The organism is Alteribacter aurantiacus DSM 18675 (assembly GCF_000429705.1).
Classification (GTDB): Bacteria; Bacillota; Bacilli; order Bacillales; family Salisediminibacteriaceae; genus Alteribacter; species Alteribacter aurantiacus.
On the sequence record NZ_KE386941.1, the window covers coordinates 1895020 to 2125705 of the forward strand.

Annotated in this window: 203 protein-coding genes, 2 tRNA genes, 2 riboswitches and 3 other annotated features (2 of these 210 running past the window's edge); of the genes, 31 read left to right on the forward strand and 174 right to left on the reverse strand. The window is 43.5% G+C overall.

What is annotated here, in order from left to right; all coding sequences use genetic code 11:
• From G476_RS0113060 to G476_RS0113090, 6 genes are all read left to right on the forward strand, one after another.
• A protein-coding gene (locus G476_RS0113060; protein ID WP_035186479.1) for an alpha/beta fold hydrolase crosses the window boundary here: on the forward strand, nt 1–706 show its 3' portion. The gene continues 245 nt to the left of window position 1, outside the view; 706 of the gene's 951 nt are visible here — the last part of the coding sequence; the start codon falls outside the window, past its left edge; the stop codon is at nt 704–706.
• Nucleotides 707–728: 22 nt separating this feature from the next.
• Entirely contained in the window at nt 729–857 is a 129-nt protein-coding gene (locus tag G476_RS24080; RefSeq protein WP_281170454.1) for a hypothetical protein, read from the forward strand.
• A gap of 51 nt (nt 858–908) precedes the next feature.
• On the forward strand, nt 909–1241 hold the full coding sequence (locus G476_RS0113070) for a hypothetical protein (protein ID WP_026690492.1): 333 nt from the start codon (nt 909–911) through the stop codon (nt 1239–1241).
• Between the two features lie 139 nt (nt 1242–1380).
• Nucleotides 1381–1692, forward strand: coding sequence for a hypothetical protein (locus G476_RS21995; protein ID WP_156906570.1), 312 nt, complete (start codon nt 1381–1383; stop codon nt 1690–1692).
• A 489-nt stretch (nt 1693–2181) separates the two neighbouring features.
• On the forward strand, nt 2182–2397 hold the full coding sequence (locus tag G476_RS0113085) for a hypothetical protein (protein ID WP_026690494.1): 216 nt from the start codon (nt 2182–2184) through the stop codon (nt 2395–2397).
• A gap of 185 nt (nt 2398–2582) precedes the next feature.
• Complete coding sequence (locus G476_RS0113090; protein ID WP_026690495.1) at nt 2583–3455, forward strand: AraC family transcriptional regulator; 873 nt, start codon at nt 2583–2585, stop codon at nt 3453–3455.
• Between the two features lie 66 nt (nt 3456–3521).
• Here G476_RS0113090 and G476_RS0113095 read toward each other — a convergent pair whose 3' ends face one another.
• The 4 genes from G476_RS0113095 to G476_RS0113110 form a co-directional block, all read right to left on the reverse strand.
• Nucleotides 3522–4343 (reverse strand): carbohydrate ABC transporter permease, encoded by an 822-nt coding sequence (locus G476_RS0113095; RefSeq protein ID WP_026690496.1) that lies wholly within the window; start codon nt 4341–4343, stop codon nt 3522–3524.
• 15 nt (nt 4344–4358) lie between these two features.
• Entirely contained in the window at nt 4359–5693 is a 1335-nt protein-coding gene (locus tag G476_RS0113100; RefSeq protein WP_026690497.1) for a carbohydrate ABC transporter permease, read from the reverse strand.
• A gap of 100 nt (nt 5694–5793) precedes the next feature.
• Nucleotides 5794–6783 carry a LacI family DNA-binding transcriptional regulator gene (locus G476_RS0113105; RefSeq protein ID WP_026690498.1) on the reverse strand — a complete coding sequence of 330 codons (990 nt, stop codon included), beginning with the start codon at nt 6781–6783 and terminating at the stop codon, nt 5794–5796.
• A gap of 282 nt (nt 6784–7065) precedes the next feature.
• Nucleotides 7066–8448 carry an ABC transporter substrate-binding protein gene (locus G476_RS0113110; RefSeq protein WP_026690499.1) on the reverse strand — a complete coding sequence of 461 codons (1383 nt, stop codon included), beginning with the start codon at nt 8446–8448 and terminating at the stop codon, nt 7066–7068.
• 325 nt (nt 8449–8773) lie between these two features.
• Here G476_RS0113110 and G476_RS0113115 point away from each other — a divergent pair, with 325 nt between their 5' ends.
• The gene (locus G476_RS0113115) at nt 8774–10330 is read left to right on the forward strand and encodes a serine hydrolase domain-containing protein (protein ID WP_026690500.1); all 1557 of its coding nucleotides are present in this window, start codon (nt 8774–8776) and stop codon (nt 10328–10330) included.
• 349 nt (nt 10331–10679) lie between these two features.
• On the opposite strand, the gene minD is transcribed toward G476_RS0113115, so the two are convergent.
• The 23 genes from minD to G476_RS0113235 all read right to left on the reverse strand — a co-directional run bounded on the left by minD (nt 10680) and on the right by G476_RS0113235 (nt 36740).
• On the reverse strand, nt 10680–11477 hold the full coding sequence (gene minD / locus G476_RS0113120; protein ID WP_026690501.1) for a septum site-determining protein MinD: 798 nt from the start codon (nt 11475–11477) through the stop codon (nt 10680–10682).
• Between the two features lie 81 nt (nt 11478–11558).
• The gene (minC, locus tag G476_RS0113125; protein ID WP_026690502.1) at nt 11559–12245 is read right to left on the reverse strand and encodes a septum site-determining protein MinC; all 687 of its coding nucleotides are present in this window, start codon (nt 12243–12245) and stop codon (nt 11559–11561) included.
• Between the two features lie 536 nt (nt 12246–12781).
• Nucleotides 12782–13303 (reverse strand): rod shape-determining protein MreD, encoded by a 522-nt coding sequence (mreD, locus tag G476_RS0113130; protein ID WP_026690503.1) that lies wholly within the window; start codon nt 13301–13303, stop codon nt 12782–12784.
• Nucleotides 13303–14187, reverse strand: coding sequence for a rod shape-determining protein MreC (gene mreC / locus G476_RS22000; RefSeq protein WP_035186482.1), 885 nt, complete (start codon nt 14185–14187; stop codon nt 13303–13305). Before mreC ends, mreD begins: the two co-directional genes overlap by 1 nt.
• A 13-nt stretch (nt 14188–14200) precedes the next feature.
• Complete coding sequence (locus tag G476_RS0113140; protein WP_026690504.1) at nt 14201–15241, reverse strand: rod shape-determining protein; 1041 nt, start codon at nt 15239–15241, stop codon at nt 14201–14203.
• An 837-nt stretch (nt 15242–16078) separates the two neighbouring features.
• Nucleotides 16079–17230: a glycerate kinase gene (locus tag G476_RS0113145; RefSeq protein ID WP_084405739.1), complete on the reverse strand. Its 1152-nt coding sequence runs from the start codon at nt 17228–17230 to the stop codon at nt 16079–16081.
• 163 nt (nt 17231–17393) lie between these two features.
• Nucleotides 17394–18068 (reverse strand): RadC family protein, encoded by a 675-nt coding sequence (radC, locus tag G476_RS0113150; RefSeq protein WP_035186996.1) that lies wholly within the window; start codon nt 18066–18068, stop codon nt 17394–17396.
• Between the two features lie 75 nt (nt 18069–18143).
• Nucleotides 18144–18722 carry a Maf family protein gene (locus tag G476_RS0113155; RefSeq protein ID WP_026690507.1) on the reverse strand — a complete coding sequence of 193 codons (579 nt, stop codon included), beginning with the start codon at nt 18720–18722 and terminating at the stop codon, nt 18144–18146.
• Nucleotides 18723–18895: 173 nt separating this feature from the next.
• Nucleotides 18896–20317 carry an aspartate ammonia-lyase gene (gene aspA, locus G476_RS0113160; protein ID WP_026690508.1) on the reverse strand — a complete coding sequence of 474 codons (1422 nt, stop codon included), beginning with the start codon at nt 20315–20317 and terminating at the stop codon, nt 18896–18898.
• A 195-nt stretch (nt 20318–20512) separates the two neighbouring features.
• On the reverse strand, nt 20513–20638 hold the full coding sequence (locus G476_RS24085; protein WP_281170455.1) for a hypothetical protein: 126 nt from the start codon (nt 20636–20638) through the stop codon (nt 20513–20515).
• A 105-nt stretch (nt 20639–20743) separates the two neighbouring features.
• Nucleotides 20744–21844 carry a hypothetical protein gene (locus G476_RS0113170; RefSeq protein ID WP_026690510.1) on the reverse strand — a complete coding sequence of 367 codons (1101 nt, stop codon included), beginning with the start codon at nt 21842–21844 and terminating at the stop codon, nt 20744–20746.
• Between the two features lie 106 nt (nt 21845–21950).
• Nucleotides 21951–22760, reverse strand: a complete 810-nt coding sequence (locus tag G476_RS0113175) for a hypothetical protein (protein WP_026690511.1) — start codon at nt 22758–22760, stop codon at nt 21951–21953.
• Nucleotides 22757–23578, reverse strand: coding sequence for a PilN domain-containing protein (locus G476_RS0113180; protein WP_026690512.1), 822 nt, complete (start codon nt 23576–23578; stop codon nt 22757–22759). Before G476_RS0113180 ends, G476_RS0113175 begins: the two co-directional genes overlap by 4 nt.
• Before the next feature lie 8 nt (nt 23579–23586).
• Nucleotides 23587–24573: a type IV pilus biogenesis protein PilM gene (gene pilM / locus G476_RS0113185; protein WP_026690513.1), complete on the reverse strand. Its 987-nt coding sequence runs from the start codon at nt 24571–24573 to the stop codon at nt 23587–23589.
• A 715-nt stretch (nt 24574–25288) separates the two neighbouring features.
• Complete coding sequence (locus tag G476_RS0113195; RefSeq protein ID WP_026690515.1) at nt 25289–26044, reverse strand: prepilin peptidase; 756 nt, start codon at nt 26042–26044, stop codon at nt 25289–25291.
• Nucleotides 26045–26192: 148 nt separating this feature from the next.
• Complete coding sequence (locus G476_RS23935; RefSeq protein ID WP_035186484.1) at nt 26193–26714, reverse strand: prepilin-type N-terminal cleavage/methylation domain-containing protein; 522 nt, start codon at nt 26712–26714, stop codon at nt 26193–26195.
• 288 nt (nt 26715–27002) lie between these two features.
• Nucleotides 27003–27085: riboswitch (cyclic di-GMP riboswitch) on the reverse strand.
• 96 nt (nt 27086–27181) lie between these two features.
• A complete protein-coding gene (locus G476_RS0113205) occupies nt 27182–28387 on the reverse strand; it encodes a type II secretion system F family protein (RefSeq protein WP_026690517.1) in 1206 nt (401 codons plus the stop codon).
• Between the two features lie 6 nt (nt 28388–28393).
• Nucleotides 28394–29425 carry a type IV pilus twitching motility protein PilT gene (locus tag G476_RS0113210; RefSeq protein WP_026690518.1) on the reverse strand — a complete coding sequence of 344 codons (1032 nt, stop codon included), beginning with the start codon at nt 29423–29425 and terminating at the stop codon, nt 28394–28396.
• 18 nt (nt 29426–29443) lie between these two features.
• Nucleotides 29444–31114: a GspE/PulE family protein gene (locus tag G476_RS0113215; protein ID WP_026690519.1), complete on the reverse strand. Its 1671-nt coding sequence runs from the start codon at nt 31112–31114 to the stop codon at nt 29444–29446.
• Nucleotides 31115–31174: 60 nt separating this feature from the next.
• Nucleotides 31175–32884 carry a VanW family protein gene (locus G476_RS0113220; protein WP_026690520.1) on the reverse strand — a complete coding sequence of 570 codons (1710 nt, stop codon included), beginning with the start codon at nt 32882–32884 and terminating at the stop codon, nt 31175–31177.
• Between the two features lie 68 nt (nt 32885–32952).
• Nucleotides 32953–33447: an MFS transporter gene (locus G476_RS0113225; RefSeq protein ID WP_026690521.1), complete on the reverse strand. Its 495-nt coding sequence runs from the start codon at nt 33445–33447 to the stop codon at nt 32953–32955.
• Nucleotides 33448–33644: 197 nt separating this feature from the next.
• Nucleotides 33645–35324: a sensor domain-containing diguanylate cyclase gene (locus tag G476_RS0113230; protein ID WP_026690522.1), complete on the reverse strand. Its 1680-nt coding sequence runs from the start codon at nt 35322–35324 to the stop codon at nt 33645–33647.
• Between the two features lie 183 nt (nt 35325–35507).
• Entirely contained in the window at nt 35508–36740 is a 1233-nt protein-coding gene (locus tag G476_RS0113235; protein WP_051314797.1) for a bifunctional folylpolyglutamate synthase/dihydrofolate synthase, read from the reverse strand.
• Between the two features lie 92 nt (nt 36741–36832).
• On the opposite strand from G476_RS0113235, the gene G476_RS0113240 reads away from it, so the two are divergent.
• Complete coding sequence (locus G476_RS0113240; protein WP_035186486.1) at nt 36833–37726, forward strand: ATP-grasp domain-containing protein; 894 nt, start codon at nt 36833–36835, stop codon at nt 37724–37726.
• 32 nt (nt 37727–37758) lie between these two features.
• Here the strand turns inward: G476_RS0113240 and G476_RS0113245 are convergent, their stop codons facing one another.
• The 7 genes from G476_RS0113245 to G476_RS0113275 form a co-directional block, all read right to left on the reverse strand.
• On the reverse strand, nt 37759–38541 hold the full coding sequence (locus G476_RS0113245; RefSeq protein ID WP_026690525.1) for a serine hydrolase: 783 nt from the start codon (nt 38539–38541) through the stop codon (nt 37759–37761).
• Nucleotides 38542–38579: 38 nt separating this feature from the next.
• The gene (locus G476_RS0113250) at nt 38580–39284 is read right to left on the reverse strand and encodes a hypothetical protein (protein ID WP_026690526.1); all 705 of its coding nucleotides are present in this window, start codon (nt 39282–39284) and stop codon (nt 38580–38582) included.
• Nucleotides 39277–40161 carry an ATP-binding cassette domain-containing protein gene (locus G476_RS0113255; protein ID WP_026690527.1) on the reverse strand — a complete coding sequence of 295 codons (885 nt, stop codon included), beginning with the start codon at nt 40159–40161 and terminating at the stop codon, nt 39277–39279. The genes G476_RS0113250 and G476_RS0113255 overlap by 8 nt, the downstream gene beginning before the upstream one ends.
• A complete protein-coding gene (locus tag G476_RS0113260) occupies nt 40151–40534 on the reverse strand; it encodes a GntR family transcriptional regulator (RefSeq protein ID WP_026690528.1) in 384 nt (127 codons plus the stop codon). The genes G476_RS0113255 and G476_RS0113260 overlap by 11 nt, the downstream gene beginning before the upstream one ends.
• A gap of 310 nt (nt 40535–40844) precedes the next feature.
• Nucleotides 40845–43484 (reverse strand): valine--tRNA ligase, encoded by a 2640-nt coding sequence (locus G476_RS0113265; protein ID WP_026690529.1) that lies wholly within the window; start codon nt 43482–43484, stop codon nt 40845–40847.
• 73 nt (nt 43485–43557) lie between these two features.
• Nucleotides 43558–43798, reverse strand: a binding site (T-box leader).
• Nucleotides 43799–43831: 33 nt separating this feature from the next.
• Nucleotides 43832–44548 (reverse strand): ABC transporter ATP-binding protein, encoded by a 717-nt coding sequence (locus G476_RS22005; RefSeq protein ID WP_051314798.1) that lies wholly within the window; start codon nt 44546–44548, stop codon nt 43832–43834.
• On the reverse strand, nt 44548–45738 hold the full coding sequence (locus G476_RS0113275) for an ABC transporter permease (protein ID WP_084405740.1): 1191 nt from the start codon (nt 45736–45738) through the stop codon (nt 44548–44550). Before G476_RS0113275 ends, G476_RS22005 begins: the two co-directional genes overlap by 1 nt.
• Nucleotides 45739–45974: 236 nt before the next feature.
• Here G476_RS0113275 and G476_RS22010 point away from each other — a divergent pair, with 236 nt between their 5' ends.
• Nucleotides 45975–46169: a hypothetical protein gene (locus G476_RS22010; RefSeq protein WP_051314799.1), complete on the forward strand. Its 195-nt coding sequence runs from the start codon at nt 45975–45977 to the stop codon at nt 46167–46169.
• A gap of 277 nt (nt 46170–46446) precedes the next feature.
• On the opposite strand, the gene ysxE is transcribed toward G476_RS22010, so the two are convergent.
• The 24 genes from ysxE to hemA all read right to left on the reverse strand — a co-directional run bounded on the left by ysxE (nt 46447) and on the right by hemA (nt 81060).
• Nucleotides 46447–47475 (reverse strand): spore coat protein YsxE, encoded by a 1029-nt coding sequence (gene ysxE, locus G476_RS0113290; protein WP_026690531.1) that lies wholly within the window; start codon nt 47473–47475, stop codon nt 46447–46449.
• Nucleotides 47472–48389 carry a hypothetical protein gene (locus tag G476_RS0113295; protein WP_026690532.1) on the reverse strand — a complete coding sequence of 306 codons (918 nt, stop codon included), beginning with the start codon at nt 48387–48389 and terminating at the stop codon, nt 47472–47474. Before G476_RS0113295 ends, ysxE begins: the two co-directional genes overlap by 4 nt.
• Before the next feature lie 12 nt (nt 48390–48401).
• Nucleotides 48402–49451: a stage VI sporulation protein D gene (gene spoVID / locus G476_RS0113300; protein ID WP_026690533.1), complete on the reverse strand. Its 1050-nt coding sequence runs from the start codon at nt 49449–49451 to the stop codon at nt 48402–48404.
• 459 nt (nt 49452–49910) lie between these two features.
• Nucleotides 49911–53276, reverse strand: coding sequence for a GH36-type glycosyl hydrolase domain-containing protein (locus G476_RS0113305; protein ID WP_051314800.1), 3366 nt, complete (start codon nt 53274–53276; stop codon nt 49911–49913).
• 15 nt (nt 53277–53291) lie between these two features.
• Nucleotides 53292–55466 carry a beta-glucosidase BglX gene (bglX, locus tag G476_RS0113310; RefSeq protein ID WP_026690535.1) on the reverse strand — a complete coding sequence of 725 codons (2175 nt, stop codon included), beginning with the start codon at nt 55464–55466 and terminating at the stop codon, nt 53292–53294.
• Nucleotides 55466–57907: a beta-galactosidase gene (locus tag G476_RS0113315; protein ID WP_026690536.1), complete on the reverse strand. Its 2442-nt coding sequence runs from the start codon at nt 57905–57907 to the stop codon at nt 55466–55468. The genes bglX and G476_RS0113315 overlap by 1 nt, the downstream gene beginning before the upstream one ends.
• Nucleotides 57908–58022: 115 nt before the next feature.
• On the reverse strand, nt 58023–59249 hold the full coding sequence (locus tag G476_RS0113320; RefSeq protein ID WP_026690537.1) for a glucoamylase family protein: 1227 nt from the start codon (nt 59247–59249) through the stop codon (nt 58023–58025).
• Nucleotides 59250–59275: 26 nt separating this feature from the next.
• A complete protein-coding gene (locus G476_RS0113325; RefSeq protein ID WP_051314801.1) occupies nt 59276–60238 on the reverse strand; it encodes a carbohydrate ABC transporter permease in 963 nt (320 codons plus the stop codon).
• Between the two features lie 12 nt (nt 60239–60250).
• Nucleotides 60251–61117 (reverse strand): carbohydrate ABC transporter permease, encoded by an 867-nt coding sequence (locus G476_RS0113330; RefSeq protein ID WP_026690539.1) that lies wholly within the window; start codon nt 61115–61117, stop codon nt 60251–60253.
• Nucleotides 61114–63387: a DUF5696 domain-containing protein gene (locus G476_RS0113335; RefSeq protein ID WP_026690540.1), complete on the reverse strand. Its 2274-nt coding sequence runs from the start codon at nt 63385–63387 to the stop codon at nt 61114–61116. Before G476_RS0113335 ends, G476_RS0113330 begins: the two co-directional genes overlap by 4 nt.
• Nucleotides 63380–65401 carry a YIP1 family protein gene (locus tag G476_RS0113340; RefSeq protein WP_026690541.1) on the reverse strand — a complete coding sequence of 674 codons (2022 nt, stop codon included), beginning with the start codon at nt 65399–65401 and terminating at the stop codon, nt 63380–63382. Before G476_RS0113340 ends, G476_RS0113335 begins: the two co-directional genes overlap by 8 nt.
• A gap of 16 nt (nt 65402–65417) precedes the next feature.
• Entirely contained in the window at nt 65418–66296 is an 879-nt protein-coding gene (locus G476_RS0113345) for a carbohydrate ABC transporter permease (protein WP_026690542.1), read from the reverse strand.
• Nucleotides 66297–66340: 44 nt separating this feature from the next.
• A complete protein-coding gene (locus G476_RS0113350; protein ID WP_026690543.1) occupies nt 66341–67231 on the reverse strand; it encodes a carbohydrate ABC transporter permease in 891 nt (296 codons plus the stop codon).
• Nucleotides 67218–70166 carry an extracellular solute-binding protein gene (locus G476_RS22015; RefSeq protein WP_035186492.1) on the reverse strand — a complete coding sequence of 983 codons (2949 nt, stop codon included), beginning with the start codon at nt 70164–70166 and terminating at the stop codon, nt 67218–67220. The genes G476_RS0113350 and G476_RS22015 overlap by 14 nt, the downstream gene beginning before the upstream one ends.
• Before the next feature lie 34 nt (nt 70167–70200).
• The gene (locus G476_RS0113360; protein WP_026690544.1) at nt 70201–71580 is read right to left on the reverse strand and encodes an ABC transporter substrate-binding protein; all 1380 of its coding nucleotides are present in this window, start codon (nt 71578–71580) and stop codon (nt 70201–70203) included.
• A gap of 79 nt (nt 71581–71659) precedes the next feature.
• Nucleotides 71660–72628 (reverse strand): LacI family DNA-binding transcriptional regulator, encoded by a 969-nt coding sequence (locus G476_RS0113365; RefSeq protein ID WP_051314802.1) that lies wholly within the window; start codon nt 72626–72628, stop codon nt 71660–71662.
• A 318-nt stretch (nt 72629–72946) separates the two neighbouring features.
• A complete protein-coding gene (locus G476_RS0113370; protein ID WP_026690546.1) occupies nt 72947–73645 on the reverse strand; it encodes a carboxylesterase family protein in 699 nt (232 codons plus the stop codon).
• A gap of 3 nt (nt 73646–73648) precedes the next feature.
• On the reverse strand, nt 73649–74434 hold the full coding sequence (locus G476_RS0113375) for an endonuclease/exonuclease/phosphatase family protein (RefSeq protein ID WP_026690547.1): 786 nt from the start codon (nt 74432–74434) through the stop codon (nt 73649–73651).
• A 323-nt stretch (nt 74435–74757) separates the two neighbouring features.
• Nucleotides 74758–76050 (reverse strand): glutamate-1-semialdehyde 2,1-aminomutase, encoded by a 1293-nt coding sequence (gene hemL / locus G476_RS0113380; protein WP_026690548.1) that lies wholly within the window; start codon nt 76048–76050, stop codon nt 74758–74760.
• A gap of 15 nt (nt 76051–76065) precedes the next feature.
• Nucleotides 76066–77037: a porphobilinogen synthase gene (gene hemB, locus G476_RS0113385; protein ID WP_026690549.1), complete on the reverse strand. Its 972-nt coding sequence runs from the start codon at nt 77035–77037 to the stop codon at nt 76066–76068.
• A 13-nt stretch (nt 77038–77050) separates the two neighbouring features.
• Nucleotides 77051–77815: a uroporphyrinogen-III synthase gene (locus G476_RS0113390; protein WP_026690550.1), complete on the reverse strand. Its 765-nt coding sequence runs from the start codon at nt 77813–77815 to the stop codon at nt 77051–77053.
• Nucleotides 77815–78747 carry a hydroxymethylbilane synthase gene (gene hemC, locus G476_RS0113395; protein WP_026690551.1) on the reverse strand — a complete coding sequence of 311 codons (933 nt, stop codon included), beginning with the start codon at nt 78745–78747 and terminating at the stop codon, nt 77815–77817. Before hemC ends, G476_RS0113390 begins: the two co-directional genes overlap by 1 nt.
• Nucleotides 78748–78818: 71 nt before the next feature.
• Entirely contained in the window at nt 78819–79640 is an 822-nt protein-coding gene (locus G476_RS0113400; protein WP_035186495.1) for a cytochrome C assembly family protein, read from the reverse strand.
• A gap of 19 nt (nt 79641–79659) precedes the next feature.
• Nucleotides 79660–81060, reverse strand: coding sequence for a glutamyl-tRNA reductase (gene hemA, locus G476_RS0113405; RefSeq protein WP_026690553.1), 1401 nt, complete (start codon nt 81058–81060; stop codon nt 79660–79662).
• A 297-nt stretch (nt 81061–81357) separates the two neighbouring features.
• Here hemA and G476_RS0113410 point away from each other — a divergent pair, with 297 nt between their 5' ends.
• On the forward strand, nt 81358–81846 hold the full coding sequence (locus G476_RS0113410) for a LiaI-LiaF-like domain-containing protein (protein WP_026690554.1): 489 nt from the start codon (nt 81358–81360) through the stop codon (nt 81844–81846).
• 253 nt (nt 81847–82099) lie between these two features.
• Here G476_RS0113410 and G476_RS0113415 read toward each other — a convergent pair whose 3' ends face one another.
• From G476_RS0113415 to G476_RS22020, 15 genes are all read right to left on the reverse strand, one after another.
• A complete protein-coding gene (locus G476_RS0113415; protein ID WP_026690555.1) occupies nt 82100–83020 on the reverse strand; it encodes an N-acetylglucosamine kinase in 921 nt (306 codons plus the stop codon).
• On the reverse strand, nt 82998–84344 hold the full coding sequence (locus G476_RS0113420; protein WP_026690556.1) for a (Fe-S)-binding protein: 1347 nt from the start codon (nt 84342–84344) through the stop codon (nt 82998–83000). Before G476_RS0113420 ends, G476_RS0113415 begins: the two co-directional genes overlap by 23 nt.
• On the reverse strand, nt 84341–85765 hold the full coding sequence (locus G476_RS0113425) for an FAD-linked oxidase C-terminal domain-containing protein (RefSeq protein WP_026690557.1): 1425 nt from the start codon (nt 85763–85765) through the stop codon (nt 84341–84343). Before G476_RS0113425 ends, G476_RS0113420 begins: the two co-directional genes overlap by 4 nt.
• Before the next feature lie 107 nt (nt 85766–85872).
• Complete coding sequence (locus G476_RS0113430; protein WP_026690558.1) at nt 85873–86952, reverse strand: CdaR family transcriptional regulator; 1080 nt, start codon at nt 86950–86952, stop codon at nt 85873–85875.
• Between the two features lie 143 nt (nt 86953–87095).
• Nucleotides 87096–87827, reverse strand: coding sequence for an amino acid ABC transporter ATP-binding protein (locus tag G476_RS0113435; protein WP_026690559.1), 732 nt, complete (start codon nt 87825–87827; stop codon nt 87096–87098).
• 15 nt (nt 87828–87842) lie between these two features.
• Nucleotides 87843–88520: an amino acid ABC transporter permease gene (locus G476_RS0113440; RefSeq protein ID WP_035186500.1), complete on the reverse strand. Its 678-nt coding sequence runs from the start codon at nt 88518–88520 to the stop codon at nt 87843–87845.
• A gap of 66 nt (nt 88521–88586) precedes the next feature.
• Nucleotides 88587–89420 (reverse strand): transporter substrate-binding domain-containing protein, encoded by an 834-nt coding sequence (locus G476_RS0113445; RefSeq protein ID WP_026690561.1) that lies wholly within the window; start codon nt 89418–89420, stop codon nt 88587–88589.
• Nucleotides 89421–90406: 986 nt separating this feature from the next.
• Nucleotides 90407–93220, reverse strand: coding sequence for an MMPL family transporter (locus G476_RS0113450; RefSeq protein ID WP_026690562.1), 2814 nt, complete (start codon nt 93218–93220; stop codon nt 90407–90409).
• A 4-nt stretch (nt 93221–93224) separates the two neighbouring features.
• Nucleotides 93225–93677, reverse strand: coding sequence for a MarR family winged helix-turn-helix transcriptional regulator (locus G476_RS0113455; protein WP_026690563.1), 453 nt, complete (start codon nt 93675–93677; stop codon nt 93225–93227).
• Nucleotides 93678–94051: 374 nt separating this feature from the next.
• Nucleotides 94052–94639: a ribosome biogenesis GTP-binding protein YihA/YsxC gene (gene yihA, locus G476_RS0113460; RefSeq protein ID WP_026690564.1), complete on the reverse strand. Its 588-nt coding sequence runs from the start codon at nt 94637–94639 to the stop codon at nt 94052–94054.
• Complete coding sequence (lon, locus tag G476_RS0113465) at nt 94636–96960, reverse strand: endopeptidase La (RefSeq protein ID WP_026690565.1); 2325 nt, start codon at nt 96958–96960, stop codon at nt 94636–94638. The genes yihA and lon overlap by 4 nt, the downstream gene beginning before the upstream one ends.
• A gap of 197 nt (nt 96961–97157) precedes the next feature.
• Nucleotides 97158–98831: an ATP-dependent protease LonB gene (gene lonB, locus G476_RS0113470; RefSeq protein WP_026690566.1), complete on the reverse strand. Its 1674-nt coding sequence runs from the start codon at nt 98829–98831 to the stop codon at nt 97158–97160.
• Nucleotides 98832–99303: 472 nt separating this feature from the next.
• Nucleotides 99304–100575 (reverse strand): ATP-dependent protease ATP-binding subunit ClpX, encoded by a 1272-nt coding sequence (clpX, locus tag G476_RS0113475; RefSeq protein ID WP_026690567.1) that lies wholly within the window; start codon nt 100573–100575, stop codon nt 99304–99306.
• 469 nt (nt 100576–101044) lie between these two features.
• Nucleotides 101045–102343: a trigger factor gene (tig, locus tag G476_RS0113480; protein WP_026690568.1), complete on the reverse strand. Its 1299-nt coding sequence runs from the start codon at nt 102341–102343 to the stop codon at nt 101045–101047.
• A gap of 96 nt (nt 102344–102439) precedes the next feature.
• Nucleotides 102440–103504 (reverse strand): tetratricopeptide repeat protein, encoded by a 1065-nt coding sequence (locus G476_RS22020; protein ID WP_051314803.1) that lies wholly within the window; start codon nt 103502–103504, stop codon nt 102440–102442.
• Between the two features lie 204 nt (nt 103505–103708).
• Between G476_RS22020 and G476_RS22025 the strand changes: the two genes are divergently transcribed.
• Nucleotides 103709–104134, forward strand: coding sequence for a hypothetical protein (locus G476_RS22025; protein WP_035186503.1), 426 nt, complete (start codon nt 103709–103711; stop codon nt 104132–104134).
• A gap of 131 nt (nt 104135–104265) precedes the next feature.
• Nucleotides 104266–104415: a hypothetical protein gene (locus tag G476_RS23610; protein WP_156906572.1), complete on the forward strand. Its 150-nt coding sequence runs from the start codon at nt 104266–104268 to the stop codon at nt 104413–104415.
• A gap of 69 nt (nt 104416–104484) precedes the next feature.
• On the opposite strand, the gene G476_RS0113500 is transcribed toward G476_RS23610, so the two are convergent.
• The 18 genes from G476_RS0113500 to G476_RS0113585 all read right to left on the reverse strand — a co-directional run bounded on the left by G476_RS0113500 (nt 104485) and on the right by G476_RS0113585 (nt 121783).
• Nucleotides 104485–104561: transfer RNA gene (locus G476_RS0113500), tRNA-Arg, on the reverse strand.
• A gap of 2 nt (nt 104562–104563) precedes the next feature.
• A tRNA-Gly gene (locus G476_RS0113505) sits at nt 104564–104637 on the reverse strand.
• A 209-nt stretch (nt 104638–104846) separates the two neighbouring features.
• A complete protein-coding gene (locus G476_RS0113510; protein ID WP_026690569.1) occupies nt 104847–105359 on the reverse strand; it encodes a metallophosphoesterase family protein in 513 nt (170 codons plus the stop codon).
• 19 nt (nt 105360–105378) lie between these two features.
• The gene (locus tag G476_RS0113515; RefSeq protein ID WP_026690570.1) at nt 105379–105975 is read right to left on the reverse strand and encodes an XTP/dITP diphosphatase; all 597 of its coding nucleotides are present in this window, start codon (nt 105973–105975) and stop codon (nt 105379–105381) included.
• Nucleotides 105976–105977: 2 nt separating this feature from the next.
• A complete protein-coding gene (rph, locus tag G476_RS0113520; RefSeq protein WP_026690571.1) occupies nt 105978–106733 on the reverse strand; it encodes a ribonuclease PH in 756 nt (251 codons plus the stop codon).
• Nucleotides 106734–106892: 159 nt separating this feature from the next.
• Complete coding sequence (locus tag G476_RS0113525) at nt 106893–108101, reverse strand: GerMN domain-containing protein (RefSeq protein ID WP_035186504.1); 1209 nt, start codon at nt 108099–108101, stop codon at nt 106893–106895.
• A gap of 327 nt (nt 108102–108428) precedes the next feature.
• Nucleotides 108429–109244 carry a glutamate racemase gene (gene racE, locus G476_RS0113530; RefSeq protein WP_026690573.1) on the reverse strand — a complete coding sequence of 272 codons (816 nt, stop codon included), beginning with the start codon at nt 109242–109244 and terminating at the stop codon, nt 108429–108431.
• A 170-nt stretch (nt 109245–109414) separates the two neighbouring features.
• Nucleotides 109415–109882: a MarR family winged helix-turn-helix transcriptional regulator gene (locus G476_RS0113535; protein WP_035186507.1), complete on the reverse strand. Its 468-nt coding sequence runs from the start codon at nt 109880–109882 to the stop codon at nt 109415–109417.
• Nucleotides 109883–110379: 497 nt separating this feature from the next.
• Nucleotides 110380–112098, reverse strand: coding sequence for a phosphoenolpyruvate--protein phosphotransferase (gene ptsP, locus G476_RS0113540; protein WP_026690575.1), 1719 nt, complete (start codon nt 112096–112098; stop codon nt 110380–110382).
• Complete coding sequence (locus G476_RS0113545; RefSeq protein WP_026690576.1) at nt 112098–112361, reverse strand: phosphocarrier protein HPr; 264 nt, start codon at nt 112359–112361, stop codon at nt 112098–112100. Before G476_RS0113545 ends, ptsP begins: the two co-directional genes overlap by 1 nt.
• A 28-nt stretch (nt 112362–112389) precedes the next feature.
• The gene (ptsG, locus tag G476_RS0113550; RefSeq protein WP_026690577.1) at nt 112390–114354 is read right to left on the reverse strand and encodes a glucose-specific PTS transporter subunit IIBC; all 1965 of its coding nucleotides are present in this window, start codon (nt 114352–114354) and stop codon (nt 112390–112392) included.
• A 221-nt stretch (nt 114355–114575) separates the two neighbouring features.
• Entirely contained in the window at nt 114576–115415 is an 840-nt protein-coding gene (gene glcT / locus G476_RS0113555; protein ID WP_026690578.1) for a glucose PTS transporter transcription antiterminator GlcT, read from the reverse strand.
• Between the two features lie 148 nt (nt 115416–115563).
• On the reverse strand, nt 115564–115788 hold the full coding sequence (locus G476_RS0113560) for a helix-turn-helix domain-containing protein (RefSeq protein ID WP_026690579.1): 225 nt from the start codon (nt 115786–115788) through the stop codon (nt 115564–115566).
• 376 nt (nt 115789–116164) lie between these two features.
• Nucleotides 116165–116614 carry an acyl-CoA thioesterase gene (locus tag G476_RS0113565; protein ID WP_026690580.1) on the reverse strand — a complete coding sequence of 150 codons (450 nt, stop codon included), beginning with the start codon at nt 116612–116614 and terminating at the stop codon, nt 116165–116167.
• 195 nt (nt 116615–116809) lie between these two features.
• Nucleotides 116810–117574, reverse strand: a complete 765-nt coding sequence (gene sdhB, locus G476_RS0113570) for a succinate dehydrogenase iron-sulfur subunit (protein ID WP_026690581.1) — start codon at nt 117572–117574, stop codon at nt 116810–116812.
• The gene (sdhA, locus tag G476_RS0113575; RefSeq protein WP_026690582.1) at nt 117571–119343 is read right to left on the reverse strand and encodes a succinate dehydrogenase flavoprotein subunit; all 1773 of its coding nucleotides are present in this window, start codon (nt 119341–119343) and stop codon (nt 117571–117573) included. The genes sdhB and sdhA overlap by 4 nt, the downstream gene beginning before the upstream one ends.
• Before the next feature lie 100 nt (nt 119344–119443).
• On the reverse strand, nt 119444–120055 hold the full coding sequence (locus G476_RS0113580; protein WP_026690583.1) for a succinate dehydrogenase cytochrome b558 subunit: 612 nt from the start codon (nt 120053–120055) through the stop codon (nt 119444–119446).
• Between the two features lie 378 nt (nt 120056–120433).
• A complete protein-coding gene (locus tag G476_RS0113585) occupies nt 120434–121783 on the reverse strand; it encodes a TrkH family potassium uptake protein (RefSeq protein ID WP_026690584.1) in 1350 nt (449 codons plus the stop codon).
• Nucleotides 121784–121976: 193 nt separating this feature from the next.
• Between G476_RS0113585 and G476_RS0113590 the strand changes: the two genes are divergently transcribed.
• The gene (locus G476_RS0113590) at nt 121977–122438 is read left to right on the forward strand and encodes a YslB family protein (RefSeq protein WP_026690585.1); all 462 of its coding nucleotides are present in this window, start codon (nt 121977–121979) and stop codon (nt 122436–122438) included.
• A gap of 53 nt (nt 122439–122491) precedes the next feature.
• On the opposite strand, the gene G476_RS0113595 is transcribed toward G476_RS0113590, so the two are convergent.
• From G476_RS0113595 to G476_RS0113635, 8 genes are all read right to left on the reverse strand, one after another.
• The gene (locus G476_RS0113595) at nt 122492–123724 is read right to left on the reverse strand and encodes an aspartate kinase (RefSeq protein ID WP_026690586.1); all 1233 of its coding nucleotides are present in this window, start codon (nt 123722–123724) and stop codon (nt 122492–122494) included.
• Between the two features lie 215 nt (nt 123725–123939).
• Nucleotides 123940–124121: riboswitch (Lysine riboswitch) on the reverse strand.
• A 68-nt stretch (nt 124122–124189) separates the two neighbouring features.
• Nucleotides 124190–125974, reverse strand: coding sequence for an excinuclease ABC subunit UvrC (uvrC, locus tag G476_RS0113605; protein WP_026690588.1), 1785 nt, complete (start codon nt 125972–125974; stop codon nt 124190–124192).
• 611 nt (nt 125975–126585) lie between these two features.
• Nucleotides 126586–126900, reverse strand: a complete 315-nt coding sequence (gene trxA / locus G476_RS0113610) for a thioredoxin (protein ID WP_026690589.1) — start codon at nt 126898–126900, stop codon at nt 126586–126588.
• Nucleotides 126901–127091: 191 nt separating this feature from the next.
• Complete coding sequence (locus G476_RS22030) at nt 127092–127910, reverse strand: bacteriorhodopsin (RefSeq protein WP_051314804.1); 819 nt, start codon at nt 127908–127910, stop codon at nt 127092–127094.
• An 869-nt stretch (nt 127911–128779) separates the two neighbouring features.
• Nucleotides 128780–129757, reverse strand: coding sequence for an electron transfer flavoprotein subunit alpha/FixB family protein (locus G476_RS0113620; protein WP_026690590.1), 978 nt, complete (start codon nt 129755–129757; stop codon nt 128780–128782).
• A gap of 18 nt (nt 129758–129775) precedes the next feature.
• Nucleotides 129776–130546 (reverse strand): electron transfer flavoprotein subunit beta/FixA family protein, encoded by a 771-nt coding sequence (locus tag G476_RS0113625; RefSeq protein ID WP_026690591.1) that lies wholly within the window; start codon nt 130544–130546, stop codon nt 129776–129778.
• A gap of 191 nt (nt 130547–130737) precedes the next feature.
• Nucleotides 130738–131517: an enoyl-CoA hydratase gene (locus tag G476_RS0113630; protein ID WP_035186512.1), complete on the reverse strand. Its 780-nt coding sequence runs from the start codon at nt 131515–131517 to the stop codon at nt 130738–130740.
• A gap of 108 nt (nt 131518–131625) precedes the next feature.
• On the reverse strand, nt 131626–132213 hold the full coding sequence (locus tag G476_RS0113635; RefSeq protein ID WP_026690593.1) for a fatty acid metabolism transcriptional regulator FadR: 588 nt from the start codon (nt 132211–132213) through the stop codon (nt 131626–131628).
• A gap of 221 nt (nt 132214–132434) precedes the next feature.
• Here G476_RS0113635 and G476_RS0113640 point away from each other — a divergent pair, with 221 nt between their 5' ends.
• The 4 genes from G476_RS0113640 to G476_RS22045 all read left to right on the forward strand — a co-directional run bounded on the left by G476_RS0113640 (nt 132435) and on the right by G476_RS22045 (nt 135401).
• On the forward strand, nt 132435–133826 hold the full coding sequence (locus G476_RS0113640) for a cbb3-type cytochrome c oxidase subunit I (RefSeq protein WP_026690594.1): 1392 nt from the start codon (nt 132435–132437) through the stop codon (nt 133824–133826).
• Nucleotides 133827–133896: 70 nt separating this feature from the next.
• On the forward strand, nt 133897–134415 hold the full coding sequence (locus G476_RS22930; RefSeq protein WP_051314805.1) for a cbb3-type cytochrome c oxidase subunit II: 519 nt from the start codon (nt 133897–133899) through the stop codon (nt 134413–134415).
• Nucleotides 134416–134436: 21 nt separating this feature from the next.
• Nucleotides 134437–134889 (forward strand): c-type cytochrome, encoded by a 453-nt coding sequence (locus G476_RS22935; RefSeq protein ID WP_051314806.1) that lies wholly within the window; start codon nt 134437–134439, stop codon nt 134887–134889.
• Nucleotides 134890–134906: 17 nt separating this feature from the next.
• The gene (locus G476_RS22045; protein ID WP_051314807.1) at nt 134907–135401 is read left to right on the forward strand and encodes a hypothetical protein; all 495 of its coding nucleotides are present in this window, start codon (nt 134907–134909) and stop codon (nt 135399–135401) included.
• 39 nt (nt 135402–135440) lie between these two features.
• On the opposite strand, the gene G476_RS0113660 is transcribed toward G476_RS22045, so the two are convergent.
• The 7 genes from G476_RS0113660 to zapA form a co-directional block, all read right to left on the reverse strand.
• Nucleotides 135441–137156, reverse strand: a complete 1716-nt coding sequence (locus G476_RS0113660) for an AMP-binding protein (RefSeq protein ID WP_026690595.1) — start codon at nt 137154–137156, stop codon at nt 135441–135443.
• 324 nt (nt 137157–137480) lie between these two features.
• Nucleotides 137481–139178 carry an AMP-binding protein gene (locus tag G476_RS0113665; RefSeq protein WP_026690596.1) on the reverse strand — a complete coding sequence of 566 codons (1698 nt, stop codon included), beginning with the start codon at nt 139176–139178 and terminating at the stop codon, nt 137481–137483.
• Between the two features lie 516 nt (nt 139179–139694).
• Nucleotides 139695–140105 carry a DUF350 domain-containing protein gene (locus G476_RS0113670; protein WP_026690597.1) on the reverse strand — a complete coding sequence of 137 codons (411 nt, stop codon included), beginning with the start codon at nt 140103–140105 and terminating at the stop codon, nt 139695–139697.
• A gap of 15 nt (nt 140106–140120) precedes the next feature.
• Nucleotides 140121–142484: an endonuclease MutS2 gene (locus G476_RS0113675; protein ID WP_026690598.1), complete on the reverse strand. Its 2364-nt coding sequence runs from the start codon at nt 142482–142484 to the stop codon at nt 140121–140123.
• A gap of 23 nt (nt 142485–142507) precedes the next feature.
• The gene (gene polX / locus G476_RS0113680) at nt 142508–144226 is read right to left on the reverse strand and encodes a DNA polymerase/3'-5' exonuclease PolX (RefSeq protein ID WP_026690599.1); all 1719 of its coding nucleotides are present in this window, start codon (nt 144224–144226) and stop codon (nt 142508–142510) included.
• 195 nt (nt 144227–144421) lie between these two features.
• Nucleotides 144422–144979, reverse strand: coding sequence for a CvpA family protein (locus G476_RS0113685; RefSeq protein WP_026690600.1), 558 nt, complete (start codon nt 144977–144979; stop codon nt 144422–144424).
• Between the two features lie 5 nt (nt 144980–144984).
• Complete coding sequence (zapA, locus tag G476_RS0113690; RefSeq protein WP_026690601.1) at nt 144985–145239, reverse strand: cell division protein ZapA; 255 nt, start codon at nt 145237–145239, stop codon at nt 144985–144987.
• Nucleotides 145240–145579: 340 nt separating this feature from the next.
• On the opposite strand from zapA, the gene rnhC reads away from it, so the two are divergent.
• On the forward strand, nt 145580–146536 hold the full coding sequence (gene rnhC, locus G476_RS0113695) for a ribonuclease HIII (protein WP_026690602.1): 957 nt from the start codon (nt 145580–145582) through the stop codon (nt 146534–146536).
• 198 nt (nt 146537–146734) lie between these two features.
• Here the strand turns inward: rnhC and pheT are convergent, their stop codons facing one another.
• From pheT to G476_RS0113710, 3 genes are all read right to left on the reverse strand, one after another.
• On the reverse strand, nt 146735–149158 hold the full coding sequence (gene pheT / locus G476_RS0113700; RefSeq protein WP_026690603.1) for a phenylalanine--tRNA ligase subunit beta: 2424 nt from the start codon (nt 149156–149158) through the stop codon (nt 146735–146737).
• A gap of 15 nt (nt 149159–149173) precedes the next feature.
• Nucleotides 149174–150202 (reverse strand): phenylalanine--tRNA ligase subunit alpha, encoded by a 1029-nt coding sequence (pheS, locus tag G476_RS0113705; protein WP_026690604.1) that lies wholly within the window; start codon nt 150200–150202, stop codon nt 149174–149176.
• A 409-nt stretch (nt 150203–150611) separates the two neighbouring features.
• Nucleotides 150612–150841, reverse strand: a binding site (T-box leader).
• 86 nt (nt 150842–150927) lie between these two features.
• Complete coding sequence (locus G476_RS0113710) at nt 150928–151683, reverse strand: TrmH family RNA methyltransferase (protein WP_026690605.1); 756 nt, start codon at nt 151681–151683, stop codon at nt 150928–150930.
• Nucleotides 151684–151835: 152 nt separating this feature from the next.
• Here G476_RS0113710 and sspI point away from each other — a divergent pair, with 152 nt between their 5' ends.
• Entirely contained in the window at nt 151836–152045 is a 210-nt protein-coding gene (gene sspI, locus G476_RS0113715; RefSeq protein ID WP_026690606.1) for a small acid-soluble spore protein SspI, read from the forward strand.
• Between the two features lie 237 nt (nt 152046–152282).
• Here the strand turns inward: sspI and G476_RS0113720 are convergent, their stop codons facing one another.
• Both G476_RS0113720 and G476_RS0113725 read right to left on the reverse strand, forming a co-directional pair.
• Nucleotides 152283–153362 carry a M42 family metallopeptidase gene (locus G476_RS0113720; protein ID WP_026690607.1) on the reverse strand — a complete coding sequence of 360 codons (1080 nt, stop codon included), beginning with the start codon at nt 153360–153362 and terminating at the stop codon, nt 152283–152285.
• 88 nt (nt 153363–153450) lie between these two features.
• Entirely contained in the window at nt 153451–153951 is a 501-nt protein-coding gene (locus G476_RS0113725; protein WP_026690608.1) for a dUTP diphosphatase, read from the reverse strand.
• A gap of 168 nt (nt 153952–154119) precedes the next feature.
• Here G476_RS0113725 and G476_RS0113730 point away from each other — a divergent pair, with 168 nt between their 5' ends.
• Nucleotides 154120–154512 (forward strand): hypothetical protein, encoded by a 393-nt coding sequence (locus tag G476_RS0113730; protein WP_035186514.1) that lies wholly within the window; start codon nt 154120–154122, stop codon nt 154510–154512.
• Nucleotides 154513–154621: 109 nt separating this feature from the next.
• Here the strand turns inward: G476_RS0113730 and G476_RS0113735 are convergent, their stop codons facing one another.
• The 21 genes from G476_RS0113735 to G476_RS0113840 all read right to left on the reverse strand — a co-directional run bounded on the left by G476_RS0113735 (nt 154622) and on the right by G476_RS0113840 (nt 175863).
• A complete protein-coding gene (locus tag G476_RS0113735; RefSeq protein WP_026690610.1) occupies nt 154622–156052 on the reverse strand; it encodes a dihydrolipoyl dehydrogenase family protein in 1431 nt (476 codons plus the stop codon).
• Nucleotides 156049–156717, reverse strand: coding sequence for a TVP38/TMEM64 family protein (locus G476_RS22050; RefSeq protein ID WP_035186515.1), 669 nt, complete (start codon nt 156715–156717; stop codon nt 156049–156051). The genes G476_RS0113735 and G476_RS22050 overlap by 4 nt, the downstream gene beginning before the upstream one ends.
• 170 nt (nt 156718–156887) lie before the next feature.
• A complete protein-coding gene (locus tag G476_RS0113745) occupies nt 156888–157973 on the reverse strand; it encodes an FAD-dependent oxidoreductase (RefSeq protein WP_026690611.1) in 1086 nt (361 codons plus the stop codon).
• The gene (locus tag G476_RS0113750; RefSeq protein WP_026690612.1) at nt 157966–158580 is read right to left on the reverse strand and encodes a CDP-alcohol phosphatidyltransferase family protein; all 615 of its coding nucleotides are present in this window, start codon (nt 158578–158580) and stop codon (nt 157966–157968) included. The genes G476_RS0113745 and G476_RS0113750 overlap by 8 nt, the downstream gene beginning before the upstream one ends.
• A complete protein-coding gene (locus tag G476_RS22055; RefSeq protein ID WP_051314808.1) occupies nt 158573–159550 on the reverse strand; it encodes an ABC transporter ATP-binding protein in 978 nt (325 codons plus the stop codon). Before G476_RS22055 ends, G476_RS0113750 begins: the two co-directional genes overlap by 8 nt.
• 3 nt (nt 159551–159553) lie before the next feature.
• Nucleotides 159554–160360, reverse strand: coding sequence for an ABC transporter permease (locus G476_RS0113760; protein ID WP_026690613.1), 807 nt, complete (start codon nt 160358–160360; stop codon nt 159554–159556).
• A complete protein-coding gene (locus G476_RS0113765; RefSeq protein ID WP_051314809.1) occupies nt 160357–161232 on the reverse strand; it encodes an ABC transporter permease in 876 nt (291 codons plus the stop codon). The genes G476_RS0113760 and G476_RS0113765 overlap by 4 nt, the downstream gene beginning before the upstream one ends.
• Nucleotides 161207–162433, reverse strand: a complete 1227-nt coding sequence (locus G476_RS0113770; RefSeq protein ID WP_026690615.1) for an ABC transporter substrate-binding protein — start codon at nt 162431–162433, stop codon at nt 161207–161209. Before G476_RS0113770 ends, G476_RS0113765 begins: the two co-directional genes overlap by 26 nt.
• A gap of 197 nt (nt 162434–162630) precedes the next feature.
• Complete coding sequence (locus tag G476_RS0113775) at nt 162631–163221, reverse strand: TVP38/TMEM64 family protein (RefSeq protein WP_026690616.1); 591 nt, start codon at nt 163219–163221, stop codon at nt 162631–162633.
• A gap of 84 nt (nt 163222–163305) precedes the next feature.
• Nucleotides 163306–163602 (reverse strand): DUF1294 domain-containing protein, encoded by a 297-nt coding sequence (locus G476_RS0113780; protein ID WP_035186517.1) that lies wholly within the window; start codon nt 163600–163602, stop codon nt 163306–163308.
• Nucleotides 163603–163698: 96 nt separating this feature from the next.
• Nucleotides 163699–164055 (reverse strand): 50S ribosomal protein L20, encoded by a 357-nt coding sequence (gene rplT / locus G476_RS0113785; RefSeq protein WP_026690618.1) that lies wholly within the window; start codon nt 164053–164055, stop codon nt 163699–163701.
• A gap of 91 nt (nt 164056–164146) precedes the next feature.
• The gene (rpmI, locus tag G476_RS0113790; protein WP_026690619.1) at nt 164147–164341 is read right to left on the reverse strand and encodes a 50S ribosomal protein L35; all 195 of its coding nucleotides are present in this window, start codon (nt 164339–164341) and stop codon (nt 164147–164149) included.
• A 119-nt stretch (nt 164342–164460) separates the two neighbouring features.
• Entirely contained in the window at nt 164461–164964 is a 504-nt protein-coding gene (gene infC, locus G476_RS0113795) for a translation initiation factor IF-3 (RefSeq protein WP_026690620.1), read from the reverse strand.
• A gap of 111 nt (nt 164965–165075) precedes the next feature.
• Nucleotides 165076–165193: a sequence feature (ribosomal protein L20 leader region), on the reverse strand.
• 435 nt (nt 165194–165628) lie between these two features.
• Nucleotides 165629–167572: a threonine--tRNA ligase gene (thrS, locus tag G476_RS0113805; protein WP_026690621.1), complete on the reverse strand. Its 1944-nt coding sequence runs from the start codon at nt 167570–167572 to the stop codon at nt 165629–165631.
• A gap of 467 nt (nt 167573–168039) precedes the next feature.
• Nucleotides 168040–168906, reverse strand: a complete 867-nt coding sequence (locus G476_RS0113810) for a putative sporulation protein YtxC (RefSeq protein ID WP_026690622.1) — start codon at nt 168904–168906, stop codon at nt 168040–168042.
• Nucleotides 168907–169278: 372 nt separating this feature from the next.
• The gene (locus G476_RS0113815) at nt 169279–170973 is read right to left on the reverse strand and encodes a M3 family oligoendopeptidase (protein ID WP_026690623.1); all 1695 of its coding nucleotides are present in this window, start codon (nt 170971–170973) and stop codon (nt 169279–169281) included.
• Nucleotides 170974–171094: 121 nt separating this feature from the next.
• Nucleotides 171095–172201: a cyclic dehypoxanthinyl futalosine synthase gene (gene mqnC / locus G476_RS0113820; protein WP_026690624.1), complete on the reverse strand. Its 1107-nt coding sequence runs from the start codon at nt 172199–172201 to the stop codon at nt 171095–171097.
• A 216-nt stretch (nt 172202–172417) separates the two neighbouring features.
• Nucleotides 172418–173359 carry a primosomal protein DnaI gene (dnaI, locus tag G476_RS0113825; protein WP_026690625.1) on the reverse strand — a complete coding sequence of 314 codons (942 nt, stop codon included), beginning with the start codon at nt 173357–173359 and terminating at the stop codon, nt 172418–172420.
• A gap of 12 nt (nt 173360–173371) precedes the next feature.
• Complete coding sequence (locus G476_RS0113830; RefSeq protein WP_026690626.1) at nt 173372–174766, reverse strand: replication initiation and membrane attachment family protein; 1395 nt, start codon at nt 174764–174766, stop codon at nt 173372–173374.
• Nucleotides 174767–174952: 186 nt separating this feature from the next.
• Nucleotides 174953–175423: a transcriptional regulator NrdR gene (gene nrdR / locus G476_RS0113835; RefSeq protein ID WP_026690627.1), complete on the reverse strand. Its 471-nt coding sequence runs from the start codon at nt 175421–175423 to the stop codon at nt 174953–174955.
• A gap of 26 nt (nt 175424–175449) precedes the next feature.
• Complete coding sequence (locus G476_RS0113840; protein WP_026690628.1) at nt 175450–175863, reverse strand: hypothetical protein; 414 nt, start codon at nt 175861–175863, stop codon at nt 175450–175452.
• A gap of 210 nt (nt 175864–176073) precedes the next feature.
• Between G476_RS0113840 and G476_RS22060 the strand changes: the two genes are divergently transcribed.
• Nucleotides 176074–176352: a phage holin family protein gene (locus tag G476_RS22060; RefSeq protein WP_035186521.1), complete on the forward strand. Its 279-nt coding sequence runs from the start codon at nt 176074–176076 to the stop codon at nt 176350–176352.
• A gap of 268 nt (nt 176353–176620) precedes the next feature.
• Here the strand turns inward: G476_RS22060 and speD are convergent, their stop codons facing one another.
• The 13 genes from speD to G476_RS0113910 form a co-directional block, all read right to left on the reverse strand.
• A complete protein-coding gene (gene speD, locus G476_RS0113850; RefSeq protein WP_026690629.1) occupies nt 176621–177022 on the reverse strand; it encodes an adenosylmethionine decarboxylase in 402 nt (133 codons plus the stop codon).
• A 250-nt stretch (nt 177023–177272) separates the two neighbouring features.
• Entirely contained in the window at nt 177273–178298 is a 1026-nt protein-coding gene (locus G476_RS0113855; RefSeq protein ID WP_026690630.1) for a glyceraldehyde-3-phosphate dehydrogenase, read from the reverse strand.
• Nucleotides 178299–178633: 335 nt separating this feature from the next.
• Nucleotides 178634–179233 (reverse strand): dephospho-CoA kinase, encoded by a 600-nt coding sequence (gene coaE, locus G476_RS0113860; protein WP_026690631.1) that lies wholly within the window; start codon nt 179231–179233, stop codon nt 178634–178636.
• Between the two features lie 18 nt (nt 179234–179251).
• Nucleotides 179252–179890, reverse strand: coding sequence for a sporulation membrane protein YtaF (gene ytaF, locus G476_RS0113865; RefSeq protein ID WP_026690632.1), 639 nt, complete (start codon nt 179888–179890; stop codon nt 179252–179254).
• 82 nt (nt 179891–179972) lie between these two features.
• Nucleotides 179973–180800 (reverse strand): DNA-formamidopyrimidine glycosylase, encoded by an 828-nt coding sequence (gene mutM / locus G476_RS0113870; RefSeq protein ID WP_026690633.1) that lies wholly within the window; start codon nt 180798–180800, stop codon nt 179973–179975.
• 18 nt (nt 180801–180818) lie between these two features.
• Nucleotides 180819–183455 (reverse strand): DNA polymerase I, encoded by a 2637-nt coding sequence (gene polA, locus G476_RS0113875; RefSeq protein WP_425387223.1) that lies wholly within the window; start codon nt 183453–183455, stop codon nt 180819–180821.
• A gap of 323 nt (nt 183456–183778) precedes the next feature.
• Nucleotides 183779–185563: a two-component system histidine kinase PnpS gene (pnpS, locus tag G476_RS0113880; protein WP_026690635.1), complete on the reverse strand. Its 1785-nt coding sequence runs from the start codon at nt 185561–185563 to the stop codon at nt 183779–183781.
• Entirely contained in the window at nt 185556–186272 is a 717-nt protein-coding gene (locus G476_RS0113885) for a response regulator transcription factor (protein WP_026690636.1), read from the reverse strand. Before G476_RS0113885 ends, pnpS begins: the two co-directional genes overlap by 8 nt.
• Before the next feature lie 308 nt (nt 186273–186580).
• A complete protein-coding gene (locus G476_RS0113890; RefSeq protein ID WP_026690637.1) occupies nt 186581–187060 on the reverse strand; it encodes a MaoC/PaaZ C-terminal domain-containing protein in 480 nt (159 codons plus the stop codon).
• A 185-nt stretch (nt 187061–187245) separates the two neighbouring features.
• Complete coding sequence (gene mdh / locus G476_RS0113895; RefSeq protein ID WP_026690638.1) at nt 187246–188184, reverse strand: malate dehydrogenase; 939 nt, start codon at nt 188182–188184, stop codon at nt 187246–187248.
• 216 nt (nt 188185–188400) lie between these two features.
• Nucleotides 188401–189663 (reverse strand): NADP-dependent isocitrate dehydrogenase, encoded by a 1263-nt coding sequence (icd, locus tag G476_RS0113900; RefSeq protein WP_035186524.1) that lies wholly within the window; start codon nt 189661–189663, stop codon nt 188401–188403.
• Nucleotides 189664–189777: 114 nt separating this feature from the next.
• Nucleotides 189778–190893: a citrate synthase gene (citZ, locus tag G476_RS0113905; protein ID WP_026690640.1), complete on the reverse strand. Its 1116-nt coding sequence runs from the start codon at nt 190891–190893 to the stop codon at nt 189778–189780.
• 409 nt (nt 190894–191302) lie between these two features.
• Nucleotides 191303–191776, reverse strand: coding sequence for a DUF441 domain-containing protein (locus tag G476_RS0113910; RefSeq protein ID WP_026690641.1), 474 nt, complete (start codon nt 191774–191776; stop codon nt 191303–191305).
• Between the two features lie 84 nt (nt 191777–191860).
• Here G476_RS0113910 and ytvI point away from each other — a divergent pair, with 84 nt between their 5' ends.
• Nucleotides 191861–192976: a sporulation integral membrane protein YtvI gene (ytvI, locus tag G476_RS0113915; RefSeq protein WP_026690642.1), complete on the forward strand. Its 1116-nt coding sequence runs from the start codon at nt 191861–191863 to the stop codon at nt 192974–192976.
• 48 nt (nt 192977–193024) lie between these two features.
• Here ytvI and G476_RS0113920 read toward each other — a convergent pair whose 3' ends face one another.
• The 8 genes from G476_RS0113920 to dnaE form a co-directional block, all read right to left on the reverse strand.
• A complete protein-coding gene (locus tag G476_RS0113920) occupies nt 193025–193426 on the reverse strand; it encodes an FxsA family protein (protein WP_026690643.1) in 402 nt (133 codons plus the stop codon).
• A gap of 403 nt (nt 193427–193829) precedes the next feature.
• On the reverse strand, nt 193830–195584 hold the full coding sequence (gene pyk, locus G476_RS0113925; RefSeq protein ID WP_026690644.1) for a pyruvate kinase: 1755 nt from the start codon (nt 195582–195584) through the stop codon (nt 193830–193832).
• 84 nt (nt 195585–195668) lie between these two features.
• Nucleotides 195669–196628: a 6-phosphofructokinase gene (gene pfkA, locus G476_RS0113930; RefSeq protein ID WP_026690645.1), complete on the reverse strand. Its 960-nt coding sequence runs from the start codon at nt 196626–196628 to the stop codon at nt 195669–195671.
• A gap of 221 nt (nt 196629–196849) precedes the next feature.
• Nucleotides 196850–197827 carry an acetyl-CoA carboxylase carboxyl transferase subunit alpha gene (accA, locus tag G476_RS0113935; protein ID WP_026690646.1) on the reverse strand — a complete coding sequence of 326 codons (978 nt, stop codon included), beginning with the start codon at nt 197825–197827 and terminating at the stop codon, nt 196850–196852.
• Between the two features lie 2 nt (nt 197828–197829).
• Nucleotides 197830–198729: an acetyl-CoA carboxylase, carboxyltransferase subunit beta gene (gene accD / locus G476_RS22065; protein WP_051314863.1), complete on the reverse strand. Its 900-nt coding sequence runs from the start codon at nt 198727–198729 to the stop codon at nt 197830–197832.
• Between the two features lie 152 nt (nt 198730–198881).
• Nucleotides 198882–199547, reverse strand: coding sequence for a FadR/GntR family transcriptional regulator (locus G476_RS0113945; protein ID WP_026690647.1), 666 nt, complete (start codon nt 199545–199547; stop codon nt 198882–198884).
• A 106-nt stretch (nt 199548–199653) separates the two neighbouring features.
• Nucleotides 199654–200895, reverse strand: coding sequence for an NADP-dependent malic enzyme (gene ystJ / locus G476_RS0113950; protein ID WP_026690648.1), 1242 nt, complete (start codon nt 200893–200895; stop codon nt 199654–199656).
• A gap of 129 nt (nt 200896–201024) precedes the next feature.
• Entirely contained in the window at nt 201025–204414 is a 3390-nt protein-coding gene (dnaE, locus tag G476_RS0113955) for a DNA polymerase III subunit alpha (RefSeq protein ID WP_026690649.1), read from the reverse strand.
• A gap of 148 nt (nt 204415–204562) precedes the next feature.
• On the opposite strand from dnaE, the gene ytrH reads away from it, so the two are divergent.
• From ytrH to G476_RS0113970, 3 genes are all read left to right on the forward strand, one after another.
• Complete coding sequence (ytrH, locus tag G476_RS0113960; protein ID WP_051314810.1) at nt 204563–204895, forward strand: sporulation membrane protein YtrH; 333 nt, start codon at nt 204563–204565, stop codon at nt 204893–204895.
• Entirely contained in the window at nt 204892–205395 is a 504-nt protein-coding gene (ytrI, locus tag G476_RS0113965) for a sporulation membrane protein YtrI (protein ID WP_026690651.1), read from the forward strand. The genes ytrH and ytrI overlap by 4 nt, the downstream gene beginning before the upstream one ends.
• 134 nt (nt 205396–205529) lie before the next feature.
• Nucleotides 205530–205718, forward strand: coding sequence for a YtzJ family protein (locus G476_RS0113970; protein WP_026690652.1), 189 nt, complete (start codon nt 205530–205532; stop codon nt 205716–205718).
• Nucleotides 205719–205755: 37 nt separating this feature from the next.
• Here G476_RS0113970 and G476_RS0113975 read toward each other — a convergent pair whose 3' ends face one another.
• The gene (locus G476_RS0113975) at nt 205756–206700 is read right to left on the reverse strand and encodes a DHH family phosphoesterase (RefSeq protein ID WP_035186526.1); all 945 of its coding nucleotides are present in this window, start codon (nt 206698–206700) and stop codon (nt 205756–205758) included.
• A gap of 172 nt (nt 206701–206872) precedes the next feature.
• Between G476_RS0113975 and G476_RS0113980 the strand changes: the two genes are divergently transcribed.
• A complete protein-coding gene (locus G476_RS0113980) occupies nt 206873–207199 on the forward strand; it encodes a YtpI family protein (RefSeq protein ID WP_026690654.1) in 327 nt (108 codons plus the stop codon).
• Between the two features lie 75 nt (nt 207200–207274).
• Here G476_RS0113980 and G476_RS0113985 read toward each other — a convergent pair whose 3' ends face one another.
• The 4 genes from G476_RS0113985 to G476_RS0114000 all read right to left on the reverse strand — a co-directional run bounded on the left by G476_RS0113985 (nt 207275) and on the right by G476_RS0114000 (nt 211108).
• Nucleotides 207275–208585, reverse strand: a complete 1311-nt coding sequence (locus tag G476_RS0113985; protein ID WP_026690655.1) for a DRTGG domain-containing protein — start codon at nt 208583–208585, stop codon at nt 207275–207277.
• A 92-nt stretch (nt 208586–208677) separates the two neighbouring features.
• The gene (locus tag G476_RS22070; RefSeq protein WP_035186529.1) at nt 208678–208944 is read right to left on the reverse strand and encodes a hypothetical protein; all 267 of its coding nucleotides are present in this window, start codon (nt 208942–208944) and stop codon (nt 208678–208680) included.
• 487 nt (nt 208945–209431) lie between these two features.
• Entirely contained in the window at nt 209432–209938 is a 507-nt protein-coding gene (locus tag G476_RS0113995) for a hypothetical protein (protein WP_026690656.1), read from the reverse strand.
• A 489-nt stretch (nt 209939–210427) separates the two neighbouring features.
• Nucleotides 210428–211108 (reverse strand): metal-dependent hydrolase, encoded by a 681-nt coding sequence (locus tag G476_RS0114000; protein ID WP_026690657.1) that lies wholly within the window; start codon nt 211106–211108, stop codon nt 210428–210430.
• A 139-nt stretch (nt 211109–211247) separates the two neighbouring features.
• Between G476_RS0114000 and G476_RS0114005 the strand changes: the two genes are divergently transcribed.
• Nucleotides 211248–212348 (forward strand): M24 family metallopeptidase, encoded by a 1101-nt coding sequence (locus G476_RS0114005; RefSeq protein WP_026690658.1) that lies wholly within the window; start codon nt 211248–211250, stop codon nt 212346–212348.
• A gap of 30 nt (nt 212349–212378) precedes the next feature.
• On the opposite strand, the gene G476_RS0114010 is transcribed toward G476_RS0114005, so the two are convergent.
• From G476_RS0114010 to G476_RS0114020, 3 genes are all read right to left on the reverse strand, one after another.
• Nucleotides 212379–212780, reverse strand: a complete 402-nt coding sequence (locus tag G476_RS0114010; protein ID WP_026690659.1) for a hypothetical protein — start codon at nt 212778–212780, stop codon at nt 212379–212381.
• Between the two features lie 42 nt (nt 212781–212822).
• On the reverse strand, nt 212823–213593 hold the full coding sequence (locus tag G476_RS0114015) for an SDR family oxidoreductase (protein ID WP_026690660.1): 771 nt from the start codon (nt 213591–213593) through the stop codon (nt 212823–212825).
• Nucleotides 213594–214029: 436 nt separating this feature from the next.
• A complete protein-coding gene (locus G476_RS0114020; protein ID WP_026690661.1) occupies nt 214030–214227 on the reverse strand; it encodes a hypothetical protein in 198 nt (65 codons plus the stop codon).
• A gap of 206 nt (nt 214228–214433) precedes the next feature.
• On the opposite strand from G476_RS0114020, the gene G476_RS0114025 reads away from it, so the two are divergent.
• Nucleotides 214434–214883 carry a universal stress protein gene (locus G476_RS0114025; RefSeq protein ID WP_026690662.1) on the forward strand — a complete coding sequence of 150 codons (450 nt, stop codon included), beginning with the start codon at nt 214434–214436 and terminating at the stop codon, nt 214881–214883.
• 68 nt (nt 214884–214951) lie between these two features.
• Nucleotides 214952–215263: a hypothetical protein gene (locus tag G476_RS0114030; RefSeq protein ID WP_026690663.1), complete on the forward strand. Its 312-nt coding sequence runs from the start codon at nt 214952–214954 to the stop codon at nt 215261–215263.
• On the opposite strand, the gene G476_RS0114035 is transcribed toward G476_RS0114030, so the two are convergent.
• From G476_RS0114035 to sppA, 9 genes are all read right to left on the reverse strand, one after another.
• A complete protein-coding gene (locus G476_RS0114035; RefSeq protein ID WP_026690664.1) occupies nt 215255–216088 on the reverse strand; it encodes an EcsC family protein in 834 nt (277 codons plus the stop codon). The two genes, G476_RS0114030 and G476_RS0114035, sit on opposite strands and share 9 nt — an antisense overlap.
• A 15-nt stretch (nt 216089–216103) precedes the next feature.
• Nucleotides 216104–217045 carry a 3'-5' exoribonuclease YhaM family protein gene (locus G476_RS0114040; RefSeq protein ID WP_026690665.1) on the reverse strand — a complete coding sequence of 314 codons (942 nt, stop codon included), beginning with the start codon at nt 217043–217045 and terminating at the stop codon, nt 216104–216106.
• A gap of 269 nt (nt 217046–217314) precedes the next feature.
• Complete coding sequence (locus tag G476_RS0114045) at nt 217315–218502, reverse strand: acetate kinase (RefSeq protein WP_026690666.1); 1188 nt, start codon at nt 218500–218502, stop codon at nt 217315–217317.
• Nucleotides 218503–218828: 326 nt separating this feature from the next.
• Complete coding sequence (locus G476_RS0114050) at nt 218829–219830, reverse strand: class I SAM-dependent methyltransferase (RefSeq protein WP_026690667.1); 1002 nt, start codon at nt 219828–219830, stop codon at nt 218829–218831.
• Nucleotides 219831–219952: 122 nt separating this feature from the next.
• Nucleotides 219953–220453, reverse strand: coding sequence for a thiol peroxidase (gene tpx / locus G476_RS0114055; protein ID WP_026690668.1), 501 nt, complete (start codon nt 220451–220453; stop codon nt 219953–219955).
• Between the two features lie 188 nt (nt 220454–220641).
• Nucleotides 220642–221100, reverse strand: a complete 459-nt coding sequence (gene ytfJ / locus G476_RS0114060; RefSeq protein WP_026690669.1) for a GerW family sporulation protein — start codon at nt 221098–221100, stop codon at nt 220642–220644.
• Entirely contained in the window at nt 221093–221779 is a 687-nt protein-coding gene (locus G476_RS0114065) for a DUF2953 domain-containing protein (protein ID WP_026690670.1), read from the reverse strand. The genes ytfJ and G476_RS0114065 overlap by 8 nt, the downstream gene beginning before the upstream one ends.
• A 127-nt stretch (nt 221780–221906) precedes the next feature.
• Nucleotides 221907–222488: an RDD family protein gene (locus tag G476_RS22075; RefSeq protein ID WP_084405746.1), complete on the reverse strand. Its 582-nt coding sequence runs from the start codon at nt 222486–222488 to the stop codon at nt 221907–221909.
• Between the two features lie 11 nt (nt 222489–222499).
• A complete protein-coding gene (gene sppA / locus G476_RS0114075; RefSeq protein ID WP_026690671.1) occupies nt 222500–223498 on the reverse strand; it encodes a signal peptide peptidase SppA in 999 nt (332 codons plus the stop codon).
• A 375-nt stretch (nt 223499–223873) separates the two neighbouring features.
• Between sppA and G476_RS0114080 the strand changes: the two genes are divergently transcribed.
• Nucleotides 223874–224671, forward strand: a complete 798-nt coding sequence (locus G476_RS0114080; protein ID WP_026690672.1) for an NAD kinase — start codon at nt 223874–223876, stop codon at nt 224669–224671.
• A gap of 56 nt (nt 224672–224727) precedes the next feature.
• On the opposite strand, the gene G476_RS0114085 is transcribed toward G476_RS0114080, so the two are convergent.
• The 4 genes from G476_RS0114085 to G476_RS0114100 form a co-directional block, all read right to left on the reverse strand.
• A complete protein-coding gene (locus G476_RS0114085) occupies nt 224728–226323 on the reverse strand; it encodes an amidohydrolase (protein WP_026690673.1) in 1596 nt (531 codons plus the stop codon).
• A 205-nt stretch (nt 226324–226528) separates the two neighbouring features.
• Nucleotides 226529–226732 carry an alpha/beta-type small acid-soluble spore protein gene (locus G476_RS0114090; RefSeq protein ID WP_026690674.1) on the reverse strand — a complete coding sequence of 68 codons (204 nt, stop codon included), beginning with the start codon at nt 226730–226732 and terminating at the stop codon, nt 226529–226531.
• 134 nt (nt 226733–226866) lie between these two features.
• Nucleotides 226867–228084 (reverse strand): tRNA uracil 4-sulfurtransferase ThiI, encoded by a 1218-nt coding sequence (thiI, locus tag G476_RS0114095; RefSeq protein WP_026690675.1) that lies wholly within the window; start codon nt 228082–228084, stop codon nt 226867–226869.
• Complete coding sequence (locus tag G476_RS0114100; protein WP_026690676.1) at nt 228084–229226, reverse strand: cysteine desulfurase family protein; 1143 nt, start codon at nt 229224–229226, stop codon at nt 228084–228086. Before G476_RS0114100 ends, thiI begins: the two co-directional genes overlap by 1 nt.
• A gap of 281 nt (nt 229227–229507) precedes the next feature.
• On the opposite strand from G476_RS0114100, the gene brnQ reads away from it, so the two are divergent.
• Nucleotides 229508–230686, forward strand: the 5' portion of a protein-coding gene (gene brnQ, locus G476_RS0114105; RefSeq protein ID WP_026690677.1) for a branched-chain amino acid transport system II carrier protein. It continues 132 nt past the right edge of the window; 1179 of the gene's 1311 nt are visible here — the first part of the coding sequence; its start codon is at nt 229508–229510; its stop codon lies off the right edge, out of view.

A 230686-nucleotide genomic window follows, 5' to 3' on the forward strand; every position in this document is an offset into this window, starting at 1 on the left:
GATCACGGACGGAATCACTGTGACGGAGCATCTGAAGAAAACGTTTAATAAAGAAAAGATTTATCTATGCGGACACTCCTGGGGGACCCTCTTGGGAAGCATCATGGCTCATCGGTACCCTCAGCATTTCCACGCTTACATCGGCATTGGGCAGTTGGGAAGACACTTGGAATCAAACAGGGACACCTATGCGTTTTTGCTAGAAACAGCCATAACCAAAGGGGATAAAAAAGCAGTAAAAGATATTCGTTCTGTTACCTTTGATGAAGACTTTTATAAAAGTAAGGGGTACCGGAGAATACTCGGCCGTTATTTAAATCGATTCGGTGGTGGAACGAAGAAAAACGGCTACTCTAACTTAGAAGGAATCAAAGATTTACTCGGATTTCGCCACTATACTTGGAAAGAGCGCTTCAATATACCAAAGGGAATTTTCACAAGTTACGACGCCCTCTCAGAAACAATGGCAAAGTCGGATACAGCTTCATTAACACCAACGTTTGAGATCCCTTTATATATCATCCATGGAGTAGACGACTATTCAACGAGCTACAACGAAGCGAAACGCTTCTTTGAAAAAATTGAAGCCCCTTCAAAAAAGTTGTTTGCTTTTGAGAACTGTGCCCACTCCCCTTTTATAGAAGATCAAGATCGATTCATCAAGATTTTAAAAACGGAGGTGTTGGATGACTCCATATTAGTTTAAAATTGAGAAAGGTGGTGGCGACTTGGGAGTAGTTGAAGTCTTAGCTTTTTCTATTGCAACACTTTCTTTTTCTCTAGCTATCTTTTCAATGGGTAAGGTTGAAAAACTAGAAAAGAGAATAAAAGAGTTAGAAGATAAAACGAGCGCATAGCTTTTTAGTTGAAGGATCTTCAGCTCGATTCAAGGAGATGAATACTCAATAATGGGCGTTATTGTTTCAGCGATTTTTATAGTGATCTCTCTCTATTTAACCCACATCATTGGTGAAAAATCAGTAAAGTTCTTAAAAGATAGAAACCTAAATAGAGAGGTAAGTTGGTTCGCTTATGCCTTCTCTTTTATCGCATTATTCTTGGTGCTTCGGGTAATCGATCACAATACCGATCTATACATCTCTTTTTTCACTGATGCAGTTGGTGTTATTGGCAGCCTGAATCTTTTATACCTTATTTCTTTACTTATTTTAAAGAGATTTAATATGAAGTGGTATCAAAAGTTTGGGAAAGAGTTAGAAAGGTATGATAGAAATCTTTAATCGTGTAGGTTGGAGAATAGCATTTTCCTTATAACTAATTGGTGGAATGGTTATCATCGAATGAGGTTCATATGAGGAAGTCTTAAAGCAGTACCAAAGAAGTCCTTTTAGAAAGAGTGTTGGGATGGGGGCGTTAAACTTGAAACGAGGTAAAACAATTGGGTTTGGTTCGGTTTCATTATTGCTCTTTATCGTTGGGATTTTATTTTCCTTATCATTCGGTAATCAAGAATCTATTGGAGATCGAATTTTACGATTTATTGGATTAAACCCCTGGTCAAACGGTGACACAGGGCTACACTATACAATCTATTATTCACTTATTTTCTATCTACCTGCATGGATGATCGGTTTTACGTTCAACAATGACTTGGGGGCAAAACTAGGTAGAACTCTCTCACTGATTATGATGGTATTCATTCTATTAAGTTTGTTTTTTATTGCTGTTTAGATAAGGTGTCTAGAAATGAAAGACAGATGGAGGTAGGAAGTTTGGAAAGTAAGAGCAAACACTTAAACAACATACAGTTAAAAGCTTATCGTAATTCTTCGTTTATCCTTTTTCTTTCGTATGCCTTTTTTGTCGTTTTAAATGATATGGTATTAAATCTAGATCTTGATTATAAGTATATTTTCACCATAACATTCGTTTTAATGATTTTTGTTTTCTACATAACCATTTTCACAAGCAACCTTAGAAAGAGTAATTAAAATGATTATACTCTTAAATCAGTGTAGTAGGCTCCGCTTCACGCTATTCGCCCCCTTTCTGCGGCGATGCAGGCGAGCCTCGGGCAAAGCCCTTGCGGTGTCTCTCCTGACTCCACGGCCGCAGGAGTGTCGCTACTAGCGTTTAGCTACGCAAAGCAAATTGAAACGGCAACTCATCAACGGAAAAAACAAACGTTAGTTAGTCTGAAGTATGGAAGGTGATGTTAAGATGTTACTTACTATATCTCTCTTAGTATTGATCATAGTAGGATTACTACTTAGTTATAACGGAGTACATAAAAAGTCCAAGCTCCTTCTATTCATTGGTGTGATAGCGTTGGTAGCTCCATTGTTTTACTTTGTAGGTTGGACTCCGTTCTTACCTCTTGTTCCAGTCATTGCGATCGTCATGACCATTCTAGTTGAAAAATTCGTGTTAGATTAATAAAATACATACGGTAGCTAACGTATAATTCTCTCTAGGTGTTTGAATGTCAATACATAATTGGAAACCATTTGCATTTTTAACCTGTATATATAAAGATTAAAGTGATCCTACAAAACGGTGCACAAAATGTCGGATGACGAAATAGTACTCCTGTTATTCTATTGATGAAAGGAGGTCAGGAGATGGATTTGCTAAAGGGTATGAATAATGCCATGAATTATATTGAAGAAAACCTTACTAACGACATAAACTTCAAAGAGATATCAAAATTAGCTCAATGTTCCGAGTATCACTTTAAACGAATGTTTTCCTTCCTCGCTGGAATGGCGTTATCCGAATATATACGCCGGAGACGACTAAGCTTAGCAGCAGCTGAGCTTCAGAATAGCAACATAAAAGTAATCGACGTTGCGATGAAATATGGTTACAACTCGGCAGATTCCTTTACGAGAGCTTTTGTCAGCTTACATGGTGTAACACCTTCTGAGGCAAGGAGCAAGGATCAGTTAGTAAAAGCATTTCCATTCATGACCTTCCAGTTATCAATTAAAGGAGGACATGAAATGAATTACCGAATTGAACAAAAAGATGCATTTAACATTGTAGGTATTATGAAACGAGTACCCATTGTTTTTGAAGGTGAAAATCCGGAAATAGCAGCAATGTGGCAATCGTTAACAATCGAAAAAATAGAGGAATTACAAACGCTCTCTAATGTCAATCCAGAAGGCATGATCCAAGCGTCTACTAACTTTTCTGAAGGACGTATGGAAGGAAAAGGAGAATTGGATCAGTATATAGGAGTCGCAACAACCAAAGAAAACCCTCAACATTTTGTAAAACTTGACGTTCCTGACCTAACCTGGGCGATATTCGAATCAACAGGTCCATTCCCTAGCACCCTTCAGGAAACGTGGGGAAGAATTTATTCTGAATGGTTCCCGTCATCAAACTATCAAGTAACAAAAGGACCTGAAATCTTGTCTATCAAGAGCAAGGATTTATCTTCACCTACCGTGAAATGTGAGATTTGGATTCCGGTTTTGAAAAAATAGTTATTCACTTTTATTTGTATAACAAAAGGCATGGAGACCACCCTCCATGCCTTTTTACATTCTCCCCTACTCTTTCACTGAGCCAGACGTAAGACCCGCTACGATTCGTCGCTGGAAAAGGAGTACGATGATCACAATCGGAATCGTCACGACAACCGTTGCGGCAGTGATATCGCCCCATGGAATCGTGTACTGACTTTCATACATGGAAAGCCCGACTGGAATCGTACGCCAGCGATCGGCGGTGTTGATCGTCAACGCAAACAGATACTCGTTCCACGCAGCGATAAACACGAGAATCGCCGTCGTAAATACACCTGGTGCCGCCAGTGGGAAGATGATCTTTCGAAAAGTTTGAAACGGTGTTGCCCCGTCAAGCTTGGCACTTTCCTCGAGCTCGTACGGAATCTTTTTAAAGAACGTCGCCAAAATCCAAATCGCCAACGGCAAACTGACCGTAATGTACGGAATCACAAGGCCAAGGTAGCTGTTACGAAGGCCAAGGCCTGTGATTAAGTTGTAGATCGGTGAGATGATCGCGATTTGTGGGAACATAGCCGCAGCCAGTACGACTCCTAAGATCACTCCTTTAAAGCGAATCGGAAGCCGTGTTAACGCGTATGCCGCGAGAGAAGCAACAGAAATGGCGAGAACCGTCGTTAATGTGGAAACGGCAAAGCTGTTCCACATGTACAAGTGAAGGGGCCGCGTGTTAAAGGCGCTTATATACGATTGAAACGTGGGATTCGTTGTGAACCAGTTGAATCCGGAGAAGATCTCGATCGGCGGCTTGATTGATGTGAGAAACACCCAAATAAACGGAAACATGATCACGAATACAAAGAGACTTAAAAACACGTAAAACTTGATTCCTGCTTTCTTTTCCATCGTCGGTATCCTCCTTTATCCTCTGCCGCCACGACTTTCAAACAAGTCGGAGCCGATGATTTTTATAAATAGTGTGCTGATGATCGCCACTGAAATGAACACAATTACCGATAACACGGCACCTTCACCGAAGTTCTGCTGAGCAAAGAGAACCTTATACGCATAAACGGAAATCGATTCTGTTCTGTTTGCCGGTCCTCCCCCGGTTAATACATAAATGAGGTCAAACACACGAAACGCATCGAGCGTTCTGAACAACAGGGCTACGAGAATCGCCGATTTAAGCATCGGTAAGGTAATCTTGATGAACGTCTGAATCTTATTCGCTCCATCCACTTCTGCTGCTTCGTAAAGCGTTCGAGGAATCGTTTGTAGCCCGGCTAATAACAGAAGCGCCATATACGGCGTCGTCTTCCATACGTCAGCTAAAATGATTGCAGCCATAGCCCCGGATCCTGTACTGAGCAACACAGACGAGTCAGAGATAATGCCGAGCTGGGCAAAGTAATGAGACACGACGCCAGACTGACCGTCGTATAAATACCGCCACATCATCGCCCCAACGGCCGTTGGAATTGCCCATGGAATAAGAACGGATGCTCGAACAATACCTCGTCCGAAAAACGCCCGGTTTATTACGAGTGCTACAGCGAGACCGATTACAAGCTCGAAAAACACAGAAACGGTCGTAAACAAAACCGTGTTCCACATGGCTCGCCACATCCGGTCATCTTGAAGGTACTTTCCGTAGTTTGTAAGTCCGATAAAGTTCGGTCGAATCAGGCTGCGATCTGTTGTTAATAGACTAGCCCCAAGTGACGTCAGCTCGTCTTCCAATCCTTCATCCGATGTGGTTTCAATGAACTGTTGAATTTGCGCCCGTCCGTCCTCGATCGTTTCTGTGTAAGATTCGGCGAAGTCATTTGGCAGCCTCGCATACCGAAGATCCGAATCGTTTACAGGCTGAAACATCATCACCATATCGTCCACTTCATCGTACTGTTCAGCCATTCCGTCCAATTCAAGAAGCTCTTGGTGGTGAGAGGCAATATCCATTTCTAGCTGTTCAAGGTACGCTTGCACCTCTCCTTGGGCTGAGGAAGCCAGAGATGACAAATCACGCTCAAGATAAAATTGATTATCCACATACGTTTCCAAGTCGATTTGATAGTTTAGTGTCGTTTGATTTCGGGTCGGATCATTTAATCGATAGTCAAAAAGACTGTTGTAAAACGATTGGGCGATTGGCCAAAGGGTAATCACTGAAATCAAAATAATCGCCGGCAAGACCATCAAATAACCGAGCTGTGACTCCGTTAAACTAAACCCCCGCTTCTTTTTTTCCCCCATGTCTGTTCCTCCTTTATTAACCAAATTGTGAAATCGTTTTCAGCAAATTGTAAAAGAAAGGCCTTCAATTGAAGGCGGTAAAATTCCTATACAACAGTGTTTACGTCGACTGTCGAATGATCAATTGAAGAGGAAGCATCTCGGTTTGGGCTTTCCCTTTACGCTTATGTTTGATCATATCGACCATCAGCTCCATCGCTCTGGAGCCCATCATATTGATCGGCTGTTCGATCGTCGTAATTCCCGGATCAATCAAATCGGCAATCGGTTGATTGTCATACCCGACGACCGCAAGATCTTCAGGAACCCGGCAACCAAACCGCTTCGCTTCTTGAATAATACCGGCCGCCACTTCATCTCCTCCTGCAAAAATAGCCGTCGGTTTGTCAGTCATGGCGTAGATCCGTTGAAAAATGCTTTTCCCATCTTCAATTCCGTAATAGCTAATAAAATTCCAATCCTCTTTGACCGAAAGACCATGTTCTTCAAGTGCCTTCATAAAGCCTTGTTTCCGGTCATATGTAAGTTCAATGCGATCGGCTCCGCCGGCGTAGGCAATTTTCGTGTGGCCTCGCTCGATCAAATGCTTGGCACCCAAGTAGCCACCGAGTTTTTGATCACACTTGACGGTAGGCATAATTGCATCGGAATCGTATTCGTTGCATGCGATAATCGGCCCGTACTTTGTAAATGGCTCTAGCTCGGCCCATTTGTTTTGCATCGATGCCATGATGATTCCGTCCACTTGCTTCGTTTTCAACAGTTTTAGATGTTCAATTTCTCGCTTTGAATCGAGCCGGGAATCACACAAGATCAGTTGATACCCTTTTTCCCCTGCAATCTTTTCCATAGAATCGACCAAGTGACTGAAAAATGGGTTTACGATTCGTGAAATGATCACAGCAATCGTATTCGTTTTTTGACCGCGCAGTCGTCTGGCTGATGAATTCGGAACGTAACCGAGCTCGTCCATTGCAGCGAGAACGGTCCTTCGCTTGTCATCGTCTACGTATGGATGGTTGTTGATCACTCGAGAAATCGTACTCGGTGAAAGCCCAGTCCGTTTTGCCACTTCTTTAATTGTAGCCATGTGCATCCCCTCTTTAGTTCCATTTAACGGATGTAAGATCCCTGTGTACTGCCGTTTTTCACACGACTTTTAAATTTAGATTGAGTATATTTCGCTCCAGGCGGACGCTTTCCGCGGGCATCACTTCAGCCTCCTCGGGAAAAACGCCCTGCGGGGTCTTCAGCTGATGCTATTCCCGCAGGAGTCGCCACCCTTCGCTCCATACGTTACTCTGTATAATTTCAAAAACAGCTTATAAATAATGGAAGTGAACGTCCTCGTCCACTTCCATTCACCTGCTCGTTACTCGCTTAACGCTGCTTCCATTTGTGTTTGCATGTTCGATGCTGCTTCCTCTGCGCTAATGTCTCCTGCGAGCGCTCTTGACAGCTCGATTTGCATGATGTCTGAAATTTGCGGATAGATTGGCGTGATCGGTCTTGGTACGGCATTGTCTAGCGTGCGAACGAATTCTTCGTCTGCAAAGAGCTGAGCCACACCTTGAACGTCGCTGTCTTCATAAAGTTCTGCGATCGTTGGTGCAAGTCCGCCTTCCATAGCTGAGATCTTCTGACCTTCAGGGCCCGTCATGAATTTCACGAATTCCCAAGCGGCTTCAGGGTTTTCACTGTAACGGTTGATCATCGTCATCCAGCCACCAAGTCCAGCAGCACTTCCTGCATCACCGGCTGGTAAAAGGGCGAATCCAACATTTCCTGCAACACGTGACTGATCTTCGTCCTCCGTCATCGATTGCATGTAAGGCCAGTTACGGGCAAATACGGCTTGTCCTTCAAGGAACGCTGTGTGCGTTGCCGGCTCGTCAAAGTTTAAAATGTTACTCGGAGAAGACTCCGCGTCAACAATCTCCTTCATTTTTTCAATCGCAGCCACAGTCTCCGGGCTGTCCACCGTTACGTTTTGGTCTTCATCAAGCACTTGCCCACCGTACGCGCTAATAAACTCGATGGCGTTTACAACAAGTCCTTCGTATTGGTTCGCTTGCATCAAGTAACCAAACTCGGTCCCCTCTTCGCCCGCATACTCTTCTGCCATCTCAAGGAGCTCGTCCCACGTAGTCGGTGGCTCATCTACAATGTCTGTGCGGTAGTAAAGAAGTCCAGCATCTGTAAATTTCGGCATCGCCCACTGACGACCATCAAAATGACCCGATTCTACCGTCCCCGGGAAATAAGCATCCATATCGATACCATCTTCTTCAATAAAACGATCAAGTGGGAGAACGTATCCTGCTTGAGCAAACTCTGCCGGCCAGATCACGTCCGCATCAAATACATCGATTGTCGCGTCCCCTGCCGAAAATTCTGTTACGTATTGGTCGTGAGACTGTCCCGTATCGGACGGCATATCACGATATTCAACTGTAATATGAGGAAATGCTTCTTCAAAGGCTTCGATTAAAACGTCGGTACTACCTGTGGCATCATTTCCGCGAGCATAGGTAATGGTTACTTCTTCTTGATCGCCAGCTGCTGCGTCACCTTCGTCAGCGTCATCGTCTCCAGCTTCGTCGTCATCGTCGGCCCCGTCATCTTCTTGCTCCGTGTCATCCCCGTCAGCAGGATCCGTGGTCGCATCCGTATCCTCATCGTCTCCACATGCTGCCATCATAGCAACCATCGACATGGCAACCGTACCCGTTAAAACCTTCTTCCAGATCTTCATTTCATTTCCCCCTTAAAGATAAGTATGTTTGAGAGTTCATGGATGTTTTGATGATCGAAATATCTGATAACGATTTCATACTTTTCTTAAAAAAGAGCATTTAACAGAGGTTGGATTAATCAAAAGTCTCGTAAATGCATGTGAAAGTATGTAATCGTTTTCATAGATTTATTATATGAGTGTATGAAAACGTTTTCAAGTACTTTTTTGTTAAAATTCAGAATTTTATGTTTCCATCCTTAAAGTGCATATTATTTAGATGCTATATGAAACTTTTTCCATATTCACTCGTATATGTAGAAACACTTTTTTTAAGGAGGTCATCATGAAGCGAAGAATATACACTCTTCTTTCACTCTCTGCTCTTCTCGTATTTACAGCTTGTGAGAACATCTCAACCGGGAGTTCATCAAACGAATATGGGCCATATGGAGAGAAGTATTTTTCCGAACAGGACAGCTATTTTCCGACAGAGGAATGGCGTTTAGCAACACCTGAATCACAAGGCATGGATTCTGGTAAGCTCATTGACGTTTTTAGTGAGCTTGATGATTATTATTCCAACTTGCATAGTGCCATCATTATCCGCAACGGCTATATCGTTGCAGAAAAATACCACAAAGGCTACACACCGGAAATAAAACAATGGATCTATTCTGTTACGAAAAGTATTATGTCATCACTGGCCGGTATTGCAGTCGATAAAGAGCACCTTCATTTGGACACCAGTCTGACAGATGTTTTTTCAGACTACTCTCTGGAAAGTCCAAAAGAAAAACAAGACATTACTTTGGAACATCTTTTAAAGATGCGTTCAGGATTGGAATTACGTTACAATAGGAATTATTTCAGCTTAGAGGACCCCCTTCAGTTCATGTTAGACCTACCGGTGAAAGAAGAACCTGATAGCTCCTACAACTACAGTGGCGCTGATTCCCATTTAATTTCGGCTATGATTCAGGAAACTTCGAATACACGAACGGTTGATTTTGCACAAAGGTACCTGTTCGATCCCTTACATATTGAAAATGTTTATTTTACTGAACTAAATGGCATAGCAGCCGGCTCAAACGGCCTCGCCATGACGCCTCGAGATATGGGGAAGATCGGCTTGCTTTATTTAAATAATGGCAACTGGGACGGGGAACAGGTAGTGCCAGAATCATGGATTGAAGCATCCACAGAAACAACTATTCTGGATGAAACATTGTATGATAGTCACTATGGATATCAATGGTATGTTGATACTATTGAAGACGAAACGGTTTATTATGCTCAAGGAGCCTATGGTCAGTATATCGCCGTAATGCCTGACTTGGATTTGGTTACGGTCTTCACATCAGGGTATTCCCCTTCTGAGAGAAGCAGTCTTCCAAGAATGTTTGCACCGATCATTCAATCCGTGATTTCTGACACATCGATTGAGGAAAATGAGGAAAAGTGGACTGCTTTATCAGAATACCTCCAACCGGAAGCGCTGAATGGAGAAGGAATTGTCAATCATTTACCCGTTAACGTAAAAGAACTGGACGGTAACAGATACAACTTAGAACCTAATGACTATAAATGGGATGAGATCACGTTTACGTTTAATGACGATGATATGATTCTAAGCATCCTAGAGGGAGATAAAATAGCTGAGATTCTCATTGGTTCAAAAAGTGGCCCCCGTGTAAGCCATAATGAGATTATAGGAGCCGTCCGAAGTGAAGGAGAATGGAAAGAAGACAGCCTCTATATAGATTTTGATCGAATGGAATATCTCTACTCACTCTCATGGGAATTGACTTTTAAAGGTGAAGATTTTGAGAGGCTGATCTTGACTGAAAGGATCTCATATGATGAGGAAACTGTTATTGAAGGAGAGATTTCGATAGATTGACGGGTTAAGGGAGGGGATTTACGAGTTCAGCTAGTTAATTTACGACTTAGCATCCTGGATTCCCCGGTACTTGTTATTTATTTACAGCTTCACGATTGGAATTCACGGGTGAGATCCAGACAAGCATTTCTCGCACCTCCACCACCCTCATTCACGGGTTCGGATCCTGGATTCCCCGGATCGGGGTGAGTTATTTACGTCTTAACATCTTGGATTCTACGGAACATGTAATCTATTTACGACTTAGGCATCAGATTTTACGGGTTAGCCCATCCTCCCGCCTTCCGAATAAACACAAAAAACCCCCAAGAGCACCATTTGCTCTTGAGGGTTAATCTTATCTACAATCTTACGCACGAATGCCAAAGAATTTTTTCACTTTCGTAAACATGCCTTTATCCTCATCAAGGTTCATGAGAGGAACGGACTCTCCGCTAATGCGACGGGCGATGTTTCGGTAAGCCAATGAAGCACGGCTTTTTGGATCCATCGCGATCGGTTCGCCGGAGTTTGATGCTTTGATCACGTCATCGTCATCAGCAACAATACCGAGAAGATCAACAGCTAAGATCGACACAATCTCGTCCACTTCAATCGCATCACCCGTCTTAATCATTTGCGGGCGAATACGGTTTACGATCAGGCGCGGTGCGGATATCTCTTCTTTCTCCAAAAGACCGATAATGCGGTCCGCATCTCGTACAGAAGAAATCTCCGGTGTCGTGACCACAATTGCTTGATCGGCACCAGCCACAGCATTTTTATATCCCTGCTCTATTCCTGCAGGACAGTCGATTAACACGTAATCGTAATCTTGCTTCAATTCCTCAACCAGCTTTTTCATTTGTGCCGGCTGAACAGCGGACTTGTCCTTTGTTTGAGCTGCAGGCAAAAGAGACAGACTCTCAAAACGCTTATCTTTAATGAGGGCTTGATGAAGGCGACAATCTCCATTCACGACATCTACCAAGTCATAGATAATCCGGTTTTCAAGACCCATAACCACATCAAGGTTCCTAAGACCGATATCCGTATCCACCAAGCACACTCTTTTTCCGTTCAAAGCAAGGGCTGTCCCCAAATTTGCGGTCGTTGTCGTTTTACCGACACCACCTTTTCCAGAAGTAACGACGATGGCCTCTCCCACGTTCGATCTCCCCTTTCTATGCACACATGATCCTTCGTCTATCTATTATTCTACCACGAAAAAACCAAATGGCTATTATTATCATTCAGGCAAGTCATCCGAAATATGAGGGCGGACTTGACCTACTTTTAACATACGATCAAGAACAATTTGGTCGTTCTCATCGATATACGCGCATTCCATTTCCCTTACTCCGTCCCCTTCTTGCTCTGGGGGCCTCGTAATTACATCAGCAATGCGAAGCTGGGATGGGCTCATCTCACCGGCACAAATGACCGCCTGTTTGTTGTCATTTCTCCCTGCATGGGCGACCCCACGAAGGGCACCGAGTACATAAATGTTGCCCGTAGCTTTCACGGTCCCCCCGGGGTTTACATCCCCAATCAGAACTAAATCGCCTCGAACCTCAATGACTTGTCCTGAGCGAACCACGCGTGCCAGTCGTGTAATCTGGCTGTCCAATCGCATTTCTTCCGCTTCCTCTTTTGTGATCACATCGGTTTCGATTGTATCAATATCCGCTGAAATATGATCGTTAAACTGTTCTTGAAGCATGGCGATTTGCTCTTTTTCCAAATAGCGTTTGCCAGTCACGAGCTTGATTCGCACACGGGCGCTATTTTCTTGTGGTTGCGGACGCTCCGAGAGCTTGTCTGCCAACTCTTCCATCACATCTTCAAAGGCGCATTGATCATTTAAGACAAATGTTAAGCCGTCTTTTGTTCCTTTTATGATGACGTTTTGCTGTTTCACTTGCTTTTGAGTCATGATCAATCACCTCTAACCTGTATTTGAAAAAAACGACAGATGTTCGTTTACATGAAGATACCTCAAGCTTCCCATCGATAAACACCTAGGTTGCTTTTTATTTAAATCGAATCTTTTAAGCTACGTTGAACGGAATACACTCCCTTTCCGCGGACTCACGGTGAGCCTCCTCGTGGTTCCCACTGCGGGGTCTCACCTGTCTCGTGATTCCGCAGGAGTGTCGCATATTCCGTTCAACTCCGCCTCTATTTCTTTTAATAAACAAGATGTTCCTAATTAGGCGTGACAGAAAGGAAGTATTAGATGAAAATACGAACAATACGCGTACAGAGCGGATGAAATATACGTAGACTCCTGCGGGAAGAAAAGCGAAGGTGAGACCCCGCAAGGCAAAGCCTGAGGAGGCTCAGCCGCTTCCCGCGGAAAGCGAAGTATATTTCAGAAGCGGCGTATTTGCACCGCATATAGTATGTTCGTGTTTTCATTAATAAAAACACTCCTATCCCAACCTCATTCCTCCACCATAAAACCCTAGCCTACAGCAACTCCTGCTTTCTTTTTACCACATATAAAATCCACTTGCGAATAAAAAAGCCAGTTGCTACGAGAATCAAACCGTTAAACACGAAGGTTGGCAATAACCTCATGTAGAAAAACATATTATGTGGCTGGCTCGCAAGCCCCATCAACGAATACATGCCGTACACAAAATACTCGAGACCGACCACAGCGAGAAGAGCCATGAAAATCGTCATACCAAGGTTTTTTTGAAAAAACGGAATGGAAAAAGACACTAAGTACACCATCACAGCCATTCCAAACGTATACACACCTAGAAGGGGAGAATAGATAACGTCATACAAAATGCCAAAACCGATCGCATAAAGCATCGCCGCTCCACGCCCTTGCAAAATGCCAACAAACACGATCACAAGAAGCACCCATCTTGGGATTAATGTATAACTAAACCCGTGCAAATCCGGTGCAAAGATTTGATAAACCGTTCCCTCAAGTACGAAAAACAAGAAGAGGACAAGAAAAATGGAATATCGAATCATCAGTCATTGTCCTCATTTTCAGGATCGATATCAGATTCAAGAGATGCCGCTTCACGTTCCACGACCATCACGTAATCGAGCTGATTAAAGTCGGCAGAAGGTTTCACGTATGCTTGTTGCGTCAAGCCGAACTCATCTGACTCATATTCCACGATCTCACCAATCACAAGGTTTCTCGGGAACACACCACCAAGTCCGGAAGTGACAACCGTCATCCCCTCTTCAATTTCAGCATCAATATCGATTTTCGTAAACTGAAGATAGCCGGATTCATCGCTGATTCCTTCAATGAAGCCAAACACCGCTTCTTCTCCGTCTACCATGGCACTGATCCGGTTCGTACGGTCCTGGTCACTCAACAGCTGCACCGTTGATGTGAGCTGAGAGACACTCCGTACTTTACCAATCAAACCTTTACTCGTCATCACTGCCATATCCTCTTCAATCCCGTGTTGCGCACCTTTGTTAATTCCTATGTACTCGGTCCACCGATCAGGAGAACGGCTGATCATCATGGCCGAACGCAAGGAAAAATCATAAATCTCCGGGTCGTCCAACAACTCAAGAGACCCTTGAAGCTCCTCATTGTGACGACGAAGCTCAGACAATTCCACCTGCAGCGCCGCATAATCGTCCAAATGAGACTTTAACACTTTATTTTCTTCGTAGATTGTTCGCATATCATTGATGCTCTCAAAGAAACCCGCTACACCGTGAGCGGGTCTTGAGAAGGCAGACTGAACCCAGCCAACACTATCATTGAGCAACTGCTCGGGGAGCGAGGCAGAACGCCTTTCGCTCATGGAATACCCGACCAATGCCACTAGCACAATGATGCAAACAAGCAACGCAATTAACCGCTTGTTTGAAAAAAATGGGGCCATTCAGGACACCTACTTACCCTTTCCGATTTGATCGAACGGTAATGCCAGCTTTAGAGCGGAACAAATGCAGATTTTCAAGCGCTCTACCGGTACCGATCGCCACACAGTCCAACGGCTCCTCAGCCACAAGGACCGGCATGTTCGTTTCTTCACTCAACACACTATCAAGGTTACGCAATAGCGCTCCCCCGCCCGTCATCACAATCCCACGGTCCATAATATCAGCCGCAAGCTCCGGAGGGCTCTGCTCAAGCGTATCCTTCACCGCTTGTACAATGCTCGCCACCGTATCTTCCAACGCCGCCGAAATCTCAGCCGCCGTAATGGAAATCGTCTTCGGAAGACCACTCACCAAGTCACGACCACGAATCTCCATATCTTCCACATCTTCCGGCTTTCCAGCAGAACCGATCTCAAACTTAATCGCCTCAGCCGTACGCTCACCGATCATCAGATTGTATGTCTTCTTCACATATTGAACAATATCATCATCCATCTCGTCACCCGCAATACGGATTGACTGGCTGGTTACGATACCACCAAGTGAAATAATCGCCACTTCCGTCGTACCACCACCGATATCAACGATCATGCTACCCGTCGGCTCCCAAACCGGCAAGTCCGCACCAATCGCCGCCGCAAAAGGCTCCTCGATCGTATAGGCTTCCCGAGCACCAGCTTGTTTCGTAGCGTCTTCCACCGCTCTCTTCTCAACAGCCGTAATCCCAGACGGCACACACACCATCACATTCGGCTTACGCGTAAAAATCGAACGATGACGCAAGGCCTGTCTAATGAAATACTTCATCATCGTCGCCGTCGTATCAAAATCCGCAATAACCCCGTCCTTCATCGGACGAATCGCAACAATATTCCCAGGCGTACGACCAATCATATTCTTCGCATCATTACCAACAGCCTCAATCGTACCAGCGTCCGAACGAATCGCCACAACAGAAGGCTCCCGAACAATAACACCCTTCCCCTTCACATACACAAGCGTATTCGCCGTACCCAAATCAATACCTAAATCCTTCGAAAAACCACCAAACATCTATGTATTCTCCCTTCCTATTTCAAGCCCGCTACGGATAAAAAAAGAAGAACAACGCACGCGCTCCGAACACCATTCGTGACAAGCCGCCTCTTCTCCCCTGCACAGTACCCAATCCGCACCGATGCCAACCGTTAAAAAAAGTAGTGATGGTATTGCTCTCTAAAAGTAACCCGGACCCTAATCCGGTTTAGTCACAAAAACCCATACGGTTAATTATACTCAAAAACACTACACTTGAGTAGCATTTTCACAAGCAGTTTTAAAAATCGTCATTTCAGCCTAACTGTAACATGCCCTTGGCAGCGTTGCCAATCCTAACCCACCTAAAAAAGCCCTTCCCACCAACTCCTTTTCCCCGATCCGTTTTTTCCCCACCTCCGGAGATCTTTCGATATTCGGATCATCCACTTATTTTCGTTTTGTCCGAGTTATTCTCAGATTGATCCACTTATTTTAACTTTGTCCGGGTTATTGGCAGATTGATCCACTTATTTCAGCATTGTTCTAGTTAGCCTACAAACACCTCGTTTAGAAGCTGAAGCGAACGAAGAAGCGTTAAGGTCCTTCGCGTTTCGGACCATCCACTTATTTTCGTTTTGTCCGAGTTATTCACAGATTGATCCACTTATTTTAACTTTGTCCGAGTTATTGGCAGATTGATCCACTTATTTTAACTTTGTCCGAGTTATTGGCAGATTGATCCACTTATTTCAGAATTGATCCAATTAGGCATAAGTACCTCCTATAAACGAAAAAATGGACCGAGAAATCAGACCGCCCCCTCCACCAAAAAAACACCCGGCCCAAAAACGGAGCCGAGTGCTTTTCATCTACTTAAATTTTACCCATTCCATAAACCAACCCCACGTTCCTAGCCACATCAGCCAAATACGTCTTCCCGTTGGCGATCGCATCATTAACATCCATGGGCCCCGGAACCAGACTAAATACCGCATCGATCCCGTGCTCGTACACCTTTTCATACCCGTCCCCACATATGCCGCATAAAGCGATCACGCTTGTGCCCGACTCTTTTGCCGCTTTCGCCACACCAATCGGCGTTTTGCCATAAATCGTCTGACCATCGATTTTCCCTTCACCGGTAATCACCAGATCCGCATCTTCAACTCGCTCCCGAAAGCGCGTTTCCTTCAGGGCAATATCTACCCCTTTTTCAAGCCTCGCGCCGACACTTCCAAGGAGCCCCGCCCCAAGACCACCCGCTGCACCGGCGCCAGGAACGTTCACGATCGTTTTCCCGCTCGCCTCTTCAAGCTTATTCCCAAAGTGAGCGAGTGCCCCGTCAAGCTCGACCACCATCTCTGGTGTGGCTCCCTTTTGCGGTCCATAAATGGCACTTGCCCCTTCTGGTCCCGTTAACGGGTTGTTCACATCACACGCCACAACCACATCAACGTCTTCAAGGCGACGGTCCATACCCGACAAGTCCATTCGATCCAATTCAACCAGAGCCTGTCCACCACGCTCCACTTCCGTCGCGTCTACTTTCAGCAACGCTCCTCCAAGCGCCTGAATCATCCCGGCACCACCATCATTCGTCGCACTGCCGCCGATCCCGAGAATGATTTTGTCTACACCATGATCGAGAGCCGCTTTAATCAGTTCACCAGTCCCGTACGTTGTCGCAGTGAGAGGGTTTCGCTCCCCGATCGCAACAAGAGAGATCCCCGATGCTTCTGCCATCTCCAAAATGGCGGTTCCTCCATCACCGGAAATCCCATACTCCGCTGTCACTTCTCTTCCGCCCGGCCCTGTAACGGTTGCAGTATAGATCGTTCCCTCTAAGGCGTCCACAAGGGATTGGGTCGTCCCCTCACCTCCGTCAGCCATTGGAATGTGATCGAATTGGATGCCACCACTCCCATATCCTCTTTTAAATCCTTCTTTTATAGCCACCGCCGCTTCTTTGGCAGTAATGCATTCTTTAAACGAATCAGGTGCAATCACGACTTTTAACATGTTCATTCTCTCCTTTACCTAGTATAGATGGTTACAAAATGTCCCTGAGAAAGAGAGCGTTATTCCGTCTGTCAATATTTCTAGACGTAATGCAAAAAGACCTCTTTCACTAGAAAGAGGTCTCACACAGGCATTGAAAAAGTTTAAGATCCAACCTTTTTCAATACCTTCACACATATCCTTTTTCTTTTAACGATACAAACCGCTGATCCCCGATAATCACGTGATCCAAAATCTCAATCCCTAGCACATTTCCGCACTCCACCAACCGCTTCGTCACATCAATGTCCTCTCGGCTCGGAGCGGGATCCCCACTCGGATGATTGTGCAAACACACAATGGACGCAGCCGAGTAACGGAAAGATTCTTTGAAAACCTCCCTTGGGTGTACAATCGAGGCGTTCAAACTTCCAATAAACACAGTGTGCTTAAAAATAACTTGGTTCTTCGTGTTGAGATAAAGACAGACGAAGTGCTCTTGTGTGAGGTGTCTCATGTCATCCATCACAAAGTTCGCCACGTCTTCAGGAGAACGAATCGCGTACCGCTCCTCAGTGGGTAAATTGTGAATACGCCTCCCCAGTTCAATAGCCGACTTCAACTGAACCGCTTTTGCGTTTCCAATTCCGTGAATGTCCACAAATTCGTTAATGGAAGCGTCTTTCAACAGTTTTAGCCCGTCAAAGTGCCTAAGCACGCGTCCTGAAAGCTGAAGCACCGACTCTTCTTTCGTGCCTGAGCTTAAAATTAATGCGATGAGCTCCTGATTTGTTAACGCATTCGGCCCTTCTTGAAGCATCCGTTCCCTGGGCCGCTCGCTTTTCGGCACATCACGAATCATCATTTCCGTCACACACAACACCCTTTCAACCATGGCATGACGGCGTTGTCGCGTCACAGGTGCTCGTGCGATGATGGTTTACGCTTGCCAGTCACCCACGATGTCAAATTCCTTTAACACGCGGATCGTTTTTGCCAGAGGCAACCCTACAATGGCAAAGTAATCTCCCGAGATGCGTTCAACCAAAACGGCACCGAGACCTTGAATCCCATAGCTGCCCGCTTTATCAAACGGTTCTCCACTATTAATGTACGCTTCGATTTCGTCATCTGAGAGGTCAAAAAAACGAACGCTCGCTTTCTCGCAAACGGTACGCGTTTGATCACCTGAAAGAACAGCTACACCGGTATAAACGTCATGAGTTCGTCCGGAAAGCATACGAAGCATGCGACGCGCATCTTCTTTGTCCTCAGGCTTTCCAAGAACCTTCCCGTCAATAGACACAACGGTGTCAGAACCGAGTACAACATGGTCCTTATTCTCTTTAAACACCGCTTCGGCTTTTTGGGTAGCCAGTGAAACGACGAGTTCTTCAGATGATAGTGATGGATCTACAGTTTCTTCTACTTGGCTGGAAATCATGTGGAAGGTGATCCCTGCTTGCTCGAGCAGTTCCTTCCGGCGAGGTGATTGTGAGGCGAGTATCAATCGAGTCATTTTAGCTTCCCCCTAGTGGCGCATCGATCCGCGTCTTAAGGGTACAAACATCATACCACAAAAAACGACACCGTTACGCAGAATGAACGATGGTCAGACATCCATCTTTATGGGGTCAGACCCCCGGAAATTATTTCCGGGGGTCTGACCCTGTGTGAACTAGTCTCAATGTGTTATTCTCCGAAAATGAGTTCCGATGCGGCGATACCGGGCTTTGTCATTTCTTTTGGATCGAGAATTTTATCGAGCTCTTCTTTTGTTAGAATGCCTCGCTCAATGCAGATCTCTCGAACGCTCATGTTCGTTGCGATTGCTTCTTTTGCGATTCGCGCAGCAGTCTCATAGCCTACGTGCGGATTGATGGCGGTAATGATTCCTACGCTTGTTTCAACCATCTCGCGGCATCGTTCCACATTTGCCGTGATCCCTTCAACCGCGAATTCACGAAATACACCAATCCCGTTTTGCAGAATCGAGAACGATTGAAGAAGGTTGAACACTAATACCGGCTCCATCACGTTCAACTCCAACTGACCTGCTTCTGAGGCAAGGCTAATTGTGTGATCGTTGCCGATTACTTGGAATGAGATCTGGTTAATTACTTCGCACATGACCGGATTTACTTTACCCGGCATGATGGACGATCCGGCCTGGCGTGGTGGCAAATTGATTTCGTTAAACCCAGTACGCGGTCCGGAGCTCATAAGTCTTAGGTCATTTGCGATTTTTGACATGTTGATCGCAAGAATTTTCATCGCACCTGACAGTTGCGTGTATGCATCCGTGTTTTGCGTCGCATCCACCAAATCATCGGCACTATGAAACGGCATGTTCATGTCTTCTGCCAAGTATTCTGTTACTTTTGTTATATATTCAGGCATGGCATTGAGGCCTGTCCCTACAGCGGTCGCACCCATATTGATTTCGTACAAGTGATCGACCGAGCTTTGAATTCGTCTCAAGTCTCGAGATAATAATCGGCGGTAAGAGCCAAATTCTTGGCCAAGACGGATGGGCACTGCGTCTTGGAGGTGCGTGCGCCCCATTTTGATCACGTTATCAAACTCCCGCTCCTTTGTACGGAGTGTTTCGATGAGCTCGTTTAACGCCGTGATGAGTCCTTGGCTTAAGTTCAAACAAGCAATGTGAATCGCTGTTGGAAACGTATCGTTCGTGGACTGAGCCATGTTGACGTGTGTATTCGGGCTCACCTTTATGTATTCGCCTTTTTTACCGCCCAACAGCTCAATCGCACGGTTTGCGATGACTTCGTTTGCGTTCATGTTAAAGGACGTACCTGCTCCACCTTGGATGGAGTCGACAATAAAATGATCGTTCAATTTCCCCTCAATCACTTCGTCCGCAGCTTTAATAATCGCCTCAGCAATGTCTTTATTCAAAACACCAACGTGACTGTTCGCGCGAGCAGCCGCTTTCTTCACGTATCCGAACGCTCGAATGAGCTCCTCGTGGGGTGGATATCCGGTAATTGGGAAGTTCTCCTTTGCCCGCACCGTCTGAATGCCGTAATAGGCTCCGGCCGGAATTTCTTTCTCTCCCATCAAGTCGCGCTCAATTCTAATCTCGTCTGTCATGTGTTTTCATCTCCCTGATTCTTTCGTAAACGTCATGTTTATTGTATAGAAAAAGACCGGTTTTGGTAAGTGGTTTCTTTAGTATGAGCGTAAAAGGAGGAGAAGTTGCACGGATGAGAGGGATTTTGGCCAGCAGAGAGGCTCAGTGAGGCCGTAGTTTCAGTGTGTTCCATGTTCACAATCGGTGGATCGATCTCATTTCTTTTTATCGAGCTCTATTCGTGTTTTATCGTCCACTATTGCTGTTTTATCGTGCTCTATTCGCGATTTATCGTCCACTACTCCACTTTTATCGAGCTCTAATTGGTATTTATCGGCCATTCGACACCGACCGACAAAATACGCAACCCTACCGCAACCCGCCCCACCCTCCTCCACCAAAAAACAACCGACCTTCAAACCGGCCGGTTGCTTTGCACGAAACAGTTATTCAAATTTCTCTATAAGCTGCTCATAAAGCATCGTGCTTTCCAATAAACGTTGCTGGAGATCCCAGCCGGTGGCGTCATCCCCTTGAAGGGCCTCCACTGCCTCGCCCATTTTCGCTGTCCAGTTTTTGGCGGCGAAGATGATCTCGTCCGGTTCATCGAGACTCTCGATCTGGGCGTTCCATTCGTTCCACTCGCCGGCCAAGCCGTTCGCTTCTTGAGGGGAGATGGTGTCTTCCCCTGTGGTCAAGCCGACGCTCAGTTGAACGAGCTCGTCCACGAGTTGGGTGCCGGCGTACAAGTATTCGGCGGTTTCTTCAGAGACGGACGCGTCACTTGAAATCACATGGACCTTCGTGTAGGTATCTCGGCCGACGCCTTGATACACTTGGGCCAGTTCGTCTATGTTTTCCTTCGACGGCGCAATTCCCATAAACAAGTACATCGGTTCCGTGAGTGTGGTCAACACGGCAGGGTAGCCTTCTGATCGTAGGGCTTGAACGGACTCTTGTCCTTTTTCCGAAGTAGAAAAGGCACCGCCTTGTACGACGTGGACGGTGAGTCCGGGGATGCCGCCGGTGAAGGTGTCGTCGGTGATCGATCCGACGGGCTGCATGGTGGTCGTTTCTTCAGCTGGTGGTCCTTGGGCGGCCTCTGGTGCAGCTGAGCTTGCTTGGTCCATTTCGCTTGTTGAAAAAAGCGTGAGGAGCATGAGGCCAAAGCCTGTCCCAACAATCACGGCGCTTAAGACGATGGCGAGCATTTTTCCTGGGAGTCTAAGGTCGGGCCAGGAGAACGTTCGCCTGTTGGGCCTGTTTTTCTTCCGCTTGTTTGGCGGGAGCTTCGGGCCTCGGTCTCGTTTGCCGTCATCCCAAAACGGGAGGCTTAAGGCATGTTTTTCTTTACGTCGCTGTTCAAAGTCGACGATATTGGTTTCTGGTACGTGCTTTTGTGGGGGCTCTTGTTCGGCGAGCACCCAGTGAAAAGCATCGTCTTCTTGCGGTTGTTCCACTTCTGTTGGTGCGGCGTCTTCTTCTTCACGAAAGATGATTGTCTTTTCGCCATTCATCCGAACCGTAATGACATTTTTTTTATCCAACGCGCCCAAACCCCTTTCCGGTGATCGTTATACTTTACTCTATTAACTAGCACCGATTGGTAGAACTAAAACTTCGTCTGCGCGGCGATATTCAATTGGATGACTGTTAGTCTAAAAATGGCTGGTCTCTGTCTTCGAATGGTGGATAATCTCCTTTTGGTGCTTCATGCTCCAAGTCCGTAAGCTCTGGATAGTAATAGGTGGACACGATTACGTGGAAGTCGAGGTGGTCTTCACCATCCACGATCATTCGTCCGTCCGTCGTGTCTTCTTTTGAAAAATAAACCGATTCCACATTTGTAATGCGCGTGAGGTGATCGAGCTCGTGCAAGAAACGAACGAGATGGTCGTATGTATCCACGCGAACATCCATGTGGGCCGTTTGCTTATACATGCCTTCAATCGGCTCACCTTTCCACTCACCAGGAACGAGGACTCGCTCTTCTTCAATTTCTTCGATCGGGTCTTGCTCTTCGCCTGATTCTACGTCCAATTCTTCGTCTTCTTCCACAACTACCACCGTTTCCGTATGTTCAATCGTGGCTGGGGTACTGCTTGTCTCTAGCATGTCGTGAACCGGTTCGTCTTTGTCCATCGTCAAATTCATCATTCGAACACCGGCTACTTCTTCGGCCATGTTGATGTCCATCAAGAATTGATCCGTCAACGATACGACGGGCAGGCGGCGCTGCAGGTCCGTGGACGTGGTCGTACGGGCCGCTTGTTCTTTTTCCAACTCGGCCCTTTCCGCCTCAAGCTGTGTGACGAGCTGATCTTCTTGGTGAAGGTTCGTTACCGCTCTGTCACGGGCTTCAAGCTTAGGGTTCAAATAAGAGGAGAACGCCAAAAAGCTAAATCCGACGATCAACAAAACAGCTACAGCCGTGTATGCGAGTAGGCGATTCGTCTCTCTCATTGGTCATCGCCTCCGTTCTCTTCGGTGTTCATTTCCAGATCAAGGTCGACTTCTCCGTTATCATCCATTTCGAGGTCGATCACTCCATTCCCTTCTTCTGTTTCAATGTTTACATCCACATCAATATCAATGTTCACATTTTCGTCATCCTCATCCTCTACAGGTGGCCCAGGTTCCGTTCCCGTCGGCGGCTCCGTTTCTTCCTCGTCACCATGAGCGCGAACCGCTTGCGGATCAAGAGTAACCGTTATGCCCGCTGTATAGTGAGGCAAGTACACTTGTGTTGTGTTTGTTTGGGTAAAAAAACCGGTGGTCGCGTCTTCCTCTTCTTCATTCTCGAACACATCTTCTCCGTCTACAAAATGAAGCGTTACTTCTGAAATGAGAGCCGATTCCTCAAGAGACTGGTGGTAATAGGCTAAATCTCGCATTTCATAAAAAGCCGCTTCTAAATAAACATCAAAAGGGAACGCGTAATCAAACTCCACAAGGTACCCTTCCGGAGGCATTCGTGACACAATGTCATGAACGACGGCAGATGACGGCACTGCTTTATCCTCAAGGGTTTCAATATACAGGCTCAATCGTTCTTGGTCCGCGTTGGATAACGTATGTATTTCTGCTTGTACTTCTGCAGAAGCGATTCTCGTTTCTTGAAGATGAGCTTCAGTCACAGCGAGTTCGGATTCCACTTGGGAACCAATTACAGCGAAGATCGCCGATGCCACAAAGCAGGCCAGAAGGAGACCTCCAATCACGTAGAGCAAGGACCGGTCTTTTCGTTCTTTTTTGGGAAGCAAATTGATTTCTACTGGCATTGTGACGACTACACCTCTTCTTTCAACAACAGCCCTACCGTTTCATGATAACGTTCAGGAATATGTGTGTCGGTATTTGAAATTCTAAGGGCGGCACGATCGTAGCGCTGGACAGGGACGTCCAACTGACGCTTCAAATCTTCTTCAAAGTGGGATAAATAAGGATGATCTCCGCCAATGCTAACTTTTGTAAGGCCCACTTCACCTTTATGATAGGACGATTCGTAATAGTTTCTGAGTTTTCGGATATCAGAAAACACGTCTTGCCAAGAGGAAAGGATCTCTTCTTCTTTTCCTGTCCATTCGTATAATAGTTCTCCTTCAATCGTGTCCACGCGCCACTGCGCGCTGTCCACTTCCCACTCCATGTGACGAGTGATCGTTGGCATGTCTTTGTTAAACACGCTCACACTCACGTGGCTCGGATAGCAATGAACAGTCAAAAGATGTTCGTTTGGTTCGTTGTATCTTGCGTCTTCGTAAAAGCGGTAAAAAGCAAGAGGACTCACGTCTGCGGCTACTGGCTTTACTTTGCATGCTTCAAGAAGCTTCGTATACTCGGCGACCGTTTCTTCTGGCGCTGCGACTAACAGAAGGTGGCGCTTTCGTTCGTCACTGTCTTTTTCCGCCCAGTCAAAGGCCGGTTCTTCAAAGGGTAGATGAAGCTTCTCTCCAAGTTCCATGTACAGGTGTCCGGTAGTTTCTTTTTCTGGCACGGAGGCGTCGATTGTGTGTTCACGAATGACGAACAGGGCGTCAGGGACAGTGAACACGACCTTTTGCTTTTTTAACCCCCACTCGTCTACGCATTCTTGGAAAATGGTGAGGAGTGTGTCCCACTCTTTGATTCGGCCGCCTTCTACGATGCCTTTTGGTAGATAGCGCTCTCCGAAGTCGGTGACGGTTTCGAGGGATTCGTTTTTGCCGCGAACGTAGCGGATCGCGTGGTCTTTGAAAGTAATCGCCGTCCACGTTTGTTTTTTAATTTTTGACATCTCTGACCCTCACTTTGGTTTGGTGATTAGATTAAAATTTAAGATTGTATAGGGATTATTTTTTAATAGAAAGAAGTGTGGGATGGAGGCGGAATGTCCTTCGCTTTCCGCGGGGGTGCCGGTGAGCCTCCTCGAGCTAGCGCTCTGTGGGGTCTCACCCGGACTCCCACTCCCGCTGGAGTCTCGGACATTCCGCCTCCATCTACTTCTTTGCCAAGTGATGCTTAAATGTTAAATATTTCGGCTCAAAGGGAACCTTTCAACAAAACTCTTATTCTATTAAACATCTGCTGTTTTAAGCTCGTTATTTGCTTTGCAGTAAAACAAATGGAGCGAAAGGCGGCGACTCCGACGGGAATAGCAAAGAGCATTGCTTTTTGAGTGTGGTACTGCTTCAAAGCAGTAGCCACCCCTCAGTGCACTTTCCACGGGCATCACTTCAATGAATATGATTAAACTTAATTTCATCTTAAGTGCTGTGTCCTTTTGACTTGCGTACCTGAACGCCACCAGCGACACTCCTGCGGCAGTAGGAGCCAGGAGAGACTCCGCAAGGGCTTTGCCCGAGGAGGCTCGCCGGCACCGCCGCGGAAAGGGAGCGGATGGCGTGAAGCGGAGCCTTATGTACTGACACAAGGAAATACTCATTAAAAAATAAATGTATTATAGATACACGATCCGTCGTTAAATCTAGCAATTCTAGCTCTCTGTAGTATTAAAAGATCGACATGTACCATCTCCAGATTTCTTCGCCGTAAAAGTAGACGAGGATGGAGCCTAGGGCGATGGAGGGGCCGAAGGGGATCGATGACTTTCGGTTCATCCCTTTGAACAGAACACCTACAAGACCTACAATAGCTCCGATCAACGAAGCAAAAAAGATGCTCATAATCACGCCAGGAAACCCGAGAACCACACCGATTACCGCATAAAGCTTCACGTCTCCTCCTCCCATCCCTCCTCTAGAGAGAACAGCAAGAGCAAACAAAATCCCAAACCCGGTAAGCATTCCGATAATGGGAATCCACCACGGATAAAGGTCAGCAAACGTAAGCCTGAGAAGAAGCAACGGTACAAAGAAAAACATAAGCACTTTATTTAAAATCAAGTAGCTCGTCAGATCACTCACGGTGATAATCACAAGCATGGAAACAAATAAGAGACTTACAATTAGCTCAAAGCTCACGCCCCAATGGAGGTAGCTTAAGAGAAACAATCCACCGGTGGCAAGCTCCATTAAAGGATATAGTGGGGATACTCGCTTTCCACAGTCGCGGCAACGGCCTCGTAAGATCACGTATGACAAAACAGGGATTAGTTCCCACGCCGATAACGTGTGACCACACTCCGGACAGCGAGATCTAGGCTTTGAAATCGACTCTTTATTCGGCATCCGCATGCCCACAACATTGAAGAAAGAACCGAAGATTAAACCTAGTAAAAACACGTAAACACTAATAAGCGTCTCCAATCGTCACCACCAGCACTTTCTATAAGTCGAAAAAAATGGAATCTACTACTATTATAGGGGTTTTTGGGTTGAGGGGGAATAGGATTATACAAGTTAATAAAAGCCCTCAATTTAATTGAGGACTTTTACATAGTTATTATTAATCAACTTAATCAGCTATAGAACTTCTACCTTCACTTCTAATATGCTCTATAGAAACCCCTGTTTTTGAAGATACGACTTTTGTTGAACCACTGGTCGATGTGTTAAAAACTACATCACCATCACCCTCACTATGAAGAAACTGTACATAATAAGAATACGAATTACCTGTTTTTTCAATAATTACAAACCCGTCATGATAGTCACCACTGCCATCTGGATTATCCGGCATTTTATCAACATAACCTAATTGGACTAAACCTTCTGAACCTTGTGTTGCATTACTTATGTCTATGACCTTATTACCTTGTACATCGTTTGAAGTAGCATAAAGCCTTGCAGCATTTGCAACAGTCTCAGCATTCGCAATATGCGCATCTTTCTTCGAGTTATCAATAATCCCACCAATTGCCGGAATCGCGATTGCTGCAATAATCCCCAAGATCACGATTACTGCTAGTAACTCCACCAACGTTAAACCTTTTTCGTTTCTCAACAACGTTCTAAGCTTTTGTTTGTACTTGTTCACTTTAGTGAACCCCCCTTAAGGTTTTTAGTTTGTTGAGTGACACTTTTTCGCGTACATTGTTCGCATTCGTAATTGGGAACTGTTGCGTCAAACAGGTATTCCTGCGAGAATGACATCCATCGTTGCCCACCAAAATTGATCTTTCAGTGGACGAACATCCTCCCTGTGGAAAGCGTCCGCCTAGTGCAACATTTCTCGCTTAAAAACCGACAATGTCACAGAATTTGTGTATAAAAAAACCGACACCACTACAAAGAGAGACTTGCTTTTATGTATCCATCTCTCTTCGCTGTGTATGCCGGTTGCACTACTCGCTCCACACCGCCCAAGTGCCCATATACAGACGGTGTTTCATAGCTTCATAGGACTATGTTGTTCACTATAGTAGTATTATAGTTTATATTTCCTATTATGAAAAGCCTAAACCTACCTCAAAATAAAAATATTTCCTATTTTTCTGTGAATATTTACCCAATTGTGTCAAAGATCTCGAACATGGGGATCGCGATGGCTGCTACGATCACGCCAACGACCACTGCCAGACCTACTATCAACAACGGTTCGATCGCCGTTTTTAATCGCTCCGTGGCTTGATCGACTTCCACTTCATAAAAATCGGCCACTTTCCCGAGCATTGAATCGAGGCTACCGGTCTTTTCACCTACCACGACCATTTGCGTAACGAGAGGAGGGAAAATCCAGTGCTTTTCCATTGGTTCGGCCATAGATTCTCCTTTTTCAAGAGAGTTTCTCGAATCGCGAATCACTTTAGCTAATACTTCGTTTCCTACGACTCTCTCAACAATCGACGTGGCCTGGAGCACAGGGACTGAGCTCGAAAAAAGAGAGCTTAACGTCCGAGACATTCGCGCAATTGCCGCTTTTTGCAAAAGACCTCCAAAGATCGGCATTTTAAGTAGGGCATAGTCAAGGTAGTATTTGTACCGCTTGTCTTTTGCCATAACTGCGATCCCAACACCCATCCCTAAAACAAGTAACATGAGCAACCACCAAAATTGCTGCATCGTCTCTCCGAGGGTCAACACAAAAGCGGTAATCCAAGGCAATTCTGAACCAAAGCTTGAAAACATATCCGCAAATGTAGGCACAACAAAGGCCAATAAAAACACGACCACACCAAAAGCCACAACGCCCACCACCGCAGGATAGGAGATCGCTGATATGACTTTTTGCTTTGTGGCGTGTTGTTTTTCATAATAAACGGCTAGGCGATCGAGAATTTCTTCAATGTTCCCGCCTGCTTCCCCGGCTTTGATCATGTTTGTAAAAAGAGGGGGAAACACGTGTCGCTGTTTTTCTGTAGCTTCTGAAAAAGAAGCCCCCGTGCGAATGTCTTCACTTACAGTCGAGAGTCCTTCTTTTAACAGCTTGTTCGACGTTTGTTTTGCCAAAATCTCAATACTGTCCACAAGGCTGAGTCCCGCATGAAGAAGGGTGGAGAACTGCCTTAAAAAGATCACCAAATCTTTTGTGGTTACCCGCTGGAACAAGCTCACATCTTTATAAAGCCAGCTGTCCAACGCTTTTAGTTCCATCACGTTGACGCCCTTTTCCTTGAGCTTAATCCGCGCGTCTTTTTCTGACTCACTTTTTAATTTTCCGTTTACAAGAACGCCGTTTCGGTTCCTACCACGGTAACGATACATGGCCATAATCATCTACCTACTTATGTATAAAGATGCCGCTTCTCGGTTAATTTTCCCGTCGCGAAGCAGGTCGTTCACGTTCATTTCAAGAGTTTGCATTCCTTGGGCACGGCTCGTTTGAAGCACCGTTGGAATTTGAAAGATCTTCTCGGTTCGAATCAAATTCTTAATCGCGCTGTTGTTTAACAAAATCTCCGTTGCAGCCACGCGCCCTCGACCGTTTGATGTTTTGATTAAACGTTGAGACACCACAGCTGTTAACACTGAAGCCAATTGAATTCTAATTTGTCCTTGTTGCTCTGGTGGAAATACATCGATGATTCGCTCGATCGTGTTTGCCGCATCGGTTGTATGAAGCGTACCGAGTACCAAGTGCCCCGTTTCCGCAGCAGTTACAGCGGTCGCAATCGTTTCTAAATCACGCATTTCCCCTACCAAAATCACATCAGGATCTTGCCTGAGCGTGGCTCGAAGCCCGTTTGCAAAGTTCTTCGTATCAAACCCTACTTCACGCTGATCGATGATCGAATTCCCGTGCTTATGTAAATACTCAATCGGATCTTCGAGCGTAATAATGTGGCGCTTCATATGGGTGTTCATATGGTTAACCATCGCAGCAAGAGTCGTCGATTTCCCCGAACCAGTTGGCCCGGTCACAAGAACGAGCCCTTGAGGCTTACGGGCAATCGTTTTTAGTACATCAGGCATGTTCAAGTCGTCCAACGTGGGAATCGATGTGGGAACGATCCGAATGGCCAGGCTAATACATGACCGTTGAAAATACACGTTTACGCGAAAACGGGACACACCGGGAATGCCATACGAAAAGTCGATCTCCCCTTTTGACTCAAACAGTTCCCACATGTCTTCAGGCATGATCGCCCTTGCCATCTGTGACGTCATATCAGGCGTTAGGGACTCTTCTTCACATTGAATCAACTCACCATTCACTCGAAAAACTGGACGTACACCAACGGTCAGGTGAACGTCAGAGGCCTGTTTTTCAAAAGCTGTGATGAGTAACTTTTCCAACCGCTCCTTCATTGAAAACTGCCCCTCTCTCTAATCGTCCAAAGCGACCCGAAGTACTTCTTCTAAGGTCGTGTCGCCTTTTTTAGCTTTCAACAAGCCATCTTCCACAAGAAAAATCATATCGTTTGCCATTACGTATTCTTTAATGGCTGTCATAGGTTGGTTGTTCAAGACGAGCTTTCTAAGTTCATCGTCAATCACAAGGACCTCATGAATCGCCATTCTTCCTCGGTACCCCATATCATTACAGGAGGAGCAGCCTTTTCCTTTGTATAAATAATCAATGTCGATCCCTCGCTTTACAAACCACGTTCGCTCTTGCTCAGTTGGTTCATAAGCTTCAGAGCATTCCGAGCAGACTCGTCTCACAAGGCGCTGGGCAACAATGCCCGATAACGAATTGGTCACAAGAAACGGTTCCACACCCATATCAATGAGCCTTGGAATTGTGGATAATGCACTGTTTGTATGAAGAGTACTCATAACCAAATGCCCGGTCAATGACGCTCTGACCGCAATCTCCGCCGTTTCTCGGTCTCGAATTTCCCCGACCATCACAATGTTCGGATCTTGACGGAGCATGGAGCGAAGACCAGCCGCAAACGTAAGCCCGACTTTCGTATTCACTTGTACCTGATTAATGCCTTCCATCTGATACTCTACGGGATCTTCGATGGTCATAATGTTCACTTGGTCATCGTTTAAAGCATTTAAGCCAGCGTAAAGGGTAGAGGTTTTTCCAGAACCGGTTGGCCCGGTAATGAGCACCATCCCAGACGGCTTTTTTAACAAGTTTTCAAAATGATCTTTGTTCACTATATTGAACCCTAAGTCGTCAATACGCGTGATCGCTTGATTCATATCCAAGATACGAACCACGATCTTTTCTCCAAACACAGTCGGGAGAGTTGATATTCTTAAGTCGACTTTCTTTTTATCCAAGCTTACTTTTACCCGTCCATCTTGCGGTAAGCGGGTTTCTGTAATGTTCAGGTTTGCCATGATTTTTACACGAGCCACTAGGGCGTTTTGAAAATGCTTCGGTAACGCTTGTTCCGTTCGTAAAATTCCGTCAATTCGGTAGCGAACGAGAATTTTCGTTTCATGAGGATCCACGTGAACGTCACTCGCCTCTTTTTGCAAAGCACTAGCAAAAAGTTGATTCACAAGGCGAATCACAGGCGCATCATCGTCTTCATCAATGGACTGGCTTTCTCGTGCCACTGGCTCCTCTTCCGATTCCTCGACCGCAAATTCCTTCATTGATGGCTCGAGCTCATAATACTTGTAAATCGATTGTTGAATGTCTTTCTTCGATGCAATCGAAGGCTCGATCGTAAATCCCGTATGCATTCTCAAGTCATCGATGGCCACGAAATCCATCGGGTCGGCCATGGCTACTTTCAGCTTGTCCCCTTCTTTTTGAAACGGTAACACCATGTGGCGCTTCGCCATTTCTTTAGGTACCAAATTGATGAGCTGCCCGTCTACTGGATGACGATTCAATGCCACATGAGGAATGCCGAGCTGAAACTCGAGCACTTCAATGAGTTCTTTTTCCGTGACGAGCCTTTGTTCCAACAAAGCATCCCCAAGTTTTTGGGATCGTTTTTTTGTGGAAACGACGTGTTCGACTTGTTCTTTTGTTACGAGTCCTGCTTCGACTAAAATATCTCCTAAACGGCGATGCTTCGTTCTCATCGGCTCCTCCTTATGGCTAAAGCCACTGAAAAAGTTACCTTTCCCAGTGGCTTTTGGCTGTTAATATCCCTTTATCTCCTCATCCTCTTCTTCATACACGCCACCAGGTCCAGTCGGACTCCCCGGTTGACCATTGGCCGGATCGTCTTCACTGTCAGGCCATGTTGGATTGGTTTGATTATGATTGGGGTCTTGGTTATTCCACTGATTGTTGTTTTGGTTGTTATTAGGGGTCTGGTTATTCCACTGATTGTTGTTCTGGTTATTGTTTGGACTCTGATTATTCCACTGGTTGTTGTTCTGGTTGTTATTTGGATCCTGGTTGTTCCATTGGTTGTTGTTCTGGTTGTTGTTCTGGTTGTTATTTGGATCCTGATTGTTCCATTGATTGTTGTTCTGGTTATTATTTGGATCTTGGTTATTCCACTGGTTGTTGTTTTGATTGTTATTAGGGTCTTGATTGTTCCACTGATTATTTGGGTCTTGGTTCGGGTTTTGGTTGTTCCATTGATTGTTCGGATCTTGATCGTCGTTCCACTGTCCGTTATCCCAGCCGTTCGGATCAGTCGGATCAAAGATGATGTCTTCGTCGATCTCATCTTCCTCCTCTAACTCTTCCAAGCTCCATTCTTCGAGACGATTTTGAGCTGCATAGTAATCTTCTGACACAACCTCTTCGTCCGGCTCTTCCTCATCAAAGCGGGCAATGGTTCTCGTCGTTTTCACTTGATATCCAGAAGCCCCTTCATCAATAACTGCTTTATCACCCACTCGTCGCTGGCTGGAAAAACGCACCCGTGTCTTCGGTTCGATTTGGGAAATCTCCTCCACCTCAACATGGATTCGATACGGAAGTTGAAGTCCGTGGAGTTCCGCCTGGAGCGTTGTACCATTCATACTTAATTGAAGTTCATAATCCGTTGCGTTTGGGTTAAAAAACACGAGATCTCTTTCATAAGGAACCACGTTCGTATCAAACCCTAAAGGAACGCCTTCAAGGAGCTCATGACGCTGTGAACGCTCCATCACTTCAAAGTTACTCGAAAGGAGAGCCTCGTAAATGGCGGAAGACAACAGAACCAACTCTTCTCCTTCAATAGGATCTATCCCACTTGTGTCCATCGATTGAAGCAGAGAAAACGAACCCTCCGCAGGGATCGTCACAGATCCCATCGCCCCAACCCACTGAACGAGTAGTTCACTATTGTAAACGGTTCGAGTAGCCGCATTCAGCGGGCCTTCAGAGAGCCTGTGCTCTTCATAAACATAATCGTGTACATGCTTTACCGTATCTTCTGCAGGAAGCTTGGCAATTTCTATTTCAATATCTTGTGCGAGCGCTTCCGTATTTACAAGCATGGTAGGTTCTTCAATAAATACAAACTTGTCGATATGCTTTTTCAGTTCATTTTCATTGACCGAAACAATCAGGCCATCGGCATACCCTTCGCCGTTAAAGACGCTCTCAACGGTTTCTTCCACATGAAAGGTAAACGTTTCATGTGGAAGCGTAATCGCTTCATCATACCACGTCAGCACCACATCGGCTTCTTGTAGCCACCCCGTCGTTTCCCCTTCCAAAGCCAACACGGCCTCGTCTTCACTCATCTCGCTCACATCTACACTAGCCAACTGGGTTTCACGATCGAGTCGCTCTTTTTCCCAAAATGTGCCGTAAACGAGGGAGCCTGTATAAGAAAAGAGAGAAAGAAACGCGACACTTCCGACTAAAACGAGCAATGTTGCTGCAAACCACTCATGAAATTTCATGACGTCTCCTCCTGTGATTTGAGGCCTTCCAAAAGGGTAAAAACGAACCTTTTGTCTGCCTTCTGAATTTAATGTTTGTCTTGATCAAGGGAGTCAAATAGACGCTGACGTCTTTTTAAAAGAGACTGCTCCTCATTTTTTTGTTGATCAACGTTCACTTCCGCTTTCTTTTGAAGTGGTCGCTTATGTACCGGTTCTTGGTCATCTTGTAAATTTACGTTTGTGTCTTTATCAGTCGAACGATCGCCCTTGCCTTCTACAGAAACCTCAGTGTTCGTCTCATGAACGCCGGTCTCCTCGGGATCGTTCTCCAATGTGTCATCCTGATCCGTCCCTTTTAATCTCGCACTTACAACGAAAGAAATAAGCACAAGAACGACAAACAATATAGAAACGATCATCCACCATTGGTATAAATCAAGAAGGGTAAACGCTCCAGCTGTGATTAATCCTGCACCAATCACGAGAAGAGCCGTTACTTTTCTACTGAACACGGACGGTAAAACCATCATGATCGGAATCAGCAATAAGGTTCCCGCTGCCACGAATATATACTCTATCAAAATGTCATTCACCTACTTTAGCTTTCTTTTTCTCATATTTTCATTTTATACCAGTCTTTACAACATTGAAAGGATACAAGATGCAGTATTTCGCAGTATTTTTCCATCAACTTCACATCATTGTGGGTATTTCGACACACGACCGGCTAAAAAAATGCCCGAAAAAAGAAAGATTCTTTTTCCGGACATGAAGTCATTTATGAGAACTGAGCCACACGATTTCGCCCTTGTTGCTTCGCCCCTGTATACATGGCCCGGTCGGCGTTTCGTAAAACAGCCATGGCATTATCATCTGGATCTGTTTTGCCAGCCACACCAATACTCGCTGTGACTTGGATTAAGGTTTTGTTCCCTTCAGTCAAGTCATTCTCTACAACGAATGGATGATTTTCAAGAGCCTGTCTTAATGTTTCAGCCAAGCTTTTCGCAAAGGAAAGGTTTGTATTCTCTATTAAGATAACAAACTCTTCTCCCCCGTACCGAGCTACTGTTCCAGCACTTCCTACGGTATCCTCGAGCACATTCGCCACCTGGCATAGGACTTCATTTCCACTATGGTGACCGTACGTATCATTGACCCGCTTAAAATGATCAAGATCTAAAAGAATGATGGCAAACTGTTGATCGACGCTCCCTTGTTTATCAAACTTTTCAAGGAGCAGATTCTCAAAGTATCTGAAATTATACAAGTTGGTGAGGGCGCAACGCTCACTTTCTTGTTTCGTTTTTTCATAGTTTCTCGCATTTTGCACAGCCACCGCCAAGTAGTTAGCCATAAATTCCAAGATCATCACATGGCGCTTTTCAAAGGCCCGTTTTCTCGCGGACGTTAAGGTGATGACCGCGACACACTCTTGGTTACGCATAACAGGAACAGCAATGACGGACTCTGTGTTGGCAAGAACGTCTCGGCTCTCCAGGTCTGCCCATTCACGATGTTTGTCAAAATGAATCGTCTTGCTTGTTTCCGTGACTTTTGTACTCAATTGGTCGACGGGCTTTCCTTCAAACGGTTCAGTCGACTGTCTGAACCGAATCCCGTCTTGGGGATTGTAATCATAAAGGTGAATCGTATCTACAGGGAATATGGTTTTTAAATGTTCAAAAAACAGATTGATAATTTTATTTACACTTAAGTTTTCATTGACTTGGTATCCGTACAAACTCACTCTTTTTAAAAGATCATTGGACGTTTCCAAACTATGATACTGTTTAAGAATTAAACTCACACTTACAAAAGGGATACCCATTAAAAAGATGGCAATAAACCCAATCTGGTTATACAACATAGCAAGGGTGAGACCGACAGGGACGATCATCACAGCCGACACGGCTTCCCACTTTAACCCTTCGTCCCAAAAGCTGACATCCCGCTTTGTTAAATATTTGATAGCTACGTAAATGAACACGTGGTTAGCGACAAAGAAGGTGACGGCGTAGCCAATAGCAGGAAGGACCATGTCTCCTGTAATGCGCTCTACATCCCCCGTTGTTCCTCCAAGAAGGTAAAAGACCCCGGCAGACACCAGGGATACACAAAGGAAGATAACTGAATTAAATGGAAAGCGATACATTTCTTTTTTTGACAAACGAAGCATGGACAATGCTGTAAACAAAGCCAATTGCGTCACTGCCATTTCAATCAATAGCCCAAAATGTAAAAACACGGCTAAGGCGATCCCGTGTAGTGGTATAAGTGACGTACTTTTTATTCGAATCGGAAATAAAGATACTAAAACAATGAGTACGGCAAAAGCAAAAAGACCAGCCATATTTTCATACGGGAAGGTTCGAAGATGATCGATGATGAAAAACAAAAATATAGGAAACACAATGATCCACAATGCCCAAACTATCTGCTTCCGGTCTTTTTCCATAACGATTCCTCACTCCCTTTTGCCTCGTTTTCGTTTCGATCTCTTTTTCCACATCAAAGACGAAAAGGATTTTTTTACCACATAAGAGTGGTTAACCATTATTCTATCATAAGATGTTCACTATTGTTAATACTATTGTCTTATTTTTCGGAACATTTATTAAAATAGGGCATCTTTTTGTGGTCAATTAGACCCATCATTTATTAAAAAAGGTCGGATTTTCCCTACAAATCCTTGAGAACCTGTAATTAAAAGGGGGCCATTGTAATCACCAATCCAGGCTACAGGGTCGTTAACGATCGTTACCTCTGCAACATTCTTTGTAAGCTCGTCCACAGTCGCTGCTCGCTCATCGTCGAATGTGGTCACGACTACTGTAGTGAACGCTTTTTTTAATGTCTTTAACATACTCGTATAGTCTTTGTCTTTCATCACGCCAAATAAAACAGTAAACCTGTCGTCCGGATAAAGTTCGCCCACAGTTTTCACCAAAGCTTCAATTGCCTGAGGATTATGTGCCGTATCAAGGATTCGTCGTGGGTGCCCGCTCACTTCCTCCAACCTTCCTGGTACGTTTGTGTCCTTCAATCCCTCTCTAATGGCTTCTTCGTCCACCATCATGGCATAATGCTGCTTCATATAATCAAGAGCCATTACCGCGAGCGTGGCATTGGTGACTTGATGGTCTCCGCACATGCCAATGGCAAGGTTTTCAAGTGATTGATAGTTTGACGTAAACGTAAACACGGTTTCACCTGCCGTACGTGTTACAATGTCTCCTCGTCCGTAAATGCCCGCTTCATAGACTTTCGCATGCTTTTGACTAGCCTCTATCTTTATTTCTTCCAAAGCCTCCCCTGTTGCTCCCGTAAATACAGGCACACCAGACTTGATGATCCCTGCTTTTTCCCGGGAAATATCGCGAATGGTGTCACCAAGCCATGCTTCATGATCCATCCCTACGGTAGTAATGATCGATACAAGAGGGACGATCACGTTTGTTGCGTCTCGTCTTCCACCCAATCCGGTCTCAATGATCGCAATATCGACTGGTTTCATAGAAGAAAAATAGTAAAGAGTCGCGGCCGTTGTTCGCTCAAACTCCGTTACCGTTGTTGCTAGCTCAGCTTCTGTTTCGTTAATGGCTGGGGTGATTTCGTTGATGCACCGCTCGAATTCCTCGTCACTGATTCGCTCTCCATTGATTGCAATTTGCTCTGCCGGTGTTTCCCAATAAGGAGACGTATATGTACCTGTAAAAAAGCCCGCTTTCGTTAACATGTTTTGCAGAAACGCCGTGGTCGATCCTTTTCCGTTCGTTCCCGCAACATGAATGGTTTTCACTCTTCGCTCAGGGTGGCGAAGCTTCTCCATTAGACGTTCCATTCGTTCTAATCCCAAGTTGATGGTAGACATGATGGTTGCTCCTCTCAATTGTGAAAATAATAGTAATCTGATACCATTTTGAAGAAACCGCAAACAAAATGCAACGTTGAAGGAGAATTCACATGCAATACGGATGGCTCGTTTATAATAGCAGTTTACTTACACCAAAGTTTATTGATTACGCTGAGTGGATGAACAATGCTGCCAAAAAAGCTGGCGTCACGTTGGACCTCGTATTAAACAGTGAGGTGCTCGTCACCATCGACCAAAATGGCGCAAGAGTTCTACAATTTCCCGAGCACCTCAGTCACCCAGACTTTGTCCATTTTGCCGATAAAGATTTGCACCTTGCCAGGCACTTGGAAGGGGCCGGTATTCCACTGTTTAATTCAAGCAGTGCCATAGAAAAGTGCGACAACAAAGCCCTGATGCACAGCGCTTTGGCCGATCACCGTATTCCTGTACCTAAAACGATTGTCGCCCCGAAAGTTTTTGACGGCTGCACACAAGGAAACGACCGTTACACAGATTACATCGTTGACCAACTGGGACTTCCTCTAGTGGTTAAAGAAGCATATGGCTCGTTTGGTGAACAAGTATACAAAATCAACTCACAAGTAGAATTAGGAACAGCCATCACAAAGATTGGAAGTAAAGAGGCGATTTTTCAAGAATTGATCGAAGCAAGTGCTGGGAGAGACATTCGACTGAATGTGGTTGGAGATCGTGTAGTTGCTGCCATGGAACGGACATCAAAAACAGATTTCCGTGCGAACGTGACCGCTGGTGGGACGACAAAACCTTACGAACCAACAGAAGAAGAAAAAACATTGGCAGTCAAAGCCGCCCAAGTGATCGGCGCCGATTTTGCCGGTGTGGATTTGTTGTTTGGTGAAAAAGGACCGATTCTTTGTGAGATCAACTCAAATCCCCATATCAGAAGCATTTACGAATGTACAGGTGTGGACGTGGCGCCTTTAATGATCGAATATATCATAGAGAAAGTAAGCAATTAAAAAAGGCTGTGTGCGGAACCCGCACACAGCCTTTATTCATTTAACGACCTGTAAATCGCCTCTCCGATATAACCAATCGCTTCTTTCCCAAGGCGGTTGTTCGGTAATTGATCCAATAAAACCGCTATATACACGTCTTCTCCCCTCACGTTCATGATTCCTACATCATGTTCCACTCCCTGTAGCTCACCGGTTTTATGGGCTAGAGTAAAGGACGATTTGCCTTCAATTCGATAAGGCAACTTTCCCCTAAGCTGTTGTTGTTTCATTGTGTGTATCGCTTTTTTACTACTTTCCGACGTGAGGATCTCGCTCGTGTTGGACAAGGCTTTGAGCATGGCCACCATATCTCTCGCACACGTCGTGTTGTCCACCCCTCTTTTAGCACTCTCTACATCCATAAACGATCGACGCAATTTCGTATTTGTGCAACCTAATCTCTTAATTGTGTGGTTGATCTGGTCTTTTCCGAGCATATTGATCAAGCAATTGGATGCCGTGTTATCCGACTGAGTAATCATCAAAGTCATCAAATCGCCAATAGAGAGAGACTCCACTGAGTGAAGATGTTGAAGGACACCCATCCCCCCAACCCGCTCACTTGGACGAACAGTGATTCTGTCGTTTTCGTTTAACTGCCCCTCGTCTATCAGACGATACGCTTCTATCATAATCCCAAGCTTGATCACGCTCGCAGCCGGTACGACGCGGTTTTCGTCCATAGCGATTGTATCGCGTGGCGATTCAATGAAAATGGAGTATGTGCCCTTTAGTTCGGTCACACGTTTATGAATCGTACTGTAGAGTTTGCTCATTACACTCCCCCTTTTTAGAAACGACTGTTATTGTAGGATTACGCTATTTTAATTGGCGTTTCTTTTACTACTCTGTGAACCAATACCGTCGTAATCACCGCTATAATAATGGACCCTGCAATTGCGATTGCAATAGGAGGTACCGGTAGATTTAAATTGAGTAACCCCATAACAGGTCGCGGGGTATTAAAATTCCATAACAAGTCATTTAAAGAAACGATTAAAAGACCAACCAAAATCGTAACAAATCCACCGGCGCCTCCGTATCGATAAAACCCTAAGCCAACAAGCCAACCTACAAGAAAATAAATCGTGACTACGAGAAAATAAGCGCTCATCGTCAATAACCAACTGTTTTCACCAAGTGGTGATAACTGAATTTCGGAAAAAACAGTAATATTAATAAAGCTTATAATCCACGTGCCAATCGCTGTAATACCTATGATCGTCATGGTTAGCCCAAGGGATGAAAGGAATGCCCCTTGAAAGTACGACCTTCTCGTCACGCCATGTTTCACATACATGGGTAGGAATGCTAAGCTTGAAAGAATCCCACAAACGAGCATAAAGATCGTTGCTGTTTGAAACGTAAAGGTCAGTAGCGACATGGACCTTAATTCCGGCTCATGGACAAACCAAACAACGGCAAAGTAAAAAGCATAGACAATGGGTAAGTACCACGCAACCCATTTCATTTGGATAAAGTAAAGATCAACCGCAATCTTCTTCCCCATTTTATTCATGGTGGTCATTCCCCTCCTTTGTTAATTGAATAAACAAGTCATGAAGTGAAACATTTCCTACTTCCAACCCTTTTTGCTCCACATCAACTTCTTTTTCTTTCGGTAATTCTCCGTACACCATCACCGATTTTGTGCCCCCAAGCTGTTGTTCACTTAACACATGAAGTCCAGCCACGACGTCGTCAACTGCCCCACTCGAACCTGTCACAGAAAATCCTTTTTGTAAAAGAGAATCGAGTTCTTCTTGAACGAGCAATTTTCCTTTGTGAATCATGAGCACTTCGTCAAACAAGTATTCCATTTCTGAAACTAGGTGGGTAGACAAAATGAATAGCCTTGGGTTGCGCGCTTGCTCTTCTAATACCTCTTGATAAAAAAGTTCCCTGGTCGGTACGTCCATCCCTTGGTATGCCTCATCGAAAATGGTAATTGGTGTTCGACTTGCTAAACCGATTGTGACATTAAAGGCAGACTGCATTCCCGTTGATAATTTCCTTAGAGGTTTCGTTGTTGGCAGTTGAAATCGCTCTACTAGTTCTTCTGCATATGTTCGATCAAAGGTAGGACGATAGCGCTCTGCCACTTCAAAGAAATCGTTAACAGTATCGTATTCGTCCTTGTAGTCTGTTTGATGTATGAACGTTACTTGAGCCACAGCTTTCTCGTTTTCAAAAATGCTTTCCCCGTCTATTTTTATGTGACCGCTCGTTTCCTTTTGGTAGGCAGCCAATAAAGAGAGTAAACTCGTTTTTCCAGCGCCATTTCGACCGATCAGTCCATAGGTTTTTCCGTCTTCCAATGTAAAGTTCAATCCACTTAATGCTTCAACGTCTTTATAAGACACACACAAACCCTTTGCCTCTACTTTACTCTTCATGATCCACCCTCCCTTTCAACTTCTCTATGATTTTCACAATTTCACTGTCTGACAGCTTCAGTTTATTTGCTTCTTTTAACATGGGTATTACAAACTCCTCAGCAAATCCTTCTCTTCGTTGATGAACCAATTTTTCTTTCGCCCCTTCCGCCACAAACATGCCTACACCTCTCTTTTTGTAAACAATCTCTTCTTCTACAAGGAGGTTAATGCCCTTTGCAACCGTAATATGATTGACCTTATAAAACTGAACGAGCTTGTTCGTAGATGGAATTTGGTCATGCTCCATTAGTTGCTCATTGATGATCTGGTCTTCAATGACTTCTTTTATTTGAATAAAGATCGGCTTTTTATCATCTAACGATTTACTCAATGCCTGAGTCACCTCCATGTACCGTTATATACTTATATACTTGTGTATATAAGTATATGTGTCGTGCAGATATATTGTCAATGAAAAAAGCTAACTCCGCTAAATTTGAAATAAGTCGCTCAATCCCACATTTATCTCCGCTAAATGAAAAATAAGTCCGCCATTTACACATTTATCTCCGCCAAACCAAAAATAAGTGCCTCATTCGGGTGGCGAAAGATCCCGATCCCTTGCGCCTTGGCCTCCCTCACAAAACCCCAAAAACACCAAAAAACCGCCCACTCCAACTAGAGAGGGCGGCCCACATCCTTTAATTCTTCAACTCAGCAATTCGCGCGTCTACTTTATCGCGCTGCTCGAGGTAATCTTTTTCTTTTTCACGTTCGGCTTCAACAACGGCTTCCGGAGCTTTCGCAACGAAACCTTGGTTGCCAAGTTTCTTTTGAACTCGCGTTACTTCTTGGTCAAGTCGCTTGCGCTCCCCTTCCAATCGCTCAATTTCCGCATCCAAATCAAGAAGTCCCGCTAGTGGCATATACAATTCAACGCCGCTTAATACGCTACTCATAGATTTTTCAGGAGCTGTCATGTCCACAGCCATTTTTAAGTCACTTGGGCGACAGAAGCGTTCGATGTACGTCTGACCACGCTCAAGCTGGTCTAAAATCTCAGCGTTATCCGCTTTGATCTGAAGCTCTACTTCTTTACTCATCGGTACATTCAATTCCGCACGAGTGTTACGTACGCTACGAATGATCGCTTGAAGAAGCTCCATGTCTTTTACAGCTTGGTCGTTAACAAGAGACTCTTCTTTCACCGGCCACTTGGCAACGGTGATGGACTCTCCTTCGTGAGGAAGGTGCTGCCAGATTTCCTCTGTAATGAACGGCATGAATGGGTGCAATAAACGTAACGTTTGATCAAGCGTATAAGCAAGTACAGAACGAGTCGTGTGCTTCGCTTCTTCATCGTCACCGTTCAATGGAAGCTTCGCCATCTCAATGTACCAGTCACAGAAGTCATCCCAAATGAAGTTGTACAACGCACGGCCTACTTCACCGAACTCGTACGCATCGATGTATTTCGTTACGTGCTCAATCGTTTCTTGAAGACGAGTCAAGATCCACTCATCGGCGATCGATTTTTTCCCGGTAATGTCGATCTCTTCATACTTGAGACCATCCATGTTCATCAAAGCAAAACGGGATGCGTTCCAGATCTTGTTTCCGAAGTTCCAGTTCGCTTCGACTTTTTCCCAATAGAAACGAAGGTCGTGTCCCGGTGAACTTCCTGTAGACAAGAAGAAACGAAGTGCATCGGCACCGTACTTGTCGATCACATCCATTGGGTCGACTCCGTTACCAAGGGACTTACTCATTTTTCGTCCTTCCGCATCACGAACGAGGCCGTGAATCAATACATCTTTAAACGGACGCTCGCCAGTAAACTGGAGGCCTTGGAAGATCATACGGGCAACCCAGAAATAAATGATGTCATAACCGGTTACGAGCACATCCGTTGAGTAGTGACGCTTGAAGTCAACGGCGTCTTCGTTCGGCCAACCCATTGTTGAGAACGGCCAAAGAGCGGATGAGAACCACGTATCAAGTACGTCTTCGTCTTGCTCCCAGTTTTCAATGTCTTCAGGTGCTGTACGTCCAACGTAAAGTTCCCCTGTTTCTTTATGGAACCAAGCCGGAATTCGGTGTCCCCACCAAAGCTGACGAGAGATACACCAGTCACGAATGTTCTCGATCCAGTGCATGTATGTTTTTTCAAAGCGATCCGGAACGAAGTTGACTTTTCCTTCTCCTTTTTGCAACTCAATCGCTTGCTCCGCTAGAGGGCCCATTTTAACGAACCATTGTGTAGACAAATATGGCTCAACGACAGCGCCGCTTCGCTCGGAGTGACCAACGGAATGCATGTGGTCCTCAATTTTAAACAAAACGCCTTCGTCTTGAAGGTCTTTCACGATTTGTTTACGGCATTCAAAGCGATCCATCCCTTCGTACTTCCCGGCTTTGTCATTCATCACGCCGCCTTCATCCATAACAAGGATGCGCTCTAGGTTGTGACGGTTTCCGATTTCAAAGTCGTTCGGGTCGTGTGCCGGTGTAATTTTAACCGCTCCAGAACCGAACTCCATGTCTACGTAATCATCAGCAACAATCTCGATTTCACGTCCAACGATTGGAAGCTTCACTTTTTTCCCGATCAAGTCTTGGTAACGCTCGTCTTTCGGGTGAACGGCAACAGCTGTATCACCGAGCATCGTTTCCGGACGAGTCGTTGCCACTTCAATGTGACCACTGCCGTCAGCAAGCGGGTACTTCATGTGGTAAAAGCCGCCTTGAACGTCTTTATAAATAACTTCGATATCAGATAGGGCCGTTTTTGTTTGCGGATCCCAGTTGATGATGTACTCGCCACGATAGATTAGGCCCTCTTCGTATAAACGAACGAACACTTCATTAACCGCATCAGATAGACCTTCGTCAAGGGTAAAGCGCTCGCGGGAATAGTCGAGGCTAAGCCCTAGCTTTGACCACTGCTGGCGAATAAAGTCAGCATACTCTTCTTTCCACTCCCAAGACTTTTCCAGGAATTTTTCGCGACCGAGGTCGTGACGAGAAATGCCTTCTTCGCGCATTTTCCCTTCTACTTTTGCTTGTGTGGCAATTCCAGCGTGGTCCATTCCTGGAAGCCAAAGAGCGTCATACCCTTGCATACGCTTCGTACGAATCAAGATGTCTTGTAGTGTCGTGTCCCACGCGTGTCCAAGGTGTAGTCGCCCTGTTACGTTCGGAGGCGGGATTACAATCGTATAAGGCTCCTTGTTCTCGTCTCCTGTAGCTTCAAAAAACTTTCCGTTTACCCAGTACGGATACCACTTGGCTTCAGTTGCCTGCGGATCATACTTCGGGGGCATTGATGTTTCGTTATTCATGTTTATTCCTCCTTAAAAAAATTTGGCGTTATGTGTGTTTGGCTTCTGCGGAAATACAAAAAAGCCCCCTTCGTCAAAGGACGAAGAGAGCTGACGCTTCTCGCGGTACCACCTTTGTTTACACCGGCAGAAAAAATCCCAGCGTACACTCAAGTGACCATAACGGGGTCTGCCGGCTTTTACTACTAACGAACAGGCGTTCACAAAAGCAACTCCGGGGCGACCTTCCATCCTTACATCCAAGAAAGCCTTTCAGCAAATGGCCTTCCTCTCTGGTGGGTTCACGATGTACTCTTCCCCATCACGGTTATTAACTATCGTTATTTTACTCTAAGCCTTGGCAACTTTCAATAGGCAGACGCACAATCTTTACATTCATCATCGTCTGGATCTGACTTTCTTATACTCTTCTTTGTTAAAATGCCTTCCCGCATATCGTACACATCGGTGGCAAACCGCACTCCAATTGGGTCATGGGTTGCCACGACGACGGTTTTTCCTCTCAAAAACCATTTGTGCAAGTGGGAAAAAATAAGGAGGCTGTTTTCAGGATCCAAGGAAGCAGTAGGCTCGTCAGCAAATAAAACAGCCGGATCCAACATCAGCCCCCGGGCCAATCCTACACGCCGCTGCTCACCACCACTCATTTGAAAAGGCAGATGGTCGATCCGCTCCTTTAATCCCACCTCTTCCAAAAGGGCACGTCCTCTTTCCACTTCTTCTGTGGTTACGTTTTTCATCAACGCTAACGGAAGTAATACGTTATCAAGAGCCGATAACGTTGGGTGAAGTCTCGGGTACTGATGGACAAAGCCGAACGTATGTAACCGAACACGAGCCCGCTCCTTCTCCGTCTGTACTTCGTTTCCATTTAAGAGCACCTTTCCTTCCGTTGGTTCCTCTAACAAACCGAGCACGGCCAACAGCGTCGACTTTCCACTCCCAGACGGTCCAGTAATGACGGTAAACGTCTGTTCACGAACAACCATGTCAGCCCTTTTAACTGCAGTGACCACGTGATGGCGATCCAAGCGATACGTTTTTTTCACATTGGCACGAATCATCAACTCTCACCTTCCCGCACCATCCGATAAGGCTTTTGCTTGTAAAGGGATCGCAGACACAGACCAGAACCGAATAGGGAAATCAACATCGTTACTGCCATTGTGATTCCTCCTTGAAAAAACAAATCCGTTTTTTTAGGTAAAACAAGCGGAAGCTCACTCCAGGCATACAAAAGCGTCTGGTGATCGTACAAGAGACCGAGACTTGCACAAATCCCAATCACAGACCCGGCACCTGTGACTACAATCACTTCATACAAAATGAGCTGAACGGACTTCCCCGTTGGAATCCCCATCACCCGGTACATCCCGATCTCCTTTTTCCGCTCGGTTAACATGGCAGAATACAAGGTAATCGACTGAAGCATATTCGTCACGACCACAAGACCGATTAAGGCATAAACTACATTTCGGAGGGGACGCACGTACGAGGCCACCTCTTTTTTGACACCCGAACCATAATGAACGTTCGTTTCCGGAAAACGGCGGGTAATAGCCCTTCCAATCTCCGTCACACGATCAGCTTCTGCTTTTACAAAAATAGCTGAGATCGCATCTTCTTGGATGTGTACATCGAGCACCTTGTTTTTAATCATCTCATGGGCACTCCCAAGGGTCATGTAGATGGTTTCGTCCACCTTTGTCCCTGTCGGAAATAACACATTTTTCACAGCAAAAAGCTTATAGAACAGCTTCACCTTCTCTTGTATAACCTCATCTTCCACATGAAAAAGAAACCGATCTCCACCCGCTTTGGTACCAATCACCACTTCCCCGTCCTCCAGCGGATCGGATTTCACCATAAACGAAGACAAAGTAAAGTCCCGACTAGGATCAAAAGCGACGATCGGAAAGTCTCCTTCCGTCCCGCAACAAATAGTGGAAACCGTAGACAAATAGAGTTCAGGCGCTACCACCTCGACGCCCTCCAATCCTTCTACAAAAGGCAGAAGCTCATCGCCCGGTAGCACGTGGCGTCCGTAAGGCTCGTTCACATCTTCTTTTGAATGAGTCACAATCAGATCCGCACCGACTCTCCCTTCTGTCGTTTGCACGCTTTTTTCTATGCTGTTAAGAAAATAGACACTTGAAAATAAGATGAAGGCGGTCAGGGCCGTTCCTGCCATTAGCAAAAGAGTTCGGCCTGGATTTCTCCGCATGTTTTGCTTTACTACATGCCATTTATTCATCCCAGTCAGTCGTGATCTTTAGCCATGATGATGCGTACGACCTTTACCCCGAGCCACCCTAAGCAGCCAAGCCACATGAGCTCGTAAAACACAAATGGTGATGATAACATGGACAATCAATCCTTTCCATCCTTCTTTTTCCTTAGGGTGTTCAACCAAAGGCTTCCTATACACACTTGAAGTGCCTAGTGCATAAACTGACAGCAAACAGTGTACGGAAAAAAGGAGACGATCGTATGTCCAAACCGTTTAGTCGAGTACGTCTGCCTTTGTGGGGACGAAGAATCATCGATGCCTTTTATCAATGCCTCTTGCCCATCATCTTCTTTCAACTGATCCGCACCCTTTTGTTCCCGAGTACGTTTGATGTCATCTTACTTGCGACTCTCGCCATCTTCTATTTTTCAACAGCCTATGGTTGGTTTCAATAACAAACGAGCGACCTGAAGTTCATTTGGGAAGCTCGTTTTTTGTTTTCACTTAACACGACACAAGAAGATGGAGGATCCTTCGACTATCGGAAGATCCACTTATTTTTCGTTTGTCCGAGTTATTCCACGTTTGATCCACTTATTTTTCGTTAGTCCGAGTTATTCCACGTTTGATCCACTTATTTTAATTTTAGCTGAGTTAGCTCCTCCAGCACCTATGCAACTCCACCCAAATAGCCCCCCAATCCCAAACAAAAAAGGACGATCCTCACTCGGATCATCCCCATTGTTGGTCTTCCGGTTCTTCTCGAAACAACGTCTCCTGCAACCGATGAACCCTGTTCAACGAAAGGATCCGTCGTTCAAGGTGCGTCACAAGCTGAAGCTGCGTTTGTTCCCTCTTTTCGTTAAGGTATAAGTCCACAGAATGAAAGATACTCTCAGGGAACGACAGGTAGCTCATGAGCAAATGACGCTCTTCATCAAACAATTCGAAATGCCGTTCGTACGTGCCTAGCCAATGAATCCCTTCACTCGTATCCCAAGGCCGCGTTTGGAAATAATGGCGAAATAGAATCGCCAAATCTCTCGCCGGCGTATCAAGCACGGCTCTTTCAAAGTTTAAGAAGTACCCTGATCCGTATTGATCAAACAAAACATGACTCGTGTTTAACCGCCCATGACATAAGACGCTTCGAAAGCCTTTTTTCTCTTTACAGATATCCACCCACGATGAGAGGTGCTCTTCGGCCGACTCCGCCATTTGCACCATTCTGTGGAAGTGGGTGAGAAACGTAAGCTCAAATGGGGACATGTACTGATGCGTCTCAATTTTGTCCGCGAACCTTTCCATTTCAAGCCGTCTGAGTTCCCACCGGCGTTTCAGCGTATCAAAGCTTTGTTGAATCACGTCTTCAGAATACTCCTGATTTTTCTCCGTAAGACCATGCAACTTCGCAATTTCCTCTAAAATGACATCTTCTTTACTCACCGGGTGTGTAAAGCGCTCCGTGTTTTCATACCAAGGCATCAAATAATACGCTGCATCGCCCCGACGGACGAGATAATCACCGTACTTTGTGGGTATGATCGGCACAGTGTAATGAAAGCCGATTCGCTCCAATCGTCTCATCACATGAATAAACCAATCTCCCGCTCCCCTGTCCATCGCCGTTTGCTTTAAGGCAAACACACCGTGATTGGTGTACACTTTGCGCACGTTGCCAAAGGTCTCCATTCGCTCGGGGTAAAGATCATAGTGAAAAAGAACGGAGCCTAAATGATCGAACGTCTTTGTGGTCGTCAATTGGCCACCTTCTCTCTTTTTCCATCAAGCCACGTACTGATTGTCGTCACAAGAGCCCTTGACTGTTCCCACGTGTCATACATCTCTTCCAAAAGGCGCGTCGACTCCTCTTTCGTCTTCACATAACGGAGCTTTTCGACCGTTTTAATAAACTCCCATGGTAAGACTGCTTCTTTTAAGAGTCGCATCATGATGGCATCATCAAAGCTTTCCTCTTCTTTAAGAGCAGTCAGCAGCCGATTGGTGCTCTCTTTTCCGTATACGGATACATATTCTCGTAAAAAGAACGTAATGGATCGGTAGCCAACCTCTGGCGTTTGACCAAGAAACGACCAAAACAACTGTCCAAATATCTCTTTCCCATTTTTAACCGACCCAAGAGGATCGATGATCGGACATTTTTCAAGAGAAGATACTGGCAAGCGCTCGGCTTTTTTAAACCTCGTAATCGCTTCGTCCATCGTCTTTTTTAGAATCGATTGAACGATAGGGTCAACTGTTTCAGGTAAATCTACGACTGCATGTTTAATCACTTCTTCCGAGAGATGCGTTCCTTTTGCATCCCGCCAATCCATGGTATAGCCTGTATTGATCACACCGGCGATGAGGCTTGCCAGCTCCTCTTCCCTTCCTTGATATGAAAAAAGGGACGTGACCTCGTCGTGCAAGGTCAGCCACCCCTTTGTACAAAGGAAAGACATTTCGTGATCTTTCGTCCGAATCATTCTGTTTGTAAGACAAATGCCTTTGTTATCCAACGCTTCTCGCCATTGAATGTGCCAATTCATCGTATGATGGTTTTCCCACCATTTGATCGTTTTGACACCTTTCTCTGTTCGAAACGTTTCCCCCGGAACAATCCACTCTCCAACTGAGAAGCCGTACGCTCCTTTTATTTGTTCAAGTTCAACCATAATCGTCCCCTCCTATGAAGAGGTAGGTGATGAAATTCGGTTAGGAATGTAGAGAATTTGCCCTTCTTCTACACGCTCTTCGTTCAATCGATTTTGTCTCATAATCTGACTTGAAGGAATCTTGTAACGAGCCGAGATCGTATCCAGAGATTCCCCCGCTTGAACGATACACATGCGAAGTCTCGTAAACGCTTCTTCGTCATCTCTCGCAAGCACCTTCGTGAGGTAAAGAGCATTCTCTTCTTCTCTTGTACCGTACGTTTTTTCTTCCTCTTCGGGCTCCTTTTCAACCTCTTGTTCTTCTTCCACTGCTTCATCCTGATAGGCGTTTGCGGTATAGCGCATATCATTAGCATGAGCATACGCATACACGTCTTCCTGTTGTTGCTCCTGCTCCGCTTCTTCTTCGTAAGAATCCTCTTCTTGGGCTTCTGCATAACGGTTTAAATAAACCACAGGCTCTGAAGCCTCTTTTTCCTCTTCTGCTACATCTTCCCCGCGCACCTCTTGAACCTCTTCTTGTTCTTGAGGTCTCACCGATTCAAAATGGAAGTCTCTCGCCTCTTGCTCCGTTTCTTCTTCCGTTTCATCCACATAGGATTCTGCGCTCGCAAACTCTCCTCGCATACCACTAATGGACACGTCTGCTTGAAGTTCAATACAACCGTTCCCTGGCAAGTCATAATCAAAGGAGTCTACATTTACATAGACTTGATCCACGTCCTGAATTCGGCTTCTCGGAATTGTTACATCAATTGGAAACGGATGACGTATGGTTCCTAACCCTTCATCTGATACACGCACTTCTTCAATAGAGCGAAAAGATACTTGCTCAGACAGACTTGCGTTTCGCTGTTGCTGGTCTTCATCCACTTCATTTCCGGGGCTGTACTCTCCTGTTAAGACCAAATTCCCTTTTACCGTGACATAGTCCTCAGTCTCTTGAATCGTAATATCCGGATCCAATGATAATGAAAGCACGCTGTCGATTTCCTGGCCGCGATTCAGCCACACTGCTTCCTGAATCGAAAATGATAAGGTTGACGCCTGTTCATTGGCCACACGCTTCTCCTCCTTTTATAGAAAAAACTCTCTTTTTCCGCTTCGCTCTAGGGTGTTCATTCTTTGTCCACCATGAATGAAAGACTCGCCATTCATACGTTACAACTCTATGAGGAATGAGGGGGATTTATGCATTGTTTGTTAGGGTGAACAGGTTGGAGGGGCAATTGACGTGGCAGGGGGCATCATTCCCTTAATGAACAAAAGCGTAAGCGCCTTGGTCACGAGCGATAAAGAAAACTTGGCATTATGCTCTAAGTACAATTATTTCATCATCAGATTGAAGCCGCTCTTTGGCTTCAGCTGATGGAATGAAATGACCTCGAGCTCTTAGGCGCTAGCTCTAGATGCGGAAGAGGTACAACTAAAAAAGGTATTCACATGGAAGGAGTAATACAATTCCTACACAAGCACAAAACCATCCGGAGAATCACTTCTCCGGATGGTATCCTGTTTTAATTAAACAGTTACTTCTACAATGTTATTCTCATCATTCAATAAGTTTGAAAGCTCTTTTTCATTAACTTCAAACCCGCCCTCGCGGTATCTATTTTCTACCAACGATGCTTCAACTTTCGTTCCATTTACCTTTAACGTTTTTTCATCTGCAGCTTTGTTCATTTTAAATGTTACCGGCTTTCCGTTTACCAGGAAGTCAACGGTTACACCATCGTACTCATCAGGCAAAACAGGGTCAATTACGAGGTTTCCGGCATTTCTGCGAATTCCGAGACAGTTCGAGATGAGCTGGTTTAAGTAAATTCCCGGCCCGCTTGAATAAATGCGCCACCCTCCTTTAACCTTCACATCACCACTTCGCAGACGTCCGAATTGTTCCTGGGCTTCATATCGATTGTTGAATTGCCCGTCTGAACTACTAAAATACGCGTTGCTCTGACGGCGTTCTGCGTTTGGAACAACATCCTGAATTCCGACAGGATTGATTTTAAACAGACTCTTCCATGCGTCTTCCTTCTTACCGAGCTTTGCCATTGCCTCCACATAACGAATGTGGGCATGGACATATTGGAGGCCAATTTCTCTTCCGAAATTCGCTGCCTGCTCGGCACGTTTAAAGTGCTTGCTCACACCACCTTCATAGTGGGCGGGGCGATTCATTAACCTTACTCCATCCGGGCATTCAAATTGTTCTTTAATCAAGTTGTACTGTTTTTCAGCCTGCTCCTTTGATACGAGCTCACCAATCATACTTCTCGTCATCGGAAGAAGGCGATAATGAATGCCGGTTACATTGTCTTCCGGATGAACCATGAGCTTAGGGTTCTCTTTATCTTCCATGTACAGGAACCCGGGAATAATTCCATTACCCATTCCCAGCATGTATTTGTTAAAATCTTCTTCAATTCCAGTCACCAGTTCCTTAAGTTCCCCTGCTTCTTTATCATTTACACCTTCCAGTGCTTTTGAAAGCTGGTTCATTACCTGATAAGTAAGAGAGACAGTCCAGCTGCTTACCATGTTTTTCTTAAGTTTGGCATTCGCAGGCTGTAGCGTATCATCCCAGTCACCATCCCCATAGGCAGACAGATGAGTGTCATGGAGAAAATGAGATTTAATATAGTCAATCTCTTTTTTCGCATGCTCAAAAATCGTTCCCTCATGTTCAGTAAACGTAAACACTCCACGTTTTACATAAGGTACTTTTTCCTGAAGGATACCACAATCCTTTGTCACGGTTAAGTAATCACTTAATACTTTCAACGGCCATACAATGATGTCGCCGTGACTTTCTTCACTTTGAATATTGTAGTATTTATCAAACATGAACCACTGAGGCCAGTTTCCTGTATCTTCATACTGGTGGGAATAAACCTTTTTAAGAATATCTTTGACCACATCATATTTTTGCATCGCCATAAAATACTCCGTTGGTCCCTGACACACATCACGGGTTCCCCAGGCTGCGCCACCATACTGCTCCAAACCGTGAGGAACCATGTAGTGAACAAGCATGTTGTGGGTATACCACCAGACGATGGTGTTCATTTTATTAAGCTCTTCATGACCTTCCTTCTCCATGTTGAACCCATTCATAAGATCACTGAAGAAAGCACGGTATTTTTTGCTTTCTGCCTCTACATTTCTGAAGGACTCGGGGCGGTCACCATCGTGAAGGAAAGCTTGAACGAGAACGGAAAGCTCCGGAGTTTCACTCGTTTTTGTAACGACCAGAGACGCTGATTGTGTAGAAATGTTATCTCCCAGCATCTGCTCATTTCCGGAGACAACTTCAGCTCCTGAAAAGCTCATTTTATAGGCAAGCTCCGGATAAACCTGTGTACTTTCAGCATTGCTTCCTGCTGTGAACGTCAATGATTTTCCGTTATCACAAATCTCAAACTGTGAGTCATATTCATTGTTGCTCATTGTCACCTGGCTTGTAAGCATATACCGGTATGCTTTTCCACTGCCGGACCGAACAGTAAGCGTTACGTCAGGTGCATCAACGGTAGTGAAGTTTGTGACTTCAAATAGCTCTTCTTCCGTTTTATAATACCATCGGCAGTAATTAAATCCGATTTCAAACATTGACGGCATTCCGAGGAGCCGGTACTTGCCACCAAATTCTACATACATTCGCTGACCGGATGTTTTCATTACATTCAACGGATTACGCGCCTGGGAAAGAAGCTTGTTAAACGTTGTGTTGCCAATAACAAGCTGAGCATTGAACAGACCATACATATAAGAGGTGGTTGATAAAGTTTCCGAACGAAAATCCGTGCTCTGGCCACTCATAATGATATGACCGTGAGGACGCTCTGTAATCAATTCCTTTTCTTTCAGTACAACATGCTCATGTGTATCAGTGAAAAAGGAAAGCAGCTGGTTACCCTCGTACTCTTCGTGGGAACGGTTCGGAAAAAGGCTTTTAATTTCCTCTTCTTTCATAGAAACTGTTTCAAGCGGTTTTCCAAATTTCGAAGAAAGCACCGCCCTTTCAACAGATACACTTTCAGTCGAAGCTTCCTCCTTTTTCATCAATTCATTCCATGCTTCTAATACCTCTCCGGAAAACTCCAGGCCCGATACAGCTTCAGAGTGGTTTTCCTTAAACAGTCCGTAAAAAACAACATGAGAAGAGCCTGAAAGAGACAGTTTTTCTGACTGAAGTCCCGTAAAAGCAAACTCATACTGGTAAATCTCATTTGGAAGGCTGGTTCCTTTTAGAGCTGCAGGCTCATTCGTCTCCTTATAGCTGAGCCCGAAAAATTGAAAACCATCAGTAAGATAACCTTTTGCACCCGTAAGAGCTCCCTGTTGCAGGTAGGGAAAACCAGTAGACTGTCCCTGGTTCTGCCGTGAACAAACAACATATCCTTTGCTGTCATCTTCAAACACTTTATGATCAATGTACTGGGACAGATAGGCTTCATTGTTCCGAATAAATCCTTTGTCACCAATCCCCACGTCCTGGGTATAGATAACATCTGCTTCAATCCCTTTTCCATTAAGGTTTACCTGCCAGAACCAGACCCCTTTCTCTGAAAGACGGAAAGTCACATTATAATCCACACCTTCAAAATCACCTGTCCATGTAACAGCCTCTTTAGTAAATGAGACTGCACTGTCAGACTGAATGCCCAGCAGAGGGGTGTACAAAATCTCTTTGTCTTTGAAAATACGAAGAAAGATATTGTTCATCGACCCGTCAATTGGATTCGACAGCCATTGATTGACCATCAACTGATGATAAGAGGCTTGAAACAAATCACCGCTGTTTAAAAACGTGAATGTGTAATCCCCGGCATTTATATCGAACGATGTTTTCACAATCTGATTTTGGTTTTTTGTCTTTGTCATTTCAGGTCCCCCTGGTTATTTAGTCAATTCAAGTTCAAATGCTGCCGTTTTCCCATTTTCACTGTCCGTTCCGATAAATACAGTGAATGAACCTGCATCACTGCGGTAACCAAGGTCCGAGTGGGTATAACGCAACATCGTTTCATTTATTTTAAATGTGATTTCCTGTGATTCACCTGACTTCAGGAACACTTTTTTAAACCCTTTAAGTTCCTTTAAAGGACGGACAACTTCGCCAACTTCGTCCTTGATGTACAGTTGCACTGTCTCTTCTCCGGCATACTCTCCTTGGTTCGTTACAGTAACCGTTGCCCTTATCGACTCGTCAGACCGGACCACATTGCCCGATAAGCTTAAATTACTGTAGAAAAAGCTTGTATAACTTAACCCGAAGCCGAAAGGAAACAGAGGTTCATTAGGAATATCCAGGTACTGGGAGACGTAACGCTCTCTAATGTGCGGTGCTTTTTGCGGCCTTCCTGTATTAAACCTGTTGTAATAGACCGGTACCTGTCCGACAGCATAAGGGAACGACATGGTTAACTTACCTGACGGGTTCACTTCTCCAAAAAGAAGATCCGCTACTGCGTCTCCTGCTTCTGTTCCCGGGTACCACGCTTCAAGCAATGCATCAGCCTGGTCTGTCACACCATGTAAATCAAGTGGTCTTCCATTAAAAAGAACAACGGCTACAGGTTTGTTGAAACGTTTCAATTTTCGGACAAACTCCACCTGTGCCAAGGGTAACATAATGTCGGCGCGAGATCCGCCTTCCCCGCTCATCTCTGATCGTTCGCCGAGTGCGGCAACAATAACATCTGCACCTTTAACTGCCAGTTCAATTTCTTTCCACTGCTCTTCGGTTACTGCTTCTTCGATCCCGCAGCCTGCAGCAACGGAAACGTTATTTGCTCCAATTTTCCTTTTCATTCCTTCTTCCATGGTTACCGCTTCATCTCTCGGGCCTTTCCATGACCAGGGCCCTAACACATCACCACTTGAAGCAAACGGTCCTACAAGTAACACCTTCTGCTCTTTTCCAAGTGGCAGAACACCTTCATTTTTCAGCAGCACGCACGACTTTGCAGCAAGATCTCTTGAAAGCTGCCGATGCTCCTTGGAAAATACAAGTTCTTCCTCCAGTTTTACGTCAGCACCCCGGTGAGGTTTTTCAAATAACCCGAGCTTGTCTTTCAATGTCAGGATCCTGAGAACGGCTTCGTCCACAAGACTTTCTTCCAGCTGTCCTTCTTCCATCAGTTCCTTTAGATTATTTGCGTAGCAGGCGGTCATCATCTCAATATCAACACCGGCTTCGATGGCAAGCTTTCCTGCCTCTTTCTCATTTGAGGCTGTCCCATGGGGAATAAGTTCCTTTACTGCACCCCAGTCAGAAATCATCACCCCGTCAAAGCCCCATTCATCACGGAGAATGTCCCGCATCAGTCTTTTGTTGCCAGTGGCAGGGATCCCGTCGACGATATTAAATGCTGTCATCACCATTTCACAGCCTTCATCAAGCGCTGCTTTGTAGGCTGGAAGATACATCTCCCGGAGCTGCCTTTCAGACATATCTACGGAGTTGTAGTCTCTTCCTCCTTCTGAAGCTCCATATGCCGCAAAATGCTTCACACATGCTGCTACCCGGTGTAAATCTTCCTTCAGGTTGTCTCCCTGGAAGCCTCTTACAAAGGCTTTGGCAAATTCACTGTTGAGGAATGGATCTTCCCCGGTTGATTCCATCACACGTCCCCAGCGAGGGTCCCTAACGAGGTCTGTCATCGGTGCAAACGTAACGTGAACACCTGATACAGCAGCTTCTTTTGCTGCAGCCTCTGCGCTTTTCTCTGCAAGGTCAAGGTTCCACGAGCAGCTTATGCCTAACGGTACAGGGAAAATGGTTTTATAACCATGAATGATATCTGCCATCATTAACAATGGGATACCAAGGCGGTTTTTCTTTAAATGAGCTTCTTGTATGCTGCGCACTTCCCCTGCTCCCGAGGCTCCAAGTACAGAACCGCTGTTAATGATCGTTTCTTCTTCAATCCCCAGGTCTTCCATAGGACCAGTTATTTCCCCCCGCTGGGCTGCCCCTTCGTAGAAGAAACCTGCAAGTTGCATCAACTGAGCGATTTTTTCATCCTGCGTCATTTGTTCAAGAAGCTGTTTTACATCGGTTTGATTCATCAGCACTCACGCTCACTTTCCGTCAGGCCAGGTATAAATACAGTTAACTCATTATCCACCTTGGCATGTTTGTTCGACCGTATTAGATAAGTGTCTTCTTCATCTTTTTTAACCGTATAAGATTCATGTGAAAGGATCGTTTTGTCTGTTTTGATCCTGATTCTGTCTTCAGCCTGTGTGAGGCGAAAGCGTATTCCATCAGGCTCAACTCCTGCTATTTCTGCAGTGGAACTGACAATGTTAACATCGGCATACTCTACGTTATACGGGAGCATAACTCCTTCTTTAGCATGCAACTCCACTTTTTCACCGTCAAAAAGGGATAATCCGTCTTTATATACAGTGAATTTTTTATCAAATCCATCAAGATTCAGTAGGTGAAGAAAACGTTCCCCAGCATCGTTTTTAACTGAAGTCATAAAGATTCCATGTTCCCTGCAGTCGTGGGTGAGTCCAGGCTCTGCTCCGAGTCGGTGAACACATTTTTTAAAGAATTCAATATCGCATGTCATTGCCGCGGCAATAACGACTGCTTTTCCTGCGCCTGCCTCTGTTTCGAAGCCGGTCACATGACTGGTTCCGTACACAGTGAGAATTGGATCACCACTTTCCAGTTCAAGTGCCTGGGCAAAATGAGTTCTGATTTCACCCATTTGTTCAGCCCATCCTCCTGAGGCAACAGAAAGATAAAACCGGTGGTCTCCTCTGTGTTCCCCGATGACAGTTGCTCCCAGGGCATCAGCCAGCACCGAACAATGATGCCCTTCCATATCAAGCTGAGGTACTTCACCGTAAAGGAGGAGCCTGCCACCATCTTCAAGATAAGTAACGAGTTTGTCCTGAATGTCCTTGGCCATGTACTTTGCAGAAGGCAGGACAAGTACAGGTATGTCAGCAGGGCTGAGAGGTTTATTTTGAACATCTGCGGAGGTGAAACGGAAGTTTGCGAGTAGCAGAGCTCTTCCCAACGCTTCCCATACATTCCCCGCTCTGTTTTTTTCAAGGTTTTCTAAAAGGTCCTGTGTCTTTTTACTTTTGGGATAGCGGTACTCTGTCATGTAATAATCAGGAATAAATCCAAATGTGACTTGGTCCCGTTCTTCATTCATCGCTGCCAGTTTGTCAGATACAGCCATAATCGCTTTCATGGACTGCGCCATCCTGTCAAAGGTGTAATTGAATTCCCCTTCAGGACTGACTGGTGCTGCAAATCCGTGCCGCTCACCTGTAGAGGCGATCCGGTTGTTCCCATCAAATTCAGGAACATCGAAGCGGCCGTTCCTGCCGCCGCAGAATAAATAATAGTTCAGCAACCGGTTTCCCTGAGCAATACACATCCGTGCTTTAAAATCAGCAGCTGAAGGGTCGTAGCGTTCCCCGACCATCTGACCGAAATTACCGTCACCGCAGTTAAACTCAACAGATGTAAGAGGTTGGTGCGGAAGGTTGACGGCTTCCATAAAGCCGTTAATTAGATAGAGATCCTGAAAAGTATTCATATCCAAATCACCAAAGTAAATATCAGACCCTGCAAGCAGATCTTCATCCTGAATATAAGACTCATAGAGTTGACTGATACCAATCGGATAGGTAAAGCCGCGTCCCCCACCTGTACCATGGATATTTACGATATAGGGAATGTCCTTCACATCACTCTTTTGTGCATAGTCTTTTAAAGTGGCTATATACTTCGCAAAACGGTGACGCATAAAGTAGCCCAGGTCCTTTTGCAGGTACAGAACGTAATCTTCTTTTGGCGAACGAACCGCTTCCACAGCAGCTTTAAGGTTACTAAGATCAAAGGGGTATCGCTCTCGGAGTTTTTGAGAATCATAGTTTTCGTGAAGCCACTCTCTAAAACCGGTGATCACGTTTTCTGTAAGATCCGGAACATTACTCACCCAGGAAAGCATGCCGACTTCATTATCCAGCTGAAGGGCAATGATTGGCCCGCCATGCTGATAAAGACGAGGCCGGAGGATCTCCATTACGTGGTTGTACCATTTTCTTGTCTCTTCCAAAAAACCGGGGTAGAGATAATCAAGGGTTGGAGTCGTTACTTCTTGTCCATCCCATCCAACAGGAACAGACTCCGGGTGTTTTTCATAAACCCAATACGGGATCCCTTCGTTTTTCATTTCCGCCATGATGAAAGGACCTGGTCTTGCAAAAAAGTACAGCCCATTCTCGTGGCATAGATCGATAAATCCGGCGAGGTCAAGTTCTTCTTTTGTTTCTCCTGTCAGATCGACTTGGCCTTCTGCCGGCTCATGGCACAGCCAGGGTATGTAGGATGCCACTGCATTTCCCCCAGCCATTTTCAGTTTATCTATACGATCCTGCCAGTCTTTTCGATCCAGCCGGTAGTAGTGGATTTCTCCGGACAGGATGATTTGAGGTTTTCCGTCAATGACAATTTGCTTGTTTGTAATTTCAATCAACGTTGCTTCCTCCTCCATTGGCGTTTATCTTTTTCTATAGTCCATAAAAACTTCTCAACCCTAAATGGACTTTACGCGCCCTTCGTTATCAGCTGATATGCCAGGTGAACACATTTTACGAAAAATCTACTTTTTCTGCTTTTTTAAAACCCAGGAGGTCTTTTCCTTTTTTGACGTGCTTGTTTTTCATAAACAGTTCCCAGACCAGTCCGGAACGATGGTTTTCGATCATCAGCAGTGTAATGCCTTTATCAATCCCGATTACCCTTTTTGCATACCACTCCGGGTTCACATCAAGGTTATAAGCATCGTTAAAGCCGTATTTACCCCAAAGCTTGGGGTGATTTTCGTAAAAATAGTGCAGAGCTTCAATGGATTCTCCCGGTGTAAACACAATCGATCCCCCTGCCGCTGCCGGAGCGACTGTACCGTCGTTTTTCACCTTTACGTTCTCGTGATACGGTGGTGCTCCCGGCCCGCAGTAACCCTGAGGTCCTTCGCAGGCTGTCAGTCCCCAAGATTTTTCATGGAGCGTTTTCAACCCATCGGGATTATCACACGCGTACTGTTTTTGGGCGAGGGTTGCCTTGACGGAATTATCGTACCAGTCGATTCCGTCTTTATCTTTAAGTCCCCTGAACTGAAACCAGGCGTGGGAAAATTGATGAGTGAAAAGCTGGCCGCCGGGTGAGTTATAAAACTCATACTCTCCATAGCTGCCTTTTTCCCGTTCAAAACCATCATAGATTTTCTCCGGTACCGGATGGGTAGGGGAAGCAACACCCAATATATACTGAGTCATCTGCTCTGCATACATATTCCAGTGACCAAATCCGCCTGTATCTTCGTTATAGCCCATATAAAACCAGTTATTATCCTCGTCATAATACATGGTCCAGTCAATACGCTCATAGATTTCATCTACAATCTCTGCAATTTCCCCGCCAAAGTATTCGGCAGAAGTAATGGCGCCGTTCAGAAAAAGCGTTGTATCAATAATGGAAGGACAATCGTGATAGTGTTCATATTTTTTAGCTGTTTTCATGTTAAGGAAGTGATAAAAGAATCCTCCCACATGCTCCACGTTGTTCCGAAACGTGATCAGTGTTCCTTTGGTCCGTTCATATCCCTGCTCTTTCGTAATCCAGTTACGCTCAATTCCGATAATAAGAGCGGTAAGACCGAAACCGACAGAGGCAATACTCGCCACTTCCTTGCTATCCTCACCCGTCTTATCGAGGATCAGTCCGTAACCGGGGCTGTCGGGATCAGTGTTTGCTTCATCATAGAAAAAGCGGAATGATCTTTTCGCTTCCTCTTCAATAAGATTATTAAATGTCATATTTTACACTCCTAACGGTTGTAACTCTATTCACCTGCGATACCTGAACGGTCTACACCTTCAACAAACCATTTTTGTGTAATCAGATAGATAATTAAAAGCGGCAGAATTGTAAGCATCGTACCTGCCATCTTTATGCCTTCATTTATTGAACTTCCTCCGCCTTCACCTCCACCCTGGTTCATCTGTTCAAAGGTTGCTACAAATCTCTGAAGTTCAAGTGGAAGAGTGGTCATGGCGTTGCCAAAATAAATAGATGCCAGATAGGTTTCATTCCAGTACCAGACAAAGGAGAATAAAAACGAAATGATAATGGCCGGTCCTGCCATTGGGATGGCAATTGTCAGAAAAATCCTTGCCTGTCCCGCCCCGTCAAGCTGGGCTGCTTCCTCAAGGGATTGGGGAAGCATTTTGAAAAATTGATAAAAGATCAGGATAAAAATCGCACTGTTAATTCCCTGTCCGAAAAGTGCAGGTAAAATGAAAGACATGACACTTCCCAAAATACCAATCTCGTTAAAGAAGACATATTGAGGAATCATCGTTACCTGTGGAGGAATGATAAAAGTCGCAAGAACAAGACCAAACAGGATCCTTTTTATTGGAAAGTCAAACCTTGCAAAGCCGTACCCGACAACTGCCGCAACGACAGTTTGAATGAGTGCAGGCAGAGCGGTTACGTACAAAGTCTGTCCGAAGGTTGGCAAGAAGTTAAGGACACTTAAAGCCTGTTGGTAATTATCCAGATAAAGTGTCGACGGAATCCAGTTAACAAGCGGATTTAAGATGTCATCCAGACTTTTCAGGCTGTAGGACCCCATATAAATCAGAGGGTACAAATATACAAAGCCGATTCCGATTAATAGAGCATAAACGATGAATTTCATCATCAGCCCATCTGAGCCATGCGTGCCAAAAAGCAGTTTTTTGCTTTTGTTTTTGTAGTAGGTTTTGTTCCCCCGACGAATTTTTGCAACGAAGCTTGTCATGTTTGTCCCTCCTTACGCATATTTCTTTCTCCCTCTGAGACTGATAAGCAGTACTGATATAAAAAGAATGATCGTAATTAACAAAAAGTAAATCCAGGATAGTGCCGAGGCATAGCCAAACCCGGTATCGGTTCTGAACATATTATCCTGAATATGTTCAATAACCGGGTTAAGTGAAAAGATCGAATACGTCACGATCGTATAAATGAGATTAACAATGATCATCGGAAACAGACTCGGCAATGTGACTTTCCAAAAGCACTCCCAATTTGATGCACCGTCAATTTTGGCCGCTTCATAAATTTTGTCATCAATCTTCTGCAGTGCAGCGAGAAATATAAGAATCTGAACCCCGGAAAACCAAAGAATCATGATCAGGTTTTGCATCAGGTAAATCACTGTCGCTGCCAGAAAGCCTTCTCCGCTTGAGAGAAGCGTCTGAAAAACAGCGTACTCCTCAATCGAAGGAATGGAAGTAACTCCCTGATCCATCAGTTCATGAATAACCGGGCCGCTGATGATAATAACAGGGAGGAAAAAGACGGTCCTGAAAAACATTCTGAATCGTACTTTTTGGTTCAAAAGCAGAGCAATGATTAATGAAAAAACAATAATAATGGGTACAGACACGACAATTTCACGAAAAAAGATAAGCAGTTTTTGAGTAAATAACGCATCCATCCCAAAGGCATATTCATAGTTTTCAAAACTGATAAAGGTTGTCTGAATCCCCGCCGGGGTAATTCTTACATCCTGAAAGCTTAAATAAAGAGAGTACGATAGAGGCACAGCAGTAAACAGGAGGAAGCCGATCACCCACGGAAGGATAAACATGAAGCCGGTCATACTTTTACGGTTTTTCATCGACAGCTGCTTCATGACCCTTCCTCCTTATTAATTACGCCAAAGTATGATGGCTCTATGTTCACGCCGTCTACTTGAACCTGCTCACTCGTGTAATTGACCACGATTGACAGGTCATTCGAATAACCAACTTCCACAACTCCCGGTTCATGGACGGTCCTGCTTACAATCGTTTCGTTCTCCACCATGCCGAGACTTTTATGAACCTCGTCATATTGCCGGACCACTTCATCTTTCCAGTCATCAAAACGGGAAGTATATAAATGACGGGAAGGAGTGTCCACCAGTTCATTTGAAGATTTCGTTGTCAAATAGAACGAAGGATATGCGCCGAATTCAATCATTCTCAGGAGTTCTTCCTGAGGATTGTGATTAAAGTTCGAATAAGGTGCGTAGTATGGTACATGCCCTTTTAAGACGATTTGTATAAAAGGGATGGTGTCAGTGGTGAGCAGGTAGCTGGACGAATACATCGGTATATCAAGATAGCGGTCCGTATACTCCCACACATAATCGTTAGGATTATAAAAAGAAATCCCATTCATGTTTTCACTAAGGTCTGAGAACAGCTGATCATACATTCCAATCATATCGTTCCTTGAGGACGGGGCTGCTCTTGTATAGTCTGAGAAAAGAACCTGTCCACTTGTATCCACCGAAATATGCTCGATACCATGCTCCTTAAACTGTTCAATATCCTGTCCGGCATACTCTAGTGACTGACCGGGACGAAGATAAAATGAACTTTCATATCCATCTTCCTGGATAACAGGCTCCCCGCTGATCCTTCTCGCCACTTCACTTCGTCCCCCAAAGCCAGCGGCTCCTTCATAAGCTTTTGTAAAGTCAGTATAGAAAGACATCGGGACACCCATATCTTCCAGTGCAGCACGAGTATTTGTAAAGTCAGCACCGCTCCCCAGACTGCTCTCATAAGGGAATTTCGCCGGTAAAGCTCCCGTCAGCCCGCCTTCTGTCCATCCACGGTAGACAACATGGAGGGAATCTGCACCTTCCTTCTGCAGTTCCCGGACGTGGTCTTCAATATCCGTAACAGGTGTCATTGGAATAACAGTATCCCGAAGCACTCCGGCCTTTGCTTCACCACCAAGAAATTCAAGACGCACATCTACCACGTCCTCCCTGCTGTTTAAACGATCATTTTCAAACAGGTAGGATTGATACGTTTTTGCCATACCTACATAATCAGCATCCTCATCACTTAAGAATGAAATCCGCTGTGTAATATCGAAGTCATTTCTATCTTCCTGATAAGCCGTAAAACCGCTGAGGTCACGGCTGGTAGGCTGGAAGTATTCATAACGGTAATGGTATTGGGAAGTGACCCAGTAAAAATCAGTCGACACTCCTGATGGATAAGCCAGGACTTCTCCATAATGACTGCCGTCTTCCACCACGGTAATAAAGCCATTTTCACCGCTGCCGTGAACCACTCCATACACCGGGAGAGAAAGTGTGTGTGCTGGAATAACAGCAGAATCTTCCTGCTCTGACGAAAGTGTTCTTCTGTAGGCTTCATCTCTTCCATAAATATGACTGCGGAACGGGGCATCCACAACAGGCGGATTTTCTTCGAACCTTATAAGAGCACCACTGCCATCGGGAATAAATAAATACCCGTCCATACCATTTTGATGAGAGGCTCCCAAAAACGGATAAAGGCGAAGAGACAAAAGCTGTCCACTCTCTTCCTCTTCCGTTATCCCCTCCTGTGGAACGTGGACGAACAGTTCCCCATCCTGAATTTCCACATGCAGGTAGAGTTCAATACCTGCGTCTTCAAATTGAACAACCGCTTCGAATCCATGGTCCGTCATTGTGAGTTCAGAAACCGCTCCATCTGCCGCCACATTCGCAGTCTGGTTGTTGCTTCGCACATCCAGGTAATCGATCGTAACTGCCGATTGAGCCATGTTTGTCCACGTCTCATTCAACCGGTAATCATCAGGCTCATCAAGACCGGAACTCCATATATAACCGGTTTGTACGTTTTCTACTTTTATCGCCAGCGTATTTTCTTCAACATATAATCGTAACTGCTCATTTTCAGCAATCGGAATGTATCCATCAAGCGACTGGTTCGCACGCTCATTGTCCGAATCAATTTCAGGCCGGGTAAAATTATTTGAGTCAAACCTCAGATCGTGTTCGGCAAGCTCGATAATATCCTCAATTTCTTCCACTTCATCATCGCTCTGACTCATGGCATATACCTGTACAGGAATGATAATGACAGCTAAAAGTACAATTATTTTTTTAAACACGGAGAATCACCTCCTGAATAATGCTGTATACAAAACTTACGACTTGATCCATTAGAATATAGATAATAAAGAATACAAGAACCATGATTACCATCATAAAAAGGGTCACTGCAATGTTGCGGACCGTTTCAAAGAACGAATAGTCATGCACTGTTCGTATCATTGTAATTAAAATGAAGAGTGACCATCCGATGATGATTTGCATGGAAAATGTGTAAATAAACGCTTCATTCAATGTAAGGATATTTGAGATGAGCGTGATTGGTATCATTCCCACAAAAATCGGTCCAAGGGAATAAACCGTTCCAATATAAATGTCCCTGAGCCTTCCTTCTCCGTCATTGATCGTACTGACAAGGTAGTTTGCTGTAATAAATAACGCAAGGGGAATAAACAAGGTTAGAAACTCACTGAATATATTTACCGGTTCTGTCCTTATATCTGTAAAAAGAAACCCGGTTCCAAGTATCATAAACAAATACAGACCAAACAGAATTCCGTAGAGGATCGTGGCGGATAAAATGGTTCCCCGCTCAGATTCTCTTATGTAGTAGAAGCTGTCGATCGGATGTCTTAAAAAGCGGAACAGGAATAGAAGATCACTTACGAGCTTACGCTTCTTAAAGGCACTCTTTTCTTCTCTTAACGGATCGAGAATTTTCTTTTTCCGATCAGCATAGATAACAGCCGATCTGAGGAAAAACACGCCTAGAATAAGAGTAAACACCAAGCCCAAATTGCTTTGCATCCATTCGTTTCTAAGCTCCCAAAATGCATTTGAATAGCCGGTTTTATTATGGCCCTGTCTGTATTCTTCCAGAGCGTCTACATACTCCTGCTGCTTAAAGTACGCTTCTCCCATTGCCGTATGAGCCAGACCAAAGGATGAATTCAATCGCTGAACTTCATTCCAGTAATGTTCACTCTCCACATAATAGCCTTCTGCAAAAAGGGCGATTCCGCTGTGGAGCATTTCTGTAAAGGTACTTCTTTCAAAAAGCTGAACGGTTCCCCGTTCACTGTCTGTCACAAAAATTCTGCCGTAGTTATCAACGTCAACTGCAGAGGGGCTTGTAAACAACCCCATCCGGTTGGAACCATCATCCCTGCCCCCAAACCTGAACAGCAGATTTCCAAAACTGTCGTATTCATAAATACGGCCTCCACTGCTCACAACGACCATATTATTTATCGGTCCTACTGCAATATCAGTAAGCTGCCTGACACTGGAAATATCTGAATCCAGCATATTTGCGCCTGCAATATTCAGCTTTCTTATCACTTCAAAATCGGTTCCCGCAGTAACCGAGTAAACAAGTCCCTGGTCATCAAGAGCTACGTTTGTTGGAGCAGGCGGGACACGGAGAAACATTCGTTCTCTCTGTCTTTCCGTTGTAAGGAGATCCTGGATACTGGAAAGGACGCCTGTATCTGTCCGGTTTACACCGAAGTATCCGAGAAAGCCGCCTTCACGGTTCATTTGAATGATTCCGTTTGTGGATCCCTCTCCCACCACATACATATTTCCTCTTCGGTCAACAGCCACTTTTTGCGGTTTGTAGGGAGAGCGCGATCCAAACAAAGGGGATTCAGGACGCCCAAACTCTTCCTCAAGGTTTCCATCGGCTGAAAAACGAAATACTTTCTCAGCTCCATAGTCAGCAACAAAGATCTTACCTTCTTCGTCCGCATATACCCCGGTCGGCTGAACCAGGACTCCTTCGCCGATTTGCTCTACTGCCCGGCCGTTCTCATTAAAAACCGTGATGAGCTGTGTTCCTGAATCAGCAAGATAAACCTGATTTTCTTCATTCACAAAAATATCTTCCGGGCTGATCATTTCAGTTCCGCTTCCAAAAAGACCTACAGGGACATAAGCGGTCTGGGTTTCAATCATCCTTCCTTCTGCTGACAAGGTTTCTGTTTTATAAGGGACTGAAACAGAAGCAAAGGAAGCAACGGGAAAGAAAAGAAATAAGAATACCATTACGAAGCTGATTTTAACTTTACTCACTCCCTCATCCCTCCTTCTATTTAATCCCTGAATGGGCCATCGTGTTCATAACCTGGCTCTGCAGAATGATGAAAATAATTAAGTTCGGAATGAACATAATCAGAGCAGCAGCTGCAGCCATCCCTTGACCCGCCACTGTATTTCCCGAGTCATTGGCTGCCAGAGTGGACATAAAAAATGCAAAAGTCTTCAAATTTTCATCGTTTACGTACAATGTTGATGTCTCAATATTGTTCCATACCATCTGAAAGGACAAAATGGTGATTGTTGCGATTGCAGGCTTCACAAGTGGAATGATAATTTTAAGGAAAATCTGAATGTCATTGGCGCCATCTATTTTAGCTGCCTCTATCAGCTCATCAGGTATCTGATCGATAAACTGTTTTACAAGGAACAATCCAACCGGCATTGCAAGAAGCGGAAAAATGTGAACAAGAAAAGTGTCCAGTAATCCTACATTCTCTATTAGGAGATATCGTGGGATAACGACCGCAGCCGGTACAAACATTAATGCCAGCGTGTTAATTTCAAATATCGTTTTCTTTAATCTGAAGTTCTTTTTTGATAATACATAACCGGCCATGGTACTTATCAGGATTGTAAGAACAACCACTGTAAGGGTCACGGTAATACTGTTAAACAAATACCGGGAAATCGGCACACCAGTCTGACTCGTATTATTGGCCAGGTCGATAAAGTTTTGAAATGTCGGTTTTTGAACAAAAAACCGTGGTGGATATGCAAAGAGCTCATCAATCGGCTTAAATGCATGAGAGAAAATAAAGACAATCGGCATTGCCATAAAAACAGACAAAGGTATCAGAAACAAGTAAAACTTCAACTGACTTCTGTGAAACTTAGAAGGATTAATTTTAGTACCATGAAAGGAAGCCAAGGCGATCACTCCTCACTATGAATGGCTTGTCCATTTAAGTATTTTTAATCTTTCTCCCCAAACAAACGCCACGCAATTTTTGAGAAGATATAAACAAACAGTAACAACAGTACTGAAATGGCTGCGGCATAACCCATTTCATATCGAATAAATCCATAATCCTCTAAATGATTTACCATCAGCTGTCCCGAGTATTGTGGTGTCGGGTTTGCTCCGGAAAGAGCTACACCGATAGCACCAGCCTGAAACGTTCCGACGACAGCCATTACTGCTCCGAACAGCATTTGCGGCTTCATGGAAGGGATCGTGATGTAGATAATTTCCTGAAACCTGTTTCTAATCCCATCAATGTAACCTGCTTCATAAATCTCTTTGTTAATGTTTAATACACCTGAGAGCATCGCCAGAAAGCCTACTCCCATACTCCCCCAAAGGGTTACCACCATCATGATGGTCATCAGATGCTCCGGGGACTGTAAAAACTGAATCGGTTCGAACAAGACGCCGAGCGTTATGAGCAGACTGTTAAGGTATCCCGTCTGGTCCCCGCTGAATATGATCGTCCATACAACAGCCATGGCAATCCCGGCTGTCATTGATGGAGAGTAGATAATCAAAGCCAGTATCGTCCGGGGAAGCTTTGGGATCTGAGCCAGCATCCATGCAAGCAGGAATGACAGGATGTATCCTCCGGGTCCTACCACCAGAGCAAATTGGAGTGTGTTCGGTAAGACGAACTGCATGAAGACCCCGTCCTGGGTTATGACGCTTACATAGTTTGAAAGACCGATAAATGTCGGCCGTTCAATGGCGTTAAAATAGGAAAAGGACAGGTAGACAGCCGCTAATACCGGCAGGATAATGAACGTAACAAAGAATAGAATGTAAGGTGCAAGAAACATTGTTGTGCTCAAATGATTTTTATTGATTTGCATCTTCCATCCACCCCTCTACCATTTCTATTGTCGGAATTGGATACGGCCGGACAACTTCTCCGTTTTCCATGTAACCGAACTCCTCCATTTTTCTCCTCATTTCACGGTCGATATTAATTACGGCATCATCTACCGCTGACCGGGTGTTTTCCCCGTCGAAAACTACCGTGTTCCAAACATTGCTGATTTCCCGTTCCACCATATAGGTGTAAGGTGTTTTCGGAACTTCTTTCAGGTATTCCCATTGATCAAGAATCACTTCTTTATGCTCTTCAGGCCATGGAAGCTGAGCAAATGATTCAAGATTTGCAGTGTTCCACATATATTCAGGCCCGTAGGTGATCTGCAGATTTGTTGCAAATTCAGTCTGGGTCTCAGTCGACATCCACCATTTGAGAACTTCCCAGGCCGCCTCCTCTTTTTCGCTGTTTTCAAAGATCATACCGGCCTGGCCTGATCCTGTTGCCCATCTTTCCACTTCTCCGTCTTCCTTTTCAACCCCCGGGTAGAGAGCAATATCCCACCATCCTGAAATCTCAGGTGCTGCTGCTGTCAATTGAACATAAGTTTCAAAGTTTGAGATTCCAACGGGTAAGGTAGAGTATCGAAAATGGTTATAAAAGTTCGGTACTTGAAGTGGAAGACTGTAAATTGTATTTAACTCAGCCATAAATTGAATCCCTCGCAAGGAAGCATCCGAATCAATCACTGTACCGATCCCATCTTCTTCATATAAGTCACCCTGGTTCTGATAAATAAACGGTGCTGTCGCCATAAAAGGCTTAAAGGCTACTGCCCCGGCCATCGGCGTATAAAAGTTCAAACCGAAACGCTGAAGCTCAGGCAGTATATCCGTTACATCGTCCCACGTATCAGGAACCGGAATGTTCAATGCATCAAGAATATCTCTTCTGTAATAAAGAACATAGAAGTCCTGGGTTTCAGGAAAACCATAAACCCCGTCCTCCACAATTAAAGGAAGAAATGCCCCCGGGGAAAAATCAGTAATATACTCGTCAAAATCATCAAACTGTCTCAGGTCAACAGCAGAGCCACGGATCGCAAGTTCATATGGCAGCCAATTGCTGATACCGATTGCAAGATCCGGCTGACTGTTTGCGGCACTTGCAAGGATCAATTTTGACTCGTCGGGCATTAAGGAAAACTGTACTTCTATCCCTGTTTGAGGTGTAAACGTCTGATCTGCCATATGCTGCAACAGTTCCACATACTGTCTCGGACGGTTTACCCAGACTTCAAGTGTGTCTTCCTCAACATCTCCGACAGTCATGTTGCTGCTGTCCCTGAAAGAATGGAAGAAACGGGACACCGACTCTGTTGCCCTTGTTATTAATCCGGCTCTCGGCTCGGGTACATCCTGATCTCCATGGACATAAAAGCGATCCATCAACAAAGGCTGTTCCCGTAAGTCCACATTTACTGTTCCCAGGATCTGAGCTACAGACGCTGACCCTTCTGACAATTCTGTCAATCGAAAAGGAATTTCATCCGGTGATTCAGCTAGAGCCCTTAATCGTTCTGCAGCCATATCCAACTGCACAACATCTACGTATTCTGTTCCGTCTCCAATAGCAAACAGCCTTTTTTGTTCGTGTTCAAGTTCGTCTGCCCAGTCGAACAAGATTTCATCGATTTCCGGGATATACTCACTTATCCTCCACCCTCTCGCCCTGTCCAGCTGGTTTCCGGTAAGTTGCTTGATCGATAAAGTAAGAGATTCTATTTCCTGCATCATGTTTTCAATCGTCATCAGCGTCCTGTTTACCGGGGACGCATCTGCAATGAGAGTCAGTGTATTTGCACCCTCTTCCAAGTAAAACCAGTAAGGCTGACCTTCATCATTAGATAACGTTTCATTTGTCCATCGGTTGTTGTTATGAAATCGATATCCATACATTTCCTCAAAGGGCACTTCACCGTTGATGAGGACATTTCTGAAGACAGGCCCTCCATTCCCTTTGTCCTGCAGAACTTTCAGTGTGAGCTGATAAAATCCGTCTCTCTCAACTTCCACTTCCCACGTCACGCTCTGCCCGCTCTCTTTCCAGGAGTCTCCCCCAAACGTGTTTAGCAGCCTCTGGGTCGTTTCATAAGGGACAACCGAAACATCCTGACTGTTTACCGCACGGATGAAAGAACTGTTTTTATGTAAAGGGTGTTCAGCTTCCACAGTGTATTTTTGAGTCCCTTCACCTGTGTCGCCTGAGTATGCTGACAGGTAATCTTCGTAGGAGGGAGGCTCTTCAACGTGATTAATATAGACATTGCCAAGAAGCATTTCTCCCCTGATGTTTGTCAGGGTTATTTCATTTCTGCCTTCTTCCAGGTAATACTTTAATGGTTCTGCATGTAAGTAGCTCGAGTCGTTCGCTTTTACATAATGCCATTGATTGAGCATGACTTGGGAAGGAACAATCTCATTACCGTAACGGTCTTCCTCAAAATCAGAAGATTGATCCTGCCAGGTTACAGGGAATAGAATTTTTCTGCTTTCAAAGAATGGATACTCACCGTTTATTTCAACCGCACCTTCTATTGGGACAATCCCGTCTCCAAGAGGAAAATAATCAAAGGCCAGTTCATAAAGCCCTTCTTCATCGGTTTCTACTTCAATGGTGACCGACTGCTGATCCTCCCAATAGAACGTAGGTCCTCCATATTCGTGACTGTCTTCTTCAGGGAGCAAATCATCGGGGTCTGTTTCTAAAAATTCAGAAGGAGGGACAGACTGCTCAAATGGAGCAGTCCTGCCAATTCCTTCTTGTTCCCATTCATTGAGGAGTATCGAATACCTCGGTTCGGTTAATTGTTCCGCCGGCTGATCAATCAGCAGCTCTTCACCGGAAGCCTTGGTAAAAGGTGTGAGTATTAACCCTGTTATTGCTAGTGAAAAAATCCCTTTTTTCCATTTCATATTTGAATCCTCCCCAATGAATCGTGGTTATCTTTTAACGGTTAAGCGTTTCCTGTCCTTCTTCGTACTTTTCATTCGCTAAATCATTGATTTGAGAAATGTAATTCTCAATCTGAATTTCTCCTTGAATTCCTGCATCCAGGAGATTCGCAATGGTAGCGTTAGGTATTTCATCATTGAGTGATACACCTGTTGGTGCTTCCCACCGTGAATCTGTGTAACCAGGTACTGTCTTTACAGGTTCAACAATGGCATCCTCGATGTTTTCATAAGCTTCAAGTATTCCTGGAACAGCAAATCCTTCAAAGTAGACATCAAGTACTTCCTGGTCACTCGTAAGCGGCATTGTGTTTACAATTTGTCCTTCTTCCTGAGCAATTTCAAGTCGCTTCATAAAACCGTCCTTGCCGAATGTCATCCACTTGGCGAAAAGGTAGGCTTCTTCCGGATGTTCGGTAGACTGGGCAATTCCCATGTAGTCATTAACGAGTACAGGGTTCCCGTTTGGTATTCCTACAAAATCCCAGTTATAATCAAGGTTCTGGTTCATCTCAGTAATTCCCCATGTTCCATCCCACTTGAAGCCAACACCTCCGTTAATCCATACTTGTTCAGGATCCTCTCCATTGAAATTCGCCTGCTGATCTTCACTGAGCGTTTCATAAGTAAGGTTATTGGAGATTAAGGATTCAGCGAAGTTAACACCTTCGATAAATGCCCCGCTGTCCAGCTGATAACCTTCATCACTGTATGTGTACCAGCCAAGGGAGCTGTCTGCTGCAGCCGGGTACCAGTCAACAATGGACCATGGGTGATTCATTCCTGCAACACCGCCATTTACATCCGTTACATCCCGGACGAGAGAAGAAAAATCATCAAGAGGCAGTCCATATTGAGGGACATCCAGGTTCCCCTGTTCAAAGAGGTCCTCATTTATAAAGTATCCAAGAAAGTGCTGTCCCGAGGGAATCGCATAAACGGAATCATCGTATGTAACGGATTCCTGCACCGGTTCAGGGACCAATTGAAAGTCCTCGTCTGAACTTGTAAACTCTTCAATATTCATCAGCCAGTCATTCGAAAGCCCCGTTGGAATTTGAGCCAGTAAAAATACGTCCGGCATGTCACTGGCACTTGCCGCTGTGGATAACGAACCATTCCAATCTTCCGGACTGATTGATTCATCAATTTCAACTGTAATGTGTGGATACTCTTCTTCAAACGCATCAATCATCATCCGGTCAAGATTGAGTTCCTCTTCGGTCCCCAGTGCCCAGCTCGCAAATGACAACGCGACAGGCTCTCCCTCAGTATTTTCACTTCCTTCTGTATTTCCTCCAGCATCATTGTCACTGCACCCAATCGCGACTGAAGCCATTGCAACTACTGACAACCCGGTTAAAAATTTCTTCATCTTCATTTCCCCTTTCAATCTTTGTATTATTTAGATTAAAACTCTGTTAAGAGTTAACCTTAACGAAACTGATAACTACTTACACAGAGTCCCGTGGAATAAGCTCAACGCCCAAATCAGAGGTCTGTATGTTTTCTTTTTTGCCGAGCATGTCAAACAATGTTTCTGCAGCATGAATGCCCCATTGTTTTTTTGGTACATGAACTGTAGTAAGCGGAGGATTAAAATACTTGGAGATGCTCAGGTTATCAAAACCTGTTACAGCGATATCTTCCGGCACTTTAAGTCCGTGATCCTTTATGGCATTAATTGCCCCCATCGCCATCTCATCGTTAGCACATAAAAACGCTGTCGGGTATATCTCGTTTTTATTAAGATACGTATGCATGGCGTCGTAACCGCTCTTCTCTGTGAAATCTGCACGAATCAAATGATCTCTATTAAAAGGAATGTCCAGCTCCCGGGCTCTGTCTAAAAACCCTTTCAATCTCATTTCACCATCGTAGGACTCTTCCGAACCTGCCATGAAACCAAGATGGGTGTGATTTTTTGAGTTAAGATAGTCCACCACTGCCTTCGTACCTGCCTGATTAGGAAGCGTGATGTTACAAATGTGCTGGTGATCAAGCTCCCGGTCAAGAACAACCATTGGAAGCTTTTCAGAAGCTAGCTCCGTAAGCAATTCATCATCCATGTGATAATTCAGAATAATCGCACCGTCAACATTCTTTTCGATAAGAAGACGATGGCGGTCTACAGAAGCACAAACGACCATTTCATACCCCCGTGACATGACCACTTCATGTATACCTTCCATCATGCTGGTGAAAAAAGGTCCTGTGAATCCACTTAAAAACAATCCAATTGTTTCCGTTTTTTGTTTTTTAAGATTTTTCGCCATGCCATTCGGTCTGTAGCCGATTTCTTTTGCTGCTTTCAGCACTTTTTCCCGCGTTTCTTTCGTAATTAGCGAGCTGCCGTTTACAGCGTACGAAGCTGTTGTAACACTTACACTGGCCTTTTTGGCCAAATCTTTTAGTGTAGGCACAATTTCATCTCTCCTTGTTTATTCGTCGGAAACACTCATTCCCGGGTATATGTGTAGAATCGTTTAATTGAAACGTTTCAATTAGATTTGAAAAAGTCGCAAAAGGAATGTAATGAATACAATCCGTAACACTCGGTGTTGAATTGAAACGTTTCAATTAAGTGGTAAATAAAAAGTTGATATGTAATTGAAACGTTTCAATTATAAGTATAAGCCCAAATGAAAGCGATTTCAATAGTTTTCTGATTTTTTTTGCGAAATAGGGTGAAAGTTGTGGAAATTGGGTTTTAAAGAGGATTGGACCGGGAAGAAATCTCACTAGCTTTTTGTCTGCTTTGTCAACCACTTGTACAATTCTTCCTTTTTATACGTTTCAGTCCAGGCGTCATGACCAACGCCTTTATAAACCGTAAGTTTTGCGTTTCCTCCCTCATGCTGCAAAGTTTCAATAATTCTTCTTGTTTCCACCGGTGGTACAATGTCGTCATTCTCACCGTGAAACGCCCATATAGGGATACGTAAAACCTTAGGCAATTTTCTGAATAATTCCTCTGCAGAGTCCGGTTCTAAAACCCGTTTCCTTCTCATGTCCGGTATGGAAAAGCCTCCGCACACTGGAACAAAAGCAGAGAAGCGGTCTGGATTTCTCATCAAAAGGTGCCATCCTCCAATTCCGCCCATACTCATTCCTGTTAAGTATAACCGGTTTTTATCAACTGGGAGTTCTTTCACCAAACTGTCCATTAATGAATCAAGAATTGAAACGTTTGACGTCCAATAATCGCCTAAAGGACACTGGGGAGACACAACAATAAAAGGAAACTCCCGATTAGCTTCTATAATCTTTGGTATTCCGTGTACTTTAATTGTATTTAAATCATCGCCTCTCTCCCCTGCTCCATGAAGAAACAGGATCATAGGCCACTTTTCATTGTTCACCCCCTTTATATTTTCAGGGAGGTGTAGTAAATAATGAATGGTTTTACCGTTTCGGTAATATGTTTTGGGTTTTTGCACTAGTCATTGCTCCTTTATCAACTGGGATGGTGAAAAGACGGATACAACCGGGTAATGATCTGATGGATATCTTCCATTTTCATTGGCTTTTACGATCTCTGTATACTGGTGATTCAAGTCTGATGAAAAAAAGATAAAATCGATTGGTTCACCTGCGGTTTTTCCTTCGAAATTATGAAAGGTGCAACATTGCTGTCCCATGCTGGAATGGACATTCGTCAATTGCTCATTTTCGTTAAGAATGTTAAGAACAGTGTTATGCCCGCTTACATTAAAATCACCCATGAGAATTTGGGAGTTGCCTTCTTTTTTGTCTTCTTTCATTTTATTCAATAGAAGCTCGATTCCCTTTTCACGTGCCTCCTGACTTTCATGATCCAGGTGAGTATTATAGACTGACATCTGTTTGCCTGTGTGGAGGCATTCCATTCGGACCCACGTACATATCCTGGGGTAAGCAGAACCCCAGCTTTTACTTCCTTTTTTTTCTGGAGTTTCTGACAGCCAGAAAGTGTGGTGAAAACGAAGGTTGATTTTTTTCGTGTTAAAGAAAACGGCACAGTGTTCATCTTCATGGCCGCCCCTTCTTCCTTCTCCTGCGGCTTCATAGTCTGGGAGCCTCTCATTTAAATCAGATATCATATCCGCGGTGGCTTCCTGCGTCCCCATAATATCAGGTTGTAGTTTCCGAATAACGTCTGCCACAAAATCTTTACGGTGAATCCAGCTATTTTCACCATCGCTTTCAAGATCGATCCTTAAGTTAAATGTCATTACATTAAGGTCCATGTTTTCCTCCAGTCTTTGACGTCTGTTCTAATAAAAGGATTGGATTGATGGCTAAAAAGAATGCCTTGATAAAGCTCCTTCTTGCTCATGTAGTAAAAATCACTAAGGAGACAGCTTTCTTTTTGATAACTTTATCATAAATATAAAATTCTGTAGACAGGACCTTACTTTTCGGTGTTAACGTGCAACCTAGAGGTTTGGCGGGCTAAGGAGAAAATCATCTTCCCATAGGGAAGATGATCTCTCTATCATTTTTGTTTAAGAAAAACATTCCACTCATCAAAAAAGACCCTTGGCACGAAGACAGAGGGTCTCTATCACTTTTAGTTTTCGTTATGAATGCGCTGAAACGCCTTTTCAACTGCTTCAACCGTACGATCAATGTCTTCGTCCGTATGTTTTGTGGACAAGAACATTCCTTCAAACTGGGAAGGTGCGATCGATACTCCTTCTTCCAGCATATAACGGAAGTATTTAGCGAACATGTCCAAGTCAGAGCTTGACGCATCAGAATAGTTTTTAACCGGACCATTGTTAAAGAAGAAACCAATCATTGAACCTGCACGAGTGATCGCACAAGGAATTTCATATTTGGCTGCCGCCTTTTTAATGCCCTCTTCAAGGCGAGCCCCAAGACGATCAAACTCTTCGTAATCAGCCTTAGTCAACTGATCGAGTGTTTCAAATCCAGCCGTCATGGCTAGTGGGTTACCCGAAAGCGTTCCCGCTTGATAAATCGGACCTGCCGGAGCGATTTGTTCCATAATCTCTTTTTTACCACCGTAAGCGCCTACTGGGAGACCGCCTCCGATTACTTTACCAAGACACGTAAGGTCAGGTGTTACCCCAAGCTCTCCTTGAGCACAGTTGTATCCAACACGGAATCCGGTCATTACTTCGTCAAAAATAAGGAGAGAACCGTGGTCTTCCGTTATTTTACGTACCCCTTCAAGGTACCCTTCTTCAGGACGAACAACACCCATATTCCCTGCCACTGGCTCTAAAATAACACCAGCAATGTCATCGCCAAACTCGTCAAAAGCAAGCTTCAAGCTTTCAAGATCGTTATAAGGAACCGTAAGTGTATTTTGCGCTACGGATTCCGGTACTCCTGGGCTATCAGGAAGTCCGAGAGTGGCTACACCGGACCCTGCTTTAATGAGCAAGCTGTCTCCGTGTCCGTGATAACATCCTTCAAACTTAACGATTTTGTTTCTCCCCGTATAACCGCGAGCTAAACGAAGAGCACTCATCGTTGCTTCTGTACCTGAGTTCACCATACGCACAATTTCAATAGAAGGAACGCGGTCAATCACGAGTTCTGCGAGCTTTGTCTCGATTTCAGCCGGAGCTCCGAAGCTCGTGCCTTTTTCTGTGACCTCTTTTAATGAAGCAACAACGCGGTCATCAGCGTGACCAAGAACGAGTGGCCCCCAAGACATGACGTAATCGATGTACTCGTTACCGTCGATATCCCAAATGTGTGATCCTTTTCCTTTTTCCATGAATACCGGGTCCATGTTTACGGATTTGAAAGCACGTACTGGGCTGTTTACGCCCCCTGGCATGACTTTCTTCGCTTGTTCAAACGCTTTAATGGATTTGTCCATTTTCATCGTCAAAGACCTCCTCTACGCTTTTAGCCATTTGGCTGCATCTTTTGCATGATACGTTAAAATAAGATCAGCGCCTGCGCGCTTCATGCTTGTCAGTTTCTCCAACACAACGGCTCGTTCGTCGATCCAACCGTTTTGAGAAGCGGCTTTCACCATGGAGTATTCCCCACTTACGTTATAAGCAACGATTGGGTATGGGTGACGTTCTTTCACATCACGAATGATATCTAGGTAAGAAAGAGCCGGTTTCACGATCAAGAAGTCCGCTCCTTCTTCTACATCGGACGCTGCCTCGCGCATGGCTTCAAAACGGTTGGCTGGATCCATTTGATACGTTTTGCGATCACCTGATTTTGGTGAACTATGAGCCGCATCACGGAACGGACCGTAGAACGCGGACGCATATTTGACCGCGTAGCTCATGATTGGAATATTTTCAAAGCCGGCTTCATCAAGTCCTTCACGAATCGCCGCCACAAATCCGTCCATCATGTTTGATGGGGCGATAATATCCGCTCCCGCTTTCGCTTGGGATACTGCCGTTTTTGCTAGCAATGTTAAGGAATCATCGTTTATGATTTCACCATCATGAACCACACCGCAATGGCCGTGATCGGTAAATTGACAGAGACACGTATCAGCAATCACCGTTACATCGGGATAGCGAGCCTTGATTTGGCGGATCCCCTCTTGAACGATGCCATTATGGTCATACGCTGAAGAGCCTACCTCATCTTTATCAGCCGGCACACCAAACACGATGATCGTTTGAATACCAAGCGCTACAACTTCATCCACTTCTTCATCCAAGCGATCAAGGGACCACTGGTATACGCCTGGCATGGAAGGGACTTCGTTTTTAATATCACTGCCTTCTTTCACAAAAATCGGATAAATGAAATCTTCTGTATGAAGGTGTGTTTCTCGTACCATGTTTCGAATACCCGCTGAGCGGCGTAAACGACGGTGACGCTGAAAGTCTTTCATTTTGTTATTCCTCCTATATGTTTCGTTGGATGGCCCAAAGAAGGGCTTCCGTTGTATACTCCGCCGGGACAATGGCATGGTTAACGCCAAAAGACGTGAGCGCTTTTTCTGTAATCGGCCCGATGGCCCCAATGGTAACCGGCACCTCTTTTTGCACCTCTTGAGAAAAAAAAGCATTCACAGTCGAGGGACTTAAAAACGTAATCACATCCACCTGACCTTCTTTCACAAGGGACCAGAGCTTGTTGACCTCGGTTTCCTCAGGATTCGTATAGTAAGCGATCGGGGCATCGATGTGAATCCCCGCCTGGCCTAGTGTCTTTTCAATTACGTCCCTCGCAAGGCTGCTTTTTGGAAAAAGTACACGACAACCACGTGGTAATGACGCGACCAACGCGTCGGCCAAATGATCTCCATCGTAAGTGTTTGGAACGATGTGGGTCGTAATTCCCTTTTCTTCAAGCAAGGCTTTTGTTTTTTTCCCTACACAAGCAATGGTCTTTTCGTTTAACAACGACCATTCAATGCCCAGGCTCTTCATGATGTCTAGTGTATGTAAAATTGCATTGGCACTCGTAAACACAATCGTGTCGTATTGGCCAAGATTGGTTAAACACGTGCCAAGCTCAGAAGACGTACCTGCCGGATCTACGCGAATCAGCGGAGTTTCAACAGGTACGCCTCCGAACGCTTTGATTTGTTTGGAAAAAGAGGCTGCTTGATGTGCAGCCCTAGTATTTGCAATGGTCAGTCCTTCAAGTGAAGGGGCGCCGGTCATTACAGGTCAAGCTCCTGCTTCACTTTATCGAGGACTTCTTTTGCTCCTTCATTGAGCAAAAATTCGGCGACGCTGTTTCCAACTGCCACTGGATCTTCGCCGGTTTCCGTCCGCTTAAACACTTGCTTTCCGTCCGGAGAAGCAATGAGCGCTGTTAGCGTTACACGACCGTCATCCATAAGCTTAGCATGACCGGCAATAGGTACTTGGCATCCCCCTTCAACCGTGTGAAGAAACGCTCGTTCTGCAGCGGTCGTTTTCGCTGTTACATCGTCATTGATTTTTTTCAGCATATCAATGACTTCTTGGTCATCGGCGCGACACTCGATGCCCAGGGCCCCTTGTCCTACAGCTGGAAGACATACTTCAGGGTCTAAAAATTCCGTTACAATCTCATCGGTCCAGCCTACACGCTCAAGACCGGCAGCAGCTAAAATGATCGCGTCAAAATTCTCTTCTTTGAGCTTTCGTAAACGCGTATCAATGTTTCCGCGAATCCACTGGATTTCAACATCCGGGCGTTCTGCGAGAACCTGTGCTGCGCGACGAAGACTACTTGTTCCTACAATCGATCCTGCAGGAAGTTCCTTTAGGGTTTTACCACTTTCAGAGATAAATGCATCACGAGGGTCCACTCGCTTTGGCACGGAAGCGATCGTCAAGCCGTCCGTTTCTCCAGAAGGGAGGTCTTTGAGACTGTGCACGCTCATGTCGATTTCTTTATCGAACATGGCTTTTTGAATCTCTTTCACGAACAAACCTTTGCCTCCCACTTTTGAGAGCGTCACATCAAGAATACGGTCTCCTTTTGTAACGATTTCTTTGATTTCAAATTCGTATGGGACGCCTTGTTTTTTCAGTTCTTCAATTACCCATTTTGTTTGTGTGATGGCCAAGTTGCTTCGTCTTGAGCCGATAATGATTTTGCGCATAAGCTACCTCCATGATGGAAAACGTTTTTAGGTCTTCTTTCAGTCTTTTTCACATTATCACGTTCTTAAAGTCAATACCATAAATGGAAATCTGAATAAGAACTTGATAAGAAATAATTCACCAATAGTACTAAAAATGCCACGATGTTCAACATGGCGAGCCCGTAACCGCGCTTCTTTTTCACAACATATTGAAAAAGATATACGCCGTATACGGCAATCACAATAAAGCTAGAAACCACCTTTAAGTCGGCCCAGGGAACCGTATCGAACTCAATCCACGCCCAAATGATTCCAAGGATCAGTCCAAACACCATCAAAGGAAAACCTACAAGTGCGAAAACATAAGAAAAGCGCTCGAGCTTCGCCAAGTCTCCAATGCGAAACATCCTCTTCCCCCACTGTTTTTCCTTGAGCATATGGTGTTGAAGCGTGTACATAATCGAAAACGCGAAAGATAATGTAAAGGAACCATAAGATAGGAGAATGACACTCACATGAATCACGAGAAGCTCCATAATCAAAAGATTTGTAAGCTGATCAGAAGCGTCTCCCGGCGGAACAAAAATACTGATGGTCATGATGATAAAACCGACTACATTCACAAAGAAAATGAGAAAGTCCATCTTAAACAGTCGGTTTAAAATCAAAGAAAATGTTACCAGTATCCATGCGTATAGAAATAGCCCTTCAAAGATCGTCATCAAGGGCAGGCGGTTATATTCGAGCATCCTGAGAATAAAAAAGAACAGCTGAAGGGACCAGACAATAGAAAGCAACCAGAAGGCAATGCGATTCACCTTCTGGTTGTTTTGTATGAAATCAATAAAATAGCCGAGAACACTCAAAAGATAAAAAACAATAATCAGCATGTAAACGGAATTCAAAATCATAGCTTGTCCTCTCTGGTCATTAGGAACGCGCTAAAGCCTTTACCGCAGGCTCTCTCTTTTGTTCGTTTAATAGCTCAGCCTTACGCTTTTGAAGATTCCATTCCCGTTCAGCTTTATTAATATATATATTCGACTTTGGCATTGTGTTTTCTTCTAGCTCGTCTTCAAGTCCGAAAAGCTTTGTTACGAGTGCGAGAGATTCCTCTGCACTTTCTTCTTCTGGAAGCTCCTTAACGACGGTGATTGGATCGCGAAGCATTTGATTGATAATGCTCTTCATATGCTTTCGGATGACTTTTTTCTCACGCTCAGTCAAATCCGTAAGCTTTCGTTCCAAGCTCTCCATCGTACCTGCTTGTACAGCAAGAGCTTTTGTACGAAGGGCACTAATAATCGGCACAACACCAAGTTGGTCAAGCCAGTGACTAAAGGCAATAAGTCCTTCTTCTATCATCAACTCAATCTTTTCTGCCTCTTTTTGACGCACTTCCAAGTTGGCGGCGACGATGCCTTGAAGATCGTCAATATCATATAAATAGACGTTTTCAATCTCGCCTACTCTAGGATCAATATCGCGTGGAACAGCAATGTCTACGAGAAACAACGGGCGTCCGTTACGCTTTTTCGTCATGGTAGCCATCGTTTCTTTTGACAACACATATTCAGTAGAACCGGTAGAGCTGATCAAAATGTCCGCAGTCGTTAACGCATCGTCCATTTCAGCCATGGAACGAGACACCCCTTGGAACTTGGTTGCCAGTTCTGTCGCTTTTTCTTGGGTACGGTTCATCACGGTAATATCGCTTACCCCGCTTGTGTGAAGGTGCTTGGCCGTAAGCTCACTCATCTTCCCAGCACCAAGGACAAGAACTTCTTTGTTCTCAAACCCGCCGAAAATCTTCTTCCCTAGCTCCACAGCGGCATAACTCACGCTCACGGCGTTTTCACCGATGCTTGTTTCAGAGTGTGCTCGCTTCGCAAGTGTAATCGATTCTTTGAAAAGGTGGTTGAAAATCGTTCCTGTCGTTCCCTCGTTTTGGGCAACGGTGAAACTATTACGGATCTGTCCTAGAATTTGCGTTTCCCCAACGATCATGGAATCAAGTCCACACGTCACGCGATACAAATGCTCTACAGCACTTTCGTCTTCACGAATCTGTAAAAACGGCGTAAATTCTTCTTTTGGCATATCAAACCAATCAGACAAGAATGCTTTCGTATAATAGCGTCCTGTGTGAAGCTGGTCCACAACCGCATAAATCTCCGTACGATTACATGTGGAAACAATCACACACTCAAGCATACTTTTCGATGACCTAAGTTTGGCAAGTGCTCCTTCTAGGTCATTCTGAAAGGTAAATTTCTCTCGTATTTCAACTGGAGTTGTTTTATAATTCAAACTGACAACAAGGATATGCATCGTTTCACCCCCGAAGTAACTAGCTGTTCCTTGCAATTACGTTACACGTTCATATCTAAACAAACCTTATCTATTGTATCACGTATTTACATACAAGTGAAAGGCTTCTCTTACATACTGATTATATTATACCATTGTCGATAACTGTTACAAAATAAAGGTTTGAACAGACTGTGAAGTTTTTATGTAAATAGGGAAAGAACTTGGATCTACTGGCAAGGATTCTCTCCTCATTCTATTTTACCCTTAATTGCTATTTCTAATCTTGTCTGTTTTGATGTCGAAAGGTGTGTCCAAATGAAAAAAAGAAAGAATCTCGTACCAGGACTCGTTTTAATTTTGGCAGGAGTGTATTTTCTCGCACAGCAAATGAACTGGGAGATCCCATTGTCCAATACGCTTTTCTCTTGGCCTTCCGTTCTCCTTATCATTGGGCTGTTGTTCTCTGGTCAAGGCGTGAGCAATAAAGATGACGGCCAGCTCTTTTCCGGATTGATCCTAACAGGACTTGGCATTCATTTTCATGGTGTTCATACATATGGCTTATGGTCTCATCATTGGACTTATTTCACGTTTATTATTGGGGTGGCTTTTTTAGGAAAGTATTTCTTTACCCGTCGCGACGGGTGGCTGCCTGGGGTCTTTCTTGTGGGGATCAGCATTTTGAATGAGTTTTATCAGGGCACCGTTGTACTCATTCGAGAGTCTCTTGGTGTGTTTGCTTCCTATTGGCCTGTGTTGTTGATTGGAATTGGCCTTTATTTGATGTTTTTTAGGAAGAAGTAGCTTTAGAGATGTTTTCGTTTCGATTAGGTAGGCGGTCCGGAGTGCCAAACCGTTAATAGTGGCGCAAAGCCGTAAATCATAGGTGGAAAGCCGGGAATCCCCCTCATCAACCGGTAAAACCCAGACGCTAAGCCGTGAATACGACTACCAAACCCGTAAATAGCCACTGCTTACGCCCGCCCCTCCATCCCAAACCAACGAAAGAGAAGGACTCACTAGGTACTCTCCCTATTGAATCCTTCTCTTTTTTACATTACTCTCCACCAACGAGATTCCAAGCTGCATAAACAGCTCCTTCTACCGGTTCACATGTTGGCGTAATCGGTTTTAAAGGCTCACGTTTTATCAAGTGGGCTACACGGTTAAAGAGCGCTTTTTGTTTTAGAAATAAGCTTCCCGTGCACACAAGAATGACTTCTTCTTTTTCATTAAAAAGGCGGCTTCTTACGTTTAGGATCGATTGGCTAATGGCTTGGGCAGCTTCATTAAGCAATCCACCGGCCAAGACGTCCCCTGCGTCATTCAACCGAAATACAACTGGAGAGAGCGACGCTACCATTTGTTTAAAGTCGCTCCCTTGATTGAGAGCGGAAACAATGTCTCTCGGTTCACTCACGTTTAACGCCGCGAGCACCTCCTTAGAAAAAGGTGATAACCCTTCTCCCCTATCCGATTCCTTCATCACAGTTTTAATGGCAGCGTGCCCAATTCCATAGCCCGATCCAGAATGGTCGAACAAATACCCCCATCCATCGGCACGTACCACCACGCCACGTTGATTGACCCCATATACAATCGATCCAGTCCCAGCAATCGAAACAACGCCTTCTTTTCCTTTCGTGCCTGAATACAAGGCACTGATAGCGTCATTGGTCACGCTCACGATGGTGCTCTCGGGGAAGTACCGTTTGATATGGTTCTCAATAGAAACGCGCTCTTCACCTGATAAAGCGGAATACCCCGACATTCCGTAACAAACGGACCTTGTCTTAAGGCAAAACTCTCTATCAATAGGGCCGATCAGCTCGTCCAACCTCTTCAAGATTGTCGCCACCCCTACACCTGTCGGGTTAGTCGGACCGCTTGAAAAAGTCGCCACAGTTTCACCGTCTCGGCTTTTTACAAGTACCTTCGTTTTCGTCCCGCCTCCATCAATGCCTATTGCGTACTGCATGCGCGTCACCTTCTTCACTGTCCCGTTTTCGAATGGCATCTGCCAGAAGATCAACGATATGCACCGCTCTAACCGAATCTGTGAGCCTTTCTCGTTCGATCCCTGCCTTCATTTGCAACAGGCACCCTGGGTTTGATGTCACAATAACCGAGGCATTCGTTTCCGCTACATCGACCATCTTTTGGTCTAAAATACGCATCGCCATTTTTGGTTGGACAAGGTTATAAATCCCCGCAGATCCGCAGCACTTGTCTTTATCAACCATCGCCACATACTCGATCCCGTTGACCTTACGAAGAAGCTTCTCCACATTCCCTTTTTCTTTCATTACGTTTTCAAGGTGACAAGAAGGTTGATACGTAACCACCTCATCTGAGAGCTCAAGAGGACCCAGGTCTAGACTTGCAAGAAGAGTACTAATGTCCGTTACTTTATCTGAAAATGCCTTCGCACGTTTTTCCCAGTCTGCTTCTTTTCGTAATAGAAATGGATAATCTTTTAATCCGGCACCACACCCACCGGCGTTTGAAATGACCGCATCCACATCTAGGTTTTCAAAGGCTTCAATGTTTCGTTTAGCCAGCTGAATCGCTTTTTCTGTTTCTCCTCCATGAGCATGAAGGGCACCGCAGCATTCCTGTTTTTTTGGTGTGACGATTTCACACCCTGCCGTCTTTAATAGTAGTCTTGTTGATTGATTGGTTTCATAAAACATCGTCCCCATCAAACACCCATTAAAGAAGGCGACCCGTTTGGTTTGTTTTCCGAACCCTTTCTCCACTTCTTCCCATTCGTTCAGTCGCTTGGGAGGGACCGTTTTTGGAACGACTCTCTCCATTGTCTCCACTTCACCTGGGAAAAGAGTGAGGAGCTTGGAAGCACGGACAAGTTTTTGTGCTAGGGTCTTTTCGTATAGCCAACGTAATTGGTGAACACGATGCATCCTTTTGCTAGACATGAAAAGATAATTAAAGGTCGCTTTTCTAAGCATTTTTACAGGTAAAGAATAGGATTTGTGCTCGTTAATGACCGTTCTTGCTTGTTCAAGAAGGTGACCATACTGGACACCTGACGGACAAACCGGTTCACAAGCTCGACACCCTAAGCATTCGTTTAGCTGCTGTTCCACCTTTTCATCCGGTTCAATACGCCCTTCAACCACGCCTTTCATCAGAGCAATTCTCCCTCGAGGAGACGAGGCTTCATTTTGACCGGAGTTTATGTACGTGGGACATGAAGGCAAACAAAAGCCACAGCGGGTGCAGTTCATCAATTCATCATAATCCATCTGTTCTTTAAATGATTTCTGTAAGTCTGTGGTCATTTCGCTCCCTCCCTTGCCAAGACAATCCGCTTCTTTGACTCTTTGGCGAACACTTTACCAGGATTGAGCAAATCCTGTGGGTCGAGAGCTTTTTTAATCGCTCTCATCGCTTCTACTCCTGCGTCCCCAAGCTTCCAAGCCAGATAAGGGGCTTTCATCTCCCCCACACCGTGTTCTCCCGTAATCGTCCCTCCAAGCTCAACAGCTTTGGCAAAAATATCAGCGAACGCTTTTTCGACTCTCTCCATTTCTTCCAGGTCACGCTCATCCGTCATACACGTAGGGTGAAGATTCCCATCCCCCGCATGACCGAATGTACAGATCTCAACATTGTAACGCTTCGATGTGTCGTTGATAAAACTGACCAGTTCCGCAAGCTTTGAACGAGGGACCGTCGCATCTTCCAAAATGGTCGTTGGTCGCCTTCTCGCAAGGGCAGTCAGGGCAGACCTGCGAGCTTCCGTAAGAGCAAACGCCTCTTCCTCACTTTTGGCAAGCGTAACCGAAATGGCCCCTTTTTCCTCACACAGCCGTTTCATTGTATAAATATCTTTCGCAACAACGGCTTCGTCCCCGTCTTGTTCAATTAAAAGAACCGCTTTGGCCTTGGTAGGTAATCCGATTTTAGCAAAAGACTCAACAGCCTCTAACGTTGGCTGATCGATAAATTCAAGAGTTGCCGGAATGACTTTGTTCGCGATAATCTCTGACACGGTTTTTGCCGCTGTCTCCAAATCTGAAAACAACGCGAGCATTGTTTTTTTATCCTCAGGACGAGGCACAAGCTTTAGCGTTGCTTCCGTTATAATGCCGAGTGTCCCTTCCGAACCGACGAGGAGCTTCGTCATATCATAGCCGGCTACATCTTTGGCGAGCTTTCCTCCCGTGCGGATCACTTCACCATTGGCCAAGACCACTTCCAATCCCATCACATAATCCTTTGTCACACCATACTTCAAACCCCGAAGGCCGCCTGAATTTTCGTTGATGTTACCGCCAATCGTGGAGATCTTCATTGAACTCGGGTCAGGTGGATAAAACAAATCAGCCCCTTCTGCACGTTTGACCACATCAAGCGTCAATACACCAGGTTGGACGGTCATCGTCAAATTCTCTTCGTCAATCTCCAATATGCTATTCATGTGGGTAAACAACAGAACGATGCCACCTGAAGTAGGTGTCGTACCTGCGCACAAATTCGTCCCTGAGCCCCTTGGTACTATCGGAACGTGATACTTACTACAAATACGCACAATCTCTTGCACTTCAGTTGTGGATGTAGGTCGAATAACACCGTCTGGTTCCGCTTGAAAGCCAGGTGTTGCGTCATAGGAATAGACGTAACATTGCTCTTTTGAGCTTGTAAACCGGTCTTTTCCTACAACCTCAATTAATTCTTGTTCCATTTCTTTTGGCAGCATCCTAACCGCTCCCTTGTCTATTTTTCTCCAGTATAAAAAAGAAAACGTCGGTTTACTATGGCGTTTCATCCAAAAAACCGACGTCTTATGTATTATTTTTTAGTTGTTTATCCAACCAAACGGGTACAAAGATAAAGCAACAAGAGATCTTCGACTTTCTTCCAACTGCAACCGGTCTGCTCTTCCACTTTTTTCAATCTGTAATGAAGGGTATTAATATGAATGTGCAGAGAATGGGCCGTTTGCTTTAATGAAAGATTGTTTTCAAAAAGAGCCTCAAGCGTTTCAGTGAGTGCCGGCTCAGCTGCGAGCACAGAAACAACCTTTTCTTTTAGATGTCCTTTTGTTTCTTCAGACAAATCATGCAACACAAGAGACAATGTCAGCTCATCATAAAATTGAACCGATCCCACATCACAACTCTCTACAGCAGCCGTCGCTTCTGAATAGGCTTTTTGGATCTCACCTGGGGTTGACATCTCTTTACTGACTCCTACTCTCCTTATCGTAATATCGTAAAAGCGAAAGTGATCGGTCAAGTTCTTGATCGCTTGTCTAATCAAATCCTTTTGCCTGCCTCGTTCTTCTAAAAGAACCAAGTACTTGGACGATCCCCATCTGCACAGCACATCACCGTTTTCCAGGTTAGGAGGATAAGGTGGGTCCAACTCATCAGAGCCCTCGGCTTCAAGCAACACACAATAGCGAGGAATCTCTATATCAACGCCTAGTAGCTCTCCTCGATTGGATAGCTCTTTTGTGACGTGGTTCGCTTGGAGCCAATCGTGTACAAATAGCTCTGTCCCCCTCCAGTTCGCGTTGGACACATCAGACGTATACACTTGATGAACGATGAGCTCTGTCATTCGTTGAATCAACTCGGCGTAGCCCCCGACTTCCGATTCGGGTCCCGTAATTCCAATTACTCCGATCACGCGTTTTCGAAACCGGATCGGTAACGTAATCCCGGCTCGAACATGTTGAAACTTCCCTGCTTGGTGTGTTGAGATTACTCTTTTTTGGCCGCTCATGAGTACCTCTTTCGCCACTTCATGGGTCGCCCCTACACGCGTGTCATCGGTAGCCGCAATAATGATCCCCTTTTCGTCCATGACTACAATTTCCTCATTCAACACCTGAGACACATCGTCTACTACTTTTTCTGCAAGTAATGACAATAGCTTCATCTTCTCCTCCTCACGACCTAGTCTATACCGCTATTTTACCATAATGTGAGAAGGTGGAGGTGAGAGTGCCGTGGGCATTGGATCCCCTTCTCTCCTCCAAAAAAGAGCTGCCTCGGACATGACATCCAAGACAGCTCATCCTATTATAGTACTTTGCTTAAAAATTCTTGCGTTCGCTTTTCTTTTGGATTGGCGAAAAAGTCCTTGGAGTCACCTGTTTCCACGATTCGTCCGTCGTGCATGTAAACCGTACGATCGGCGACTTCACGAGCAAACCCCATTTCATGGGTAACCACAATCATTGTCATACCTTCTCGTGCCAACTGCTTCATTGTTTCAAGTACTTCTCCTACAAGCTCTGGGTCGAGTGCGGAAGTTGGCTCATCAAAGAGCATAATGTCTGGCTTCATTGCAAGAGCGCGGGCAATGGCCACACGTTGCTTTTGTCCACCCGAAAGCTTACCAGGATAAACATTGTACTTGTCTCCAAGGCCTACTTTATCGAGAAGCTTCTTTCCATCCTCTTCCGCTTGTTTTCTATCGATCTTCCTCACCATAATCGGCGCTTCCGTTACGTTTTGAAGAACGGTCTTGTGAGGGAACAAGTTGAAATGCTGGAACACCATTCCCACCTTCTGCCTTACTTCGTTAATGTTATGGGTTTTAAGCTCAATCGTATCTCCAGCAAAAATGACTTTCCCATCATCTTTTACTTCAAGGAAGTTCAGGCAACGAAGTAACGTACTTTTCCCAGAGCCACTAGCTCCAATCAAGCAAACCACTTCGTTTTCATAGACTTCCAAATCAATATCTTTTAACACATGTAAATCCCCGAATGATTTATTTAATTTTTCAACGCGAATCATTTCCGACATGTAAAAAACCTCCTTCTACCGATCACTAGCTGCCATACGATGTTCGATTTTGTTTACAATCCAAGTGAGAATCATAACAAGGACCAAGTAGTATACAGCAACGATCATGTACGTTTCCATTGTGTTAAACGTCCCTGCGGCAATTCCTTGTGCCCGCCTAAATAGCTCAGCTACCCCTACAAAGGCAGCAAGGGATGAATCTTTTAAAGCAATGATAAACTGGTTGCCAAGAGGAGGTACAGCTCGTCTCATCGCTTGAGGCAAAATGATTCGCCTCATCGTAAGATTTTTTGTCATTCCAAGAGACCGCCCAGCTTCCATCTGTCCTTTTTCGATGGACTGAATGGAGCCTCGGAAGATTTCCGCAATGTATGCGGAGTTATGTATCGCCAGTGCCAACGAAACAGCCCAGAACGGGGACAGTTGAACGATGTTCGTCAAACCAAAGTAAAAAATGAAAATCTGCACAATTAACGGGGTACCTCGAATTATCGTGATATAAATATCAGCAATGACCTTCAAAAACGGGTTTGATAGTTTGACTAAGGCAATAAACATGCCGATGACAGTTCCGATAATCACAGCGGCAACAGAGATTCTTACAGTAAGCCATGCTGCTTCCAAAAAAATCGGATATGTTCGAATGAGTTCAGAAAAAAACGTATCTAGACTAAATACATTACCTGCGATCATCACTTCCACCTCACTGTTATAAGATTGGAAAATGTGCACGATAACGTGCACATTTTCCCGACTGTATTAATTTTCACCGATGTTTTCGTCAAAGTAACGCTGGTTAATTTCCTCGTACTTTCCACTCTCGTGGATCGCTTCCAATGCTTCGTTGATCGCATCCAGGAGATCTTCTTCATCTTGACGAATAGCTACAGCCATTTGTTCTTCATCGATCAAATCGCCTCGCAATTCAAGGTCAAGGCCTTGATCTTCAATGTTAATGAGTCCTACAAGACGGTCCGTTACAACCGCATCATGGCGACCTTGAGATAAGGTTTGAAGAGCAACAACATCAGAATCATAAGTCACAATATCCGTTGTGTAATCTTGAATCATCGTGTGGTACGTTGTTCCTTCTGCAACAGCTACTTCCGTATTTTCATCGATATCCTCAAGTCCTTGGATATCACTGTCTGAACGGGTATATACTTGTGCCCCTGAGTAATAATACGGATCAGAAAAATCAACGTTCTCTTGTCTCTCTTCCGTTATTCCCATGCTTCCGATAATGGCATCATAGCGATTATCTTGAAGTCCGAGGATAATAGAGTTCCAAGAGATTTGATACGGTTCACCTTCAAGACCCATCTCCTCGGCAATGGCCATTCCGATGTCTACGTCAAATCCTACTAAATCTCCGTTTTCATCGATATAACTAAATGGACGATACTCTCCGGATAAAGCAAAAACGAACTTTCCGTCTTCCAACGTGAGGTCGTCATAACTTTCTCCTGCATCCCCGTTATCGGATCCCCCTTCTTCCCCTGTTACTTCTTCATCTCCATCGCCACAGCCGGCTAATACAACAGTGGCTGCCAAAGTAATCGGCACAAACCCTCTTTTAAGTATTTTTTTCATCGTAATGATTCTCCCCTTTATTATGTTTTCCTCCAGTTGGAGGGTTGATCACCAAACATTAGAAATGTTACGACTTTTCCGAGTGTAGTAAGATCATAGCAAATAACCCTCAACTCTCACAAAATGGATAAGATTCCATCCTAAGTTAAAAACACTCCAATCTTCCACTTGGCTCTCGAATTATGTACAACTCGTTATATTTCCTCGTCAATCCTCTTCTTTTCTCTAAAACAAACGCTCTCTATGAAGAAAAAGACAAAATGAATGACAACTTCCTTTTCCCTAAAGTTGGAGTTTTGAAACGTCAATGTAACAGGATCGAAAAGGAGTTGAGGTTTAGATCGGGCGTGTAAATGGACGAACTTATTTTCCACTAGGCTAACAAAAACAAATTTCCTATCTTTAAAGTAATCCCCACCCTACAACAGAGTGTCTTATATCCTTTTTTAACACTTTTTCCAATTCTCTTCTTATCAAAGATGACAACTTTAAAATTAAGTTTTTCGTGTTTTTACTTTTAGTAATAACGATCATATAGTTACTTTCTAATACATTTTTCTGGAGATGAATAATTGTTATTTACTAGAATATTATTGTTGATCACACATAGTGGTTGTTCTTTCGATGTGAGCGAATATAGCGAAGATGATAGAGCTTTTAAAATTGTATTCGAACTGATTAAAAAACTGTAGCTCCTATAAAATCAGCTGATCTTCATGGCATATTTTTAGTATAAGAGAAGTTGAAAGCAGTAGTGCCCAAGACAACTGTGGCAGTGACGAGCGTTTGCATCGTGAGTTTTCTGCGAGTTGCTTCGACGCAGATCACTACGAAGCATTACTTGCAGAGGAAGAAGCAGGGTGTTTCTACCGGCTTGCAAGCACCGCCACGGAAAGCGAAGGGCACGTATGCTTCAACCATATATCAAATGATAAAAAGAATAATCACCCAAGAAACACTAGATAAAACAGCCGAGTGCATAACATTTATTTGGAAACCGGTCTCTTAGCCGGCCACCAGTTCTTTTCCCCAAAAATCACAATCATCACAGGGATAAAAAGAGGCAGCATGATAACCGCGTATAATAATAACCCCGTTAAAACAAGAGTACCGATTTGCATAAGCGATAGAACACCTGATGGCATCATGGCACCAAACGTTCCCGCAAGAATAACCGCTGCCGATAGAACGACCGTGCCAATTTGCTCCATCGAATAAAGAATCGTTTCTTTTAAATCAACGTTATTTTTAATGTCTTCTTGAAAGCGCGCCATCAAAAAGATCGAGTAATCCACACCTAAAGCCATGAGCATGATAAATCCAAAGAACGGCACTGCCCATGTGATTCCGTTGTACCCTAACAAAGTAACGAAAACAAATTCCGTAAATGAAATGGACAACAGATACGTGAGAACGAGAGAAGCCAAGATGTATAACGGCATCACCAGTGACCTTAACAGTACGACTAAAACGATAAAGATTCCAATCAGCATAATCGTTGCTGTTCTAAGAAAGTCCTCATTGGAAATAGACTGCAAATCCCGGTTCACACTGGACAAGCCGGCCACTGCAATAGGCTGATCCTCTAACGGTGTCCCTTTTAAAGCCAATCGAGTACGCTCTTCAATTACGTCAATCGTATCCATAGCCTCATTGCTGTATGGATTCATTGAGAAAATCACATCAATTGTTGTGACCAGTCGGTTTGGGGTCAAATACGTATCCCACACACTTTCGAAATCTTCGCTCGTCAATGCTTCTTCTGGGATAAAAAATCCTTCCAACGGGTTTTGAGGCTGAGCAGCAATCTCTATGAGAATCTCTTCGATTTCAGAGAGACCATCCTGGATGTCTGATAACCCGTCACTGATTTCATATAATCCATCAGCAATGTCCTCAAACCCTTCTCCAATCTCCGCGAACGCTTCTGTTACTTCTCTTTGTCCTTGAGAAATGGCATTCGCACCACTTGCAAGCTCACCTGCTCCTGAGCCAAGTTGCCCTTGAGCAATGGCTAACTCCTCAAGTCCACCTGACAATTCAGCAAGGCCGGATTCAAGTTCAGTGAGACCTCCTACTAGAGGGGTGAATTGGGCTCCTATTTCAGGAGGGAGAGCATCCGTTGCACTAAACAACTCATTTCGAATCTGTCCTACACCGGCTTCTAGCTCTTCAGCACCCTGCAAGGTTGAGCGAGTCCCCTCTTCCGTTTCAGTCAAACCGGCTTCAAGTTCTCTCGCTCCTGCTCCCAGTTCTTCGGTCCCGGCTTCCAACTGCTCCAATTCAACAGTGTCCCCTTCTCCTTCTCTTACTTCTTCAACAAGCGTATCAATGGCCTCTTGAATCTCCTCAAGCCCTTCAATCGTTTCACCCAATCCATCCCCTAACTCTTCCGCAATCGTCGGGATGCGAAACTCATCAATCACGTCTCCATTCGGCTGAGTCGCACTTCTCACTTCTTTGACTCCATCGATTTTTTCAAGCTCACGAGTGACTACTTCCACGTACGGCAACCATTCAGAATCACTCCAAGGCTCATCCTGAACGAGAGTCACCGTAGCAGGAAACATATCTCCCTCTCCGAACTTTTCTTCAATAATTTGAAACGCTTCGACCGATTCAAACTCATCCCCGATTTCATCGAGCGAGTTAAAAGATGTGGCATTGTCAAAAGAGAGAATCGCCGGAACGATCAGAAGCGCTAAAAGCACTAGCGTCCACCCTGGTCTGAAAATCGCGAATCGCCCAATCGCTCCCCACATCCGGCTTGGTTTAGGCTTCATTCCAGCCTTAGATGGCCAATAAAGCTTTTCGCCGAGGGTCAGCATCGCAAGGGGCACCCACACCCATATCGCTCCAACAAGAACGATAATCCCAATGCTCACACCCATAGCAGATCGATATAAATCAAACCCTGCAAAACCGATCGCAAAAAAACCAATAAAGCCGGTCAAGGCACTGGAAAATACCGTCGGCCCCACTGCTTTAAACGTCCGTTTCATTGCTATAAAACGATTTCCTTCTGCTTCAATCAGTTCAACTTTAAACCTGTTCAATAAAAGAATGCAGTAATCCGTCCCAATCCCGAACAAGACCGCCACAATAAAGATTTGAGTAAAATTTGATACAGGAAAATCAAACACGTCAATGAGGTACGATACAATGCCAACACTCACCACGTAAGACGCCCCTACCGTAACAAGAGGCACAAGCGGCGCTGCCAAGGAACGAAAAACCAACAGTAAGATAATGAGAACGAAAATAACCGTAATCACTTCTGTCGTCGCAAGACCCTCCTCAGAGCTGATAATCACATCATCCTCGATCACAGAGGACCCGGAAATTAACGTATCGACTCCCTCTGCTTCAAACGCACGTTCCAACTCGTCTCGAACCAGAGGCACATCACTAAAGCTCATATCCATCTGCACAAAAGAGAGAACGGTCGTACCGTCCTCACTTAAAAGCAACTCTTCAGACTCCTCAGAATCAAAGGGAGTAACCACTTCATTAACAGCGATACCTCCAATATGAGAGCCAATTCCCCCTAGAGTGCTTTCAATCTCAGATAACTGTTCATCTGACAAAGGTGTTTCGTCTTCATAGACGACAAGCACCGTTTCCCCAGCGGCACCCTCATTTTCTTTCATGAGTTGATCAGCCGCTTGAGAAGGATACTCTTCCGGGATCGAAGCTTGCCCCCGCTCACGTACTAACTCATCCATGTTCGGTGCTTGTAAAAATAAAAAAACAGCAATCACAATCCATAAAACGGGCATGGTATAGATGAGTTTTTTCATTAAGTTACTCCTCTCCACTTTGCATCAACGTGTTGATCTTTTCGTACACATTCAAAAAAACCTCGACTTCTCCTGGCTCGAGGTGTTCCAAATAAGATGATATAAAGGCGGTCATCTCTTCTTCCGACCTCCTATAAACCTCTGCACCCTCTCTCGTAAGGGACAGATACCATACCCGGCGATCTGATTGATCTTGCTCTCGTTGGACCAGACCTTTTTTAACAAGACGATCCGCTTTAAGGGTAACGGCACTTTTATGTACACCAGTTAATGCAGCCACGTCCTTCGGTTGAAGAGGTCCTCTAAGGGCCAGCTGACGTAAAATACCAAACTGCTCTATGGACATAGGCGTCATGATTTTCTCTGCCATTAACGATTCAATTCGCTTGGTGGAAAATAAATACACCTCTTCGTATTGCTGGACCAACCTTCTTAATTGCTCTTGATTTAGTTTCATGTGTGAACTCCTTTATGCTTTAAAAAGCCTGAGATCCAGCGACGAATCCCATCGGCCTATTCTATTCAATCTTAATTTGTTTATACCCTAAACTATTGATAAAGTAAACAATAATAATCCGCATAAAAAAGAAGCCCTTCAAATTTGAAGAGCTTCTTATGTTTAGTTAAAGTGAATTACTTTAATATATCAGGCTCCGCTTCACACAATCCGCTCCCTTTCCGCGGCGGTGCCGGCAAGCCTCCTCGGGCTACGCCCTGGGGTCTCCCCTGGCTCCCACAGCCGCAGGAGTGTCGCTTCTAGCGTTCAGCTACGCAAAACAAAAGGACACGGCACTTCACATTAATTAAAATACTGACTATACGTATAGTCTTTTAGTTAAATAACGTTTCGCTAATTTCTCGCCATGCTTTGTCTTTTCCAAGACCAGTTTCAGCCGAGAACAAGACGAGGGGATCGTTAGGATCCACACCAAGTTCTCGTTTAATCATGGCTAGCTGTTTTTGCTGCTTCCCTTTTGGTATCTTGTCTGCCTTCGTAGCGACGACAATGATTTTCATACCAAAATGCTTAAGCCATTCATACATCATGCAATCATCTGCAGATGGCTTGTGACGAACATCAACGAGCTGTACAACGCCTTTAAGTTGATCGCGCTCTTGGAAGTACGTCTCCATGAGGCGGCCCCAAGCATCCCGTTCTGACTTGGATACTTTGGCGTAACCATATCCCGGTACGTCCACAAAGTGGAAGCGCTCATTGATTCTGTAAAAGTTCAGCGTCTGTGTTTTACCCGGACGCTGAGACGTTCTAGCTAAAGCTTTACGCCCAATAATTTTATTTACAAACGATGATTTCCCTACGTTTGAGCGACCCGAAAGGGCCACTTCCGGAAATGGACCCGGTGGAAACTGGTCCGCTCTCCCTGCACTAATGATTAATTCTGCTTCTGTTACTTTCATTTTTTTTCCCCTGCCAATGCGTGCTTCAACACTTCATCCAAGTGTGAAACAGCGATAAATGTTAAGTCTTTTTTTACACTCTCCGGTATATCTTCCAAATCTTTCTCGTTCTCTTTCGGCATAATGATTACCGACAATCCAGCCCGGTGGGCACTCATGGATTTCTCTTTCAATCCACCGATTGGAAGGACCCGACCTCGGAGTGTAATCTCTCCAGTCATCCCAACTTCTCTTCGAACCGGACGCTCTGTTAAAGCGGAGATGAGTGCTGTGGCCATCGTAATTCCCGCTGAAGGGCCATCTTTTGGAATCGCTCCTTCAGGTACGTGAATGTGAATGTCGTTTTTCTCATGGAAGCTTGGATCAATATTTAGCTCTTCGGATTTGGATCGAATGTAGCTGAATGCCGCCTGAGCCGATTCTTTCATCACATCACCCAATTTACCTGTAAGCGTGAGCTTCCCTTTACCAGGTGATAAACTCACTTCAATAGTAAGAGTATCTCCCCCGGCCGAAGTGTATGCAAGACCTGTTGCTGCACCGATTTGATCTTCCGCTTCTGCTTTGCCGTAACGGAACTTCGGTTTACCGAGCATACTTTCAACCGTCTTTTCGGTCAATACAACTCGCTTCTTTTCACCTGATACGATCATTTTTGCCGCTTTACGGCAAAGGGTCGCCAGTTGACGCTCCAAGTTACGGACGCCTGCTTCTCGTGTATAGTAACGAATGGTCTTTAATATCGCTTCTTCTTTTACTTGGAACAAGCCTTTTGTAAGACCGTGATCTTTCATTTGCTTAGGAAGAAGATATCCTTTCGCAATTTCAAGCTTCTCCACTTCCGTGTAACCTGGAATATGAATTACTTCCATTCGATCCATTAAAGGTCCCGGAATGCGTGAGATATTGTTTGCCGTTGTGACGAACATCACTTTGGACAAATCATACGGCTCTTCAATAAAGTGGTCACTAAAGGAATTGTTTTGCTCAGGATCGAGCACTTCCAGAAGGGCTGAAGCCGGATCACCTCTGAAGTCATTTGCCATCTTATCGATCTCATCAAGTAACAAGACAGGGTTCACGCTTCCTGCTTTTTTCATCCCTTGAATGATTCGTCCAGGCATGGCCCCTACATACGTACGACGGTGTCCACGAATCTCGGCTTCGTCTCTCACTCCACCTAACGACATTCGTACAAACTTCCGATCAAGAGAACGGGCAATAGAGCGAGCCAATGACGTCTTCCCTACTCCAGGAGGTCCAGCTAGACATAAAATCGGCCCTTTTAGCTCTTGGGTCAATTCTTGAACGGCCAAATATTCAAGCACACGCTCTTTTACTTTCTCTAGCCCATAATGGTCTTCATCAAGAATCTCTTCTGAACGGTGAATATCCAAGAGATCTTTGGTCTCTTCATGCCAAGGAATGAGTGTGAGCCATTCCACATAGTTACGAATGACAGAGCTTTCAGCAGAACTTGCTGGCATTTTTTCATATCTGGCAAGCTCTTTGTATGCTTTTTCTTCAACTGATTCAGGCATTTGGGCTTTTTCGATTTTTTCTTTCAGTTCCGCGATTTCGCCTTCTTTGCCTTCTTTATCGCCAAGCTCTTTTTGAATGGCTTTCATTTGTTCTCTGAGGTAATACTCTTTTTGCGTTTTCTCCATCGATTTCTTAACTCGTTGACCTATTTTCTTCTCCAAGCCAAGTACTTCTTTTTCGTTGCTTAAAATACGGAGTACTTTCGTCAATCGCGCTTCCACATCATATGTTTCAAGAATGTCCTGCTTTTGAACAATCTTAAGAGGCAGGTGAGAAGAAATGATATCTGCCAATCGCCCCGGTTGGATGATATCTGAAACCGACGCAAACGTTTCTTGCGAGATTTTTTTGGAAAGCTTGATGTATTGCTCGAACTGTTCAAGAACATTACGCATAAGTGCCTGTTCTTCAACCGTCGCTTCTTCACGTTCCTCTGCAAGTTCAATTTCCGCTTCGTAAAATTCGTCTTGCTCATAAAATTCCTTAATTTCCCCGCGGGCCAGCCCTTCTACAAGGACACGAATCGTTCCATTCGGGAGCTTGAGCATTTGTTTGACTTTTGCCAACGTCCCTACTTGATAAATATCATCTAAACCCGGCTCGTCTACTGAAATCTCTTTTTGAGTGGCAAGAAAGATTTGCTCTTCTTCCACCATCGCACGCTCCAGTGCCTGTACCGATTTATTTCTCCCTACGTCTAAGTGAAGCACCATCGTCGGATAGACGAGTAGTCCCCTTAGAGGTAGCAAAGGTATATTCTTACGTTCACTATTGCTCATATGTAATCCACCTCCGCGCCAATCTGTTCCTACTGTTATTACTACTCTCTTTTGTATAGGAATAAACGTGACAACCTTGTTCAATTTTACTCTATTGCCAGATTAATGTCTAACAATCCTTTTTCCCTACTAGCGTGAACTCAAACAAATTAAGGGTGGCTCAAAAGGTGATTCCCATCTTTTAAGCCACCCTTTTGTTAAATTTGCGCTTGTCCCATGGATACGGCCGCTGCCGGCAAAACATTTTCTTCTTCCTTTTTGTCTTCTACCAACAAAGCCACTTCAAGGACTTCTGAAAATGAATCGACCGCGTGAATCGTAATTCCCTTCATTTCCATCAAGATCGCTTGGAGGTTTTCTTTTGGAATGATTACATCGGTGGCACCTGCCTGCTTGGCCGCCTCCACTTTCGCTACTACACCACCAATGGGCTTCACGTTCCCGTGTATACTCAATTCCCCTGTCATCGCTACTTTATGGGAAATAGGTACATTGTGAATGGCAGAATAGATAGCCGTTGCAATCGAGATTCCTGCAGAAGGTCCATCTACAGGCGCCCCTCCAGGAAAGTTCACATGAATATCATAATCGTATGTGGCAATCCCCATGTGACGAAGAACAGTGACCACATTTTCAACGGATCCCTTGGCCATACTCTTCCGTTTAATCGTTCGGGTGTGATCACCTGTGCTTTCTTCTTCGGCAATCCCAGTAATATTAATCGATCCTTTAGTCGGATTCTTCATGACCGTGACTTCAATTTCTAGAAGAGCTCCTAAATTCGGACCAAACACGGCGAGTCCATTAACAAACCCGACCTTGTCTTGGCGGTGAATTTTTCTTTCCGGCCTTGGTGCGCGCTGACTGGAATGAATCACCCATTCGATGTCACTTACAGAAATGGTTTGACGGTTTTCACTCGTAGCCATTCCTGCAGCAATTTGCATGATGTTTACGGCTTCACGACCGTTTGTTGCATACTTCGAAATAATTTCATACACTCCGCTATCTACGTCACAATGAATACGCAGGGCTGCTTTCTTCGCAATCGTTTCAATTTCAGGAGGTGTAAGAGCTCTGAAATACACTTCCATGCAACGAGATCGTATGGCCGGAGGAATATCTTGCGGATTTCTCGTCGTAGCCCCAACTAAACGAAAATCAGCTGGCAACCCATTTTGAAAAATATCGTGAATATGCTCAGGGATTTGTTGGTTCTCTTCACTGTAATACGCACTTTCAAGGAACACGCGACGGTCTTCCAGTACCTTTAAGAGCTTATTGATCTGAATCGAGTGAAGCTCACCGATTTCATCAATGAACAACACGCCACCGTGTGCTTTCGTAACCGCCCCGTGCTTAGGCTGAGGAATACCCGCTTGCCCCATGGCACCTGCCCCTTGATAAATCGGGTCGTGAACGGATCCGATTAGAGGATCGGCTATCCCTCTTTCATCAAATCGAGCCGTAGCACCGTCCAATTCAATAAAAACGGACTTCTGACGAAACGGCGTCAACGCACTCTTTTTTGCTTCTTCCAAAACAAGACGGGCAGCCGCTGTTTTACCCACTCCCGGTGGACCGTAAATGATAACATGCTGAGGATTCGGACCACATAAGGCCGCTCTTAACGACCTGATTCCATCCTGCTGACCCACAATATCATCAAACGACTGCGGCCTCACCTTTTCCGCTAACGGTTCACTTAACGTAATGAGACGCATCTTCCTTAACTGATCCATCTCTTTTCTTGACTCCTTATCCACACTCACTCGTTGGGAACGCTGATTCTTAAGCAAGTTCCAAAAATACAACCCAATGACGACTCCAAAAAACAACTGTATTACAAACGCTAATCCGGTAAAAGACATTTATGGTTCCTCCTACTCGATTATTCTGTGATGCTTAGTATTGCCTTTTAAGGTCCGTATAACCTTACTTCACCAACTAGGCAATAATTAGCATAGAACCCAAATTGAAGGCCCTGAAAAAGTTTGATCTTTAACTTTTTCAGGGCCCTTGAAGCAATGAGCGTAACGGTTGCCTGTTTTGAAAGCCTGATACGGGTGGGTTTCTCGTATCAGGCGCGCAACCGACTGGAGCCATTGCCATTCAAATAAAGCCAGTGAAAAAGTCGGGGTGTACTTTTTCACTGGCTTCCCATATTGAGTTGGAGGGTGGGTTGTGAGTGGTTTATCGATCACATTTGGGATTTGTTCATGACTTTGAGCCGGTTATCAATCACTTTCACAATTTATCCATCACTTTCACTCCACCATCCTCTCCCCCAAAATCACAAAACAACCCCCTCCAGCATCACCGGAGGGGGTTGTTAGTCAGTGTTTATGCACTTTCTCTTGGCTTTTCTTGTTCTTGAACGACTTTGCCGTCCTTCGTTTCAAGACGCGGACGAGCCTGATCACGAACGGTTTCAGCCGTGATTACGCATTTAGCGATATCGTCACGAGATGGCAATTCGTACATCACATCAAGCATCATACCTTCAATGATAGAGCGAAGACCACGAGCACCCGTTTTACGTTCAATCGCCTGTTTGGCTACTTCAACTAGGGCATCGTCTTCAAACTCGAGCTCAACATCGTCAAGGTCGAGAAGCTTTTGATATTGTTTAACAAGAGCGTTTTTAGGCTTGGTCAAGATTTCAATCAAGGCATCTTCATCAAGTGGACGAAGGCTTGAGATGACCGGTAAACGGCCAATGAATTCCGGAATCAATCCGTAACGAAGTAAGTCTTCCGGAAGAATTTTAGCAAGGTATTGGCCTTCCTTTAAATCTTCTTGAGAAGCATCGGATCCAAAACCAATGACTTTTTTACCTAGACGGCGCTTGATGATTTGCTCGATCCCGTCAAAGGCACCGCCGCAAATAAACAGAACGTTCGTCGTGTCAATTTGGATAAATTCCTGATGTGGGTGCTTACGTCCGCCTTGAGGAGGGACGCTAGCAGTTGTTCCTTCAAGAATTTTCAATAGAGCCTGTTGAACCCCTTCTCCGGAAACGTCACGTGTAATCGATGGGTTTTCGGATTTGCGGGCCACTTTATCGATTTCATCGATATAGATAATTCCACGCTCTGCTTTTTCAACATCGTAGTCTGCCGATTGGATCAATTTTAGCAAGATGTTCTCCACATCTTCCCCAACGTACCCAGCTTCAGTAAGAGACGTTGCATCAGCAATCGCAAACGGCACGTTCAAAATACGGGCCAACGTTTGAGCTAGAAGGGTTTTACCGCTTCCTGTTGGTCCAATTAGGCAAATATTACTTTTGGCCAGCTCAACTTCATCGTTTTTCTGAGTCGAATTTACACGCTTATAGTGGTTGTAAACGGCTACAGAAAGCGATTTCTTTGCTTGATCCTGCCCAATAACGTAATCGTTTAAGATCTCACGAATCTCTTGTGGTTTTGGAATATCTTCCATTTCCACTTCTTCCTCGCTGCCTAGTTCCTCTTCTACAATCTCGGTACATAATTCGATACATTCATCACATATATACACACCAGGACCGGCTACGAGTTTGCGGACTTGGTCTTGTGTTTTACCACAGAAAGAGCACTTAAGTTGACCTTTTTCTTCATTGAATTTAAACATTCCGCTTCACCCCTTGTCTTTTTTTCGAGGACGTACACTTGTATTGAGACGGAGAAAATCCGATTGTAACAATAGCTAAGATCTTTTGTATGTTCTCATTGTACGTTCACTCACCTGTTTTTAATCATAGGTGAGCAAATCATTTCAAATACGTCCATCCATCTCTACTGAATAGTGATCCTATTGTATCACAAGACCTCGAAAATCTGTAAATATGACATCTTGCAACAAAGGTATTCAGCTTTGATGTGAATGTTTTTCAAGCATAATGCAGTGGATTTTTCCTGTCAAACAAAATGAATTCTATGTATAACGTACTCTTATGTATCCTTTTCCACATTTGGCCTCATTTAACCTTTTAAATGAAAGAAAAGAAATTCTACAAAAATTGGCTTATCTCGCACTGAATCTGTTTTATGTATGTATAGAGCAAGGTACGAGTATTTTCGTACCTTGCTCCATCTTTTCATTATGCTTCTTTTGTTTTGCTTTCTTCTACTAGAAGGTCAATGGCTTTACGGATTTGTAGGTCACCTTTTAGTGTGTCAAGGCCGCCTTGCATTTGAAGGATTTGCTTAAGCTCATCCTTTGAACGCTTATACGTTTCTGCCATCTTATCAAGCTCAGCTTCCACATCTTCGTCAGATGCTTCTACTTTTTCAGCTTCAGCGATCGCTTCTAGTGTAAGGTTCATGCGTACGCGCTTTTCAGCATCGTCCATGAATTGTGCTTTCATGCCTTCTTCGTCAGTACCTGAGAACTGGTAGTACATGTCAAGAGACATACCTTGACCTTGTAGACGCTGACCGAATTCTTGAAGCATACGGTCGGTTTCTGTTTCTACCATTGCTTTTGGTACATCAATTTCAGCATTTTCAGTAGCTTGCTCTACTAGAGCGTCTTTTTTCTTCAAGTCCGCTTCTTGCTCACGGCTCTTTTGAAGGTTATCTTTAAGTTTTGTTTTTAGCTCATCAAGAGATGCTACTTCTTCGTCAACATCTTTCGCGAACTCATCGTCAAGTTCAGGAAGCTCTTTACGCTTGATGTCGTGAAGAGTCACTTTGAATACAGCAGGCTTTCCTGCAAGCTCTTCAGAGTGGTAGTCTTCAGGGAATTCAACGTTAACTTCTTTTTCTTCGCCTGTTTTTGTACCAACAAGCTGATCTTCAAATCCTGGGATGAATTGACCAGAACCGATTTCTAGAGAATAGTTCTCCGCTTTTCCACCTTCAAATGCTTCTCCGTCAACGAATCCTTCAAAGTCCATAACGACAGTGTCGCCTTCTTGAACTTCGCCGTCTTCAATGGCAACGAGGTCTGCATTCTTCTCTTGAAGCTGTTTGATTTCATTATCAACATCTTCGTCTGTAACTTCTGTTGATTCAGCTTCAACTTCAAGGCCTTTGTATTCGCCAAGCTTAACTTCAGGCTTTACTGTAACAGTAGCCTTGAAAACAAGGTTTTCGCCTTTTTCCATGTTTTCGATGTCGATTTCTGGACGATCAACAGGATCGATCCCTGTTTCTTGAACTGCTTCTCCATATGCTTGTGGAAGAAGGATATCAAGAGCATCTTGGTATAGCGCTTCTACGCCAAAACGCTGTTCAAACATAGAACGAGGTACCTTCCCTTTACGGAATCCAGGTACGTTTACTTTCTTAACTACTTTTTTGAATGCTTCATCTAGGGCTTCATTTACACGCTCTTTATCAACTTCAATTGTAAGAACGCCGGAATTACCTTCTAATTTTTCGAATTTTGCAGTCATATATATTCCCTCCAACATCTTTGAAAATACTACTTTTTACTTTTCTCGCGGTTTGCAACCATTATATTATAACACACGTGATTTTCTTTTCAATCATTATGTAATCGGATCGGTAGATTGAAATAAGTGGGTTTCAATCGATCGAATATGCTCTATCGCAGCATTCACCGGCTCTACAGGTGTTTTGTACACCATGGTAATGTCTTCGATTTCCAAATCTTTCTCTTCGTCTTCCATAAGCAATTGAATGCCAAGGTAATGAAGAGCAGCCGCCCACACTTTTGCATCTAAAGGCTCCGGTGATTTCGGATAGATGGCAAACAAGTAATGCCACCACACTTGCATGACCATTTCAACCACCGTGGGATTCTCTTGACCGAGGTGATTTTCAAGCACTCTTAACACTTCATTTCCGAACCGCTCGTGAAAGACGTCTTCTAAATCACTTATGTGTATGTTAAATGTATCGCCAAACTTATGTACACGGAACTGTCCCGTTATATTCATGTCTTTCATCATTTGCAAAACATAGCTTTTTAAAACAGGGTCATTCTCTTTTTCAGCCAAGAACGTTCTGTACGCCTCGACTACCTTTTCCGTATTGACTTGGCTAAGCTTCTTTAATGCGCCCCACTGTTGATTTGGATCTCCTTTTTCAAGTGTTTTAATCCACTCATCAGGTGAACTGAATTGGTCAACAGGTTCTTCTTCCTCAACCATATTCGTCTGATGGTGGTTTGTCATTTGCCTTGAAAACTCAAGAAGCTGATAGAACGATTCTGCCATATTCGGTGGTAGCTTGTCCTCAACCATTACCGACTCCAGCATCGTGACCACTTCTTCGTATTTTCCAAGCTGAACTAGAAGAGATACATACACTTGAAGAACTTCATAATATTGCCCAATACCTTCTTTAAGCATGGATTCACAATACTCTTTTGCTTCATCAAGTCGATTCAACTCAATATTCGTTATCACCAATCCGTAGCGTGCCTGAGGGTGTGTAGGTTCCAATTCAGCTGACTGTTGGAAATACCGAAGCGCATCATAGTGCTTCTTTTCCTTTAGTGCAGCCATCCCTTTGTCCACCAGACGTGCCACCAAGCCGGGGAACATAATGACATTATCATCCTGACCCTGCCCCTTTTTTTGCTTTCCCATACTCCGTGCCACCTTTACCATGTGCAAAGTTATTACCTTTCAGTTTATCAAGTTAAATTCGGAAAAACAAATATAAACAAAAAAAGAATAAATATACCCACACCGCTCAATTGTTTTTCTCTCTCGTGCATTTAGAGGTTTCCACTTCTCGTTTTAGGTAAATACATACTATAATCCATTTTTTCATTTGAAAGGGTGATCGCGTTGTTCGAAATTGGTATTTTATCTATTGTAGCTGTGGTCACTTTGTATGTTGCCTCAAGAAAAAAACCACAATCCCGCCCGAGACTAATCACGGTTAAATCAGAACGCGCCATTCTCCAATCCGCCGTCGAACAACAACTATACGATGGTCTCACCTTAAAAGGTTTTTACGTGAGCTGTCACATTCCTTGCGGGAATACAAGAATCCCACTAGCCTTAGAGCCATATCGCATCGCTGTCATCCCACCTGATATCTCTCCCTTAAGACAACTTTTTCTCACTCAATACATCCGAAGCTGCGGGTGGAAAGTAGTGACCTTAAAGTCCACAAACATTGAAGCAGGTATTAAACAAATCATGTGCCAAGTTGTTGGGAAAAGCACAAGAACCCAAGGTGAAAGCAGTATAGAACAAAAACCTTCATAAGGAATCAACCTATACGGAGCTTTGGTCCAACTTTTGTTTGGACCATTTTTTTGTTTAAGGCCTTTCACTCATAAAACCACTAATCATGGAAAAACTAAACGTCTACATCCATGAGTTAGGAGTTTTAGTCCATGACAACACATGAAAACGAGCCGTTCCAAGAATACAACCCAGCCCCACTATCCGACGAGATGCTCAATGAAGTAAGGGCACTTGAAAATAAACTCCGTGAGCAAGCGGCAGATGAAGTCATCTTAATTGCTTATTCGCACAAACAGTAAGAAACCAAAAGCCCGCCGGAGACAATCTCCGACGGGCTTTTGTATATGTATGTTCTTTAGTTGCGTTAATGGCGTCCCAGGAGAGATTCGAACTCCCGACCGACGGCTTAGAAGGCCGTTGCTCTATCCAGCTGAGCTACTGGGACAATGGAGCGGGTGATGAGAATCGAACTCACATCATCAGCTTGGAAGGCTGAGGTTTTACCACTAAACTACACCCGCATCGCTATTGTTATTCAGTCGCTTTTGTTTGTGGCGACAAATATTAATATAGCTTATGCCGGAAAAAAAGTCAACAAACTTTTTTAATTTAATCTCTTTCTTCGTGATCCTCACATGAGCAAATCGTTCACCTTACTGCTTTTAAACTGGAGAGTCAGACCTCCACAATGTCACTTCCGACTTTAGAGGCCTCTCTCCACAACACTTACTTATCGTTGTAATGTTTTACTTAACTCCGGCACTTCCTGCCCATCAAGTGTCAAATACGTCACGCTCGCCTCTTCTTGGTCAACCTCAAGAATGACATACGTACCTACATTCACTTCTCCTCTTGGAAGACGAATGCTACCCGGGTTTAAGAAAACCATACCTTCTTCAACAAACGCCTCTGGCACGTGGGAATGTCCGAAACAAACCACGTCTGCTTCTGTTTCTTCTCCCTTATACTTCAATTGAAGGGAAGACATTTTTACATTTAGCAAGTGACCATGACCGGTGAAAACACGAATGCCCTTCGCTTCATCAACCCGCTCTTCAGGAAACTTGCCCGTGAAGTCACAATTGCCCCGTACCGTATTTACACCCACGAGCTCAGAAGCTTCGGTCTCCAATTCAGAGTCACCACAATGGATGATCATATCCACTTCTTCTCGATGACGATCGATAACTTGCTTTAATTCCTTACGCCAGCCGTGGCTGTCGCTTATGATCATCGCTCTCATAACAGACCTCCTGTTCACCTTAACTGAGTAAAGAATCCCATTCAGAAGCCAACTTTTTTAAAGCATTGGCCCTGTGACTGATTTCGTTCTTTTCATCTCGGCTCAATTCAGCCATCATTTTCCCGAGTTTAGGTACATAAAAAAGAGGGTCGTATCCAAAACCATTCTCACCTTGAAGTTCCATTGCAATTTGACCTTCGCAAGTGCCTCTCACAACATGACATTGGTTTCCTGGCAAGTAAACGGCTAGCGCACATACAAATCGCGCTGTGCGCTCCTCTTCTGGAACACTCTCTAGCTCAGCCAGCAACTTCTGATTATTCGCTTCATCGTTCTTTTCACTTCCCGCATAACGAGCAGAATAAACGCCTGGTGCACCGTCTAACGCATCCACTTCAAGGCCGCTGTCATCAGCAATAACCGGAATTCCTAATGATTTCCCGATTGCCTCCGCTTTTTTGATCGCGTTGTCTTCGAATGTCACACCATCTTCAACAACGTCATCAGGCTCTTCCACGTCTAATAAAGACGTTACTTGAATCCCTTTTTTGGCAAAAAAAGCGTCAAATTCTCTTACTTTACCAGCGTTTTGTGTGGCGATGAGTACTTTTTTCACACTCATTCTTCGTCACCTTTTTGTGCTAGGTGTCCTGCCGTCTCTCCAAGCGTTTGTTTTTGGATGTCAAAGAGTTCTCCAATTCCTTTTTCCGCTAAATCGAGCATGTCATTTAGTTGTGCTCTTGAAAAGGTCGCCTCTTCACCTGTTCCTTGAAGCTCTACGAATTCGTTGTTTCCAGTCATGATCACGTTCATATCTACGTCTGCTTTTGAATCCTCAGCGTAGTTCAAATCCAAAATGGCCCCTTCTTCTGTGTCCATCCCTACAGAAACGGCTGCTAAATAATCGGTAACGGGAAACGTTTTAAACATTTTTTCGTCCATGCCTTTTTGAAAAGCCAAGCACATGGCTACGAAAGCGCCGGTTACAGATGCCGTGCGGGTACCACCGTCGGCTTGAATCACATCACAGTCAACCCATACTGTTTTTTCACCCATCGCCTCAAGGTCGACAACAGAACGTAACGCACGACCAATCAAACGCTGAATCTCCATCGTCCGTCCAGTGAGTTTCCCCTTGGCTGACTCTCGGATGTTTCTCGTCTCAGTCGCTCTTGGCAACATAGAGTATTCAGCCGTAACCCAACCTTTGCCTTGCCCTCTCATAAAGGGAGGGACTCTGTCTTCAATACTTGCTGAACAGATGACTTTCGTATCGCCAAAAGAAATCAAAACTGACCCTTCCGGATGTTTAATATAATTTGCTTCTAGTTGTACCTCACGCAATTCATCGTTCTTTCGTCCGTCAATACGCATGAAAACACTCCTTAAATTGTAGTTGCTATGTATGTCTTTTACATGACTGTTTTCTTCATTTAGGTCCATCTTTAAAAAGCTAAACATAAGAAAAGAGGTGGCGATTAGCCACCTCCTTATGATAATCGTTTCTTAATTCAAATTCAAATGCTCATCAACTTAATATTTTCCGGTGTTGACTGTTTCAGGTCGAGTAACAGGGGCCGTTAGCATGTCACCTGTGCTCACCATTAATTCGTCGTTATCGTTCACTTCAATTGCTACTTGCTCTACATCCTCTTGCTCAGTCAGAGACAACACAAGCATGTTTACAACGTGCTCGGAAACAGCTGTACCTTCAAGTTGAGAAAGGACACCTTCGTTAAAGTTCAGTGTCACTGTGCCATTTCTTACTCTCGGCTTCTCAACAAGCTCGGCTTCCGATCTAAAGTCGGTCAAAAGGGATGTAAGCATATCCGGTCCTTTTAACAGTTCATCAACAACTGCCGTATGAGTATCAACCGACGCTGGTACTCGACGAGTAACAGGGACATAGTAGGTTTGCTCTTCATTTTGCGACAAGAAGTAGACTGTCACAGCTTTTGTATTGGAGAGGTCACTTACAGATCCCGTTTCTAGGTTAATGCCATGTGCACGGCTATATCCTTCCGCAATTGGCGTGCCATTCTGAGGCATCACTTGCTGATCTTCACCGTTTATTTTAATTTGAACGCGCTCTACATCTTCAAACTGAGTGGCCGTCCAAGTAACCGACTGCAGGATTCTTAGTTCATCTTCCGGACGATAATCCGTAAAGTCTACTGAGAAATCTACAACCGCGGTTCCATCTCTTGTTACTTCCGCATCAAGCACTTCCGTTCCAGCTGGAAGTACAGCTTGGAATCCATTTGGAAGGAGTTCTGTTACAGGACCATCTTTAACTAGGTACGAAAGAGATTGCTCTAATTCATCTCCAGATTCAGGTAACGCGAACGTTTGAGGAGTGACCATACCGTTTTTATCCATTAAGTATAGCTCACGCATGGCCGTTTCACTCATCATTTCTCCGCCTTTTTCCTCCATTTCATCATCGCTGTGCATCTCCTCTTGATCCATGTCATTGTCTTGCATCATACCGCCTTTTTCGTCGTACTCATCCTCTTCCATTCCTTCTTCCATATCCATCTCTTCGTTAGCCTCTACGACCTCCGAGCTTTCTTCTAATGCATCAAGCATACCTTCCAAGCCGAGACCCTCTTCATCGTCCACATATTGTGGTGGGTCCACTTCTTCGAATGTTTCTTGAGCCTCATCCTCGGCTCCGCAAGCAGCCACTACGACTGCCGCCAGCACTAGCATCCACCAAGGTTTTTTTATTAAACGAAGCATACTTTCCCCTCCTCAGGCAGTTTGTACTACCATATATACGAGCCTTCCTTTTTTTTAGACCAACTTGTTTCATTCGGAAAAAAAGGATGGATGCTCTACGAAGGAATATAGACTCAACGAACAAAACACTCTTCGTCCTCTGCAAACCTAAGCTATGAGATATCGAGGTTACGGGCTCTTCTGCTTCAATTTTTCTTGTATAAAAGCAACAGTCCTTCGAAAAACAGCGTTTTAGAACTAGGCACTAAAATGCACAAATTGAAGACGGTACACACTTCCCATTACACAAATAAAAACCCCGCAACCAATAGGTTTACGAGGTTTTGATTAGTTCACTGTCTTGCTCTCGGCAAGAGTGATATGGTGAACATCATTTACTTTTATACTAAGCCAATCGTTTGCAATTTCTTTAAACGTAGCCCCGGGACCTGTTGAAAAGAAATGGTGCTCAGGCTTTCGGTTTCCTGTATACAACAATTCATTGTGATAAAGAAGGCCACTTACTTCCCGAGCTGTCTCGTCACCGGAACAAATCACTTGAATACGCTCACCCACTACTTTGTTAATCACACCTTCTAACAAAGGATAATGCGTACAACCTAAGATGAGACTATCAATCCCCGTTTCGACAATCGGTTCAAGAGTTTCTGAAACAACACGCTCAGCCTCTTCACCGTGAATAACCCCTTTTTCAACCAAGGGCACAAACCGAGGACAAGGAAGGCTTTCCACTTTCACCTTGTCATTGATACTCATTAACGTTTTTTCGTATGCACCACTGAGGATCGTACCAACCGTACCAACGACTCCTACGTGATCATTTTCGGTAACTTTGAGTGCTGCAATGGCTCCTGGATGAATAACACCAATCACCGGAATGGAGAGGACCTTTTTCGCCTCCTCCAACACGACAGCGGTAGCGGTATTACATGCAATAACAAGAAGTTTAATATCATTTTGAAGTAAGTAATCAATCATCTCCCACGTATACTGGCGCACTTCTTCCACCGGTCGTGGTCCATACGGGCAGCGGGCTGTATCACCAATATAGATGATCTCTTCTTTCGGCAGCTGGCGGATCATCTCCGAGACAACTGTAAGGCCCCCTACTCCGGAATCGATTACTCCAATAGGTTTATCCAACGTACTTTTTCCTTCTTTCTTCGTTAAATAACTAGATTAACTTTTTATTGAGATTGAGACAGACGTGTGATTGGAAATCCGAACGCAGGTGCGGTGCAAATCAACCGCTCTGTTAGCGAACAGTTTGGACTTCAATCAAACCACTTCACTTATGTCCCACTATCATTAGCTTAAAACGACTTCCACGTTTTCGCATCTTTTTTCATTTCATCGAATAAATAGCTCAAGCTTCGATCTAAAAAGTCGACGTCTTCCGGTGAAAAATCGTCTAAAATTCCTTGCAAATACGCCTGTCTGCGGTTAATTACTTCTTTAATAATGGTAGCGCCTTTATCAAGAAGATGAATACGAACCACACGGCGATCATTTGTATCTTTCACTCGTTCGACGAGTTCATTCTTTTCCATACGATCCACAAGGTCCGTCGTTGTGCTGCATGCAAGGTACATCTTGGATGACAATTCCCCGATAGTCATATCACCATATTCATGCAACCATTGAAGTGCAACAAACTGCGGAGGGGTTATCGGAAATTCATTGAGAATTTCTCTCCCTTTTTGTTTTACAATGTCCGCGATCATTCGCAATGATTTTTCAATATCAGCAACTTGCTGTTTCTTAATCGTTTGTTCTGCCATTGTATCCCCCTCCTATAGACCTTTTCGTAGGTCAATGCTAAATTATGTACTCTCACTCTTCATTCTTTGTACCCATACACTTGTATTACTACCATTTTCTTAGTTTTTCTCCCTCTTTTCAAGTGTTTCTCTCGAAAAGTCGCAGAAAGTTTTATTTATCAAGTAAAAAGTAGGAAGATAAAACAATAAAAGTTGTTTTACAAAAGGTCGGATTCTACACTTACGCGATAGTTTTTTTATTAAAGAAGTGCAACGATTGATTGCGAATCTTTGGGACTTCGGATGATCCACTTATTTTTCTTTTGATCCACTTATCTCAAGTTTGATCCACTTATTTTTCTTTTGATTCATTTATCTTCCATTCAATCCACTTATCTTCCGTTTACTCCAGTTAGCACTTCTCCAACAAAAATCCCATTCTCTCCCCCCACCACAAAAGCACTTCAAATGAATAGAAAGAACCTCCGCAATCAAGGCGGAGGTTCTTTCCAACAGTTCTATTTAAAGAATGTCTTTTCAACAAATGACTTAACGTCTTCAGCCGTTTCCATAGCCAACGCTTTCTCAGCTACTTCTTCCGCTTCTTTCTTCGTCATTTTTGAGATTTGACTACGTGCTGGTAATACGGATGTTGCACTCATACTGAACTCATCGAGTCCGAGTCCAAGAAGAAGAGGGATTGCCACTTCATCTCCAGCCATTTCACCGCACATGCCAGCCCATTTTCCTTCTTTATGAGCAGCATCGATAACCATTTTAACCAAGCGAAGAATCGCCGGGTTGTATGGTTGATACAAGTAAGACACCTGTTCATTCATTCGGTCTGCCGCCATTGTATACTGAATCAAGTCGTTCGTTCCGATACTGAAGAAGTCTACTTCTTTCGCAAACGTATCGGCCATAACGGCTGTAGATGGAATTTCTACCATGATTCCAATCTCAATCCCATCACTTACGTCTGTTCCCTCGCTTACCAACTTCTCTTTTTCTTCAAGAAGGATCGCTTTTGCTTGACGGAACTCGTCAAGAGTGGCAATCATCGGGAACATGATTTTCAAGTTACCGAATGCACTTGCACGTAAAAGGGCACGAAGCTGCGTACGGAACATATCATCTTTTTCAAGACAAAGACGGATCGCACGGAACCCAAGGAATGGGTTCATTTCTTTTGGCAGATCAAGGTATGGAAGCTCCTTGTCTCCACCAATGTCGAGAGTACGGATGACGACAGGCTTGCCGTCCATATCTTCAACGACTTTTTTGTATGCTTCGTACTGCTCTTCTTCAGTAGGTAGTTCGTCACGGCCCATATATAGGAATTCGGTTCTATAAAGACCAATTCCCTCTGCACCATTGTTGATTACACCTTCAAGGTCGTTAGGTGTCCCAATGTTAGCTGCAAGCTCTACATGGTGCCCATCTTTTGATTCAGTTGGGTCATTAACAAGCTTGGCCCATTCTTTTTTCTTTTCAGCGAAATCTCCTTGCTTCTTTTTATACTCGGCTACTTCGTCATCGGTAGGGTCAACGATAACAGTCCCATCGATTCCATCAACAATAACCATCGTATCGAAGTCAGCAGAAGAAGTGATCTCTTTCGTGCCTACTACTGCAGGGATTTCCATGGAGCGAGCCATGATCGCAGAGTGGGACGTTCGACCACCGATATCCGTTGCGAAACCTTTAACAAACTCGCCGTTAAGCTGAGCAGTATCAGAAGGCGTCAGGTCATCAGCGATCACGACAACCTCTTCATCGATTTCAGCAAGGGATACAAGCTTTTTCCCAAGAACGTGAGCAAGGACACGCTTGGAAACGTCTCGGATATCCGCTGCGCGTTCCTTCATGTATTCGTTGTCCATGTTTTCAAACATGGAAACAAACATGTCGGATACTTCTTTTACAGCGAAGCCTGCATTTACGTTTTCATTATTTACCTTCCCGCGAATCGCATCAACAAATTCAGGGTCGGATAAAACAAGAAGGTGTGCAGAGAAAATCTCCGCGTGCTCTTCACCAAGGTCATTTAACGTCTTTTCTTTAATCTTTTCGAGTTCCCCTTTGGCTTTCTCCAAAGCTTGATCGAACTTTTCTAGTTCATATGAAACATCATCAACCGTTGTTTTTTCAACGGACAGGTCCGGTGTTTCAAGAAGAAAAGCCTTCGCAATGGCGATGCCGGAAGAAGCTCCGATTCCTGTTAATGTTTTAGACATTACTCAGCAAGTCCTTCTTTCATTACTCCCTCAAGACCAGCAAGCGCTTCATCAGCATCAGGACCTTCTGCTTTGATTGTTACTTCAGCGCCTTGTCCAACACCTAGGCTCATTACACCCATGATGGATTTAAGGTTTACGGATTTTCCGTTGTGCTCAAGTGTTACTTCAGACTCGTACTGACCTGCTTTGTTTACTAGTTGTGTTGCTGGACGAGCGTGGATACCTGTTTCAGCTGTGATTTTAAAATTCTTTTCTGCCATGAGAAAACACTCCTTTAAAGTTTAAGTATTATTTTGTAATTTTTATTATATCTGCATCCCCAAAGGAAACAGACCCGTGCTTTTGAAGCTTGACTGCTTCACCTTCTTGAAGGTTTGTGAATACGATCGGCGTAATCAAAGACGGTACTTTCTCTTTAATTTTGTCCAAATCGACTCTTAATAACTCTTGACCTTGCTTTATTCGGTCTCCTTCTTGAATGAAGGTCTCAAATCCTTCACCTTTTAGGTTGACCGTATCAATTCCAAAGTGTATCAGAATTTCATGTCCGCTGTCAGCTTCAATGCCTATAGCATGTTTCGTAGGGAAGACATTCACTACTTTACCATTAACGGGAGATTTGACAAGACCATTTTTCGGATTGATTGCAAAACCGTCACCCATCATACGACCGGAGAAAACTTCATCTGGAACCTCTGTGATTTCCATGATCTCACCCTCAATTGGGGTAACAACCGATAATGAATCTTTCTTCCTTTCTTCGTCCGACGTGTCACCAGGAACAATTTGCGTATTGTCTGTTTCTTGTTCATCTAGATCTTCTTGGACTTCTTTTCCATCAATCAAATCTTTGATCTGCCCTTTGAGTGTGTCCGATTTTGTACCAAAGATGGCTTGTATATTATTACCCACTTCCATCACACCCGAAGCGCCTAATTTTTTCAGTTCATCTTTATTTACATCACTTTTATCCTTAACCGTTACACGTAAGCGAGTAATACACGCGTCAAGAGCTGAAATGTTTTGTTTTCCTCCAAGAGCGGAAAGGACATCTTTCGCAAGACCTTGTGAAGGTTTTGCACTCCCTTTCCCTTCTTCTCCCTCGTCGTCTTCGCGCCCTGGCGTTTTAAGGTCGAACTTGCGAATAGCAAATCGGAACCCGAAGTAGTATAGAACTGCAAATACTAACCCGACTGGAATGATCATCCAAGCATTTGTGGAAAGGTTCCAGTATAGAACGTAGTCGATAAAGCCTCCGGAGAATGTAAAACCTGCTTTTACATTTAACAGGTCCATTACTACGAAGGACAACCCCGCAAACACACAGTGGATCAAGAACAATACCGGTGCTACGAAAAGGAATGCGAACTCAATTGGTTCAGTAATACCCGTAAGGAAACTTGTAAGAGCTGCAGAACCCATAATTCCGGCTACTGCTTTCTTTTTCGCTGGACTTGCCTCATGGTAAATCGCAAGTGCCGCCGCAGGTAGTCCAAAAAGCATAAACGGGAATAGCCCAGCCATAAACGTACCGGCTGATTCGTCTCCTGCAAAATAGCGGGTCATGTCACCTCGAACCACTTCTCCAGCTGCATTTGTGTACGTACCAAACTCAAACCAGAAAGGCTGGTAAAAGATATGATGCAAACCAAAAGGAATAAGCGCACGCTGACCAAACCCGAAGATAAACGCTGCCACTGTAGATCCTGTTTCAGTAGCAAGGACACTTAAAAAATCAATTCCTTGCTGGATTGGTGGCCATACAAATACGAAAACCACCCCTAAAACTACACTTACTGCTGCTGTGATAATGGGTACAAATCGTTTTCCGGCAAAAAAGCCAAGGAACTGTGGCAGTTCAATATTGTAGAACTTCTTATACAGATAAGAGGCCACAAGACCGATAATAATACCACCGAATACTCCCATGCCTAGGGTTTCTATCCCCAGTACCGCCTCGGTCTCCACACCTTGGTACTCTGCCATGATCCCAAGTGTTTGGTTCATAATTAAGTAACCAATTACGGCCGCGAGACCTGCTACCCCATCACCATCCGATAGCCCAATAGCAACCCCAATAGCAAAAATCAAAGCCAAATTGGCAAATATAATGCCCCCTGCCTCTGTCATCACAGGGATGTTTAGTACATTTTCGTGTCCCAGGCCAAGTAAAAGTCCTGCGGCTGGTAACACGGAAACCGGGGTCATTAATGAGCGCCCGATTCGTTGAAGCAATCCAAAAAGATTACTCATCCCACTCTCCTCCTTCAATGTAATGGCTTTCAAGAAAGCTGGTAAGCGCTAACAAATAGCGCATTCATAAGCACACAAAAAAAGCATGAGCAAAAGCTATATACGAACCCCGCAGTGCATAGAGTACCCCTATCAATTAAGGTAGGATTACCCTGCTATGGATTCATATACACCTGTTTACTCATGCCTGATCGTATCAGTAACACGTAAAGTGTGTACGTTTATTGATTTGTTAACCGTTGCAAATGAATCGTGATGTAAACGATTTCTGCTTCGGGTATAGGTTTGTGTATGGCTTGTTGAATGATTTTTACCAACTTCCATGAAAGATTATAGCACACAGGATATTCTTTTTTCAATACCGACGCTAATTTTTCATGAACATCCACACGATCATCATCAATGACTCGGTCAATCACTCGTCTCAGATGACTGACGAGCCTTGCATAATCAATGCTCTCTTTATCAATCTTCACATCAAGCTGACTTTCAATTACGTGAACGAGCTTCGTAATCAATTGTGAATGCTGATTGATTTCTTTTAAGGAACGGTTTGAAACTGCGCTATGGATGTGAAGCGTAACGAATCCAATTTCACTTCTAGGTAAATGAACATCGAGCTTTTTATTCAAATCATTGACCACTTCTTCAGCGATTTTAAACTCTTTTGGATACAATAGTTCCGTATCATGAAGAAACGGATTTTTAATGTCCAATCCTTGTTCAACCCGCTTTATGGCAAACGCAATGTGGTCCGTTAAAGCAATATGAATATGTTCATGAACTGGTAAGTCCAACTTTTCTTGAATGTCACGTATCGCATCATTAATGGCTTGTACAATAGTCGGATCCACATGATGAAGGAGCTGCTTGTACAGCTTTTGTTCCCTTTCATTTTCGAGTTTGAATACCTTTTCATATTGTTGATCAGAAAGAATATCGCCCTTCTTTTTTGAGAAGCCGATGCCATTTCCAATAAGGATTCGTTCACTCTGATCTTCACCACTTACGATGACGACGTTGTTATTAAGCACTTTTTTTATCGTGTAAATCAATTCCATACCGCGATACCATCCTTTTCAGCACTAACTTTTATCATAATAGGACCAGGTCCTTACGTCAATGAAAAAGCTTTCAAAGATAAAGCAAACCTTCAAGAATAGAGTCAAAAAACGAAACCGGCTCCTTTTGACAGGAAGCCGGTTTACATTATATTTTCAATTCTCCTAGACGGACCAATTCTATGACTGCTTGCGAGCGCCCCTTTACCCCAAGCTTCTGCATTGTGTTAGATATATGATTTCGTACAGTCTTCTCACTAATGAACAATTCTGATGCGATTTCTTTAGTTGTCTTATCTTGGACTAATAGCTCGAATACTTCTCTCTCACGTTTGGTTAATAGTGGTTTTGGTCGGAAATCGTGCTCTTTCAATCATTTCACCCTTTCTTGCGTGGGCTGCTTTATCGTCGATTGGTGGGATAGTATTTAGTCATGTTATCTTATGTCACTTAAAGGGTGCTTGTGACTTTGGATTAACATGAATGATACACAATTTACTCCCATAAGGTCCCAATAGCACCCTCATAGGATGATCATGCAGCAAAACACTGTTTATATGAATACAAGTTAGGCCTTTGGATCTCTCGGATATAAACCTAACTGTTTCGTAGGCTGGTCATAGAACTGCTACCATTGTCAGATCGCTTCACACCACGTTAGTTGAGAATAGGTACCTTATCGTATGCAAAACGCTATGCCTACGTCACGTAAGCATAGCGTTTTTATTATATTTATTTCTTTATTCTCTTTACGCATGTTCTAAAAGAGATCTGGCCTGTTCGTTCCAAGGAAGGGACTTTCCGGTCTTCTGAGATACTTGAACCATCCGTCCCCTCCCAGTCATGCAAATGTCACCTTTTTCGTTGGTAACCTTGTAATGCAAATCAACCGATGAATTCCCAATTTCCGCGACTTTCACACTAACGAGAAGGTTTTCGTCAAAGAAAACTTGTCTTATGTAATCGCAATGAAGATCTGCCGTTACGGGAATACCTTCTCCACCATTTGAAAACCACTCTTCACCAAGTCCAATATCTTTAAAAAAGCTGATTCTACCTTGTTCGAAGTAAACAAAAGATACGGTGTTGTTCATATGACCAAAAGCATCCGTTTCTGAAAAACGAACGGTAATCGGGTAATTATAATGAAAACTCTCGGACCATTCTTGAAGATCGTTAATATAGCTTGGTAATGCCATTCCCTTCACCTCATTTTCGTAGTATTCAAGCCATCGTACTTTTACTCGGAAAGATAGAGCGCATCTTATCTATTCTTGGATTTCTCACCTTTATCACACTCACTCAAGTCTCACCCGCCAACACAATGAGTGAGTATTCATTCATAAACCTTCCTATACAAAAGGGCAGAAACGATTCTGCCCTTTCGCTCGTTTTTAGAAGTTGTTGTCACTTCCAAAAAAGTTTTTAAATGATTGTAGTGTTGTATCGCGGTTAAGTGCTGCGATTGACGTTGTAAGTGGAATGCCTTTCGGACATGCCTGTACACAGTTTTGGGAGTTTCCACAGTTTGATAGTCCCCCATCACCATCCATCAACGTGTTTAAACGCTCAGCTTTGTGCATTGCACCAGTCGGGTGAGCATTAAACAGTCTCACTTGAGAAAGTGCTGCCGGTCCGATGAACTCGGATTTGTCGTTCACGTTCGGACATGCTTCAAGACAAACACCACATGTCATACATTTAGAAAGTTCATATGCCCATTGACGCTTCGCTTCAGGCATACGTGGTCCCGGACCTAAATCGTACGTTCCATCAATTGGTACCCATGCTTTAACTCGCTTGAGTGAATCAAACATACGGCTACGATCGACAACAAGGTCACGTACCACCGGGAATGTTTTCATCGGCTCGAGGCGAATTGGCTGCTCAAGTTGGTCGACAAGTGCTGTACATGATTGACGAGGTTTCCCGTTAATCACCATGGAACAAGCACCACATACTTCTTCCAAGCAGCTTGCTTCCCAAGATACAGCCGTTGTATCTTCACCGTTCGCATTAACCGGGTTACGACGGATTTCCATCAACGCTGAAATCACGTTCATGTTTTCACGGTAAGGAAGCTTGAACTCTTCTTTATAAGAACCACCTTCACCGTCTTTTTGTCGCGTGATAATCAAATGGATCATTTTTTCACTCATGACTTCACACTCCCTTGCTTCTTAGACGTGTAATCACGTTTACGCGGCTTGATCAAGGACACGTCTACTTCTTCATATTCAAACTCAGGGGCTCCTGTCGCCTTGTTAAATTTCGCTTTCGTTGTTTTCAACCACTCATCGTCGTTACGATCCGGGAATTCCGGCTTATAGTGAGCTCCACGGCTTTCGTTACGGTTGTAAGCTCCTTGTGTAATCACACGAGAGAGGTTTAACATGCCATCAAGCTGACGGATGAACGCCGCACTTTGGTTGCTCCACTTCGCCGTATCGTCGATGTTGATTTTTTTGTAACGTTCCATAAGTTCTTGGATCTTCTCATCCGTTTCGAGTAGGCGCTTGTTTTCACGAACAACCGTTACGTTATCGGTCATATATTGACCAAGCTCTTGGTGAAGCTTAAACGCATTTTCATTCCCGCTCATACTCAAAATGGTATTGAATTCCTCTTCGTCTTTCTTAAGCTGGTTATCAAATACCTGACTGCTCAAGTCTTCAGCCGATTGCTCTAAGCCACTGATATAGTCAACAGCTTTTGGTCCAGCAACCATACCACCGTAAATAGCAGAAAGAAGAGAGTTTGCTCCAAGACGGTTCGCACCGTGCTGGGAGTAATCACACTCACCGGCTGCAAAAAGACCTGGAATATTTGTCATTTGATCGTAATCAATCCAAAGACCACCCATCGAATAATGAACTGCCGGGAAGATCTTCATTGGAACTTTACGAGGGTCATCACCCATGAATTTCTCGTAAATTTCCATGATTCCGCCAAGCTTAACGTCTAACTCTTTAGGGTCTTTATGGGACAAGTCAAGGTAAACCATGTTCTCGCCATTGACACCGAGCTTTTGATCCACACACACAGAGAAGATCTCACGGGTAGCAATATCACGAGGTACGAGGTTACCATAGGCTGGATATTTCTCTTCCAAGAAGTACCACGGCTCACCATCTTTATATGTCCAAACACGTCCACCTTCTCCACGAGCAGATTCACTCATGAGACGTAGCTTATCATCTCCTGGAATAGCCGTTGGGTGGATTTGAATGAATTCTCCGTTTGCGTAATAAGCGCCTTGCTTGTATACAGCAGCTGCGGCATACCCTGTGTTAATCATGGAGTTCGTTGATTTACCGAAGATAATTCCCGGTCCGCCAGTTGCCAAAATGACAGCGTCTGCTTTGAATGACTGCATTTCAGATGTAGCAAGGTTCTGAGCCGTTACTCCACGACAACGTCCGTCGCTTTCATCCACGATCGCGCTTAAAAATTCCCAACCTTCATACTTCGTTACAAGTCCGCCTACTTCATGACGACGAACTTGCTCGTCCAATGCGTATAGAAGTTGCTGTCCTGTTGTCGCACCTGCGAAAGCGGTACGGTGATGCTGTGTTCCACCAAAGCGACGGAGGGCAAGAAGTCCTTCTGGCGTACGGTTGAACATGACACCCATACGGTCCATCAAATGAATAATTCCTGGCGCTGCGTCACACATGGCTTTTACAGGGGGTTGGTTAGCTAAGAAGTCCCCACCGTATACGGAATCATCAAAGTGCTCCCAAGTGGAATCTCCTTCACCCATTGTATTTAATGCACCGTTAATGCCCCCTTGAGCACAAACGGAATGAGATCGCTTTACGGGTACTACTGAAAACAAATCTACTTTCATGCCGGCTTCTGCAGCTTTGATTGTAGCCATAAGGCCTGCTAAGCCACCGCCGACAACGATGATTTTACCTTTGCTCATACAAAACACTCCTTCTCATAGTGCGTGTTCAAATAGAGAGTTCTCTTAAAGCAAGAAAGTGGTTTCTCCCCTGCTTGTTCTCATCGCATTGAACAAGGATTTACATAACGAATGCTAAAATGGATCGAATACCAACGAATGTAAGAAGTACGAATATACCTAAAGTAATGTACGTGGAAATTTGCTGAGAGCGTGGTGAAACTGTAATTCCCCACGTAATGGCAAACGACCATAGTCCGTTAGCAAAGTGGAACGTTGTAGCTGTAATACCAATGATGTAAGCAACTAGGGCAACTGGATTAGCAACAATATCAGCCATCATGTCAAAGTTAACTTCTTGACCCAAGGCCGCGGCAATTCGGGTATCCCATACATGCCATGCTACGAAGATTAATGTAATGACACCTGTCGTACGTTGCAAACGGAACATCCAGTTACGGAAATAACTGTATGTACCTGTGTTATGTCTGGCTTGAAATGCAATATATAGACCATAGATTGCGTGGAATAAAATAGGAATAAAGATAATGAAAATCTCCATTGCGTAGCGGAATGGAAGCCCTTCCATAAAAGCTACTGCTTGGTTGTACTCTTCTTCTCCTCTTACGGAAAAGTAGTTCACACCCAAGTGGACAAGTAGAAAAAGTCCAACAGGAATAACTCCTAATAAAGAATGCAATTTGCGCAAGAAAAACTCTCGATTTTGTGACATCGGTTTCTTTCCCCCTGTAGGTTTAATTGTTCTGAACAGGATTTCCCCAAAAACTGACTAACTAACGCCTCCTTCTTCCGTCTATCCTTCCGACATTTTCTGCTAGTAAACTATGAAAATGCCATAAATATGAACATCTTGTGACAATGTTATTGTACTCCCTTTTTTGACCGAGCGTCAAGAAAGCGGATACAGTCCTCATTTTAACAGAAAAGCGTTCATAGGAACACAATCTTACTAATTTTCTGATATAAAATTTTGTGTAAAGCTGAACAACATTTGATTCCTATAGCAAAAAAGCACATTCTTAAAAATAAGAACATGCTTGATTACTCTTTCGTAGCTCGACAATACTACTTTCCTAATATACCTTTTTCGTTAACCAATGATAATTCGCTCGGTCGGATACTTAAAGTGAGTTTTCTGTTCTTGTCGACGAATGGAGAATAAAAATGCCACAAGTCCAACCCGACCAATAAACATCAAAATCATTAACGTGTTTTGACTCGCCTGTGTGAGCTCGGAGGTAATTCCCATCGACAATCCACACGTTCCGAATGCAGAACTCACTTCAAAGACGATGGCCATAAGTTCCACTTGTTGCATGTCTTCAAAATGCGCTAATAGAACAATGGAAGAAAACAGACCAACGACGAATACCGATAGGACAATAAATGCTTTTTGACGATCTTCCGGGTGAATTTCTCGACCAAACGCCTTAACGTCACTTCGTCCCATCGCAAAACTTCGAATCGTTAAAAACATGACCGCAAGTGTGGTTGTCCGAATGCCTCCTCCTACGCTGGAAGGACTTGCTCCGATAATCATAAGACCAGACAACAGCAAAAGACTCGCTAATCCCAGCTCGGAAATGTCCATTGTAGCAAGTCCCCCACTCCTCGCTGTAGTTGAGTTAAACAGTGAGAAAAAGAACTGCTGGTGCCAAGCCATTCCGTCATAGAACTCATTTCTCTCAAGGATCCAAAGACCAACAAACCCGATAGCAAGAACGATGAAGTAAGTGGACACGGAAATCTTGGTAAATAAACTAAACCTGAACTGATTATCCTTCGTTGTTAAATATTCTTTGACTTCCATCAAAACAGGGAAGCCGATCGCACCTGCTATGATTAAAAGGATGTTGACGAGCTGTACAAAATAATCATCAACAAATGGAATTAACGATTGGCCCGTCACATCAAACCCTGCATTTGTAAAGGCTGATAAGGCTCCAAACGCCCCTTGATAATAAGCTTCAAATGCTGTGTCAAAGTAATTAAGATAGTATGTACCTAAGATAAGAGCCCCGATTAATTCAATTGCTATGGCCACTCCTAGTATACCTCTCATCAGTTTCACAAGACCGCTAAAGGCAATCTGGTTGTGGTCAACCATGATGAGCATACGCTGAGAAAGTTGGATTTTACGACCGAATATCATCCAAACGAATGTTCCGATCGTCATAACGCCAATTCCGCCCAGCTGAATAGCCAAAGCGAGGAAGAAGACTCCCCAGCCACTGTATGTTTCCGATACGTTTACTACCGTTAGTCCTGTTACACTCACAGCACTTACGGATGTAAAAAGAGCTTCTGAATAGCTAATATTCACCCCTGGCTGCGTGGAGATAGGCAAAAACAACAGGATGCTGAACACAAACATGGCTACTACATATGAAGTTAATATAATCCGAAACGGTGTCAATAATTTCGATAAACCAAGCTTCATCCCATTGAACCTCCCATTTTAGTCGGGACTTAGTATACCACTATATGGATGTTCCCGCTATGACATTTTTTGATCTTTTTAACCAAAACCGTTCAAAATCCTTATCCTGTTTTGGCAGGACTATGATAAGATTAAAAGATAGCACTAAGCCAATGACATCGTAGAACATTGGCAATGGAGGAAGTCTACAACTATGGCCGGTAACAAAACACAGGAAGAGACTCAACAAGTAGAAGAGAAGGTAGAACAAGAAACACCAACGTCTGATCCTCGGTTCAGCTACGACCTTTTACGTCATGCATTATTGCCGGAACTACTTGGAAAAGACGAAGAAGCAATTCTCTATTGGGCAGGCAAATCTCTTGCTCGAAAATATCCCCTTACTGACTTTGACGAGATGCAACGTTTCTTTTACAAAGCTCAGTGGGGCGTTTTAAAGAAAGTAAAAGAAAAGAAACACGAAACGTTGTTTGAATTATCCTCAACGAATCTAACAGCTGAACACGCACCTGTTTCTTTAGAATGCGGCTTTCTTGCTGAACAAATACAAAAGCAAACAGGATTTATATCAGAAGCTGCTTATGAATTGAAAAAAAAGAAGCCACTTCTCTTTCAAATTGTCGTTCGTTGGGACCACAAAGACAAAGAGCAATAAAAGTCGAAAAGAAAGGTGTCCAACCAGGTTGGACACCTTTCTTCTATGTTTCTCTATGCTTTCACTCCGACTCGCTCATCAAGCTCGAAGAACGTATGAAGAGCTTCTACCACTTTCACCATGTTCTTCTCTTCGATTACAGCCGATACTTTAATCTCAGACGTGGAAACCATTTCTACAGGAACGCGTTGTTCAGCGATGACTTTAAACATGTCTGCTGCCACTCCCGGATTTGAAATCATACCTGACCCTACAATGGATACTTTTGCAAGTTGATCCACGTAACGAACTTTAGTGTAATTTAGGGCATCACGGTTTGCTTCCAATACTTTCAATGTATCCTTCAACGCTTGTGTATGAACAGAAAACGATACATTCACTCTTTGGTCTTCCGTCACTTGTTGGATAATGATGTCCACATTAATGCCTGACTCTGCCAAGGATGTAAACAGGGTTGATAAGGTATCTACCTTGCTAGTCATCCCTTCTACAGTAACTTTCGTGACGGCACTCTCAAATGCAAGTCCGCGCACGACTAAATTCTGTTCCATTGATGCTTCCTCCTCTACTACCGTTCCTTCTTGATCGACCATGCTCGAGCGCACGATTAAAGGAATCGAGTAGTTCTTTGCGAATTCTACTGCTCTAGGGTGTAGGACGCCTGCGCCCAAGTTTGCTAATTCAAGCATTTCATCATATGAGATGCTTTTTAGTTGCCGTGCTTTAGGTACAACTCGAGGATCGGATGTGTAGACTCCCGTAACGTCAGTAAAGATCGTACAGCTTTCAGCGTTTAGTGCCGCTGCAAGGGCTACAGCCGTTGTATCTGAACCGCCACGACCAAGAGTGGTAATCTCCCCTTCAGGTGTCATTCCCTGAAAGCCAGCCACAATAACCACTTTTCCGTCGCTTAAATGGCGTTCTAAGTTCTCCGTTTCAATATTCGTAATACGGGCATTTTGATGGATCCCTTCTGTGCGGATCCCCGCTTGCCAGCCTGTTAGGGAAACAGCATCAATTCCCATCTCTTTAAGGGCCATGACCATTAAGGAAATGGTGACTTGCTCCCCGGTGCTCATTAACATATCCATTTCTCGTTTGTCCGGGTCATCGCTTAATTGATAAGCTAAGTCTACCAAGGCGTCAGTTGATTTTCCCATTGCTGAGACGACCGTAACGACTTCATGCCCTTCGTCTTTCGCCCGTTTGACTCTTTCTGCAGCTCGCTTAATTTTAGCTGCATCCCCTACTGAAGTGCCTCCAAATTTCTGAACCAATGTGGCCAATCAAAACGCCTCCTCCAAATAAATATAACAGCCGATGGCAAAGTCGATACAATCAGGTCTAGAGAAACCACTCTATCTCCATAAGACAATTGAATCCCCCAAAAACGCTTTATTCCTTTAAGTAACTAAACTAACCTAGGTATAAAAAAGCAGCAGGAGGATCACAATCCCACTGCCGCATCGACTCGAAAATAATAAATAAGTAACGTGTCGTCCGGTGAGATAGTTCTCCACACAACCTTACGTTGTATGACAGCCTTGCATTTTTTAAATACAAGTCCAGTGAAAAGCCATTGAGCTGCTTTTTCACTTCGGCGACCGTTCCTTTCCAGCTGTTTCATCAGGGCTCAATCCCCTCAGCAACTGTACTCTTCACGTTCGCTCCTCTACCAATCACTCTGTTGTTTTGTTTGTATTTTGATGTTTACGAGTGTAACAAAGATTCTTCTATTTGACAACGGTATTTTACTTTTTTTCTTTTTCCTCATCCAATCGTTGTTTCAGTTTAGTCGCAACAGCAGCTGGAACCCCTGCTTGTCTGATTTCTTCTATTGAAGCCTCTTTCAAACGTTTAACTGATCCGAAGTGCTTTAACAATGCCTTTTTACGCTTCTCCCCAATACCATCTATATTGTCCAGGATAGACGTGAACATGGTTTTCTTCCTTACATTCCGATGGAAGGAAATAGCAAAACGGTGCACTTCATCTTGAATGCGTTGTAGAAGATAAAATTCCTGACTCGTCTTTTTCAACGGCACCACTCGGGGCGGATCTCCGATCATCAATTGTGAAGTTCGGTGCTTTTCATCTTTAACAAGACCGCACACAGGGATGGATAAACCGAGTTCATCCTCAAGCACACTTTGAGCAGCAGAGATCTGTCCTTTTCCCCCGTCAATCACAATCAGGTCCGGGAGCGGTTGTTCTTCTTTTAATAAACGGAAGTACCTTCGCCGAACCACCTCTCGCATGGAGTCGTAGTCATCTGGACCTTCCACTGATTTGATTTTGTATTTACGGTAGCTTTTTTTATCTGGTTTTCCGTCTAAAAAAGACACCATCGCAGATACAGGATCCACACCTTGAATGTTGGAGTTATCAAACGCTTCGATTCGATGTGGCGTATCGATATGAAGGGCTTTACCCAGCTCATCCACAGCAACAATCGTCTTTCGTTCATCTCTTTCGATTAAATCGAATTTCTCTTTTAGAGCTATCGAAGCGTTTTTCGTTGCCAGCTTGACAAGCTCCTTCTTTTGCCCTTTTTTCGGCTTCAACGCTTTCACATCTAAAAACTCACTCACCAACGCTTCATCCACTTCTTCAGGTAAGAAAATTTCTTTTGGTTTCTTATGCTGTTGATCGTCATAAAATTGACCGATAAACGTGTAAAAGTCATCTTCTGCTTCCTGATACATGGGAAACATCGACACATCCCGTTCGATCAGCTTCCCTTGTCTCACAAAAAATACTTGAATGCACATCCATCCTTTATCGTAAGCAAATCCAAATACATCCCGATCAACAAGATCAGTGAGAGCCATCTTTTGTTTTTCCATTACCGCTTCGATGTGCTGGACTTGGTCGCGGAGCTCTTTCGCACGCTCGAAGTTCAACTCTTCCGACGCTTCATGCATCTTTTTGAATAGCTCATCTTTTATTTCTTTATGCCCTCCGTTTAAAAAGCGCGTAATTTGCCCTACAAGCTCTTTGTTCGTTTCTTGCGTGACCTCATATTCACAAGGTGCAAGGCATTGCCCGATATGATAGTACAAACACACCCGATCCGGCATCGTCCGGCACTTCCTTAACGGATAAAGGCGATCGAGGAGTTTTTTCGTCTCATTTGCAGCAAAGGCATTCGGATAGGGTCCAAAGTACTTTCCGCCATCCTTTTTTACCTTTCTTGTAGTAATAAGGCGGGGGTGCTCTTCGTTTGTCACTTTTAAATAAGGATAATGCTTGTCATCTTTTAACAGAACGTTATATCGCGGTTCGTATTTTTTAATCAAGTTTTGTTCTAGAACGAGCGCTTCAATGTTTGAGGAAGTAACAATATATTCAAAGTCACGTATTTCACTTACTAGGCGCTGTGTTTTCTTGTCATGGGATCCGGTGAAATAGGACCGGACGCGGTTTCTGAGAACTTTGGCTTTCCCTACATAAATGATGGTACCGTGCTTGTTTTTCATTAAATAGCACCCGGGCTGGGCTGGAAGGAGGGATAGCTTTCCTTTCAACGTTTCCATGGCCAATTTCACACCCTTCAAATGTATGTTCGTATCGTTAACTATAGCACATGGAAGTTGGTGGAGAAAGAAAGGTGGGACGTAGGTTTCAGACAATTATTTGTGGGAGTAACATTACGATCTCATGAAAGCTTTATAACGCTCACTTCTCTTGTTTAGGCATAAAAAAAGAGGTCCATTTTACTTAGATATGAGAATTCATAGGCGGAGAATTTCCTCCTAATGTAGGTAAAGGAGGTTAAAAAGCGGAGATAAGCGGAGAAATTCCCGTTAACTGCTCTAAATAAGACAAAACCTAAAGGTTTGGATAATATAAGGGGAAAAACTCCCCTTATTATTAAAGAAATATGGGTATTTCTCAATTTAGTCGGAATTCCTCCCTTTATTTTCGAAACACAGTGAAATGATCATCCACTTATAACAGTGCTTAACCAATATTTTCTGTATATCAATTTGTAAGTAAAAATGTAGTGTCTTTTGCTGCGGTACACTGGCTATTGTATCTATCCCCGCATTTTAATAGACAAATTGCATTACAAGTCCCCCAAAAATAATTACCGAAATCCCTTTATATCAACAAAAAAAACCGCCCCTAAGGACGGCTTTCTTTATTACGCATGTTTGTTTAATAGTTCTGCTAAAGCTTCTTTTGGTTGGAAGCCTACAACTTGGTCGACTACCTCTCCATCTTTAAACACTAGAAGTGTAGGAATGCTCATAACGCCAAATTTGCTTGCCGTTTCTTGGTTTTCGTCAACGTCAAGTTTAACGATTTGTGCTTTGTCGCCCATTTCAGCGTCAAGCTCTTCAAGAACTGGAGCAATCATCTTACAAGGACCACACCATGGTGCCCAAAAGTCTGCTAGTACTAAGCCTTGGCTTGTTTCTTGACCAAAGTTGCTATCTGTTACATTTTTAATTGCCATTAAAAATTCCTCCTCGACGGAACTGAGTTTTCACTCGTTTAGTATATCATCTTTTCATTAAATGTTGCGAATGAACGCAACAGTTCATGAACACTACAATCCATATTGTACCTAATGACCACTTTTCCCGCAAAGATTCTGCTTGATGGGCTTAAAAAAAAGCGGTTCTACACTTTTCCTATTCCTTCTGCTCAACTAAATGTTTGTAATTTATCCAACGCTGGTTGATATCCTTTTGCGGCACTTAATTTTAAGGCAATGTAGGACAACCACACACCATAGATAAACTTAGACGAGATGTCAGCAACTGTGTATAGGATATGCCTCGTAACAACGCCAGTAGGTGTAAACGATATGGCGGGCATTAAATATGCAAACAAATAAATCGTCCAAGCAACCACTTGAAAATAAAAGAGTCCCTTAACGAGTTTTTCAACGTGGACAGGTACTTTTTCCCGATCAACAAAATACACACGATATAAGACGATTAAAAGCGGTACATATGCAATCGATCCAACAATAAACCATAGCCAATATAGAGCAGAATCGGTTACTTCAAACATTTGACCAATATACCCTGTAAGTACCATCACGGCACTAGCGACGACAAAGATTAAGGTATTACGTAAAAACACTTTCCCTTTAATCCCAAATACAAACATGGGCTGTGTTAAAAGGAGTGGCAATGTAATAAACCAGTTAAAGTATCGATATCCATTCGAAAACGTCTGCTCCATCACATAAGCTGACCCTTGCCACGTAAAGGCATCATTCCAAGAAGAAAATTGCCTAAAGAGATTTAGGGATGCTGCAGCCATAATGAAACATGACATAATCGTGGCTGTTCTCAAGCGAGGATGGATGTCTTTTTGAGCGAAAGCAAAATAGACCAAACCGGCAGCATGAGCCACAAAGCCTAAGGTAAGAACATGGGCGACGATATCATGTTGCATGATGGAATAGTTGAATACATTCTCAAAGTTAATGCCCGGGTGATTGGAAAGTGCCATGTGGATCTCCTTCAAAGTATGACTTTTCCATAGTTTGCTAAATGTGTTGGTGAATTATGTATGTAAAGTCGATCAGATCAATTGAAGGAAACTCGTTGAGGAGGAGCAAGGTGGGGTAGAGTTTTTGGGGGATTGGAAAGCTATTCTTTATCACAAACGACAAAAACATGACGTGTGATAGCCGGAAAGTTCGAAGACATGAGCGACCGTAGGAGTCAGGAAAGACCCAGTATCAAAGGATAAGAACCTGTTTTCAAGAACAGTTGCGTTCAGAAAAACCAAGACCAAGCAAAGGAATTTTGTTCGGTAATGATTTTTTTTTGAAGAATATGGCTCTTGAATATCAAAGAATGGAGCGAAAGGTGGTGACTCCAGCGACGAGCGCTTACTTCACGAGTATGCTTCGAGTTGCTTCGACACAGGCGCTTCGGAGCATATGCTTGTAGAGGAAGAAGCAGGAAGCTCTTCAGCCGAAGACCCCGCAGGGACGAGCGTTTACAACACGAGTATGCTGCGAGTTGCTTCGACGCAGACGCTACAAAGCAATACTAGTAGAGGAAGAAGCACAGTTCCGGTGGAGGCTAAGGCGATGCCCGCGGAAAGCGTCCACCTGTAGCGGAATTCCTCCATAGTAAAGAAGCGATACAAGATATAAAAAAGATAAAGAAAGGGAACCGGTCCATTTTAATACCTCGTTCTCTTTTTTTCATTTCTAATTCATAAGCAACTTTAAGATTCTATGGGATTTTACAAACTACCGTATACGCCGTCGGGAGAGACCCTACAGTGCAAAGGACGAGGAGGTTTACCTTTCTTCACCTTATGAAAAGAACCTCACCACAACGGGCAAGGTTCTTCAATAAGGTCTATTAAGATTTTACCATCACGGCTTTAAACTCTTCAGTGAGTTTAGGAATGACGTCGAACAAGTCACCAACAATGCCGTAGTCAGCAATGTTGAAGATTTCTGCTTCAGGATCTTTGTTGATAGCAACAATGATCTTAGAGTTGGACATACCGGCAACGTGTTGAATCGCACCAGAAATACCAACTGCAATGTAAAGGTCCGGAGTTACAACTTTACCCGTCTGACCAATTTGTAGGGCATAGTCACAATACTCTGCGTCACAGGCTCCACGCGAAGCTCCAACTGCAGCTCCAAGTACGTCTGCAAGCTCATCTAACATGGCAAAGTTTTCAGAGCCTTTCATGCCTCGTCCTCCGGCTACAATGACGTTCGCCTCGGAAAGGTCAACTCCTGAAGCCGTATTTTTCACTACATCTTTAATAATCGTGCGCAAATCTTTAATGTCTACGTCAAGGGTTGTTACGTCACCTGAACGAGACTCATCTTTATCAAGAGCAGGAATGTTGTTTGGACGAATCGTAGCAAAAACAACTCCATCAGCGATTACTTTCTTCTCAAACGCTTTACCTGAATAGATCGGACGGGTAAAAATAACTTCTTCCCCTGCTGTTTCTACCGCCGTCGCATCTGATACTAAGCCGGAATTGATACGAGCAGCCAATTTAGGCGCAATGTCGCGACCAATGGATGTATGACCAATGACAATACCTTCTGGGCTTTCTTGCTCAACAACCGCTTGAAGTGCTTGACTGTAACCATCAGGCGTATAGGACGCAAGCTTATCGCTTTCCACGGCAACGACACGGTCCGCCCCATATGCGATCAATTCATTTCCTAAGCTGCTTACACTTTCCCCTAAAAGAACACCTACGATTTCTCCACCGCCTGAGATTTCCTTAGCCGCAGCTACTGCCTCAAAAGATACATTACGAAATTCTCCGTCACGGATTTCTCCTACTACTAATACTTTTTTCGTCATCGTAAAATCCTCCTCTGTTTATATCACTTTTGCTTCGTTTTTAAGTAAAGAAACCAACTCTTTTACTTGATCGTCCATTTCACCTTCAAGCACTTTACCCGCTTGTTTTTCAGGTGGCAAGTAGCGGTCTACGGTTTTCGTTTTTCCTGCTACATCGTCTTCGTCCAGATCAAAGTCGTCTACTTCAAGAGTTTCAAGAGGCTTCTTTTTCGCTTTCATGATACCTGGCAAAGAAGGATAACGAGGTTCGTTTAATCCTTGTTGAGCGGTTACGAGTACAGGAAGGGCTACTTCAACAATCTCCTGGTCTCCTTCCACATCGCGTTCAATCGTTGCTTTTCCGTCAGCAATATCAATTTTCACAATGGATGTTACATGAACGATATCAAGTTTTTCAGCCAGACGAGGTCCTACTTGACCGGATCCGCCATCAACTGCGATGTTTCCACCCAAGATAATGTCATACTCTTTATCTTCAAAATAAGCAGCAAGTAACGCTTGAGTTGAGTATGGATCTTGATCTTCCACATCCTCATTGTCGATTAAAACCGCTTTGTCAGCGCCCATAGCAAGGCCCGTACGAAGTTGCTTTTCTGCCTCTTCTTCTCCAACGGTTACAAGGGTTACTTCTCCACCGTGCTCGTCGCGAAGCTGAATGGCTTCTTCAATGGCATATTCGTCATAAGGGTTGATGATAAACTCCGCACCGTCTTCTACAATTTGACCGTTTGAAATTTGGATTTTTTCCTCTGTATCAAACGTACGCTTTAAAATGACATAAATGTTCATTCTGTTCCCTCCCAAATTATCACTATCTTTTTAATAAATTGTTGCATTTTCATTAATAGAAATTATGGTTGAAGCCTCCGTCCTTTTCCCTTTTCCTGTTATGGTTGCAAGCATCCCACACAGAAATTTCGGGGACTTCAGCTTTTACATTCCTTGTTTAAAAGCAACATGACTACTATATAAAATGATGATTATCGATTGTTAAAAGCCGGTTTGCGTTTGTTCAAGAACGCGTCAATACCTTCTCTCGCATCTTCTGTTTGAGAGACTTCGCCAAATCGTTTCGCTTCTTCTTTTGCCCCTTCTTCGGGACTTCCGTCAGAAAGTTGGATAAGTTCCAGCGCAAATGCCACTGCGATCGCGCCTTTTTGGGCGATCTTTTCAGCAAGTGCTTTCGTTTCTTCGAGAACCTGCTCCTCTTCAAAAGCGGCATCTGCTAGACCAAGTTGCACGGCTTCTTTCCCCGATACTGGGTCAGAGGTGAGTAACATCTCTGTGGCCTTAGATTTGCCTACAAGCTTAGGCAGTCGTTGCGTTCCAGCAAACCCGGGTACTAGCCCAAGTTGTAGTTCCGGTAATCCGAGCTTGGTTTGTTCTCCTACATAGCGGATGTGACAAGCCATGGCCAGCTCTAACCCTCCACCTAATGCCGCTCCATGAATGGCTGCGAGAATCGGCTTTGGATACGCTTCCATTTTGTCGAATACACGTTGGCCTCTTTCGGCCATTTCCTGAAAGGTGGCACCGTCTTTTCCTTGAGTAAATTCTTTGATGTCAGCTCCGGCTGCAAAAAAGCGACCTTCACCATGAACGATGATGACCTTTACTTCTTCATCATTTTCAAATGTTGTGAGTACATCATCCAGTTCCACAAACATCGGCTGACACAAGGCATTTGCCGGAGCGTGCTGGAGTGTGATGTACCCGATCTTGTTTTCTTTGGATGTGCTGAGGTATTCATAAGTACTCATAACGATTCACTCCTTTCGATCTCAACTAACCATATTCGACATAAAAACGCTTACACCTTCGTGTAATAAGAAAACCTGCAAAAACAGTGTCAGGTTTTCTTTCTCGTACTACGGCCTTCTGAGTCCGGACATGAGCATTTGATTCAAGGACTCTGCCAATGGGACAAGTTCATATTTATGATCTTTCATCACCCAGTTTGTGACCACTTCGTCGATGGCTCCGAAAATGACTTGTCTTGCCATACGACGATCGAGTTCTTGTGAGAAAAAGCCTTTCTCCATTCCTTCGACCAAGATAGAGTCAATCAAGCCAAGGTAGCCTTTAAGAATCTCGTTAATTCTTGATCGCAAGGCTAGATTCGACTGTCTCAACTCAAGCTGAGTCACAATCGCAAGATCGTAATCTGCCTCTAATTGCTTTAAGTGCATTTCAATAAGAATCTTCAGTTTTTCTTCTACTGACGTTTCTGTTGCGAGCCTCTCTTGAATGAGGTGTACAAAGTTGCCCATCTTCTCTTCAAATAAAGAAATCAAAATATCTTCTTTATTTTTAAAGTAAAGATAAATCGTTCCATCAGCCACTCCAGCTTCACGAGCAATCTTTGAAACCTGGGAATGATGATAGCCATTTTCAGCAATCACTTTAACAGCAGCATTGATGATTTGATCGAACTTTTGTCCTTTTTTCTTTGCCATAACTTCACTTCCTCAGCCAATCCTATAAAAATGAATGACCATTCATTCACTATATGCTTATTCTAGATCATTCGACTTCGTGTGTCAAATAAAAACTCCAAATTTCTCGCGACCATTGACCATCATTCCTGACAACTTTTGGAGAATAAGGAAAGGGAACTTGGTTATAGTAACAAACGTGCCCAATCTTTGGCAACAACCCTTCTAAGGAGCTGGCTTTTATGAGCGTAAAAACGGAGATCGATCCCTTCCGCCCGGCAAAAATCTATTTCTATTCTTCGTTGTTTTGGCTAGGCGCCGGACTGACATATGGACTTATCTTATCATTAAAATTCATTTGGCCAAACTTCCTCGCCTACGGACCACTCCAAATCATCTTGCAATACGGCAGGATTCGTCCGATTCATACAAATATTGTTCTGTTCGGTTGGCTTACGATGGCCAATGTTGGCGCACTGTTTTATATTATTCCGAAGTTGTGTCGTAACCGCCTCTCTTTTCCCCGTCTCGCCTACGGATCTGCATTCATTTGGAACGCAGTCGTTTTTGCTGGCACCGTCGTATTGACTCTTGGTTATACGACAACAACGGAATACGCGGAGTGGCCGTTATGGATCGATATTATTGTTGTATTAATGTTCGGGGCGATTGCTTTTATCTGTTTTGCGACCATCGCCAATCGGAATGAAAAGCAACTTTACGTGAGCCTATGGTACTTCATGGGTTCTCTGATTTGGTTGATTGGCCTGTATATCATCGGCAACCTTCCATACAAAATGCTGAGTGGTGTGCCTCAGTTTTTAATCTTTTGGTTTTACGGTCACAACGTCATTGGACTCTGGTTTACAACAGTTGGGGTCGGCATTCTTTATTACCTCCTACCTTTGTTAACCAAGAACCCTCTATACAGTCATAAGCTGTCTCTCATTGGCTTTTGGACGATTGCTACATTTTATGTGTGGAATGGTCCTCACCATTTGCAAAACGGGCCAATTCCCCTTTGGCTCATGAAAGCCGGCGTCATTCCATCTGTGATGTTGATTATCCCGGTATGGTCTGTTTTGGCTAACGTCTTCGGTACGTTAAAAGGGAAGTGGCACGCCGTTCCTCATAACGTGCCGTTAATGTTTGTTGTAGTAGGGTCGATTTTTTATTTAATTACTTGCTTACAAGGCCCTTTTCATTCTTTACAAGGACCAAGTTCAGTTATTAAATTCTCAGATTGGGTGCCAGGTCATGCGCATCTTCCATTGTTCGGAGCGTTTTCATTTATCGCTTTTGCCATGATGTATTACGCAATTCCCAAAATCATTGATCATGACATTCATTCTAAAAAGCTGATGGGTGCTCACTTTTGGTTTAGTGTCGTTGGGATGTTTTTATTTGCCTTTAGTACATGGACGGCTGGTGTATTGGAGGGATTAGCTTGGATTGAAGGGGCACAGTATGGAATGCAGTTTGTTGAGATGCTTGTTGGTATGAGGCCACTCTTTATCATCCGTGCCATCGCCGGAGCTCTTATGCTAGTTGGACAGATGATCTTTGTGGTTAACCTAGCTGTTACGATCGGGAAAGCCCGTAATGCTCAAAAAGGGCAAGAGAACAGCGCCTGATGATTAATGCATCTAATAAAATACCTATCCATTTTATCAGTGCCGTCATGACTAGAGAGGAGACAACAGCATGAGTGATAGTGCAGACGAAAGATCGATGCTTCCCTATATCATTGGAGCGACAGTGTTATTTTTTCTAGGGGTTTTCGGGACCACCTATTTACCTTTCTTTGACGATCAAATGCAGGCACCGAATGAAAACGCTGAAATTCGTAATTATTCTTTAGATTCTGCTGAGTACCGCGGACGTGAAGTATACATCAGGGAAGGCTGCCACACCTGTCATACGATGTATGTTCGACCGGTTCTTGCCGATAGTTCTCTTGGCCCAATCTCTCAGCCGTCTGATTATTACTATGAAGCTCCAGCTATGCTCGGTTCCAAACGAACTGGAGCCGATCTTATGTGGGTCGGCAACCGTTGGAATGAAGATTGGCACAGAGAACATCTACTTAATCCACAAAAAATGCTCCCCGGAAGCATCATGCCACGCTACGATTACTTGAGTGACGAAGATTTAGAAAACCTGGTTGCCTATCTAATGAGCCTAAAGCCTTCTCCTCAATCAGAAGGACGGCCTGTGGATTAGAGATAAAAAGGAGGACCCACGATGAGTGACGAGCATCATAAAGATAAAGATTCGATCGATCCGAGCGAAAAGCTAAAAGAACAAAAAGAAAGTGGCGAACCCATTCAGTCGACCGACCACGGACCTGGCGGGATACGCATGGGAAATGCGAAAATCCCTCCTTTTTTAATGATTACGTATGTCGTGCTGGCCTTATGGGCATTTGGATATGCATTTACCGCTGTCCCTCTCAACCAAGTGAGTGAGGCATCTGCTGATGGGGAAGCGATCTTCCAACAGAGTTGCCTCGGCTGTCACAACGTTACAAATGAGCCTAGTGTCGGGCCCGGACTTGAAGGTGTATCTGAGCGTTATGATAATGAAGAGCTACAAGAAATCCTCGTGAACGGAATAGGAGAAATGCCTTCTCTTCCCGCACTTGGTTTGAATACAGAACAAATTAAAGCAGTAAAAGAATACATTCTTGAATTGTAAGAAAGGAAGGGCTAGCTATGACCAAGCACCTTGTTGCAACTTTCGAAAACCTCAGTGAAGCTGAAGAAGCGTTTCACGAACTACTCCAAATTGTCCAAAGAGAAAATATTTCCTTTATTCATAAAGATCATCAAAATCAAGAACAAACGAGTGATATGACAATGGACCATCCGATTAATGGTATCTTGACCGGTGGTGCAATTGGTGGGGTTGGAGGCGCTCTGATCGGAGCTAGTCTCATGGCTTTTCCAGGGCTTGGCGTCCTTTTTGTAGCAGGACCTATTTATGCTGCTCTGGCTGGTATCACTTCTGGAGGGATAATTGGTGGACTTGTTGATTTAGGAATTAACCGATATGAAGCGGAAAAAATCGAACAACACGTGCACGCTGGGATGATCGTGATGACAGTCGAATGCGAGCTTCCTCAAGAAGGAAGTGTGCGTGAAATTCTTCATCGCCATCAAGCCACATACATTACAGAAGAAAAAACACTGGAAGATCGGTTTGAATAAAAGAAAAAGGCCCTTTGCTCAAGGACCCGATAAGAGGCGTTAACTGCTTTGAACCTGCGCTTCTTTTTCTTGTTCACGCTTGGCTTTTTCTTCGTCTACAAGAGCTCGTCTCAACACTTTTCCAATCATTGTTTTTGGGAGCTCTGTACGGAATTCAAACTGTTTTGGCGACTTGTACGCAGACAGATTTTTGCGACAATACTCGTTCAAGTCTTTTTCTGACAATTCTTTGCCTTCTTTTAATACCACAAAGGCTTTCACCGTTTCTCCGCGATAAGGATCAGGAACACCAATTACAACAGCCTCTTGAATGGCTTCATGCTCATAAAGAACTTCTTCCACTTCTCTTGGGTAAATGTTAAAGCCACCTGCAATGATCATGTCTTTTTTACGGTCAACGATGTAAAAGTAACCTTCCTCATCCATATAACCCATATCACCCGTAAGAAGCCAACCATCTTGGAACGTGGCTTTCGTTTCCTCAGGACGATTCCAATACCCCTTCATCACTTGTGGTCCTCGAATCACAAGTTCTCCGATTTCGCCAGGCTCCGCTTGCTCTCCTGTATCTGAATTGAGTACGATCGCATCTGTATCCGGCCAAGGTAGTCCGATACTTCCGCTCGGGCGTTTGCCCCACATCAAATTAAAGTGGGTGACAGGTGATGCTTCCGTCAAACCGAACCCTTCACTAAGCTTTCCACCAGTAATCGTCTCGAACCGCTGTTGAACTTCCACAGGCAATGGAGCAGAACCGCTAATGCATACATTTACGGAAGACAGATCATAGTTGTTTACTTTCGGATCATTGATCAAACCGATATACATGGTCGGCGCTCCCGGGAAGATCGTAACTTTTTGTTTCGCAATCGCCTTTAACGTTTGAGTCGTATCAAAACGTGGCATTATCACCATTTTTGAGCGATCCATAATGGAAAAGTTCATACCCACCGTCATTCCATAAACGTGGAAAAATGGAAGAGCACAGAGAATCACTTCATTTCCATGATTGATTTGGTGCATCCACCTTAAGGCTTGTGTTGTATTAGCTACAAGGTTGTAATGAGTTAACATAACACCTTTAGCAACCCCTGTTGTCCCCCCGGTGTATTGAAGAAGAGCCAAGTCTTCACTTGGGTTTACATCCACTTTGATTTCCTTTGGTTCGTTCTCTTTCAAAAAGGATGCAAACGAGTGGGTTTTAGCATTATACGTAATATCCACTTTAATGCCGGTATTCTTCTTTTGAATAAAAGGGTAGATCAGGTTTTTCGGAAACGGCAAGTAATCTTTAATTCCAGTTACAATCACGTGCTCAAGCTCGGTTTTCTTAATCACATTTGCTACTCGAGGGTACACAAGGTCCAAACAGATCATGACCTTCGCGCCGGAATCGATCATTTGATGTTCCAGTTCACGCTCAACATAGAGCGGGTTCGTTTGAACAACGACCGCACCTGTGAAAAGAGCGCCATAATAAGCGATGACCGATTGAGGCGTGTTAGCGAGCATGATCGCTACACGGTCGCCTTTTTGTACACCAAGCTTTTTTAGTCCATTTGCAAAGCGCAGTGCACTTTCATGTACTTCTGCAAAGGTCATTTCTTTTCCCATGAAGTGTAGAGCTACTTTAGTCGGTGTGTCTTTAGCTGCGTCTTCTAAATAAGCTTGGAGCGGCTTTTCCTCATATTTTATCTTTTGTGGAATTTCTTTTGGATATTGTTTTAACCACGGTCTTGCGAGTTGTCCATCCATGAAAAGGCCTCCTTGAACATCTCACCTTCTAAAGAAACACGCAATACGCCAACGGTCAAGCGTACCTAGCAGACTTCAAAACAACTGACGTTCCCCTTAGCCAGCGTGAAGTTGCAAGATATGACATTTTTCCTCTCTATCCCCATTCTAATGAAACCGATTACAAATGCAAAGGATTTTGTTTAAATTTTTGAAATTTTTATTCATATCCTAATAAATTGGTGGTTGATTCATGTTTTTAACAAACAAAAAAAGAGTGGTATGCCCTATCGTAAGGGTACCACTCTTCTTTTAAAATTCTCGACTTTACACCAAGTCCGAAACTTAGTTGTCTGATGACGCCTGTTTCTCTTTTTCTTCTTCTACTAATACTCGGCGTAAGATTTTACCGATCATCGTTTTAGGCAGTTCGTCTCTAAACTCCACGAGACGAGGAACTTTGTATGCTGCCAGATGTTTACGGCAATACTCCTCAAGCTCATCTTCGGTTAACGTTTTGCCGCTTTTCAATACGATGAACACCTTTACCGTTTCCCCTCGGTAAGGGTCCGGAACACCGATGGCACAAGCTTCCTGGATTGAAGGGTGTTCATAGAGAACTTCTTCAATTTCACGTGGATAGATATTGAATCCACCTGCAATGATCATGTCTTTCTTACGGTCTACAATGTAGAAGTAACCTTCCTCATCCATGTAGCCCATATCGCCACTGAGGAACCAGTCGTCTTTAAAGGTTGCTTGGGTTGCTTCGGGATTGTTCCAATACCCTCGCATCACTTGTGGACCACGAATAATAATTTCCCCAATTTCATTTGGTTCTGCTGCTTCTCCTGTTTCAGCTGACAAGATAGCTACATCCGTGTCAGGCCATGGAATTCCGATACTGCCAACTTTCCGATTTCCCCAAATCAGATTCGCGACAGCTACAGGAGATGTTTCCGTAAGTCCGTACCCTTCCACCAGACTTCCTTTTGTTACTTTTTCGAAGTTGTTTTGTACTTCGATCGGAAGTGGAGCCGATCCGCTCATACAGGCTTTAATTGAGCTAAGATCAAACTTCCCAATATCTGGGTGATTGAGTAGACCAATATACATGGTCGGAGCTCCCGGATAAATCGTTGCTTTATGTTTTTCGATCGCTTTAAGAATGTCCTTCGGTTCAAACTTTGGCATGATCACCATTTTAAAAGCCATCCGAATGGCAAGGTTCATGACGGTTGTCATCCCGTACACATGGAAGAATGGCAAAGCCGCAATGACGACTTCTTCTCCGGGCTTCATTTTATACATCCAATGTTTACACTGTAACGTGTTCACAACCAGATTGTAGTGAGTAAGCATAACACCTTTTGCAGGTCCCGTCGTACCTCCCGTGTATTGAAGGAGGGCAAGATCTTCTTTAGCATCAACCGTGAGTGGGATTTCTTTTACCTCACCTTCTTTTATCACACTTACAAAGGAGTGAAGACGGTCGTTGTACTGGAGGTCAACTTTAATCCCCGTTCGCTTCTTTTGGATAAAGGGATAAATCAAGTTCTTTGGAAATGGAAGATAATCTTTAATGCCTGTTACAATGATGTGCTCCAAGCTCGTTTTATCCTTCACATTAGCGACTTTCGGATACACCAAATCCAAGCAAATCATAACTTTTGAACCGGAATCGTTCATTTGATGCTCAATTTCCCGTTCAACATAAAGTGGGTTTGTTTGAACGACGATGGCACCTGCAAACAGGGCACCGTAATAGGCAATCACCGATTGTGGTGTATTGGCAAGCATAATCGCCACGCGATCCCCTTGTTCAACTCCCATTTTTCTAAGTTGATTAGCAAGTTTAAGAGATTCCTCATACACCTTTGTGTACGTCATCTCTGTACCCATAAAGTCCAAAGCGACTTTATTTGGAAACGTTTCTGCAGACTCTTTCAAATAGCTTTGCAATGTCCGGACTTCATAATCGATCGAACGCGGGATTTCGTCAGGATAATGCTGGAACCAAGGCTTTTGCTTTACTGTTTCCATTTTTTTCTCCTCCCTTATACTTATTAGAACTCAATTAAAAAGCAGCGCTTTTCAATTCACGTCTAATAGTGACCTCTCCTTTCTAAAGGATTCCGTCTTTCGGATGGGGATGGAATGGGAGTGGCGATCTCACTCTTCTTCTCACCGGGACATTCTCCTCTCTTAGTCTCATTCTAATGAAAACGCATTCATTTTAAAAGCATTTTGTTTGAATTTTTTAAATATTTCCTCTCATTTTGTACTAGGTCTTTTATCCCTACCCTGTTTTTAGCACTATTTCATCTATATGTGCTGAAAATAGAAAAAGACGATCAGGTTTTGACACTGATCGTCTAAGAGGAACGTGAAGGAACAATTACGCAGTATTCTCTTCATCGTTTTCTATAAATGACTCATGAAACTTATGTCATATTAAAAGACCAAATAAATAATTCCCGCAACCATAAAAACGGCGCAAAGAACAGCTAGGATCTTCCACAATGTTTCCATTTCTTCTGTTCACCTGCTTTGTAAAAATTACGAACGAATGCTCGCCCCAATCACGTAAGATAAGGCAATGGATAAAATAAGAGAGAGTAATCCCACAGCTTGATTCCCGTTTTTAAGCTCTGTATCCACCTTAAATTTTGGGGTCATAAATTCAAAGATAAAGTATACAAACACCAAAAGGACAAACCCGTAAACACCCCAAGCTAGCATCGTAAAGACCGTGTCGTTTGCTTCTATTGAATAACGAAACACATTGGCTACTCCGAAGATTTTCCCTCCGGTTGACATCGCGACTGCCACATTTCCGTTACTGATCTCATCCCATGTTTTATAACGTGTTACAAGCTCAAACACAGCCAAGAAAACGATAATAGCCATCACTGCCACACTATAAACGCCTGCTGTATACAAAAAGTCGTGTTCAAACATGTTTTCCATCGATACATAATCTCCTTATTTAAATTGAACGAGGGTTACACCCGAGCCACCTTCGTTCATGCCCCCCATTCTAGTTTGGGTCACACTACGGTGTCGTTTGAGCTTCTCTTGAACCCCTTTTCGCAAAGCTCCAGTTCCTTTACCATGAATAATCGAGACTTGATTGTATCCTGCCAAAAGTGCATCATCCAAATATTTATCTACCAAGAGCATGGCATCTTCATATCGTTCGCCTCGTAAATCCAGTTCCGTTTTTACATGAGCATCCTTCCCTCGAACGGCAGCCAATGGGGATTTTGTCTCTTGCTTCGGTCTAGACATATACTGAAGGTCTGTTGCTTTTACTTTCATTTTCATCATACCTAGCTGAACGTAAAACTCTTTATCATTCACTTTATCTACGATATGACCTTTTTGATCAAAGCTAATCACTTTGACTTCATCACCAGGAAGAAGTTTGTCCGCATTAGCGATTGGTTTTTTTTCTTTGGTCTTTTTCTTCCCTTTTGATTTCAGCTCCGGTGATGCCTCATCTAGCATTTTCTTCGCTTCAATCAACTCGTGATCTTTAATGGCGAGGTTTGTCTTTTGGACTTCACGCAGGTATTCAATAATCTCATTTGCTTCTTGTTTTGCTTTTTGAACAGCCTCGTGCGCTTTTGCTTCCGCTTCTTCCATTGCCCGCTCTTTATCTCGTTCAAAGCGCTCATATTCTTTTTCAAGGTCACGGTGAAGCTTTTCTGCTTGAATACGATGTTCGTTTGCTTTTTCCTGTTCACTTTCTGCCTGTTTACGACTTTCATCAAGTGAAGCAATCATGTTTTCAATTTTATTCGTATCCGCACCGATTTGGCTTTGTGCTTCATCTATAATGTCTTCACGAAGACCTAATCTGCGGCTTATGGCAAAGGCATTACTGCGACCAGGCACACCAATCATCAGCCTGTACGTAGGACGCAAGGTTTCTACATCAAACTCCACACTCGCATTCATGACGCCTTCCCGATTGTACGCATACCCTTTCAGCTCGCTGTAGTGCGTCGTTGCGGCAACTCGAGCACCGACTTTATACACGTAATCCAAAATGGAGATGGCAAGGGCCGCCCCTTCAGTTGGGTCCGTTCCTGCGCCGAGCTCATCAAAAAGGACAAGACTTTCATGATCGAGTTTATCAAGAATGTCTACGATGTTCGTCATATGAGAAGAAAACGTACTTAAACTTTGTTCAATAGACTGTTCGTCTCCGATGTCGGCAAAGATCTGTTGGAACACAGCCGCTTCAGATCCTTCATCGCAAGGAACGTGAAGACCGGACTGGGCCATTAGGGTTAAAAGACCGATTGTCTTTAACGTTACCGTTTTACCACCCGTATTCGGTCCAGTAATCACAAGGGATTGAAACGCGTTTCCTAGTTCCACATCAATCGGAACAATCTCATCACCTGGAATAAGGGGATGACGGGCTTTTTTAAAGTCAAGACGCCCCTCGTCATTAAGCGTGGGCTGGCTTCCTTTAATTTCACGGCTGTAATAAGCCTTGGCAAATAGAAAGTCTACTTCCTCCATCGTGTCTACGACGAGTTTGAGATTGTCCTCTTCTTCGCTCACTTCTCCCGTAAGTTCATGAAGGATCCTTTCGATTTCCTGACGCTCTTTTACTCTTGCTTCTCGGAGTTGATTATTAATAGATACAACTGCATCCGGTTCAATAAACAACGTCGCTCCGGAAGAAGACTGGTCGTGGATCAAACCACCGAATTGGCCCCGGTACTCTTGCTTAACCGGAATGACGTAGCGGTCGTTTCTAATTGTGATGATCGCATCAGAGAGCATTTTTCGGCTGTTTGCTGATCTTGTCATCGATTCGAGCTTTGAACGAACGCTCGACTCGTGATTTCTAATCTGTTGCCTGATCGAACGAAGCTGAGGACTCGCGGAGTCAAGCATCTCTCCGTTCTCGTCAATCGATTGTTTAATTGATCGCTCCAAGTCTGTAAGGGGGATGATGTCTTCTGCCATTGAAGCCAAGATGGTAAGGTCAATCTCATCTTCTATACATTGTTCGATAAAACTCTTGAATCGGCGACTTCCGTAAATGGTTGACGCAATGTCAAGGAGCTCTTGTTCATTGAGCATCCCGCTGATTGCAGCACGTTTAATGGAGGCGCGAATATCACGAATTCCCCCAAGAGGGGCTTGTCCCTTTAACCGTAATATTTTCGCCCCTTCAAACGTTCCATTCTGAGCGTGGCGAACTTCTTCCAAATCCGTACTCGGCATGAGCTTTTCAACACGTTTTTTCCCCAAGCTTGAGCTCGCATGTTGCATAAGCTGCTTTTTCATCTTGTTATATTCTAAAACTCGGCAAACCCTCTCCATATAAGGGAACACCTCCTGTATATCTATCTATTTTTGTTCACGTAGGCCATTAGTGACTCCGGGTCCCACGTGTTCACGACTGTTTCTTTTTTCAACCAGCCTCGGCGAGCTGCTTTTACTCCAACAGGCATGTGATCGAGCATGTCAATCCGATGAGCGTCCGTATTGATAGCAACTTTCACACCGGCATCTTGCGCTTTCTTTACATGCTCTGATGCAAGATCAAGACGGTTCGGATTCGCATTTAACTCAAGAATCGTATCCGTTTCTTTAGCCAGTTCAATCAACTTATCAATATCGACAGGGTAACCACCTCGACGACCAATTAGCCTTCCTGTCGGATGAGCAATCATAGCCACATGGGGGTTTTGAAGGGCATTGGTCAACCGCTCCATGATCGTTTCTTCCTTTTGATTAAAACCGGAATGAATCGACGCGATAACAAAATCGATCTCTTTTAACACATCATCATCATAATCAAGCGTTCCGTCCGGCAAAATGTCCATTTCAATGCCTGTAAAGATTGTAAAATCATTGTATTCATCATTAAGCTTACGGATTTCCTCGTGCTGACGTTTCAAACGTTCAACAGAAAGACCGTTTGCTACACGTAGAAATTTCGAATGGTCCGTAATGGCCATATGAGTATAGCCTCGTTCGCGGTTTGCTTCGACCATTTCACGAATAGACTGGGCTCCGTCACTCCAAGTGGTGTGCATATGCAAGTCCGCTTTGATCTGTTTATGTTCAATGAGCTCCAGATCTTCTTTTTTTGTTTCTAGCTCATCAAACCCTTCACGTACTTCAGGAGGAATGTAAGGAAGACCGAAGTGGTCAAAGAACGACGCTTCATCTTTAAAGGTTGTCATTTCCCCTGTTTCAATCGATTCAACGCCATATTCACTAATTTTTTCTTTGTTGTCTTTTGCACGCTGACGCATAAACACATTATGGTCTTTGGATCCTGTAAAGTGATGCAAAGTGGTGGCAAATGCTTCATCTTTAACCATACGAAAGTCTACGGGAACAACGAGATTGTCCTCATATTCCAGCTCTAAGCTGATCTTGGTTTCCCCGTGTCCGACGATCTGCTTAATATTGTCCATTAGGCTGATCTGCTCGCCTACACTGTCCGGGTTATCAGTGGATATGATGAAGTCCAGATCCTTAACCGTTTCTCGTCCTCTTCTAAAGCTCCCGGCAAGTTCGAAACGATGAATATCTGTAAAGCTGTTCAACCGTTTTGTTACTTCTTCTGCAACAGGCATTACAAGGGATAAAGGCAAGCGATCCGGCCTTTTTCCGAAATCCTCCAAGGCAGCTAGAATCTTTTCTTCTGTTTTGGCCCCAAATCCTGCCAACGCTTGAACTTTGTTTTCTTCACAGGCTTTTTTTAATGTTTCTGCATCTTCAATACCAAGCTCTTGATACAGTTTTCCGATCTTTTTTCCACCCATGCTTGGTAGCGCGAGCAACGTGATTAACCCTGACGGAATCTCTTCTTTGAGTTCATTCAGAAAAGAAGACTCTCCTTTTTCCATTAATTCTTTAATTATACTCGCCGTGCCTTTACCGATCCCTTTGAGCTTAGACGGATCACCAATCTCTTCGATCGTCCCTTCGTCTCTCTCTAGTGCCTGGGCGGCCTTCCGGTAGGCTGATACACGAAAAGCATTTTCGCCTTTTATCTCTAAATAAACAGCAATCGTTTCGAGCGTTTTAATAATGTCTTTTTTGTTCATTTCTGACATGAGTATTCACCTCATTTTTTATATAACTAACCTCTATCATCATATCCAACTTCAGAGTGTTCCTGCAACCGGATGATACTGCGTGTTTTAGAGAGCTAACTCGACTAATGCTTTCGTTAACTCAATTAAAACCCTCACTAACTCGACTAATTCTCACACAGCCTCTCCCAAAAAAGAAAGACTCCCTTATGAGAAAAAGGAAGTCTCTCCGAAAGCTACGTCCAGCCATAATTCCTTCAGCTGATTCGAAATGATAGGTGTGTATTGGAAGATCAATTGTGCCAAGGTGGAGTTGGCAATGAGCTCTTGGATAAAATCAATCTGGATTAGCGCACCTAAGTGGACTAAAATAACCGTAATTAGGAGCCCTTCCAAAAGCCCCAAGATTCCTCCAAGCCACCCATTGATGGTATGTAGGATTGGCAAGTGTGCCAAAAAATCAAACATGGAACCTAGGATTTGCATCACGATCTTCGTCACAAAGAAAAGAATAGCGAATGCAATTCCGTTGTAATACACTTCTTCAATAGAGAAGGCTTCCACTAAAAGGGACTGCCCCCCATCGCCGAAAGACGGAAACGGAATCCATAATCGTATGTACGAAGCGAGTTCCTGATAATACATGTACGCAACAATAAAAGCGACAACAAATCCAAACAAATGGACAAGTTGAAGAATAAGTCCTCTACGGAAGCCGACAAGGAAGCTTCCGATAAGGATGATAAATAACAATAATGTGAGCATCTCTTCTATTCCCCATCTTTCTCTTTTGTGTTATGTTTCTCCTCTTTAAGCTTAATAAGCTCGTCTCCTATATTTAAGGCAGCCAAAACAGCCAGCTTACCCGAATCTAAATAAGGGTTCTTCCCTTTAATTTCTTTCATTTTATGATTAACAAGACTGGCAACTTCTTTTACGTGATCGGGACTTTCTTTACCTACGATCGTGTATTGCTGCCCATAAATTGTAACGATTGTGCGACTCTTACCCGTCCCTTCTCCCACCAACGACAGCCTCCATTCGTCATAATTATCCTAAACTCTATCATAACATGTAGAATGATGATTGAAAATATTTCATATTCGTTACATCGAACATGAATTTGTGTTAGAACGTTTTCGACGCGAATGGCTGTCTACTTGTAGTTCATTAGCTTAGCGGTTTTGAAGCGACGCCTGGATAAAAGTTCACCTTTAACGGAATGGACCTTTATTAACTAGGAAGGGTTTTCCACATTAAAGTAGAAGTAAAACTGAGATCTTTTTTCACAAACAACTTGCTCGTTCTAATCACATCTTTAATTTGCTATACTCGTACATAGTCAATATTAGGAGGATGGTCTTTATGAGCCATGAAGTGATCAAAGTCTCAAGCACCCAATTACATAAAATGAAAGAACACTACAAAGCCTCACTTAAACCGAACACGCCGCAAAGCGCGGCATTTGCAGCAAAAGTAGGTAGCTGTACAATCACGGCCTACAATTCGGGAAAAGTACTGTTTCAAGGCGGAGCAGCCACTGCAGAAGCGTCACAATGGAAAGGCGCCGGCACGACCGTCACAAAAGCGAAGCCATCTGCTTCTGCTAAAAAATCGGTCGATGTGCACGACTATCAACCTCCATCGAACCTCCAAACCCGTTCCTTACTCGGCAGTGACGAAGCAGGAACCGGTGATTTTTTCGGTCCGATTACTGTCGCTTGCACATACTTGACACCAGACCAGATGAAAGAAGTCGAACACATGGGAATTCGGGATTCAAAAACGATCAAAGACCCTACTATTCAAGAGCTGGCTCCTGAGATTATTAAACATTCCACATACAGCCTCCTTACCCTATCAAACGAAAAATATAACGAGCTTCAAGCCAAAGGGTATAATCAAGGCCGCATGAAAGCAATGATGCACCATAAAGTCATCGAGAACGTGTTGAAGAAATGTGCAGACCAAGGATTGCAGCCAGAAGGTGTTTTTGTGGATCAGTTCTGTCAGCCAGGCGTGTACTTCAACTACCTTAAGCAAAGCAACAAAGCATGGGACTCAGACAAACCGATTTACTTTGCAACAAAAGCAGAAAGCCTTCACGTAAGCGTCGCTGCAGCTTCAGTCATTGCACGGTATGCGTTCATCCGTGAAATGGACAATTTGGAAGCTGGCCTTGGCCTTCACGTACCTAAAGGGGCGAGCGGAAAAGTTGATCAAGCGGCCGCCGCCGTGATCCGAAAGTACGGACGGGAAAAGCTACGCATGTGCACGAAGATGCATTTTGCGAATACGGAGAAAGCTACGAAGTTGGTCTAAGACCAGTGCGTTTGTCGAATTCTCTTTAAATCACCAAACGTTCTTCATAAAACGTCCAAACTTCTTTATAAAAACTCTGAAATGCTTTATAAACACTCTCAAATTCTTTATAAACGCGCCTAAACTCTCCATAACCGTAATCAACCACGAACTACGAAAAAACCCGGTCGCAAACGCGACCGGGTTTTTGGCTATTATTTAGCTTCTTAACGTCGCACCAAGCTCTGCTTCGAGCTTTTCAACAACGCGATTATGCACTTTACTCACATCTTCATCTGTAAGCGTGCGCTCCGGGTCTTGATACTTAAGGGAGAATGCAAGAGATTTCTTGCCCTCTTCTAGGTTTTCACCTTCGTACAAGTCAAAGAGTTTCACACCTTTTAGAAGTCTTCCACCTTCATAACGAATGACTGCTTCAAGCTTTCCGGATGAAATTTTTTCATCTACTACTAGAGCGATATCGCGATCCATGGATGGGAAGCGTGGGATTGGTTCATAACGAACGTCCCCTTTTGTTTGGTCAGCCAAACGATCCATGTTCAATTCAAACACGTAGACGTTTTTAAGTGACCATTCTTTCGCTGTTGCCGGGTGAACTTGGGCAAGGTAGCCGATGTCCGTTTTTCCAACAAGAACGCGTGCGCCACGTCCTGGGTGCATGCCCGCAATCTCTTCTTGCTCAAATGTGATCTCTCCGTCTGCATCAAGTTCTTCAATCAGCCCTTCTACAAGACCTTTGACTACATAGAAGTCGACCGGCTTTCGTTCTTGTTGCCACTGATGTTCATGCCACATTCCCATGATCGCTCCAGCGAGGTGAAGTTTTTCATTTGGCTGTGTGGTAACCGTTTCTTCAACTGTGTGGAACACAGATGAAAGTTCGAACAACGCTACGTCTTGAACGTTACGGTTTTTGTTGTGGCTTAAGGCATCCAGCAAGTGCGGAATGAGCGTTGTACGGAGTGTGCTTCGATCTTCACTCATTGGTAGTGCAAGGCTTACATCATGCTTGATCCATGATGGACGCAAATTCGATTCTTTTTTCGCTGTTGTAAGGGCGTATGTGACTGCTTCGTTCATACCCGCACTCTCAAGGTAACGGCGGCTTTTTCGTTTGATTGTTTGCTTCTTTGTTAGTCCTCCTGGGGTTGTTACACTGTCAGGAAGGGTTGTCGGAATGTTGTCGTATCCGTACAATCGGGCGATCTCTTCAAGGAGATCCACGTCGATTGAAATGTCTTGGCGACGGCTTGGGATTTCCACGTTAAAGCCTTTAGCCGTTTTTGTAAACGAGAAGCCGAGTCTGTGAAAGATTCCTTCAACTGTTGTTGTTGTGAGATCTGTGCCGAGCTTGCGATTCACTCGCTCAAGAGATAGTTCTACTTTTGCCGGTGACTCGTCACGACCGTCTACTTCTACTGGTCCTTCGAGTACGTCCCCGTCAGCGAGCTCTGCGATCAGTTGGGCTGCGCGAAGGCCTGCTTTTTTAACACGGGCAGGGTCGACGCCTTTTTCGTAACGGGTGCTCGCATCACTGCGGAGTCCTGTGTGCTTGCTGGCTTGGCGAATGACGGATCCGTTGAATACGGCTGCTTCTAGGAGAATCGTCGTTGTGCCATTATGGACTTCGGAGTCTGCTCCTCCCATGACGCCGGCGAGTGCGATTGGTTTTTCACCGTTTGTGATGACGAGGTGATCACTGGTGAGTGTGCGTTCTTGGTCGTCTAGGGTGACCATTTGTTCTTCATCATGAGCGCGGCGTACGCGAATGGTTTTGGAGCCAATCAGGTCATAGTCAAACGCGTGAAGCGGCTGTCCGTATTCAATTAATACGTAGTTGGTTACGTCAACAACGTTGTTGATTGGGCGAATCCCGGCTGCCATCAAGCGTGTTTGGAGCCATAGTGGGGACTCTTTTATTTTGACGTTTTTTATGATCGTCGCGCCGTAAAAAGGTGTGTCGTCTTTATCATCAACGGATACACCGATGTAGTCGCTCGCCAGTTCTTGTGCTGTGTGAACGCTTGGCTGTGGAAGCTTTGGTTCACGATCCAAGATTGCTCCTACTTCATAAGCGACACCGATCATGCTTAGGCAGTCTGCGCGGTTCGGTGTAAGGTCAAGTTCAAGTACTGTGTCGTTTAAGTTCAGCTGTTCCAGAGCGTCTTGTCCCGGTTTCACGTCGTTCGGGAATACGAAGATGCCTGTGGCGTACGCTTTGGAAACGAACTTCGCTTCAATACCAAGCTCTTGCAAGGAACAGATCATTCCGTGGGACGCTTGACCGCGAAGCTTGGCTTTTTTGATTTTGAAGTCTCCTGGCAAGATTGCGCCGACTTTCGCTACGGCTACGTGCTGGCCTTGACCGACGTTTTTCGCTCCGCATACGATTTGTACAGGCTCTTCTTCGCCAATGTCGACTTTACAGACGTTTAGTTTGTCTGCGTCGGGGTGTTTTTCGCACTCAAGGACGTAGCCTACAACGACGCCTTCAATGCCCTCACCTAATTTGTGTAAAATGTCGACTTCCACTCCGCTTCGGGTCAATTTCTCCGCAATGTCAGCAGGTGTATAGTCATCTATGTGTAAATACTCTGTTAACCAATTGTAAGATACTAGCACACGTTCGTCCTCCTCTTATTTAAACTGTGATAAAAATCGCATGTCGTTTGTGTAGAAATGACGGATATCATCAATTCCGTAGCGAAGCATCGCTAGTCGTTCAACGCCCATACCAAAGGCGAATCCGGAATACACTTCAGGGTCAAAACCACCCATTTTCAATACGTTCGGGTGTACCATTCCGGCACCTAGGACTTCAATCCATCCTGTTTGTTTACACGTACGGCACCCTTCGCCATCACAAATGGCACAAGAAATGTCCACTTCAGCAGATGGCTCTGTGAATGGGAAGAAGCTTGGGCGTAGGCGGATCTTGCGGTCTTCACCGAAGTAGTTTTTAGCGAATGTTTCAAGAACGCCTTTCAAATCGCTCATGCGAATGTTTTTATCGACCATAAGTCCTTCAATTTGCATGAACTGGTGAGAGTGAGTCGCGTCGTCTTCGTCACGGCGATACACTTTACCAGGGCAGATGATTTTAACTGGCCCTTGTCCTTCATGCTTCTCCATCGTACGGGTCTGCACAGGAGACGTTTGCGTACGTAGTAAAAGATCGGATGTAATAAAGAACGTATCTTGCATGTCACGAGCCGGGTGATCTTTCGGCAGGTTCAAGGATTCGAAGTTGTAGTAATCGGTTTCTACTTCCGGCCCTTCGGCAACAGAGAAGCCCATGCCGATAAAGACGTCTTCAACCGTTTCAACAACAGCCGTTAATGGGTGACGATTGCCGCGGCGAACAGGACGTCCTGGTAGTGTCACGTCAATGGATTCTTCTTTAAGCTTTTTATCAAGAGCTTCTTTTTCCATACGGCTTTCTTTTTCTTCAATGGCAGTTTTGATTTCGTCACGGACTTCGTTTGCTTTTTGTCCTACTTTCGGGCGTTCCTCGGCTGAGAGCTTGCCCATTCCTTTAAGTACTTCCGTGATCGGACCTTTTTTTCCTAAATAAGCAACGCGAACGTCTTTTAAGTCATTCAACTCGCTTGCTTGTTCAACTTTTTGCAAGGCTTCCCTTTGCAATTCTTCTAAACGGTCGAGCATGTTCGATTCCTCCTTGTATGGGGTCATGATTTGTTGGTGTTTCCTGAGTGAAGATAGAACTTAAAGCTGTTTCAATTTCACCAGGATTTTTAGCTTCGTTGAGCGGAATACGCTCCCTTTCCGCGGACTCACGGTGAGCCTCCTCGGGCGATGCCCTGCGGGGTCTCACCTGCTTCGTTATTCCGCAGGAGTGTCGCATATTCCGCTCAACTACGCAACATCTTTTAGAATTGATTGAGAAGTTTGAATGAATCAATTTTTCATCCACTATCCTTTTGGAGACATCCTGCTTGCTTAATTTCCAGCTGTATTTCTTACCTTGACTGAGCAACGTCTCTTACCTTATTGAACACAGCCTTCGCAGCTACTTCTCGTTTTTTGACAAACAAAAAGAGCCTTTCATCCCTGTAAAAGGGACGAAAGACTCGCGGTACCACCCTCATTAGTAAACGTGCGTTTACTCACTCGATCAAGTAACGGACTGGGTCCGGGCTACCTTAATAAAGCCGATGCTTTATGTTCCGGTGCCAACTCCGGAGTGAATTCGGCTGTGTCTTCGCATCAAAGTGCTCTCAGTCTATGGCACTTTGTCCCTGAATGCTGACATTTCAGCGTACTACTCTCCATCACAGTTATTTGCTGCTTCAATTGTATGGGGATATTATATCCTTTTTCTATTTTTGTTGCAACGGCTCTAATAACCATTGTTGCCACTTACTGATTTTTTAAACGAGCTTCAAGTGATACAGTAAGATGCCGGCGGCTACACTCACATTCAAGGATTCGGCTCCTCCGTAGAGTGGAATGTAGATGTTTTGGTCCGTTTCAGCGAGAAGCGCGGGGTCGACTCCTTGTCCTTCATTTCCGACCAGAAGGGCAAAGGATCCTTGTGGCTCAATGGCTGAATACGTACTACCATCAAAAGACGTGCCAAAAACAGGGACGTCATTTTCTTTACTCAGAGAGATCGCTTCGTGCAAGTCCATCTTCTGGATAGGGATATGAAACAACGACCCTTGAGTAGAACGTAACACTTTGCTGTTATATGGATCAGCTGTGCCTTCTGATAATACAATGCCGTCGACTCCTACTGCATGTGCGGTTCGGATAATGGTTCCCAAATTACCGGGGTCCTGAATTCTGTCAAGAAACAGATACTGACCTTTTTCCAATGGGAGGTTCACATTTTCTGGCAGTTCACAGACAGCTGCAAACCCTTGAGGTGTTTCCGTTTCGGATAGTTCTTTCATCACTCGTTCCGTTACTTCAACAGGCTTCACGTCAGCGGCTTTCCACTCTTTCGGGATTTCCTCGTCCTCACGTACGATCAGTTCTACGAACGGAAGATTCGCTTTTAGTGCTTCTTCTATGAGGTGACGCCCTTCAATCATAAATAAAGCGGACTTTTCTCGGCCTCGCTTTGTATGGAGTTTTTTCCACGCTTTAATTTTTGGATTTTTAGGTGATTCAATTCGTTCCATTTTGTTGCTCCTTTAACGATTTGTGCTCTCATTATCGCACAGCTTGATGTTTTTTACATAATTCTTCTTTTAAATATCATACTATACATGAGACTACATCCAAAATTCGTTGGATTGTTTCAGGATTACGACACCTTGAAAGGATGATCTATATGAGTTTTAATCTTCGTGGCGCGATTATGCAAAATATTCAAGGCAGCGATGAGCAAAAAGTAGAAGCAACGATTCAAGACGCGATCCAAAGTAAAGAAGAAAAAATGCTCCCTGGTCTTGGGGTTTTGTTTGAAGTTTACTGGAACGAAGCAAACGAGCAAGAGAAACAAGAAATGATTCAGCAAATTTCTCAAGGGTTGCAAAAGTAACCCCGGTAACCGACTTCTCGCGATGAGGTCGGTTTTTTCTCTTTAAGAGGAGGGGGAGAAGTTGTTTAAACAGGTTGGTGCGACTTTTAAACAAGTTAGCATTTTAACAGGTTAGTCCTCCATTTAAGCATGTTAGCGCGCCATTTAAACAGGTTGGCGCAGCGTTTAAACAGGTTAGCCCCTCACTCACCATCCCCACCAAAAAAAAGACAGCCGCAGCTGCCTTTTCCCTTAATCTTATTCAAATGTAATCTTATTTACCGTCTCTCTATCCATCTTCTTGATCACTTCGACAATAAGCTTTACTGCATTTTCGAAGTCATCACGGTGGAGAACAGCTGCGTGAGTATGGATATAACGCGTCGCAATTGTAATGGATAGGGCCGGTACACCGTTTGCAGTCAGGTGAATGGCACCTGAATCGGTTCCACCGCCTGGTACGTAGTCAAATTGATACGGGATCTCTTTGTCGTCTGCCGTACCAGTTACAAAGTCACGAAGACCTTTGTGGCTCACCATGGAAGCATCATACATGATGATTTGAGGACCTTTACCCATTTTCGCCAAAGCATCACGATCACTTACACCAGGCGTGTCACCGGCAATCCCTACGTCTACACCAAAGCCAATGTCAGGCTGAATGTGGTGAGCAGATGTACGGGCTCCGCGAAGACCTACTTCTTCTTGAACCGTACCTACCCCATAAACCGTATTCGGGTGATCTTCATTTTTAAGCTGGCGAAGAACCTCAATGGCAATCGCACAGCCAATACGGTTGTCCCAAGCTTTAGCCATAAGCATTTTTTCATTTTTCATAACAGTGAATTCGCACACAGGTACAACTGAGTCTCCAGGACGTACGCCGAACTCTTCTGCTTCTTCTCGGCTTGATGCACCAATATCGATGTACATGTCTTTTTTGTCTACACTCTTTTTACGAACTTCCGGTGGTAAAATGTGCGGAGGCTTCGAACCAATTACCCCAGGGATATTGCCGTCTTTTGTCATGACCGTTACTCGTTGAGCAAGCATCACTTGCTCCCACCAGCCGCCGACCGTTTGGAATTTCAAGAAGCCGTTATCGTCAATGTTTGTAACCATGAAACCGATCTCATCTAAATGTCCCGCTACCATAATTTTAGGTCCATCAGCTACAGATCCTGTTTTCTTTGCAATTAAACTCCCCAGCCCGTCCGTTTCAATTTCATCAGCAAAAGGCTCGATATGTTTTCTCATCACGTCTCTTGCTTCGCGCTCATTACCTGGAATGCCATTGGCATCAGTCAACTCTTTGAGCATCTTTAACGTATTATCCATCAAAAGTCCCTCCCAAATTTGTTTAACAATTATGTATCTTCAAATAGTATAACGTTTTTACTAAGTTAGCTCAATCATTTCGTAACCCTCAATACCCCTCTTGCTGCCTTTTGTAATTCACTTCATTTTTGTCCAGATAAGCGGTCAATAGATCCTCCTCTGTAAAACCGAGGTGTGCACCGAGACGAAGATACGCATTAAAAAAAGCCTTGTAATTAGAGAAATCCCTTGTTTTTTGAACGTCAACCAAACTAGATTGAATCTCTAAAAAATCTTCAGTAAGCTGCTCGTTTGAAGCTTCCTGATCTTCTGGAAACAAGTACTCCACATGGTCGTCAAAACCAAATTCAATCCCGATAGACATAAGAAAATGGACCCCATCTACATATTCTTCAAGAACCACACGTTTCTCTGAAGGTGGCTTTTCACTCCAGAATTTAAAACACCTTGTTTCGTTCGCCAATTCACCAAGCTCTACAGAAAAAGCTAAAAGCTTTCGTTCCACAAGAGATTCTTCAGTTAAGCCATGTTTTGTTTCAATATGTTTGTCTAATGCTTTTTGCATCTCAAATAAACGGGTAAAATCCATATACGTCACTCCTTGTTGGCTGTATGTAAACTTTCTGCTACATGAACAAATAAAATGATAAAATAATTTAGATGATATTTGAAACTTTTTTTGAGTTGGCACGTACACACTAGTATTAAGAAATGATTTCGTGCATGATAGATACGTTTTAAAAAGGGAGAGATCTTTATGCTGAGCGTGATTTTGTTTCGAGTCCTGCTCCTGATTGCTGTTTCCATACTCATTTTCAGTGTGATTAAATATGCCATCGATCCTCGTCGAAAACTAGAGATAGCCCATAATAAAGGCGGGTTTTATTTTCTCGATGATTCGGATAATGTGAGAAAAAACTTCTTTCTCACCTATGGCCATGTCATGTTTGAAGGTGAGAAATACTTAGGAACGGTAGATGACTCTTTTGACGTGACATCCATTACCGTTTGGACAGAGGAAAAAGACAGGCTAAAAGGATTACGAAAAACTGACTTTTTGTTTATCGAAAAAGAAATATCCATCCGCTATCCACACGCCAAAATCGAGTGGAATAGCCCAATCAAAGAATTGTTAAAGAGAATGGACTGAATAGCCAAGACATGAAAGGGGTTTATCGGCGTATACCGACGACCTCTTTTTCTTTTGTATGATACTTGGAACAGTTTCTCACTTTCACTTCAGTCAGATCCTTTATCTTTTACCTAAACCACTTGATGTATTTTTTTGTGAGCTTCGGCACTTTTCCTTCAAAGAGTCGCTTTTGCCAGTATTGATCGGCGACTTTTGAAACCATTTCTCCATGACTCGGATAAGGGTGAATCACGCTTGAGAAGTCTTTGATTTTATGACCATGCTGTTTTGCAAACACGACTTCCTGCATCCAATCTCCGGCTAACGTTCCGATTGCATGTGCTCCTATAATGTTCCCTTTTTTGTTCGTAATGATTTTAAGGAAAGCATCTTTGTCTCGTTCAGCCACAAAGCGGTCGACATTTTCACCTCGAGTGGTGTAAATGTAAATATCCCCTTTATACTTCTCCCTCGCTTCTTTTTCCGTTAACCCTAAGTGAAACACTTCAGGGTCGGTATAAATGACATAAGGAGCGTTGCTGTAATCAACACCTTGCTTGATCCCGAAAACGGCGTTCGCTACTACCGCTTTCCCTTCCAACCCTGCACCGTGAGTAAAAGGAAAGTCCCCAATCACATCACCGCAAGCAAAAATAGTCGGCACGGACGTCTGCATATGTTTGTTTACTTGTATGTGAGCGTCTTCCACTTTCACACCTGTTTTTTCGAGGTCCAAACTGTCTACATTCGGCTTTCTACCGGCTGCAATCAGAACGGCATCACAGACAACCTGGTCTGTTTCACCGTTATCACCTTCTACGTAAAGGATCGTTTTCCCATCGGTTTCTTTCACTTTTTTTACTTTGCTTGAAAAAATAAAGCGAATCTGATCCGATAAGTGTGCTTTCGCAATCTCTCTAATCTCTGGTTCTTCACGTTCCATCAAATTAGGAGAATGGTCAATCACCGTCACCTTTGAACCGAAACGGGACATGGTTTGAGCGAGCTCAATTCCCACCGGTCCTGAACCAATCACAACAAACGTCCCTGGTACCGTTTCTTGTTCAAAGATCGTTTCATTTGTTAAATAAGAAACGTCTTCAATTCCCTCTATAGGCGGAATAACCGGTCTGGATCCTGTAGCAATGACAACCCGTTTTGCATAAATGGTTGTTTCTTCATCTATGATGATCTCGTGATCTGACTGAAACCGGGCTGTGCCTCGGTATTCATCTATCCCCAACGAGCGAAGCCTCTCCCTACTGTCATGGGGCTGGATATCTGCGATGGCTTCTTTCACTCTGGATTTGACCACAGAAAAGTCGATTGCTCCCGAAAGCTCAAGGCCAAACTCCTCAGCTGCTTTCCTTGCAGCATGTATCTCTTTTGCTGCTTTTATATATGCTTTTGAAGGTACACACCCGTAGTGAAGGCAGTCTCCACCAGGTTCAAGATCCTTTTCAATAATAGCGACTTTTGCTCCGAATTGGACTGAGCCAATGGCGGCTGTCAGCCCTCCAGACCCTCCACCAATCACAGCTACATCATACTTTTTCATCCTACTCGTCCCCCTTTTTTTTTCTCTAGCCCAAGTAGTAAACGAACTTTCTCTTTAAAAAAGAGTGGTACGAGCATCACAATAAAAAATAAACCTATAGCAAGAATCCATGTACTTGCTCCACCATCGACAAAACTTGATCCAAGGAAAGTAAACGCAAAGATACCAGGGGTCATACCGATGATGGTTGCAAATAGAAAGGGTGAAAACCTAACTTTTGATACCCCTGCCGCATAGCTGATTAGATCAAAGTTAAATAGAGGAATAAGCCTTAGTACAAGCACGTAAAAGAACCCTCGCTTTTCAAGCTGTGTTTGGATCACTTCCCCTTTTCCTTTCCATTCCTTCCCGGCAATGTTTTTACCTAGCTTCCTAGCTACAAGAAAAGCGACAGCCGCACTTCCACTTGCACCAATCAGCGTGTAAAGGGTCCCAAATAAAGGTCCGAAAGCTAGTCCACCGGTTATCGATAAAACCGATGCGGGAAATAAGATTAGAGGACGAAACGTATAGGCAATGATGTAAACGACCGGGGCAAACCAGCCAAACGATAAGATCCACTCTCTTAGCCACTCCGGACTAACATTCAAAACCTCTTGATTGACGACATATAATCCAACCAATAGTAAAGCGATTCCAACATAGATTAGAACCTTTCGTTTCATATTAGCCTCCCTCCCGCCTTCAAAGCAATGAGCGTAACGGTTGCCTCATTTAAAACTTGATACGAGTGGATTTCTTGTAACTCAATTGAGTGGAGACATTGCTAATCAGATAAAGGGACTGAAAAAGTACTGTTGTCACAGGAAAAATTCAGTAGTTTTTCAATGTCTTCTTAACACCGAAGGGTTTTCATAAACGAACCATCAATTCGATTTTTAACTAGCCACGGTATTTTTCCATGAATGGAGAATTTCCCGTATGTTAGGAGTCCTTCTCGATGACCGGTAGACAGGATTGCCAAGTACCGTTTTTGAGGCGTAAACGTTTTAAGTGTCTCCCCTTTTAAATACCGGTTCACATTTTCGTACAACTCGTTTGCTTGCCTGATTGCGTATACACCGTTCTTTGGAAGATGAGGATAGCTTTGTACCGTGATACAATCGCCCGCTCCGAAAATAGCAGGATCTGATACGGACTGCATTCGATCGGTTACTAGTAAAAAACCTCCTTCGCTTTTCTTCACATCCAAATCCCGAATAAGAGGAGGTGGCTTAGGTCCTGCCAACCAAAGAATGGCTTCCCCTTCATATTCACCATTGTTGGTTTTCACAAACCTTGTGGTCATTTCCTCAGCTCGTTCGTGTTCAACCAAGTTGATTTGTTTCTTTTGAAAGAGACGTCTTATTTTTTGTTTAGCGAATTCGGCTTCACCTTCAAAAACCTCTCCTCCTGTAAGAAGGGTTAGCTCTTTAGAGTTCAACTCGTTTTTCTCTCTCCATGCATGAAGAGAAAACATCAGCTCCACTCCCGCAGCTCCTCCACCTACGATAATCGTTCGCGGTGAATGACGAATACGTTCTACCACTTCCAGAAAGTGAAAATTCGGTTTTAAAGATAAAGCGTGATCGTGAGCCCCGGGAATGTCATCTTGGACATGTGAGCCCACATTCACACTCAACACCTCATAAGGGATTTCTTGTCCGCTACTTACGATCACACGCTTGTTCACTTGGTCAATGCGATCTGCTTTGTCACACACAAACCTCACGTTATGATCTTTACAAAAGTCTTGTAAATCAATACGAATTTGTTTTAATGAATAAATTCCTTCCAAAAAACCCGAGAACATCCCAGAGTAATACTGATAACGGTCAGCAGACACGAGAGTACAGGAGGTGTCTTCATGGCGATCTTGATTATGTTTCTTTATAAAGGAAAGATTCGCATGTCCACCACCAACAAGAACGATATCACCCATTGTTATGCCCACCGTCTTTCTTTGGGTTTGAGAGCACCTGCTTTGCCTCAAGCATTCGCTGCATTCCCGTAATGATTTCTACAAACAAAAACACGAGAGTCGTGTATAAAAGGAAGGTCGGAAAAAGAATCATGAACGTAAAAAGAATAAACCCTTCCGTTCGCTCAGCGAGCCCCGCCTGATAATAAAAAGACTTCATCCCACTTTTTTCTGACACTGCTCCAACCGTTAAAAAAACCGTCATGGAGAAAATAATTGAAACACTCAAAAGCAATAACGCCCACATCACATCTGGATATAAAAAAGCGAGACCTAAAATAACGCTAATCTCAACAAGGCGATCAAATGTGACATCCATGACTGTTCCAAAAGGTGTGGACTCGGTTTTTCTTGCCATCGATCCGTCTACTGCGTCCAAAAAACCAGAAATCCATAACACCAAAACAGCAACAATCGGCATCCCAAAGTAAACAAACACCCCCGATGAAACACCTATAACAAACGCCGCCACTGTCACCTGATTAGCAGTTAGATTTAGCTTTAATAATTGGTCCGCAGTCTTCCCAATCATTGGTTGTACGTATTTTCTTGCATGTGTGTCAAGCATTCGAATCGCCCTTTTCTCTTTGGTACGTTACAAAAGAATTTTTATCCCATGAAAGATAAACGGTGGTTCCAACCTGAAAGATTCGGTGACTATGAACAGTCGTCCTCGTATGCTCAAGCAAGACATGATGAAACGTCGCACCGTGCAAGTGCCATACTCTTTCAACCGTTCCACGGATCCCATGCTCGTGGCCACTCCATTCATCTTCAGCAAAAAGGTTCAAGCTCTTCGCGGGAACGAAACCGTCTTTAAGTCTCAGACCGTCTGTAATAATATTTGTTACATGGCGAGATTCAGGTCGTTCCATTACATCGGTTGGAGAGCCTATTTGTAAAACGGTTTTCTCTCCTAAAACCGCCAGCTTGTCTCCCATAAACGCCGCTTCATCTCGGTCATGAGTCACAAAAATAGCAGTCATATTTTCGTCTTTTAAAAGATTCCGAATCCAAGCCCTTAAAGATAACCTTAGCGTTGTATCAAGACTTGCAAAAGGCTCGTCCAATAACAAGAGGTCCGGCTTAATAATCAATGCACGGGCAAGGGCAATCCGTTGCTGCTGTCCACCTGAACACTCAGAGGGATACCGATGACCATAATCGTCAAGCTCCACCTTTTCAAGCATGGTCAGACCTAGTCGGTTTCGTTCCTTTTTTTTCATACCTCGAATCCGCAGACCATAGGTGACATTCTCCAGCACCGTCATGTGTGGGAATAAAAGAGGGTGCTGAAACATGAGCACAACCGATCTCTCTTCCGCCTTTACGTTACTCATATCCTGACCGTTAATCCTTACCTGTCCGGTCGTTACCTGTTCAAGACCTGCCAAACAGCGAAGCAATGTACTTTTTCCCGTACCAGAAGGGCCTACCAAACTTAGTATTTCCCCCTTATTCAAGGAAAGCGTCACATCTTCAAAGATCGTTTGACCTTCATACCTTTTTTGAAGTTGTTCGATATGTAAAAACGACACGGTTTATCCTCTCCTGTTCCAATGAGCCCGGTAAGGCGACAGTAATCGTAAACTAAGTTCAACTCCAATTGCCAAAACAATAGGCACAAGTGCAAACAATAAAGAAAAGGCCGCAAGTACCGTATCGTTCCCCGAGCTCACAAAAGGATAATAAAGCATTGGCAACGTCACAACCCGTCCACCACCAATAATCACTGTCAACACATACTGACTCAATGAAATGACCATCGTTAAAAATACAGCCGCTCGAACACTTGAAGAAAGTTGAGGCAATTGGATATGCCAAAATACTTGCCAAGGGGAAGAACCCAGAACCTTACCTTGTTCTTCCCACCGAGAACCCATTCGTTCAAATGCTGCACGGAAAATGCGAATCGAATATGGAACAGTCGGAATGAGGTGCACGACAACGACTCCCGTAAACGAATCGGCTAGCCCAAGTCTAATCATCGTAAAATGGAGGCCCATTGCAATACCCAATACAGGCACAAGAATAGGCAGGAACAAAAAGGTGTCAATGATGCTTTTTCCCTTGAAGTTCCTTGATGCTAACCCTTTGGCGGCCGGTATAGCAATCACTACGTTCAACACGACAACAACGGCTCCAATCCCTACTGTAACTAAAAGAGCCCTCATTAACGTTTGATCAGAAAGCACGTAGATCCAGCCACTCAAAGTAAAATCACGAGGAAGAATCATACCGAATCGCCAAGGTGTCGACACACTTTGCAAAAGGAGTAGGATAACCGGCGCTACAAAAAGTCCTACAAAAATGGTAACCCAGAGGACCTTAACAGTTTTTTCTCTCATACTGACCTACCTTCCCACATGCGCTCTCGAAGTCTCTTGATCCGCCTTCCCAGAAAATAATAGATCATCATCACACAAAGGGTGACAATCCCCATTAATGCAAATGCTGACGGTCTCATCCCCCAGTCTCCTCCGTAAAACCAGTTATAACTTAGTACTGGAAGCATGTGAGGGTAAGTGGCACCTATGAGGTATGGAACTTCAAACGCACCGATCGTAAAGGCAAATAAAATCACAAATGTCTCAAGCATCGTCGGTTGTAGATACTTCCATTCCACATCCAAAAACCTTTGAAGTCTTCCTCCGCCAAGCGTCGTAACGGCATCTTTTAACTGGTGATTCATTTCATAATACACTGGAAGCATCATGAGCATAACAAATGGAATCTCTTTCCACACATAAGTCAAAATCAGCCCTACACCCCGCTGATCATTTGTAAGAATCATAAATTCCCCCGGGTCTGATATGACCCCGATTTGGAAGAAAAATGAGGCCACCCAACCGCTTTGAGAGAAAAACACGATGATCAAATAAGCAGCTACAAAGTGGGGAAAAAGCATCGGCAGCCAGGCAAGCCACTTCCATTTGTACTTGGCAAGATACAAGTAAAATACCTTTGCCAATGCCGTTCCCACTACAAGAGAAAGTAGTGTAGATGTCATCGTTACAAACAGGCTGAACCGCACACTGTCCCAAAATGCATCGTGAGAAAATAAGCTTGTATACGCATCCGTTGTCCAGTATTGGTTCCATCCATCACGAAAACTGAATAGAAGACCCTGTAAAATGGCATAGACCGTCAATCCGGAAATGAGTAAGGCCGGAAGTAACAGTAAAATCACTCTCTTATTCGTTAGAAACCACGTTCTCAAACCACTTCCCCTCCAACCAAGGTACAACATGAGCATCAAGTTCAGGCAAAAAATGCTCATTCAATAGTTGTGCATCAAGAACAGAATCACCTCTGTTCACAGCCTCGAAGAGCACCCGGTCTTCCTCGTTTAATAAGCTCATGTCCAGCACAGTATTTTCACCCCAACCTTCAGGATTCAACTTTTCAAGTTGAGCTTCAGGTGAAAGGAGCTCATTAATCACGACCATAGCTCCTTCTGGATTGGGGGCGTTAAATGGAATGGACAAAAAGTGAGTGTTCCCAATTGATCCACTTTCCAGAACAAACGTCCGCGTCGTTTCCGGAAAGCTTCCTTCATCGACCTTATTGACTACTCTAGCCTCGTTATAGCCCATCGTCATCCACACTTCCCCTCTTTGGAAGAGACGATCGAGCTCTGTTAAAGAAGCGGGGTACGTTTGACCTTCCCTCCAGAGGTCCTTTTCAATGTCTCTTAAATATGACCATACGCCTTCCGCTTTTTCGTCAAATAGAGGGTCTTCCGCACTGAGCTCGATCAGGCTTTCCGGGTCATTAAATTGAGCGTACAATAAGTGTCTCAAAAAAGCGTTTCCCGTAAAATCAGTCGCTTCAGGATAGGTGAATTTGCCAGGGTTTTCAGCGATCCACTCTTGTAATTCGTCAAACGACTTTGGCGGCGTGTCAATTCGATCGCTGTCATAAGCAAACACGAACTGTACTTTGCCCCACGGTGCTTCGTATCCCTCAACTTCCGTCCCGAAATCGAATTGGTGATCAAGACTATTTTCATCGATATACTCAATCATATTCGGTAGCTCTTGAGCAAAGGAGCCGTAAAGTAAGTCACGCTCTTTCGCATTACGGAAGTTCTCTCCATTTATCCACATCACATCCACTGATCCATTATGTTGACCTGCTTGTCGCTCTGTTTGCAACCTTTGCAAAACATCAGGGGCATCCATTGGTATTCGATTAAGTTCAATGTTATATGCGTCTTTAAGTTTTGGTGCTGCAAAGTTGTCTATGTAATCATTAATCCCTTCGTCACCACCCCACATGTAAAGGCGGACTTCGGTTCCGGTTGCGTCATCAATGACCTCTTCCCAATCCTTTTCAGTCGCTTCTTGACCCGCTTCTCCATCCGAAGTGGAACAAGAGGCCAAGAAAACCATTAGAATAAGAAACACAATTTTCTTCATCTCTTCTCTCCCCAGTTAAACATTGTATAATCACCATACCATTTCCAAGAAAAAAAGCATGTAATTTTGCTTACGTTTTAAGCTTGTAAAAGGGTGGATTTATTTATTGTCGTTTCCATGTTAAGCTTCTACATGTCTTTTTACTAAAACAAAAACCTGCCTCAAAGTTATCCAACTTTAAAGCAGGTTGTATAGCATTATTCCGACATTCTTGAACGGGACCGAGATGTAAAGAATTTATCCCATTTATACGTGGTCGTCCCTCTTTGTCCCATCAAGTAGAAGATGATTCCTAAAGCTGTGAGGGTAATGATTGATCCTGTTAACGACATTTCACTAATCGCTTGACCGAATGCCGTGAATAACATAGCCGGCAAAATTAGTCCGCCAAAGGAGTACTTCATATACTCTTTAAACGAAGACGTCATTTCCATCAAGTATAGACTTAACAAGTGAAAGTGTACGAATGGAAGCATTCTTAAGATCATCACTTGCCCATGAGTAAGCTGTCGATTCTTAAAAATTCGTTGCTTCATTTTGGAGAAGCGGTTTTGAATGGGTGGAAAATAGTTGACCACTTTGTAAAAGAAGAAACTCATCAAGGTAAGACCAATCAATGAATACAAACTTCCGTAAAAAAATCCGAAAAAATACCCTCCGGCAATGCATACGACAATCACCGGTAAAAATAAAAACGGTCGGATGAGGTGAAGGAGAATAAAAATCAGAGGGGCTAGCCAGCCAGCACGTTCAATGATTGTGGGTATGGCTTCAACAAAATCATTCATGGTGTATCTCCTCCTCTCGCAACTCTACTTCATTCTTATGTTACCTTTAGACAATCTATGATGGGAGCATATGGCTTCCATTCTTTATCCAAACAAGACTTCCGTAAACCATATAAGGAACACGAATAAAGCAATGTGAATGGCAACCAACAATGGTAGGCCGATGGAGAATGTCTTCTTCCTCGTTTTATGCCTAAACATCTTTGAGGCAATTAACATACCCAGAGCTCCTCCAAAGGCTGCCCAAGTAAATAGAGACTGCTCAGATGTTCGTCTACCATTTTTTTGTGCCTTCCGTTTATCTTGTCTCATCACAAAGAATGCAATAATAGTAATAACCACATAATACCACAGAAAATACTCAATGACGCCTTCGACCATGAGCAGTACCGCCTTTCAGCTTCTTAACTACTTTATTCCCTCTAAACAGAAAAGCCACTCTCAATTGAGAGTGACTTTTTGTTTTCAAGCTCAACCTTATTTAAGGTTTGCTTTAGCTTTTTCAGCAAGTGCTGCGAAGCCTTGCTCGTCGTTTACAGCAATATCAGCAAGCATCTTACGGTTCATTTCGATACCAGCTTGCTTAAGACCGTGCATGAAACGGTTGTAAGAAAGACCGTTAATGCGAGCCGCAGCGTTGATACGTGTAATCCATAGTTTACGGAAGTCACGTTTCTTCTGTTTGCGGTCACGGTAAGCATATTGTAGGGACTTCATTACTTGTCCTTGTGCTGATTTAAACAAACGGTGTTTGGAACCGTGGTAACCTTTAGCTAGCTTTAAAACTTTTTTACGACGACGACGTGCTACATATCCGCCTTTTACTCGAGCCATCGTAATCCCTCCTCAATAAATAATTCTATCAATACGTTCATTTCAGTTAAATCCAGTTCAGGCTAATGCCTGTAACGGCGATGAACCGTTATTATCTTGGCAACATTGCGTCGATGCGCTTTTGGTCACCTTTTGATACCATTGCAGCTTTGCGTAGTTTACGCTTTTGCTTTGTTGATTTGTTAGCAGCAAGGTGGCTAGTGTAGCCTTGGGAACGCTTCAACTTGCCAGTTCCCGTTCTCTTGAAACGTTTTGCTGCGCCACTGTGTGTTTTCATTTTAGGCATTTGCAAGTCCTCCCTGTTAAGAAAGATAGTTGTTGTTTGTTGTCGTTGTAGGTGTTTGCCCTTTAACAGGCAGATAAAAAATGGTCGTTTGTGTTGTCTGTCTCTATTTAATCAAAAGCTTACTTTTCGTTTGTTGGTGCAAGCACTAAGAACATGCTGCGACCTTCCATCTTTGGTTTCGACTCGATCGTTGCAATGTCTTTACACTCTTCTGCAAGTTGCTCAAGCACCTTTTTACCAAGGTCGGAGTGAGTAATCGCACGTCCGCGGAAACGGATTGCTGCTTTTACTTTGTCACCCTTACTTAGAAACTTGCGAGCATTACGTAACTTCGTGTTGAAGTCATGCTCTTCAATGTTCGGGCTTAAACGAACTTCTTTCAAGTTAACGATTTTTTGGTTCTTACGAGCTTCTTTTTCTTTTTTCTGTTGCTCGTAACGGAACTTACCATAATCCATGATTCGGCATACTGGTGGTTTCGCGTTTGGTGCTACCATTACAAGGTCAAGGTTAGCGTTTTGGGCCATTTCCAACGCCTCACTCTTTGATTTCACACCAATCTGATCACCGTTAGCTCCTACCAATCGTACTTCACGAGCACGAATAGCTTCGTTAATGAACATATCCTTACTAATATTGAGCCACCTCCAAATTGATCCGGATCAAAGCAAGACTTGCTACAACACCGTTATGCTTCCCGTTAGGAACACATAAAGGCAATGCAACACTATCTCTACACAAAAAAGGTATGAGCGCATAAAATCGCCCACACCTCTACTGGTTATGTTTAATCAGTGATAACCTGTCAACTTGTGTCAATCAGGTGAGAAGCGGGCGCTTCTGCTTGCTTTGTGTCCATATTTTGTTCACTAAAGAATAATATCACACTCTTTGTTTCCATGTCAACATCAAGTATGGTACATCCTTTATCTGATGTATGATCTAAGTTGTTTCCTGTGACATCATATCGCATCCACATTGAAAAAGCAAGTTTTTACGTATTTAGGCTTGAATCATATATACGTGCACGCTCGAAGGTGCTTTCTTCAACACTGGAATTGTAGTTTAAACATACGGGCCCTCTGCTTTCCGTGGCGGTGCTGGCAAGCCGGTAGAAACATCCTGCTTCTTCCTCTGCTAGTAACGCTTCGCAGTTTCTGAGTCGAAGCAACTCGAAGTACATTCACGCAGCAAACACTGGTCACTGCCACAGAAGTCTTGGGCCATGCTACTTTAAACTTTTCTTGTAAAAAAGCAACAATACGATTGAAAAAAGCGTTTGTTTAATTAACGACGTTCACTTATATCTTGTTGAATTTGACCTACGAACTCGTCAAGGCCGACAACTTCGGTTTCTTTTTGTCCGTAGCGGCGCACGTTTACGCTGTTTGACTCGATTTCTTTATCTCCAAGAACGAGGAGATACGGAATTTTTTGCATTTGCGCTTCACGAATTTTGTAGCCGAGCTTCTCATTTCGACCATCCACATGAACACGCGCACCAGCTGCACGAAGTTTGTCTTCTACTTTGCGAACGTACTCGTCATGGACATCACTCACTCCAATAAGTTGTACTTGAACAGGTGACAACCATACAGGAAGTGCGCCTTTGTACTCCTCAAGTAAGAAAGCAACAAAGCGTTCCATAGTAGAGACGACCCCACGGTGAATCACGACCGGGCGGTGTTCATTTCCATCGTCCCCTACATAAGTTAAGTCAAAGCGCTCAGGTAAGTGGAAGTCAAGTTGAACAGTAGAAAGAGTTTCGTCTTTTCCAAGGGCTGTTTTCACTTGAACGTCCAGTTTCGGACCGTAGAATGCCGCTTCTCCTTCTGCTTCTACATACTCCACTTTCATATCGTCCATGGCTTCTTTCAAGAGAGCCTGCGCTTTTTCCCACATTTCATCGTTATCCACATACTTCTCAGTGTCAGCCGGATCGCGGTATGACAAGCGGAAGTAGTAGTTGTCGATGCCAAAGTCACGATACACGTTTTGAATGAGTTCTACGACACGGATAAACTCTTCTTTCATTTGATCCGGACGACAGAAGATGTGAGCATCGTTCAATGTCATCGCACGAACACGCTGAAGTCCTGCAAGAGCCCCACTCATTTCATGACGGTGCATCGTTCCAAGCTCGGCGATACGGACAGGCAGGTTCCGGTAGCTGTATTTTTGATGCTTGTAGACCATCATGTGGTGCGGACAGTTCATTGGACGAAGAACAAGCTCTTCATTATCCATTTTCATAGATGGGAACATATCGTCTTGATAGTGGTCCCAGTGACCGGATGTTTTATAAAGCTCTGAACTTCCTAAAATAGGTGTATAGACGTGATCGTAACCAAGCTTTTCTTCAAGATCTACGATATAACGTTCAACGGTACGGCGAATAGTCGCGCCTTTAGGAAGCCAAAGAGGAAGACCTTGACCGACTTTTTGATTGACAGTAAAGATACCGAGTTCTTTTCCAAGCTTGCGGTGGTCCCGCTCTTTTGCTTCTTCAAGCATTTTCAAGTGCTCATCGAGTTGTGCTTGCTTCTCGAAAGCTGTTCCGTAAATACGTTGAAGCATTTTGTTTTTGCTGTCTCCGCGCCAGTAAGCCCCATTGATTGTCATGAGCTTCACTTTTTTCATCTTACCTGTTGATGGCAAGTGAACACCACGGCAAAGGTCGAAAAACTCTCCTTGCTCGTAAATACTAATCTTTTCGCCTTCCGCAATGTCTTCCAAAAGCTCTAGTTTAAGCTCATCGCCGATTTCTTCATAGCGACCAACGGCCTCTTCTCTCGTTACTTCTTGACGAACGATCGCATGGTTTTCATCTGCAATGCGCTTCATCTCCTTTTCGATCTTAGGAAGATCCTCTGGAGTTAATGTGTGTTCCATATCGATGTCGTAGTAAAAACCACCTTCAATAACTGGCCCAACTCCAAGTTTCACGTTATCAAACAGCCTCTTAACTGCTTGTGCCAATATGTGTGCAGAGCTGTGTCGAAGAATTTCCAGGCCGTCTTCACTGTCTAGCGTAATAATTTCAATCTTTCCTGATTTATCGATTGGCGCTTTGAGGTCGATTGGATTTCCATCGAGTTTTCCTGCCACGGCTTTTTTCTTAAGTCCGGGGCTAATGGAAGCAGCAACATCTTCAGTTGTGGTTCCCTGTGGAAACTCCTTCTCTTTTCCATCTGGAAACGCCAGTACAATAGCTTGATTTACTTCTGCCATGTTTGTGTCACTCCTTTTCATTTTTGCCTGATTCGTTCCATAACGCCTATATGCCTTTACATTGGCTCCGTGGCGGTCCGAATTCAGAAATTAATTTTCAGAACACAAAAAACACCCATCCCAATAAAGGGACGAGTGTTGTGATATCTATACCCGTGGTTCCACCCTGATTCCTGACAGCATACTTCTCCTATCAGCTTCATTTTATCGGTAACGGGGTGCCCGTCAATAGTTAATAGGTTCATAAACCGTTCCCTATTGAAGTTCAGAGGTGGTAACCCTGCTTTTCATCACCCGGGAAGCTTTCAGCCGATGGCTTCCTTCTCTTATGAGCTGTAAAAACGGATCGTGCCCTCATCGTAACTTTTGTTTTCGTATGTCCTTATGTTACGTATTATAATCACCTGTCTCCTGAAATGCAACAGCAGATTATGAGGTTTTATCATTCTTACCACGATCGATCGTTTTCATTCACTTTCTGAGTACGATTGCTCACAAAAGCAAAGTCGTTCTTGGAATATAGCGAGCAATGTACGAACAACATTGCCCTCCTCTTTTTTCCCTTCAGAATAAAGGAAAACTCGCTCAGGAGCCATGCTTACTAACGGGCTGATAATTCTTTCACCAATTGGCAAAGAGTCATCAAAGGACACTTCGTCATCCAATAAGCGGAGAATATGAGGAAGTGTAAACTTTTGACCGTCCGTATCATAAATGGACACAGGCGTATCACCGAGCACTACATGAACCGATGAATAAAGAGGTTGTTTTTGAACGAGGTATTGCCTACATGACTCTACCATTAGTTGATAATCTTGTTCCATCTTATACTCATCAATAGCTACTTCTACCGCTTCTGTTAATTCTTTTTTTAGTTTTCGCAAACGAAATTGCAGGAACGACTCAAACGAAAAACGTCTCGATTCTCCAATCATAGAACGAAGCAAAAGATATAATTCCTGTTGCAATTCGTTCATACCAAAATCCACATGCAAATCTGAATGTACTCCGTTCATAATCTCTCTTGTAAGAGAAATAATATCTTCAATTTCTTCCGGCCCTTGAAAATAAAACTGATGTTTAACGACTGATTCCAGCCAAGAAGCCAGATAGTGCTTTAACGTGAAATTCGTCATAACAGCTGAAATTGAAGATAAAGCCAACGTGAGCCTCTCATTATTATGACATTTGAACGTGATGGTCACACCCGTTTCATCGTCATTTTTAGAAAGGAATACTTCATCATTCAACTTATCAAAAGTACGTAGTGACGTTGACAGTTGCTCAAAACAACGTTCGGATTGTTGTTTCGTTTCAAATTCGATCGTTACCAACGGCAGCCCCTCCCAAACGTGCAAATCGAGTTGAGGGTCGTGGCGTTTACCTGCTCTGCTTCTTCAACTCTTTGCATACATCTACTACATGTATATGGGGCTGTCCAAAGTTTATGTTTATCTGTTTTTACTTTTAATGTTTTTGTTCTTTTGGTTACCCGCCAGCCTACGTCATTGCTGGAGGCTCGGACAATATCTCACGGTACCTTCTCTTACGTGATAAGAGTTTAAATTTCCAAAATCCCATGCATGACATTTTATTTGTGCGTAAAACTCCAGAAAAAAGGCTGAGACAGAAGTGTTTAAAACCACTTTCTATATGTCTCAACCTTTTCATACCAGCTCTATTGAGATAAACTCTCTGGTCTACGTTTATAATTTTTTGTCATCTACGCTGTTCAAGTAGGCTTCAATGTCGTCGATTACTACTTTAACAGTGCCATCTGAGAAAGGTGAGCGAAGGTCCGCTTCTTTTACGAGTGAGGTAAAGGATTGGCTTCCTCCTGCTTTACAGAGGGTCAAGTAACTCTCCCAAGCCCCGTCCCAGTCCTCGTTCATGACTCTCCAATATTGAAACGCACAAATTTGAGCTAACGTGTAGTCAATATAGTAAAAAGGCACTTGGAAGATATGGCTTTGCCTCTGCCAAAACCCTCCGTTTTCAAGGTAGCTGTGATTTTCATAGTTGCGATGTGGTAAGTATTTTTTCTCTATGCTTCTCCATGCCTGTTTTCGATCCTCGGGTGTGGCTTTCGGGTTTTCATAAACAAAATGTTGAAATTCGTCTACTGCTACCCCATATGGAATGAAAAGTAATCCAGAAGATAAGTGATCGAACTTGTACTTTTCTACATCCTCTTTAAAGAAAGACTCCATCCACGGCCAAGTAAAAAACTCCATACTCATGGAATGGATTTCTGCTGCCTCCATTGTAGGAAAATTGTATTCCGGTACAGTGAAGTGTCTACTTTCATAGCCTTGGAATGCATGACCCGCTTCATGGGTGAGAACATCAATATCACCTGATGTACCGTTGAAATTGGCAAAAATGAACGGCGCTTTGTATTCACTCAAATAAGCACAATACCCTCCGCCTTGTTTTCCCTTTTTACTTAATAAATCCATCAATTCATTCTCTTGCATGAAGTGGTAAAATTCTTTCGTTTCCGGGGATAATTCTGAGTACATGTTTTCACCATTGGCGATGATCCATTCCGCATCACCTTTAGGTTTCGCATTCCCCGTCCGGAAGCTGAACGGCTCGTCATAATAGTGGAGTGACTCCACACCGATCCGTTCTTCTTGCCGCTTTCTTAATCGCGTTGCAACAGGCACGATGTAATCGACCACTTGTTTTCTAAAGTTCGCTACCATCTCTTGATCATAATCGGTCCGACTCATTCTCGCGTAACCCAATTCCACAAAGTTTTCGAACCCTAATTTATGAGCAATCGTGGTTCGCACGTCCACAAGTTCGTCATAAATGCGATCAAAGTCATCTTCTCGCGCACTCATGAATGCGTATCTCGCGTTCGCTGCTTCTTTTCGTACGTTACGATCTTTATCCAACTCAAAAGGAGTCAACTCGGACAATGTCCGTTCTTCTCCGTCAAATTCAATTTTCGCTGAAGCTATAATTTGATTATATTCAGTAATCAGCTTGTTTTCTTTTTGCAAATCTTCGATAACCGCTTCGTCAAAGGTTTTCAAGGAGAGCTCAGCAAGCATAAATAGTTGCTTACCCCACTTTTCTTCAAGATCGCTTCGATAAGTGGCTTGAACCAACTCTTTATAAACATCCGACTCATACCCTTGAAGAATAGGAGTAATTTCGTCTATGTAATCTTGTTCTTTTTTATAAAATGAGTCGTTTGTATCGATAGAATGACGAATGTGAACCAATGAACAGTGTGTATCCACTTCACTTCGTAACTTGTTAATCGCAGCTAAAGATTCGTCTTGTTCTTCAAAACTTCCTGACTCTTTAAAGGATTTTAACAGTTGTTTGAACTGTTGTTCGATCTTTTTTACATCCGGTCGATTATAAGTCATGTTGCTAAATATCATGTGAATCCCTCCTATTTTTCTCGTCCACATCTTCTCATTCGTGATTCACCATCATGAATCCTTCTATATCGGAACATGAAAAATCCGGGAGCCAAAATGAGCTCCCGGAATGTGTTCTAAATTAATTTTGCATAATAAAGTCTTTGGCCGCCTTTTCGTCGCCTTCAAACACACGTAATGTGTTGTACTTTGTATCACGCTGGGCAGGGGTTTTTCCTGCTTCACGGATCAGACGAAGAATGAGGTTAGTATCCACTTTGTGCGTAGCACCTGCAGCTGAAACAACGTTCTCTTCAATCATCGTGCTTCCAAAATCGTTACAGCCATATGTTAATGACTTCTTACCAACTTCTGGCCCCATCGTGACCCAAGAGGATTGGAAGTTTGGTACGTTATCAAGGAAGATACGAGAAATCGCCAAGTTTTTCAGATACTCTTCAGGTGTTACTTTTTCAGCCTTCATGTTTGTATTATCCGGTTGGAACGTCCATGGAATAAAGGCAAGGAAGCAGCCCGTTTCATCTTGAGCATCACGTACTCGCTTCAAGTGAAGTGCACGCTCTTCCATCGTTTCACCGAATCCGATAACCATTGTAGCGGTTCCGTGCATGCCAACCTTCTTCGCTGTTTTCATACACTCGATCCACTCTTCCCATGTTCCTTTAAGACGGCTGATTCGTTTACGTGTACGATTATCAAGAATTTCAGCTCCACCACCCGGTAGGGAATCAAGACCTGCTTCATGTAATTCTGTTAATACTTCCTCTAAAGAAAGTCCGGACACTTCAACCATCTTCCAAATCTCAGCAGGTGAGAACGAATGCATCGTAATATCGAAACGCTTCTTAATCTCTCTTAAAAGATTCGTGTAATACTCAAATGGAAGGTCAGGGTTGGTTCCCCCCTGCATCAAGATCTCCGTTCCGTCTACGTCTTTCGTCTCTTGAATTTTTTGGAAAATAACGTCATTATCCAAGACATAACCATCTTCATGTCCTGGTGGACGATAAAAGGCACAGAAGCGACAATACGTGTCGCAGAAGTTTGTATAGTTAATATTTCGGCCAATAACAAAGGTCGTGATTGGTTCCGGGTGCCATTTTTGCATCATTTCGTTTGCAACTTCACCAATCTTTTCAACTTCATTGCTTTCATACAGTTCAATTGCATCTTCTACTGAAATTCGTTCACCGGACCGCGCTTTCTCTAAGATGTGATCCACGCTCATATCTATATCCCCCATCCTGATTAAAGCTTATGTGTTAAACTGTCGCCACTGTTCACTGAAGTCGCTTTTAGTGAACACAGCGTGAAAAATAAATGCTTCTTTTGTACAAACCGTCTAAATAAAAGAGTATGTTCTTTCGTTACCCTAGTAAACTCTTATTGCTATCGTAACATATAAAAGGTTCAAATAAACAGGAAAAAGAAAGGGCTACCACAGCTAGCTGAAGGTTCTGCGGTTGTCCCCTTCCATGATTACTTCCTCGTTCAAGTGACGGATTCGCTCCATAATCCGCTTGGCTTTAAGCTCCTCAATATTCTCAACACCACCGCGGTTTGTGTACGTAAGGTGTGCTTCGAGATCATCAAGGTCATAGTTTGATGTAAAGACGGTCGGTAGCTTCTCCATCATTCGATATTGCAGCAATGCCCCGAGAATATCGTCTCGAACCCATGCGCTCATCGTTTCAGCACCAATATCATCGAGAATGAGTACTGGCACTCGTTTGACGGTCTCCAGCTTGTCTTGATAGCTACCATCAGAGATTCCCTGCTTCAACTCGCGGAAAAAATCAGGTGTATAAATGATCATCGATTCAATTTGTCTCTCCGCAAGGGCATTACTCACCGCACCCATGAGATACGTTTTACCGACCCCAAAAGATCCGGTAATGTATAACCCTTGTCCCGTTTCTCCCGGATTCGTAGCATGAGCAAATTGGAAAGCCTTTTTTATTGCTGTTACTCTCGAAGCATTGTCTTGATCAATGTCCTTAAACGTAACCGCGACGATTTCTTTTGGAATATAAAGGCTTTTGATGAATGCAGCTTGTTTTTTACGCTCGTCTGCCTTTCTTTTTAAAGGACAAGGCTGATATGAAAGTTGAATGTCATCTCGATACATTTTTAATTCAGGCTGGTATCCCTGCATCAAGTTCGGGCAATTTTCCAACCCAGGACAGTCATCGCAGTTTGCCCATTCCTTTTTGTATTGAAAAAGATCGTTTAAATGTCGTTCAATTTGACTTTCAGTCAACCCTTGTTGCTTCGTTAGAAAAGACTGAATTCGTTTATCTTCCAGCACTTCTTGCATCAATGCTTCAAGGCGTTTTTCAAAGTTGCCTCCATCTAGCTTTCGAATGGATTTCCCTATTTGATCCATCTATGTCCCTCCTTACGTATTGTCCTTTTCAAATTGTTGCATCAGCTTGGCCAACTCTTCTTTTTCCCGATCCAAATCCACTTGGCTCTCTGTTTTTTTCGATGCTTTTTCTTTCGTGTTTTCCTTTTCTTGAGCCAACCACTTTGGCAACCGTTCTTTTCGTACCTGTTTTCCAGCGGTTTGACGCTTCCCGCCGTAATTTTGTTTTTCAGCTACTTCTCTGCGGTTTTTATGCTCCTGCTTCGCTAGCCCCATTGCTTGTTTCACCGTTTTAATGTTTTTCCGGCTCCACTGACCAGCAATTTTATCAGCAAATCCTTTTGTTAGCTTCATGTCGTTGACCATAAGAATATAGTCAATTAATACATTAACCACACCTGGCTGAAGATGGTAATCAAGCATTAAATTCTCTACAATCTTCATATCAGCCGGAGGCACTTTCGCACCTTCACTTCTGTTTTCGAGCAATTCCATAGGAGAAGTGGTCTCGTAATAATGAATCATTTTTTCTTCTTCAGTAGTTGGCGTATCTTTCTGAGACACGAGATGCTCTGGCTGTTTTCGCAAGGCCAAGCTCGGTGGGTCTTGACTATAAATCATCCGATACCGTCTTTGTATGAGTTTTCTTAGTTCTTCTGAATCAAGTTGATCGTCATGAATCATCGTGTCTTGAATGAATTTACTCATTTCAATCGGTTCTACTTTATATACAAAAGCGAGCTGCGTAATCGTTCGTTTTATCGGCTCTTTTTCCAATGCCTGTTTATTAATAAATGGAGGAAGATTCGCAAGCATCAGGTCAAAGTCAAAGTCTTTTCCTTTTAGATCATAGGCCTTTCCCTTTTCTTCTTCTCCACGAAAAGAGAGATGATCTACATTTAGCCCTTCTTGGTAGGAAATCATTTCAGATTGATGGAGGGACTGAAACACATCATCGAATGAACGTGTTACATTTTCGGTTCCATCCAAATCTTGTCGTTCTAAAGTAAAACGATTCCTGATTTTTCTATATTGTTCTTTTCCCAATCGGTTATACAAAAAGACACTGAGCATGCCATCTCTAAAGAAACCATCTGGTGTAAGAGGCTTTTTCAAATCGTAAATATAGACCGCTTCATCGACGTCTTTTTTTCGATACGTAGACATAAGTCCAATCGCTTCGAGCTTTTTACGTTCCGAAAACAGCTCGTTTAGAGGTCGACCGGTAAGGACCATTAAGCTTTGATGCTGCTTTTCCTCGCCCATCCCGTATTCTGCCTCGGTCCATAGGGTTAGATAAAGGCTATATGCCAAAGAACCAATTAGCGGCTGATAAAGTAGGGTTAAGGTGTCACGGTCTGTATCGTGTAGCTTGTCTTTCATTTGTACACAGTAACGGTCGATGGGCAAAAGTTCTTTCCAGTGCATAAGCGTCCATTCCCTTGCTTCAAAGTGTCTTTTCCTATTGTACCAAACAACGCCTCTTTGCTCTATGTGATGGTAAAAGTTGTACAGGTTGCTCTATGACATTGCGTCCTACCGCTTCAGGCGGAGACTTCTTTGTTCTTTAATTACGCAAAAAAAGAGCTCCTTGAAGGAGACTCCTTTGTTGTTTCAGGATTCTTTATCGCCTGAGCGCTTTAATAGCTCTTTTAATTCATCTACAAAAACATTAATATCTTTGAACTGACGATAGACCGAAGCAAATCGAACATATGCCACGTCATCAATAGCAGCGAGTTGCTCCATAACCTGTTCGCCAATATCATGACTATCCACTTCAGAAATACCCTGATTTCTCAACTCGCGCTCAACTTGATCCACAACCGTTTCAAGCTTTTCAAGAGGGACCGGACGTTTTTCGCATGCACGAATCAATCCTCGAAGAATCTTTTCTCTTGAGAATTCTTCCCGATTTCCATCTTTTTTCACGACAATCAGTGGCGTTTTTTCCACTCGCTCAAACGTCGTATAGCGATAGCCGCATGATTCACACTCTCGTCGTCGCCGAATGGAACGCCCCTCATCACTCGGACGGGAATCGAGTACGCGAGTTCCGTTATGTTGACAGCTTGGACATCTCATATAATCCTCTCCATTCCTGTCTCCCGTTAAAACCCTTGCGTCAGGTTGTCACCTAATCCGGCACCGACAAAGGTCAAGCGTCCATTTAAGTTCTTATACAGTTCGTAAATTAACTTTCTACTATAACCAAAGTCTACAGGTAGCGCCGTGTCTGTGGTAACTGAAAAATCAACGGCTGTGCGGTATGGCCTAACCATGATCACAGTAGCCACCAAAAAAACCTTCTTACCGGAGTCTGCACGAGCGATAATTTCGCCTCGTTCTTCAGAAACAGATTGAACCTGAAGCCCTTGACGTTGGTTGATCATCGCTTGGACTTCCTTCATTACTTTATCCTTGGACGATTTGTAATAGTGTGTTTGCAACTTTTCATCCGGGTGTTTCTCACGCGTTTCCGTATGTGTACTTATGTATTTTTGCATTGTATCTTTAAATCCCATTATACATCCCACCTTAGCATCTTAAGAATAGCAGGAAATAACAACATGTTCAATATTATTGGAAAATTGGTTCGAACCTTGTCACCTAATCTTTATTTTTCATTAGGAATGTTTTGTCCGCGGCGCAATTATAGATGAAATGAAGGCACTGAAAAAGTTCGATCTTTAACTTTTTCAGTGCCTTCTGATGAAATAGGAGGGGGTTTAACTGTGGACTTCTTATCATATGTAGTAGATGAGGCTTTGATTGTGATCCCCGTGTTAATGATTTTGGGCAAAATCATTAAACAGACTCCTCGTGTACCGGATTGGCTAATTCCTTATATGTTGTTGATCCTAGGAATTACCTTCACTACGTTCCTTATGGGACTTTCCATAGAGGCGTTTATTCAAGGTATTCTCGTTACGGGGGGAGCTGTATTCGGTCATCAGCTCATTAAACAAACACGAAGAGCAAATGGACAACGGCATCACAAAGACCATACTTAAGCATGACCCTGTGGGGATCATGCCTTTTTTGGTTTTTCAAAGGAATGATAAACGACGCTTTGGTGGAGCCTTTGGGCATCGGATGATCCACTTATTTTTGGTTTGATCCACTTATCCTCACTTTGATCCACTTATTTTTCGTTTGATCCATTTATTACACTTTTGTCTGAGTTAGCTCCTCTGCCGCCACTTTCGTCTGCTCTCCCCCATCTCCCGTTAACAAAAAATACTCCTCAAGCATTTAGCCTGAGGAGTATTTCTCTTCATTCTATTTAGTCGTTGCAGTTAGTGCTCTTTCCGTACGTGGTTCACCGACTTTAATCGGCCCCATGCCTCGGGGAACTTCTACCGCTTCAGTTAATTTAGCATCTAAATGTTTTGCAATGTAATCTGACGCCACATTCGGATCAATTCTGTCTCCGCACGTATAAACGTCAATGCTTGCATAACCGTGCTCTGGGAAACTGTGAATCGTTAAATGAGATTCACTAATAATAACGACTCCACTTACCCCATGCGGTGCAAACTTGTGGAAAGCTACTTCCCTTACTTCTGCACCTGCTTCAAGTGCTGCATTTACAAATAATTTTTCGATAAATCCCATGTCATTGAGCTTTTCAATGTTGCATTCCCAAAGCTCCGAAATGACGTGTCGTCCCATGGTTTCCATACCGAAATCCCCCTTTACTATATTTCATGCCTTCCTTACTAAGCATGGAGGAATGTGACCACTACGGGGGAAAGTTAGTCCAAAGAGGTCCTAACCCTTAAGTGATGTGTGACACCATCACCTAGTAACGATCATCCCTTCTATTGCTTTTATTCGAAGATCACGAAAAACAGTATACTTCCTTTGCATTTTTTTTGCAATGGTTTTTTAGAGGGAAAAATGAGCCAAGGAACCATGGTACAAACGGTATTTATGCAGTAACTTCCGATTCAGCCTTAAGAGCTTCACCTACATACTCAATTACATCAACAACACGGCAAGAATATCCCCATTCATTATCGTACCAAGCAAGGACTTTCACTTGTCGGTTGTTCAGAACCATCGTAGATAGACCATCGATGATCGATGAATTTTCGTTTCCGTTAAAGTCTACGCTTACTAAAGGTTCATCAGAAAACCCTAGAATACCTTTTAGTTCGTTCTCAGAAGCTGCCTTCAATACATCATTTACTTCCTCAACAGTCACATCCGTATAGAGATCAACAACCAAGTCCACAAGAGAAACATTTGGCGTAGGGACACGAAGAGCCATTCCGTTTAGCTTTCCTTCCAATTCAGGCAACACTTTTGAAAGGGCTTTGGCAGCTCCTGTCGTAGTAGGTATAATAGATTGTCCGCAAGCTCTTGCACGGCGAAGATCTTTATGTGGATTATCAATATTTTTTTGGTCATTCGTGTAAGCATGAACGGTCGTCATCATACCGGACTGAATCCCAAAGCGATCGTTTAAGACTTTGGCTACCGGTGCCAAACAGTTTGTTGTACAAGAAGCATTTGAAATAATGTTGTGCGTATTTGGGTCGTAATCTTTTTCATTGACTCCATAAACAATCGTAATATCTTCATCCTTTCCGGGAGCTGTGATGACAACTTTCTTTGCTCCTGCTTCAAGGTGATAAGAGGCTGTTTCTTTTGATTTAAATTTACCAGTCGCTTCAACGACAATATCTACTCCAAGTTCCTTCCAAGGAAGTTCCAACGGATTCCTGTTATTCAATAATTTCACTTTGGTACCGTTTACAATTAAGTGATCATCAAATGCTTCTACATCTCCCATAAACGGACCGTGTACAGTATCATGTTTAATCAAGTGAGCCAACGTTTCGGCAGGGTATGAAGCGTTAATTGCCGCTACGGATAATTTAGTGTCTAATACTGCCTTTCGAAAAACCATTCTGCCGATTCGGCCAAAACCGTTAATTGCGATTGTCGTCATTAGAAAAGGCCCCTTCCATCGTATATGTGTTATACTTTATATCCTTAAAATCATTTTTAGTATAACATATATTATGCAAGCAGTACTCTTTTTTCGAATAATTTTTCGCGAATGTGCGTTTGACTAGTTTACTAAGTATTTAGCTGATCGAATGGTCTTACAAGAAATGAAATCTCACTAATATTCATGCTTTTATTTCCCAAAATAAAAAGAGCCTAAGACAAAAGTGTTTTTTGAGTCAAATCGAACAATGGTATGCGGCTTATATTACGCCGCATACCATTGTTCGATTTCTACAATAAACACTTACTTTTTGTCCCAGCCTCTTATGACCCCTAAACCACATTCCATTCTTTTAAAACAGCTCTTACTTCGTTTTTTGTATCTTCGATGGATCCACTGTTATTGACCACTTTATCTACGTGCTCTTGTTTTTCATCCAATGGCATTTGCGAACGAATTCTACTTTGAGCTTCTTCCTCACTAGAATCGTCTCTCTTCATTAACCGTTGAAGCTGCGTGTCAGCATCCACGTATACAAGAAGGGTTTTATCCACGAGATAGTCGAGCTCACTCTCAATCAGCAACGGAATATCAAGTACGACGTGATCGTGTCCTGATTGTAAATAATCGTCCCGACGCTTCTTCATTTCTGCTCGCACAGCAGGATGCACGATGCTGTTCAATTGCTCTCTCTTCTTCTGATCGTTAAAAATTATGGCACCTAATTTTTTTCGGTGAATATTACCGTCCTCATTAAGAATCTGTTCACCGAAAGCTTGTACAATTTGGTTAAAAGCCTCTTGCCCGGGCTCAACGACTTCCCGGGCAATTACATCGGCATCGACCACCGGAATATTCCACTCTTTAAACATAGCGGACACGGTGCTTTTCCCGCTCGCAATTCCACCTGTTAATCCGATAATCATCTGAATGTTTCACCTGCTTTCCTCTTATAATTTCCAAATCCCTAATAAGATAAGTACGAGTCCCGGAATAAAGGAAAGGCTTTTCATCCACCTAGCATCTGCAAAAACATATCCGCTTCTCATACCGAGTGTTAAACATAACGCACACATTGAGGCTACACTGACTGCCATCAACACAGGAGAAAAACCGATTAGTGCTGCACCAAGACCGGCACCAAAAGCATCCAGGGAAAGAGCTAAGCCAAGAAGAAACGCTTCTCGCCCCGTAATGGTTCCCGAGTTATCCAAGTCAGCTACCATCGGCTTTCTCAGAACTGTAATGACAATACCAAGTTTCTTAATTTCAAAGTTAAAGATGTACTCACGTTCTTCTTTTGTTTTCCGATCTTTCTTAGCGGGGTTGTAAATTTGATACAACGCCCAAGCTCCAATCAAAATAAGAATAAAGCCCCCAATTGTTTCAGCGACACCTGGGCTCATCACTCGTGCAATAGCTGTACCAATCGTCATCGCGATTAAAATTGAAGTTGCAGAGCAGAGTGCGATGAAGACAAGGGATCGAAGAGGCAATTTCATTTTTCTCAGACCATATGTGAGACCTACACCGAAGCTGTCCAAGCTAACAGCGAAGGCCAGTAGCAGTAAAGAAAGTAATTCCACCATCCTTAAGGCTCCTTCCCATAACCATCGATACGATAGTATATGGCATGAGCCCATCCAATGTACGAAGGAATTTTAATGAACGTTATCCCGGCTGACAGCTAGGACAAGTATGGGTACCACGACCACCAACGACAGATCGTTCGATTTCAGCTCCACACATTTTACACGCTTCACCGGTTTTTCCGTAAACAAATAGACGTTGTTGGAACATCCCCATTTCACCTTGACCATTCACATAAGATTTGATAGACGATCCCCCTTGCTGAACCGCTTCTTTTAACGTCTTCACTATCGCCCCGTGAAGTTTAACTGCTTCTTCATCCGTAATCGTATTGGCTCTTCTTTCAGGATGAATTCCTGCAAGGAAGAGGGCCTCATCTACATAGATATTTCCAAGGCCCGCCAGAACGGTTTGGTCCAAAAGAGCGGACTTGATAAAGCGTGTCGTTTTTAACAACTTCTGTCTTAAGTGGATAGGCGTAAAGGCTTCTGTAAAAGGTTCAACCCCTAAGTGCGAAAGAGGGAGGTGATGAAGCTCCTCACCTCTTTCAAAGAGATGCATCGTTCCGAATTTACGAACGTCCCGGTAACGTAGCTCTTCGCCACTCGTTAACAAAAACTGAACATGTGTATGTTTGTCCTTTTCTTCACTTGAAGAATAAAGACCATAACGACCTTCCATCCTTAAATGCGACACGAGCGTCCACGAGTCCAAGTGGAACAAAAGGAACTTGCCTCGTCTTCCGACCCCTTGGAATGTCTCTCCTTTAAGCATGTCTGTAAACGCCTGTCTGTCATCCGGTCGTTTAATCATCTTCGGCCAATGAATGATCACATCTTCAATTGTTTTTCCTACCACGAGCTGTTCAAGGGTTCGTTTGACTGTTTCTACTTCCGGTAATTCAGGCATCAACATTCATCCTTCACATTATTTTGCATCGTACCATGTGCTTCCGTATGAATAGTCCACTTTCAATGGCACATCGAGTTCAATGGCATTCTCCATCACTTCAGGCACAAGCTTTTTCATCGTTTCAATTTCATCCTCGACAACTTCAAAGATCAATTCATCGTGTACGGATAATAGGAGGCTTGATTTGAGGTTTTCCTCTTCCATCCTCTCTGCAATATCAACCATCGCTTTTTTGATTACGTCAGCAGCACTACCTTGAATCGGCGTGTTCATCGCTGTACGCTCCGCGAAACTTCTTTGGTTAAAATTGCGGCTTGTGATTTCAGGCAAATAGCGGCGGCGGTTTAACATCGTCGTCACATAGCCTTTGTCTCTTGCTTCATCCACAATGTTTTCCATGTAATTTTTAACACCAGGGAAACTCTCGAAGTAACGATCGATAAAGCTCTTCGCTTCTTTTCGTGTAATACCGAGACTTTGAGAAAGGCCATAATCACTAATTCCGTATACAATTCCGAAGTTGACCGCTTTGGCTGTTCGTCTCATGTTGCCCGTCACCTCGTCCCGAGCGACGTTAAACACGTCCATAGCCGTCTTTGTATGGATATCCATGTCTTCACGGAAGGCTTTTACCAATGTTTCATCCTGACAAATATGAGCAAGAACACGAAGCTCAATTTGAGAGTAGTCCGCCGCAAAAATAACGGCATTTTCTCTTTCTGGCACGAATGCATGGCGAATTTTACGCCCTTCTTCCAATCGGATCGGAATGTTTTGCAAGTTTGGCTCCGTCGAGCTTAAACGGCCCGTTTGAGTTAAAGATTGATTAAAGATGGTATGAATTTTACCTGTCTTCTTATGGATCACCTTTAAGAGCCCTTCAATATAAGTCGAATTCAATTTTCCAAGTTGACGATATAATAGAATTTTCTCCACAACTTCGTGCTGATCTTGAAGCTTTTCCAAAACATCAGCTGAGGTGGAGTAGCCGGTTTTCGTTTTCTTAATAACAGGGAGTTGCAGCTTTTCAAAAAGGACTTCTCCTAGTTGCTTAGGTGAATTTATGTTAAAAGTCGTTCCTGCAAGTTCATGAATATCTGCTTCAATTTCAGCTAATTTCTTTTCTAGCTCTGCCCCCATGTTTTCTAATTCACTTCGGTCAACAGACACACCGTGCATCTCCATACGTCCTAAAATAACACTCAATGGCATTTCCAAATCGTAAAACAATTCTTTTTGTTCATTTGCATTCAATTCTTCATCCAGTTCATCTCGCAGCTCATAAATGGCTTTTGCTTTTCTGCCCAGATGTTGAAACAAGGCTTGCCCTTCGGCTACTTTTCGTTTCTTCCCTTTTCCATACACCGCCTCGTCATGATGAACACGTGTACTCTTTTTTCTTTCTGAGACATCTGCCAAGTCGTGTGCACTAGTAGAAGGATCGATCAAATATGAAGCAATCTGAACATCAAACTCGACCCCGTCAAGAGCAATCCCTTCCCAACCGAGTGCTACAACAGAGCGTTTTGCATCATACATATATTTGCTATGGCCTTGATCTTTTGCCCACTCTGTAAATACATCATTTTTAAGGGCTACCTCAGTAGGAATAAAATACGTTCCGGTTTCATTCGAAATACCAAATCCTACAATGTCGGCTTGGTGGTAATTCTCATCCAGTGCTTCAACCACCAATGACGATGGAGAGACAAGGATGTCTTTTGTAATCTCAGAGACTTCTGTAACGCTCAGCTCTTCCATCTCTTCTGCGTCGGCTTCTTGATCTCCATCGAACTTTTCAAGCAGGGACTTGAATTCCAAGTCTTTAAATAAAGCCACAACCTTCTCTTGATCATGGTCGCCCATCTTGGTGTCTTCGAATGTGACATCAACCGGAACGTCAAGCATAATTGTTGCCAGTTCTTTACTCATTAACGCCTGTTCTTTATTGGCTTCAAGCTTTTCTTTCAGCTTTTTGCCGGACACTGCATCCAAGTTCTCATAAACCCCTTCTACTGTTTGATGGGCTTTAAGAAGCTTGAGTGCCGTTTTTTCTCCTACACCGGGAACGCCGGGAATGTTATCAGAACTATCACCCATGAGTCCCTTCATATCAATGATTTGAATAGGTGTAATCCCGTATTTTTCATCTACTAATTTCTCGTCGTATGTATCCATATTCGTGATACCTTTTTTCATCATCGCTACATGAATGTGATCGTCTACCAGTTGAAGTAAATCTTTGTCTCCTGTATACACTTTCACTTCCCAATTTTCTTTTGACGCTTGTTTACTTAATGTACCGATAATGTCGTCAGCTTCATAGTTTTCCTTTTCGTAATGCTTGATTCGAAACGCGTCAAGGAGCTCTCTCATGTATGGAAGCTGCTCGGAAAGTTCAGGAGGCGTCTTCTCACGCTTCCCTTTATATTCTTGAAACGTTTTATGCCGAAATGTTGTTTTTCCCGCATCAAAGGCTACAAGCATATGGGTTGGTTTTTCTTCTTCTAATACCTTTAAAATCATAGTCGTGAAGCCATAGATGGCATTTGTATAAATACCTTTTTCTGTGTTTAACAAAGGTAGAGCAAAAAAAGCGCGATAAGCTACACTGTTTCCGTCTACTAGAACAAGTTTGTTCAAGGATAACACCCCAGTTTTTATTATTAACGGTCATGTCACAACCGTTTAAAGTCGTATGCCTATTTTATCAAACTTGAGAGAGAGAAGGAAATTGAAGGTGAGGTTAGTCTGTTTTTTTCCTTGAAGGGAGTAGCCAGATAGCTCTTTATTTCACGAAGGGCCAGTTATAACATAAAAAAAGGCCGGAAGCTCAGGGGTGGGCTTCCGGCTAAACAAGGGGATGTAACATAAATGCAATCAAGAGAGATTACATTCATATGAAACAGTACATGTATACTGTACCGAATCACTTTTAAGATGAAGTGTAGAAATTGTAAAGTTCCTGTAAAGATTTACATCTCTTTCTTATCTTCAACCTTCTTTTTGAAGAACGTGACTTTAAACGTCGTTCCTTTATTCACTTCACTTGTCACGTCCAGCTTCGCTTTGTGTGCTTCCGACAAGTGTTTGACAATAGCCAAGCCAAGTCCTGTTCCACCAGAATTTCGTGAACGCGCACGGTCCACCCGATAAAAACGTTCAAAAAGCCTTGGTAATTCTTTTTTGCTTATTCCAATCCCTGTATCTTCCACTTCCAACAAGACAGTTTGAGACTGCTCGCGCAACCTCATGGATACACTTCCACCTTCACTCGTATACGAAATGGCGTTGTTGACAAGGTTCAAAATGACTTGCTTTAACCGGTGAGGATCTCCTTCAATCATTGGGTCCCCTATCACCTTTGTTTTTAACTCGATTTTTTTCTTGTCTGCTTGATCTTGAAGCATCACTTTCACATCTTCAATCATCTCTTGAAGGTCTACCTTTTGCCAATTTAACTGGAAATGGTTCCCTTCTATCTTGGAGAGTTCGAGGAGGTCTTGAATTAAACTTTCAAGGCGGTCCGACTCCTTCGAAATAATGGTTAAGAACTTTTCACGTAACGTCGGATCTTCCATCGCACCTGCCAGTAGGGTCTCTGTGAATCCTTTTAACGATGTGACCGGTGTTTTCAACTCGTGAGATACGTTAGCCACAAAGTCTTTACGGGCTTGCTCGAGTTTCTTCAGTTCAGTTATATCATGAAAAACAAGAACGATACCTCGAAGTTTTTCATTCGATCCTATAATTGGGGCACCATACACGTCAAAATGACGCATCTCAATCCCGATGGGCAGCTCTAAGTGTCTTCTCTTTCCCCTTTCGGTAAGAAAGATTTCTTGAACGAGCTTAATTACTTTTTTATGCCCAATCGCTTTGTAATAAAGCTTGTGAAGCCACTGGTCCGTGTCCTCTTTAAACAATTCTTTGCATGAGCGATTCACCAGAGTGATATCGCCTTTTGCATTGATTAAAAGAAGCCCACTGCCCATGTTTTCAATGAGCGTTTCCAAATGTTCTTGCTGCATTTGATAGGTTTTCGTTATTTGTCCCAAGTTTTCAGCCAAGACGTTTAACGACCGATTTAAATGACCTGTTTCATTGGCTTCCCCTTCAAAGGTTCTCGCTTTGAAATTTCCTTGTGCCAATTGCTTGGCCACTCTCGTTGCTTCTTCAATCGGCGCAATCATTTGGTTGGTTAACTTCGATGTGAGAGAGAAGATGATTAAAAAGGCAATCGAAAAGCTAACAAGTAAAAAGATCCAGATGCTTCGATAAACTCGGTTCATTTCTCCAAGCGTGAGACCAAGCCTTAAGTAACCAATCGTTTCACCGTTTTCTTCCAGTCTTGTCGCATAATACAAAAGTTCTTCCCCTACCGTATTGCTCATCCTGATTTCTTTGCTTTCCCCTTCACTCACCGCTTGCTCGATTTCCGGTCTGGTACTATAATCTTGGTCTTGCCCGGGTGGATCTGCTGATTCTGCAATGACTGTTCTATCTGCATCCAACAAGGTAATCCGAACGTCCAAGCGGGAAGCGAGGATCCCCATGACCTCTTCCAATTGAGCAGTATTCTCCATCCCTATTTCCTGGACATTATAAGCAACAACACCAGCTTCCTTTTCTATGCGATCTCCCATCCGTTCAAAGTAAAATTCTTTGAAAAGAGGACCTAATAATGCCCCAAGGCAAGCTAGAACGATAAAAACGATAACGGTTAAAGGAAAGATAAACCGCGCGCGGTAACTATTCATTCAGGGCAGGCTCCTCCAACTTATAGCCGAGTCCTCTGATTGTTTTTATATAAACAGGCTTTTTTGTGTTCGGTTCGATTTTTTCACGAAGATGACTGATATGCACATCCACAATACGAGTGTCCCCTACAAATTCGTAATTCCAAACCGCATTCAACAACTGGTCCCGTGTGAGCACACGACCTTTATGGTTAACCAAGTATAGAAGAAGCTCAAATTCCTTTGGTGTAAGCTCCATCGGTTGATTCTTCAAGAACACTTCGTAATTATCAGGAAAAATCTCAACATCACCAATTGTAATTTTGTGTACTTCTTTTTTAGATTCCGATTCTGAAGAAGTCACTTGAGTCCTGCGAAGAATCGCTCTGATTCTTGCTACCACTTCTCTTGGACTAAATGGCTTCGTTAAGTAATCGTCAGCTCCGAGTTCAAGACCAAGAACTTTGTCAAACTCATCGTCTTTCGCAGTTAACATAAGAATTGGAGTCATGATTTTGTTTTGACGGAGCTGTTTACATACTTCCAAACCGTCCATTTCTGGAAGCATCAAGTCGAGAACAATGAGATTAAAGGTTTGGTTGGCAGCTTCATCTAATGCCGATTTCCCATCCATGGCAGTGGTTACTGTAAAGCCTGCCTGCTCTAGATTAAATTGCAAAAGGGTAACAATGGATTCCTCATCGTCTACGACAAGTACTTTTTGAGACATGTATAATTCCTCCCGCGCCTGTCTTTAACCCCCTGTAGTCAAAGCAGAACAAGATAATATATGTACTGTTCCATATTTCTTTAATGATGATAAGAGATGGATAACCATCCTTTCTTTCATATTACTATATTTTTATATTTTTACAAAGACTATGTAAACATATGTGAGTAGCTAAATTCTCTAGTCATCAAGAGATTAAAATATGATTATTCCTTTACATTCGAAGTTGCTAGGAATTAACATCCATTTATATCATTCCTAATATTTACAAATAAACAAAAAACCGCCTCTTTATAGAGACGGTTTTTTTAAAAGTTCTCGAACGTTCCTGCATCTTGGGTAACAGGCTTCCAAGGGTATGGAGGGCATGCAGTTATTTCCCCTTTTACAACGGTTCTTCCCTCTTGATCTGTACCATTGACTGCTAAGGTTACCCGGTGTTTTTTCTCATCTATATCCGTTACTTCAACGACGAGATTTAACGTACCGTAATGATAAAGTGGTTCTGTAAACTCAAGATTTTGACTAACGATTGCACTTCCTGGACCTGGCAGGTGCATGGAAACCGTTGAGTGAACAATCCCATTAATCATCAAATGAGGAACAATCGGCTTTTGAAAAGGTGTGCGGGCCGCATAGTCATGCTGAATATAGATTGGATTTGCATCATCGGATAACCCAAGATACAAAAGTATATCTTTATCTTCTATCTTTTTGGAGACTTCTACCTTTTCTCCTACTTGAAGATATTGAATGGTCGTACCGATTTTTCTTTTTTTCGTAAACACAGAGACATCCCTCCTGATTGAGTGTGGGTTCTTATATGAAGTTTACCCAATTCGTAAGCGCTTACAATTCTAATATAATAATGAACCCGGTTTGAATAAACCGGATTCATAATCAGTCGTTCCTTCGCAAAAGGCAGTCACCTTACTATTGATAGTCAGTTCCTGATCTTTACGTTGTTTCGACTTTATTTTACAAGAGATAAGATGTTGTTTACAGAATCAGCAGATTTTTTAAGCTCAGCTTTTTCTTCTTCAGTAAGATCAAGCTCAAGAATCTTCTCGATTCCACCGCCGCCAATGACAGTTGGGACACCTAAATACATGTCACTGTAGCCATATTCACCTTCAAGATAAGCAATCGTGGGGAGAATGCGCTTTTTGTCTTTAAGGATGGCTTCCACCATCTGTACAATGGAAGCCGCGGGTGCATAATAAGCACTTCCGTTGCCTAAAAGGTTTACAATTTCTCCGCCACCCTTACGCGTACGCTCAACAATGGCATCAAGACGCTCTTTTGAAATCAGCTTTTCAAGCGGGATTCCTCCTGCATAGGAGTATCGCAGCATTGGTACCATGTCGTCACCATGGCCACCAAGTACGAATCCGGAGACATCTTCCACACTTACGTTAAGCTCTTGGGCCACAAAAGTACGGAAGCGGGCTGTATCAAGAACGCCGGACTGGCCAAACACACGGTTTTTAGGGAATCCGGACTCTTTAAACACAGTGTAAGTCATCGTATCAACAGGATTAGTTAAGACAATAATGTAGCAATCCGGAGAAAATTTAACGATTTCTCGCGTCACTTTTTTCATAATGTCCGCGTTTGTGTTAACAAGGTCGTCACGGCTCATTCCGGGTTTACGTGGGAGTCCAGCTGTAATTACAACAATATCAGAGCCGGCAGTATCTTCGTAGTTGGACGTACCGACAATATTGGAATCGAAGCCTTGTACAGGAGAAGCCTCCAACATATCGAGTGCTTTTCCTTTTGTTGGATCTTCATTGTTGGGGATATCTACTAATACAACATCACCTAGCTCTTTTTGAGCAGCCATAAGTGCTGTCGTTGTTCCTGTAAATCCTCCACCAACAACCGTAATCTTTCTGCGTTTAATTGTCATTTTCTTGTTCCCCTCTCACTATTGTAATGTTGTTATGCTTTTTCCTAAAGGTGACTCCTTTTGAAATGCACTTGAAATTAAGAAAATTAACATGTAGCGGAAAGGATGGGCCAATATTTATAGCCTCGTTTCTTCAGACTACATGAACGTCTTTTAAACAACTTTTATGAAAGAAAGAGGGCGTTCCATCTATCAAAAGACGGAACGCTTTTTCTATTACAGGTTTTTAATTAGTTCTTGACCGAACTCGGAACATTTCACTTCCGTAGCTCCATCCATTAGACGAGCGAAGTCATACGTTACAACTTTGCTTGCAATCGTCTTATCCATAGAGTTCTCGATCATGTCAGCAGCTTCGTTCCAACCTAAGTGGCGAAGCATAAGAACACCGGATAATAATACGGAAGATGGATTCACTTTATCAAGACCAGCATACTTAGGTGCTGTTCCGTGAGTCGCTTCAAAGATCGCATGACCACTGTCGTAGTTAATGTTTGCACCAGGTGCAATTCCAATTCCACCTACTTGTGCAGCAAGTGCATCAGAAACGTAGTCCCCGTTAAGGTTCATTGTTGCTACTACGTCAAATTCTTTTGGACGAGTAAGAATCTGCTGTAAGAAGATATCAGCAATGGAATCCTTTACGATGATTTTGCCAGCTGCTTCTGCTTCAGACTGAGCTTTGTCTGCAGCTTCCCGACCGCTCTCTTCTGTAATTTTGTCGTATTCAGCCCATGTGAATACTTTATCGCCGAATTCTTTCTCAGCAAGCTCGTAGCCCCACTTTTTGAATCCGCCTTCTGTAAATTTCATAATGTTTCCTTTGTGAACAAGTGTTACACTCTTGCGACCTTCATCCAATGCATATTGGATTGCAGAGCGCACAAGACGATGAGTCCCTTCTTCAGATACTGGTTTAATACCGATACCAGACGTTTCTGGGAAACGAATTTTCGTAGCATTAAGCTCATCACGTAGGAACGCGATTAACTTCTTCGCTTCATCTGAACCTTTTTCATATTCAATACCTGCATAGATATCTTCAGAGTTCTCACGGAAGATAACCATATCTGTATCCTCAGGACGTTTAACCGGAGATGGAACACCTTCGAACCAACGAACTGGACGAACACATGCAAAAAGGTCAAGTTCTTGACGAAGAGCTACGTTTAAAGAACGAATGCCTCCACCGATTGGTGTTGTAAGAGGACCTTTGATCGCGATGAAGTATTCACGAATCATTTCTAACGTTTCTTCTGGAAGCCATTCACCTGTTTGATCAAATGCCTTTTGTCCAGCCAAAACTTCTTTCCACTCAATTTTCTTTTCGCCATTATAAGCTTTATCTACAGCTGCTTCAATTACACTGGAAGCGGCCGCCCAAATATCAGGACCAATACCGTCACCTTCAATGTAAGGAATCACCGGATTATTTGGTACGTTAAGTACCCCATTGTTTACTGTAATACGTTCTGCCATTTGTAAAAACCTCCTAAGTGTCATTCATTATGTAATGAAAGAAAAATGCACACCTCTACTCCTTTCGTCATAGAGGTCGCTTTTCCCTTCAATTTTCTCTAAAAAATTCGTAAATTATCGTTTTTCAATCGGTACCCAAGCCTGCTTATCCGGTCCTACATACTCTGCACGAGGACGGATCAAACGGTTGTTTTCATATTGCTCAAGGATGTGAGCTAACCATCCGGACACACGACTTACCGCAAAGATTGGCGTAAATAAGTCATGCTCAATACCTAGGCTGTGATAAACAGAAGCGGAGTAGAAATCGACATTTGGTAAAAGTCCTTTTTCACTTGTCACAATCTCGTCGATCTTCACACTCATGTCATACCATTTTGTCTCACCCGTGATTTTAGTCAGTTGACGACTCATTTCTTTCAAGTGCTTCGCACGAGGGTCGCCATCTTTATAAACACGGTGTCCGAATCCCATAATCTTTTCTTTGTTAGCTAAAGCTTTATGGATGTAGTCTTCTACTTTATCTTCTTCACCAATTTCTGAGAGCATTGCCATTACACGCTCGTTTGCCCCACCGTGAAGAGGACCTTTAAGTGCACCAATCGCTGCCGTCACACCTGAGTAAACATCAGAAAGTGTCGCTACACATACGCGTGCTGTAAATGTGGAAGCGTTAAGCTCGTGGTCTGCGTGAAGAACTAACGCTTTGTTGAAAGCTTCGATTGACGTCTCGTCCGGATCTTCGCCGTTTAGCATGTAAAGGAAGTTTGCAGCATAGCTTAGTTCCGGCTTAGGTGCAATCGGCTCCTTGCCTTCACGAATACGAGCGAAGGCTGTAACTATCGTTGGCATTTGAGCTTGGAGCTTCATCGCTTTTTTACGATTCGCCTCCTCTGTCATCTCATCTGCATCTTCATCAAACAATGCTAGATTCGATACAGCCGTACGCAATGCTGCCATCGGATGCACCTTATCGATTGGATACGTTTTCAATTGTTCTAGCACTTGATCTGGCACAGCTGAGTAGCCGTTCAACTCTTTTGTAAACGAATCAAGCTCCTCTTGAGATGGGAGTTTGTGATTCCAAAGCAAGTAAACGACCTCTTCAAACGTGGCATAATCGGCTAAATCGTCGATGTTATATCCGTTATACGTTAATACTCCATCAATAATAGAACTTACGCTGGATGTTGTTGCTACAATACCTTCCAAACCTTTTGTCGTACTCATACCAACCTCTCCTTTAGTTCATTATTTTTTCGTGGACTTACTCCTTATTCCCTTAACGATTCCCAAAAAAACTTCATCAGTCGTTGATCATAAAGGTTTCTTAAGCGGATCAAGGCATTGGGGAACATTGTCGCAAATTTTAAAGGGATTTGTTTTAGTAAAATAACATTCACTTTCAATCTCCCTCGTTCAATCTCCTATGTAAGTCATATCCCCCATCGATGGTAAGCGTTTTCTAGAATGTTTTCAAGGAGTTTAAACTCTTGTAGTTCAAATACATTTTTCAACAGTCAACTAATATTATAACGATTTTTTACAAGTTTGTGAACTTTAAATTATTAAATCAAAGCAAGATTCTAACTTATACTATTATTTTAATTTGTTTGACAGTTCACGTACAGTGACAATTTCACCCACCCATCGAGGTGAAAAATGACACGATTCTCATTGCCATATACGCAATTCCCGCCCCAATGAGTGGCCCTACAGCAACACCGTTGAACAGGGCTACAGCCAAAATGGTTCCAAAAACGAGAGCAGCTGTAATGTGAGGATCGTTTTGTAAAAGCTCTACCCCGTTAGCAGCAATAATAGCAACAAAAATACCCGCTCCTAGAGCTATCCATGCATAGGATGATCTTGTTGCTTCCACGAGTTCCTTAAATCCGATTTGACCTGTCACAATCGGGACCAATACGGCGATCGTAATAATCGTCACGCCAATGTGGATGCCTTTTTGTTGAAGTAATGGGAATGCTTTGTCTCCTAACCCCACCCACTTAATTAATAACAATACAACAACTGCAATGATGAGCGATTGATTTTTAGCGATGAGACCTATACCTAATAAAACGAGCATGAATAATGTTGATGGTGCGAACATAGTAATTCTCTCCTTACCTATTGTACAAGCCGGCATGTCTTCCCATTCTTCATCATAGTATGGAGAAGAGAGGAGGCGAGATTTGTGCCTAAATGGACTGCTCCCTTAATTCGGGCCGGTGTTGTTATAGCTTTTTCACTCCTGTTTCTTTTAGGAGGATACTTGATTATCCGTTTTTTATATCCTTTTGTTATCGGTTTTATTTTAGCTCTCCTTCTTCTTCCTCTAGTAAACAAAGTGGAACGAGGGTTCGGATGGTCACGCTCTGCATCCGTACTCTTGGCTATGATTGGTCTTATTGTGGCTCTTCTCGCCTTTGTTACTGTAGCTGCTGTTGAAGTGGCCAATGGACTGATCTATTTATCCGGTGTCCTCCCTGGTTACATAAAGGACATGGCATTTACTATTGAAAATTGGGTCATGAACACAGCCCTTCCTATTTACGACAAAATCAATCACCTTGTCTTGTCTCTTGACTCCGGTCAACAGGATACAGTCACTCAGTCCATTCAATCCATTACAGGAGAGATAACGCAAAAGGCAAGTGAATTTATCCAAATCCTTTTAAACGGCTTTGCAGAGTTGCTATTAAGTTTGCCAAATACGATAACGATCATGTTGTTTTCAATTCTTTCGGCATTTTTTATTACAAAGGATTGGCCGCTTATTCTCAGTTGGTACCACCGACTCGTTCCAGACCAGGCCGTCCGTTATGTGAAAAGAATGTCAGAAGAGTGGAGAAAAGCCATATCCGGTTATGTGATTGCGCAGTTTATTCTCGTTGCCATGACAGGAACAATCGTTGTCATTGGACTTCTCATTCTCGGTGTAAAACATGCCATTACCACTGCCGTATTAATCGCCATTGTAGATGTGTTGCCCTACCTTGGGACGGGGATTGTATTTATTCCTTGGATCTTATACAGCTTCTTTTCAGGTGATTGGTTTATGTCGATTGGCTTAAGTATTATATACGGTATTGTCGTGGTTCAAAGACAAGTTGCAGAGCCGAAAGTGTTATCGCGGCATATCGGGGTCCATCCGTTACCTCTCTTGATTACATTGTTCTTAAGCTACCAACTTCTCGGCTTTGCCGGACTACTACTTGGTCCAATGATCCTCATTATCCTTCAGTCCTTGGTTAGGGCAGGTATTATACATGAAGTCGTTCGTTATGTTATCGGAAATGGAAAAACGTAATAAACAAACCGGCTGTGATAAACAGCCGGTTTGTTTGTCATCTTCACATTAAAACTTACGCCCGCGATAAAAAACAACATTACCCGATCGTATGGAGCGTTCAAACATCCGTTGCAAGAAGCCTTTAAAGATCGCACGGGTTTGTGGAATTAGTAAAAAGAATCCAAGTGCATCTGTAATAAAGCCTGGGGTAAGAAGAACCACTCCCCCTACCAAAATACAAATACCATCTAGTAAAACACCGCTAGGCACCTGGCCTTGAGTGGTTTGCATTTGTGCCGTTCGGATGGCGTTTAACCCCTCTTTTTTAGCAAGGGCGGCTCCTAAGATCCCTGTTGCAATTATGAGTAAAATCGTTGGGATGATCCCGATGGTGTTGCCGGAAAGGACCAACACTCCGATTTCCAAAGCAGGTACCACAATGAGCAAAAGTAAAAATAGTTTTCCCATAAAAGACCGTCTCCTTTAATGTGTATCTATAGCACCCAAGACGTGAGACGTACATGTGACTACCCTTTTATTTTAGCTATTTTTAAGGGTTTTGTCGAGGAAGGTGAGAGCGTCCAATCGAGACTCGTTCGTTTATAGGGGGGCGGGCAGTAAGAAACTAGAGGTTTCATTATATATTCGAGATATTCATTATAAATGGCGAAGGATTCAGTATATGTTCAAAAGATTCATCTTAAACCGGCCTGGATTCAGTATATTATCTGAAACATTCATTATAAAAGGCTCCGCGCTCACTCACCTTCAACGTCCTCATGTCTCCCATCATGCCTGCCCCTAACTTCTCCAAGATTCATACAAAAAAAAGCCGGCTTCATTTTCAATGAAACCGGCTCTATTTATAATTTTACAGTACGCTTGCTACACCTTTGTAAATGTTTCCGTGGCTTCCGTCGACTGTAATTTCGTCTCCGTCTGCAAAGAGGTCAGTAGCCCCTTCTACTCCAACGATGACAGGAATTCCAAGGTTTAGACCTACTACTGCTGCGTGAGAAGTAAGTCCTCCTTGTTCTGTAATCACAGCAGATGCTTTTTCGAACGCATCCATCATGTCACGGTCCGTGCTAGTTGTTACAAGGATTGCCCCTTGCTCCATCTTTTGAACAGCTTCGCTTCCGTCTTTCGCAATGACGACTTTACCGGAACGAGTTTTACGTCCGATCCCTTGTCCTTTGGCAGCAACTTCACCTACAACGTGGACTTTCATGATGTTTGTCGTTCCTCTTTCACCAACCGGTACACCAGCAGAGATAATAACAAGGTCACCATGGTTTACAAGGCCTGTCTTCAGAGACTCTTCAACGGCGGAAGAAAGCATTTCGTCCGTTGTTGTAGCCTTAGGTCCCAGTTGAGGGTGCACGCCCCATACAAGGCATAATGAGCGGCATACGCGCTCACTGTGAGTGATCGCAACGATCGGGCTTTGCGGACGATACTTGGATACCATACGCGCCGTGTGACCACTTTCTGTTGCAGTTAAAATCGCCGACGATTGCAAGTTAAGAGCAGTGTGCGCTACAGATTGACTGATTGAATCCGTGATCGTGTGCTCACTTTCTTTACTGCGACGACGAAGGATATCTTCGTACTTAAGAGCAGTTTCAGCTTTCTTTGCAATGTTGTTCATTGTTTGAACAGACTCTACAGGGTATGTTCCTGCTGCCGTTTCACCAGAAAGCATAATAGCATCAGTACCATCAAAGATCGCGTTCGCTACGTCACTTGCTTCCGCGCGTGTTGGACGAGGGTTACGTTGCATGGAGTCAAGCATTTGAGTAGCTGTGATAACCGGCTTACCAAGGCGGTTACACTTTTTGATGAGTTCTTTTTGAACAAGTGGTACATCTTCAGCCGGAATCTCTACTCCTAGGTCTCCACGAGCAACCATCAAACCGTCAGATACTTCAAGAATTTCATCGATGTTATCGACACCTTCTTGGTTTTCGATCTTCGGAATGATTTGAATGTGAGAGGCATTGTGCTTTTCAAGAAGCTCACGAATCTCAAGGACGTCAGAAGCACGACGGACGAAAGAAGCTGCGATAAAGTCAACGTCTTGCTCGATACCGAAGACGATGTCATTAGCATCCTTTTCTGTGATTCCCGGTAGATTTACACTTACACCAGGTACGTTTACACCTTTTTTGTTTTTTAACAAACCACTGTTAACGACTTCGGTTACAAGTTCACCGTCACCGATGGATTTCACGCGCAGTTCAATTAATCCATCATCCAATAGAAGAATAGAACCTTCGTGAACATCGTCAATAAGACCTGGATAAGTAATGGAGATCTTGGAAGCATTCCCTACTACTTCAGTCATGGAAACAATGACTTCAGAACCGCGCTCAAGCTGGGCTTGTCCACCTTCTAAAGTTTGTGTACGGATTTCAGGTCCTTTTGTGTCAAGAAGAATCGCGACTTTCTTTCCCGCTTTTTCAGCAGCAGAGCGGATGTTCTGGATACGAGCACCGTGCTCTTCATAATCACCGTGTGAAAAGTTCAACCTTGAAACGTTCATTCCCGCTTCAATTAAGCTGGATAGTTTTTCAATCGATTCACTCGCAGGTCCAATCGTACATACAATCTTTGTTTTTCTCATATTAAAAATCCTCCTCGAATATCTTGCTATCTAACACTAGTGTACACACAAGGACAACGGGTCCAAGGCATTGTACACAGAATCTTAAATGGAAAGTTCTTGAGACAATTTATACATCTCTTCATCAATCGTGTGTTCTCTTGACAAAGCTTCCTCAATGTCATGAGAGACGAGAACATTTTTCTCAATACCAACCATTTGTCCTTGCTTTCCGTTGATTAGGAGTTCAACCGCTTTAGCTCCTAAACGACTTGCGAGAACACGGTCGGAAGCCGTTGGTGAGCCTCCACGTTGGATGTGACCTAACACAGTCACTCGTGTTTCAAAATTCGTTTTTTCTTGAATTTCGCGACCAATATCTACACCAGAACCTACGCCTTCAGCAACAAGAATGATACTGTGCTTTTTACCACGTTCAGCACCGCGCTTAAGTCTGGATACAACATCATCCATGTTGTAATCTACTTCAGGAACCAAGATGGTCTCGGCACCATCCGCAAGTCCTGCCCACAAAGCAAGGTCCCCTGCGTCACGTCCCATCACTTCCACAACGTATGTACGTTCGTGAGAAGTAGCTGTATCACGAATTTTATCAATGGCGTCAATCACTGTGTTTAACGCCGTATCAAAACCAATGGTATAGTCCGTTCCAGCAATGTCATTATCAATCGTTCCCGGAACTCCAATTGTCGGGAAGCCATGCTCCGTTAGTTTACGAGCACCTTGGAAAGAGCCGTCTCCCCCAATAACAACAAGGCCTTCGATACCGAACTTGTTAAGCTGTTCAATACCTTTCTTTTGACCTTCCAATGTTTTGAATTCTTCACATCTAGCTGTATAAAGCATCGTTCCACCACGGTGGATGATATCACCTACAGAACCTAATTCCAATTTTTCAATTTGGCCACTAATTAAACCGGCATATCCTTGATAGATACCATAGACTTCAAGGTCATGGTAGATTGCTTTACGAACAACTGCACGAATGGCTGCGTTCATCCCTGGGGAGTCCCCACCACTTGTTAACACTCCAATGCGCTTCATTCGTTTCCTTCACCTCTTCATTTAACTTTTATGTGTAAAGAAAGCTTGCTTAAAAACCGGGACAAAAGTTTCACATCTTTATCCTAAGCTTTTCTTATACTATCCTTGATTGGCGTTTATACTCATATCGCAGTAATAAAAATAACACTTTCAAAACCTTATAGCAATAGACATCCTTACCCAAACAAAACAGCCGCCCCGACAAGGGATGGCTGCTTTCCTTAATTGGCGCCATTGGTACCGTTTACATAGTCGTAAGGTCCAATGTTTTTAAATTTTTCGTGACGTTTTTCAACAATTTCACTTTGATCGATTTCTGACAATTCTTTAAGGGCATTGGTAAGCGTTTCATCAATATACGTTGCCTGTTGCTCGATATTTCGATGAGCGCCCCCTCTTACCTCAGGAATAATGCCATCAATAAGCTTAAGTTCTCTTAAGTCCGGCGCCGTGATTTTCATTGTTTCAGCTGCTCGCTGAGCAAGGCCTGAATCCTTCCACAAGAGCGCGGCTGCACCTTCCGGGGAAATAACAGAGTAAGTCGAATTCTCTAACATATAAATGCGATCCCCTACACCAAGAGCCAAGGCACCACCACTTCCGCCTTCTCCGATAACAATACAGATAACAGGAACACTTAGGTCTGCCATTTCGATAAGGTTTCGGGCAATGGCTTCACTCTGTCCTCTCTCTTCAGCTGCAATACCAGGATACGCTCCTTTAGTATCGATAAAGTTAATAATCGGTCTATTAAACTTTTCCGCTTGTTTCATCAAACGCATCGCTTTGCGATAGCCTTCCGGATGGGGCATCCCAAAATTTCTACGAAGATTTTCTTTCGTTCCTTTACCTCGCTGGTGGCCGATGACTGTGACCGGCTGACCTTTGTATTTTGCAATTCCACCTACAATGGCCTCATCATCCCCGTACAAGCGGTCTCCGTGCAACTCCAAAAAATCTGTAAACAAACGCTCGATGTAATCAAGCGTTGTCGGTCTGTTGTTGTGCCTTGCAATCTGCACTCGATTCCACGGGCTCATATTCCCGTAAATGTCCTCTTCCAATTGCTCCATTCTCGATTCCAGCTTTTCAATTTCTCCTGAAAGATCAATTCCCTTTTCAGCAGTAAATGATTTCAATTCCGAAATTTTGGTACGTAATTCCGTAATCGGTTTTTCAAATGGTAAATCTTCAGCCATGATTACACCTCCTGTTCATTCGGCTCTTTTTGTTCTTCAACTTCACCCTCACTCAAAGGTGAGTGGATGCTCAGTATTGTTTTAAGAGTATCCTTCATGTCTTTACGCTCCACCACTCGGTCCAATTGACCATGTTTAAGGAGGAATTCTGCAGTCTGGAAGTCTTCAGGTAATTCTTGGCGAATCGTTTGTTCAATGATTCTTCGACCTGCAAAGCCAATCAATGCTTTGGGTTCAGCAAGGTTAATATCTCCGAGGGACGCAAAGCTTGCTGAAACACCACCAGTAGTTGGATGTGTCATAATTGAAATAAACAAACCGCCTGCATTATGCAGCTTGTTTAAGGCAGTACTCGTTTTTGCCATTTGCATGAGGCTGAAAACGCCTTCTTGCATTCTTGCTCCGCCCGATGCGGCGAAAAGAATAAATGGCATGTCCTCTACAATTGCTCGTTCAATTGCACGAACAATTTTTTCACCTACAACCGATCCCATACTCCCCATGCGAAAACGAGCATCCATCACGCCAACAACGGCTGGATAGCCGTCAATCTTCCCTTTTCCAGTTACAATAGCTTCGTTTAAACCGGTTTTCTCCCGGTCGGATTGGGATTTTTCAGGATATGACGGGAAGTCTAGGGGGTCTTTAGAAATGATATTTTGGTCAAACTCTTCGAAAGTACCCTCATCAAAGATCGTATCCAAACGATCATAAGCTGTTAGTCTATGATGAAAGCCACATGAATCACAAACACTGAGATTCTTTTTAAGTTCTTTTGTATACATTATGCTTTTACATTGGGGACACTTCGTCATCAGGCCTTCCGGTACCTCTTGCTTTGCTTCTTCGGAAGGTATGGTTGCATATTTCTTTTTCTTCTTTGAAAAAAGATCCCGTAACATACATATCACCTCTTTATCCATCTCTAAATAAGATCCAGCTTCATTATTCAAAAGGGTATTCTTTACCTGTAATTCGTAAATTTTTTCCATCATACCACTCAAGGATAGACGAATTCAAGATTGTTCGTGTTATCTTTATCTTCATTATTCTTTTAAAACCGACTATTTTCGAGGTGTTTTGAAAGGGCTTGAACAGCATCCTCTTCATTTCTACTCGTAATTGCCTCTAAAATTCTCTCATGCTCATGAATGGCATCCTCAGGACGCCCGCTCCTGGAAAGGGATTCTTTTAAAGCTACTTTGCTATACTCTACTAAAGGTCGCCAAATATTTAGCATCAACTTATTATGACAACTTTCAACAAGCGCTTTATGAAACAAGTAATCTTCTTCTACAGGAATAACCCCATCAGCCCACGTTTGTTTAGACTGCTCGATTAGGTGCTTCAACTTCTCCATTTGTTCCTCAGTAGCCCTTCTGCATGCTAATCGGACAGCTTCAATCTCAATGATCGACCTCGTTTCAGTTACATCTTGACGAGCTCTTGTGTCTCTTAAGAAAAAGCTCGCTAGTATTTCAGCCAGCCTATGTCCTCCAGCTCGTTGAATAAACGTCCCCTCACCTTTACGAGTCTCAATTAAATCCAATAGCTCCAAAGCACGAAGAGCTTCCCTCACTGAAGATCGACCAACTTCCAATCGTTCTGCAAGCTCTCTTTCGGAAGGGAGTTTGTCTCCTGGTAGAAGGTTATCTGTATGGATGATACGATCCAACTCTTTTAAAATATTCAGATATACTTTATTAGCTGGTGAGGTCATCAAGGTCCACCTGCTTTCGTTCACAATTGTAGAAGATGCCCTAAAAGGCTTTCGTGACCTGATAAGACATCTTCCAAAGCATCAATGGCATAAAGGAACCACTAATTTATTTACTTTCATCAATCATAGTTAATTGTTTCGTCTTTTTTTCTACATCATCTGGGTTAACTTTCTTTCTTGCTACACCTGTTTCCATCGCTGCAATCGCTACACTCTTTGCAACAGCAGGAGCTACACGGGGATCAAATGGTGCAGGAATCACGTAGTCCACATTCAATTCACTATCGCCAACGAGGCCGGCAATGGCCTTAACTGCAGCTACTTTCATTTCTTCGTTAATATGAGTAGCATATACGTCCAAAGCTCCGCGGAAAATGCCCGGAAACGCTAAAACGTTATTCACTTGGTTCGGGAAGTCGGACCTTCCTGTACCAATAACACTTGCGCCAGCTTCTTTTGCTTGGTCCGGCATGATTTCCGGTGTAGGGTTAGCCATGGCAAAGATGATCGGATCTGGATTCATACTTTGTACCATTTCTTTTGTAAGGGCTCCTTCTACAGATACACCGATAAATACGTCCGTATCTACAATCACATCTTTTAAACTTCCTTCAAGTTTCCCTTTGTTTGTTACTTGTGCCATTTCGTGTTTAAGATCATTCATGCCTGATGAACGTCCTTCATAAATGGCTCCTCTTGAATCACACAAGATGACCTCTTTACATCCCATGCTCAAGAGCAATTTTATGATTGCAATACCCGCTGCACCAGCACCGTTAATAACGACTTTAATTTCGGCCATGGACTTTCCAGTAATCTTTAAAGCATTTAAAAGTCCAGCTGCTGTAACGATCGCTGTTCCGTGTTGGTCGTCATGAAAAACAGGAATATTCATTTCCTTTTTTAATCGTTCTTCAATCTCAAAGCATCTCGGTGCAGCAATATCTTCTAAATTTACTCCGCCGAAAGTAGGCTCCATTAACTTTACTGTTTGGACAATCTCGTCCACATCATTTGTATTTAAACAAATAGGAAAGGCATCTACACCTGCAAAAGATTTAAACAACACCGCTTTTCCTTCCATAACCGGAAGTGAAGCTTCCGGTCCGATGTTTCCCAAACCAAGAACAGCAGTGCCATCGGAAACAACAGCAACCATATTTCCTTTCATGGTGTATTCGTACACAGTTTGCGGATCTTCGAAAATGGCTTTACATGGTTCTGCAACGCCAGGTGAATAGGCTAGTGACAAGTCCTGTGCATTTCTCACTGCCACTTTTGATACTGTTTCGAGCTTCCCTTTATGCACCCGGTGCATATGTAATGCTTCTTCTCGTAAAGTCGCCATTCTTCCACTCCTTTTTGATTTCTCATTCCTGTTATTGTAGTAAAGGGTATAGTCCCTTTTTCTATTTCCGTGGTGGTCTGACCACTTTTGGACAAGTTTCATTATAACAAATCCTGTCCACTTATACACCTATTCTTGTTTTACTACGACATTTTTTTCTCCTAATAAAGATTTAAGCCTGATCTGTAGACTTTTTTCTCCTGATACATTCCACTCATGATTTAATCTGTACACCTTTTTTAGCTTTTCATCATATAACACAACCGTCATATCACCTGGGTCATCTTTAAGCATTCTCTTTAGCCTTTCTCTATAACCTGGATCCTGATGATCATGATCAAGCTTCAAATAAAGGACGCTTTCTTTTTCACTCTTTTTCCCTGACTTCAGTTTATCGAGTAGTGTCATTTTATCGCCATTCAACTTCATTTGACCGTTGTGGCAGCTTGTTCGTCCTTCAAGAAAGACCAACTTTCCTTTTTCAGCAATGGATCTGTATGCTTCAAAAACAGTTGGAAAGAGAGTCACCTCTATTTCACCCGTTTCATCAGAAAGGACGGAGAAAGCCATTTGTTGCCCTTTTTTCGTCTTAATCACTTTCGTTTCTTCTATAAGACCGGCAATGCGTACGACGGTGCCTTCACTACTGTTCTCCAATGTATGTTTAATGGTCGAACGCTGATACCCACCCAAAACACTAGAATAGGAGTGGACAGGATGGTTTGATGCATAAAAGCCGAGCACTTGCTTTTCAAAGCTTAGTGACTCTTGTTCTCCAAAAGGAGGCACATCAAAGTAATTGGGTTTTTCAACAGGTTCATCAAACAGCCGGCTACCCTTTTGGTTATTCGCTTCGTTTAGCTTTTCCCCATACTCAAGAGCTGCATCCAGATTAGCCAAAAGACCGGCACGGTGTATACCGAATTCATCACAAGCTCCTGACACAATAAGAGCTTCAATGGTTCGCTTTGGTAAAGACCTCGGTGGAATCCGAGCACACAAATCAAACAAATCGTGAAAAGGCTCTTTTTTCCGTTCAGCCATAATCGCTTCAATGGCTTGAACGCCAACATTTTTAATGGCATTTAAACCAATACGGATGTCATTTTCTTTCGCAGTAAAACGAGAGTCACTTTTGTGTATGGACGGTCCTTTAATTTGAATTCCTTTCCTTCTGGCCTCTGAGATGTATTCCGCCATCTTGTCTTGATGGTGCACAACTCCTGACAAAAGGGAGGTCAAAAAAGAAGTAGGATAATTCGCTTTTAAGTAAGCAAGCTGATAAGCAATAATACTGTATGCCACCGCATGGCTTCGGTTAAATCCGTAATCAGCAAAGCGCACGATCAAGTCATACACCTTGTTTGCATCCTCAGTTTCATAGCCTTTCTTTATCGCCCCTGATACGAATTGTTCACGGCCTTTCTCTAGTACCTCACGCTTTTTCTTCCCTACAGCACGACGAAGAATATCCGCTTCTCCGAGAGAGAACCCTGCCATTTTTGAAGCAATCTGCATGATTTGCTCTTGGTAAATCATCACGCCGTATGTTTTATGAAGAATTGGCTCTAAATCCGGATGGGGATAGCGGATCTGCTCCTCTCCATGTTTTCTTTTAATATAAACAGGGATGTTCTCCATTGGACCTGGACGATATAATGCATTGACCGCTACGATATCTTCAAATTCCGTAGGCTTTAGCCTTTTTAACACACTTCGCATTCCAGACGATTCAAGCTGAAAAACACCACTGGCATCCCCTTCCGAGAGCATAGCAAACACATTCGGGTCATCAAAAGGAATCGTTTTAATATCAATATTCACCCCATGGTCCTCTTGAATTAAACGAACGATATTCTTAATAAAGCTCAAATTCCGAAGTCCCAAGAAGTCCATTTTCAATAAACCCAACTCTTCCAATACGCCCATCGGATATTGGGTGAGAAGCATGTTATCATTACCTGTTTGGACAGGTACAACGTCGGTAAGTTTTTCTTTGCTAATGACTACCCCCGCAGCATGTACGGACGTATGTCTTGGGAGTCCTTCGATTTCTACTGCAATGTGAAACAATTCAGCTAGCTCTTCATGATCGTCAAGGAGTTTTTTGATCGCAGGAACGTCTTTTTTCGCCTCTTCCAATGTAATGTTTGGCTTTGAAGGAATGAGCTTTGCCAGTCTATCGATTAGGCGCGAAGGCGTTTCTAACACACGCCCACCGTCTCTTAATGCCGCTTTTGCAGCTAGGGTTCCAAACGTTATGATTTGTGCTACATGATCTCGTCCATATTTCTTGGCAACATAGTGAATCACTTCGTCTCTTCTATCATCAGGGAAATCGATATCAATGTCGGGCATAGATACCCGTTCAGGATTTAAGAAACGTTCAAATAAAAGATCATACGCCAACGGATCAACATCCGTTATTTGAAGTACGTATGCAACAAGAGACCCAGCAGCCGAGCCACGCCCAGGGCCGGTAAGCATGCCTCGATCATGAGCGTAGGCCATGAAATCCCAAACGATCAAAAAGTAGTCATCATAATTCATTTTATGTATAACAGAAAGCTCATACTCAAGCCTTTCCCACACTTTTGTTTCAGGGGAATCACCGAAACGATTCTTTACCCCTTCTTCACATACCTCTCTTAAGTAGGAGCTTGGAGACTTTCCGTCTGGCACAGGATAAGCGGGTAGAACCTGACTGCCGAAATTGATTTTCACATTGCACTTTTCAGCAATCTTCAGAGCCGTTTCAACTGCTGTTGGCCAAGCATGAAAAATAGCCTTCATTTCTTCCTCTGTCTTCAAGTAATATTCAGTAGAGGAAACAAAAGAAGGCAGCTCCGCAAGGGTTTCTCCACGCCCGATCGCTTGAACAACAGAATGCGCACGTTCTTGTCCTTTACGTACGAATTGAACGTGATTGGTAGCTACAAAAGGAATTGCCTTTCCCCCATCCTTTTCCCAATTACGAAGTTGTATAAGTAGTTCTCGTTCTTCTGCTCGTTCGTGCATTTGTAACTCAATAAAAACATGGTCCTTGCCGAACGTATCTTCCAGAGCAAAGAGGGTTTCCCTTGCTTCTTCCCCTTTTCCATCACGGACCAGCTGTTGTACAATCCCTCCATCGAAGGGAGAGATCGCAAACATCGTCTCTGCGTCTATTTCGTTGAATGAGGAAACAGGAAGAACGGGCACTCCCTTTTCAGCGTGCTCATACGCCAGCGACGTTAGACGCATTAACGTTTCAAACCCTCTGTTGTTTTTAGCCAATAACACGAGCTGAAACAAGGCCCCTCTTTGACTTTTCGCCGTAAGCTCCACACCTAAAACAGGTTTTACACCTTGGTTGTGGCACTCTTTGTAAAAAGGCACAGCTCCGTACATTCCATTTTTATCCGTTAGGGCGAGGGCTGGCATTTGGAGCTCCTTTGCACGACTAACCAACTCTTTGATCTTTCCCGCACCATATAAAAAACTATATTCGCTGTGGACGTGAAGGTGAACAAAACTCACCGGCACCCCTCCTCTCCTTTGTATTGTTTTTACTATTGTAACGCAAACAGATGTTTGTGACACCTAGGACGAATATCTATCATAAGTTTATTTTATTTCCATAGACATGTAGTAATGGTTGTACAAAACCGGTGCGGGGGGATTGACGATGGATAGGGATTTTTTAGCGACGTTGATTATTGATTTTTTTGTGGCTTTCGGTGTCATTCTCGGAGGCTCGATTGTAGGTGGCATCGGCGCTTATCTCATTGGTAAACCACCAATGTCCATTATGCACGACCTCGCCTCTAGCTTGAAGATATGGGCACTTGTTGCTGCCATTGGGGGTACATTCGATGCGATTTCAAGCTTGGAACGTGGGATCTTCGGGGGAACGCATGCAGATATTGTTAAAACACTATTTATGATATTCGCGGCCCTTTGCGGTGCCCACAGTGGAACTGTACTTATCCAATGGATTACTCAGGAGGGAATTAAATGAGAATTCCTCCATTTTATCATGATAAAAGCTGGCAACGTTTTTTTGCCGGAGTCATCTTGGGGATGTTAATCGGGTGGCTCTTTTTTTTATATAATTTCGGCTATGTTCACGAGCATTTGCGAATGGAGATTGGGAAACAACGGTCAACGATCGAAAGCCACGAAAAAACAATCGAAATTCTTCGAAAGGATCAAGATGAACAAAATCGTCAGCTACAACAAATGCTTACAGTCCAAGAGATTAAAATAAATTTTCTAAACGAATCCGAAGTGAATTTAAGTGAGCTCACACTTTTCGAATTAAAAGGTGCAGTGGAAAGTGAGCTCGAACTGGTTCGGAACAAAAGCCTTGAGAACGTTCATATGACAAAAGATGTTCTAAAAAAAGCAATCGAAAATAAACGATTCGGTATCAACGAAAAGTATTATCAGTTGAAAATTGAAAATACAACGATATACTCGGTATTAGAGCTTGATATTACCATTCACTCGGCAGAATGATCTGTGGCAATTTTTTGAACCTTTACGAAAATTCGTTCCCCTTCTCCAAAAAGAGGTATAATGGTAATAGAAACCAATCACACATACACAGTCGCACACATAGCATATAAATGGTGAGAAGGAGGTACTTACACATGAAAATCATGAGCAGAAGTAAATTGGCTAAAGAAAAGGTACAACGAATTCAAGCTGGATTTTCCGCTTTCGCCGAGACGCAGGAAGTGACTGACCTCATTCGAAAAGAGATTAAATCTATGGGACTTGACGTCATTGAAGAACAAACAGATGCAGGTTCTTGGTTCATCCCTAAAAAAAGAGCGTGACGCCACTGTGATTTACAGTCGCGTCCGCTCTTTTTTTCTACTCCTTGTATCTTTCGCAGATTTCGTCTAATTCTTTCAAAAGGCGTTCAGCCTCATCCCATGAGTAAGCCGTTGCACCAGAGGCCATCGGATGCCCCCCACCATGGTAACGTGCCGCCAGATCATTAATAACAGGCCCTTTTGACCTAAGACGAACACGAATTTCATCTTCCTCTTCCACGAAAAAGACCCATGCCTTAACACCTTTTAATGTTGAAAAAGAGTTTACGATACTTGCTGTCATTCCCGCATCAACTTTGTACGTTTCAAGGAGATCCTTCGGAAGTTTAATGTAAGCAGCGCCAGAAGGCATCAACTCTACATTTGACAAAACGTACCCCTCCATCCGAACTAGATCAATGGATTTTTCGTACATCGCATTGTATAACGACGTTCTTGAAAAACGGCCTTCAATCAATTTACCAGCCCAGTAAAACGTACGATCTGTCGTGTTTGGGTGCCTGAATCGCCCAGTGTCACCAACGATCCCTGCGTATAGAAGACGCGCGGCTTCATCACTTAATCGCGCACCTTCTTTGCTCCATTCTTCAAAAAGCTCACAAATCATTTCTGATGTGGAGCTCGCCTCAACATCCACCCACGATTCGTCTCCATAAGCATCCACTTCAGGGTGATGATCAATTTTAATTAACGTCTTCCCATCTTTGTAACGCTGGTCGTCAATACGAGGAACATTGGCTGTATCACATACGATGACAAGGGCATTTTGATAGTCTTCGTCTTTAACGTGATCCATTTTTTTAAGAAAAGAAAACTCTCCGTCATCCTCCCCCGCTAGGAGAACCGTTTTCCCTTCCGTGTTTTCCAAAATCAATTCTTTTAGACCTGCCTGTGAACCAATGGCATCCGGGTCCGGTCTTACATGTCTATGTATAATAATCGTTTCGTATTGTTTAATTTTTTCAATGATACGTTGCTTCATTATCCAATCTCCTGTTCAATTTGACGTGATTAGCTTTAGAGTATCTTATATTTACACATTATACAATGTTGTGAACAACCTTGATATAAAAACAGAAAGTGTGCTATTTTAACTAAGAAAGCGTTCGTGATATTCGCAGCATCCATAGCTGTTAGATAAAAGGAGATTTTTTATGCTAATTCCTATCATCATTGTCGTTTCCTTTGTTTTGTTCGTTTATTTTAAAGTTCAGCAAACAAAAGCTCGCGGCTTGATGGAAAGTCGTTGGTATTCTTCCAAAGCCAGTGTGGCTGTCGGAATCGCCATTGGTACGTTCGGCTTAAACGCCATGATTAACTTGGGTACGTCCGTCGCAACTACAATTGGTGTCATTTTCATCATCTATGGCGGGATCAATGTCTTTTTTGGATTAAAAAATTACAAGACGTTCCTCCCATATGCTCGAAAAGAAGTAGAAGAGATTCGGAAGCAAGAATCAAAAGAACAACCTGCTAAATAAAATGAAAAGACTGTTGCCGAAATTCGGCAGCAGTCTTTTTTGAGGCTAAAACATTAAATACCAGCGTTTTCACCTTTAGCGATCGATTAACTGAGCCATAATCATGGCCTTTCCGACGATCTGATTTTCGTGGAAAATCTCCACATCGACCTTACCGAACTTCCGGCCGACCTCCAGCACCTTCGGATAAACTTTCATCTCACTATCGATCTGTACTGGTTTGATAAAAAAGAGGGTAATGTTCTCTACAACAAGATCCCCTTTTTTATATTTCCTTAGCACCCTGCTTCCTGCTTCTGTCACAATCGTTGTCATGACCCCATATGAAACGGTACCAAGATGGTTCGTCATTTGTGGTGTCACTTCTAGACGATAGACATGCTCTTGTGAAGACGATATGTCCTCAAAGTGGCGCGTAACGAGATCCTCAATAGTCTCTCCTACTTGCGGTTGTCTTTGAATCATTTGTAATGCTTTCAATACATCTTGTCGACTGATTACTCCTAAGAGCCTTCGACCGGAATCGGTTACCGGGAGAAGTTCAATTCCTTCCCAGACCATTCGGTGAGCTGCTGATGCTACAGATGTTTTGGACGTGACCGCTATCGGCTGTTTCGTCATTACCTTTTCAATTTCTACAAACGGACTTACACCCATCACATCTTTTGCTGTGACCATTCCTAGAAGCTTTCCGTCTACTTCATCAATAACCGGATAGCGGCTATGGCTCGTTCGCTTGTTTAACTCATGCCACTTTTCAACAGTGTGTGCATTTGTCATCAAGTATGTTTCGTCATGGGGAATAAGGATATCTTCTACCATAAGAATTTCTTTTTTAATTAATTGATCATAGATAGCCCGGTTGATCATCGCTGCAACGGTAAACGTATCATACGTGGTGGACATAATCGGCAACTCAAGACTGTCCGCCAATGCCTTTACTTCATCATTCGTATCAAACCCACCTGTGATTAAGACAGCTGCCCCTGATTCAAGGGCCATCTTGTGCACTTGCTCACGGTTACCAACGATAAGTAAATTCTCAGGCTCCACGTATCGCATCATGGCTTCCGCTTTCATGGCACCGATTACAAATTTACTAAGGGTTTTATATAAGCCGTCTCGTCCACCGAGGACTTGTCCGTCCACAATATTAATAACTTCCGCAAACGTCAGCTTTTCAATGTTCTCTTTTTGTTTTTTTTCAATCCGAATCGTACCTACTCGCTCAATAGTGCTAACGATGCCTTGGTTCTCTGCATCCTTTATTGCTCTGTACGCTGTTCCCTCGCTCACTTGGAGGGCTTTGGCAATTTGCCTAACGGAGATCTTACTTCCCACATCCAAGGTACGAATATGTTGAAGGATCTGTTCATGTTTTGTCATCCTGCTATCCACCCCATAAGAGCTGTTCCACTCTTGTTTAGTCATCTGTACTAATACAAGTATACTTTGTCAGCCCTGGGGTTTCAAGCTCATCAGTAGGTTCCGCGCAGTTTTTTTCTCTGGCTGTTTTCCTTCACTTTACGTTCCTGTCCTTCATCTCTGTTGTCCATCTGTCTCTCTTTGTCTCGTTCTTTAAGCCAAGCGTAGACGTTTCCTCCAAGTACAATGAGTGCAAATGCGAGCCAGGCAAATGCGAAGTACACAGCTAAGCCTTCTCCTAAAAAAGGAATTCTAGGCAATGCCAAATATAGCAATAAAAATGTAAGTAATACACATAAGAACAATCGTGAACTTTTCATTAAAATCACCTCTGTTCTAGCCTATGACTTGTCTTAGTAAGACAGAACGGGCGATTTTGAATTGAATTGTTTAAATAAAAAAGCTCCATAGCCGCCAACTTAAGGAATTGAGTAAAGTTAGTAAGCATAATAAAGGTGTAGCCGGAATGTTCTCCGCTTTCCGTGGTAGTAAGGTGAGCCTCCTTACTTTGTTCCGGGGGTCTCACCCATAGCCGTCAAGTTAAGCAAAATTGGCGGCTTTTTTTGGTTATTTGTCTTATTGATCATTCACCCTCATTTTCTCACATAACAAATAAGCTTCCTTTTGGAAGTTTTTTTGGCAAAGATATTCCGTTACAGGTGGACGCTTTCCGCGGGCATCGCCTTAGCCTCCTCGGGAAAGGCGCCCTGCGGGGTCTTCGGCTGATGCTATTCCCGCTGGAGTCGCCACCTTTCACTCCATTTTCTACTTTAACAAAAGGTAATCTTTATAAAATAAACAGCTTATTCAAATCTGTAAAAGTATCAGCTTTTCTTCCTCCTTCCTCGTGTTCTTTAAGACTTGAAAAGGTGTCTCACAATTCTTCTTTCTACACTTCCTACATCGTCTTCGAATGGCTTCTGTGTATTGATGAAATAGGTTATTTATCTTAATTGGTGATCCACTTGTTCGGAAGAACTCTTCGGCACTCTCACGTAATCCTTTCATGCATTTCATCTCACTGACTTCAATCTCTTCGTTTTCATATAACGCACTTCGCGCTTCAAATGTAATCATACTAGACATCAGAAGTGCAATGAGTTGGCCATACAAGTGGCACTCAAAGCGCTCCTGTTTAATGTTTTTTACTTTATGAATGCCATAATACGTTATCACAAATGATATGAACTTGGACATGTGATCAGGTGTAGCCGGAATGTTCGCAGACTCCTGCGGCAGTGGGAGCCAGGAGAGACCCCGCAAGGGCTTTGCCCGAGGAGGCTCGCCGGCACCGCCGCGGAAAGCGAAGAACATTCCGGTTACACCTTTCTTCAACCTATTTACTACAGTCAATCCTTAAGTTGACGGCTATGGGGGTCTCACCTTGGCCCCGACTACCACAGGAGTCTCGGCCATTCCGGCTACACCTTTTCACATGCTCACATTTATAATTTTTATGACAGTTAAGAGTTTTTGTAAATCACCCTTTCATATGATAGTTGTTAAATATTTCGATAAAGTAAGATGAGAAGACACAGCGTTTACAGGTTTTAATGAGGTGTTATTTGCTTGGTAATATTACTCTTTTCTTTCTTGTAAGAAAAAGAAAGGCAGCGACTCTGCTGGGAATAGCAAAATCATTCCTTCATGATCTGGCTGACTACACCTAATCCCACATTCCAGTTCAAATCGTCAATAACAGTTGAAAAGATCCACACAAATGAGTTAACCATAAGAGTAAGTATCATTTCGTATGCATTAAAAAAATGAGCGGGCTCTTATACGCCCACTCATCCTTACTGTTTATAATTCCAGTTCATCGCCAGGTCTCATAACGTGACCTGCATCATTGCCCAATGCATCAGCAAACGCATCTGGATTTTGTTCAATCACCGGAAAGGTATTGTAGTGAACAGGTACAACTTTTTTTGCTCCGATCCACTCCGCCGCTACAGCAGCGTCCCCAGGTCCCATCGTGAAGTTGTCCCCAATTGGTAGAAAGGCTACATCAATGCGGTACTTTTCCAATAGCTTCATGTCAGAGTAAAGAGCAGTATCCCCAGCGTGATAGATGGTCTTTCCTTCGGCGAAAAATAAAATTCCACTTGGCATTCCCGTATAGATGATTTCTTGTTTTTCCTCATCCGTATAAGCCGAACCGTGAAAGGCTTGGGTTAATTTCACCCGTCCGAAATCAAACTCATGAGCCCCTCCTATATGCATTGGGTGAGTGTTAACCCCTTTCCAGCCCAGATAGGTTGCCAGTTCAAACGGAGCTACAACAAGGGCATCGTTTCTCTTAGCAATATCCACCGTGTCACCGACGTGGTCATTGTGTCCATGTGTGAGTAAAATGACGTCTGCTTTCACATCGTCTGCTTTCAAGTCGCACTGGTCGTTCCCATTAATGAATGGATCGATTAAAATCGTTTTGCCATTCGTTTCAATCTTTACTACAGAATGTCCATGAAATGATACCTTCATTATTTCTCACTCCTTCTACAGTCATTATTCGTTATCAACCATTAATTACCCTTTTGTCCGAACATTCATGCATCGATTTCATTGTCTATGTTAGAATAGACCAAGCATATTAAGAAAAAAATAGGTTCAGGAGGCTTACATGACAAATCGTATAGAAGCACTAAAATCATGGATGGCATCACACCAAGCCGATGCTGTTTTTTTACAAACACGGGCAAACGTTTTTTACACAACCGGTTTTGATACTGACCCTCACGAAAGACTAGTCGCATCTTGCTTTTTCCAAAACGCAGACCCGCTCGTTGTTTGCCCAGGAATGGAAATGAACCAAGTAAAAGAAGAATTTACAGGTGACATTATCGGATACTCGGACACCGACAACCCCTGGACCATGTTAGGAGAAGCTTGGAGCAGTCGCCTTGATAACATTAAGACCATCGCTGTGGAGCGAGGCATTTCATGGGAACGCCTAAAAGCATTGCAAACCGCGTTTCCGAAAACTTCGTTTATAGAAGTGGATGAGGCATTGGAAGCAGCGCGCCTGATCAAAGACAAGCATGAAGTTGCTATCCTTAAAGAAGCTGCTCAATTAGCCGACTTTGGCGTAAAAACGGGTGTGGCTGCTCTAAAGGAAGGCGTTACAGAAATGGAAGTGCTCGCTACGATTGAATATGCTTTGAAGAAAAAAGGGGTTCGTGAAATGGCCTTTTCTACCATGGTTCTCTTTGGTGAAAAAGCCGGCGATCCTCATGGAAACCCTGGAACGAGAACGTTAAAAAAAGGAGACGCGGTTTTATTCGACCTTGGCGTCATTTGGAAAGGGTACGCATCGGATATCACTCGTACCGTCTTCTTCGATCACGTAAAAGATTCTGATCAAGCAATATACGAAACCGTACTAACGGCTCAAATGAAAGCTCTCGAGTTATGTAAGCCCGGAACGCCGATTGGTGAACTGGACCAAACCGCGAGAGGATGGATTTCTAAAAAAGGATATGGGGATTACTTCCCTCATCGACTCGGCCACGGTCTCGGAATTCAAGTGCACGAGTTCCCATCTATGCACGCGAATAACACAGAGCCTTTAAAACAAGGAATGGCGTTTACAATAGAGCCGGGCATTTATTTACCAAATCAAGCCGGCGTCCGTATTGAAGACGACGTCTTTATTACTGAAAATGGCTATGAAACCTTTACCAAATACCCGAAAGAGCTTCAAATTGTAAAAAGTAAACAATAGCGGTTTCACAAAAAGAAGGCTTTCTCTTAATCAGAGAGAGCCTTCTTCTTTATCGTTCCAAACCCACGTGTACAAACAGCGATCACGATCAATCAAGGACGCTCTAAATGACGAAATGTCTTTATAACCGAGCTCTTTTAATCGTTTAACCATACCCTCTACATCGGCATTTTTATTAAGAGACAGCGCATCAAAGACATTCAATACATCTTCCTTTGCTTCCTCTCCCTTTGCAACAAATGAACCTTTCTCAAACTCATAGGAATGAGGGTTTTGATACTCCCACTCATACTCCGTACCATCTGCAACAAGTGTGACTTTCACTTCACTGTATGCGAGGAGTTCATCTGTTATTGTTTGCGCTTGAACCGGACTTGTTACCACATTAATCATCATGAACATTGTCATCCATACAAAGATCCGTTTTTTCATCGATCTCACCTCTATCGTCATTTTGAGGTGTTTTCCTTTGTTTTATTCATTCGACTTTCGATGTTTATGAAGAACATCAATTCCGCCAGTCACTTCAATGACAGTTCCTGTTACCATATCTGCATTCGAATCGGCTAAGAAAAGAACCGTTCGGGCGATGTCTTCTCCTGTTCCTGAACGCCCTACCGGTGTAACCTCATCCTTTTTGGATCTCGACTCTTCAATCGAGGCCTCTTTCATCTCACCTATAATTTCCCCGGGGCATATCATGTTGGCAGTGATTCCATACTCCGCTTCTTCAATCGACAAGCTTTTGGTCAACGATACGAGTCCTACTTTAGAAGCTGCAAAGGCTGATCGGTAAAGCCAGCCTGGGGTGTGCTCAGCTCCTTGGAAGCCATAAGTAATAATTCGGCCAAATCGTTGTTCACGCATCTTCGGGACTAATCCTTTTAGCAACTGAAAGGCTGATGTGAGGTTTCCATCCATCATCATTTGCCATTCATCATCAGTGTAATCCATCAATTTCTTTCGCTCAAAAATGTACGGCCCTGCATTTAGTACCAGAACATCCACTGTACCAAAGCGCCCGAGACTGTTATGTATGATCGTTTGAATGTCCTCTCGATTTGTCAGGTCGCCTTTTACAAATTGAAACCTACCTTCAAACTCGCGAAGTTCATCTCGAAAACGAGCAACGGCTTCCTCATCACTTCTGTAATGAATGGTTGTTACATACCCTGCTTCCAAGAGTTTTTCTGTTACTTTTTTCCCGAGACCTTTTGATCCTGCAGTAATTAGTGCATGGCGCATAGGTTATCACCTTTCATTACTAGTTCATACTCCCATTATAATCTTGGAAAGGTCCGGTGTAAAAACTTATGCCGTTTTCACTTCTCATGGACTAACGTGCGAGCGTCTTGATCACGAGCCATAAAGGATGCTTGACTCATCGTCCTCAATGGCGTAAGTCATGATATTTTTATGCCGAACGTACAAGCTTGTAAGCTCGTAGAGGAGTCGAGCTAAAACGTAGAAATGATTAACCCATACGTCCTATAAGGAGGAAGATATTCATACTGGATAAAAAAATCATGAAAGTGAAGTGCCTCACTCCCTTTCATGATTAATGAAGTGCTACTCCGTAAGAATTGTTGCTAGTTATTCGGGATGAATAATGTAAATCCTGACTGTACGCGAATGAAAAAATACATTCATCACCCTAGCAACAATTCTACAGGAGCAATACTTATTTATCCTTTTTCTTCTTTTTCTTTTTCTTTTTTTCAGATAAATTCTTTTCTTGGTTTGGTTCTTCTGCAAACTCTTCATTGAAGGTTTTGTGCTCAGGAGAATGTTGATAATAGGAATCCATCAGCTGGTTATGGGTGGCCATTTCTCCTTCATTATCATACAACCCACCTGAAAGTTTGTTCTTCTTAGGCATGCGGTTACCCTCCCTTCATTTATGGATAGTATTTGACCATCCTGAATGTTTTATGTTTGAGAGAGGGGAAAATGGTGAAGACATCCGCATGTATAGAGCATACTGAAGAAGGACGATTGTGGTCTTTAAAAAACGCTTTTTTCCCTAATACGACTATAGGTTTGTTATAATTAAATTATAGTAAAATATGGAGGAGATGATCACAAATGGCGATACGTTATTCAAACATTTTGGTGGCAGTTGATGGTTCTGATGAAGCAAAACGCGCTTTAAGAAAAGCAAGTGTAATGACAAAGGAACAAGACAGTACGTTATATATTGCTCACATCGTAGACACTCGCACCTTTGCTTCTATCGACCATTATGATCGCACCATTGTTAAAGAAGCAGAAGAATATGCAAAGAAGATGCTCGATTCCTACAAAACAATTGCTGAAGAAGCAGGGCTCCAAGATGTACGACTCGTAACAGATTACGGCTCTCCAAAAGTAAAAATTGCCAAGGATTTAGCCACCAAATATGAGATTGATCTAATTGTCACCGGTGCCACTGGATTAAATGCTGTCGAAAGGTTTTTAATCGGAAGTGTGTCGGAGTATATTACTCGTCATGCACGCTGTGACGTATTGGTTGTAAGAAGTGAGGTTCCTTCCTAGAAGGTAAATCATATAAAGTCGTGGTGTACTTTTTCAGTGGCTTCAGAAGTGAGTAAGGACGGAGGCATATGACATATACATTTGTTTTTGATAAACGCCTAAAAATCTACATCCCTAAGGTCTACACAGAGTGGAACAAACTGGACCGGTTTACTCAAGAAGAGATTCTATATAAGTGGGAGCACTCCCGTGGTCAAATACCAGATCTCATCAAAGAACTGGATCGCAAAATCGAAATCAAACAGCAACGTTTGTACGAAGAAGAGGATTTTGAAAAAAGTTGTCAACTTAATGACGATATCTCCTATCTTGCTTCAATCATAAACGACCTCTGGATCTGGTACAGATCAACAGAGGTCGTTACCGTTAAATCATCGTAGTTTTTCAAGAAGGTGGCGCTTTTGATAAAATTGATGCGCCCCTTCTGCGATTTGTTTCGTGAATTGATAATTAAACGCTGCACCAGCAAAAATCCCGAACACCGGAAGGCCTTGCACCACTTTTTTTCTAAGGACGGATAGCAAAAACAGCTTAATAATGTTTTGTAGCGGGCGTTGCATCCATGCATGGGAAACCACATCTTCTTCCCCATCATAAAAGAGCCACTCTTCATCAGCAGATGCCGCTTCTTTCTCCAGCTCCCCCCAGACCTCCTGTTGCAAGTGACGAGGTAAAGAAACCATATGAAACACCTTAAGAACAAACATCATCTCATAAGGCTTTCTTAAATCGTACCCATAGGTCATGGCCACTCTCTGGACTGTTCGCAAGTTAATCGCTAAGAGAAGAGGTAAATCGGCTACCGTAAACAGTAACCCCCCCATCCCTGTTAAGCTTCCCTGCCCTAAAGAAACCAACCGTTGCTTTGCCAGTTGCTTTCTTGCTATGAATCGAAGTTGGTCTATCGAAAGCTCTTTCATATCACGAATTTCGCTGATGTTGTTGTTAAAGATTCTTGCCTCTGTTAGGAGGTATTCAACGGTTTGCTTTTCATATCTTGTTTGCTGGATCGCTGATTGAACATGAAACAACACATTATCAGTAATGGTAAGAAGCTTCCCTCTCCAACGGTGATCAACTGCCGCATACGCTTGGTTCATCCACTTATGGTATGTAAGAGAGAAGTCTGTACCCACTTCTTCAAAGTACGTCGCTTCCCATCTCTTTATGTCTTCCAACGCTTGTTCTTCTCTAGAGTTATACATTGTTTCAGCCTCACTTTAGTGGTCTGTCTTCATTTTCCGCTTGAACATCGGATGGTACTGCCAACCGTCTTCACTTTGCCCTTTGGTCATCTGAAGGGCATTGAGCTTTGCATCCATTTCTTCGATTGCATTAAAAAAGATCGATTCAGGCATTTTCCCTGAGACAGCACTTCCCAGTCCTTTATCCATATCTCCAAATTGACTTAATATGCAGTGCTTTAGAGCTACTACTTCCTCATGCTGAGCTGAAAATCCTGCTTCAAAGGCGGCTTCATTAATCATTTCTACACTTAGTACTAGGTGCCCCATCAGTTGACCTTCATCTGAATACTCTGGCGTGATGGCATCGTGAATCGTTCTTGTTTTACCGATATCATGAAGAAGACACGTGGTTAAAAGTAAGTCTTTGTTCAAATGAGGGTAAACAGGTAGAAGCTGCAAGGTACTATGACATAGAGATACAACATGCTCTAATAAACCGGCATAATAAGCATGATGCATCACCTTAGACGCTGGAATCGTCGTAAAGGCTTCTCGGACTTCTTTGTTACCAAAAATCTTTCTTATGATGGCTGCATACACATCGTGATGAATATCGTCGATGACCATTCTTAAGTCCTGCCACAATTCTTCTCTTGATGTAGTCGACTTTTGAACAAGACTTTGGATATCGATGTTGTCCTCTTCATTCGCAATTCTCACTCGATTGATTTGAAGTTGTTTTTTTCCTCTGAAGTGTCTTACGGTACCATCTATCTTTAGAATGGTTTTTCGATTAACTGCATTTTTTTGTTGCTCTGTTACATCCCACATCTTTGAAGGAATCGTCCCCGACTCATCCCCTAATAGAAGATCAATGTATTCGTCTCCATTTGCAGCTACTCGTACTTCACGTTCTTTTACGAGGAAAAAACCTACAAGACGTTCTCCTTCTTGGACGCTTGCGATTGTTTTCATGTTCAGCGTTCTCCTCTCCGCTTCCGTTGTTGCTATCTTTTATTATACTATTTCACCGATGAAGAAATGTAGTCCCTTTATTTTAATGGTGACTTCACTCCCCACTTTGTAGCGGGATAGGGTACCGTTACTATTTGGTCTATTTCAATGTCGATAAGGAAATGGTTGAGCACTGGACTGCCCTTCCTTTTCCGCGGCAGTTCAGTGCTCAACCTTTCAAAGGTATAAAAAACAACCGGAGCCACAAAGGTTCCGGTTGTTAAATGAAATTATTGAGTTAAGCGCACTGTGTCTCGTGCAATCATAACTTCTTCGTTTGTTGGAATGACAATAACTTTAACTGGAGAGTGTGGGTAGTTAATAAACGCTTCTTCACCACGAACTTTGTTAAGTGAAGGGTCCCAATACACGCCCATGAACTCAAGGCCTTTTAGAACCGCAGCACGAATGGTGTCACTGTTCTCACCAATTCCAGCTGTAAAGATGATCGCATCAAGACCGTGCATACGAGCAGCATACGATCCAATGTATTTGTGAATACGAGATGTGAACACGTTCATAGCAAGTTCAGCACGCTCGTTTCCTTCATCCGCACTTGTTTCGATGTCACGAAGGTCACTTGAAAATCCTGAAAGGGCAAGCATTCCACTCTTCTTGTTTAGTACTTGAATAACTTCTTCAGCACCCATGCCTGTCTTCTCCATAATGTAAGGGATAAGAGCAGGGTCGATGTTACCAGAACGAGTTCCCATTGTTACACCTGCAAGTGGAGTGAATCCCATGGACGTATCAATGGATTTGCCACCATCGATTGCCGCAATACTTGCTCCATTCCCTAAGTGGCAAGAAAGAAGGCGTAATTGGTCGAGTGGACGGCCCAGTATCTCTGCCGCACGCTCAGATACGTACTTATGGCTTGTCCCGTGGAATCCGTATTTACGAATACCATAGTTCTCATAGTACTCATATGGCAAGCTGTAAAGGTAAGACTGTTTAGGCATCGTTTGGTGGAAAGCCGTATCAAAAACTGCAACAGCAGGTACGTTAGGGAGAACTTCCTTAAACGCACGGATACCAACTAGGTTTGCCGGGTTGTGAAGAGGTGCCAGCTCAGATACTTCTTCAATACCTTGTGTAACTTCGTCCGTAATCACAACAGAATCGTTGAATTTCTCTCCACCGTGAACGACACGGTGACCAATTCCATCAATCTCATCAAGAGATTGAATAATATTATGTGTAGTAAGCTTGTCGAGAAGAATCTTAACCGCTTGAGCGTGATCTTCAAGATCAAGAATATCTTTTTTCTTTTCACCGTCTACTTCAATGGTAAAAATGGAATCATTTAAGCCAATTCGCTCTACAACGCCTTTTGTTACAACAGTTTCTTCAGGCATCTCAAGCAATTGAAACTTCAAGGATGAGCTTCCTGCATTAATAGCAATTATTTTTGACATACATAAACCGCTCCTTCTTTTCCCTATTCTCGTTGAACAGGTGTTACTATGCAACGACAAAACGAGGTGTTTCTCTCATTTAGTCTTGTTGTTATATTTTCACCATCACATATTAAACCACTTCAAACCGGATATTGCAAGCCCCTGTATTACTAAAATCGCAACACAGGACTATAACACATCATCTTCATCTTAACCTTTATCAGGGAACAAACTGCGTCCCAACTACTTTTATACTGTATCCGTTCAACCAACAAATTATGAAACATCTTAGCCAGCTGAAAAAATGAAATTTTTATTACAAAAAAGTAAGCGCATACCTCAGTCTATTGTTCTTTTTTCAAGTGGGAAGAAAACCAATCATCAATGTTTTTAACCATGTCCCTAAGGGCGGATTTATTTGTGAACGAAGGCATTTCAGCCAGTAATGCTTGCCTTGGAGGAACAATCCCTTCTCCTCGTTTACGAACAATAAAAATGCTCTTCGCTTGTTGTTCGTTTTTAAACATGGACTTTGGCAGTTGAAGAAGGGAATATATGATCGCCTCTTTCTTCAAGTACGTGTGCAACGAGTCTGCTTCTTCACTTTCAAATAAGAAGTTTGGAATAAGGAAGAAACAAAAACCACCAGGCTTAACGTGATTCAGGCTTTGTTCCATCAATAGGTGATGAACAAATGAATGTCCTGACTTACTCTTAAGTTCATACTCTGATGCTTTTTTATCATCGGGATAAAACCCTACAGGGAGATCTGAAACGACAACATCCACATTTTTAACGTATGCGGTAGCCACGCTGTCTTGATGAAACAGATCAACATCTTTTTGTTGCATATTGGCATTCACGTATGCAAGCTTAATCAACGTTTCATCAGCATCTCCACCAATGGCATGAAATTGTCCTTTTGCTTGATTCATCACGCCAGTTAACAGATTAGCAGACCCTACGGCCGGGTCCATAAGTACGTGAGTTTTGTTTTTATCTTTTAGGACCTGCTCTACCAAGTGTCCCATGAACAAGCTTACAGCATCCGGTGTGATAGCATGATGAGGTTGAGTCGCTTCTTTCATCCCTTTAAGCACAGCCAGTTGAAATGCTTTTCGAATCTCTTCCGGCTTTAAGGAATCCATTTTCGGCGACGACTGAATTGCACCTACTAGCTCTTCTTGCTTTCCATCCGGTAGGGTAACAGTCGACTCCCCTGTCATGATGGATTCACCTGCTTCGCACAAGGCCTCCAAGTATGGTAGGTCTGTTACTTGTTGTATGATTTCAGCCACCTTATCCATGGCTGTATATAACTTTTCTGTATTTGTTTCTGCTTGCATCACTTAGTTCCACTCCTATCGTTCTTATCTTTTCCATTTGTTCATTTTAACAGACGTGTTTATTAGCGCAAGAAAAAGAAGCCGGCATCGTCCATTGATGCCGGCTTCTTTTAGCAGAGTAATTATTGAGCTTTTTTTGCCGCATCTAGAGCAGCGTCGTAATCCGGGTGGTTCGTAACTTCAGGTACGTATTCAGCATAGGTAATTGTGTCGTTTGCATCCACTACAAAGATGGAACGAGATAACAAGCGAAGTTCTTCGATCGCCACACCATATGCTTTACCAAAGCTTAAGTCACGGTGGTCAGATAGGACTTGAAGGTTTTCAATCCCTTCAGCAGCACACCAGCGCTTTTGAGCAAATGGTAAGTCTACACTGATTGTAAGGATCTCAACATTGTCTAATTGTCCTGCTTCTTCGTTAAAACGACGTGTCTGTTGCTCACATACTCCCGTATCAATAGATGGTACAACACTAATGAGTCGAACCTTTCCTTTGCTGTCTGACAGCTTCACTTCTGAAAGGTCATTGGCTAAAACAGTAAAATTCGGTGCTGTGTCTCCAACTGAAACGTGGGATCCAAGTAATGTAACTGGTTTTTCTTTAAATGTTACTTGTGCCATGTTAAGCCTCCTCATTTAATTACACTTGAAAGAGAGAAAACTGAACTCTTTAAGTGCCTTTTCATTCACTCTTAAGATACATACATAAAATACCACACATCGTGGCCTCTTAAACAGTGATAACCCTTATATAATCAAAATAACATAAGAAAGCCTCGCAAGCATCCTTCCTGCGAGGCCGTTCCATTTTAAAAATCAAGTGATTCGCCGCTTTGAGTGGAATTGTTATTCTTTGGGCGATTTCCGGAACCTGAATGATTATTTTGCTGCATCATCTGTTGGATCTTATCCACTACTTGTGGCGCTAAATCAAACAGCTTTTCATACAAGTGCGTGCTTTGGTCCAAGTGAACCATCTTCACCCCTTGAGGATTCACAATCAAGAAAGCAATAGGTGTAATGGACACGCCACCCCCACTACCGCCTCCAAATGGATGTTTCTCTTCACGATCGCCATGACTGCCACGAGTTTCTACGATAAACTCACTTCCTCCAGCTGCAAAACCAAACCCAACTTTACTTACAGGCATGATCACGCCACCATCAGGTGTTTCTACAGGGTCACCTACGATCGTATTGACATCAACCATTTCCTTCAAATTCTCCATGGCTGTTTTCATTAACCCTTGAATTGGATGTTCAGACATTCATATCCCTCCTCTGTTCAGATCCTTTTTTAAGCTTAAAAGGTCTTCCATTTCTCCAGTGTCGGTACACTTTGATGGTTCCGAGAATAGCATTCCCGATTCGGAAAGATAACATGCATTTCAATTCTGTCCTTGATATTGCTTGATTAAATACAGGCTGAATAGCTAATTCCGGGAGAGAACGAACCTTAAAATAGTTACCAATTAAACCAACAACATTTCCTTTAATCCCCCACAAGACTCCTCCGATACTTCCGGTCAATGCAGCATCCGAAGTTCCTACAACCGACTTCCATGAAAACTGATTAATGGATACAGTGGCTAAAAAATGACGCAGAATCGTGTGAAAACCTAGCACATGAGTAAGGAATTCATTAAACTGCCTCATGTCATATACAAAATCATGTATGGACATTTTTTCGTTCGTTTCTTCATGTCCTGCCGAAGAATCTTCTTCTTCCTGCATCACAATTGTCGGTGTTTCTTTGTCCACCGAAATGACGGGAATTGTATATGTGTACCTAAATACTTTCCAGAGAATCGTTTTTATTTTCAACTCGTCATTATCTCCATCGTGAAAATAATTGATGTGTACGTGTAAGTTCGAAAAGAATAGCAATGTAAAAATGAAAATGCCAAAAATACCAAGGATACCAACAATCCACCACAACCATGTCAAAGAACACACCTCCGCAACCAAAGTATAACTACCGAAAATATAATTTTATGTTTTAAGTGCCCTTTTAAGTATCGACAAGGACCAAGAAAATAAACCTGCCCAATAGGACAGGTTTACTTTAAATATTTTATGATCGTCTGCTTTTTCTAGGCTCTAACACCACAACTGTATCAGCAAACTTGTCATGAATACCTTGTTTACGACCATCAAAACCGATAACCACATAAAGAACATTCGTAATCACCAATGACCTGTGTATGAAACGTCCTGCAACTTCACGAATAAGCACGTCTCCCCACGTCAGCTTACCGTGTTTAACAGATATAACAGAGAGGCCGAATATGAGCTTCCCTAATGTTTGGCCAAGTATCTTCGTCATAATGGTAAAATAACTATACGTAATGATCGCACTGACTAAACCGGCTAGTGAATAAATACCAAATGTGAGGCCATCCAGTCCGATAAAAACAAGAGCCCCTCCAACAATGAGGCCATTTAAGCTAGCAACGATGATGAGATCCACTAAGTACGCCCAAAACCTCATCCAAAACCCACCATAATAGACAGGCTCTGATGAAAACGTTACTTCTTCCTTTTCTTCATGGACGGGACCGAATGGATCATCCTCAACCACTTCTTGATCGTTCTTTACGACTTCAGTGTCAGTTAACTGGTCTTCTTCTTTTTCAAATTCTCGATTATCACTCATTTAACCACACCTCAATTCGTATATAGATACATCAGGCGAGGTGCATGAGACTGATGAATCCATTCTTTCATAGAATACATTGAAAGCTGATCACCAAATACGGATTGAGCCGTAGCTCCAAATAACGACGGAAATCCAAGTGGCTGACGATATTCAACTACGTCGATATCCCCTTTACCAATGTCTTCTCTGAACGCTTCAATGACATCGTCTAAATCTCCAAGTCCATCAACCAGGTCTGCCTCGTACGCTTGATTTCCTGAATAGATTCTACCATCCGCAAGCTCTTCAACTTGACTTCTTGGCATGTCACGGCCATCTGCAATGATATCTACGAAACGCTCGTAAGACTCATCAATGAGGTCTTGAAGAATCTGTCTTTCATCATCTGTCATTTCTCTTGTTGCTGACATGATGTCTTTATATGGACCGCTTTTAATTACTTCTGATTGAATGCCCAAGTCCTCGGCCAGTTCCGCTACGTTCAAGGACTGCATAATAACTCCAATCGATCCGGTGATCGTTTGAGGGTGAGCATACACTTGGGCAGCTGGTGCAGCAATATAATAGCCACCGCTCGCAGCCATACTTTGCATGCTAATGTAAACGTCTTTCCCGTGTTCCTCTTGAATTTCAACAATCTTATCGTGGATTTGGTCGCTTTCCATTACGCCTCCACCTGGCGTATTCACGCTAATAATGATACCATCCACGCTACCATCAGTTGCTGCAGCATCGAGTTGTTTTAAAAAACGATGATGATTATACGTTGCGGATTCAAATAAAGACGGGGCATCATAACTACTTTGGATTACTCCGTTTAAGTGCACCACTACAATCTTTCCGTTTCCATTTCCTCTTTCAAGGATGTGTTCGTCCACATCGTACTCTTCCCCTGCAAAAAGATTGTCCCAATCTGTTGAAAAGGCACTTAAAGCTAGGGTAAAGAAACTTGATCCAATAAATAGTGCTACAGCAATACCAACTGCAACCCAGCGTTTTCCACTCATCTTAAAACCTCCATTATTTATGTTTTGGTACGAGCCTGACAAAAGTAAGTGTTTAAAGTAGCATCCGAACCATTTGCTAACAGAGCAGATGAACTATACGAAGGCCACCTGCAGTGTACATAGCACAAGGAGGCTCAGTCGCTTCACGCAGAAAGCGAAGTATAGTTCAGTAGCGGCTTTTTGCACCGCATACCATTGTTCGGATTTAAAAACACTTCTGTCCAGCCTCTTCTTCCTCTATCCCTTTATCTCCGTTAAAGGAATAGGACAAATTCCGACTTTCTTGAAGGATTTCTTCTTCTTATAAAGAAATTAAGTAATGACAGGGTAAACTACATCACACACCTGTAGCATTCACAGAAAGGAAGATCCATCATGCCAGAGAGAAGAAATGTTTACCTTCACTATGTAGAAGAAGAAAAAACAAAAGAAAAAGTCGAACGCCTCAAAGAAATCGGCAGAAACAACAACTTCCGCCTTGTTGATAACGTTAAAGATGCCAATATCATTGCCAGTATCGGTGGTGACGGTGCCTTTTTGCAATCTCTTAGACGTACGGATTTCCAAGAAGATTGCTTATACCTTTCCATTAACGACGGTCACCTAGGTTTTTATTCCGACTTTGACCTCGAAGACTTGGAATCCATTGAACAAGCCATGCAAAGAGATATGATTGAAGTTCTTCGATACCCTGTACTTGAAGTTACGATTGATGGGCAAAAAGGTTTCTATTGTTTGAATGAATGCTCCATCCGTTCCAACGTTATAAAAACCTTCGTCGTCGATGTGTTTATTGACGATCTTCATTTTGAAACGTTTCGTGGAGACGGCCTCGTCATTTCAACTCCAACAGGAAGTACAGCTTATAACAAATCATTAAAAGGGGCGATCGTTGACCCCCGCCTTGTTTCCATGCAGTTGACGGAAATGGCCTCCCTAGATAACAACAATTACCGTACACTCGGATCTCCGTTGTTATTAAGTGGCGATCGTGAGCTTGTCCTTCGTGTCGTTCAAGATGGGAATGACCATCCAATCATGGGTGTCGACAATGAAGCATTAAGCATTCGCCACAGTAAAGAGATCAAAGTAAAAGTCTCAGACCGTAAAATTAAGATGCTTAAGCTTAAAGATAACTCGTTCCTTCACAAAGTGAAGCGAAGTTTCTTGTAAGAGTATCAAGGGTGAGAGGATGATTCGTAGTTGCTACGAGTCATCCTTTCTTCTTTTTACTTCCCCTCGTACATAACGGAATTATCGACTACGGTTTTTTTCACTTTCACATCAAGCCACTCGTCAGGAGTCAGGTCAAAAAGATCTTGATCAAAAATCGTAAAGTCTGCTTTATATCCTTTTTCAATGAGTCCTGTTTCCGATTCTTTGGAAATGGCCTCAGCACTTCCAACCGTAAACAAGCGCAAGGCTTCAAATAGAGTTAGCTTTTCATTAGGATAGTAGCCTTCGTGACTTTGGCCGGGCTTTCTTCTTGTAACTGCAGCATGAACCCCAAGCAATGGATTTGGTGGTTCAATAGGTGCATCAGAACCCCCCGCACATTTAATACCCATATTTAAGTACGTATTCCAAGCAAAGGCGTATTCCAGTCTTTCAGAACCGAGTCTTTCTTCCACCCATGGAAAGTCAGATGCTACAAACCTTGGTTGAATGTCCAGCACGACAGGGAGCTTTTGTAACCTCTTCAAAAGATCCGGTGCCGTTACTTGAAGGTGTATGAGACGGTCTCTTTTCCCTTTAGGACACGGGTGTGCTTCGATGGCATCAAGAGCGTATTCCAAAGCAAGGTCCCCTATGGTGTGAATCGCAACAGGCATGTTCAACATCCGCGCCTCTTTTACAATATGACGAATCTTTTCTCTACTATAAATGGCAACTCCGCTTGTAGATGGGTCGTCGCTGTATGGCTGCCTCAATAAAGCTGTACGTCCCCCGAGGGCACCGTCTGCAAAGATTTTAACTGCTCCCATTTCAAGGGTGTTATTCAATCTTCCATAACTGAAGCCTCTCTCGTTTAGAAAAGCTGCCACTTCATGATGAACGAGTAGGTTCGCACGAAACTTTCTTTTCTCACCATCGATAATCTTGTGGAACGTTTGAATGGTAAGAAGGGAATCACCATAATAGTTCAGATCCTCCGTATGGGCACCGGTAAAGCCTTGTGACCACAAATCTTCCAATGAGTCGGACAAGGCACGCTCAAGATATGTACTGTCTATGCTCGGCATCACATCACGGACATACTCCTGTGCTTGGTCATGTAAATAACCGGACGGGAGTCCTTCTGTATCCTTTTCAATCAAGCCTCCCGGTGGGTTCGGCGTGTCTTTATGAATTTTGGCAAGTTCTAACGCATAAGAATTCACAAGCATCGCATGGCGACATACTCTTGTTAGCACAATCGGGTGCCTTGAAGTAACTTCATCCAATTCTGCCCTGTGAGGGACGACAGCTGGTGTGAACAGGTTTTCGTTGAACCCTTCTGCAATTAGCCACTCCCCTTCAGGAAGTTCCTTCGCTTTTTGTCTTAGTAGTTCCATCAGGGTGTTTACACTAGTGACTTCAGACAAGTCAAGGCGTTGTAGCTTTTCACCGTGCCCAATCATATGTAGGTGACTATCCACTAGTCCGGGGTAAATAACACCACCGGATACATCTTGGTAATCTGTAATACTCTCTTCGAACTTTCGTATAAGAGACTCTTTTTCCCCTACTTCTTGAATAATGCCGTTTTCAACGTAAACAGCTTCTTGGATGTCGTCTTCTGTACGTAAAGTTCGGACTTTTGCTCCGTACCAAAGTGTCCCCATTCCATCTCTCTCCCCTGTTGCAAAATGTCAGTTGAATCGTTTTGGGATAGTATTCCAATCCCACTCATCATACCCTTGTTTTTACCTAAAATCAATGAAGGTGCAAGGCATCATGTGAGGCATTTTTTTAGATGTTTGGCACCGCAAACATAAAAAGGGAGTATCGCCCGGATACCGGTGATACTCCCATCAGCCATAATATTTATTATTTTTGGTACCCGCCAAGTTGTTGCTCAGCTTGTTGAACTAGACGCTTAGTGATTTCTCCACCCACAGATCCGTTAGCGCGAGCAGTTGAATCCGGACCAAGTTCGACACCGAACTCTTGAGCGATCTCGTATTTCATTTGATCAAGAGCTTGTTGTACACCAGGGACTACTAATTGGTTAGAACTTCTGTTGTTTGCCATGTTTGTCACCTCCCTTGTAACAATAGAATGCTACAAGGTGAGAGATTACATGCACGGAGAAAATGACCAATTTGTGGTAAAAAGAAAAGCGTTTAACCCCTAGATGAAGACCCATTTTTTTTAACTAGTTGGTCTTAAAACAAGTCCTCAAATTCTTTATCCGTTTCTTCACTGGCAGAAAGCTTTTGCTTGTATGTTCTCTCCACTGCATCTTCAACCAAAGCATCGATTTCCAAGTTGCCTTCAAATCGATTGGCTTTTGTACGATTTGGCTTGGTCTTCGTTTGCGGTGGTAAAAAGATCGTACAACAATCTTCATAAGGTAGAATCGAAAGTTCATACGTATCAATCTTGTGTGCAATATCAATCACTTCTAACTTATCCATTGCCACAAGTGGCCTTAAAACAGGCATGGTCGTTACTTCATTGATCGTAAACATACTATCTAATGTCTGACTTGCTACTTGCCCCAAGCTTTCACCGTTCGCAAGAGCAAGTGCTTTATTATTTGCTGCCACCTTCTCAGCAATTCGAAGCATCACTCTTCGCATAATGGTCATTTCATACTCGCCTGGTACCACTTCATGAATTTTCTTTTGTGCCTCCGTAAAGGGAACGACATGTAATGTAATGTCCATACCGGCATAGCGAGAGAGGACCTTCGTCAAGTCTTTCACTTTTTGAAGGGCACGTTCATTTGTAAAAGGAGGGCTGTGAAAGTGAATTGCCTGTAAATCCACCCCGCGCTTTAGCATCTGATAACCGGCTACAGGGCTATCAATCCCCCCTGAAAGCATCAGCATCACTCTTCCTCCTGTTCCTATAGGAAGGCCACCTGGTCCTTTTACTGTTTTGCACGTAAGGTATGTCGCTTCTTGCCTTACCTCGACTTTCACTTCAACGTCAGGGTTATGAACATCCACTGTAATCTGGTCCGTATTTTGCAAGATGTGTGAGCCTAGTTCATAGTTCAATTTTTGCGATTGAACAGGAAACGTTTTGTCGATTCTTCTTGCTGACACTTTAAACGTTCCTACTTCATCAGGGAGAGCGTCTTTGATTGCAAAAAGGGCAGCCTCTTTAATTTCTTCGAGCTTATTATTCGTTTTTAAGGCCGGGCTAAGGGAATGAATACCGAACAAGTCTTTAAGAGTGTCCGAGACACCTTGTACATCTTCTCCATTTAGCTCTACAAACATGCGTCCAAATGATCGTTTTACTTTTACGTTCTCGAAATTTCTAAGAGCTGTTCTTACATTGAGTTGAAGTCGTTTTTCAAAGTGACTTCTGTTTTTTCCCTTTAAAGAAAGCTCAGCATAGCGGATTAAAATATGGTCATATACTGGTTGCATTACTTGTTTACCACCTTTAAAAGCGAAGGGATCATTTCCTTCGTGTAATCAATAAATGTAGACATTTCTTCTTCCGTGTTTTCAAAAGACAGAGACACTCTTACGCCACTCGCTGCCCGTTCATGAGAAAAACCACAAGCCAATAATACCCTGCTTGGTTCAGCAAACTTTGAGGAGCACGCGCTTTTTGTTGAGACGTAAATCCCTTTTTCACCGTATGATTGAACGAGAACTTCAGGTTTTAATCCTGGAACTGAAAAATTGACAATATGAGGTGCCCGCTCACTTGGGGTGTTCATATACACGCCGTCAACCGATTTTAATGCTTCTATTAACTTCTCCGTCATGCGGTATAAGTGATCGGTTTTCTCCCAGGCAGCTTCTTGAGTCATTCTCAACGCCTTTACCATGGCTGTCGCACCGGCCACATTTTCCGTTCCAGCTCTTAGTTGATGTTCTTGACTGCCCCCAGCAAACATAGGAGATAATTTCGTCCCTGACCTGGTGTATAGCATTCCCGACCCTTTTAAGCCGTGAAACTTATGTGAAGACAACGAACAAAAGTCGACGTTTGCCTTTTTAAGATCTAACGGCACTTTGCCAACACCTTGAACGTGATCCACATGGAAAAGGACTTTCGGATGTTCTTGTAGTATTTTACCAATAACTTCTATCGGATTAATCGATCCCAATTCGTTGTTCACATGAATTAAAGAAACAAGGGTTGTATCAGGTCTAATTGCTTTTTTTACATCTTCAATATGAACAATGCCGAACCGGCTCACAGGTAAGTATGTGACTGTAAACCCTTCTTGTTCCAGTTGTTTGAATGTTTCATAACTGGAAGCATGCTCGACTTCCGATGTGATCAAATGCTTTCCTCTTGATTGATGCTGATAAGCTGTTCCTTTAATTGCTAGATTATTGCTTTCTGTTCCACCGGAAGTGAACAACACCTCTTTAGGATGAACGCGAAGCAACGCAGCCGCACGTTCACGTGTTTGCACAAGAAGGCGCTCTGCTTGTTTACCCGCCGGGTGCAAAGACGATGGATTCCCAAAAAAATCGACAGTTGCTTTTACAAACGTATCTACAGCTTCCTTGTAGGGACGCGTTGTTGCACTGTTATCAAAATAAATCATTTATCGTTAACTCCTTTATAACAAGTGAATACTCTCCAACAGCTTATCATATCATAACTCTTAGTCTTTTTATTCTCAACAGCTAAAAACGCTCTTTTACAATACAAAATGTGAAACGTTCTTCCATATCGTTGACAATTTGCTTAAAACAGAAAAAATTCTTTTAATTTAAACTGTTTACAACATTCGACTTTATGATAAAATTACGTTTGGCTTTATCGCTTTAAAGCCCCAAGTCCATTATCTTCCAACATGAATGACGTTTCCAGGAGGTTTCACCTATGAATAAGAAAACGCTTACAACAAAAGAAACATTTACCATCGGTTTGATGATGTTTGCTTTGTTTTTAGGAGCAGGTAATCTAATCTTCCCTCCCGCACTAGGTCAAGAAGCAGGTTCATCAGTATGGACGGCCATACTCGGGTTCCTTGTAACCGGTGTAGGGCTACCGATCCTCGCAATCGTGGCTATCGCTAAATCTGGAGGGGATTTGCAGAAGGTATCAAATAAAGTGAGCCCTCAATTCGGTTTATTTTTTCCATTGGTTGTGTATTTAGCCATCGGACCTCTGTTTGGGATTCCTCGTACAGGTAGTGTTGCCTTTGAGATCGGGGCAACACCTTATACAGGTGAAGGTCTACAAACCACTTCGCTCTTTATTTTTACATTATTCTTTTTCGGAATCAGTTATTGGCTTTCTTTAAATCCTTCAAAGCTTGTTTCCAGAGTTGGTAAATACTTAACGCCTGCTTTGGTCGTTCTCCTCACCGTTCTTGCAGTAAATGGTTTCCTGAATCCTGTCGGAACAATCCAAGAACCTACTGAGAGCTACATGCAGTTCCCGTTTTTCAAAGGATTTCTTGAAGGTTACTTGACGATGGATGCAATCGCTGCTCTCGTGTTCGGTATTGTTGTGATCTCTAGAATGAAAGAACATGGGGTCGTTGAACCAAATGAAGTGGCAAGAAAGGCCGTTCATGTAGGGATTATTGCAGGAATCGGGCTTGCCCTTGTATACTTCTCACTATCTTATTTAGGAGCAACGAGTGTAAGTGAAATTGGCATGATGGAAAACGGCGGGCAAATCTTGACGGCCGTTTCAGGTATTCTTCTGGGTCAAGCAGGTGTCATTCTTCTTTCATTAGTCATTGTGATTGCTTGTTTGACGACTTCCGTCGGATTGATTTCCGCTTTCGGTGAATATTTGAAACGTGTTCTTCCGAGCATCCCTTATCCGCTTACAACAGGGATCATTGCTCTTTTCAGCTTGCTGATGGCAAACATGGGACTCACAAAACTCATTGCATTCTCTTTACCAATGCTCATTATGATATACCCTGTGGCCATTGTCTTAATTATCCTTGTTCTTACAGAGCAAGCCTTTAATAAAAGACGAGGTGTATTCATGGGAGCTGTCATTGGGGCTGCTCTAGTTAGTATTCCAGAAGGGTTTATTACT

Excerpts from the sequence above, each read along its gene's own strand:
- G476_RS0113240 (WP_035186486.1), top strand. The coding sequence starts at position 36,833 with ATGCAATACGGATGGCTCGTTTATAATAGCAGTTTACTTACACCAAAG.
- G476_RS0113750 (WP_026690612.1), bottom strand. The coding sequence starts at position 158,580 with ATGCTTGACACACATGCAAGAAAATACGTACAACCAATGATTGGGAAG.
- G476_RS0113230 (WP_026690522.1), bottom strand. The coding sequence starts at position 35,324 with ATGGAAAAAGACCGGAAGCAGATAGTTTGGGCATTGTGGATCATTGTG.
- mreC (WP_035186482.1), bottom strand. The coding sequence starts at position 14,187 with ATGGCCCCATTTTTTTCAAACAAGCGGTTAATTGCGTTGCTTGTTTGC.
- lonB (WP_026690566.1), bottom strand. The coding sequence starts at position 98,831 with ATGTCTTTTACCGGATTAGCGTTTGTAATACAGTTGTTTTTTGGAGTC.
- G476_RS0113885 (WP_026690636.1), bottom strand. The coding sequence starts at position 186,272 with ATGTCTCAAAAAGTACTTGTCGTAGACGATGAGGAATCCATTGTTACC.
- G476_RS0113920 (WP_026690643.1), bottom strand. The coding sequence starts at position 193,426 with ATGGGAAAACTATTTTTACTTTTGCTCATTGTGGTACCTGCTTTGGAA.
- sdhB (WP_026690581.1), bottom strand. The coding sequence starts at position 117,574 with ATGAGTGAAAAAATGATCCATTTGATTATCACGCGACAAAAAGACGGT.
- ystJ (WP_026690648.1), bottom strand. The coding sequence starts at position 200,895 with ATGGCGACTTTACGAGAAGAAGCATTACATATGCACCGGGTGCATAAA.
- pnpS (WP_026690635.1), bottom strand. The coding sequence starts at position 185,563 with ATGAATAGTTACCGCGCGCGGTTTATCTTTCCTTTAACCGTTATCGTT.
- trxA (WP_026690589.1), bottom strand. The coding sequence starts at position 126,900 with ATGGCAATTAAAAATGTAACAGATAGCAACTTTGGTCAAGAAACAAGC.
- G476_RS0113140 (WP_026690504.1), bottom strand. The coding sequence starts at position 15,241 with ATGTTTGGTGGTTTTTCGAAGGATTTAGGTATTGATTTGGGTACGGCG.
- pheS (WP_026690604.1), bottom strand. The coding sequence starts at position 150,202 with ATGCTCGACCGTTTAGAAGAATTGCAAAGGGAAGCCTTGCAAAAAGTT.
- hemA (WP_026690553.1), bottom strand. The coding sequence starts at position 81,060 with ATGCATATCCTTGTTGTCAGTTTGAATTATAAAACAACTCCAGTTGAA.
- G476_RS22015 (WP_035186492.1), bottom strand. The coding sequence starts at position 70,166 with ATGAAATGGAAAAAAGGGATTTTTTCACTAGCAATAACAGGGTTAATA.
- uvrC (WP_026690588.1), bottom strand. The coding sequence starts at position 125,974 with ATGGAAACGTTGAAAGGAAAGCTATCCCTCCTTCCAGCCCAGCCCGGG.
- G476_RS0113760 (WP_026690613.1), bottom strand. The coding sequence starts at position 160,360 with ATGAGAGAAAAAACTGTTAAGGTCCTCTGGGTTACCATTTTTGTAGGA.
- ytfJ (WP_026690669.1), bottom strand. The coding sequence starts at position 221,100 with ATGTCTGAACATCCAATTCAAGGGTTAATGAAAACAGCCATGGAGAAT.
- G476_RS0114050 (WP_026690667.1), bottom strand. The coding sequence starts at position 219,830 with ATGCAAGCAGAAACAAATACAGAAAAGTTATATACAGCCATGGATAAG.
- G476_RS0113320 (WP_026690537.1), bottom strand. The coding sequence starts at position 59,249 with ATGACATTTAATAATCTTATTGAAGAGGAAGCGAAAAGATCATTCCGC.
- clpX (WP_026690567.1), bottom strand. The coding sequence starts at position 100,575 with ATGTTTAAATTCAATGAAGAAAAAGGTCAACTTAAGTGCTCTTTCTGT.
- G476_RS0113910 (WP_026690641.1), bottom strand. The coding sequence starts at position 191,776 with ATGTTCGCACCATCAACATTATTCATGCTCGTTTTATTAGGTATAGGT.
- G476_RS0113145 (WP_084405739.1), bottom strand. The coding sequence starts at position 17,230 with ATGAACATGTTAAAAGTCGTGATTGCACCTGATTCGTTTAAAGAATGC.
- G476_RS0113445 (WP_026690561.1), bottom strand. The coding sequence starts at position 89,420 with ATGAAAAAAATACTTAAAAGAGGGTTTGTGCCGATTACTTTGGCAGCC.
- G476_RS0113430 (WP_026690558.1), bottom strand. The coding sequence starts at position 86,952 with ATGAAGCTATTGTCATTACTTGCAGAAAAAGTAGTAGACGATGTGTCT.
- thrS (WP_026690621.1), bottom strand. The coding sequence starts at position 167,572 with ATGGCAGAAGTAAATCAAGCTATTGTACTGGCGTTTCCAGATGGAAAA.
- G476_RS0113580 (WP_026690583.1), bottom strand. The coding sequence starts at position 120,055 with ATGTCACAAAATCGAGAGTTTTTCTTGCGCAAATTGCATTCTTTATTA.
- G476_RS0113215 (WP_026690519.1), bottom strand. The coding sequence starts at position 31,114 with ATGAGAACGAAGCATCGCCGTTTAGGAGATATTTTAGTCGAAGCAGGA.
- bglX (WP_026690535.1), bottom strand. The coding sequence starts at position 55,466 with ATGAATCAAACCGATGTAAAACAGCTTCTTGAACAAATGACGCAGGAT.
- G476_RS0114000 (WP_026690657.1), bottom strand. The coding sequence starts at position 211,108 with ATGAAGGTATCATTTCATGGACATTCTGTAGTAAAGATTGAAACGAAT.
- G476_RS0113180 (WP_026690512.1), bottom strand. The coding sequence starts at position 23,578 with ATGCCAGTAGAAATCAATTTGCTTCCCAAAAAAGAACGAAAAGACCGG.
- G476_RS0113400 (WP_035186495.1), bottom strand. The coding sequence starts at position 79,640 with ATGATTTTGAATTCCGTTTACATGCTGATTATTGTTTTTTATCTTTTG.
- pyk (WP_026690644.1), bottom strand. The coding sequence starts at position 195,584 with ATGAGAAAAACAAAGATTGTATGTACGATTGGACCTGCGAGTGAATCG.
- sppA (WP_026690671.1), bottom strand. The coding sequence starts at position 223,498 with ATGAGTGGAAAACGCTGGGTTGCAGTTGGTATTGCTGTAGCACTATTT.
- G476_RS0113855 (WP_026690630.1), bottom strand. The coding sequence starts at position 178,298 with ATGACGACAATCGCAATTAACGGTTTTGGCCGAATCGGCAGAATGGTT.
- ytaF (WP_026690632.1), bottom strand. The coding sequence starts at position 179,890 with ATGGTGGAATTACTTTCTTTACTGCTACTGGCCTTCGCTGTTAGCTTG.
- G476_RS0113375 (WP_026690547.1), bottom strand. The coding sequence starts at position 74,434 with ATGGACCTTAATGTAATGACATTTAACTTAAGGATCGATCTTGAAAGC.
- mdh (WP_026690638.1), bottom strand. The coding sequence starts at position 188,184 with ATGACAATTAAACGCAGAAAGATTACGGTTGTTGGTGGAGGATTTACA.
- G476_RS0113780 (WP_035186517.1), bottom strand. The coding sequence starts at position 163,602 with ATGGTCGAAGGCGTCATTGAGTATTTTCTGTGGTATTATGTGGTTATT.
- G476_RS0113725 (WP_026690608.1), bottom strand. The coding sequence starts at position 153,951 with ATGGATTTTACCCGTTTATTTGAGATGCAAAAAGCATTAGACAAACAT.
- G476_RS0113640 (WP_026690594.1), top strand. The coding sequence starts at position 132,435 with ATGAGCGTAAAAACGGAGATCGATCCCTTCCGCCCGGCAAAAATCTAT.
- G476_RS0113510 (WP_026690569.1), bottom strand. The coding sequence starts at position 105,359 with ATGAGAGCGATGATCATAAGCGACAGCCACGGCTGGCGTAAGGAATTA.
- G476_RS0114100 (WP_026690676.1), bottom strand. The coding sequence starts at position 229,226 with ATGATTTATTTTGATAACAGTGCAACAACGCGTCCCTACAAGGAAGCT.
- G476_RS0113660 (WP_026690595.1), bottom strand. The coding sequence starts at position 137,156 with ATGGATGGACAACTCGCAAGACCGTGGTTAAAACAATATCCAAAAGAA.
- G476_RS0113390 (WP_026690550.1), bottom strand. The coding sequence starts at position 77,815 with ATGACCGGCGCCCCTTCACTTGAAGGACTGACCATTGCAAATACTAGG.
- G476_RS0113590 (WP_026690585.1), top strand. The coding sequence starts at position 121,977 with ATGGCCGGTAACAAAACACAGGAAGAGACTCAACAAGTAGAAGAGAAG.
- hemB (WP_026690549.1), bottom strand. The coding sequence starts at position 77,037 with ATGAAAGACTTTCAGCGTCACCGTCGTTTACGCCGCTCAGCGGGTATT.
- G476_RS0113840 (WP_026690628.1), bottom strand. The coding sequence starts at position 175,863 with ATGGGATTTAAAGATACAATGCAAAAATACATAAGTACACATACGGAA.
- G476_RS0113685 (WP_026690600.1), bottom strand. The coding sequence starts at position 144,979 with ATGCTCACATTATTGTTATTTATCATCCTTATCGGAAGCTTCCTTGTC.
- G476_RS0113090 (WP_026690495.1), top strand. The coding sequence starts at position 2,583 with ATGGATTTGCTAAAGGGTATGAATAATGCCATGAATTATATTGAAGAA.
- rnhC (WP_026690602.1), top strand. The coding sequence starts at position 145,580 with ATGAGCCATGAAGTGATCAAAGTCTCAAGCACCCAATTACATAAAATG.
- G476_RS0113770 (WP_026690615.1), bottom strand. The coding sequence starts at position 162,433 with ATGAAGAAAATTGTGTTTCTTATTCTAATGGTTTTCTTGGCCTCTTGT.
- G476_RS22070 (WP_035186529.1), bottom strand. The coding sequence starts at position 208,944 with ATGAAAAGTTCACGATTGTTCTTATGTGTATTACTTACATTTTTATTG.
- G476_RS0113735 (WP_026690610.1), bottom strand. The coding sequence starts at position 156,052 with ATGAAAAAGTATGATGTAGCTGTGATTGGTGGAGGGTCTGGAGGGCTG.
- G476_RS0113250 (WP_026690526.1), bottom strand. The coding sequence starts at position 39,284 with ATGAATAAAATGGGGAAGAAGATTGCGGTTGATCTTTACTTTATCCAA.
- G476_RS0114045 (WP_026690666.1), bottom strand. The coding sequence starts at position 218,502 with ATGTCAAAAATAATTGCTATTAATGCAGGAAGCTCATCCTTGAAGTTT.
- sdhA (WP_026690582.1), bottom strand. The coding sequence starts at position 119,343 with ATGAGCAAAGGTAAAATCATCGTTGTCGGCGGTGGCTTAGCAGGCCTT.
- radC (WP_035186996.1), bottom strand. The coding sequence starts at position 18,068 with ATGATGATTCGTGATGTGCCGAAAAGCGAGCGGCCCAGGGAACGGATG.
- G476_RS0113665 (WP_026690596.1), bottom strand. The coding sequence starts at position 139,178 with ATGGAAACAGTAAAGCAAAAGCCTTGGTTCCAGCATTATCCTGACGAA.
- G476_RS0113100 (WP_026690497.1), bottom strand. The coding sequence starts at position 5,693 with ATGGGGGAAAAAAAGAAGCGGGGGTTTAGTTTAACGGAGTCACAGCTC.
- ytrH (WP_051314810.1), top strand. The coding sequence starts at position 204,563 with ATGGATAGGGATTTTTTAGCGACGTTGATTATTGATTTTTTTGTGGCT.
- rplT (WP_026690618.1), bottom strand. The coding sequence starts at position 164,055 with ATGGCTCGAGTAAAAGGCGGATATGTAGCACGTCGTCGTCGTAAAAAA.
- G476_RS0113085 (WP_026690494.1), top strand. The coding sequence starts at position 2,182 with ATGTTACTTACTATATCTCTCTTAGTATTGATCATAGTAGGATTACTA.
- G476_RS0113815 (WP_026690623.1), bottom strand. The coding sequence starts at position 170,973 with ATGATATTTAGCAACATGACTTATAATCGACCGGATGTAAAAAAGATC.
- G476_RS0114090 (WP_026690674.1), bottom strand. The coding sequence starts at position 226,732 with ATGGCAAACAACAGAAGTTCTAACCAATTAGTAGTCCCTGGTGTACAA.
- G476_RS0113325 (WP_051314801.1), bottom strand. The coding sequence starts at position 60,238 with ATGACAAGCTTCGTTGCAAAAATTCGTCGGGGGAACAAAACCTACTAC.
- G476_RS0113670 (WP_026690597.1), bottom strand. The coding sequence starts at position 140,105 with ATGGAAAACATGTTTGAACACGACTTTTTGTATACAGCAGGCGTTTAT.
- G476_RS0113980 (WP_026690654.1), top strand. The coding sequence starts at position 206,873 with ATGCTAATTCCTATCATCATTGTCGTTTCCTTTGTTTTGTTCGTTTAT.
- G476_RS22935 (WP_051314806.1), top strand. The coding sequence starts at position 134,437 with ATGAGTGACGAGCATCATAAAGATAAAGATTCGATCGATCCGAGCGAA.
- G476_RS0113625 (WP_026690591.1), bottom strand. The coding sequence starts at position 130,546 with ATGAACATTTATGTCATTTTAAAGCGTACGTTTGATACAGAGGAAAAA.
- G476_RS0113265 (WP_026690529.1), bottom strand. The coding sequence starts at position 43,484 with ATGAATAACGAAACATCAATGCCCCCGAAGTATGATCCGCAGGCAACT.
- G476_RS0113545 (WP_026690576.1), bottom strand. The coding sequence starts at position 112,361 with ATGGCAGAAAAGAATTTTAAAATCACAGCTGAAACAGGTATCCACGCT.
- thiI (WP_026690675.1), bottom strand. The coding sequence starts at position 228,084 with ATGCAACCAGTATATGACCATATTTTAATCCGCTATGCTGAGCTTTCT.
- G476_RS0113095 (WP_026690496.1), bottom strand. The coding sequence starts at position 4,343 with ATGGAAAAGAAAGCAGGAATCAAGTTTTACGTGTTTTTAAGTCTCTTT.
- aspA (WP_026690508.1), bottom strand. The coding sequence starts at position 20,317 with ATGACAGACGAGATTAGAATTGAGCGCGACTTGATGGGAGAGAAAGAA.
- G476_RS0113425 (WP_026690557.1), bottom strand. The coding sequence starts at position 85,765 with ATGCTGCCAAAAGAAATGGAACAAGAATTAATTGAGGTTGTAGGAAAA.
- mreD (WP_026690503.1), bottom strand. The coding sequence starts at position 13,303 with ATGATTCGATATTCCATTTTTCTTGTCCTCTTCTTGTTTTTCGTACTT.
- G476_RS0113210 (WP_026690518.1), bottom strand. The coding sequence starts at position 29,425 with ATGAAGGAGCGGTTGGAAAAGTTACTCATCACAGCTTTTGAAAAACAG.
- G476_RS0113440 (WP_035186500.1), bottom strand. The coding sequence starts at position 88,520 with ATGATCGCAGGTAATGTATTTAGTCTAGATACGTTTTTTTCTGAACTC.
- G476_RS22010 (WP_051314799.1), top strand. The coding sequence starts at position 45,975 with ATGTCCAAACCGTTTAGTCGAGTACGTCTGCCTTTGTGGGGACGAAGA.
- accD (WP_051314863.1), bottom strand. The coding sequence starts at position 198,729 with ATGTTACGGGATCTTTTTTCAAAGAAGAAAAAGAAATATGCAACCATA.
- lon (WP_026690565.1), bottom strand. The coding sequence starts at position 96,960 with ATGAGCAATAGTGAACGTAAGAATATACCTTTGCTACCTCTAAGGGGA.
- hemC (WP_026690551.1), bottom strand. The coding sequence starts at position 78,747 with ATGCGCAAAATCATTATCGGCTCAAGACGAAGCAACTTGGCCATCACA.
- G476_RS0113745 (WP_026690611.1), bottom strand. The coding sequence starts at position 157,973 with ATGGGTGATATCGTTCTTGTTGGTGGTGGACATGCGAATCTTTCCTTT.
- G476_RS22030 (WP_051314804.1), bottom strand. The coding sequence starts at position 127,910 with ATGGCACTTTCCAATCACCCGGGCATTAACTTTGAGAATGTATTCAAC.
- G476_RS0113155 (WP_026690507.1), bottom strand. The coding sequence starts at position 18,722 with ATGACTCGATTGATACTCGCCTCACAATCACCTCGCCGGAAGGAACTG.
- G476_RS0113435 (WP_026690559.1), bottom strand. The coding sequence starts at position 87,827 with ATGTCGGAAATGATTCGCGTTGAAAAATTAAATAAATCATTCGGGGAT.
- G476_RS0113635 (WP_026690593.1), bottom strand. The coding sequence starts at position 132,213 with ATGGCAAAGAAAAAAGGACAAAAGTTCGATCAAATCATCAATGCTGCT.
- G476_RS22045 (WP_051314807.1), top strand. The coding sequence starts at position 134,907 with ATGACCAAGCACCTTGTTGCAACTTTCGAAAACCTCAGTGAAGCTGAA.
- G476_RS22930 (WP_051314805.1), top strand. The coding sequence starts at position 133,897 with ATGAGTGATAGTGCAGACGAAAGATCGATGCTTCCCTATATCATTGGA.
- G476_RS0113105 (WP_026690498.1), bottom strand. The coding sequence starts at position 6,783 with ATGGCTACAATTAAAGAAGTGGCAAAACGGACTGGGCTTTCACCGAGT.
- G476_RS0113970 (WP_026690652.1), top strand. The coding sequence starts at position 205,530 with ATGAAAATCATGAGCAGAAGTAAATTGGCTAAAGAAAAGGTACAACGA.
- G476_RS0113455 (WP_026690563.1), bottom strand. The coding sequence starts at position 93,677 with ATGAAACTAAATCAAGAGCAATTAAGAAGGTTGGTCCAGCAATACGAA.
- G476_RS22005 (WP_051314798.1), bottom strand. The coding sequence starts at position 44,548 with ATGATTCGTGCCAATGTGAAAAAAACGTATCGCTTGGATCGCCATCAC.
- G476_RS0113115 (WP_026690500.1), top strand. The coding sequence starts at position 8,774 with ATGAAGCGAAGAATATACACTCTTCTTTCACTCTCTGCTCTTCTCGTA.
- G476_RS0113585 (WP_026690584.1), bottom strand. The coding sequence starts at position 121,783 with ATGAAGCTTGGTTTATCGAAATTATTGACACCGTTTCGGATTATATTA.
- G476_RS0113415 (WP_026690555.1), bottom strand. The coding sequence starts at position 83,020 with ATGCAGTACGCAATAGGCATTGATGGAGGCGGGACGAAAACGAAGGTA.
- G476_RS0114010 (WP_026690659.1), bottom strand. The coding sequence starts at position 212,780 with ATGAAAAAACGGATCTTTGTATGGATGACAATGTTCATGATGATTAAT.
- G476_RS0113175 (WP_026690511.1), bottom strand. The coding sequence starts at position 22,760 with ATGAGAGAGACGAATCGCCTACTCGCATACACGGCTGTAGCTGTTTTG.
- pfkA (WP_026690645.1), bottom strand. The coding sequence starts at position 196,628 with ATGAAGCGCATTGGAGTGTTAACAAGTGGTGGGGACTCCCCAGGGATG.
- G476_RS0113565 (WP_026690580.1), bottom strand. The coding sequence starts at position 116,614 with ATGGCATTACCAAGCTATATTAACGATCTTCAAGAATGGTCCGAGAGT.
- G476_RS0114015 (WP_026690660.1), bottom strand. The coding sequence starts at position 213,593 with ATGCGCCATGCACTAATTACTGCAGGATCAAAAGGTCTCGGGAAAAAA.
- G476_RS0113985 (WP_026690655.1), bottom strand. The coding sequence starts at position 208,585 with ATGACAAAACATGAACAGATCCTTCAACATATTCGTACCTTGGATGTG.
- G476_RS22075 (WP_084405746.1), bottom strand. The coding sequence starts at position 222,488 with ATGAGTGATAATCGAGAATTTGAAAAAGAAGAAGACCAGTTAACTGAC.
- rph (WP_026690571.1), bottom strand. The coding sequence starts at position 106,733 with ATGCGTATTGACGGACGAAAGAACGATGAATTGCGTGAGGTACAACTA.
- G476_RS0113945 (WP_026690647.1), bottom strand. The coding sequence starts at position 199,547 with ATGACCTCACCAGCTAATAAAGTATATCTGAATATTTTAAAAGAGTTG.
- dnaI (WP_026690625.1), bottom strand. The coding sequence starts at position 173,359 with ATGGATCAAATAGGGAAATCCATTCGAAAGCTAGATGGAGGCAACTTT.
- minC (WP_026690502.1), bottom strand. The coding sequence starts at position 12,245 with ATGACTCAAAAGCAAGTGAAACAGCAAAACGTCATCATAAAAGGAACA.
- ptsG (WP_026690577.1), bottom strand. The coding sequence starts at position 114,354 with ATGAGTAATCTTTTTGGATTGCTTCAACGAATCGGGCGCTCATTAATG.
- G476_RS0113620 (WP_026690590.1), bottom strand. The coding sequence starts at position 129,757 with ATGACGAAAAAAGTATTAGTAGTAGGAGAAATCCGTGACGGAGAATTT.
- accA (WP_026690646.1), bottom strand. The coding sequence starts at position 197,827 with ATGGCTGAAGATTTACCATTTGAAAAACCGATTACGGAATTACGTACC.
- G476_RS0113110 (WP_026690499.1), bottom strand. The coding sequence starts at position 8,448 with ATGAAGATCTGGAAGAAGGTTTTAACGGGTACGGTTGCCATGTCGATG.
- G476_RS0113830 (WP_026690626.1), bottom strand. The coding sequence starts at position 174,766 with ATGCACTGGAAAGAACTTTTGCCCATCGACCGTTACTGTGTACAAATG.
- speD (WP_026690629.1), bottom strand. The coding sequence starts at position 177,022 with ATGGAAACCATGGGACGACACGTCATTTCGGAGCTTTGGGAATGCAAC.
- pilM (WP_026690513.1), bottom strand. The coding sequence starts at position 24,573 with ATGTCAAAAATTAAAAAACAAACGTGGACGGCGATTACTTTCAAAGAC.
- G476_RS0113360 (WP_026690544.1), bottom strand. The coding sequence starts at position 71,580 with ATGAAGAAATTTTTAACCGGGTTGTCAGTAGTTGCAATGGCTTCAGTC.
- G476_RS0113535 (WP_035186507.1), bottom strand. The coding sequence starts at position 109,882 with ATGGCAGAACAAACGATTAAGAAACAGCAAGTTGCTGATATTGAAAAA.
- G476_RS0113450 (WP_026690562.1), bottom strand. The coding sequence starts at position 93,220 with ATGAAAAAACTCATCTATACCATGCCCGTTTTATGGATTGTGATTGCT.
- G476_RS22050 (WP_035186515.1), bottom strand. The coding sequence starts at position 156,717 with ATGAAACGAAAGGTTCTAATCTATGTTGGAATCGCTTTACTATTGGTT.
- G476_RS0113630 (WP_035186512.1), bottom strand. The coding sequence starts at position 131,517 with ATGAGTACTTATGAATACCTCAGCACATCCAAAGAAAACAAGATCGGG.
- G476_RS0114030 (WP_026690663.1), top strand. The coding sequence starts at position 214,952 with ATGACATATACATTTGTTTTTGATAAACGCCTAAAAATCTACATCCCT.
- G476_RS0113410 (WP_026690554.1), top strand. The coding sequence starts at position 81,358 with ATGAAAAAAAGAAAGAATCTCGTACCAGGACTCGTTTTAATTTTGGCA.
- mutM (WP_026690633.1), bottom strand. The coding sequence starts at position 180,800 with ATGCCTGAATTACCGGAAGTAGAAACAGTCAAACGAACCCTTGAACAG.
- citZ (WP_026690640.1), bottom strand. The coding sequence starts at position 190,893 with ATGAGTACGACAAAAGGTTTGGAAGGTATTGTAGCAACAACATCCAGC.
- G476_RS0113070 (WP_026690492.1), top strand. The coding sequence starts at position 909 with ATGGGCGTTATTGTTTCAGCGATTTTTATAGTGATCTCTCTCTATTTA.
- hemL (WP_026690548.1), bottom strand. The coding sequence starts at position 76,050 with ATGAAAATGGACAAATCCATTAAAGCGTTTGAACAAGCGAAGAAAGTC.
- G476_RS0114085 (WP_026690673.1), bottom strand. The coding sequence starts at position 226,323 with ATGGGGACACTTTGGTACGGAGCAAAAGTCCGAACTTTACGTACAGAA.
- G476_RS22020 (WP_051314803.1), bottom strand. The coding sequence starts at position 103,504 with ATGGGAAAGCAAAAAAAGGGGCAGGGTCAGGATGATAATGTCATTATG.
- glcT (WP_026690578.1), bottom strand. The coding sequence starts at position 115,415 with ATGGAATTGATTTACACGATAAAAAAAGTGCTTAATAACAACGTCGTC.
- mqnC (WP_026690624.1), bottom strand. The coding sequence starts at position 172,201 with ATGAGCGTGGATCACATCTTAGAGAAAGCGCGGTCCGGTGAACGAATT.
- tpx (WP_026690668.1), bottom strand. The coding sequence starts at position 220,453 with ATGGCACAAGTAACATTTAAAGAAAAACCAGTTACATTACTTGGATCC.
- G476_RS0114035 (WP_026690664.1), bottom strand. The coding sequence starts at position 216,088 with ATGTATAACTCTAGAGAAGAACAAGCGTTGGAAGACATAAAGAGATGG.
- G476_RS0113330 (WP_026690539.1), bottom strand. The coding sequence starts at position 61,117 with ATGAAGCAGCTGTCGATGAAAAACCGTAAAAGTATGACCGGCTTCATG.
- sspI (WP_026690606.1), top strand. The coding sequence starts at position 151,836 with ATGAGTTTTAATCTTCGTGGCGCGATTATGCAAAATATTCAAGGCAGC.
- G476_RS0113730 (WP_035186514.1), top strand. The coding sequence starts at position 154,120 with ATGCTGAGCGTGATTTTGTTTCGAGTCCTGCTCCTGATTGCTGTTTCC.
- G476_RS0113975 (WP_035186526.1), bottom strand. The coding sequence starts at position 206,700 with ATGAAGCAACGTATCATTGAAAAAATTAAACAATACGAAACGATTATT.
- G476_RS0114040 (WP_026690665.1), bottom strand. The coding sequence starts at position 217,045 with ATGAAAACAATCGCAAGCGTCCAAGAAGGAGAACGTCTTGTAGGTTTT.
- ytrI (WP_026690651.1), top strand. The coding sequence starts at position 204,892 with ATGAGAATTCCTCCATTTTATCATGATAAAAGCTGGCAACGTTTTTTT.
- G476_RS0113775 (WP_026690616.1), bottom strand. The coding sequence starts at position 163,221 with ATGAATGATTTTGTTGAAGCCATACCCACAATCATTGAACGTGCTGGC.
- G476_RS0113720 (WP_026690607.1), bottom strand. The coding sequence starts at position 153,362 with ATGGATAATACGTTAAAGATGCTCAAAGAGTTGACTGATGCCAATGGC.
- polX (WP_026690599.1), bottom strand. The coding sequence starts at position 144,226 with ATGAACAAAAAAGACATTATTAAAACGCTCGAAACGATTGCTGTTTAT.
- G476_RS0113295 (WP_026690532.1), bottom strand. The coding sequence starts at position 48,389 with ATGGTTGAACTTGAACAAATAAAAGGAGCGTACGGCTTCTCAGTTGGA.
- G476_RS24085 (WP_281170455.1), bottom strand. The coding sequence starts at position 20,638 with ATGGCCGATAAATACCAATTAGAGCTCGATAAAAGTGGAGTAGTGGAC.
- G476_RS0113275 (WP_084405740.1), bottom strand. The coding sequence starts at position 45,738 with ATGAATAAATGGCATGTAGTAAAGCAAAACATGCGGAGAAATCCAGGC.
- G476_RS0113710 (WP_026690605.1), bottom strand. The coding sequence starts at position 151,683 with ATGGAACGAATTGAATCACCTAAAAATCCAAAAATTAAAGCGTGGAAA.
- ptsP (WP_026690575.1), bottom strand. The coding sequence starts at position 112,098 with ATGTCTAAAACATTAACAGGAATCGGAGCTTCTTCCGGCATCGCCATT.
- yihA (WP_026690564.1), bottom strand. The coding sequence starts at position 94,639 with ATGAAAGTAACAGAAGCAGAATTAATCATTAGTGCAGGGAGAGCGGAC.
- G476_RS0114080 (WP_026690672.1), top strand. The coding sequence starts at position 223,874 with ATGCCAGAGAGAAGAAATGTTTACCTTCACTATGTAGAAGAAGAAAAA.
- G476_RS0113255 (WP_026690527.1), bottom strand. The coding sequence starts at position 40,161 with ATGAAGAGTAAAGTAGAGGCAAAGGGTTTGTGTGTGTCTTATAAAGAC.
- G476_RS0113350 (WP_026690543.1), bottom strand. The coding sequence starts at position 67,231 with ATGCAAATCAATAAAAATCATTTGAGCACAACAATGTTTCTTGCACCT.
- G476_RS0113305 (WP_051314800.1), bottom strand. The coding sequence starts at position 53,276 with ATGACAAAGACAAAAAACCAAAATCAGATTGTGAAAACATCGTTCGAT.
- G476_RS0113245 (WP_026690525.1), bottom strand. The coding sequence starts at position 38,541 with ATGAGCAAACTCTACAGTACGATTCATAAACGTGTGACCGAACTAAAG.
- G476_RS0114025 (WP_026690662.1), top strand. The coding sequence starts at position 214,434 with ATGGCGATACGTTATTCAAACATTTTGGTGGCAGTTGATGGTTCTGAT.
- G476_RS0114005 (WP_026690658.1), top strand. The coding sequence starts at position 211,248 with ATGACAAATCGTATAGAAGCACTAAAATCATGGATGGCATCACACCAA.
- G476_RS0113220 (WP_026690520.1), bottom strand. The coding sequence starts at position 32,884 with ATGAAATTTCATGAGTGGTTTGCAGCAACATTGCTCGTTTTAGTCGGA.
- G476_RS0113995 (WP_026690656.1), bottom strand. The coding sequence starts at position 209,938 with ATGTTCTTCGCTTTCCGCGGCGGTGCCGGCGAGCCTCCTCGGGCAAAG.
- rpmI (WP_026690619.1), bottom strand. The coding sequence starts at position 164,341 with ATGCCTAAAATGAAAACACACAGTGGCGCAGCAAAACGTTTCAAGAGA.
- nrdR (WP_026690627.1), bottom strand. The coding sequence starts at position 175,423 with ATGAGATGTCCAAGCTGTCAACATAACGGAACTCGCGTACTCGATTCC.
- G476_RS0113675 (WP_026690598.1), bottom strand. The coding sequence starts at position 142,484 with ATGGAGAGGGTTTGCCGAGTTTTAGAATATAACAAGATGAAAAAGCAG.
- G476_RS0113525 (WP_035186504.1), bottom strand. The coding sequence starts at position 108,101 with ATGCTTCGTTTAATAAAAAAACCTTGGTGGATGCTAGTGCTGGCGGCA.
- G476_RS0113420 (WP_026690556.1), bottom strand. The coding sequence starts at position 84,344 with ATGACCACAGACTTACAGAAATCATTTAAAGAACAGATGGATTATGAT.
- tig (WP_026690568.1), bottom strand. The coding sequence starts at position 102,343 with ATGACTGCAAAATTCGAAAAATTAGAAGGTAATTCCGGCGTTCTTACA.
- infC (WP_026690620.1), bottom strand. The coding sequence starts at position 164,964 with ATGTTCATTAACGAAGCTATTCGTGCTCGTGAAGTACGATTGGTAGGA.
- G476_RS0113235 (WP_051314797.1), bottom strand. The coding sequence starts at position 36,740 with ATGTCTACCATCAACTTGGGATTAGAACGAATGGAACGTCTAATGGAG.
- G476_RS0114020 (WP_026690661.1), bottom strand. The coding sequence starts at position 214,227 with ATGCCTAAGAAGAACAAACTTTCAGGTGGGTTGTATGATAATGAAGGA.
- icd (WP_035186524.1), bottom strand. The coding sequence starts at position 189,663 with ATGGCAGAACGTATTACAGTAAACAATGGGGTACTTAACGTACCAAAT.
- G476_RS23610 (WP_156906572.1), top strand. The coding sequence starts at position 104,266 with ATGACAACACATGAAAACGAGCCGTTCCAAGAATACAACCCAGCCCCA.
- G476_RS0113205 (WP_026690517.1), bottom strand. The coding sequence starts at position 28,387 with ATGGCCATGTATCGTTACCGTGGTAGGAACCGAAACGGCGTTCTTGTA.